We start from the raw sequence: 230,686 nt of genomic DNA on the forward strand, positions 1-230,686 counted from the left end.
ACAGTACCTTTTGCTGTGCCATCACTTTTCCATAATCCTTTTTGCTGAAAGCCATCATCAGCAATCATGTAGATCATATCTCCTGCCGCAACCGATTGGTAAATCCGGAACCCGTTCACAGATCCTGCCACATTGATGTCTTTCAGCAGCGTAACTTCCTGCGCCAGCAGCGGCTGCATACGCATCAGGAATAAGGCTAAATACAGTACAAATCTTTTCATTGTTTGTTGGTTTGATGTTGAGTTAATTGTTCCTGTTTCATGTTAAATAAAGGTGTTAATCGGTAAAAGATCCTGCTGGCAGCTTGTCTGGTTTTCTATATCGGATTCTATTATATAGTCAAAGAAAAGGCAAGAACAGATGTTTATGTAAAAGCTGTTCATTTACAACGATTTACTTGCATGGATAGCTCGTATTCTGCATGTATCTTGTAATTATTACAAAGTGTTTTGAACCTATCGGAATAGTTAGGCAAGCAGCTTACAACTTCTTGGGATTTTTATAATGAACTGCCTATAGGTTGTAAAAGTGAAGAGGAGAAGAGTCTAGATTTAAAAAAGTTTAACTAACTCAACGAGGATGAAGCTTTTACAGTTATTGTTTAAATACTATACAATAATAAAGGGGATTGTAGTGGAAGTTCAAAGATTAGGTTAAAAGCAGAAGCTATAAACAAAATCTAAAGTGTTTAATTGGCAAAAAACCGATGGTACCAACGTACTCTCAGCCGCTTTGATTTTTCTTCCCTTTTAGTTGTGAAATTCAGGATTAACGTGCATTCAATTTGCCTATTTATCCTGCCTTGATCGTGTAAAGGCAGGTATGCATATACGGTACATTGGTCCATATGCAGGCAACGAATCCAGTACCTCGTATCGGTTCTTCATAGAGTCTTGGCGGATACTGCCTTTATCTGGTGCTCGATGCACATCTTGATACTTTTTGACACCATTCTTTTTTAATCCAGTTAAATAATGTTTGCGGTTACGCCAGTAGACATTTCCGGAAACCTTTTCCCGAACATACCGCACTTTCCTGAATTTTTCTCATTGGCCAGATGCAGTATGTCAGCTTTGTTCTTTTCAAGGTCTTGATCCAGGGCGGGTGGCCGCTGCGTTTGAGACAGGTAAATAGGTACTGTTTCGGGGCATCTTGGAGCGATTAGATGAAAATCTGATTGAGGTTATTACTTTATAATAACAGCAATGAAATATCAAACCTTTTTGCTGAATATCCTTGGCATTTATATGACGTTTATTGTGTAACAAATAAGCACTTGGTCATTATCTAGGTCAAACAGATCAACGGCGATCCCCTTTCCATTTTACCTGATCAAACGGTTATAAACAATCAGTGTAACATTGTTTTGTCATGTACCAGAAAATATTCAGTTTTATAGAATTCTGATTGACAGCTATTTTGTTAAGAAAACGCAAGCTTTCAATACCAAACTTACAATCTGAGCATCAGCTGCATATTAAAGCCTATTTGGTAGGCGTGCGAATCAATGCCGGATGGAGGAATTGCATAGCCGAAAGTGGGCTGACCAATTAGAGAAAAATGCGGAGCAAAATGGTAAATTACACCAGCCCCTGCTGTCGGTAAAAGCCTTGAAATATTACCTTTGCCGAACTTAATGACGACCGTGCCAATGTCCTTAATAGTTGCACGACTTGTGCTAGCAAAATTCCATAACGCACCTGCTGAAAAATAAGGTGACCATTTTCTTTCCGATGTTTGAAAATTGACCATAACAGGAATGGCAAAATTATGTGACCGGCTGTTTGAATTAAAGGTTTTAAGTCTGAATTGCCTAAACCATAATCCTGTTGACGCGGACCATTTCTTTGAAAATGAATACCCTCCGCTCAAACCGACCCAATAACCCTTTGGTGAAGCCTTCGATGTCCATACTCCACCTAGATTTGGGTCGAAGCCACTATCAATGGGTAATTTTACCGTGGTTTTATTATGTGCATAAAACGGAGCTACCGTAGCAGAAAAGGAAAATTTACTCTGGCAGAATACAGTTGAGCAGGAAAGTAATATTCCCATCACAATGAAGGAGGTGATACATATTGATTTCATTCTCTTCTCTTTTAACGGGATTAGTATAACCGCCGAAACTTTATCATCTGCCTTTGAACGTCAAGTTGAATCTGTTAAAATAACCATCCATTTATCAGGCAATATATTAAAAAAAGATAATTAAATAGCAATATATTTAAAGAATGTAATCTGCTATACTTGTTTACGATGTGATTAACCAGGCCAAAACTCAGAACCTGGCAGAAAGTTTGGGTAACTCTTTTAAGTTAAGTTACAAAACACACAACAGGAGGGGGAAAGCCGATCTGTGAAAGTTCTTGGGACAGTACAAGGAGAAGGGACTTTTCTTTTTTGTTCCGGATCAGCATGTGCAGCAGGTATGATCAAGGAATAGTAATGCATAATTATAAGGTAAAAAGGCAGATCTGCACATAAATTATCTAACCGCCAAGGTTTGCTTGTCAGAAAAGGTTTTTGATCATTCAACCGTTTAGCGGCTCAGATGAAAAATTCAACGCTTTATCTATCACTACTCATCTTTTACTGACTTTGCCAGAAAATTTCGTCAAAAAATAACAGGGTATTTAACTGATAGTAGTAAATTAAGTATGGTTGAAAAACTGTATCGTAATTTACTTGTTTCTGTTTTTGAAAAGACCAGAATTGCTTAATTAACTGTTTTTCGCATTTGCAAGTCAACATGATTTCTGCTAATACCAATCTTATCTTGAATATACTTGATGATCATTTTACTCTGACGTTTGTCCACCAAGCGGTCTATACGAGCCAGCCTGTTTGATAAAATTAATATGTAGTGCACGCTGGGTACTCACGTCCAGGTTCGTTACTTTGCCATGCTTGTCCCGTTTAAAGAAGAAGTCTGCCTTCAGGTCACATGACGAAATAAAGCCATCTTTAAAGTGGTTAGTCAGGTCGCATTCATCGCCGGATACAAATTGTGCAATGAGTTTTTTGTTCACACTTTTGATGATGATCGAAGCCTTTACTTCATCAGAATAATAGTGCCCCAGATAAACTTGGTGAGGGATAGTGGATCCAGCTGAGTCAGTCAGGTGGTAATGCATGGGCTCTGAGGAAGGCGGAATAATAGTAAGCTGATTAGCTTGCTCAAACGAAAACAGTATGCCATAATAATCAAATTGTGACTTTTTAATTCTTCTAAGAGCGTTACCGGACATTTCCAGACCGTTTGTTCCCATCTCAATCTGAACGTCTCGTCCGCTATGACTGCTTTTGTACAGGCCAACATAAGCTGTAAGTTCTTCTGGTTTAAAATCTGGTTTTGCTTCTATCTGTGTATGAGGAGCAGAATCAAAATAGGACGGGCTTGCAAGAAGGGTAGCAACATCCATTGCCAGGTCTTTTCCTGTCGTGTCCAGCATGGATGTATTGCTTAGCCACGCAACTGAAATTCCTGCATCTGGCAAAGAGACAAGCTTTGCACGATACCCGGCTGTTGCTCCACCGTGCTGAAATATGCGTTTTGTACTGCCTCCACTAACAAACATTCCGGCCGCATACTGATTTAAGTCTCCATTGTTTAGCGTATCCAGACCTGTTTGCCGGGTAAACATACTTTCTCCACCAAGTTTTCCGCTCAGATAAAAGCCGCTCCATTTGGTCAGATCCTCAGCTGTTGTAAGTAGTCCTCCTGAGCCGTGGATGTTGTTTTCCGGCATGGCTAACTGGAAATTGCCATTTTTCACATCGTATGCCTGGCTCCTGGCAGAAACGACCTTTTGGTAGTTGGTTCTCCATTGCGTATGCTGCATCCCAGCGGGCTTGAAGATAAACTGATCAGTAAATGCAGCCAGAGACAAGCCACTTACCTTCTCAACGATCAAGGCTAACAGAATATAATTGGAATTGCTGTACTGAAAACGCTCACCTGGAATACTGTTCAGCTTTTTCTGCCTGCCAATAATCGTTGCAACCTCTTGATTACTCATGATCCTAAGTGTGTTGGGCCACCCACCCAGCTCGGCAACATCACTCCATTCGCGTATGCCGCTGGTGTGATGAATCAGGTGTCTGATAAGAATAGGATGTCTGTACATCCCGAAAGCAGGGAAATATTCCGATACGTGATCGTTTAAGGACAATTTACCCTGTTTTTCAAGGAGCAGAATGGCGGCGGCTGTAAATTGCTTGGAGACAGAGCCTGCCTCGATCAATGTTCCGGTTGTTAGCGTGACACGATGTTCAAGTTCGGCAAGTCCCCAGGCTTTGGAGTAGATCAGCTGCCCGTTCAAAAGGACTGACAGTTGAGCTCCTGGCTTATCCGGATCATACAAATTCGCGATGCTATCTATTTTTTGTGTGATGTACTTGGCATCTTGTGACCAAGCGGTGAATGACAGGAGCATATTGATCAAGGAAAAGGTACATGCTAGCATCCTGCCAAAAGCAAAAGTCGTTACAATGCAACTGCTCCAAACAATTTTTAAGTACCTTTTTATCATCATCAAATGGCAAAGATGGATACTATGTGCCTTCCTGAAAAACCCAACAGTATTTCACCGACTGGCAAAAAATGTAAGTTCGCCAGACTCACCACACATTTCTTGTATCGATTCGGTATCGAATTCATAGTTAGCGATAATTCCTTCAAAGCATTCATTACTGGATTTCGATCAGGCTCCAGTAGGGAAGGGAGGTTTCATTCTTGTCCGAAATGAAGCGGGCTTCATATTTTCCTGAAACCAGATCTGCGGGCAGTGTATAAGCGCCATAATAAAGGTACCGCGATGCGTCGGCATAGCACGGATCTGCTTGCACTTTGCCTTTCAGTAAAATAGTAGTATTCCCCGATTTCAGCTGCAGGCTCGGCAAAGGTTTGTTGGGATCAGGCGGACTGCCTAGTTTGGAACTGGTAATAGCCGGAAAAGGCATTGCATACAACAGCTGCCCTTTCCTGAGCGTGGTTCTCTCAACGTTTCCGAAAATAACGGAATTGAATGGGCAATCGCTGTACTCGTTCCAGATCTTGGCCACATTCAGTTTCATTGAATCCCTGGAAATAGCTTCGGTTGAGATCCCGGCCAGTTCACTTCCCTGATATACGTTAACAACATATTGATCCTCCGGAACATCAGCAGGAATATCGAAGACCAGTTGATTGAAGCTCCTGATTTTGGCATTAATCGTCCGAGGCGTAACCATACGGTCGTTGGAGAGGGTAACCTGATATGAATACTCGGGCAGGAATGTGCCACCCAGCACGGTAACGGACTTGCTGTAAGTCAGGTTTTTCAATTCTTTATTATACCAGTATACTCGTCCTGACGGGGCAGTTTTTTCAAGTTTGCTGATATCAGGAAATTGAAAGGACTTTTCGCCATAACGCATAGTCAGTTGCATCTTCGAAGAAGAAAGAAATTTGGAAACAGGCGCCACTTCAAACTGAAAGGGAAAAACCTCATAATTAATTCCTCCCGCCCGTTGGCCAGTTGCCACATCTTTTAATTCAAATGAAATGGCCTTCGTGCCGCCAGGTGTATCAGGAATGCTTCCCAAACCGGATACAGGATGAAAGTTGCCAAAGGCATACAGATCAGAAGTGTCGGCAAAACTCGAATTATCAGCAGAGATCCGGAGCGGAGAAGTAAGCTTTGCAATGAGTTTTCCCTCATGCCTGACAAAAACTGTATATTGCTTTTCATAGCTTTGGTTACCGATCTGGCTCACCCCGAATACGATGGGGGCTATCCCCATGAAGTTGTAACGCACGTGGTTTTCAACAAACAGTGCACTGTCGGGGGGAATGCCCAGCTTCATGCCATCTTCCAGTTCGATTGCCAGATCAAGAACATTCTCAGTGTAATCTGCGGGCAGCACCACCTGAATATAGCTATTGACTGTGTCAAGGGTCGCTTCTTTGGCCCCTATAACCTGAATGGATCTGATATACTGATTACCAACCGGAATCATCTCCGGCAGTACCTCCGGATCTTTTTTACAACCTTTGAAAAGGAGACAAACCACCAATAAAACGAGAAGGGAATACGATTTCATAAATTGCGATCAGTTTGGACTTGTAAAGTGAAAATAAGCATATTTTAATATTTGATAGTTTAAGTTCATTTCAATCCGGCTACTGTGTTACCAGCAGTTTAATGACTTCGCTTGCAGCTTCTGACTCTATTTTGAGCATGTAAATGCCTGAGCTTAAAGATAAACCTGAAATATCCACTTCTGCTTTCTGGCCAGCGATTGCTTTTTGGACTGCTGCAATCTGATAGCTTTGGCCTGAACTGTTCAACAGGTGTATATAGTTTCCATTAGCTTCCTGTTTAAGGATTTTCAGTTCACTATCTCCATTATAACTGCCATACTTCATGTACTTTTTTCCACCCAGTGTTTTGTCCCATTGTTTAGTGCCACTTGCAGTTATTTTTACGATCCATGTATCTGATATTCCCTTTGTGCCCTGCGATTTATCTCCGCTTTTTTCTGATTTGGATGTACCGCATAGCATATATCCGCCATCCAACGACTGAATAATAGAATTAAGGTTATCCTCACCATTTCCGCCAAAGATTTTATCCCATTCTTTGCTGCCGTTTGCGCCGATTTTACAACCCAGTAATCCAGTCCTTTGCCTGACAAAGTCTATGATATCGATTTCAGAGCCTCCATAGCTTTTGTCCCATTCCTTTCTTCCGTCCTTGGCAAGTTTTACGAGCCAATAGTCCGTGCGTCCTTGGCTGGGCTTTGATCTGTCACCAGTCAATCCGGAATAATGCTCGGATTGTCCTCCCAGAATGTAGCCGCCGTCAGAAGTCTGCTGTGCTGTCCATAAGTAATCATCGTCTGGTCCGCCCAATGTTTTGTCCCATTGCACCGAAAGCTGGCCCAAAAGGCTTTGTGCCGGTAAAAAGAAAACCACCAGCAGTAATAATGTGCAAATTGAAGTCTGCAATTTAAAAATACAACCATCAACTTTTAAAGGTTTTAACCATGAAACTATCCCTCGCGTAAAGCAAGAGGTGCGGTGAAAACAAGTTTTTAAAATCAATTGCATTCAGCTTATGTGCGATGTAAGTTGCAGAAACGGAATATCCGGTTTGTAACCCATAATTTATAAAGATTTTAGCCCATCATTATACAGGAATTTAGTTAAAGGATAAAATACCACATCGTGAACTTCAAACGCGAGGAATAGTTGTGAAGAAAACATTACTCTTTTGATTTCCCGAACGCCTTTATGGATATGCATGAAGAAATTGGCATTTCACAATATTCAAATCAATAGCTATAAACAATTTTTCTTCCCAGGAATAATCTCACGGTAGAAATCTTTTAATTTCCTTGCATGATGTTATGCCGGGAATACCGGTTCTTGACCATTTTGTTAATGGTGGTACTGAGTATAGCATCGTCCAATACCTGTAAATCCTGCGGCAACGCAAATAATGGTGCAATCTATCTCGAAAGCTTCTGGATTAAGTCAGATTAAACTACAACAAAGCCGGATTTGGCTACCCATGCATTTTGAGTTTCTGGTGAGCTTTGCATTGTACTTAAAACAAAACTTATGCGAATATTAGTAACAGGCGCAACCGGTGCCCTGGGAAGTGCTGTGATCGAAACGCTGTTGAATAAGATCCCTGCCAGCAGCATTGTTATTCTAACCCGGAACAAGGAAAATCAATTGTCGTTTCAAGAAAAAGGGTTCAAAGCTTACTCAGGCAGTTTCGAAGATAGTGCTTCACTTGATAAGTCCATGCAGGAGGTGGACAGGGTGTTATTGATTTCGGCTGGCGATGAAGGCGACAGAATAAAGCAACACCGTAATGTTGTGGATGCAGCCATAAGGGCAGGCGTCTCTGACATCGCCTATACTAGCCGCTCGCTTCGGGATAGTGCCAGTCTACATAATCCGCTGATGGCTGATCACTTTGCTACCGAAGAGTATATACGCCGGAGTGGCCTGCGTCATACCATCTTTCGAAATGCATTGTATCTGGACGTTATTCCGCTGTTCGTCGGCAAGCAGGTATTCGAGCATGGCATTGTTCAATCGGCGGGAGACGGAAGGATCGCATTTGCACTGCGAAAGGAAATGGGTGAAGCAATTGCTCATGTCATGTCAGATGAGGTTTTTGAAAACCATGTGTACAGGTTTACAGGTGAAGAAGCCTTTACGTTTTACGATGTTGCCCGCGCATTGACCGAATTATCAGGAAGAGAGGTGAAATACACCCCGGTTGAAAGTGTTTCTTTTGAGAAGTTATTGATTCAGAAAGGTGTTCCCTCTACAACGGCAAGAAAAATTATCGATTTTAATGCTGATATTCGAAACGGGCAGGAATCCGGAGTTTCGGCTGACCTTACCCGGAAACTTGGACGTCCTGCTGCGTCACTCAGGGAAGGCCTGAAATTAATATATGGATTCTAAATAATCTGCTTTGTTATGAAATTGATGGAAGCGCCCAGACACATTCGAACCATAACCGAATATCATGATCTGATGGAGTTGCCCAAACCTGAGCATCCGCTCATCAGCGTGGTGCGATTCGAGGATATCAAAGGCCGGCCAGGCAGGAGTCCCAAAAGTATCAGTCATCATTTCTATTCGGTCGCTCTGAAAAAAAATGTCAGTTCCAAACTTAAATACGGCCAGCAAGAGATCGATTTTGACGAGGGCATTATGGTGTTCATGTCACCCCGGCAAGTACTTACGGTTGAACCGGGCTGCGAAGAAGAATACAAACATACCGGATGGCTTTTACTCATACATCCTGATTTTCTTTGGGGTACCTCACTATCCAACAAAATAAGGGAGTATGAATATTTTGCCTACCATCTATGGGAAGCACTACACCTTTCCAGTAAGGAAGAATTGCTGGTTGTAAACTTGATACGGCAGATTGAACAAGAATACCAGGCAAACATGGATGCATCAAGCCACCTCATCATGGTTGCGCAACTGGAACTACTGTTCCAGTATGCCGGGCGTTTTTACCAACGTCAGTTTTTGACTCGCAGGAAAGCACATCATACTATTCTGGAGCGGATGGAGTCCTTCTTGGCACAGCGTTTCCAGGACGATGTTCTGGCCGCTCAGGGCGTGCCCACCGTCGAGTCGGTGGCCGAGGCCCTGCATCTTTCCTGCAACTACCTGAGCCGTCTGCTTACTACACTGACCGGAAAAAGTACCAGGCATTTTATACAAGACAAGCTCATTGATTTGGCGAAAGAAAAACTATCCACGACTGATCTGTCCGTTAAAGAAATTGCCTATCAGCTGGGGTTTGAGCATGCCCAGTCATTCAGTAAATTTTTCAAGAATAAGACTCATTGTTTACCGGTCGTATTCAGGCAATCATTCAACTAGAAACGACCTTTACTATCTCATTCTGAATCTACAAATGAAGCAAATAACTTCGGGTGATCACATAATCCATGTTTATAACCAATCCTGGCAGTCCCGTTTGCACTGAAGGTTCCGGTTATCATATCACCTTAGATGTAAGTAAAGGCAAGAAAATTAGTGAGGGCCGTTGGCACACTTATTCCATTTTGTTTTGGAACAGCAGCTGCAACAAGTAAGGCGGTCAATTCGTGCATGCATAAAAAAGGATTCTATGCGGCATTTGATTGTAAAATTTTATTGATATATTTATAAGGAATAGTGATATTATTTGATACCAATTTTTTTGGGCAAAGTATATCAAATAACATTAAATCAAAAGATCAAAAATCTGTATTCAATCATATTACTTTCTTATGAACAAATTCATTATAAAGACAAATCACTTTCATAAGCCTCATATATGGATTTTGCGATCAATACAGGCTATTCTTGCTTTGCTCATTTTATATGTTATTGACTTGCAGAAATTAGAAAACGATTTTCTTTGGATTGGTTATTCCCTTGCTATTCTGCTGGCACTTGCATTTTACACACTTCCTATCGATGAACTTACTCTGGATAAGGACCATCTTTACTTTGAAAAAAAATCGATAGTACCTTTTTTTAACAAAACAGTAAAATACCAAATTTCAAAAATACAACAGGTCGGAGCAGGTGGAAATTCTGAAAGAATTGGAACATATGCACTGCTTGATCCCAGAATTCGTAGAAGCAGAATGGAAATAACTTTCAAAGATAATTCCTCTAAAATTTACGATTTATCTATTTCAAAAAAAGAGGCAAAAGAAATTGCAAGTAAGATAAGACAATTACTAAGCTAATTACTTCATCTACAAAACCTCCGTTTTCTGTAGCTGACGCCAGCCACGATTTGACTGCATTAGAAGCAACCAGCATTTGATAGCCGGTATTTGGGCAGCACATCGAAAAGATTGCTGATGTTATTGGGCGTGTCATTTACGATCAGGACTGTGTTGACTACTTTGCCGGGGAAACGGTCTTTTATAATACAAAAAAAATAGCTGATCTTCTGATAAGGATACGCGCATAGTCTTAAATGATGTTAATGCATTAATCAAGGCCGAAGTTTTTTTCAAATAATGTGGGTCATTTTTCCTGCGTGACAAATAAAGCTGAACATACACGCTGCATTGAGGAATTTGATAGCGGTAACTTAGTATTGTCGGGTCTGCTATCCATAGGGAAAATCTGCTCAGAAGTTAATCCAGGCTTTAATTCGTGTTCAATGTCATAGCGCGTTTTGCGAGCGCAGCTGGCATATCCACAGTACAATAAAGGGTATAAGGATTGCAAAGCGTTTCAGAATCAGGTCATAGCAGGAAATAACCCGAAGCGTTTAGCTGATAAATTCAGCTTTTTGCTTGTATAGTTAGCCTTAACCGGCTGCGTTACTCAAAGTTTAAGTGCCCCCTTTTTAAGTATTTCCAACGTAATACCACTGCTACCGTCATTCATGTTACCGCGAAGCCGGTATCAGGTTGTAAAACTGCACCTTTTAAATCATTGAAAATATTCCATGAAATAATAGTGTTTTTTCTGTAAGGGTATCGGTTTATTAAATCGTCAATTAGCAATCAAGAACTTATAAATGGAAATCAATTAAACGCGTATGAAAAAAAACTTTACAACGGTTGGTCTGCGCTTCATGCGCGGGATCATGGTAGGTGTATTTTGCTCAACTCTCGCGGTGCCTGCTTTTGCAACAGGAAAGCCGGAGTTGCCGGTTTCGGTCATTATTGACAAAACAGTAACTGGTAAAATCACCGCCGCCGAAGACAATATGCCGGTACCCGGGGTGTCTGTTGTACTTAAAGGCAGCAGCAGCGGAACAAACACAGATGTTGACGGTACTTTCAAGATCGATGTTCCCGACAATGGTGCGGTTCTCGTGTTTTCCGCGGTAGGCTTTATGACACAGGAAGTAGCCGTGGGAGCAAGAAGCGTTATCGAAGTTGTGCTGGCCAGCGATCTGAAAACCCTGGGAGAAGTGGTGGTTGTGGGTTATGGTACCCAGAAAAAGAGCCAGACCACTGGCGCGATTTCTTCGGTAGGTGCCAAGGAAATCAATGAAATGCCGATTACCAACCTGGGTCAGGCTTTGCAAGGCCGCGCCGCCGGGGTGGACGTAACGCAGGCGGGATCAAAACCGGGTAGTGTGCCCAAGATCCTGGTCCGCGGAAGGAGATCTTTTAATGCAGGGAATGATCCGTTATATGTAGTAGACGGAATTCCATTATCGGCTGGATATGAAGACATGAACCCGAACGATATCCAGTCGATGGAAGTTTTGAAAGATGCAACGGCGACGGCGATCTATGGTGCAAGAGGTGCAAACGGGGTAATCATTGTGAGTACCAAAAGAGGCGCAGTCAAAGGGAAAACCACAGTGACCTATGATGGGTATGTAGGGGCCTCAAAGGCATTGGATAAAATCGAATTGTTTAATGGCACTGAGTTTGCGGAATTTGTTCGTGAAGCATACCGGGCAACAGGTGGCTACAAAAACGCTGCCGGCCAGGATGTTCCAACCGGTACTATTGACGCAGCCGCTGATGCAAAGGTAGCGGTACTGGGTGGTGACCCCAATGTAGCAAAGGGGATTGCAGAAGGCACAAATACCGACTGGCAAGACCTGATCCTGAAAAATGGAATTATGACAAACCACTCATTGGGTGTACAGGGTGGCAATGAAAAGACGCAATTCTACATTTCCGGAGGTTATTTCAAAGATAAAGGCATTGTGGAGGGGCTTGATTTCACAAGAATGTCCCTTCGTGCCAATATTGATCACCATGTCAATAGCTGGTTAAAAGTAGGTTTGTCATCCTATTCGATGTACAGCATCCGGAATGGTGAAAGCCTCAATACGTACGGAATGACCATCAATCAAAATCCATTGGGCAGACCTTACGACGATAATGGAAATCTGATCTTTTCACCAACAAACGATGCGTTGCTGACCAATCCGCTGGCGGAAATAGTACCGGGCGCCCAGGTCGATCAGATCAAACGCTACCGTGTTTTTAACAGTCTTTTTACAGAATTTAAAATTCTGGAAGGTTTGAAATATCGCATCAACTTCGGGCCTGACCTTACCATTACACGAGGCGGCCGGTTTATCGGTGCGAGAACCAACGCACGGAAATTCGGGGATGCACAAGCATCTACTGCAAGCGGTTTCGGCTTCAACTATACGCTGGAAAACATTCTGAACTACAACAAAACTTTTTCAGCTAAGCACAACCTGAACGTAACATTGCTTCACTCCATCCAGCGGGATAATTTTGAAGGGTATTTAACCAACGTACAAGGCGTTCCGGCTGAAACCCAGTCATTCTATGGTCTGGGAGCGGCAACGTCCATTCTGGGTGTAGGAAGTACCTTGACGGAATGGACGATCAACTCTTACATGGCGCGCGTCAATTACGATTTCAATGACAAATACCTGCTGACTATGACACTCCGTCGGGACGGATCAAGCCGGTTCGGAGAAAATAGCAAATATGGTAATTTTCCTGGGATAGCACTCGGCTGGAACCTGAGCAATGAGTCATTCATGAAATCGGTCACCTGGCTGGATCTGTTGAAAGTGCGTGTCGGATGGGGTAAAGTGGGTAACCAGGGGGTATCTCCTTACCAAACGCAGGGATTGTTGGGCAGAACAGCATATGCATGGGGAGCAACTCCTGCTTACGGATACCGGCCCAATACCATTGGAAATCCGGATTTGAAATGGGAATCTTCCTCGACGTCGAACATTGGTGTTGATTTTAGCTTCTTGAGCGGAAAGATTCAGGGTTCTCTGGAATTTTATGAGACACATACCAAAGACCTGCTGCTTTCCGATCAGCTACCGGGCTCTACCGGCTTCAATGCGGTAACCCGCAACGTGGGAGAAACGCGTAACCGCGGTGTCGAACTTGGATTTACGACCATTAACATCGATGCGGCATCCAGCTTCAGATGGACTACTGATTTTCAATTTACCAAAAACACAGAAGCGATCCTTTCATTATATAATGGCAAGGTTGATGACGTAGGAAACGGCTGGTTTATCGGACGTCCTTTGAGTACCGTATATAACTACCGGAAAGTGGGTATCTGGCAAACCAATGAAGCGGATGCTGCAAAATCATATGCGTCGGAGGTCGGACAGATCAAGATCAAGGATATTAATGGTGACGGCATCATCAATGCGGACGACCGGGAGATCATTGGCTCTGATGTTCCTGATTTCAGCGGAGGTATTACCAACCGTTTCGCATTTAAAGGATTTGACCTGTCGTTCTTCTTCTATGCACGTGTAGGCGCTTTGATCCGCAGTACTTTCCACAATGATAACAATGCTTTGGCAGGTCGTTACCAGCAGATTAAAGTGGATTACTGGACACCTAATAATCCCACCAATGAATTCCCAAGACCGAAGAGCAACCAGGAATTCCCTGTTTACGGAAGTACACTTACCTATTTTGACGGAACATTTGTCAAGCTTCGTAACATCAACTTAGGCTATACTTTCACGCCGGCAATGGCGAAAAAAATGGGAATGGAATCACTCAGGCTGTATTCCAGCATTCAGCAGCCATTTATCTGGTCGGAGTACCGTACCAAATACAATGGTGTGGATCCGGAGTCGACCGGGTTAGCGGCCGGTGGTACCGGTATCACGCCTGCGACAATGGTGATCACATTTGGTTTGAATGTAAAATTCTAAAAAGTGCCTGGTCAAAAGCTTTTAAACATTGATGAAAATGAAGATCGGAAAAATAAATAAAAAAATTGTGGCAATGGGTTTTATGGCCCTGATGCTGGCAGGACAATCCTGTAAGGACACCTTGGATGAGGAGATTATTTCAGGGATCGGTAATGCCTATATAGATACGCCAAAAGGTTTTGAGGATGCTGTAAAGTCCGCTTACTCATCGCTCAGGTTCTATTATGGTACCCAGCAGGGACTTACCATGAGCGAGTTCGGAACGGATATTTACGCAACTGGTGCCGATGGCGGTTACAAAGGTTTTCACTTTTATGACGGCCAGCTGAACCCGACTGTAGATTACCTGGCAACAACCTGGGACGAACTTTATAAAGGGATCAACACGGCCAATGCGGTAATTGAACATGCGCCGAACGTGGCAGGTGTGGCCGACGCCACCAAAAAGCTGCGTATCGCGGAAGCCAAATTCGTACGTGCGCATTTATACTACATCCTGCACCAGCAGTTCGGCGGTGTGGATCTTCGCCTGACCGAAACGTTGATCCCGACAAAAGAAACAAAAAGAGCAACCGATGCTGAAATGTACGCGGCGATCATCAAGGACCTTGATGAAGCGATTCTGGATCTCGAACCCATAGCGCAGGCTGCCGATTATGGCCGGGCTACAAAACCTGCTGCAGAAACATTGCTTGCAAAAGTTTATCTCGCAAAAGCCTATTCACCGGCAAAAGCTGCCGACGATTTTACAAAAGCAGCTGCATTGTGCACAAACGTGACCACCTTGTATGGGTACAAGCTGCTGGATGATTTCGCCAGTGTTTTTGATGAAAATAATCAGGTAAACAGCGAGGTCGTTTTTGCGATCCAGTACACAGCGGATCCATTGACCAACGGACTGGGGAACAGCCTTCACCTTTATTTCGGTATGCAATATGATGTGCAGCCAGGTATGAAGAGGGATGTATTTTACGGACGTCCGTTCAAAAGGCTGAGACCTACCGAATATTTGCTGAACACGATTTTTAAGGACCGCGTAAACGATTCCCGCTACAAGAAATCGTTCCGCGATACCTGGAAGTCCAACAATCCCGGAACTTACAATGCGGCATCTTTTGATGATTCAAAGGCCAAAGTAACGTTTGCTGCCGGTGACACCGCGATTTTCATTCCGGGATACGAAATGACTGCTGCCGAGCGTGCCAAAAAGCCCTATCAGGTATTGGTGCCGAGCCGCTATTCAGAAGCGCTTTTTCCGACATTGCAGAAATTCTTTGATACAAAACGCCCTGACCTTATTTACGAGCCTGGTAGCCGCGATTACTTTGCATTCCGTTTGGCAGATGTGTATCTGATGCTTGCAGAGGCGCTGGTGCAGACCGGTAAAACCGCAGATGCTGCAACTGCCTTGAATGTAGTGCGTTTTAGAGCTGGCTGGCCGGGCAAGAAGGAGGCAATGTTGCTTCCTGCTGCAAGCGTAACGATGGAAGCTGTGATCGAGGAACGCGCAAGAGAGCTTGCAGGTGAGCAAACCCGCTGGCTGGATTTGAAACGTTGGGGACTGCTGGTTGAACGTGTGAAAAAATACAATCCTCAGGCAGCCAACATTCAGGAGTTCCATACATTGCGCCCGATCCCTCAGACACAGATTGACAGAAGCGCAAAAACGACGGATGGTAAATCAGTGTTCCCGCAAAACCCTGGTTATTAACTGATAAAGGAGAATATCTCTTTCTATCCAGACTAGAATAGCAATTAGTTCGAAGAAAAGCAGGAAAATCTCTAAATCAGAGACTTTCCTGCTTTTGTAATAAGATTATTTAAAATCATATTCCTGGAACGTCCATCTTATGATAATAAAGGATTTTAAGTTATAAAAAAGTAAAGAACAAGGAGAGGCATTTTATAAAAGTTCTTTGAGTAGCACAGTGAGAGTATGCTTTTTTTGTTTTATTTTAAAGCAGCAGCTGAATCAGGTCAGTTATGTCAACGGACCTTCTGTCCGGTTGAGACTATGGAATTGCTTATAAAAGCAATGTATTATTACCACTTACAAATGACAGCATCAAGGCTTGATTAACCATGCTGCTATATTAGCGATATTAAGGTGAGTACCTAATATTTTTCCACCTGGGGCTACTAAGATATAATCAGGAATGCCCCCAATAACTTAACTTAGCTGAATAAGCGGTAATCATGTAATTTAGTAATACTGAACTTTTATAAGATTGGAATGTGCTTGACTCTTAACAAAAAAGCCGTCCATGATTCAATATGGACGGCTTCCCGCTTATGCCTAATAGTACAAATCAATGCAATTCACCTACTGTGTCACCAGCAATTTGATGACTTCTGTAGTAGCTTCAGACTTGATTTTCAATAGGTAAATACCCGAGCTTAAAGACAAACCTGAAATATCCACTTCCGCTTTCTGCCCGGCTATGGCTTTCCGGGCTGTTGCTACCGGATAGCTCTGGCCTGCATTGTTTAACAGATCAAGCGTAATATCTTCACTATGCTTGCCGGATAGCTGCACCGTAAACTGCTTTCCAACTGGGTTCGGGTAAACCGATGACATTTCAGGCTCTGTTTCCAAAGCGGTACTGATTTCTTTTAGACCTTCTCTTGTATTGCTAATCACAACAGGTAAAGTCTGATAAATGAGCTGCGGCGGATTGGAACCTGCCCTCCTGCTAGCAAAACTTACCCATGTACTTTGGCTATCCGGATTATTCAAAAGCAGGCTTACGATTCCATCACCGGATTGTCGCTGTGCATTGACATAGCTGGTCACATCAATTTCATAGTATTTGTATACATCATTCACTATCACGGACCCCAGTGACGGAGTGGATGCGGCCGGTGCATTGTCCCCTTTGATCGTGCCTTCTGCCCAGCTATCATCATTGATGCCATACGCATGAATGGCAATGCTTTTATTGTTTTCAGAGTTATGTCCGTAGATGCGCAGTTTGGCCGAAGTGATTGCGGCTTTTCCTGCAGGCAACTGAAACTTCAGATAAGAACGAAAGTTGAGATTAGGATTGCCTGTGCTGGGCACCTGACTAACAATTAGACTATCGGATTTGAGGTAGGTATTATAGCTCCATAATCCTAAGTTCACAATGGCATTATCAACCGGGATCAAAGTGGGGCTTGCAACAACTTCAATAGCCGAGACTCTTGGAATATCCGCTGCACCGCTCAGAAAGTCAATGTTAAGAACGCCGTCTGTGACCGTGACAGGTATGGTTGCCTGAACTGCACGAAGAGCGCCGCCCGCCTCGGCAAAAATGTCATAGTTGGTCAGTTTGCGGCTGCCTTCAATGTTGACATGGAACTGCCGGCTTTTTGCACCGCCTTTTTTCCCGGGAGCACCAAAGTAGATTTCTGCAAAATGCAAAATTACATTCACCTGATCATTTACCACCGGAATGTTGTAGCTGAAAGAAGGTGAGCTTCGGCCCGAGCGGTAAAGCACATCATTGGTGGTGTTCAGGATGTCGCCGGAGGCAATGGAGCTGGTACGGTCAATGCCGGCGTAATATTGGTCAGGCACAAACAGTTTTTGGGTAGCAGTTGTGAAGGCAGGCCCACCGGCGTTGATGCGCACCAGCGTTTGGGGCGTACATAGCTGCGATGTCCTGACTTCCTCCGTAGTGGCACATCCGGCAGCGTTTCCAGAGATAGTAGCCTGCACAAACGCAATACTTTCACAGACAACTTTGATTGCACAATCCGATAGGAGCGGATTATTGGTAATGGTTGCATCAATGGAAAAATTGGTAGTCGCAGGTCCTTTCACTTGAGCAAGTTCCGCAATGCTGGTCAATGCACTATTTCCGGTAATATAAAGCGGCCCGCTGAAGGACTCGAGCCTTTCGAGTCCATTAAGATTTTTCAAGATTTTGTTATTGGCAATAGATAGGCTCCAATCTACTTGTCTTAGCCTTTTCAGGCCTGTCAAATCTTTGAGCGTATTGTTTGACCCAATACCAAGGCTCTGGAATACCCGGGTCACATTGTGGAGCCCGTTCAAAGTGGTCAGGGCCGGATTTCCGCCTATGGACAAACTGCCCTGAATCCGGGTAATACCTGCCAGCGCAGCAATACTGGTAAGCTTTTCATTGTTACTCACTGTGACACCTCTTATCGGACTTATAAGATGCTCAAGTCCGTTCAGGGTAAGCAGCTTGTCATTGTCCTCAATGCTAAGCCTGGCATCTATTTGCTTCAATGAAGTCAAGCCAGCGATGCTGGTCAGGTTTGGGTTCTGATGGATCTTCAGCGTTCCGGTGATCCGGGTCACATTACGCAGGCCGTCCAGGTTGGTAACGGTAGGTGAAGTAATTTGAAGATCACCATTAACGACCGTGCACCCGGGGTAATTAGAACTGAAATTATCAACATCAGCTTGTGTTGTCAATACGGGAACGCTGCATGTCTGTGACCAGGCTGGGATTGTTGCAAAGGCCAGCAGAAAAACAAATTGTAATATCTTTTTCATAAGATGATTTAGGTGAAATGAAAAGATTGCTTTTATTTAATTAGCTTAACTTGATTATAATCTGCTTAATCGGTTACCAAAACTTTGATGACTTCTGTTGCAGCTTCTGACCTGATTTTTAATAAATAAATTCCTGAGTTCAACGAAAGACCTGAAATATCCACTTCTGCTTTCTGGCCGGCTCTTGCCTTTTCTGCAGTTGCAATTGAATAGCTTTTACCAGCATTGTTCAACAGATCAAAAGAGATATCTGCACCATGTTTGCTGGACACCAGCACACTAAACTGCTTTCCAACCGGGTTCGGGTAAACCGATGAGGACTCAGGCTCTGCTTGCAGGTTTGAGCTGGTTTCTTCATTGCTTAGCCTTGTATTGCTATTCACAACTGGCGAAGGCTGAATGATTAGCTCAGGAGGGTAGGAGCCTGCTTCCTTGCTGTTAAAGACCAGCCTGATATTTCGGTTATTCGGATCAGTCAGCATCAGGCTCACCAGGGTTTCACCGGATGCCTGCTGCGCTTTTACATAGCTGGTCACATCAATTTCGTAGTACTTATAAGCATTATTAACGGCGACATAGCCCAGGGAAGCTGAGGATGCAGCCGGCGCATTGTTTTTGACAATGCCGTTTTCAGTCCAGGTATCATTGTTAACACCATACGCATGTACAGAAACACTCTTGCTGTTTTCATGGTTGTGGCCGTAAATGCGCAGCTTGGCCGAGCCTGCCTTAACGGATTGCGGCAGCTGGAAACGGATATACGAAGAGCGTTTGACGGATGCATCACCGGTTGCATTCTTGACATCCAGTTCCGGCAAGTAGCCGTAGTTGGCTGCGCTGTAGCTTCCATCGCGTACATAGGCATCTGCAACCGGTTTGAGCGTTACACTTGTAACAGGAATGACTTCGATGGCCGAGATTCTGGGCAGGTCCGCTGCGCCGGTCAGAAAATCAATGTTGAGCATGCCGTCTGTGACGTTGACGGTGAAGGTTTCTGCCGTGGCACGCATGGCCCCGCCGGCTTTGACGAAAATATCATAGTTGGTCAGTTTGCGGCTGCCTTCCATGTTGACGTGAAACTGCCGGCTGCCTTTTCCGCCTTTTTTGCCCGGAGCACCGAAGTAGGTTTCAGCGAAGTGCAGGTATATATCAAAGGTGCCATTCGCAACCGGAATGTTGTAGCTGAACGAAGGCGAGCAGCGTGCGGATTGATAGAGTATATCATTGCTTGTATTTGAAATATCTCCCGTTACAATGGAGCTGACACGGTCTATGCCGGAGTAATAAAGATCTGCACTGAACTTCTTTTTGGTAGCAGTAGTAAATTCTGGTCCACCTGCGTTGATGCGGATCGGGGTTGTCGGAAGCAGTGTTTGCTCTGGTGCAAGTTTCACAATCCAGAAATCATAATCTCCACGTGAATTTTCTGTTTTATCTCCGCTTGCAGCAGAGTTTGATTCACCGGCAACTGCCAAGCCTCCGTCTCGGGTAGCAATCAGTCCATTACTAAGTGCCAGATCATTGGATGATCCACCAATTGTTTTGTCCCACACAATGCCTCCACCGGCGGAAAGTTTTACTAACCAAAGATCATGTCCATGGCTCGGCTCTGTTTTATCCAGCGAATTCCCGGAGGTAGTGCTTCCAGCCACAACGTATCCGCCATCACTAGTTTGAATTACTCCCCATTGATTATCATCACCAGCAGCATGAATGGTTTTGTCCCATTCTTTGGTACCATCCGAGGTGATTTTTATTACCCAGTAATCATATTTATAACTGCTTTCCGTCTTGTCGCCTCCTGCCGGTGCGGTTGAGTTTCCGGAAATTATATAACCACCTTCTGAGGTCTGCTTTATTTCCCGCAATGAGCTGTAATCTACTCCACCGTATTCTTTGGTCCATTGCACTGTTGCATTAGAGGATATTTTGATTGCGATGTACCTGTCCGACACTGAAGTATTAGCGCCCAGGATATAGCCTCCATCTGCTGTTGGCGCCAGACTCATCAGTAGGATGTCTCCTGAAAAATCCTTGCTCCATTCCAGTTCACCTGTACGCGAAAGTTTGACTATCCGTGCAGTATGCCAGTTATTTTCCTGCTCCTGACCGGGAGTATAATCACAAGCAATTATCATCCCGCCGTCCGGAGTTAGTTCCATGTCTTCAACCTGCTCCGACTCGGCCATTGCAATTGTTTTCTCCCATTCAAGATTTCCGTTTGGATCCAGCTTAATAATCCAGAGGTCAAACAAACCGACTACTCCCTGAGATTTATCCCCGCCGGCACTGGACTTGGATCCTCCTGCAAGATAATAACCGCCATCTGGTGACTGCCGGACAGTTTTTAATCGTTCGTAGTCCGTACCTCCAAAAGTTTTGTCCCATTGTTTTGTACCGTTTGCTGAGAGCTTAACAATCCAATAATCATAATCACCTCGATTATTTTCAGATTTGTCACCGCTCGCATCGGACTGGGAGTCTCCTGCAAGAATATACCCTCCGTCGCCGGTTTGTTGAATGGACGAAAAACGCTCTGAACCGTAGCCACCAAAGGTCTTGTCCCGCTGAATAGCGGGTTGGGCTAGGAGATTTTGTGCCGAGGTAACAAAGAATGCCATTAACAGTAAAAATGCATACAATGCAGTTTGCAGCTTGTAAATACGGCCATAGCATTTTTGAAATTTAAGCCATGCAAATGTCCTTTGAACATTGCCGGCCATAAAGTGATAGTTAGTTTGTAATGATTGTTGCATTGCGATTAGCTAAATTATGAGTAGTACAAAGTGTCTGATCCTGAAAATAAGTTGTCAGTTTTAGGATGAAAAATAATTGGTTAAACTTAATCCTGATATCATGTTGACAGTTGCATAAAATCTGAATCTTTGATGTAGTATTCTCGACAACCTATCCATTTGCATACTGATCTCCTGAATCTCTCAAAAAAGCAGGTACAACCAAAAACTAAGGAACGTTATACATAAAACCGGCCGATGTGCTGATTATATCAAGTGGAAAAAACAGTAAATTTTCTTCCTTTTTATTTCAAAAGTAACTCAATGACGGGCATTGGAACATAATGAGCAAAGCGTAATTCATGATAAATATACCATCCTGGATTTTAGTGATCATGACGCCAAATACTCGTATGTTTCTTGAATTACCGTTAACTCAGTATTTTAAAAATTACAGTTTGTAAATTGAGGTAACATAATTTAATATGTATATTCAAGGGCGTGAATAATTTGGGGAGTTAAGTAATTTGATGGAGCTAAATAGGAGTATTCACGTTGTTCAAATAAGGAGTTACTTCTATCAATGGTATCCATTAGCTTAACAGGCCTGCATTCAAAATGATTTTACCATTTCAAGTTTAGCAACCAATTCAAATAGAATGACCAAACGTTTTAAAGATTCAGTGGATGCACTTGTGTATGCATTTTTTCATGACTTGTTGGCTAAGGGTAATTGCAGCGCGTGTGCAGTGGGATCTATGGTCGCCTGGGGAGCGGGAGAGAGAAACCGTAAAGACCTTGACCCGGTCTGTATTTATGACCTGGTAACAAACGATATGTGGGCAGAAGCATTTTCCACTACAAATGGAATTCAGGCAAGAGATTTAAAAAAAGAAAAGGAATGGCATATAAAATACTGCATTCAGGCAACCGGATACAATGCAGACCAGCTGGCAAAGGTGGAATATGCCTTTGAAACCAATACCACCATACAGTATGTCGACTATGGTTTTCACAGCAAAGAAGAAATTATGCAAGATCAGTTTAATGGCTTGTGCGCAGTTCTAGATGTACTATGTGAAATAGAGAAGATACCAGATTCTGGTAGTTACAAAAAACAGCTTACGAAATGAAAAACGTATAGTTATGAACGTTATAATATGTATTCTGTTCTAATGATGAGGCATTTCAAGCTAGCATTCAGATGCCTCATGCCTTACAGGTATTGAAATCATTCATAGCAGTAGTCCGGCAGCATCAGCAAACCTTGGACCTGAAGCTCTCATTCAACTAGGTGAATTCAAAGAAAAACGGTTATGAAAATACTGTCCAGCCAGCCCAGCTTCCAGGCTACAATCGTATCACCAGCTCTGAACTGACTGACCATCTGATCCCTCCGTTTTCTTATATTAAAATTAATAGGTGCAATGAATTATGTAAGCCTTTACAATCCGTATAAACTATTTGGAAATGGATCCAACCAAAACGGATCAGTATGCACCTTCTAAAAACTTGTACCGTAAAGTAATTTTTGATATAAGAAATTCCAGAGTTTCTTAACTTCATAGTTTGTAACTACGAATTTACCTAAACAAATATTTAAGTGAAAAATACTTTACGATTTAAGCAATTTGTTAAGTCGTTGCTTGTATTCATGGTCATTGCTCAGGCAAATGTTCTTGCCCAGCCTGCTATTCAGTGGGACAAAACAATTGGTAGTACAGGTTCAGAACAACTCAGTTCAGTACTGCAATCAACTGACGGTGGATATATTTTGACGGGTACCAGCGGGGCAGCCGGCATTGGTGGAGACCGAACAGAACCTACTACCGGTGACGATGAGGCATGGATGGTTAAGCTGGGTCCGGCCGGTACAAAAATCTGGGATGATATTCTGGATCAATACGGCATCACGCGAGTGATTTCAACGATTCAAACGACTGACGGTGGTTTCGTGATTGCAGGTGGATCAGAGGTATTGGATTTTCTTTTAAAATTGGATGCTGCACGGAATGTACAATGGTTTTATCCTTTTTCTCCCGACAATGAATTTTTCACATACACGAATCTGGTAGAGATTGCTGCAACTACAGACGGCGGTTTTGTGGCTGCACTGACGAGTAACGGACGGATACAGGCTGGACAAAAGGATGAAAATCCCATTGGCGGCCTCGATTATCTGATTATAAAGTTTTCTGCATCTGGCGCAATCCAATGGAATAATACCATCGGCGGAACAGGGCAGGATTATTGCAGCACTATTCGCCAGACAGCAGATGGCGGATACATTGTTGCCGGCACGTCTTCATCCGGAATCGGTTTTGATAAAACAGAAGCGCCTAAGTTGGGAACCGATCTATGGATCGTTAAACTAAATGCAAATGGAGTAGTTGTTTGGGACAAAACCATAGGAGGACCAACTGTTCAAAGCATTATACAATCCGCTGATGGCGGCTACATTGCAGGAGGATATTCCAATACGAATGCAGGCGGGGATAAAAGTGAAAATTCAAAGGGAGGATATGATATGTGGATCGTCAAACTGGATCCGGCCGGATCAGTTGTTTGGGACCGCACCATAGGTGGAAGTGGCAATGATTATGTATACGGTTTATTTGAGAATCCGGATGGCAGTATCATCTTAGGCGGGCAAAGTGATTCAGGCATAGGGGAGACAAGACAGAAGCAAGCAGGGAATCGTCTGATTTATGGGTAGTTAAATTGAGTGGAAGCGGACAAAAGATCTGGGACAAGACGTTAGGAGGCCCAGATGCAGAACAGGGAACAACCAATTCTTTGATAATGACAGCGGATGGAGGATTCTTAATCGCTGGAACATCACGCTCAAATGCAGGTGGAAATAAAACTGAAAATTCAAAAGGAGGTCGCGATTACTGGATTGTAAAATTTGCTCCTGAAAACCCACAAACCCCAATCCCGATCCGCATCAATGCGGGCGGACCGGAATTCACGACTGCTACCAAAAAGCTGTTCATAGCTGATAAATATTACTCCGGCATTGATCGCGTCAGCTCCGTTGCAACCGGCGATATTTCGAATACAAGCAATGACATACTTTATCAATCCGCACGCTGTTCTCCTTCGTTCAGCTATAACATTCCGGTACCCAATGGTGAGGTAAGCGTATACCTGCACTTCGCTGAAACGTACTTTGGGGCTCCGGATAAAAAAGGCGGAAAAGGCAGCAGACAGTTTCACGTCAACATGGAAGGCAGCCGCAAGCTGACCAACTTCGATATCTTTGCCAAAGCCGGCGGAGCCATGCTCGCCACAGCAGAAACCTTCACTGTCAACGTCACAGACGGCATGCTCAACATTGACTTTCTGACCGGAGCTGCGGACCTGCCAAGAATATCGGCCATCGAAGTCCTGCCTTCCCCGCAGCGTACGCTAACCTTCATGCCTGAGGCGGATGCGACGGTTCGTGGCGGAATCTATAAAGACCAGAACTTTGGTTCCGATCAGCTGCTCGGTGTCAAAGGCGGTAATGGAAATCTCAACCGTAAAACCTATTTGCGGTTCCGTATGCCAGCTGTTGCCAATGTCAAAAGCGCAACGCTTCGCATCTTTGCCAATAATCACGAGTCTGTATCCGGGGCACCCATTGGGACTGGCGGTGTTTTGAATGACGAATGGACAGAAAATGGAATCACTTTTTCCAACGCCCCGTCACACTTAAATCCGGCTCTTGAATCACGTACATCGGTTCGGGGAGAGTTAAAATACTATGATATGGATGTGACAGACTTTGTCAGATCACAGGTTGCCGGAGATAAAGTGGTCAGTCTTGCTATCGTAACGGCATACAACAACAACCTGATCAATATTCACAGCAAGGAAAATACATCCGGTTTTGCTCCGCAGCTTATTATTACTACTGGTGTGCCAAGTGCCGCAGCGCGCATTGCGATGGAGAAAGTGTCGCCTGAGGCAGTTGTTGCCCCGGCCTCAGCCATTTACCCCAACCCTGCCAAAGACCACATCATGCTGGAAGTCTCTTCCGGCCACAAGAGCGAAGTGGATCTGGAGTTGACAAATATAACAGGCCTTCAATTCCAATTGCAGCGTCCTGAAATCGAAAACAAATCATCCAGACTGAAAATAGGTCTGCCCGGCCAGTTGCCAGCGGGTATGTATCTTTTGAAAGTACAGTCCACAGAGTTCTCAGAAGTGCTTAAAGTGCTTGTAACGGAGTAGTTAAAATCTAAAAGTATAATTTAGGAGAAAGCCGACGGTCCTGACGGATTGCCGGCTTTCTCCTAAATAAAACAATGTTAAGCTGTTTTAGAGTACTTAAATAGTATAATTCCTTTATAAACAAAAAGTTGTAAATGAGTATCAAGCTGGTTCAGGACCTTTTATTTGTTGTATAACAACTGTGGCTCTTGCAGAACTCTAAATCAGCATTCGTTTCAAGATGCGATAGAAAACCCATAATGTTATCTTGATTCTAATAATCAATAAGGTGTGTTCTGTTACAGATTCGCACAGCAGACCATTGCCGCTGATGATGTTATCATCAAAAAGACCATTGTCTAATGACACTGAAACAGATTGACAGGCTTCGATCAAAAATTACAAATATCAAGGAAACTCTGGCCGATGATGGCTCGCAGCTGCCCTGAAATCAAAACCAGCCTCATAGCTCGCCATTACTCAGCGAAATGCTTACATCTGAAACAATTCAGTAGGAGGTTCATTGTTCCGTTTCTCCTGAATTAACCCTTTCATTTGTAGATCCCGGAAGATAGATCAAGTTTAAATTTCTAAATTGCCATTCAGGTGTTTAAAAACAATTAACTCAACAGACTCAGCTAACCTTTTATGAAAATTCCTTTACTATCCCTTTTGTTTCTCACCTGTTTTTCAATGGCTTTTGCCCAGCAAAACAGAATCAGGGAAATCCAGACATTCAGTGCCCGAACGGGGGCCATTCCCGCTTTCAGCAAAGCAACCGGTTCGGTAAGCATGCTTCGTTTTCCCGCAGCAAACGCTTTGAAGCTGGAAGGCGCCGACCCGAAAGAAAAAGCATTCGCTTTTCTGAAACAAAACCCGCAGCTGTTTGCCATCCGGCCCGGTCAGGACGTTTATTTGTTCAAAAAAAGCAACGTGGATAATTATGGTCTGACGCACGTTGAGCTTCAGCAGTACTACAAAGGCATTCCTGTTTTCGACGGTACGCTCCGGTTCCACTTTAACAAAAGCCATGCACTTTCTTCCGTCAACGGAAACTTCATCCCGGTCGGAGATTTGAACGCGGTTCCTGCTGTTTCTCGCGAAGAAGCTGCCGATGAAGCGCTTAAACGGGTACAAGCAGGCAAAAAGAATCTTTCCAAAAAGCCGTTGAAAGTAAAAGCAAGTAATCTGTTTGTTTTCCAGAAAGGATTGGTTCAGGGGTATGCCGGCAACAAACACCTTGTTTATGAATTGGAAGTCAGCAATGATCAGGATGTGCGTGAGCTGGTTTATCTGGATGCACATACCAAAGCAGTCGTTGAACAGATTGAGGGTATCAGTTATATTAAAAGAAGGATTCTGGATCAGGATGGCGTGGTTACCAAATGGAAGGAAGCAGACCCGACTACGTCGCTGACTTCCAACGAAAAGATTGAACTGGAAGTAACCGGGCAGTTCTATAATCTGATGAAAAGTACATTTGATTATACCTCTTTTGATAACAAGGATTCAGAAATGAAATTCCGGCACATTACAGACTATCCGAATGACGATATATTTGCTTCCTGGTCCGGAACCATGGTCGGATTTTACGATAACTCCGTTGCTGATGATGTTATTGCCCATGAATGGGCGCATGCTTATACACAATATACAACCGGTCTGTACTCCGAATGGGAACCGGGTTCCATCAATGAGGCCTACTCGGATATATGGGGCGAAACCTTTGATCAGATCAACGGCTATATGGATGAAGGCGAAAACAATGCGTTAAGAACCGACGAATGCGGAAGTTCCACGCGTTGGCTGATCGGAGAAAAAATGTCTTATCCGGATATTGTCAGGGACATGTGGAACCCGAACTGTACGGGTACGCCGGGCAAAGTTTCAGACTGGCAATATATTTGTGCATCCCGGGACGAAAATTTTGGTAAAAATGTAAATTACAGCGTTCTGAGCCATGCTTATGCCTTGCTTGTAGATTGCGGAACCTACAACGGACAGACCATTAAAGGAATTGGCCTTACAAAGGCGGCACATATTTTCTGGCATGCACAAAAAAACTATGTGACAAAAACGACCGGTTTCATCGTAATGGCCGATATACTGGAATTATCCGCTTCTGAACTGATCGGAATAAGTCTCCGGAAACTTTCCACATCGGCCACTTCGCCGGGACTTAGCGGGCAGATGATTACCGAAGATGACGTTCAGCAGCTTACAAAAGCGATTGCGGCAGTGGAGCTCCGGATGCCCCCGGATTGTTATATGCCTAAAACTTTCAGTGCAGTAGATACTCTTTGTGCAGGTGCATCCAAAGAGCATGCGCTTTTCTATGATGATTTTGAGTCCGGCCTGCAGAACTGGACGGTATCCAACAAAGGAACCAATCCTACCTGGACACCGCGTAACTGGACTATTCCGGCAAAATCGCCCGGGTTAGGACATGGGAAGGTTGCTTTCGGACCTATTTTATCTGGTGGATGCAATACGGGTGACACCAACTATCAGAACGGCCTTATATCACTGATTTCCCCGGCCATAACCGTCCCGGCGGGTTCAACAGGAGATTACATGCTGGCATTCGACCATTATGTAGCCATGGACTCGGTACTGGATGGCGGCAACATCCGTTACCGGATCGATGGCGGTGCGTGGATCCTGGTTCCTGCTGCGGCTTTTACTGCCAATCCTTACAATGCAGTCCTCAGATCATTAACTGACTCGATTGCCAATCCGCTGCAAGGCCAGCCTGCCTTTACGGATGCCGACATCGGACCGGAATGGGGACATAGCCGTATTGACCTTTCATTGCTGGGCTTGCGGGATGCCGGTCAGAAGATCCAGTTCCGCTGGGATCTGGGTACCATCGGGTGCGGCAGTCTGGAAGGCTGGTATATTGACAATGTAACGGTTTACTCCTGCACAGTTCCATCCATTCAGTTTCTGGACGATTCCTCTTATGTCAGCGAAGCCGATGCGGAAGTAAAAGGATCAGAGGCCTGTCTGCCCTATGTTGAAAAGATCATCCGGGTCAAGCTCAATGCTGCACCCTCAGCGCCTGTGACGGTTACTATGAATACGCCGGCGGGAAATGCAATCCAGGGCGAAACAGCGGATTACACGTTTTCACCGGCTACGTTCGTGCTCAAGGAAGATCATCTGCTGCAGGATATTACCGTTCGCATTTATGACGACGCTTATGTGGAAGGAAATGAAAACATCGTTTTTTCCTATACCTTTTCAGGCGGCAATGCATTTGCCGAAACCACAAGCCAGCGGCATTTACTCAAAATCATTGACAATGATGCAGAACCGCTTACGGGCAGTAAAGAAATATTGTCAGAGGATTTCAGCGATGGATTTCCCGCAGGCTGGAAAATATTCGGCGGTTACTTTTATCCTTATACATGGGGCGTTGTAGATCAGCGGTTAATAGTAAGCAATTATTTTGAAAGTGATTATATGCGTGGCCCGTATGATGAAACGGTGGAAACCCGGACTTTCAATACTTCCGGGTTGTCAAACATTAAACTGTCATTTTATGATGATTTCTATTTTTTCTATTCCGATCCAACGATCCTGGAGGTAGAAGTCTGGGATGGCGGAACGTGGCAAAATCTGTTGAAACGTACGAATTTAACAGAAACCAATATTGACATAGATAATGCACGTATACAAGAACTGGACATTCCTGCTGAATATGCCAATTCTGAAATGAAAGTCAGGTTCCATTTCTTTGCACAAGGATCCGGATTCTGGTCTATCGATGATGTGAAAGTGACTGCCGGCAAAAAAGCATCCGTTGCCAATGCGGTGAGTAAAACTTCCGATTCGCAGTACCTCGGCCCGAATGCCACCGCTTACTTTTATGATTCCGAAACAGGAAATCTTCAGGCTAAAATCAAAAACCTGACCGCTCATGATTATGGCTGCACGACAGTAAAAATTGACCGGGCAGGAAAAGATACCACTTCATGGGTCGGCGGTTATCACATCACCAGAAAGACCTTTCTGGTAACTCCAACTAACAACAATCCGGCAGGCAATTACGAGATCACGCTTTACTACAAGGCTTCCGAACTGCCGAATTTCAGCGGTCCGGACATCGTGTCCATGGGTAAAAGTGAAGGCAGGATCGGCAGTGACAATACAACTTCCAATTCGACGGCAGAAATTGTTCAGAGAACTAATTTTGGTTCGGATTATGCCTACACGGCCACTTTTCACACGGGTTTTTCAGGCTTCGGGCTTTCGGATGCGCCAGCCGGCGGACCGCTTCCGGTCACCTTATCAAAGTTTGAAGGCAAGAAAACTGCGGAAGGAAACCTGTTAAGCTGGACGACAACTTCCGAAGTAGACAACGCGTATTTTCTGGTGGAAAGAAGCAGTGATGGCCGCGTTTTCACAACAGCAGGAAAGGTAGAGGCCCTGAAAGGAAGCCAAACGGAAAGAAGCTACCGTTTTCTGGATACCGGCTTTGCAAAAGGCATCAGTTATTACCGGTTGAAGCAAGTGGATCTGGACGGCAAATCGGTGTACAGCCGCATCCTGGCGCTGGATGCTGCAACAAAAGGTGAAATCAAACTTTACCCGAACCCGGTACAAAAAGCGCTGACGCTGGAGCTGCCCGATGCAAGCAGTGAAAAGGTGCAGATCAAACTTGTGAATGCGGCCGGCCAACAGGTGTTTGTTCAAGAGCAGGCTGAAAACCGCAACGGCAAAATAAACATTGATATTGAAAAGCTACCCGCAGGTATTTATCAGGTGATTGTTACGGGAGAAAGCAAAAGCTGGGTTTTGAAGATGCTTAAAATGTAAATCTTAATAAAAGGAGAAAAACATAACCCGGGGCCGGCTCAAACGTGGATGAGCAAGCCCCGGGTTTATTTATTGGAATTTAACAGTCGTCTTTGGTTCTGGATTGTGTTTGCATATGCTCAAAAATTCACATTTTTTGATATGGTGATGATTTTCAATAGTTTAGCAAAATCACCGTTCCTGTTGCACAACTCCTTGTGTTAATTAGATCTGGACTTCTGATTAATAATAATATATTTATGTCTTTATCGAGAGACAAGCTAAATGCCTATCTATACTCATGCTTAAATTTAAATAATGGCCGAATGTACTGGCAGGAAAAAATTGATCGAATGTCTTCACGGTTTGCTGTGACAGATTTTAATAGACGCTTCACAGATTGGTTTGAAATCCTGAAAACCCTGGAAGATCGATTCATAATTAAATCTGACTCGAATTTTCACTTCTCTAACTGGTCCGAAACCTTAAAGTATCCAACTTTAATTCGGACTGTTACTAGGGAAGCGGTCAACTTAGAAATTGATAGATTAGATTCCGATTGCAATTACTGGATGGTTGTGGTACATGACGATCATCCGACTGCAAAACATGTTGTCTACGATTGCAAGCCAATAGTGATAAATGCACTCATTGAGATAAATACGGGCATTTTTTTTATTGGGGATAAAAAGTATAACTGGTTTGTTCAATTTAAGCCGATAGAGAACAGCATGGTTTCTTTGATCAAATCAAGTCAGCCTCAGACTCCTTTTGAGAAAGAAATCTTGTATCAATAGTAGCTGGCTCCTTTGCAAGTGTTAACAATATAAAAAGCCGTCAGGACTTGGATCAGGTAAACAGTTCCTTTAACAAATGCTTTCTTTGTCTGCTCAGCAGAACCTGCTGGCCTCCTTCCATTAAAAGAAAGCCACCGTCTTCTTTCTTGTAAGATACAATCCGGTTTTTGTTAACCAGAAATGACTGATGTGTCCGAAGGAAACCATATGGTTCCAGAAGGGATTCATATTCATTTATAGGTTTGCTGACTATTATTTCTCCCAAATCTTTGACATAAAATGTGGTGTAGCTGTTACTTGAACGACAGAAAACAATGTCATCTATGAGCACATAGTGGATTTCAGCCGCCTCTGGCAAAGCAATTTTCTTTTGCCTGAGGCTATGCATATTTTCAAACGATTGGATAAGCATATTCATTTGCAATTCCCTGTCACGTCCTTTCTTTTTTATTCCGGCTTTTTCAACTGCTCGTGAAAGTTCCTGTACGTCCAATGGTTTGAGCAGGTAGTCCGTAGCTGAGAACTTGATTGCCTGAATGCCATAGTCGTCATGAGCCGTCACAAAAATGACGCTGACCCGGTGAAAATTCATTTGTCTTAACAGGTCAAAGCCGGTTTCGTTCTGCAGCCTGATATCCAGAAACAGTATTTCAATATTTTCTGATGCCAGTACTGCAAGTGCTTGCTGTACGGTCTGCGCATGTGCTGACACATTTACCTGGGGACAATGCGCAAGCAAAGCCAGTCGCAGGTTGTTTATGGCGCTCCGTTCGTCGTCTACGATCAAGGCAGAGATCCGGTTTAATTCAGCCATCCTGAAAACGTGATTTTGGTTTGAGATCCGCCTCTCTGTGGCCCGCTAACTTCCTGACCAATGGTTTGACCAGAAGTTATTTGCAGGGTTATAGGCATATCTGTAAGTTTTTCATTGAGCAATGCGATTCGTTTTCTGATAAGGAAAAGCCCGTGACCGCCTGCATTTACCTGCGGGTCAAAGCCGATTCCATTGTCAGAAACGGTAAGAATTAGGTCGTTCTTATGGCAGTTGACTTGTATCGTCAGTTGAGAATTTGATGAGCTGTCTGCAAATCCATGCCGGATGCTGTTTTCCAGTATGGGTTGCAAAAGCAGTGGAGGAAAATCAATTTCTGCAAGATCCTGGCCACAATCATTCTGAATGGAGTAAGAAAAAGGCTTTCTTTTAACTTCAAGCATCAGATAGCGTTCTTCAATCTGAATTTCTTCCTGAAGAGACACAAATTCTTTTTTACTGCTGTCCATAATGATCCGCAGGAATGTAGCGACATCGTGTATATACCCACTTGCTGTTTCAGGATCACCGTGCCGGATTAATCCCTGAACTGCGTTAAGCGAATTGAAAAGAAAATGCGGATTCAGCTGGCCACTCAGCAGCTGCAGGTGATTTTCCACTTCCAGCTTCTTGCGGTTTAAAGCCGTGATCTGTTTTTTATACCGGCGCTTTTGTAACAGATATCCGGTTCCAAATAGCACAGCCAGCCCTGCAATTGAAAGTGTCCAATCCATCCATTTGGCCATACCCGCTGCTTCCCTGACCCGAATGGTTACGGTGTGTATGCTTTCCCGTTGGTGCTTGTAGCGCAGAAACACCTTCAGCGTTTGTCCGGCTTTGGGATTATGAATATAGATGTAAGAATATTCATTGATAAATTTCAGGTTTTTCCCGCCCAGGTCTCTCCATAGATCAGGATGGTCGCTGAATGCATATTCGATTCCGCTGTTTCGGATTGTTTGCCCAAAGAACTGGTATTGAAAGTCATCGCTGAATCTGAGAAAGGCCGAATTGCCGGCCTCCATTTCGAGCGAGTCATTTTTAGCATGGTAAGTGGTCAGCTTTTTATTGACTTCGGTATTTAAAATTTCTTCAAAATGCTTCGCAGACGAAAACTGAACGAAGTCAAAGTGGTTCGGGGCACTTTTAACACGTTTAATTGAAAAATAACAGGACTCGCCTCCTGCAAGCTTGTTGCGTACAAAGACGCGCAGAGAATCACCTACTGCAAGACGGAACTTGCCTGCATGGAAATTTTTCAAAGGCATTGTTTCCGGCTGGTCTGCATGTTCAGACAGGTCGCCCAGCCTGGCATAGCCTACATAAAAGTCCGGATCAGCAGGCAAGCTCACTATTTCCTTCCAATCATTTTGGAGCCTGCCATTCAACTCCGTCCTGAACTGTAAATTAATAAGGTTGGATGCAAGTCCTTTTTCTGGCCGCAAACCTTGTTGTAACTGCGTGTAAAAGTCAAGCGAAAATTCAGCTACGGAAAGGAAGAAACGCGAAAGAGATACAGTGGTGAAGTTTTTGGTCAGTAAAGAATCCGTGTACAGAAATTGATTTTCGTGATTCAAAGTAAGGAATGAAACCTGACTTGTGTTGCCGTTTAAATTTGTATTTCCGGCCCTTGTTACCAGACAGGAATCACAAACTCTTCCGTTTACAATCTTCTTAATTACCATAACTGGCGAGCTATCTTGTCCTGCTGCCAAAAACGGCATAAGCAATAGAAGGAATGTTATTGACTTTTTCATTTTTCAGATCATTTAACTGCACTGCAATTAGCGCAAATGATCCATGACGAAAACATGTAAGTTTGAATTTGGCAGGTTTTTGTTTGAATTGGTCCTATAAGATTTTTAAAGGATAATTATTCAATATTCAAAAATTCAAAGAAAAATAATAAACTGATCCGTTAAAGTTAACAACCATGTAAAAGGATTTGCTCCCGATTTTACACGTTGAGGCATATAATACCTCTACCAATTCAAACCACTTGTTTTGTTAGAACTTAGTATCTTAAACAATTATAAAAGGATGAAAAAGTTGCGTAGAAAATTTGGTTCATCCTTATAAGGCGTGAGTAGCTATTAAAGCAATTAAAAAACCAGAAGCACTTTCTGAGCTTGCGGTTTGCTTTGAAGTGCATGCGAATGAGATATCATTATGGCAATCGGAATTTCCAACCAATTTGGCGACCGCGTTTGAACCAAGTGGGAAAAAAAGTTGCCAGTAATTGTGAAATCAACAAGCTTTATTATAAAATTGGCCAATTGGAGATGGAAAAAATGCCCGAATTTTAAGACAAAAACAGCTTTCAAACTTTCTGATTTTTTGGGACACTTACAATAGCAGTTCTAAATAACGGGTACCATGTTGGATCGTCTGTAGTAGCTTTTTTTATTGTAAGTTTAGCATGCTATTTCTTCTTAGCAAAATAAGTGAAGTGAATACAACATGTTCTCCACTGAAAACTTTTGCAAAATAGGCAGTAGCAAACTGCTTTGTGTTTCAATGGATAAAACAAAACAGAAGATTTTTTGTAAGGATTATCCCGTAGCTTAAAATCAGGGATTTGTAGTGTAAATACGTCTGCTTTATTTCTCGCATGTACGTTTTTGCTTTTTTATAAAACAATCATCATTTGCTATATATTTAACTCAAAATTCTGTCCCATTTTGATTGGTCCTATCATTGTACTTTTTTTCGATTGAACGAAGGAACCAAGTAACAATCGTAAATACAGAAAATGACACTGCAAAAAAGTATAACAGGGCAAACCAACCAACCGTAAAAGATTTCCCATTTTCATTTTTGATGAATGGAATTAATCCCCAAAGTTGGTAAGCGAAAAACAGCCCTGCAGCTATTATTGAAATATTTCTTATAACTGATATCTTGCTGTTAAATAGTGTTATCAGGTGCCTTACAATGATGTATGTAAGACCCAGCAAGTAAATAATTACTGAAATTACCAGTCCCATAAATTTTTAAATGTAATTAAATGACTATTAAAGATAAACGCAGATTTTCAATAAGTTTGAAAGGTCTTTAAACATGTTGCAAATAGCGATTGTTATTGCAGTACGTTACTAGATGAACCCAATCCAAATTTCGTGTTTAAGGGATTAGAAGAAAAAACTTTCCGCCTAACACAAGATCGGAGAAAGGGCATGAGGCAGGAACAAGTATTTGAACCAGAATCCTTTACATTGGATCAATACAAAATTGTAACTTCATATTTTAATAGATCAGTTTACTGTTGATATCCTCCTATTAATAAATAGGGGCAAAATGCCTTCTTATTGATGTAATCTAAGCGATTTACATGAATGCCATTGAGCTTCCTATTCTATATTTAACAGGCAATGTAAATCCAATCTCCTGAACATTGATTTTAAAATTTAAAAGATTGTTTTTCTCATCTATACAATCAGGTAGAACACGTCTGATTTTACCTTTTGATTCATGTTATAATTTATTAATATGAACCGCAAGATATTAATTGTTACCGGAGATGGTGGTGAAAGTTACGAAACGCTCTATGCCGTTCACCGCTTTCAGGAAGAAGGTGATGTTGCCGTTATCGCCGCTCCCAGTAAACGCAGACTTAATCTGGTAATGCACGATTTTGAAATCGGCTGGGACACGTATGTTGAGCGCCCTGGTTATTGCCTGGCTTCGGACCTGGTGATTGAGGAGGTTGTCGTTAGTGACTATGATGCTATTTTGCTGCTCGGCGGACGGGCTCCGGAATACTTACGCAACCATACGGCGTTACTGGAAGTAGTGCGCGAGTTTGATCGGCAGCAGAAATGGGTCTTTGCTATTTGCCATGGGATCCAGATCCTGGTTACAGCTGGATTAGCGAACAACCGGACGCTGACCGCTTACGAGCACGTGCGAACTGAAATTGAAATGGGGGGTGGCACGTATTCTACTCAACAAGCCATTCGTGACGGGAATATAGTAACCGGACAGACCTGGCAATCACACCCGGACTTCTATCGGGAAGTATTTACCTGTTTCAAAGAGACGGAAAAAGTGAATGCATAGGCGGATACTGCCTTGCCGGGCTCTGCTTGATTAGTCCTGTTCTTCATTGGTTGCATTTAAGTCGGCCTAACTGCAAGATCCGAATAGGGTAAGCAAACTTCAAACCAGATTCTCTATCCGTATTACATTGAAATAGCCTTACACTATTCAGAAGTTGCTGCCAAATGATATTTGGTTGTATAACAATATGTTATGTTTGATAAGCCTCTAAAATGACGAAGACAGACCAATGGCCAATAAAGCAAGTGTGCTGAAAAGGGAAGCCAGCCGGTCTTCCGTCCGGTAGAGTTGATTCAGGTTGTCTTCGGCAAAGGAGTAAGTGAAAACCTGCCCGGGGAAAAACTGTTTGGACGTGCGTTCAATATGGCGAATGCTTTGCGGGATATTTCGGCTGTTGATCCGGATATAAGTCGTTGGAAAGAATTGTTTTGGCGTAAAGGAATAAACAAGAAGCGGACTGCGCTTTTTGAGTGAAGTAATCTGAAAATCCTCCACCACACCAATCACTTCCCCCCGAATAACGCTTAATTCGAGAACGGTATGGACGGGTTTTTTCAGCCCAAGCGCTTTGGCAAAGCTGCGGGTAATGATGATGGGTTTTTGATTGGCGATTTTACCGGCTTTTTCCGGATTGACCACATTGGAAAGCGAATCATAGTTTAATACATCAGAAGGTCTGTTGATTGAATAGTTTCTTCCTTCCCGCAGGTGGCTGCCCATGGTTTCAATAAAATCTGCATCCGCATGGACAAATCCGAATTCAAGCCGCTTCTCTGAATCGGAAGGATCGGGTATACTGGCTGTACTGCCTATATTTTCCCCCAGGTTCATGTCCACGTAAGTAACGGCCTGAATGTTGGGATCATTCAGCAGGGCCCGCTTGAATGCATTTTCACTGGTTCCCAAACTGGCTTGCGGCAAGACAAGCAAGTGACTTTTGTTAAATCCCAATGGCCGGTTATGAAAAAGGTCGAGTTGCTTGTAAATCACGATGGTAGCCACAATCAGGATGACAGAAATGGCAAACTGAAATACGATCAAAGCACTTCTCAGGTTTAAGTTGATCCGGATGCCTCCTTTATTTCCCTTGAGAAGACCGGCCGGCTGCATTTGGCTGACCAGAAAAGCAGGGTAGGAGCCAGCCAATAATCCGGCCAGCAAACTGACCGCCCCAAAAAACAAGCTGTTCTCTATTCTCAGCAGATCGTTTACGGGCACATCAACCTGAAGATAATTACTGAACACAGGCCATACAAGTAAAGACAGCAAAGCAGCCAGCACCGTTGCCACACCAAAGAACAGCAGTGATTCTGCCAGAAACTGAAAGATCAGTTGCTTCTTTGAACTGCCGAGCGTTTTTCGGACCCTGATTTCCTTGATGCGCTGCATGGACTGGGCAGTCGTCAGATTGACGTAGTTGATCCCGCCGATCAGCAGGATCAGCACAGCGACACTTGTAATCATGTAAACGTGCCGGATGTTGCCGAGATTAAAATTACTGCTTACAATATCGGCTGAGTAAAGGTGTATGTCGGCGACCGGCAGCAGAAAGTACCGGTTTTTTCCATCCGGTTGTATTTTTTAAGCACACGCTGTATCCGGGCTTCCATTCTGGCTGGATCAACCGGCTTTTTAAACATGACATTTTAATATATTATGTACATTTATTATAAAACTACTTCAAAAGAAATCAGGTGTATACATGCGGGATTCCGTGAGTTATTAAATTATTTATTCCCCAGAAGATAGAACCTGTTTTCGGTTTTTTGTACAAGTATACTGTCTTCATACACGTTTGACACGAATGCCCAGCCCTGGCACTTTTCGTTATTCATATAAGTATCAAATCTTACTTTGGTTAATTCCTGGCCATTGAACGTTATGGTAAACTCCGGATTACTGAAATTCCAGGAGCGTTCAATCATTTCTGATGAAGCAAATAAACCTTCAGTTACCCTTAGATCTGTAATGCTTTTCTGCCGGCTGCCATCTGAATAGGATATTATTAGTGTTGCAGATGTATCTGCCGGGGATGGATAAATTGTATCGTTGCTGACGACCTGAAACAGGAATGATGGAGGAGGTGACTGGCAATCCACGTTAGTATTGCAACTGATTAACAGGCATAGCATTGATCCTAAAAGAAAATAAGGAGGCAGAATCCTTCGCAGAATGGTTATGTTCATATGATTGGTATAGTTTAACTTACTTTTGGACACATAACTGTCACTTTGTGTTGTAACATACTAGTCAGCATATGTCATAACCGTTTTTAGACAATCGGTCAATTTTCAATTCACTGTTGATAAGCTGACCTGCCAGCATGAAGGCTTCTGTGATTCCCCAACTGCACTAAACGAAGCAGAACAGCAGCAGGACATGCAATTCAATGTGTACAAGCCACTAAAACCGTTTTCCTATGGAAATGGAAAATTGAGGAATAATCACATCCCCGTTCGTATCCAACTGCATGCCTGCCAACGCTCCGACAACAATATCTTTTCCAAATGTATATCTGGCAAATAATTGTGTTATTGCAACAGCTGCAATCGTACGTTGGGGTTCCGTGTTCCTGAGAATTCTTAGCGGATAAGGATATCCGGTAAGAGCAGGAAAAAGTAGCACTCTGTCATCTGCCAGGGAAGTGGATTGGTACCGGGCAGCTACACCCAGCTTGATTCCGATATCCGCGTTTTTTGTCCGAACAGCATGGTAACCAATTTTTCCGGCTAACTGCATTCCGGCTGTTGTAAATCGATAAGACATATCTTCTTGTGGGGAATGATCCAGCTGAACTAACAATAGATCTTCCCCATCATGAATAGTCATTGCAAGCTCGGTTGACCAGGACAGTTTAGGACGGAATTGTTTTTCATATTCGAATCCGACCATTAACCCGTATAAATCTCCGGTGCCGTGTTTTCCTGCTCCAATGTTGGTACTGAGCAGCCGCTTTGGCAACTCCTGAATGCCTTGTCCGAATGCATTAGTATGTAAAAGAAAGCCAACAACCCATAAAAGTATATTTTTCATATTCAGGTTTAAATGAACTGGTGACTTCCAGTTCCACCAATATATAAAAACCATGGTATTTCTTTCCATTTATGCATATACATTGTTGGTATACTTTTAAAATAAATATCCCATAACAATGAGAATTTGTCTATCCCGACGTTAGTCTTAAAATTCTAAATACGTTGACCAAAGTATCTTGAACATCGGTTTACAAAAAGGCCAATGTTCCTTATAATGCTGTTTAACAGCCCATATCAATTCTTGTAATTAAAATCTGCAATCCTGCCTCAGCAAATACTTTGTTCCGTTATTCCCTGCGCGTTTTCAACATACTTTAGACGAAATCAACAAAGTAGTGTAACCTGGAAATCGGAGCTTCTTTTTTTATTACAATTTAATGAATGCCATCCTGTGCTGTCCGCATCAATAGCCGCGTGAGAAGCTGCAAAGCATTTTAGGCTTTCTTGATTCGCATTACTAAACAAGCTCTCACTTGCAGGATAAAAGGATGTATTAAATTTGAAATTCTTATGTAGGGTTTTGCCAACCCATACATGAAGGTGATTGTGGAAAGCAATAATACCTGTATCAACGCATCAGAAATTCGTTGCAATGTTCAGGTTTAAACCCGCTTCAACAAGAAAATTAAAAATCTAAAATGCAAAACCAACGCTTGCTTTGGCGTTGAACTCTCCGCTTTCAACCTTTATGAGCTTTTTGTCCGAGCTTAAACCGGAAAAACCGATTAATGCATCAAAGTACAATCTATTAAATAGACGCTGCTGATATCCTGTCATTATTCCTGCGCTTGAGTAGGCATTGGTAACCGGGTTCAGGAACGAAGCATCCCTGTAACGCCATATGTATGCTAAGCGGCTGCCCAGGTATAAGCCAGATAAATTATCCGAAGCCCGGCCTTTGCTAATCTGCTTTTTTTGTAAATAATAAAAACGAAGTTGTGCTTCGCCCATGGTCGTTGCTTGTATACCTGAATATCGCCCCAATGACGTTCTGGTTTCATTCCACAAGCTAAAATTAAGTGACAATGGGCTTGGCCCCAATTTTCGTTCATATCCGATTTCTCCCCGGATGAATTGACCGCGTATGCCAATATTAACCTCAGGCAACCGGACTTTAAAATGCTTTCTTACCAGATAATCGCAGTATAAAACGTCACATAATGGGCCTCGGTCATTTTTTTTCCAATCTCCAAAGGCCAGTCCGATTAAGGACCGGGATGCAAAAACCAGGTTATCGATACGAAAGGCAGTTGGGACTTGCATTCCTGAGGTAAACCATTCCGGAAATGGCCTCAGGTAGTACAGGCCCAGAGAGAAGTCCAGAAAGCCATTATTGAGAAAACGGCCCTGAAATCCGTAGGACATACTAAAATGATCCCTGACTTTTCCGTTTTGAATAGCAGCAAGTGAGCTTTCATAGGAAATTGACAGATAGCTTCCAGTGAAGTTGTTTGCACTTTGCTGACGCGCGATCCGTTTTCTCATATTGGGATACCAGCGTGCGCCACCACTTGCAAACAGATTTTGTCCGTTTAGTTGCCTGTCTATTAAGCTGAAAGAAATGCCATCACCTTCACGGGCGGTACGCGAATAAATGCCTGCCTCCAAGGATAAAAATGGCAGAACTTTATATTCAAATACGGTGCTGATACCCATTCCTTTGTAAGTAGTTGCTGTATAACCTAATTTCAGGATCTTCTTCGTCGGGATTTTAGTCATGAATACATTTTCATAACGGTCTATAAACCGCTGTACTATAACCGTATCAGATTCCTGTGAAAACACAACGGATGTCGTATCCTGGGCGAATAACGGCATTGACAGCGACAGATAAAGCACAGCACAGAATAAGATTTTCAACATCAGGTTTAAGTAAAATCGTTAATGAGTTTATTGCTTTGCTTCTTCTTTTGACAAAGAGGCAGGAATGTGTTGAAAACGTTGTATGCCCTTTATTAATCATTTATAATAAACCTGAAAAGACATGATAATCATAAAGTTTATCGCATTCAATTTCAAAGGCGAGTGCTTGTCGGTTACCTGGCTGGGGCGGAATTCAAAATGATCACAGCTGGTCAGTGCCAAGGAATATCAACAGGGGAGACCTTATTATCAAACCACCAGTAAGGCAGATCAGAAAGTGGAACAGCAATTTCATGTTTGTTGATGGCTAGTAGTTGATGAGTCGTAATTTGATCCTTCTGATTTCCTTTATGAACCGATATCGATTTGCATTGTTGACCGGCTGTTCAAGAACTGCATGCAGTTTATGCAGGCTGTCTGAGGGAAGATAATCTTTAACAGCAACGGACCTGGCTAGTACATCCTGATACTGCCAGACCTGTAACAGATCCAGAAACGTATTATGGGCTTCATCGTATTTTCTTTGGTTGTATTGTTTATATACAAGATCCAGATACTTATGAATCAGAATATGATTTTTTTCAAATCTGCTTTGCCAGCGGTCTGGTTCAGCCGTTTTATTTTGTTGGTTTTGTCTTTGGCAGATCATAAGAAAAAGGGTAATAATCATTAAGATAGATATAGCATTCCTTACCCTTCTCATTGTGACAAGATCCATAACTGCTTCAATAAAATTTTAAATTGTACCTTTCAACAGATCGTATCAGAGCGCGAGTCCTACTCCGATGTTTGTCCGTAAACCGAAAGAGGTATCCCTGCTTTTTAACTGATCTTTAAAATTGTAAGACGTGTTCAGATCCAGATACCCGCGACGGAATACCCGGAGCTGAAATCCCAGAAGTGGACCCGTTTGAATAATGTTGGTTTCACTTTTCAAGTCCTTACCTTCTATTTCACTATGCTTGCCTTTGTAATAGTTAAATTCGGTATGCAGCCCGGCATACCAGCCTGACAACCCGTTTCCACCTTTGCCATTGAGCCGCTGACGTTTCTGTAAAAAGTAATACCGTGGCTGAACCGAGAAGATCACGATCTTTTCCCTGGAATAAACAAGAGCATATTTGAATATTCGATCCGGGTATTGAGAATATAGGATCTTATGGTCATACCGGAGGTAATTAAAGCCATTGTTCATGGCCGCATCCAGTTGCACATTGATCGTCCAGGGCGAGGTTCTGATCTTTCGCTCGAAGGCTGCCCCGGTCCTGATTCTGTTGAGGTAATAACCCACTGTAAGCTCGGGCAACCTGATTTTCCATTGCTGTCCCTGAAATTCGTCACAGAGCAAAACGTCACAAAAAGGGGCAGTAGCAGATTTTTTCCAGTCTCCGATGGCAAAGCCAAAGCTGGCCTGTGTTGAAAACTGTAAACCATCCGGTACGAACCCGTAGGAGTAATCAGCTACGGATTTAAATACTGCAAATGAAAAATCCATAAAGCCATGGTTTAAAAACCGCCTTTGAAACCCAAATTTCAGTCCCGCCCTAGGGTCATCCTCAAACGTTCCGGGAAGGTTATAGAAGAGGGCAACATAGTTCCCACTGAAGTTATTGGCGCTTTTCCCGTTTTTGATCCTTTTGCGCATGTTGACAAACCACCTCAGCTGCGCATCCATCACTGTGTTTTGCAAAGACTCTTTAATCGGGGTTTGTACCCCGTACAAGGGGAAATGGCCAGATAATGCCAGTGAAAAGGCCGGAAGGAACTTAAACTCGTAACCCAGGTGAAGCGATAAGTTGTTCAGGGTCTTGTCATCGGTCAAAGGGTAGGGGACCGCCTGATAGTACTGCGACAATCCAAGCTTGACGATATGCCGCGTGGGTACCTTGGTCATAAACACATTTTCATACCGGTCGATAAAGCGTTGGCGTGTTAAGGTATCCGGCTCTTCACTGAATGTAACTTCTGTACTATCCTGACTATACGCAGCAGATAAACCAAGCAAAAGATAAAAGAACAAAATGTATTTTCCCATGTAGGCCGGTCTGTTATTTGATGGTCAGTTTACCAAACTCTGTATTGATCTGCACGCTGGCAAGCTGGTCATTCAGGAAGATGGCGGAACACTTTCATGAATGCATTCTGCAACATATCCCTGGCATTCTCAAGATCACCTGTGATCCGGAAAGCCAGGGTATACATTGCTTTTTTGTACCGGTCATATAGTGTCCGCTGCGCGATCCTGTCCTGTAACAGGCAACCTGAAATCAACTCCGCCTCCGTGGTCATAAGGTACTTATTAGGTCTGTCAGGATAAAGAGGCAATGAACTGCTGCAATGGTTGTATGACGATAAAATATATTTTTACTTTTACCTGTTTTTGCATTTGATAAATTGGAAGTAGAATCTATAATCCGGCATCGTCAAACTTTTTTCAATATCTTACCGCAAAAACAATAATGCTTCTTAAAGGCTTTTTGTGGTAAATAGAACACCTGATTCGTATGGCCAGTCGAAGGTGTAACTGATTCCTTTTCGTTCGAAAGAACCGTTGTATGTTTTTCCTTTGAAGGTAATCTGAATACTTCCCTTACTGCCTTTTGTTAGAAAAGTGGTGCTGTTTTGTGCTTTCTTCTCGCCGGGAGAACAGTACGTGCCGGTAAATACCTTTTCAAAACCAAATTCGTAGTTGCTGCCATTTTGCAGGGTATTCATGATCAGTCGGTTGTTTGTGCAGTCATAATCTCTTTTGGTAACAAACGTCAATTGCAGGATCTCGGCCGTATCCGCATCGGCAACAGGGGTTACAAATAGTTCATCGTCACTAAAAAAGGACTGCTCGTAGATTTTGGGTTCTTCAACACGAAAAGGCGCTACTTCTACATCAATGTAAGTGGTATCCAGGCTCATGCTGTCGATTGCAAACACGCGGTGCTTACCTTCTTTCTGAAAATACACATCAGCACTGCTGCCATGATTGTGAATGTTGGCGAAAGGCGTTACGCGCCACATAACATCCGGACTGATGCCATTGACAAGCGTGAACAAGGCAGGGCTACGTTGGCTGATACCTTTGATGGTGTCCGTTGTAATGTATCGCGTCTGATCATCAATGGCGCCGGTGTAATTGTTTATCCCGGATTTTTCAGGATTACGGGTGTCAATACTTGTTCTTTCACATGCTACCAACTGCATAAACAACAGGATGATGCATACGGATACGAACTTTTCTGTTTTCATGACAAAATGAATTTGAGGTTGATTAATAGACAGAAAGCCTGTCAATGAAATAAACTACATGATAGTGTTCCAGGGTTGGGCAGGAAAGAAAAAAAATGTTATGATGAGCAGATCAGCGTGTTCGCAACTATTTTCTGCATTGTCCTGAAGGTGCATTGAAATGACTTGCAGAGTTAATGAGTGAAATTTTTTTTCGTTACGACCCAACCTGCACCAAGTGAATTGTAGTTTACTTTATTGAAAGGGTAAAACTGCCGGGCATTCGTTTACATCGGTCAGAAATGTAAATCCGGATGTATTATGGAAGGCCAGTTCAGCGGTAACAATTCTTGATGCATGATCGTTGATTTATATACGTTTTTGAAGGGACTGGCTTGTACCGGATGATGGCGACCATTTTTAAGAATAAACGATACAAAGATTGATTCAAACGAAAAGACGCACTTTGCAAATTTGAATGGAATTATCGGAGCAAGGTGATTTTTACAACAAAAAAGGTACCGGCAGCTTAATAGAGTCATTACGGTTATGGCCGGACTAAAACCGGTTGATACCGCATCTCAACGATTTGGAAAACATAGAACAAATATTAACCGGTTGCAAACGCGGCGAGCGACTGAGCCAGGAGAAATTGTACAAGCAATTATATCCGGTCCTGTTCTCTTTATGCAAGAATTTTTTTGATGAAAAGCATGATGTGCTTACCGCCGTCAACAATGGAATGCTCCGGGTTTTTCAGAATATCGGCCACTTCGATCCGTCCAAAGGAGAATTCTTCAACTGGGCCTATACCATTGTGCGGAATGCTGCGCTAACCATGCTGCGCGATCGTAAAACGCAGGGATTTGATTATGTGGAAATCAACGAGGCAATGGGATTTGAGTCGCGTGAAAACCCTCTGGATGTCCTTCATGCCGGCGACATACAGGTTTACCTGATGCAATTGCCTGTTGCAACCAGACGCATATGCGGATTGTATTACCTGGACGGTTTTTCGGTAAGAGAAATTTCAGAAGCGCTCGACATCCGTGACGGTACCGTCAAATGGCATTTGAGCGAAAGCAGAAGCAGGTTGAAATCCATCATTGAAAAGGCACTTCGTTAGACATTGTGAAAAAAAGGAACAAAAATATTGACAAGTACAGGCATGAGCGGCTTTCTGATCCGGAAATTCCGGCTGATGAAGCATGGGCACAAATGGAAAAATTGCTGGGCCCTTCAGTTACCCCTGTTGAAGATCCGGGAATGATTAAGAACCTTTTTGCTTACAAATGGATACTTGTCTTCATCAGTGCCGTGACAATCACTTTCACGATCGTTTTTATTAGAACCATCTATCAGCCTTTAAAAGAAAAAAGCTTGGATTTGAAAAATAATCTGAATACGAAAAGTGTCCCGGTTATCAAGCCTAACAAGAATATTGAAAAGATCGATGATGCTGCAAAGCCGATAAAATCAGCCAGTCCGGAAGAGACGCCGCGAAAAACATCTGAATCCAGTTCTTTCAATGAAAACAGGATGAAAACGGTTGTACGTACATCTGACAAAGTTGAGCGCAGAACAACAGGAGTAAGGTCGAAAATAATAGATAAATCTAGCCGGCAGGAAGACTCATCCCTTTCAGAAGTAGATCCGGCTGCCAGAAGGTTAAGTTCTAAAACCCAGGATGCTTCCTACTCAACTGCCTCAACAACTCGTTCCGGATCCATGCAACGCGCCGGTGTGTTGAAAGGTACCAAGTTGCAAGATAATAACCGGCAATTGGTTAACAGGAATAAAAGCAGGGAATCTGTTATCCCTGAAAGCAAAAGCAGATATAGAAGGGCAGAAGAATTCTTTGTCGGTCCGTCAACGGCTGAATCAGGTAAAAACGCAGGTGCTGGAAGTAAGATTTCCACGGTTTCTCTTCTGGTACCGATCACGAAAATCCAGAAGTCGTATCGACCCCTGCATTCCAGGACCATACCAGAAATTAACCGGCATTCAGTAAGCGCTCCTGCTCATAAACCAGGCAGTAGCATACAGTTCGGGCCGGAGTGGGGTTTAAACAGTTCATTGAAGAATACAGACTATCTTTTTGCAGGAAAAGACAGCGTAAGCAAACCTGCATTATTGCTTATTCCCGGGATATTTATTGCCAAAAGCTGGCAGCAACATAAAGTATCATTCACCTTTTCTCCTTACCAGTCTTACTTCGGAAATGGCAGAATGGTAGTGCATGCTGCTGATTCGACGCTTGTTGATGATTCTCTGAAGATTTACAATAAGTTTTACAACAACAAGAGGCTTATTAAAGTATCCGGGCTGAATTTCAGTTTGTATTACCATTATCAGGCTACAAAGGTTTTGGCACTGAGTGCGGGTGCATCATACAGTTTTTTCACAAATGCATTGGTAAGAAAGGAATATGAAAGCGATGCAGGTATCCTGGTTCCCGGTGCAATAGCCGGTTTGAACAAACCGGCCGGACTATCGAAAAACATCAATCCACAACTTGTTGCTTTAAAGACCGGCGTTCTTCTTACACCCGGACATTTTCAGGTTGGTCTGAATATAATTGTTCCGGTCAGCAACATATCGCGCGATAATCGTAAGCCGTTAAAACCTTTAAACGGACAATTATTCATACGGTTCAACATGCATTGAAGAAGCTTTGTAAGGAAAAAGCGATATGCTGGGCAGTATACAATTGTAAGGAACAACAGTAATTCAGGAAGCAGGCAAAGTAAAATTGTCACACTTGTTTAACAACATGCTTATTACCAGAACAAAATAGCTGATTAAATGTTTGGAAGGCATTATTATGAAATGCATTCCAAATCATACTTACATATGTAACCCTTCCTGTATTATACTTCAAGGTGAAATGACGGAGCATTGTCAGAAGCTGTCAACCTGGTTTCAGTAGCATACGAAAATCTAAAAACGGTGAATCGGCAAAAAAACTTCAAAACTGGACCCGATGCCTTTCTGACTTCTTGCAGATATAAAGCCGGAGTGATTTTCAACAATCCGTTTGCATATGGCAAGCCCTATTCCAGTACCCGCAAACTCTTTTTGTGGATGCAGCCGCTGAAAAATAGTGAAAATACGATCAGTAAGCTGCTGGTCAAAGCCAATTCCATTATCAGTAATGGTGATCCTGGCGTATGGTAGCTGTGGTTTTAGAGGTAAATCGGTTTGTTCATCTGCTTCAACAAGTTTGTAAAGGATTTTGATTTCAGGCTTTTCAATCGAGAATTTGAGTGCATTACCCAGCAGATTGTTAAAAAGCTGGCTCATTTGAAGCGGAATGGCTTGAACCACCGGCAGAACATCGGACAGGATGGTCGCCTGTTTCTCTTCAATCAGGTAATCAAAATCTTCTTTAACCTGTTTCAGTATTTCATTCAGATCGACCGTTTCCGTAGTTGCGCCTGTACTGATTATCCCTGCAAAACTGAGCAAATCCTGAATCAATTGGGACATTCTTGCCGCCGATGCAGTAATCCGGTTCAAATAATTAAGGATTGATTCGTCCGCATCGGCCATTTTAATCTGCACCATTTTGGAAAAAATCTGAATCTTGCGAAGCGGTTCCTGCAAGTCGTGACTGGTTACGTAGGCAAACTGTTCAAGTTCCTGATTGCTGTTCACCAGCCGCTCATTGATCATTTTCAACTCAGCAGTACGTTCCATTACCCGGCTCTCAAGGATTTCTTCCAGCATTTTCTGATCATGAATGTCGGTGCTGGCACCCATCCAGCCTTCTATGTTGCCGGAGGCATCCCGCTGTACGGTACTCCGGCTTAAATGCCACCGGTACACTCCGTCGTATCTGCGGAAACGGTGTTCAAGGGTAAAATCTTCATTTGATTCGGTTGCATGCTGCCAGGCATTGCGGGTTTCCTCCTGGTCGCCCGGATGTACAAACAATGTAAATCCATTGTCAAGAATTTCTTCTTTTGTCAGTCCGACGTATTTATAAATATAATCATTATAAAAATTTTGCTTATCCGAATTGTTAATACGCCAGATCATCTGAGGCATGGTATTGGCCAGAATCCGGAATCTTTGCTCGCTTTCCCGCACCAGTTCCAAAGCTGTAATCAGTTCGGTTACATCATTAGCCACCAACATGACGCCTGTAATAACACCTGTAATATCGCGAAGTGGTTCTACAACCAGGTTGACAAACAGCTTGCTTATTTTTCCCTCCCGTAGGGTTTCCAAAGGCCAGTCATTCAGCATCTGCCGTTCCCCGATTTCAAATACCTGTGTGGCGATCCGTTCCAGTCCGTTGTCATCATTTTTTTCAAATGCCTGCGCAAGCGACAGCCCGATCACCTGACTGCCCGACTTCCCCCAGTATCGGAGCATCATCATGTTTGCCACTTCAATGATCAGCTGCGGTCCTCTGAATATGCCGATTGCTACCGGTGCCTGCTGAAATATAGTCCGCAGTTCTGTTTCAGTTTTCTTGGTAACCTGGTTAATCCTGACTACCGAATTGATCTTTGAAAGCAGTTCCTTGGCTGAAAACGGTTTGACCAGATAATCATCTGCACCCCAATTTAATCCTTCCATCCGGGATTCTTCACCAGCTCTGGCCGACAGAAGAATGACAGGTATGCGGCTGCCGGGCCGTTGCCGCAATTGATAAAGCAGCTGCTGGCCGTTCATACCCGGCATCATCACATCACTGACAATCAGATCAGGCTCTGCCTGCGCGATCTTGTCAAGGGCATCCAGTCCGTTTACGGCAAGTTCTACACTGAAATAAGGCGATAGCAGTTTTTCCAGGTACAACCGCATGTCTGTATTATCATCTGCAATAAGCACGCGGAAATGCTGTTGCATCTTCACATTTTGATCCTGCTGCGGATTTTCTTTTTGGCTTAACACAGTCTGTAAGTGCCCGGCCTGGTCCCGGTCCAGCAAACTCATTGCTTCACGGATGAAAGTCTGTTGCTGCGAGAAAGTGGCCGGCTGGGTGGCAGGCACAATAATCTGCTCCTGCGGCAGATGTTCCATGCCAAGCGGTATGCGTACTGTAAAGGTGCTTCCTTTTCCGTAAACACTGGCAACGCTGATAGCTCCATGATGCAGGTTTACCAGTTCGGCCACAAGCGAAAGCCCGATTCCTGTGCCTTCGTGCGTTCTGCCTGCCGAGTTTTCAATTCGGTGAAACCGCTCGAACATATGCGGAAGCTCGGCCTGCTGAATGCCTACGCCCGTATCGGTCACTTGCAGGACAGCAAATCCGGCTTCATTTGTAAGCCTTACTGTAATGGTTCCTTTCAGCGTATATTTGAATGCATTGGAGAGCAGGTTAAGTACAATTTTTTCCCACATGTCCCTGTCAACATACACCGGGATGTCTTCCTGCTCAATAGAAAGGATGAGCTCCATGCCCGCACTCTCAATAACGGAACGGAAGTTGGAAGCCAGGTCGGCAGTCAGCGGACCCAGCTGCACTTGCTGGAACGAAGCCTTTACCCGGCCTGCTTCCAGACGGCTGAAATCAAGCAGATTATTGACCAGTTTCAACAACCGCTGTATATTTCTGTACATCAGGTCCCTGTTTTCCAGGCTGAGTATTCCGCTGTGCCCGGGCTGCTCCATCATTTGCTGCAAAGGACCAAGAATAAGGGTCAGCGGTGTACGGAATTCATGACTTATGTTACTGAAAAAAGCTGTTTTGGCCTGATCAATCTCAGCAAGTTGCTGGGCACGTCTTTGCTGCTGCTGATAAGCATCCACGTTGGAGAAAGCAGTAGAAACCGTATTGGCAAACAGTTCAAAGAAATTTCTGTATTCTTTGTCCAGTGAGCGGGCGGAACTGACGCCAACAACGAGATAGCAGTTTGGACGGCTGCTTCCGGTTATGACAACAGGAAAGATCAGCGCCGTATGTGGCGACAACTCGAAGGGGCCGCTCTGAAATGCTCCGAAACGCTCAGCCAGGCCGCTTACCTCCGCAGGCTCATTGTTCTCTCCGCCTGATGCCGTGAACGGCCAGCCTGTGCCTTCATCATCCGGTTTAATGGCAGAAAAATCAAGTATGCTGTCGTTGATTCCGGAAGAAGTTTTCAGAGTGGCCAGGCGGGTATGATCATCTACTTCGTATACCTGCAAAAACGGCACATCCAAGTCAAACATGGGCTGTACTTCTCTAAGTTTCTCGTAAATCGCATCCGTCGTTTTGGCATGGCCGGTCTGGATGGCCAGATCACGGAGTACCTGGGTACGGCGGGAGCTCAGGATCTGATCAGTTGTTTCGGTAATCGGGTGAAAAATGCCCCCTACATTTCCGGATTCATCCCGAATGGGCGCAAACGAAAAGGTCATGAACGCTTCTTCCAGATAGCCATTTCTGTCAAGCAGCATTTGCTGGTCTTTGATGTATGTACCCGTTCCCGCAAGTCCGCGGTCAAATGCATCGCCTACAACAGGCAAAGCAGTTTCCCAGCAAATCTTGAAGTTCTGACCCATAGACTGCGGGTGTTTGGCGCCGCAGATAGGCCTGTAACTGTCATTATAGATCTGAATCAGCTCAGGTCCCCAGGCAATCAGAATAGGAAAAGTGGAAGAAAGGCACAGGCTTACACTGGTTTTTAGACTTTGAGGCCATTGGTTTGTTGGACCCAAGGCTGTATTTGACCAATCCATTGAACGGATAAGCGCTCCCATTTGCCCTCCGCCTGACAGGAATTGTTCCTCATTCATTACATCCTGCATGATAATACGGTGATTTGTAGGTTTTGCAATGAAGACATCCCGCGCAGTAAAAAGATGAATTCAGATTGCTGGTTACAGAATAAAGCGCAGGAACAGCAAAGAAGATACCTTAATGTGATCGTCTGAAGATGTTGAACATGCTATCGGATAGTAAACTTACACCTATTTTCTTTTGCACCCGCGATCTGATCAGTAAATGAGCCATGAAAAATGGTGCAGTTGTCTTCTGATGTATATTCTTTGTACCGGCTGTTTGTTTAATCCGGCAGCTCATCATTACTGGTTGGTGCTACTTTTGGTTGAGCATTCATCCGGTGCCTGTACCGGCTTGATGTTTCGAAAGGCAAGTCGCCGGGCACACATGATAGTTGCCCATGCATGCAGGGAAACGGGTTGAACGGAAGCACATCAATCGGTATTTGTTGCGCTCCGGGCTATAAGCCTGCCGAGCAGCCATGACCAGCCTGCCAACCGGCAAATAAGGACTTTGATCCAGTGACCATTCAGTCGAGCCATCTTCTGCCGGCATGGCGGCAAGGTTTGTGCAGTGCTGCACCCGTAGCTCGTACTATATAAATCCGTAGCATCAGTCCTGCTTGGCCAGTATCCTTGTGACTTTGGTAAACCCGATAACTTCGCCGGAATCATTATGGATGGCTGTGATCAGGATGCTTCCCCAAAACCTTGAACCATCTTTCCGCAATCGCCATCCTTCATTCTTTGCAGCACCGGTCAATACGGCCTGCCGGATCAGACTTTCCGGCACTTTATCAAGTAAGTCCTGCGGTGTGTAAAACACGCTGAAATTCTTGCCGATGATTTCATTGGCCTTATAGCCTTTCAGGATTTCGGCCCCTTTGTTCCAGTTTTCCACATTTCCTTCACTATCCAGCAGTAAAATGGCATAATCTTCGATTTCTTCCACCATCCTGCTGAAACGAAGGGCCTTGATATCCTTTTCAGCCAGAGACTCCTTGACGATCTCATGTATTCTCTGGTCGAGTGTACGGGTAGCTTCACTGATCATGTGCAGCCATTCATCATTGACTTGCTGATAGCCTTCCTTTATCAGATTGACCAGCGCCATGATCGATGTCAGCGGCTGCCGGATATTATGGGACTGAATGTAGGCTATCTTTATCAAAGAATCATTTTTTGCCTTGATATCCTGCATCTGTTTTTGGAGCAATGCCGTGCTTTGTTCCAGCTCCATCAGAAACACCACCTGTCTTGCAAGGACTGCCAGCGTACTTTTCTGAATTTCGTCCAGGTTACCCGGCCTGACATCAAACAGGCAGAGGGTACCCAGTTTTAATCCATTGCCAAGTACCAGCGGCGCTCCGGCATAAAAGCGTACATGCGGATCTTGTTGCACCAGGTCATTGTCATCGAACCGGGGGTCTTGTACCGTATCTGGAATAATGGTTATTTCGTCTTTTTCAATGGCATACTGGCAGAAGGAAGTCCTGCGGGGCATGACCTGGTAATTCACCCCTGATCTAACCTTGATCCAGTTTTCATTTTCGTCCAGCAGGGTGATCAGCGCCACAGGCTTGTTGCACAGGCTGGAAGCCAGATCCACAATATCCTGAAACTCGCTTCGCTTATCAAAATCAATTTCTAAAAACCCATGAACTGCTTCTAACCTTTTTACTTCATTATGATCCCCAGCAATCTCTGCTTCCCGGTACTGACTCATAAACTATCAAATTACTATTATTGGAAAGCGAATTAATTAACTTTCTTGGAAATAACAAATCGATAACCCTAGTTCATGCGTTCAGACGGTTTTCAAAAAGGATAGTGGATCAATATAATCAGTGATCTTACAGGAGTGCCGCCATTTGCAGCTGTGACGGAGGATGATGAATTTTGTAACCCGTGTTTGTAAGGTTTTCGTGAATACTTACACGAAATTCCACTTTTTGATTTTGGATGTCAGTTCGTCAAGCCTGATTGGCTTGCCCATGTAATCGTTCATTCCTGCATCCAGGCATTGCTGCTCGATATCTTCAAGTGTATTCGCAGTCAAAGCGATGATCGTAGGTTGTCTTTCCAGCATTTTACGGATCAATCGGGTAGCTTCCAGGCCGTCCATGACCGGCATCTGAATATCCATCAGGATCAAATCATAGGTTTTTAGATTTGCTGCTTTCACTGCTTGTTGTCCATTGTTGGATACATCCGGTTTGTATCCCATTTTCTGCAACAAACGGACAACCATATGCTGATTGACCATGTTGTCGTCCACTACCAGAATTTCAATGGGATGATGCAGCGAAAAATCAACCGGGTTTTTGTAAAAATGTTCAGGTTCAATGTTGGTTTTTATTTTTCCCTGCAAGGCATTGATGATGTGCCTGCTCAGGATGCGCTGACGAAAGGGCTTGGTCAGTATGGATGTAAAAAGCTGCTTTTGATATGTTTCAAGCTCTTCCCCAACGGAACTCAGCAGAATCAAAGGGGTATGCTGGTCGTAATGCCGGATTTTCGTGCCCAGCATAACCCCGTCCATCACCGGCATCTGCATATCGGTTATCACCAGATCAACATCCTGGTTTTCCTCTAAAATCTTCAATGCTTCTTTTCCGGAAGTAGTGATAAGTGGTCGTAATTGCCAGTTTTCAAGCTGATGCTTTAAAATGGACAGGTTTGTGGCATTGTCGTCCACTACGAGTATCTTTTTCCCTTTGTATTCGGCCATTTCATAATTGATACGCTCCTTGATTTGATCCGTGCCGCGATGTGTTTTAATGGTAAAAGAAAACGTGGACCCTTTCAGAGGCTCACTGCTCACACGGATCTGCCCGCCCATCAGATTAACCAGTTTTTTGACAATGGCAAGGCCCAGCCCGCTGCCGCCATACTTCCGCGTAGTAGAGGAATCAACCTGAGAAAAAGCTTTGAACAGCCTGTCGACCTTGTCCCGGGGAATACCGATTCCGGTATCCCTGACATCAAACCGTAATTGCAGCTCTTGATCAAAGGCCTTATTTTCAACATGCACCGATACACAAACTTCTCCATGCTGGGTAAACTTGATGGCATTGCCAACCAGGTTGATCAGAATTTGCCGCAAGCGAAAGTCATCATGAACAATCTGTACCGGAACGCTTTCATCAATTTGATATACCAGGTCAATGCCAATCAAAGCGGCTTTGCCACCAAACATATCCAGCACGTCCTCGATGCTTTGCCTCAGGTTGAAGTCTACTTGTTCCAGTTCAAGATGGCCGGATTCAATCTTTGAGAAATCAAGTACATTGTTTATTACGCCAATGAGTGTCTCGCCGCAGATTGCGATGGTTTCTGTAAACTCGTGCTGTTCTTCGGTCAGGGCTGTCTGCTGCAGCAAAGTCGTCATGCCGATGACCCCGTTCATCGGTGTACGGATCTCGTGGCTCATGGTAGCCAGGAAAGTACTTTTGGCGAGGTTGGCCTGGTCTGCCTGCTGGCGGGCCGCTTCCAGCTGGGCATTGGACATGCGAAGCTCTTCATTGATCTTGCGCTGTATCTGCTCACTGTTTTTACGTTCTGTAGAAAGCTGGGCCTCTTGCTGCAATTCGGCCATAACCCTGTTCTGGTTAATCTGCAGTTCATAGTATTTTTCAAAGCGGTAGGACCACAATCCGCAGACACAAAAGATCGCTGCGGCCAACAGAATATGAATCGTAAAGGTCAGCATGTCAAAATAGTCCAGTTTGGTAAAATAGATTTCCTCCAGACCAGCATTTTGTAAATACCCGAAAACGGCATGATGCACCAGTACAAAAAGCATCATGGGAATCTGCAGCTTCCACTTCTGGTAGGTGATCAGAACGGCACTTCCTATAAATGCAAAAAAATGCATCTCGAAAAGGCCATGCATCTGGTAAATGAACTGTGCCATGAACAGGCCCAGTACCGTGCTGAGCACATACTGGTATAAATCAGATTGAGGCAGCGCCCATTTTACGGAGTAATAGGCAAGAAGCGATATGCTTCCTATACCCAGTGCAATCAACCAGGTTTCATACAAACTTGCAAAAACCAGCCCCAGCAGAAAATAGCCGGTCAGAATGTAGTTTATAATACTATCCGATCTTTCCTTGACCCTCAGCTGATAGTCTGTAACAGGAAGGTTTGGTAATATGCCGTACGGATCCATGATGTTAAAGCGGTTTATTTATAACAAACAGGTATGGTGCAGCCATAAGCCTTTAAGGCAAGCTGATCCCATTTCAGGATAGCCCTGCTTTGCATCAAGCTGTCGATTGCCATTTTTGCATAAGCGGTTTTCTTATCGCTGCAATACCCGCTTGCGTTATAGTTACCCCGGTAATAAAGTTGCTGGTTTGTGTCAATCAGTGCTGCCTGCGGCGTGGAATACACCCCGCACCGGGCCGCAATGGACCGGTCAAAAAGGACAGGAATATTCAAGCCTATTTTTTCCTGTATGTACTGCCGGGTGTATTGCTCATCCGAAAGGACCACCACAACGAAATGAATTGATTTTCCGTAGGTATGTACCAGGGATTGAAAATGGTTTTTGTTAAAGCGGGAGCAGGGGCAGGCCGGATTGTAAAAGTGAATAAACAGCGGCTTTCCCTTTGGGGCATTGACCTGTGTGCTTAGATCAATCTTTGTTCCGGTACTCACGGACTTGTAGTAGGCGGGGACAGGAGTAGGCATACGGTACACCCAGTCATTATACCAGAACAAGGTGCTGGCCAGGACAAACAGGAACATCAGCCAGGCACTCAGCAGGATAATTCGGTACATAAAGCAATAAAGATGGAATTAAGTGGGCTATGATTTTACCAAATATATAACAATTAATTTGTAACTAAGTGTACAACTAATTTATTCACAGTTACTAATATTTTTTTGATAAATCAGGAACGGTAAAACAATAATAGCTCTATGTAACAGCAACAAAACGTGCACAAGGACTTATTTAAAAGCTTGTATACGGATTTTATCCCCAATCGATTGTCTTCAAAATTGGTAAGCTTTGTAAGGGAAAACGGACGTTGCGGTGAAGCAAAAACGGTGGTTTGAGAAAAATACAGTTCGTTACCATTTTAATTGATAGCAGCTGATGGAAGCCCGGCTCGGTACTTTTCATAGTAAAAGTTACTTAATGGCATATAGTCGGAACTCATCGCATGAATAGCCCTCAGGACTTAAAAGCTTGACCATCTTCTGGAAAGCTGAACAATCCATGACAAGTAAAATGGGTGGACTCAGTTCTGTAACTTCAATTAAGATTCCAATACTTTTATTGATAAAGGAGTGGATTTATGCACAAAGAATTTTCATCAGCAGTGTTTGTCAAGCTGATATTCCATAGATTTTAGTTCTTACAAAATATCGAACTTAAAACCGTTTTATGCAGTGGAAATTCAAAATGGGTTTGCCTCAAAAGACCACCTGCAATTGGTATCATTTATTTTTAAAAATTACGGTTAGCCTTCTTCAATTGATTCTTGCTAGTTAAATAATATGCTGTATATCAAATTAAAACAGCAAACCATAAAGGTTTGCTGTTTTAATTACGGAAATGTTGATAATGGAATGGTTATCCAGTCACACCCTTCCTTCATACCATATCAGCTTGCATTCAAGCTAAATCAAACCGGCCTAAATTAGTAATCTTGGTCCAGGCAGCTACAAAATCCTTGACAAATTTGTCCTGAGCATCGGCACTGGCGTACACCTCTGCAATGGCTCTCAGTTCTGCGTTGGAGCCGAACACCAGGTCTGCGCGGGTGGCAGTCCATTTTGGCTGTCCGGTTGAACGGTCAGTTCCCAGGTACAGGTCCTTGTGCTCGGAAATTGCTTTCCAGGCCGTACGCATGTCGAGCAGGTTTACGAAAAAATCATTGGTAAGCTGACCCGGACGCGAGGTGAAAACCCCGTTCTTGGAACCGTCGAAATTGGTATCCAGCACACGCATACCGCCCAGCAACACGGTTAGTTCCGGCCCTGTAAGGGTGAGCAACTGAGCCTTGTCAATCAGCAATTCTTCTGTGGAAACCGTAAATTTCTCTTTTTGATAATTACGGAAACCGTCCGCTGCAGGTTCCAGAAAGGCTACCGACACTACATCCGTTTGCTCCTGCGAAGCATCCGTACGACCCGGTGTGAAAGGAACGACAACGGTATGTCCCGCTGCTTTTTCAATGCCTGCATTTCCTGCGAGCACGATCAGGTCAGCCAGTGAAACTTTTTTACCGGAAGTCTGCGTATCGTTAAACTCTTTCTGAATGCTTTCCAGAGTATCCAACACTTTTTTAAGCTGTACCGGATTATTTACTTTCCAGTCTTTTTGAGGAGCCAGGCGAACACGGGCACCATTTGCGCCGCCACGTTTGTCGGAACCGCGGTAGGTACTTGCAGAAGCCCAGGCTGTGGAAACCAGCTCGGAAATGCTCAGACCGGAGGCCAATATGTTGGCCTTCAAGGCAGCCACATCATTTCCATCGATCAATGCATGGTCAACCACGGGAACCGGGTCCTGCCAGATCAATTCTTCCTGCGGCACATCCGGACCCAGATAGCGTTCACGGGGCCCCATATCGCGATGCGTCAGCTTGAACCATGCGCGGGCAAAGGCATCTGCAAATTCGTCGGGATTTTCCAGGAACCTTCTGGATATTTTTTCGTATGCAGGGTCAAACCTTAAAGCTACGTCGGTCGTCAGCATGGTCGGCGCATGTTTTTTGTTGTCGTCATATGCATCCGGAATGATCGCGTCTGCATTTTTGGCAACCCATTGGTGCGCGCCGCCCGGGCTTTTGGTCAGTTCCCATTCAAAGGCAAACAGGTTTTCAAAATAATTGTTACTCCAGCGGGTCGGGGTTTTTGTCCAGATTACTTCAAGCCCGCTTGTAATCGTGTCGGGACCTTTACCTGAGCCATAGCTGTTGCTCCAGCCAAATCCCTGCGATTCCAGGTCGGCAGCTTCCGGCTCTTTGCCCACATGCTCGGAAGGAGCAGCGCCATGGGTTTTGCCAAAGCTGTGTCCGCCGGCAATCAGTGCAACCGTTTCTTCATCGTTCATGGCCATGCGGCCGAATGTTTCACGAATATCTCTGGCAGATGCAATCGGGTCGGGATTACCGTCAGGGCCTTCCGGATTGACATAGATAAGACCCATATGTGCAGCACCGAGGGGTTTCTCCAGATTTCGTGAATGGATATTGCGCCCCGGATCTTCGTCCGATGAAACGACGCCATCTCCGGCAACTCCCGGCGAACCGTCTGCATAGCGATGGTTGTTGCCCAGCCAGGTTGTTTCCGATCCCCAGTACACGTCTTCGTCCGGCTCCCAAACGTCGGCACGTCCGCCGGCAAAACCGAATGTTTTAAAACCCATCGATTCCAGGGCAACATTGCCTGTAAGAATCAGTAAATCGGCCCATGATATTTTTTGACCATATTTTTGTTTGATAGGCCAGAGCAGTCTGCGGGCTTTATCAAGGCTCACGTTATCGGGCCAGCTGTTCAAGGGAGCAAAACGCTGTTGTCCCGCACCAGCACCGCCGCGGCCATCACCTACACGGTACGTACCGGCACTATGCCAGGCCATACGGATGAACAAAGGGCCGTAATGTCCGAAGTCGGCAGGCCACCAGTCCTGTGAGTCGGTCATCAGGGCATGAAGGTCCTGCTTCACTGCTTCCAGATCCAGGCTTTTAAAAGCTTCCGCATAGTTGAAATCTTCCCCCATCGGGTTTGACAAGGATGAATGCTGACGCAGGATGTTTAATTTCAGCTGATTGGGCCACCAGTCACGGTTTCGGGTTCCATTGCCACCAACGTTTTGCTTTACAGCGTTATCTTGGTCCATAGTGCCATTGAGAAAAGGGCACTTACTCATGTCGTTTGATTCGGTTTCCATTTTTAGAAGTTCATGTTGTAGACTGATACAGCCTGCACTCGGATTACATGCAGACAGTTAAAGTTATAGGATTAAATTATATAATCACAATCGATTAATTCTATAATTCGATAGGTATAATCTATTTCAGCGCAGATGAATATGACCTGGCATGGTTCGTCATTAATCCAAGGTTAATTGATTCAGTAGCTAGTGTACGACGGAGTGCTGCGTATATCTTTTAAGATCAAATTGTTATAAAAAATAAAAGGATAGGAGAGTTCAGGAGTCCAATCTGTTTAAGTAGCATGCAAATTAGCATATACGCTGCAAAGTAAATACCAGCTGCCAGTCCATTTTTTGTTCAGCTGTCTGCCAGAAAGCAGTCAAAATCATTTTAGGTTCTCAACTATTTAATCGGGATTCTAACACCTTTATCCAATTGACAAGTACTTTTCGATCATAGAAAGATTCACCCAATGTCTTTTCTTTTTGCAGCCGAAACAGAGGTCGCTTTTTACACTGGAGTCAACGATTTCTGGCAAAATCCGTTTGTTGTTAAAAGGAGGGCACACGTTTTATTGCTTACATCGGACATGGTAACCAGGTTAGCTGTCTCAGAACATGAACTTTTATCTTATTTTGACTTGACCTTTGGCAGAATTGCACTTTCTGCAAAGTATTGATCTTTGTAATATCGCGTATAGGCTGCAATGATGATGAATGTCAACAGTTCGGCTAATGAACGGGACAGCCAAATTCCCGACAAACCAAAGTAATCCGGAAGTACCACAAGCGCAAGCGAAACCAGCAGAAATCCTTTTAAAAAGTTGATTAACAACGAAAGGGTTGTTTTTCCTGTACTTTGAAAAAAAGCAGCGAGCAGATAGTTTGGACCGGCTGCTAAAAACAGCAGAAAGTATAATCCCATAGCCTGACCCACCATTTTACGGTAAGCCATGTTCTGGTCGCCTGAAAATAACATTACGAGCGGATCAGACAGGAATAAGCCGATGCCGGTCACCAGCATTCCCAGCAAAAATGTAAAGCCAAGCGAGAAGCGCAAAGATTCCAGCACACGTTGCGGTTGTCTTGCACCCATATTAAAAGACATAATGGGAAGTACGGCAATCATTGCAGCCGTAAAAGGCCGGATCAGCAGAAAACTAAGGTAGTTGACCAAACCGAATGTGGCGACTGCAAGGGTCCCGAAAGGAATCAACGACTGGTTGATCAACAGCAGGCCAGACGAAAACGCGATTTCGGCTGCAAAGGAGGGAAGTCCGATTTTCAAATACTCCTTCCATTGGGAAAATTTTAATGTAAAGCGAAAAGAAGCAAAGCCAAAAGGAGCATTACCTTTTAAAATGTATATAAATAAGTAGGTTGTACCTGCGGCCAGTGCTATGGATGTGGCCATTGATGCACCTTTTACACCCAGTCCGAATCCGACAATCAACAGGAGATCCAGGATAATATTGACAGCTGCTGCCAAAATCGATGCATTACGTGATACCTTCGGAGCATTGCCCGCCCGGACAAAATTTCCCCAGATCATCCCAAGAAAGAAAAAGGGAAGACTTGACAACTGCCAAAAAGCATAATCTGCGGTATTTTCAGCCAGGACCGGGCTGGATTCCCCAGCCAGAAACCGGGCAAGCGGTACTGCTAAAAACGGTGCAGTGATCGCTACGCCACCTCCAGCCAAAATAACCAGGGTAGTTGCAAACTGAAAGATTTGTTGAACCTGCTTGAAGTCTGCAGCTCCGATACTCTTGCCGATCAGTACGCCGCCACCGATCATAACAGGTAGGCTCAATGCGATCAGGACGATCACGACAGGACCATACAATCCGACCGCTGCCAGCCCGTCTTTTCCTATTTGCTGTCCTAGTATAATGCCATTGACAAGCTGGTGAACAAGGGACGACATCAGACTGATTACCGCAGGCCCGTAATATTGAAAAAACAGCGTCCGGATGGGAGCATCTCCTAATGGATTGGTAGCAGTCATGATGGGATGCCTTGGAAAGATGGGGCGCAAAGGTAACGTATTCATCCAATTTTGCAATTCCACATTTATAATAACTGGTTATATCCGTGCAGTTTAGGATGAATTTAAGGAGAAAACAGGTAGCCACGTTGATGCGGTAAGTAAACCCAAGCTATTCTCTTGAACGTGGGCAGGATTGGTAAACCGTGCAGATCAAAATCAATATAACAGCTTGCAGCATGCTAACAAAAAAAGCCATCCGGAATTCACCGGATGGCTTCTTGTCAAGATATTACCTACTCAGGAAGGTACCTTTCTTGGTTTTTCGCGTTCCCAGAAACGGTGCATGGCGATGGCCAATATGAATTTGTCAGCCAGTTCAGATGCGCTTTCACTAATGACAACGCCTTCTCTGAGCACGTTTTTATCAGAGAAATCTGCCGGCAGTTTACTGCTGAAATACGTGGCTTCAATCACTTGCATGGCCGAGCTGTCTGCTGCTATGGGCTTGCAATGCCTGAATGCTTCATTGAGAAAATGTACAGCATCTGCTTCGGCTTCAATGCTGGCGACGCTGTTTGTTCCTCCCGGTACATACACCGCATCGTATAAGACGGACGCAGCATTCAGAAAGCTGTAATCAACAGCAATTTGCGTATCGTTTTCAGAAATGATAAATCCCTGATGCGGAGCAATTATTTCAACTACGGCACCTGCATCCGTCAAGGCAGATTTCACTGCATTCAAGGACTTTTCATTTACACCGTCAGCAGCCAGAAATGCTATTTTCCTGGTTTTGATGCTGTCCTTTGGTGTGTTGGCCATGCTAAGTGCAGCAGATGTTGTAAGCTTTCCTTCTGTCATGACCGGCTGATAATCATTTGGGTCTGCATCGGCAGGAAAGCTGTGGTTTATAGGTTGCTCGGGCTGCTGAGGCACCGTCAGGCCCAAGGCATATCCGACTCCGGAAGCAAGTGATTTATCAATGAGAGATAAAATTCCAAGCATGCGTTCACGGATTGCGACCGTTTTCACTTTGCCAAGTTCAAAGCTCAGTGCGTCAATGATGTGGTTTTTTTCAGGATCGGACTGGCTGTTGAAGAATAACCTGGCCTGACTGAAATGATCCAGAAAGCTTTTACTTCTTGCGCGCACCTTGCGGGCTTCTATTTTCTCCGGGTAAGAGGTATACCCGCCTTCCTGCGCCTTTGCCTGATATGGTGCACCGTCTCCCAGCGAATTGGGACTGTAGCTGACCTTTCCACGATTGATGGTCTGGCGCATATAGCCGTCCCGCTGATTGTTGTGAACGCTGACAACCGGCCTGTTGATCGGGATCTCCTGAAAGTTGGGACCACCCAGACGGATCAGCTGCGTATCCGTGTAGGAAAACAGCCTTCCCTGCAACAACGGGTCATTTGTAAAATCGATACCCGGAACCACATGTCCGATATGAAATGCAACCTGTTCCGTTTCGGCAAAGAAATTATCCGGATTCCGGTTCAGCGTCATTTTGCCTATGCGTTGTACAGGCACGAGTTCTTCGGGGATGATCTTGGTGGAATCCAGCAGGTCAAAATCGAATTTATGTTCATCGGCTTCCGGCACAACCTGGATTCCCAATTCCCATTCCGGGAAATTTCCGCTCTCGATAGCATCCCAAAGATCCCTGCGGTGAAAGTCAGGGTCCTTGCCCGAAATTTTTTGCGCTTCGTCCCAGGCTACGGAATGAACGCCCAGAAGCGGTTTCCAGTGAAATTTGACAAAGTTGGACTCACCTTGTGCGTTGATCAGCCGGAATGTATGTACGCCAAACCCTTCCATCATACGGTAACTGCGCGGAATTGCCCGGTCACTCATAACCCACATAATCATGTGTGCCGATTCCGGCATAAGCGAGATAAAGTCCCAGAAAGTATCGTGGGCAGAAGCTGCCTGCGGAATTTCATTATCCGGTTCTGGCTTTACGGCATGGACAAGGTCCGGAAACTTGATAGCATCCTGGATAAAAAAGACTGGCATGTTGTTTCCCACCAGGTCAAAATTGCCTTCCTGTGTGTAAAATTTTACAGCAAATCCCCGAACGTCGCGGGCAAGATCTGTAGACCCCCGCGATCCGGCAACAGTAGAAAAACGGACAAATACCGGTGTTTCCAATGAAGGATCTAAAAGGAAATTTGCTTTTGTGATGGAAGACAATGATTCGTATACCTTGAAAACGCCATGTGCACCCGAACCGCGTGCATGTACAACACGTTCCGGAATTCGTTCATGGTCAAAGTGCGTAATTTTTTCCCTCAATATAAAATCTTCCAGCAAGGACGAACCGCGTTCACCGGATTTCAGTGAATTCTGATCATCATTGATGCGTACGCCGTGGTTGGTATTCATAAACTCGCCCGCTGCCTCTTCCTTATAAGGTTCGAGATGGGCCAATTTAGTATTATCAGATTGATTAACTGGTATTTCGGAGTCTTTATTAGTCGCCATGGATAGGTATTTTAATTATATTATTCAGGCTTCCTGAGAAGCTTTGTAGTTTACTTTATTTTCTGCGATTTCGGTCAGCATGCTGTCTGCTTCTTTTTCCTCGCTCAATGTTTGAGCCAGTATTTCTGCCACATTCCCAAGGTCGAGTGTGTGTGCCAGCTGGGTAAGTCCGCCGTATGTTGCAATTTCATAATGTTCAACTTTCTGGGATGCCAGAATGATTCCCACATCCCTGGTAGCAGTGCCGGCCTCTGTGCTCTCCACAATGCTTTCTCCTTCTTTGGCCAGACCTTCCATCGCATCACATTTCTTGGCAATCGCCTTCTCTCCAAGTATTTCGAAAATCTGCTCGAGTCTTTTTACATGTGTTTTGGTCTGTGTAAGATGTTCCTGAAGTGCACTGCTTAAAGTACTGGAAGTAGCGGAAGAAATCATTTTGGGAAGGGTTTTCACCAGATGGTTTTCTGCCCAGTATATGTCCCGTATGGAATCCAGGAACAATTCATTTAATGCCGGGTCTGCTTTGCCTGAGGTTTTGGTCTTGAACATTGGTTCTGATCCAGATTCGTTTTTCATATAGTTTGGTATTAGATGGTTGATTTACAGCTGGACTGATAAGATCGGTTCTTTTTGAATGATGTTTTTTAATCAGTATGCTGAGGATTAGGATATCCTGTTCAATTATTGTTCCAGATGCACTTTGATTTTTTGAAAAAAAACTTTTCAGTCACATGAATTTTAATGAAAGCCTTTTTTCAACTTTTAACGAATTTGATAAATCCTGTTCAGCAAACTTTTTTTCAAATCCTGTGAGGCATGCAATAAGCCGGTATACACAAATATTTGAAGGCTCATACTTTTCAGTGTTAGCCTGGTGCGTTTTTTGAATGATTGCAGCACCGGCGTTTGTAGCAAGAAACCACGTTAAGTCCTGTTGGAAGCCCGGTTTGATACTTATTTATTTATTCAATTACTGGCAGTTACACGGAGGTAATGAACAGAAGCAAATGAGTGCTGAAAAACAGGTTTGTTGGCAAGAGCCTTTTGATTTTATCAAAATGGAAGAATGCAATTTAATTCGAAATTTTCATCCGAAATAAGTTAGGCAACACAGGCAGAATTAAGTTTTAATCTATATTACTTGATAAGTACGAACTAGTAGCCGTATATTCGTCAATGCCATTTTATACAATAAAGTTTGAACTATGCTTTCCCCTGAACTGAGGTTATTGATTGAGTCATGTAAAGCCTTTATATCAGGACGTGAGTTTAGACAAATAAAGGATAGTATGGACATCGAGTCCATAGATTGGATCAAGTTGCAAAAAATGGCCGGTTACCATTCCATACGTCCTACTGTTTATCATGTATTAAAAGGACAAACTATCCAATACACCGCCGGGGCACCAGATGCTTTTGTCAAAGAACTCCATCGAATTGCCGTTAGTAAAACACTTTTACAACAGCAAATGGCGCTGGAAACGGAGCGCTTGTTAATTCTTCTGGAACAGCAATCCATTGCTGTATTTCCTTACAAAGGAGCCATACTGTCTAAAATCTTGTACGCTTCCAGCAACCTGAGAGAATGGTCTGACCTGGATTTGTTTGTACCCAGAAAATTTGCAAAAGCAGCGCTTAAAACTTTACTTGATGACGGGTATCAGTTTGCGCAGGAAGAAACAAATCATGCATACAATTCAGATACAAATTTCCTTGATAAACTTCTATTTGAAAATGGTTGGCATGAGATTGGATTAAGCAAAAGTCAAGAAAACAGTTTACCATTTCAACTGGATTTTCATTGGCAGTTATGTGAAGATTTCTATCCTTATACGATCAATGAAAATGATATAATTACAGGGGCGCAAAAATTTAAACTTGTTGATTCAGAGGTTATTGTTCCCTCCATCGAACACATTTTTTTAATGACCTTACTGCACCATGGCGGAAGGGAATCCTGGATGCGTCTTAAATATATCTGTGATTTATCGCTGTTTATAAAACTATTTCCGGACAACTTATTTTGGGAACGTATTCTATCATTATGTGATACAGCAAAATTAAAGCGATCTCTGCTTTTAGGCTGTTTCTGTGTTCAAAAATATCTTAACGTAGCGCTTCCCGCAATACTGGAAAGCAAAGTAAAATCATACGGAGAGAGAAACACTCGGAATATACTTAAATCCTGGGAAAATTCTGTCAGCTTCTGGGAAAGTATGAGTGCCCAGTTGATTCACAAACGGATATTATTAAGCCATCAGGATGAAAAGTTTAGCCCGTTCAACTATTGGATTAAATACATGGAGTTTTACAGCACACCTAATCCGATGGAACAACCCCGGCTGCGTACTTTCAATAAAAAATATAAAATAGCCAATTTTTTCAGTAAAGTTGTAACATATGTATGGCTGAAAGGTTTCAGATAGCAACAGATCAGTAAACTATTTATAATAAACAGTATCGAGACAAATAGGGTCTTCCAACCGGAAATCATCTTTTATGATGGTCCGTTGGAGCGCCGCAAATACTCAATAAATCAATGAATAAGTATAGTGCTTTCGGACTTGATATCTGGTCGGAATTTGAACTTGATGAGTTGACTCCACGCAAAAGTACGGCCCCTGATGTTACAATCTCCAATGGTCCGATCCACTTTGATTTATCCAAAGGAATTCGGTTGTTTCAGGATGTATATTTTATCAAACAAAACAATATCTTCCTTTTACATGTAAAAGATATTGCGCTTTATGAAGTTTGTAATGGAAACCGCATTACAATCCAGACGCTGAATAATTCTTTCCTCGATGAATTCAAGATTTTTCTATACGGTACTTGTTTCAATTCATTATTGTTACAAAGAGAAATAGTAAGTCTTCATGGTGCCGGAATTGTCAAGGATGGAAAGGTCAGTTTGTTCATTGGAGATTCAGGAAAGGGAAAATCAACGCTGACGACCTACTTTATTCAACACGGGTATTCTTTTCTGGCTGATGATGTTTTGCCTTTAAAGCTCTGTGATGATAATCAAATACAGGCTGGTTCTTCCGTTGGTATCGTTAAATTATGGGAAGACAGTTTGAATGAATTTGGCCTGGTGAAAAATGAAGGAGCACAAATAAGAACGGATGTTGAAAAATTCAGATATGTATTTCCTAACAGCCTGACCGAAGGATATTTCCCGATATCAAAAATATTTATTTTGAACTGGAGTGACGTTGACGATGGTTTTGATATTCAAAAGCTTTCTTCCATTGAAGCCATTTTTTATTTGCGTGAGCATGTCTACCGGCCGCAATTCATTACGGAATCAGAGGAATATTCGCATATGATGAAGCTGATTATATCAGCAGTTCAGCAAACCGAAATTTTTAGTATAAACGGGAAAAGAAGTTTTGATAATTTGAATACGATTAAAAACAGACTATGACGACGTACAGCTTAAAAAAGCAAGATTTGGTTCACTCCACTTTCGGAGAAACAAGTTTGTGGATGATTAAAGAAAACGGGCATATAGTGGAACTGAATGAGTCGGCCCAGTTTATTATTGATTTACTAAGCCAGCAGAATCAAACGGCCGATTCTATTTTAGCGGCAGTCTGTGCCGAGTATGATGTAGCTGCCTCGGAATGCCAAAGTGATGTCACACAAACCATTGATGACCTGGTCATGGCCGGATTACTGGACGTATGCTGAGAAAGATATTCATGCGGACCGCGCTGTTTTTAATCGGCAACGTAATTTCCATCATTCATATAGTTTATAAAAAGCCTGTAAAGACAATTCTGGAACCGGATTCAAATGGTTTTCAGTCAGGGAATCCTTATTTGATATTTTTGGTGTCTCAACTTATTGAAGGAATGCCGTACCATATTCCAATGCCTTTTAAATGTTACGAACGAGCGTTGACAGCCCGGTTTGTGTTCAATGTGCTAAAAGTGAAGTCAGTTTTTTATATAGGTTTCAATCCGAAAGCAGCGACACGAACCGAGAAATTGCATGCCTGGCTTGAAACCGATATCGGCGATGTGTGCGGGTTTACAATAAAAGACAGGTACGTAGTTTTGGAAAAATATGCATAGGGTATTTGTCAGAATAAAAGAAAAGTTATTCCGGCAGGGGCCTGTTTTTCACAACTACCTTCTTCCTTATAAATTGGGTATATATTTTTTAAACGTACTCATCAAACTCCAAACTTTTCGGAAGTTCCGGGCAGCGGAAATTGAAAATTTTCAGGCACTTTTAGAAATTCTGGATGTACCGCACAATTTGCACGATGAACTAATCAATCACTATTTATTTACCAATACATGGCAACATTGGAAGAGCCTTCACTATGAACGACCTCTGATTTTTCAAAAGTATTGGAAGTTGGAAAACAAGGAAAAAGTAAAAAGACATTATCAGAACCAACAGGTTATTATTTTTTTATACAAGCATACGCCGCTTTCCAATCAGCATTTAAGCTTGATTCGTTTTGGCCTCAGGATGAAATTTGTAGGACTTGGCAATACACATTCCAAAAATTTTCTTGCATTGAACGGACAAGAAGATCTGCCTCGTGAAGTGATGGACAGCCCTCATAAATACCCGAAATTGGTACGGAATCAGCAACTAAGGAAAATCATTTCTGTTTTGAATAATACTGAGGGATATGCAATCAATTATTTTTTTGACGGGCAGGAGGGAAGCAGCTTCCGGTATGGCCGGATCGGTAATTTACATTACAGGCTTTCAACGGGTTTATTACGGTTTTTAAGACCTCATACGCAGCTGATAATGGTAGAACCTTTATTTGCTTTGGACGGTAGCGTTGCAGTTCAATTCCATGAAATAAAGCGTCTTGGTAATTTTGATGAACAATTCGACGAAGTTCAGAATTACTATGAACGTACTTTATTAGCCACTTTGCCTGCACTCAACGAATACATGATCAGCTGTCTGCTAAAAAATCATCATGCTGTTAAAAATTCAAACTAATCCAATTCCCTACATGGATATGGGCCAACAGGACGACTCTTGTTCTGTTTATCAAACCGAAGAAATTGAGGTGGTTTTTATCGGGAAAATTTTCAATGAACTAGGCAAGTATCATAATGCGGCTCACTATTTTTTTGAAAACGTAATAAAGCAGCCTCAGCAAACAGTAGCTGAAATTGACGGTTACTTTGGTGTAATCATGCTGGATAAAACCACAGCATCGGTTGAAGTATACAGAGATCCGATCGGTATCCAGCCGCTTTATTATGCTATTGAAAACAATAAATATCTGTTCAGTTCTACGCTCAAAGCCATCAAACAAATTCTTCCGAATGCCTCGCACAGCGAAGAATTTTTCTTGAAATATCTGGAAGAAATGGTGCCTAATACGTATGAACTTACCATGTATGAGGGGATTTTCCGTATTAATCCCAATAGTAAATACGTATTCAGTAATAAAAAAACAACACAGAAACGTCAGCTATTTGATTTTAAAAAAATAGCCATTCAAAATCGTACAGACGAAGAGGCTATTGAATTGTTTCAGTGCGAACTGGAAAGAGCCGTTGGCAATTACAGCAAGAATCATCAAGATTTGTTTTTCCAATATACCGGCGGATTGGACAGCACGGGAATAGTGGCTGTAAGCCGGTTTTTGAGGGGAAGTACAGAAAGGTTCCATACGTACATTCACCAGTATTTTCCGGATCACCAGCGCTTTGATGAGATGCATATTGTCAAAAAGCTGCACCAAACCGAAGGCTTGCCACTACCGCATTATACACCCGAAACGCATTTTGAATCTGTTGACGCCGAAGTAGCTTATGGCAGGAAAAACCATACGCTGATGATTATCAATCAGGTGCTTGATTCTATTTATACCGATATGAATCAAAAAATTGGGAGGGTGTTGTTCTCTGGCTTTGGAGGCGATGAATGTATTACATTCAATCAGAATCCGCGTTTTTTTACAAATCAGCTGAAAGATTTCCGGCTTAGCAAAATAATAAATAGTATCCGGGTGTATGGCATCAAACGCTATGTATCTCAACTCGTTAAAACAGATATGCGGATCTGTTTATTAAGAATATTTTTTCCTCAAAGAATCATGCAGCCGCACTTTGAATTTCGGAAAACAAGCAGGAGTACAGATACTTTCAGGCGTGTATATGACACACATGGATACATACGCTATTTGTTAGCTTTGCCTCGTGTTGCATATCGTATTGAGGAAGAAAAAGAAATGGCCGCCAACAATCAGGTTACATTGGCGTATCCTTTGTTAGACTTTCAATTACTCTGTTATTTTTTAAGTTTAAAAGAAAATCAGATTATTTTAAAACAAAGAGGGCGTCTTTTTTATAAAAACGCCCTCAGGAAATACATAAAGTCGGAATGGTATTTTGATTACCGAAAAGCGGAATCAGTTACAGTTGGCGAATCCCTGTTCAAGAATGAAAATGAACTGGATGCGCAACTCATGAGCCAATACAATAAATTGCCGGCATTTGTGAAACAGTACGGTTTTAAAAATAAATTACTCAAACAGCAGAAACCGGTAAAGGAAATACTATTGAGTAGGCTATCAAAACTAACTGCATGGCTGAAAACTCAGTAATCCTATGAGCCTGTTTTCGAGTTCCCGTTTTCGGACTCGCCTAACTGAGCCTCTTGTTTGCCGAAAATATCATTTTTAGTATACACTTTCACGGTAGGTTTCACCCATTTTTTTTGTTTTTGCACGGTTTCTAGTGGTTAGTTTAATGGTTAATTCAAATTTAATAGTTTTTCAATAAAGAGCGTACTTTCAAACGGACTTTTCTGATGAATTTCAAGCCAAGGACTTTTATTAGCTTCCAAAAGACTGTAACCACTTTCGGTAAGGGCCACATCCCATCCGATAATATCCGTTTTGCCCAGCAGGTTGTGACCTTTTTTAATCATGGTAAGTATCACATCCCAATCCGGCATTTCAAAACCATCCAGTTTAGGCGGTATGTGCTGGAATATAATTTCACCAATAATCGTTCCATCGCTGGCGTTGATCGCGTAGTAATCTTTATTTCCTAATCCGGAATCAAGAAATTGTTTTCCTTTGTTTAGGATCAGCACGGGATTAAGGACTTTTATCTGGCCTTTTATTTTGGTGCTGATTATTCTTACGACCGGAACGTTTGTTTGTCCTTTTTCAGCGAAGTAATGAAACAGCCCAGCCTTTTCCTGAATGACATATTCTCCTGTTTTCAAATAAAAATTTATGAAATCCAGCAGATACTCAGCCTTGATCAGTCTGTTTTGATTTACTATTTCAAAAGTATTTTCACTTGTTGTCCTAATCTCCAGTATTCCTTTGGATTGTGAGCCTGATACGGGTTTAATAAAAAAATCCTTCGCATAGTTCCAGGGAAATCCTTGAACAAAACTCTGAACTGTACCATTTTTTATTTTCCCAAGTAAGCGAGGAGCAGGGAGTTGATTTTGAACGCAGAAATAATAAAACTGTTCTTTATTAGCGATGATTTCCTTTTCTGATTTTGATCCTTTATGGTAAACATGAAAGAGATAATCCTGCAAAATAAATTTGTTTGAAGAAATATGGAGAACATTTATTTCATGATTGAATATTGGGTTTCTGTTAGCGTGATTTCCTCGTTTAAATTGGCAAAAAAGGTCAGAAATGTAAAATAAGATTCTATATTTTGTTTCGCTGTTCTGAATCGAAATGCGGTAATAACTCATTAAATGAGGGTCAAGGCCAACAGGAAAATAGGGGAAAAGTCGAGCTAATGTTTGGATTTTCATGAAGAAATATTCAGGACCTTGCAATCAGTACTTAGTACGCTAATGTAATAAATAAGCATGCAATTAAAAAAAGCTTTGCAGGATGTGACATGAAATGCTCTCCTGAATAAAAACCATTGATTTAGTTCATATACTTGACAGAAAACCGATGAACAGATTGAAATAAAGCCGTCACAGTATTTACATTTGAAGCGACTCAAAATCTTTAATCATTAATTTCGGACTGATTTATTTCGTGATAAATTAATTACTTGATTTTACATTAGCTTGTATTGAGTTCAACTGTTCGCATTGTTATCAATTAGCAAAGCCGTCCATAATCTAATATGAACGGCTTCGCTATTGATTGTCTACAATGTTTCCAGTCTGATTATTGCGTTACCAGCAATTTAATGACCTCCGTTGCAGCTTCGGACTTGATTTTCAGCATATAAATTCCGGAGCTTAGCGCCAGTCCTGAAATATCCACGTCTGTTTTCTGGCCGGCAATTGCTTTTTGGGCTGTAACAACTTGATAGCTCTGACCAGCATTGTTCAACAGATCCAAGGAAATGTCTTCACTGTGCTTGCCGGATATTTGAACAGTAAATTGCTTTCTGACCGGGTTGGGGTAAACCGATGACGGCTCAGGTTCTGCTTCCAGGCTCAGGCTGATTTCTTCCTGATTGGTTCTTGCAGCAGCATTGGTTTCCGGTGCAGGAATGATAACCAGCTGAGGTGGATTGGAGGCGTTTTCCCTGCTGTTGAATGTTAATCTGGTATTGCGTTTATTAGGATCTCTCAGCATAAAACTGACCAATGGATCGCCTGCCTGTTGCTGCGCTTTGACGTAGCTGGTGACATCAATTTCATAGTATTTGTATGCATTGTTCACAGCAACCGAACCCAGTGATGGCGTGGAAGCCAATGGCGGATCCGCACTTTGGAGCGTTCCCAGTTCATATTCTTTCCAATTGTCATCGTCTACACCGTAAGCATGCAGATAGATGTCCTTGTTATTTTCATGATTATGACCATACAAGCGCAGTTTGGCTGAACCCACTTTAGTAACCGTACCAATTGGAAATTGAAGATAAGAGTAACGGAGCTTATAACCATTTTCCGAAATAGTCTTTACTTCCAGGTTGGGTGCTGAACCATAATTTACGCCGTATTCATAAATGTAAGAATCTGCCAATGGCTTCAGCATGACATTTTTCGTCAGTACTTCAATGGCCGATATTCTTGGCAGATCCGCCGAGCCGGTCAGAAAGTCGATGTTGAGCATGCCGTCTGTGACATCGACGGTGAAGGTTTCCGCGGTAGCCCGCATGGCTCCGCCGGCTTTGGCAAAGATATCATAGTTGGTCAGCTTGCGGCTGCCTTCCATGTTGACGTGAAACTGTCTGCTGCCTTTGCCGCCTTTTTTGCCCGGAGCCCCGAAGTAGGTTTCAGCGAAGTGCAGGTACACATCAAAGGTACCGTTGGCAACCGGAATATTATAGCTGAACGAAGGCGAGCAACGTGCCGACTGATAGAGTATGTCATTGCTTGTATTCAGGATATCGCCGCTTGCAATGGAGCTGACACGGTCAATGCCGGCATAATACTGATCGGCAACGAACCGCTTTTTGGTAGCGGTAGTGAATTCAGGACCGCCCGCATTGATCCGCACAATGGTATTGCTGGCCTCTTCGCTGATGACCAGCAGTTTTACCTGCACAACGGCTCTGGTATAACCCGGTGCAAACAAGGTTACAGCAGCCGTGTAAGTTCCGGCAGCAAGGCCGGTTGCATCCGTACTGAAAGTCAAAGGTCCGGTAGCTGCCTGCGGGATTTTCAGCCATGGCGCATTATCCGATTTGATGATGGTCAGATCCGGCGTGCCCGCACTGGCGGTCAAAGTAACCGTTTGCGGAGCTGTCACACTGCCGGGTTTGTAAGTAAATGAAAGGTTTGAACTGGATATCGTCAGCTTTTTGGCCGGAACTGTCGGTGCATATTTGATTACCCAGCCGTCTGATGAGCCTCTGGAATTCTCTGTTTTGATCGGGCCTGCATTGTCACTGCTTGCGCCAAGTAACATAAAGCCACCATCCGGTGTAGAAGCGAATTCGGAAATAGGAACGCCCAATGATCTGTCCGAAATCCTGGAACCGTTTGCTGCCAGCTTTATCGTCCATGCGCCCAGTACATTTCCTGTCTTGTACTTACTTGCATAGCCGTTTGCATTGCCACCTAGCGTAAAGCTTCCATCTGCATTTTCGCGCATGAAGGTTAACAAGGTATAGGAGGAAAAATAGTTGTTCTCATTCACGTACTTGCTGGCACCTATGGTTTTGTCCCACTACTTGGTGCCATCGGATTTTATTTTTATGACCCATGTATCCGTACCCCCGATTAGTGGCTCGGACATATCTCCGCTCACTTCCGAATAGCTTGTATGTCCTAATAAAAGATAACCTTTATCGGAAGTCGCACTAATAAAACGGAATGTGTCAGTACCATTGCTGCCAAATGTTTTATCCCATTGTTTGGCACCGTTTGCATCTATTTTCAAGATCCAGTAGTCTGAATTGCCACCTCTGGAAGGTTCACTTTTATCACCACCTATTCCGGACTGTGTAGATCCTCCGACAATATAGCCACCGTCCGGTGTCAAGAGCAAGTCAGACATATTCGCATGGATGCCAGACCCGTGATTTCTTTCCCAGACTTTGGAGCCGTCTGCTGCAAGTTTGAGCACATTTAATGCACCATTTGCACTACCCCCGATGATGTAGCCGCCATCCTGCGCCACTTTCATGGTCACAAAAAAATCTTCTTTAAGGCCACCGTAAGTTTTGTCCCATTCTTTGGTACCGTTTGCTGAAATCTTGATAATCCAGTAATCATAAGGTGTTCCTCCATCCTGATAGGGCTCACTGAGATTGTCTTCACTTTTATCACCGCTTTTATCGGAGACAGCATTACCGCCCAGAATGTAGCCGCCGTCCGGAGTTTGTTGTACGGCGTTAAGTTCGTCGTACTCACTGCCGCCGAAAACCTTGTCCCATTCGACGGCACCCGTTGCCGAAACTTTGACAACCCAGTAATCCCCCTTGCCTTTTCCCGGCGGAGTTTGATCGCCATTAATGCCGAGACCTGACATGCCGCCCAGAATGTAGCCGCCGTCCTTCGTAGGCTGCGCAAGATACAAACCATCGCCGCCCCGGCCGCCAATGGTTCTGTCCCATTGAATGTCGGATTGGGCTGAAAGGCTTTGCACTGAAAGAAAAAAGAAGGCAAGGATGGTTAATGGCACGGACACAGCCGCTTTAAGCCGGCCCGTAAACCGATGATCATGACCGGATCGGGACCATGAAAAGGTCGCACGGGCAAAGTCTGCCCAGGAACAAAAGTAAATGGATAAAAATGAATACATTGAGGTTCGTTGGATAACAAAGTTGAATAAATGAAATTACCTGTTTGTAACCTGTAATATATAAATATTTAAGCCGGTTCTTATTCAGGAATTTATTTACCGGAGAAAATACTATACGTTAAATTTCAGGCACAAGGAATAGTTGTGAGATAAGCATCCAACTTCTTTGTATTTTCCGGAATTTTGTCAGGATGAAGTATGAATCCTGCTTTTGGTAAGATTTTGCAACGATTTACATTATTCCATAAAATACTGCCGGGGAATCATTGAAAGATGCTTTTAGTCCTTTAAATTTAACTTTCCCAGAAATTAGAATACAGGTCAGCTCTACCGGAATTTTTCCATGTTTGTATTTGCTGCCAACTACTTTAAAAGCCATCCGACTGATTAGACGAGCCAACCTTTCAGAATGGCATGAAAGCTGGAAAGCTTTGAAATACAATATGGTTAACTGGAAAAAGTGCCACTAAATAAGATTAATATTCATTTCGATCAGGGAACCGTAACAGGAACTCTGCCAGATGCCGGAAATCATTAATTTAGAAGAAAGTCTTTGAATACGGCACTTGCCGTCAGAAGGAAATTGGATCGTCTATTAAACTAAACGGGCAAGCGTGGAAAATAAAAGACGCGTATGGCTGTGGGTAATGGTGCTATTGTTTGCAGCATTTGCAGGCGGCCTTGCTGCTCGTAAAATGCGGTCGTATGCTGAATACCCGAAAGCGAAGTCAGCTCCTGTTCCGGTTTATGTGGAACCGCCCTTCAGGCACTCCATGCTGTCCCGTCCGGATTCATTAAGAGATGCAGGAAATTTTGATCTTGCACATGATGCTTATCTTGCAACGGCAGCCTGTTTCCTGGAAAATAAAAACTGGAAAGGTTATGTGTGGTCGTTGAATGCTGCAGGCAGTACCGGGATAAGAGGCAAATACCATGATAACGGGCTTGCGGCACTTCAGAAAGCACTTCGGGCAGGGAAACAGCACCTCGGAGTTAACCACCGGTATGTAAGCAACACCTTTTATTTTTTAGGAGAATATTATTACCTGATCTCGAATGCATCCAAATCACTTGCTTGTCATAAGCAGGCGTTAAAATGCCGGATATACCTGTTCGGGAAAAACGGCAATATGGTTGCCGACAGTTACCAGCAAATTGCTCAGGTATATCAATATCTCGTATTCGATTATGCCAAAGCAGAAGCCTATATGGACTCTGTACTGCAAATCACCCGAAAGGCACCTGAGCGGAATTTACGGGATGAAGCAAGTATCTGTTACGACCTGATGGCAGTCAACCGCCTGAAAGGTGATCTGGAACGGGCGTTGCTTTATGCGAACAAATATATGGTTATGGCGGAGGAACTTGGCGACAGTAATCTGCTGGAACTGGCGCACAGCACAACCGGCAGCATTTACTATTCACAGGCTGATTACAGGAATTCGATCCTTCATTTAAGAAAGGCCATCGGATTGAATCGTACGAACAAACCGGCGATCAGCGGACAAAACAACATTTCCTATTACTATAATGACCTTGGAAATGCATTTTTGCAAACGGGTAATTTCCGGATGGCAGCCCGATCCTTTCATGATGCACTGAAAGCACCTGACAGTTCCTTATCTTCGGACACATTGTCTGTTACCAACAGTTATGCTTCTTTAGGAAATCTGTATCTGAAACAACAGCAATTTGATTCTGCAAGGTTTTATTTTGATAAATGCCTTTCCGGCCGGCTTGCTTACTATGGCGGCAAACATTATAAAACATCTCAGGCGTATAAAAATCTGGCTGATATTTCTTACCAGACCAGTCGGTTTGACCATGCGCTCGCAAATTATCAGCTGGCATTGATTGCTGCTGTTCCGGAATTTATCCAGACTGAAATTTCAGCTGTGCCCACGGTTGCAATGATCGGAGCCCGGTATGAACTGATCGATATCCTTGGCTCAAAAGGAAAAGCTTTGATACAGAATTATCTAAAAAACAGCCATAACCAGGCAGATCTGATTCTTTCATTATCCTGCTTTCGGACGGCCGACAGCCTGATCCAGAAGTATGCAGAATCGTATGGTTCGGAAAGTTCCAGGTTATCGCTTGCACAGGAGAGCCATGCCATTTATGAGCAGGCGCTGGCCTGCACCTTGTTACTAAGCGACGCTACGCACCAGGTGATTTACAATTCCTATGCATTCTATTTTATGGAAAGAAGTAAAAGCCAGCTTCTTCTTCAGGGGATCAGACGGGCTGAACAGTTGAATACCAAACTGATTCCGGATACGCTCCGGAACCTGGAAAAGGAATTGAGTTTCAGAATAAACACGCTGCAACAGCAACAGGAAGAGCATGTAAACAGCAACCACAATGAAAAAGAAATTCAGAAAATAAGGAGCCAGTTACTGGAAGTCAATATGCAGTACCGGAATTTGCAAAAAAGGATGGATACGAGATACCCGTTTCTAAAAACTTCGGAAACAGACAAACAATCCATATCACTTCACGATTTGCAGCAAAACCTGAAAGATACTTCCCGGCAGTTCATCATGTACTTTTGGGGGGACAGCAGCATCTATATGCTGGGAATTACCGCGCGGAAAAGCAAATTTGTCCGGATTTCAAAAACGAAAACCTTGATGGAGACATTTACAGGCTTCGTCCGGAATCTTTCCGGGAAAGATGAGCTGCCGGGTACCAAAATGGATCATGAGTGTGCTTTTGAGGTTTATACCCGTCAAGCCTATGGTTTGTACCAAAACCTCGTTAAACCTGCTTTACTGCTATCCGGTGACAACGCCGGAACATCCGAAAAACCACTTGCAAAACTGGTTATCATTCCGGACGGTCCACTGGCTTATTTGCCTTTCAGTACACTTCTGACCAGACTGCCGCGGCACGGACATGCCGATTACCAAAGTCTTTCCTATCTGCTGCTTCGGTATCAAAGCAGTTATGCTTATTCCGCCACATTACTTGCACATCAGGAACAGCAATCCGGCTCTGCCCGAAGCGGCGTACTGGCTATGGCCTATTCAGCGGATGCTTCCGGTTCTGCCGGACAACAACATAGGCAGGATCAAATTCCGGGAACAGTCAGGGAACTGGCGGCCATTTCGCGTATCATGAAAGGTCTGTACCTGAAAGGAAATGAAGCCACTGAACAGACTTTCCTAAACAATGCTTCGAAATATCAGATCATCCACCTTGCTGTGCATGGAAGAACGGATGAAAAAAGCAAATATGAAAGCAGAATTCTCTTTAATGCGGAAAGCAACCGGCCGGGCGATGGAATATTGTACGCACACGAACTCTACAATCTGCAACTGGGTGCCAGGCTTGTTGTATTAAGTGCATGTGAAACCGCCCTCGGCAGGCTCTTTTCAGGCGAAGGAGTGTTCAGCATGGCCCGGGGTTTCACCTTTGGAGGCTGCCCTTCCCTGATTATGAGTTTATGGAAGGTTGATGATTCTGCTACTGCCGATTTGATGGCACATTTATATGAAGGACTTCAGACCGGATTAAGTATCAATGAATCCCTTGAATCTTCACAGCGCAACTATTTGCGTACGCACGATGAGCTAACGGCCCACCCGCGTTACTGGGCAGGCTTTATTGCATCCGGTAATATGGCTCCCATCGAAACGGGTTGGCCATATCAATGGCTAGCAATGTTTACAACAGCTGTTTTTCTGATCACGCTGTTTCTGGTTCAAAATAAATACAGGTGATTCTCGCAGACTGATTTAGCGTGAAGGTTTGCGCTTGACAGGTTGCTTGGGCGTGTCAGTACCGTCTTTTGATGTACTTCTCGTCGAAGTTTCTTTTCTTATTGGAGCCGGCTGAATGATGGGGTTGTCCGTTTTAGGGTAATCTCTGTTCAGTTGAAGCGCCGGATGAAAAGGGGTATTTTGACGTTTTTGACCCTTGATGAAGTTTGGAAAATAAAAAGATGCATTCATGGTTATTTCAGAGTTAAATGGTTGAAAATCTGAGCAGATCTTTTTTATTCAAGTTAAAATGAATTTCACAGATTTCAAAGTTCAGACAAAAGCTGGTTCGCTTTCCGTGCGTAAATTCCGGATTGTTTTCCAAGCTCCTGCAGGACTGACTTGGCCGGAGCAGTCTTATTTTGTTTCAAATAGGTCAGTGCCAGATACCATTGTCCTTGCTTGTAAAACAGGCTATCCGGATCATGCACGACTTTCTTCAGGCTGGATTCGGCAAGTTGGTATTGATCTGTCTCCAGATAAGAAATTCCCAGAATCAAAAGCCAGCCTGTGCTGTCCGCTTGCCCGGATGCCAGTTTTTTCAGGAGCGGAATCGCTTTTTGATAATCGTTGTTTTCATAGGACCGGACTGCAAGCTGTTGCCATGAAGCCAGCGTATCTCCGCGGGTTACGCTGGCTAAAACCGTACTTGGGTAAGGTTCATAATACCGGGTAAACAGATTTTCGCCCGAAGAAGGCCGTTCCCACCAGAAAAAAATACCTGTCAGAAGCATGGCTGCCAAACCGGCTGCCCAGCCCCAAACCGGCATTCGCCTGCTTTTTTTTACCACAGGATCCTGCAAAGGAACAACCGGTGCTTCCTTCCGCAGGTCGGCGAGGTGCTTTCTGAAATGGGTTTTTTTACTTTCGAGCGTAATGCCGTTCATCAGCAGTTCATGGATTTCCAGTTCTTTTTGCAGCCCGGGATCCGATGCAAGCTTTTGCTGAAAATCGGAGCGTTGCTTCGCTGTAAGCCTTTTGTGCAGGTAATCGTCCAGTAACTGGATTCTTTCTTCTTCATTCATGACTGAAATAGTTGAAATAGGAATTATGCTTTTCCAATACTTACAAAAGTTTACGGATCCATACCCGTCATTACGCACTTTCGAAGCTCGGCAAGGCAGCGTGCTTTCTGGCTTTTAACGACATCTTCATTCTTGTACCCAAGTAAAAATGCAATTTCTTTCATTGATTTTTTTTCAGCATAATACAAATCGAGAATGGAATGGCATGCGCCGGAAAGTTTCCTTTTGCAGCGCGCCACGAGTTCCAGCTGTTGCTCCTGCTGATCGGTCTCTATTGATATAAATTGCATTTGCCCGCTGTTGAACATTTCCGATTCCAGTTCTTCAGTTTCCAGACTATACATGTTTTTACCTCTGATTTTGCGGTAAATCATGTATTTGCCGATGCTGAACAAGTAGCTTTTCAAGCTGGCTTTTATATTTTCCAGTTTCCCCAGTACTATTTTTTGAAACAGTGCTTCCATGGCGTCCTGATAGATATCCTCTGCCTCCAGGGCGCCCAATGTATACGTGTTATGTGCCCACCGGATGAAAGAAGTCCGGTTTGTCCGGTAAAAATCATCCAGCAATCCATACTTCCCCTCCACTACTTCTGCCATCAGTTTGATATCCTGCTGGCTTAGGCTAAATGGTGCATCCTGCATATACTCAGTGCGGTTTTATGAAGAAGGTAAACCAAAGAAGTGGATTGCAAGTAAAGAAAGGTTCAGCAATTAAGATGCCTGGAAAAAATATTTTAATGAATCTGTTTACCTTTTTTTGTTTGGAGCACCAACAGTCAGATAATCAATTTAACCTTTATCAAATCATGGGAAATGAATTGCTATACAGTCAGGGTTCGGCCTGACCTCATCAATCTGCCAATCCGTACATTTAACAATCATTTATTCACAGATCAAACTTACAATCATGAAAAAAATGTATTTTTTCATCAGGACCATTCTGGCCTTTGGTGCCACCGTTTACCTTTCAGGTTGCAAAGACACATTCGATGAAGTGCATGTAGCTGAATCAAAATCAGACAGTTCGGTTTCCGTTCCTATGGAAGAAGCTTTTCCGGGCCAAACCGGTATCGTGAAGCAGGGCAAGCTGTACGGCATTCCTGTTTATTACTCCGAAATACAAAATCAGGCTGTTTTCGAAGGAGATATTATATTGTCAAAAGAACAGCTGAGTACCACCGGTTTACCGGACAGTACCTTCCGAAATGGCCGGACAGAAGGAACGGGCAGGTCTTCCAATGCAGCACGCTGGCCCGGGAATACGGTATATTACAAGATCGATCCCGCTCTGCCCAATCAGGCCCGTGTTTATGCGGCTATCAAAGAGTGGGAAACGTATACGCCACTGCGTTTTGTATTGCGTACAAGCCAGGCCAATTATGTGACTTTCCGGCCCGGGAGCGGATGTTCTTCCCACGTCGGTATGATCGGAGGGCAGCAATATATCAATCTGGCGTCCAGTTGTTCAACCGGGAATACTGTTCATGAAATTGCCCATGCAATAGGAATGTGGCATGAACAGAGCCGGGTTGACAGGGACAAGTACGTTAAAATACTGTGGGAAAATATTCTACCGGGTTACGAGCACAATTTCAAGACCTATGCACAGCAGAACATGGATGGATTCGATTACAGCAGCATGGATCTGGGTTCCATCATGATGTATGATTCCTATGCTTTTACTAAAAACGGCAAGCCGACAATTACCCGGCTGAATGGCAGCACGTATACGGTACAGCGCAATGCGCTGGCGAGCCGGGATATAGGCTGCTCGGTTTCCATGTATTCCAATCTGTATACCGTAAAAGGCGACCGGTTATATGCAGTGAGTGCTTCTACAGGCCAGCGATCGGACCTGGGCGGGTCATGGACCGGAACTGAAGCGCTCGTATCCTATAACAACACGCTCTACGGAGTTCAGGCAGGGCATTTATGGAAAACAGACCGGCTCAACGGTAACTATGTATCCATGGGCCCTGACTATGGCGGTACGCTGGCAATGACCGTGTTGAATAACTACTTGTATGTAATACAACTGGGAAGCCTCTGGCAGGTAAATCCGTTGACCGGGGCTTATGCCAAGATCGGAACGGCAAACTGGAACGGCAGCACGGCCATGACCGCCTATAATGGTCAGCTGTTTGTAGTGAAAGGCGATTACCTTTACAGGGTTAATCCGACCAATGGAAACTATCAGTCCATGGGGCCAACTTACCAGGGAACGACGGACATGGCTGTTTTGAATGGCAGCATCTATCTGGTGGAATCCAACAGGTTGTGGCGCGTCAATCCTGTTACGGGCAGTTATGTACAGGTTGGCACCGAAGATTGGTCAGGAACCACCGCCATGACTTCACTGAACGGGTACTTGTATGTTGTGCAAGGAGATGTATTGTACCGGGTTGCATACAACGGCACGTGGAAAGCCTTGTCTTCCGGTTGGACCGGGGTCAACTATATTGCATCGATCAGCCAGCCATATTGATTTTTTCAGATCCAGCAAAGACTTATCCGGATTATAACAGCAATAATCCGGATAAGTCTTAATCCTTACTTTACACAATTATAGTGCTGTGCCGACACTTTTCATATCTTTTGCCAGCGATACTGGTTTGCTTCGTGTGCTAATTCTGTGTTTTACATTCACCTGATGAATTGGGATGAGGTGAACAATCGAAGGACTATCATTTCACGGAACGGGAAAAGCACATTCCCGGCTTTTTGGTATCGGATTGCAGCTATAAACGGATTGCGGCGGCATGCGGTATTTCTTGCAACACGGTAAATAATCCTATCCGAAATAGCTGTGACAAGTTGTACGTAACAGTACGACGGAGGCAGTCAGTCTGGCTAGCAGGGAAAGGCTGGTGGAAGTCAGCTGCAAAGACGTTGCAATCAGCGCGTGTAACAAAGTGAGTCTTCCGCGTTTGTACACTTTTTCTTCACCCCAAAAAGGATTGCAGCTACCCCTTAATAGCGGGATTTTACGTCAATACGCAGCATAAGACCTTTGTGCATTGCCCAATTACCGGTAAATTGATGCTGATATACTTCATGTCAGGCCAGGAACACGTCCGGGCAGGCCGCCCAGACCAAAGTGCTGTTCTAAAACCAGGCTTTAAAATTTGGTCCTGATCCGCATCAGGGTATATCATTATATCCGGTAATTATATTGATTGAAACGCTTATGAGGGATTTTGCAAACTTTGACAAGCAGGAAAGTTACTTTCAGCCCAACCAGACGCACCTGGATGTACATGTCAAGCTCAGGGAAACTGCACCGGAACTGGCAGCATCGCATAAATGGACTTACAAACTTAAAATTTTCTGCTCTGTTCCCGTTCTGTTATTCAGGCCGGAAAACAATAACTGCAACACCCTCATCCACCTGAATCATGTGCTTTTAACCAAGTTGAATGCTACGTGCTGGCTTAAAGCGGAAAAGCTGACCTTTATGCTTTTCATTTCAGATGCTTCTGTAAAAAGGGGAGTCGTTTGTGTAAAAGCAATACAGCTTTCAATCGAGGATTCGAAACTGGTCAGAAAAGCATGCAGAAGTCAACAGGGGCTTTCATACCATCAGGTAGAAAACCTGGTGGATATCATTTATCAGCTGAACATAACCGATATCTGGCCATCGGATGGTGATGCGGAATAAAAACACCCGCAGACATTGTGAAAATCCAGGTTGCCTAAAAGTATTGATCAGGTATTCTTTTAACTTGGGGTATTTCTGATTTATACCTTTCCTTGCCGCTTTATGTTCTGAGTCATGCCGGTTTTGCGGGCAATATCTTCCTTTTTAAGCATGTAGCTTTATAAAGCAGCATTCGCTTTTCTCAAACTGAGGAAATGAGGTATATGTGTGTAATTCAGTACAGCTTTATAAAAATTGTTCCACTATTTTTGTAACATCTTGATTAATAGTTAATAATTAATATTTTATTAAAATTTTTGTATAGTATTTGTTAATAGTTTGCTGCTCTTGAAAATAAAAGGAAGAGGAATTTGCCTTGCTGTCATGCGTATTCCGCAGATTTCTGTTCCTGTACCATGCGAGGCTGTATTCCTGACTATTTTTGCGGTTCGTTCTGTCCGGTATCTGGTCCGGACTTTACCGTTCCGGCTTGGAAATCGGGCCAAATTGGAATGATAGTTATGCAGGTATGCAATATATACCTACTCTCATGGAACCTACTGACAAACAAAGCGAAGAAGAAAAGCGGTTGATTGAGCAAAATCAGCTAAGAAGCACAGCCCTTACTGCAAAGCATCAGGCAGAAATTCTGGAATGTGAATTGAATAACGCAAGCGAGGAATACAAATCCAAAATGCTTTTGCGTCATGCATCCGAGTTGAGCAGGTTGTCGCAGGAGTATTTCAACCAGTGGATTGATTTTACGGAAAGGCAAAAGAAAACAGGGTAAGACTTGGCAAGACGGAAAAAGACCTATTCGGGTTCGTGAGGTGTCACAACTTATCAAGCTTAAAAAAAATCAATTCCGAATTTAGTTGTCTGTATGCAGATACAGACAACTAAATGGAGCATGTTATTTTATCTTGCGATTACGACTTTCTGAATCAGTAAGGTACCGTCAGTCCGGGTAATTTTCACAAAGTATAAGCCCGAGTGCATGTTGCGTACATCAAGCTTGAATGCAGGATTGCTGCCGGAATGATGGATCGGAACCGAGCTGCTGTTCAGCAGTTGAATGTTTTTAACATTTTCTGGATCAGAAAGCTGAATGGTTAAGGTTTCCGAAACCGGATTTGGGAAAATCGTGAATGCGGCATCCGCATCAAAAGTCAGCGTGTTGATCCTGCTGAACGTATAGCTTCCGTCGGTATCCACCATTTTAAGCCGGTACAGATTTTCTGCTCCCAAAACCGGATTTGCATGTATGTAATTGTAATCGACAGAGTTCTGACTTTCTCCTTTTGCATTGATTTGGGCCAGCGTGTTCCAGGATTTGCCATTGATGCTGTGTTGCAGTTCAAAATGATCACTTCGGGTTTCAGTACCTGTTGTCCAAGTAAGAAGCGCAGTATTCTTTTCTTTTTCAGCGGAAAAGCTTGTAAGTGTAACCGGTAGCGGCGGCGTTTCGAATCCAAGTTTAACAAGCCAGAAACCAGCGTAACCAACCAACGGACTTATTCTGTCATACCCGGGCGGAGAGTACGTAATGCCGCCAAATGCATATCCACCATCCGCTGTAGGTTCAATAAAGTTCACATTGTCTATGCTGCTTCCGCCAACGGTTTTATCCCATTCTTTTGTACCATCTTTTTTCAGTTTTACGAGCCACACATCAGCACCGCCTCTGATATCTTCTGTTTTGTCCCACTGTTGCTCCGAAATGGATTCACCTACAAGAATGTAACCGCCATCCGGCGTTTGTTTAGCAGTAGTTAACCTGTCACTGCGATTGCCTCCAATGGTTTTATCCCATTCTTTGCTGCCATCTGCTGCCAGCTTTACTATCCAGTAATCGAAGCCTCCTTTGGAATTTTCAGATTTTACGTCTGTTGTATCCGAAAGCGATTCCCAAGCCAGCATATAGCCCTGATCTGCTGTCTGCTGCATAGCAACTAATTTGGTATATAAAATAGGAAAGGATATGGTTTTTGTCCATTCCATGCTGCCATTCTGTGAATATTTCACAAATGTATTTTCTATACTTGCAATGTTGTAGTTACCATAGTATTGGATGTAACCTCCATCTGTTGTCCTGACGTACGGATAATCATTAAAGATTTTGTCCGATATTTTCTTGCCCTGGGCATTCAGCTTTACTTCCCAGTTATGGAAAGTAGTATAATCAAAACCAGGAACGGAACTCTTGTCACCTCCTGCCTTGGAATTGGAATAGCCTTCCAGTATGTAGCCCCCGTCCGGCGTCTGTTGTAACGATCTTAATGCGTCCACATTCTCACCGCCTATGGTTTTGTCCCACTGCTTTGTCCCGTCGGCAGTGATTTTTATAACCCAGTAGTCGGATGGTAGGGAACCGTCCGACTGTTTAACACTTCTGCTTTTTTCTGTCTTATCGCCTCCGGCTTGTGAATAGGAGTAGCCGCCCAGCAAGTAACCTCCGTCAGCAGTCTGTATCATTGTCCTTACTACATCATCATCAGTCCCGCCAAAAGTTTTATCCCACTGTTTTGTACCATCAGCGGATAGTTTGACAATCCAGTAATCCGTGCCTCCTCTGCTATCTTCCAAGGTATCACCCTGGCTACCCGCAAGAATATACCCGCCATCCGAGGTGTGCAGCATAGATTGAAAATTGTTATCCTGCATGACCTTATCCCATACAACCTTCGGAGCATTTTGGGCAATGGACAGGCTTCTGATTCTGCTGTATGTGACATTCTTATCCAGATCAGTGATTTTCAACCTGTACTGCACTTCTATTCCGATCACGGGATTGGCATGCACATAGGTATAGTCATCAGATGCCTGTTTTGCATTTACCGTAGCCACTTTCTTCCAGGTTTTGCGGTCTACACTTTGCTGCACTTCGAACTGATCAAAAACCGTTGATCCCACATCACTGGTCCATTCCAGTATAGCCTTGCCCGTTTCATTTTTAGCAATAAAACGGGTAATTGCTCCCGGTTGTACAGGTATTTCCGGAGCCAGTTTCACCACCCAGAAATCATATTCATTCTGTCCGTCTTTAGAGTCTTTTGTTTTTTCGCCGCTTACCGGTGACCTGGAATATCCGCCCAGCAAGTACCCGCCATCTTCTGTCTGAATGCTGCTTTTCAGGTAATCGTGATCCGATCCGCCAATGGTTTTGTCCCAGAGAATGTTTCCATCCGCCTGAAGCTTGATGATCCAGAAATCCTGGCCGCCTCTTGAATTTTCTGTTTTGTCCAGACCTTTATTGCCGGCTGAATGCCCGCTGATCAAATACCCGCCATCGGGTGACTGCGAAACAGAGGTAACATTATCAGCAAAGGATTGTATATTACCAATAGCTTTGGCCCATTGTCTGTATCCAGTTTTGTCAATTTTAACTATATACAACTTTGTTATACCTTCATCATCTGAATTTGACCAGCCGGCTATCATGTACCCGCCATCTTTGGTTTGCTGAACAACCTGTAACCGATTATATGCATCCCATTCACCATAGGCATTCCCCCACTTTACATCACCCGTTGCTGTTAATTCAAGAACAGTATAATACCAATGTATTTGATCCCCGGTACCATTAGCAAGGCCAACAACATACCCTCCGTCAGAAGTAAGGACAAGATTAATTAGCTCGGAATTCGTGCGTTTCTCATCGATTTTATCCCATTGCTTGGTGCCGCTTGCATCAAGTTTTACGAGCCAGGATGTCCAATCAGCGAAATATTGTTTTTCCTCTCCAAAATCTTCTTCCAATCTACTGTATGCCGTTCCTGCCAGTATATAGCCTCCGTCAGGGGTTTGCCTTACGGTTTTCAGGAATTCGCTGCCGGTGAGGCCAAATGTTTTGTCCCATTGTTTTGTCCCCTTTTTATCCAGCTTGATGATCCAGTAGTCAAAATATTTGGTATTGTTTTCCGATTTATCTCCGCCGGCATTTGAATTGGAGCTGCCGCCGAGGATGTAACCTCCGTCTGCAGTTTGCTGGACATCCGCCAGCCGGTCCCAGCCGGAACCCCCAAACGTTTTGTCCCATTCCTTGGTACCACTGGCTGAAACCTTCACGATCCAGAAATCGACTTTGCCCTTTCCGGGCTCGCTTTTGTTTCCGTCGGAAAGGGAATCCGAGGTTCCGGCCAGCAGATAACCGCCGTCCGAGGTTTGCAGCACCTTGGCTAACTGATCGTTTGCAGTGGTACCGAACGTTTTATCCCACTGAATGGCCGGCTGCGCCAATACACTTCCTTGTGTAAAGACAATGAATGAAAGCAGCAATTTGATAAAATGTTGACGAAGTAAAATGTTCTTCATTTGTTCCAATTTTAGGTAATATGTAGTTACATACGCAATGCTAAGTATAAATCCGTTTTATTTCCTATACAAACTTATTGAGCGGTAAAATCATCACATTTAGCCTTATTTGTCTGTATCAGGTGAAAACACATTCCTCTTTCCGGAAAAAAGAAATGCAGGAAGCGTTGATATTCCGGGAAATCCGGTTGAAATCATCGCCCGATTGCGCAGGGTAAAACAATCCTAAAAGTGACGGGGTTTAAATAAACGACGTTGGTTACTGGTCATTCACAGTAAAAAAGATGCTGCACAATGTCAGCTTTTTTCATCTATTGGTTTTTTATCTGTACGTAAGTCCGAGAGCATGCGGCCTACATGCTGTTTGTACAGGATGTGCTTGGGCTGGCCCACACGCTGGGCGCCATAAATTCCCCGGTGTCCTGAAAAGAAATAGGCCATGATGCAGGCTATTGCCACGTACACCCCGCATTCAGCTCCAAATAATTCCATGGCCATCAGGATGCATGCCAGCGGTGTGTTGGCAGCTCCGGCAAACACTGCAACGAAGCCCATTCCGGCCAGAAGGCCGGTTGGCAGGGGAATAAAGCAGGAAAGGGCATTGCCGAGGGTAGCTCCAATGAAAAACAGGGGTGTCACTTCGCCTCCTTTGAAAGCGGCACCAAGTGTAACGGCAGTAAATATGATTTTAAGTGCAAAATCGTAGGGCGGAAGTTGCACGGTGAAGGATTCCAGAATGACCGGAATACCAAGACCGATGTAACGGGTAGTTCCCAACCCAAATACTGCCAGCGCCACTATGGTGCCGCCAATTGCGGGCCGGAATGGCGGAAACAAAATTTTACGCTTAAACAGGCTGCTTGTGAAATGGGTGAGGCGGCTGAACACTACTGAACCGGCACCGAAAACCGCCCCGGCTGCCACGGCATAAAATACGTTGAGGGGCGAGAGCTCGGGAATGCGATCGATATGATAAGAAGTATGTCCTACGTGCCAGGCTTTGGTCGTCATATCCGCAAATACTGAAGCTGCAAAAGCAGGCAGAAGTGCATTGTACCGCAGGCTGCCTATCAAAAATACTTCAAGGCCGAAAATGCCTCCGGCAAGCGGCGTTCCAAACACCGAGCCGAAACCGGCTGCTATTCCCGCAATGAGAATGAGTTTTCTGTCGCGGGGACGCAGGCCAAGAAACCGCGTAAACTGGTCGGCGATAGAGCCTCCGATCTGCAGCGCGGTGCCTTCTCTGCCCGCAGAGCCTCCGAACAGGTGGGTAGCAATGGTCCCAACGAGTACAAATGGCGCCATTTTGATGGAGATGATTCCGGAAGGCCGGTTGATATTCTCCAGCAGCAGGTTATTTCCTGCTTCTACTTCCTTTCCAAAATAGTGGTACATGCATCCGATCACAAAGCCGGCCAATGGCAGCAGTGCAATGATCCACGGGTTGCTTTCCCTGAACCGCGTAGCCCAATCCAGCGAAACCAGAAAAAAGGCGGAAGCAGAGCCAACCAGAAGTCCGATTAAAACAGATAGGAACAGCCATTTGACCGTATAAAAAACGATTGGAAATTTCCGGAAGACCGATTCGGGCTTTTCAGAAAGACGATAGCGGAAAGCTGACATTTTAAACATACCTATTAGTTGAACAAATATAATTTGATTCCAATAGGCGCCATCAGCCTTTTTAAAGGGCGGTTCCTGCAGGAAGACACCATTTCCTGTTCTGTAAGGCAAATGTAAGCTAAAAGTATGTAAAAAGCCCTAACAGTAGCTGGCCACCGGAATCTGCAAAGAACAGACGAGAGCCGGTTGGCAGCATTTTTGTGAACCATTTTCCGGCAGATTAAGCCATTTCAAAGTTCAGCATGAAGATGAGAGAAACAGAAAGCGACAGGTCGCATAAAAAGAATGCCGGGGATCACCTGGCCAATGAAAGAACATTCCTTGCCTGGATCCGCACCAGTATAGGCATTATGGGGTTTGGCTTTGTGGTGGTCAAATTTTCATTGTTCATCAGACAAATTGCCGCTGCGCTCGGAAGTAAGGCCCCGGTACCTGCTACGGGATTTTCTCCGGTCATCGGTGTTTTGCTGGTCAGCCTGGGTGCTTTGGCGACGCTCTTTTCCTATGTGCGTTATTCGGCCACCAAAAAGCAACTGGAACGGGGTGACTATTATCAGTCTTCGCTACTGATCAAAGCCATGACGGCGGTTATTTTTCTGACAAGCATTCTGCTGATTGTTTATCTGGTTAAAACCACGTAAGGAATCACGTGATAGAATGTACGGCGATTTACAGTTGGTTTGTGATTTCAATTGGCCAATTGCCAAGTGTACCTTTTTACATCATCCAAAAACATTGAATGTCTGAAAATACCGAAGCAGGAGCAGGGATTGGCATTTTCAGGTATAAGGCTTTCACGTAAAACAGGTTATGCCTTACACCTGAAATGGGTTTATAGTTTTAAATCACAGAATAGAAATCGTTAAGTTGCTGTTTGAACAATGCGGATCCTGACTTGCATTCGGGCTAGCGATCTAAAATGCATAGCGGATCTTGCAATAGGGAAGCTGTGTCTTCACAGCTTCAACCAGTTCCGTAACCACTTCTTTTTTGACGTTATTTTTGTAACGGACATTCCGCTGGCCTGTCTGACTGTACTTCACCTGTTGAATTTCCGGTTTCCAGAGTACGTCTTCGGCTTTGGGGTGCCAGCCCAGGTTTACTTCATGCAGCCGGTCATTGTGCGTCAGACAAATGATCTCTGTGGCGAGCTGTGCCTTGGTTTGTTCATTCAGAACATCGTTCAACTCTTCAAAAAGCGCATGCCAGTCATCCAGCCAGCCATCATAGTAAATAACCGGGGCAAAACTGACATTGACTTCGTAACCGGCCTCATGAAAATCGTTCATAACCGCAATTCGTTCACTGATCGGTGTGGTGCGCACATCCACCAGACGCGACATCTTATGCGGCATCAGACTGAACCGGATGCGCGTTTTTCGCTGCGGGTCATAACTGAGCATTTCACGGTTGACAAATTTGGTTGCAAAGGTCAGCTTGGCATTTGGCAGCTCTGTATAAAGGCCGATCAGGTCTTTCACGTTGTCGCAGATCGCAGCGTCAGCAGAGCAGTCGCCATTTTCACCGATCTCATATACCCAGTACTCGGGGTCAGTCTGGTCCGGTTCGGGTTTTACCCCCTGCCGCGCTGCATGTCTGCTGAGATGGCCCATAATCTGTTCGATATTGACAAAAATGGAGATAGGATTGGCAAACCCTTTGCGTCTGGGCACATAGCAGTACGAGCAGGACATGGCGCAGCCATTGGATTGCGAAGGTGCGATCCAGTGTGAACTGCGGGTATTCGGCCGGCAAACCAGACCTTTCTTCGTACCCAGTATGAGCACGTTCTTTTTGTTCCAGAGCCAGTCGTCCACCGATCCTTCGAAACCGAAAAGCTCGGGTATCTTCCAGTGTGATTCTACCTCGATGTGTTCGGCGTGAGGATATTTGGTTAGGATCTCGCGCCCGCGCTGGTATTTGGGCACATCAGGTTCCAGGTAAATTTGATGAATGGTCAGAAGGTCGTCAATGGTTTTTTGATGAAGCATAGCTACGTTGTTTTTTACAACCTTTATACTAAAATGTTGCCAGCTATGCCACCGGAAGAAAACGGAATGTTCGTTTTCATGCAATTGTCTGCTTCAATTCCTGCTGAAAGAAACCGGGAAGTTGATTATGCCTTGCAATTCACTAATTTTAAACCTTCACATTCCCGGTCAGCATAATGCGGATCGGTTGTAGCCAATAGCCGTAACACGCCAATTGAACCGGATTTTACATGAAATTTATTAACAGACTGGATGCACATCACAAGCTATATATTTCTTTAACTTCCGGTTTATTCGCCTTTTTTGTCCTGTACGGAAAGTGCTCAGTTCCTGTGCACGTCATGCTTACATGGCTTTCGTACTGTCTGACAAGCCTTTTTCTTTCCTGGGTAACGATTCTCAGCTCGCATCCTTCAGAGGTGAAAAAGGAAGTTTTTGCTCAGGATTCCAGCAGAACCCTGATTTTTCTATTTACCGTTACAGCCGCATTTGCCAGCCTTTTTGCCATATTGATCCTCTTGCAAAGCAGCAGCCAGACTTCCTCGCAAGCTGATCTGGACGGACATATCCTGCTGTCACTGGCTTGTGTAATTTCTTCCTGGTGTCTGGTACACACGATTTTTACCATGCGGTATGCGCATCTTTACTATCAGAATGTAAAAAACACCGACAGAAATAAAAATCAAAAGCCCGCCGGGCTGGATTTTCCGGATGAGGATCAGCCCGATTATCTTGACTTTACATATTTTTCATTTGTACTGGGAATGACTTTTCAGGTTTCTGACGTTACCATCAATTCCAAAGAAATCCGAAGACTGGTGCTGGTCCACAGCTTGCTGTCTTTTGCATTCAATACCGTCATCGTTGCCTTTAGTATCAACATCGTTTCAGGATTGATGCAGAAATAGGTAGGATTGGAAAAGGTTGTATAGTCATTAAGGAACTGTCAGAAATTGTCAGGGATTGTCATGAAGTGGATTTAGGCAAAATGATATCGCGTTGTTTCTATGCGTTACATCTTCATATCATTTGTTTTTGAACAAGCGCGCCGGGCCAGTTGTTGATGCATTGTAATTCGGCCAGCCATGATTGTAATTCATAAAACGGTAATGGCTTGAATCGGGAGTGTATCGGTATTCGGCCTTCGGCGGAATCTGGTAAGGATTAAAAGTTTCCGGTTCAAAAAAGGCCAGCGATGAACTGAAAATTTCTTCAATCTTTACTCTGGCAATCCGGAAATTGAGAGCGGGAGTGGGACTCGGCAGGTGAAATCCCTGCCGCATATCACCCTTTGCAGTGGCCAGATCGAATCTGATTTCAATGGTCTGAGCCATTTCCAGCGGCTTGCCGTTCTGGATTCCCGGTTTCCATTTGGGCATGTTTTTCACCAGACGGATGGATTCCGCATCCAGCCCGAAACCCACTCCTTTTACAATGGTAATACTGTTCAACATACCTGCCTGGTCTACGACAAACCGGACGATTACAATACCTTCTACATTGGCTTTAAGGGCGGCTGCCGGATATTTAATGCTGTTTTGCAGGTATTCCAGCAGGGCCGCATAGCCACCGGGAAATTCGGGCTTTTGCTCCTCTGTCTTCAGGGCATTGCTGTTGGAATCGGCGGTTTTCACAGGTATTGGTTTTGAAGCTGTCCGTTCCACAGGAATGGTTATATTTTTTGAAACGGTTTCATCCCGTTCCATGATAAAATCATAGCGGGTTTTCGCTTTACTGAGCGCCATTTCACTGGTTTTATATTGAATTTGACTGGCTACCAATACCGCATTCTCTGCTATGTTCGTCAGTTCAAATTTTCCGTTTACGTCTGTTGCAACTCCCTGATTTGTATTTTTAACAATGACAATGGCACCCGAAATCCCCTTGCCGCCTGGATCAGAAACGGTTCCCTGAACCAGTATGTCTTTTGGCTGCGCATGCGCCGGATAAGTAACGGGGAGAGGTATATGTTTTCTGGCAGCGGTGTACAATACGGTAATCACGGCCAGCGGTAAAATCAGCAGGTACTTGCTGAGCAGCCACTTGGGTGTACGGTTTTTATAGATCATTTTGATTCTGTCTTTAAGTAATGAAGAATTTGAAAAATGATTGACAAGCATTTGTACAGGCATTTTCAATGCATAGGCAACCAGAAACGCCGCGTAACTTTCCCGGTTTGCAGCTTCCTGATCGGCCAGGTATTCATGCACCGACTGCATGGCACGTTTGTAAAACCACACTGCCGGGTTCATCCAGAAAACGACTTTCAGCAATTCAATCAGCAGAATATCCATGCTGTGCAGCTGCCGGATGTGTACGTGCTCGTGACGGATGATGGTATCCGGATTCGTTTCATAGTCCAGGCGACTGACGAACATCCATCTGAAAAACGAGAAAGAACCGCTGTATCCGTTTCCGGAATGTTCTGTAAAAACCAGCGTATAATCTTCAAGTTGAATGTGTTCGCCGGTTCTGACCAGCAAAAAAAGCCTCCGGAATGACCTTAGTAAATTGATCAGCATGAAAAGTGCACCGGCTGCGTAGCATCCAAGCAGTACAACGGGCATGTAGTCTGTTTCTTCGGCAACCCGCACAGGCGCTTGATGCATCTCTGCTGTTTCCATGACCCCGGAACCAGCTGCGGGCACAGCGGCATCGCTGTAAAACACAATGGCGGGAAGCAGAAAAGACGCCGCAACCGAACCAAGCAGATAAAACCTGTTCCACTGAAAAAAGGTATGTTTGCTGAGAAACAGCCAATAAGTAGAACAGAACAGGATCAGATAAAGGTTTGTCCTGGCCAGATAACTCAGCAATTCCATATCCTAGTTTTTCTTGGTAGTGATCAGAATTACGCCGTTCCGGCCTTCTTCTCCGTATGGCGCTGTGGCGCTCTGATCTTTCAGTACGTTAATGGACTGAATTTTTTCAGGATCCAGAGCTTTCGTGCCAAAGCCGCGTTTTTGTTTTACGCCGTCAATAATATACAAAGGTTCCGGGAGCAGGGGTTCGTTGCCTTTCACCTGCATTTTTACGTCTGGTGCAATGCCCGGATCTAGCTTGTCCGTTCTGGAAGGCGCCTTGCTTTCCGTTGATTTTTGATCCGAAATATACACGATGGTGGCCTGTTGTGATGCGTCCGGTTTGGACGGTCTGGTGCTGATCTCGATGACACCGTCCCTGCCTTTGCTGCCATAGGCAGTCAATGCTTTTTGATCCTTGATCACATTAACAGAAGCAATTTTGTGCGGTACTATTTTTTCCACATCTTCTTTTTTCATTTCCTGACCATCGACCAGGTACAACGGATTGTTTTGACTGTCTTCTGCAGAAAGCTTTTTCGATGCGTTTTCTTCCAGCATAAAGTTGATCGGCAAGGTGAGTTTTACATTTACCTTGTTTCCGTTTTGCTCGCCGGGTGTCCAGGCCGAAAAGCTTTTGATAACGCGGGCCGCTTCCTCGTCACATCCGAATCCGATGCCTTTTTCAACAGTTACATTCTGAACGGCACCCGCTTCGTTGACTATAAAGGAAACAAATACTTTACCCTGAACTCCTGCCTTCGCCGCGGCGGTCGGATATTTGATGTTTTTTCCCAAAAACTGGAACATGGCCGTTTCACCTCCCGGAAATTTTGGCACTTCGTCCACTTCGGTAAAAACCTTGTCAGGCATTTTTTCCTTTCTTGCCTGTGCCGTTTCCGGCTGTTGGTCTTCTTTTTGTTCACATCCGGCCACAAACACGGCGGTGGCGCCGATCAGTGTAGCTGCTGCCAGGTAAGTGCCCAGCAACCATTTCGAGCTTCTGTTTTTGTAGATCATTTGAATTCGGGATTTGATTTGAGATGGTTTGAAAAAATGGTTTGTTAATGAAGTCGCCGGTGCATTCAATGCGTAGCTTACCAGAAACCGCGCATAACTTTCACGATTGGAAGCTTTTGAATCTGCCAGAAATTCGTGGACCTGCTGCAAGTCCTGCTTGTAAAGAACCAGAACCGGGTTGAACCAGAACAGTACTTTCATGATCTCGACAAAGAGAATGTCTGCGCTGTGCCATTGCCGGGTATGGACCATTTCATGAGACAGAATATCATCAAAATGGCTTTCGTAATCGTTCCGGTTAATGACAATCCATTTCAGGAAAGAAAAAGAACCGATTTGATTGGAATGGATCATCACAACAGTGCAATCGTCCAGCTCAATCTGTTCGCCGGATCGGATGAACATGCGCAGCTGAAAAATGTTCCGGAGCAGGAAAAAACCCGCGACGGCCAGTCCGGATGCGTACAGGATCCATACGGCATCCATCCAGGTGAAGAGCTGCTGTTCCTGCTTTGCAAAGGAAATTTCAGCTATGGTGGTATTTACTTCATAAATAACCGGAATAGGCGGTGCATCGGCCGGATAAATCACAAAGGGCAGTGCAAAAGCGACAACAATGGAACCCAGCAGATAAATGCGGTTATACTGGAAAAAGGTATGATTCCGGAGCATCAACCGGTAACAGGCCAAAAGCAGAACCCAGTACAGATTCACTTTGCCGATGTACAATAGCATTTCCATGGCATGCAAGGTTTATTGTTCGTTTTTATGCCGGTCGATCAGCTTCATGATTTCTTCCAGATCCTTTGTTTTCAGATCATTGTCTTTCACGAAGAAGGAAACCAGATTCGGCAGTGAATTGTCAAAATAATTGACCATCAATTGTTTTATCTCGTGGCGCTTGTATTCCTCTTCACTGATGAGTGGGAAGTACTCATGTGTTTTTCCGTAAGCCGTATACCCGACGACTTCTTTTTTCTCAAGAATGCGGATTATGGTTGAAACCGTGTTGTAGGCCGGTTTGGGTTCAGGCATTTCGGCAAGGATGTCTTTAACAAATGCCTTTTTCAGTTGCCAGAGAATCTTCATTACTTCTTCTTCGGCGCGCGTCAATGTGCGAATTTCCATGATGTACAAATGGTATTAAACTTGGATTGGATTGTAGGATCAAAGGTAAGACTATTTATTTAGTTTCAAAACTATTTTTTTAGTTATTTAACATTAACACCCTTTTTTGAATGCGGATGGCTTTTGGCTGTTGGCAAGCAGTCATAAGTTGTTCGCTTATCAATTGTAAATTGTTTGCTAATCGGTCATGCGTAGTCATGTGTAGTCATGTGTGGTCATGCGTAGTCATGTATGGTTTGGCTGTTAATTCGGAGTTGGTGATTTGGTGCCGGTAGACACTGGCCCTTTGCTTTAAGTCAGTAGCATTCAGCCAACAGTCAACAGCTGACAGCCAGCAACAACAAACATTAATGCGACAGGTAAGTTGGCGTTAGAATCTGCTTTTGAATACAGTTCTGGTTTTGTCCTTAGGTTTATCATCCAAATTGGTTTTCCATGAAAAAAGTGACTGTTCTGGCCTGGATCTTTTTTCCGGCACTTTCATTTGCGCAGCCATCCGCATTGCAGGAAGGTTTTCAAAATCCGCCGAATGCCGCAAGGCCACGCGTTTGGTGGCATTGGATGAACGGAAACATTACGAAAGATGGAATAACCAAAGATCTGGAATGGATGGACCGTGTGGGCATCGGCGGTTTTCAGAATTTTGACGCCAGTCTTTTTACACCGCAGGTTACACCTGAGAAGCTAGTGTTCATGACGCCGGAATGGAAAGACGCTTTCAGGCACACGACGGATCTTGCCAAAAAACTCCGCCTTGAAATGACCATTGCAGCCTCTCCGGGATGGAGCGTAACGGGCGGTCCGTGGGTAACGGCCAGCAATGCCATGAAAAAATATGTGTGGACAGAAACCAGATTGACAGGAGGACAGGCATTTTCAGGAAAACTTTTATCGCCGTCCAATACAACGGGAAGCTTTCAGAATGTGCCGGTGGGAAACAATATGCTGGACGTGCCAGTAGGGGAGAAAAAAGCTTTTTACGCGGATGCGGCAGTAATTGCATATCGCTTGCCGGCAGCGGAAACACAGCTGGATGCATTGAATCCGACAATTTCATCAAGCGGCGGCACGTTCAGCCTGGCCGAACTGACGGATGGCGATCTGGCAAAATCGACGTTGTTGCCGCCGATGGAAGTAGGGCAGGACATGTGGATTCAGTATGCCTTTGACAATCCGCAGACAGTAAAGGCTTTCACGATTGCCGGCGCCAGCAGCGGAGGAGAGCTGGCGGAATTCAGAGGTGCACCCGATAACCGGACCTTGAAAGTGAGTGATGATGGCGTGAATTTCCGGGAGGTGGTGGCGATCAAAGGCAGCACCGTTCCGCAGAATACGATGAGCATTGTGCCGGTTACAGCCAGATATTTCCGGTTTACATTCCAAACTCTGCAACCGCAAGGCAACCCATTTGCCGAAATGTTCGGAGGAAAGCAGGAAACGCCCAAACCGGAAGGTGTGCAGGTCGCTGAAATTGTACTTCACAATACAGACCGTGTGGATTTGTTTGAAGAAAAGGCAGGTTTCAGTCCATGGAAAGAAAATACGCCTACGCTGGTCAGGAAAGATGCAGAGGCTGTTCCAATGACAGAAATCGTGGATCTGACTTCCCGGATGACTGCCGATGGAACACTCAACTGGACACCACCCGCCGGAAACTGGATCGTACTGCGTATGGGATACTCAATTACAGGCAGACAAAATCACCCGGCTTCCCCGGAAGCGACCGGTCTGGAAGTGGACAAGCTGGACAAAGTTGCCGTTGGCAAATACATTGAAACGTATCTGGACATGTACAAGGATGCAACCGGCGGACAACTTGGCGCTCAGGCATTGAGCCACATGGTTCTGGACAGCTACGAAGCCGGCCATATGACGTGGACGAAGGCGATGCCGGAAGAATTCAGAAAACGCCGCGGCTATCCCATTACGCCATGGATTCCTGTATTAACAGGACGTGTGATCCAAAGTGCCGAGGCAAGTGAAAAATTTCTCTGGGATTTCCGCAGAACCATCGGTGAGATGATTGTTGCCAATCACTATGAAGTCATCGGCGACGCTTTGCACGCCCGCGGAATGAAACGCTATACCGAATCGCACGAAAACGGGCGCATTTTTCTGGCCGACGGAATGGACGTAAAAAGAAAAGCCGATATTCCGATGTCCGCCATGTGGACGCCGGGCAGTCTGGCGGGCGGTGCCGACGAAGAGGTACGCAGTGAGGCCGATATACGCGAAGCTGCATCCGTCGCACATATTTACGGACAGAATCTTGTAGCCGCCGAATCGATGACTTCCGTCGGCAATGCTTTCAGCTGGCATCCGGAGAAACTGAAACGGACTGCAGATCTGGAAATGGCTTCGGGCCTGAACCGTTTTGTGGTTCATACTTCGGTACATCAGCCGCTGGACGATAAAAAACCCGGGATTTCGCTCGGACCTTTCGGACAGTATTTTACAAGGCAGGAAACCTGGGCAGAACAGGCAAAAGTCTGGACGGATTATCTTGCGCGAAGCTGTTTTCTGTTGCAGCAGGGAAAGCCGGTAGTGGATATTCTTTATTACTACGGTGAAAACAACAACATAACGCAGGCTTTTGCCCAAAAACTGCCTGCAATGCCTTCGGGCTATGCATATGATTTTGCCAATGCAACGGTTCTCAAAGAGGCAATCCGGATCGAAAATGGAATGATTGTGGCGCCAAGCGGCCAGCAATACCGCCTCCTTGTGCTGGATTCCACGGCAAAGGCAATGACTTTGCCCGTATTGAAAAAACTGGGTGAGCTGGTCAAAGCAGGCATGAAAGTAGCAGGCACAAAGCCGGAATACAGCCCGGGCCTCGGTGACAATGCTGCGGAATTTACAACGCTGGTCAATGAGATCTGGAGTAACCCGAATGTTTCAGGCAAACCGGTAGATGCGGTTCTCAAGGAACTGGAAATTGAAAAAGATGTGGATATTTCAGGAGCCGCACCCAAAATCCTTTACGTACACCGCCAGACTGCGGATGCAGACATTTACTGGCTGGATAACAGAAGCGATAATCCCGGTGAAGCAGAAATCAGCTTTCGGGTGACAGGAAAAGTACCGCAATTGTGGAATCCGGAAACAGGCAAAATGGAGAAAGTAACTTATCGAATTCAGGACGGCCGGACTGTTATACCTTTAAAGTTTGAATCATGGGAAGCCTGTTTTGTCCTTTTTGAAGGAAAGGGAACAGCAGCTTCTTTCACAAAACCGGCAGTTAAAGAATCGGAAGTTGCTGTTGTAAAAGGCAATTGGAAAGTCAGTTTTCAGCAGGGCAGGGGAGCTCCGCCGCAAGCTGTTTTCAAAACACTCGTATCACTTTCGGAGAATGCCGATACTGGAATAAAATACTTTTCCGGTACCGCCATTTACGAAAACAGGATCGCGCTGAAAACCGTCGGCAGGAACAGCTCCTATATCCTTGATCTGGGTGATGTAAAAAACATTGCCGAAGTTACCGTAAACGGAAAAAAGGTGGGTACCGTATGGAAAAAGCCTTTCCGGATAGCCATTACAGATGCGTTGAAACCAGGTGAAAACCTTTTGCAAATCAGTGTGACTAATCTGTGGGTAAACCGAGTGATCGGCGACGCACAGCCCGGAGTAACGAACAAGGTTACCTTTACAACCATACCTTTCTACAAGGCGGATGCGTCGTTGCTTCCTTCCGGCCTGATCGGGCCGGTGCGCCTGCTAGAATACAGAGAAGCAGGAGTCAAATAAAATGGCTGCAACAAACATAAGGCTTGCATGCTTGTTTAAAGCAGAAGCGTGCAGGCCCTATAACCTTACGCATAAAGTGATTCAAGCCATGCAGGCTGCGTGCTGGAAGAGGACGTTTCATTCAGGATAAGTGATTGCTTTGAAGAAGCCCATCGCTGACAGCTTTGAGCCGTTGGCGATGGGCTGGGATTTTCCGATATCGAAGCAGCTTTGCTATTCTGCTTTCAGGGATTTTACCGGATTGACAATGGCGGCTTTGATGCTCTGGAAACTTACCGTAAACAATGCGATGCAAATGGCCATGCCTCCTGCCGTTGCGAAAATCTCCCAGGACAAATCAATGCGGTATACAAAACCTTGCAGCCAGTGGCTGGTTGCATACCAGGCCAGCGGAGTGGAAAGTACAATGGCAAGAAGGACCAGTTTGACGAAATCCCTGGAAAGCAAAGCGACCACATTGCCTACATTGGCTCCCAGCACTTTCCGGATACCGATTTCCTTCGTGCGCTGTTCAGCGGTAAAGGCAGCAAGTCCGAGCAGGCCGAGACAGGAAATCACAATGGCCAGCAATCCGAAACATTTGATCAGCGTGTTGACAATCATTTCGGAACGGTACATTTTTTCATAATCCTGATCCAGGAAGTGATAGGAAAACGGATAATCAGGATTCAGGCTTTTAGTTACTTTTTCAACATGGTCGAGCGCTTCCTTTGTTTTCCCGGACTGTGCTCTGATCATCAGGTATTCGGTGTTAAGCCCTTTGTAATTGACCAGAATCAAAGGCTTTATCGCTTCATGAAATGTGGAAAGGTGAAAGTCTTTCATAACACCGACAATGGTTCCCTTGCCCATCCAGAAACCCACCTGCTTTCCCACGGGATCTTTCATTTTCATCATTCGGGCAGCAGCTTCATTGATGATGTAGTTGGCCGTATCTGCTGCAAAATCTTTTGAAAAATCACGGCCGTCAACCATTTTGATATTCATGGTTTTTGTAAAATCATATCCGACGAAAGTCGCGTTTACCGTATTGTCAAGATCCTTGTCACGCCCCGTCCAGTCCAGGTCACCGGAATTGCTGGTGATATTGGTGGGAATGGCACCTGTTGATGTGGCCGCCATCACAAACGGAGAATTAATGATTTCCTGACGCGCGACTTCCAGTTTGTCAATGAGAATACCCTCGATCGGAATGTACAGTACATTTTCCCTGTCCAGCCCTAATCTTTTTGTCTGAATGTAATTCATCTGGCGTCCGATGACCAGCATGCCTGTAATCAGAAAAATGGAAAGGACAAACTGAAACACAACCAGTCCTTTCCGGAGATAAGCGCCTTGCGTCGTAAAAGCAAGCCTGCCTTTCAGGATTCGGATGGGCTGCAGCGCGGACATGTACAATGCGGGGTAACTTCCGGCCAGCAAACCGGTAATCAGCAACAAGGCCGTAAGCGAAAGCCATAACGAGGGATCGGAAAAGGAAAGTGTAAACTGTTTTTGAACCACTTCATTAAAAAACGGCAAGACGGCCATAATAAAAAACAATGCCAGGATGGAGGCAAGAATGCTCACGATCAGCGATTCGCCCAGAAACTGCATGGTCAGGTATTTCCTTTCTGCACCGACTACTTTGCGAACGCCTACTTCTTTTGCCCTTTTTACAGAACGTGCCGTAGCCAGGTTCATAAAGTTGACGCACGCAATAAGCAGGATAAAGATAGCTACAACAGAAAACACCCGCACATACTCGATCCGCCCGCCCGCGGCCTGAAGTCCTTTATAGTCGGAATACAAATGAACATCTTCAAAACGCTGAAGCAAAGGAAAACTGAGCAGTTCGGGCGGCGCACTCTTTTTGATAACCTGACGCATCACCTTTTCGGCATGGGCCGCATTGGCATTCTGTGTGAGCAGCGCGTAGGTTTTAAAGCTGGAGTTGCCCCACCATTTCATCCAGTCCTGCTCCTGTACTTTAAAGTTAATAATCCAGTCGAATCGTTCGGTGGCGTTCAGTGGAATGTCTTCAAAAACAGCACTTACTGTAAAATTGGCTTTGTTGTCCACTTTCATCATTTTGCCGATTGCATTTCCCGAACCGAAATACTTTTCTGCCAGCTTGCGCGAGATCGCAATGGAAGTAGGTTGCGAAATGGCGCTGGCGGCGTTGCCGTGTATAAAAGGTGTCACGAAGACTTTGAAGAAATCGTCTGTGGCGTAAATACCGTTTTCTTTGGTGGATTTTTCACCCGCCTTGATGAGCAGATCGCGGTTCCAGGTAATTTTTGTAATCGCTGCAACTTCGGGAACCTGCTTCTGAATGGCTTCCTGCCACGGTCCGGGCGTAGCCATACCGGCGCCGGTCTGACCTTTCCAGTCGAAACCTGACCGGATGAAGTAAATCCGGCTCAAATTGGGATAGAAACGGTTGTAGGAAATTTCATCCTGCACCCACAGCCAGATCAAAAGGCTGCAAGACATGCCCAGTGCCAGTCCAAAGATATTAATGAATGAAAAAAGCTTGTTTTTCAACAAACTCCTTACAGCAACTTTAAAATAATTTTGAAGCATGATCCGGTGTTTATAGAAAGGTTGTAAAATGGAATAATCAGGTAACCATCTGCTATGCCTAAAAAATGTACCATATTTTAATTGCCTATTAATCAGTAACTTGCTTTTCCGGTATTGTCCGTTAATGAACATGGGATTTCCAAACTGAACATGAGTCATCCGCATGGACAGGCTGCAAAGGATACACGAATTCGATTTGTACAAAGCCGTTCATCAATGCATACGAACCTGAGAAGTACATGGCTTTGAAGCAGGAATTACCATAAACACTGATGACAAATGAGCGCCTGTTCTTGCAATTTCCAGCGCGTAATGATAATTTCCAGTCCGTTAAGGATGCCGATTTCCGGCCAAAATGGATCCGCTCTTATGATATTCAGTTTCTCTGCAACGCCTGATTTTGACTTTATGACTTACTTTGCACGTCATATTCATGCCACTATTCACAACGGCGTTCTGGAGATACCTGAAAGTCTCGGTCAGGGTTTTATCCGTAAACTGGAGTTCGGACAAGATTTCAAGATCACCATTCATCATTATCTGCTGATAGAAGATCTGGTCATCAAACGGAATGCTTCCGGCATGGGAAACGAACTGATTACCGTCTTTTTTTACAGCAATGAGCAGTCGCTCGGCATTGCTTTCAACGACGACCGGAATGTCACTTTTTCACAGCGCGATGATTCAGCCGTTCAGGTCACGTCCAATGACATCAGTTCAACAGTACGCTTTCCGGCAGATCAGCAAATCCATTATGTGGTCGTGGCCATCAAACCCGGGCGCCTGAAGGAACTGATACACATCAACGAACCCAATTCGGTTATCCAGACCATAACAGGAACGGGTAATTCGTTCCTGTTCTTCGAAAGCATGAATGCCGAGACAAAGACGTTGCTAAAGAACATGCTGGCAGTAGATATGAATGATACCCTGAGCAACTTTTACATGCAGATCAAGGTTCAGGAACTGCTTTACCTGAATTTTCACAAGCTGTCGCTGCGGGAAAGCGCTGCCCATCATACAATCAACAGCACCGATGCGGCGAAATTACTTCAGATCCGTAACGAAATATTGAAAGATCTCAGCATACCGCCTGTTCTGAAAGAACTGGCAGGCAACAGTGCAATGAGCGAATCGAAACTCAAGCAGCTTTTCAAGCAGACTTTCGGGTCTTCCATATACAGTTTTTACCAGCAAGCCAGAATGGAAGAAGCTGCATTTCTACTGAAACATGGCAAAGGTTCCGTTGCTGAAGTCGGCTATGAAATGGGATTTTCCAACTTGAGTCATTTCAGCAGGCTGTTTGAAAAACATTACGGCCAAAATCCGAAAAGGTATTCATACTCCTGAATTTTTCAAAAGTTTCGAACGGCGGAAAAACTCCATGATAGTTCAGGTATTTTCTTGTTTCAGGTGTGGTATCCGCATCGCTCAATCAAATAATATGACCGATTTCCCGATGATCTTGCCCTTGCTTGCCTCGTTGTAGGCTTTCCGGACTTCGTTGATGAAATACGTTTTGTCCAGCACGATCTGCAGATTTTGTTCGGCAAGCCCGGTTAGTTTTTTCAGGTTTTCCACCGTAGGTTTTACAATCAGTATCTTCAGTTTTTTCCCGGAAAAGAGATTGTTGAAAAAGGAATACAGAAGCACCTGCGGTTCAGGCAGCGTGGTAACAAAGGTGGCTTTGTCTTTCATGCGTTTTTTTGCAGCTTTAAAAGTAAGCCGTCCCGAAAGGTCAATAACGGCGTCGAACTTTTGCGTTAACTGCTGAATATCCTGTTTTTTATAATCAATAACCTTGTCGGCTCCCCATTGCTTTGCTTCGTCCAAGCTTTTGGTACTTACCACCGCCGTCACTTTCGCTCCGCGCTGCCTGGCAATCTGTACGGCAAAAATTCCGATCCCGCCGCTGGCACCGTTGATCAGGATTTCCTGATTCGGCTGTACCGCTGCCAGCTGATCCATGATCTGAAGAGCGGACAGTCCGGTTACGGGCAAAGCTGCGGCTTCTGCAAACGACGTATTGGCAGGTTTCAAAACAATATCGGTTTCCTTGACGACAACATAGTCTGCAAGCGCCCCGCCTTTGAATACATCCAGCATGCCTATAATTTCATCGCCGGTCTTAAAGCCTGTGATATGGCTGCCTGTTTTTTCCACAATGCCGGAAAAATCAATGCCCACGGATTTTGGAAATTTTGAGCCTGACATCAGTTTCATTTCACCTCCGTACACTTTCCAGTCCAGCGGATTGATCGAAACAGCTTTTACCCGGATCAGCAGCTGGTTCTGTTCAGGTACAGGCACTGCCTGTTCGGTTAATTCCAGTACATTGGCGTCGCCAAAGCGGTTGTAAATTACTTTTCTCATGTTTTTAATGGTTAAAATAAATAGGACTGACCTGAACTGATGCTGCTGGAAGCAGGCTCATAGTGGCTGTTGCCGTTTTGTTTTTAAAGGGTAACAAGTCTTTTGAAAAAAGCAGGATCAGCGTTTTCATTGAAAGTCTTTTAGGTTTGAACCCCACAAAGTTGCACGGTTTTCAAACCGGCAAATAGCGCAGACAGTCAGAAAAACAGTCCGGAACGACATCCCTGCACTAGAAACGGCTCGGATACAAGGGGAAAGCAAGTGATTGGCTGATTGCACCTTTTGATAGGTACAATGTCTTTGTCCGATGGAGCTGATTTAATGTCGTTTGCAGGTATTTTCAGGAAGTTGTTACACCGAATTTTGCAGCAATCAAAATGTATAAAGACGATGAAGAACGAAAAAAAAACCCCATTTTGCGTAGCCCTGAAGAAGGGAACAGCATTTCCGTTGTTGGCAACACCTACCGGATTCTGGCCGGTGGAAAGGACACGAACGGCGCTTTTGCAACCATTGATATGCTTGTTCCGCCCGGCGGCGGCCCGGGCCCGCATGCACATGCCGGTTTTGAAGAATCATTTTATGTGATTGATGGAGCAATTGAATTCAAGACAGAAACAGGCAGTTATGTTGCCGTAAAAGGTGCCTTTGTCAATATTCCCAAAGGCGGTATGGTGCACAGTTTCAAAAACAAAACGGAGAAGCCTGCCCGTTTGCTCTGCACGGTTGTACCGGCGGGTCTGGAACAGTTTTTCGAAGAAGTCGGACAGCCTGTTGAACACGGCCAGTTGTTGCCGCTTCCCGTCATGGATAAAGCGTATATCCAGCATTTGCAGCAGGTTGCAGAACGGTATGGCCAGCAAGTATTTCCACCTGATTTCCTGGATTAAGGAGCGTTTGTACAATGGCAAAGCGCCATTGCTCAGAATCGTTTTGGCTTGCACTACCGCAGGATCTAAGCAGCTCCACCAATAATCCTATACAAACAAATTTTAGTACTGGAATTAAAATCAAATTAAAACGAAATTAAATATTTTAAATCATTTTTAATCTGAAAGGCTGTCTCATACGTAGGTTGGTAAAACAATTGCTCATTTAACCAATCTGCTAATGAATTTTTTTAAGCAACATTTGAAACGAACGGCATTTGCCGTAGGCATTGCTGCTTCTTTTTCTTTGTTTTCGTGCGAAGATCACCGGGTACCTCCAACAGAGCAGGCCTTGCCCGACCGGATTTTTTACGCACTTTCCGATAATAACCAGCTGCATGAAATCAATGTGAAAAATACCGGTACGCCACTCCGGTCTTTTGCCGTAACAGGACTGGAAAGCGGCGACAGGCTTGCCGGAATTGATTTCAGACCTGCCAGCGGACAGCTTTATGCCATCAGTGTTCAGAGCAATTTGTATCAGATCAATGTAAAATCGGGTGACCAGCAGGGCAAAGCAACTCGGATCGGAACGGCTCCGGTGGCCGTAACGCTGTCGGGCAACATTGGTTTTGACTTCAATCCGACGGTCGACAGGATTCGTGTGGTGACCAGCACTGCACAAAATTTGCGCCTGCATCCTGAAACGGCAGCAGTCGTTCCGGGTGATGCGGCACTGAATGGGCCGGCCAGTCCGCAGGTCGGAGCCGTGGCGTATACCAACAGCCGTGCGGGCGTTGTTGCGGCGCCAGCGGGTGCAGGTACGACCTTGTATGATATGGATCCGGTTACAGACATGTTGTATATACAAAATCCACCGAATCCCGGTGCGTTGGTGGAAGTTGGTTCGTTTGGAACAAACATTCAGGAAGTTGGCGGATTTGATATTTCACCGGATGTGGAAGCTGCCAACGTGTATCCGATTGCTTCCGTCAAAGTAGGCGGTGCATGGGAACTGGATTACGTGGACCTTACTTCAGGTAAATTGCAGAAATTGGGCAATTTTCCGGCAGGTGTCAACATCGTGGGTATCGCCATTCCTTCGCTCCCGGTGGGTTACTCACTGGATGCCTCGAACAATATCCGGATATTCAATCCTGAGTCAGGAAGTGATTATGGTACTAAAGCTGTTACCGGATTGCCCGCGAACGTCATGCTGCATGGCATTGACTTCAGGCCTGCCAACGGTCGTCTGCACGCGCTGGGCAGTGACAGCAAAATATACGGCATCGATCTGGGCTCCGGTGCTGTAACAGAACTGGCCGCTTTAAAACTGGCCGATAATACGCCGGTAGCATTGAACGGAACCATGTTCGGTGTGGATTTTAATCCTGCTGCGGACCGGCTCAGAGTAGTCAGCAACACGGGCCAGAACCTGCGGATCAATGTCATGGACGGGGTGACGATTCTGGACGGCGCACTGAAAACCGGCAGCGCTGCGGGTGTGACGCCGGCCATAACGGCAGTAGCGTACACCAACAGCTATCCGGGTGTAGTTGCGGCCAATACGACTCTATTTGATATAGACAGCGGATCAGACATTCTTTATAAACAAAGTCCGCCAAACGACGGGATTCTGATCGAACCCAAACCGCTGAACAGGGATGTGGCAACGGAAATTGGTTTTGATATCGGCAATGTTTCAGGTGTAGGTTACGCGATTTTTACTGTGAACGGTACAACAAGCTTTTATTCCATTGACCTTGCCACCGGTACTTCTCAACTAAAATACGGTTTCAACACGCCATCCAAAGGTCTTGCGCTGGGATTTGGTTTGTAGCGCATTAAAGTATGTTTCTGACGCAGGAACACCGGAAGTGTTTTTACTAGTTTATCAGGGTCAGGCAGATTTCATTGCCTGACCCTGATTTTTTGTAATTAAAATTGTATAACGCAGAATCATGATCCGCTGCTAATAAAGATCCGCAACTAAAACCCTGATCATTTATTTAGGCGGGTTCTGAAATTTTGTCGTAAATAACTGGTTTTGAATCAAAGCCTATTTCTTCAAAATTCCGTTTGCAACACTTTCATGGATAAGTTGCTCCGCAAATTTCCAGATTGTTTCCGAACCGTTTTTGATAACCTTTTTTTTACTGTATACTTTATCATAATTCACACCAAATTCATTCCATGTTCCGCCCTGATTGGAAGTGTTCTGCAACAGCGGTTCCAGCCTGTCCATCGCGCGCGCAAACTTTGCTTCATTGGTTTGCTGCTCCTCAAATTCTTCCCAGACAGCAATCAGTTCCGTGGCCTGATGTTCAGGTAATATCCCGAAAATCCTTCTGGCCGCTTCGCGTTCCTCCACCGTATTGTCGTGGTTTTTCTCGGTATCATAAATGAAGGTATCGCCCGCATCAATCTCCACAATATCATGGATCAGGAGCATTTTTATGACTTTCAGCAAATCGATCTCAAAATTGGCATGATCCGCCAGCACGATAGCCATCAATGACAAATGCCAGCTATGCTCGGCATCATTTTCGTTCCGGTTGCTGTTGAAAAGTTTGGTTTTGCGGAGAATATATTTGAGCTTGTCCACTTCCCTGATAAACTCAATCTGCCGGTGTAGATCAGAAAATTCCATTTGTATTTTTTTATGCGAAGATAAAAGAACTTGTTCGGAAAACCGGATTTTGGCATAACGATACCGTTGGAAGATGAGGGCTTGTGTCCTCACAAGCTTCAGGTAATGCTTAAACAATACGGCCCGGTCGCAAACGGGTTGCAACTGGGCCGTATATATCAGTTTGATCTTGAAAAATCATTAAGGAACGCTTAACGCCTTTGTCTTGAAATTCAAGGTTTGCCAATCATAACTTTAATGCTTTCCGCTTTCTTTGCAGACTGGATTCTAAGCATGTACAAGCCGGCGTTCAGGTGCGATACATCGATATCAGCCGACTTGCCGGGTTGTGGCTCCAAGGAGGAAAACACCGGAATTTCTTGTCCGTTTGCGGATACAAGCGATAAATCGGTTTTACCTGAATGGGACAAAGCTACTCCGACAGTCATGTGGTCTGAAACCGGGTTGGGGTAAACAGATGAAGTTTCCGGGCTAACATTTTCCGCAAGACTTCCTTCCCGGCCCGTTCGGGCTGCCGGGCTGGACGTCGGTGCAGCCTGAATCACAAGCTGTGGCGGATGCAGTGCATTTTCCCGGCTGTTAAATACTAACCTGAGATTGCGGTTGGCGGGATCATTCAGTTTAAAGCTGACGATTGCGTCACCTGTCTGCTGCTGCGCCTTTACAAAACTGGTGACGTCGAATTCATAATATTTTTGCACTTGGTTTACACTGACGGAGCCGATTGACTGTTCGCGGGCAACCGGTGCATCCGATTGGGAAATGGTATTTTCCGCCCATTTGTCGTCATCCACGCCATACACATGCAGCAGCACACCCTTGGCATTTTCACGGTTGCGTCCGTAAATGCGCAGCTTTGCAGATCCTGCTGCGACACTTTCGGGTACCACAAATTTAAGGTAAGCAGATCGCCTCGGTTCGACATTTTCCGGCGTGTTCTTGACATTCAGTTCCGGTTCGGCGCCGAAGTTATCATAATAGTATCCTTCTCGGACATAAGCATCTGCAATGGCGGGAACCTCGAGTTGCGTGGTCACAATCTCGATGGCCGACAATCTGGGCATATCGGCAGCTCCGCTTATCAGATCAATGTTCAGAAAACCGTCTGTAACGGTAACCGGGAAAGTCCGGGTTATGGCTCGCATGGCGCCGCCGGCAGCAGCAAATATGTCAAAGTTGGTCAGTTTTCTGCTGCCTTCGATAGTTACATGGAACTGTCGTTTGCCTGCACCTCCGGGGCCTCTTCCCGGCGCACCATACCAGATTTCGGCAAAATGAAGCACTACATTCACAGTGCCGCTGGATACGGGAATGTGATAACCGAATGAAGGCGAACTGCGCCCCGTGCGGTAAAGTGCATCGTCCGTTGTGTTCAGGATCTCGCCCCCGGAAATGGAGCTTACGCGGTCAATGCCACTGTAAAACTGATCGGTCATAAAGGTTCTGCCATCCGTAGAGGTGAAATCCGGACCGCCTGCATTGATCCGTACAAATCTTTTGGCTGGATCGTCACCGTCGATATATAAGGTTATGTCGAGTCTTGCACTGAAATAGCCGGGAGCAAACGCCGTAACAGTGGCCGTGTACGTGCCGGGGCTCATGCCGGATGCATCCACCCAGAACGAAGTACTTCCCACTGTACCGGGCGGCAGATCCAGCCATGGCGTGTCATCGGTTTTTATCAATGTGGCATATACAAATTCGCCGTTACCGGTAATCAGGTATGCCGACTCACTTGCGGCCGGACTTGCCGGATCCACCTGAAAGCTGAGGCTGGATTGTGCCCAAGAGAGATACCCCGTTCTTTCCTGGCTGTCCAGACTTACCAGCCAGAAATCGTCTTTTCCGTCCGATCCTTTCTGGTTTTCGGTTTTATAATAGCCATTTGGAGAATTGGACGTTCCGGCCACCATCAGCGCGCCATAGTTTTCCATAATAACCCGCAGCTGATCCGTTCCTGTACCTCCAAAGGTCTTGTCCCAGGTCTTGCTTCCATTTGCCGAAAGTTTCAGAAGCCAGAAGTCATCGCCGCCCTGCGTACCGTAAGACATGGCTCGACCCTGACTGGCAGCAGAATGTCCGCCTATAGCATATCCGCCGTCGCTGGTCTGGATGAGGGAAGTCAGGACACTATGGCCATTCTGACCGCCGAAAGTCTTATCCCATTGTCTGGAACCATTGTCCTGGACTTTAATAATCCAGTAATCGTTAAACCCGTTAACAGCACTTTCCGACTTGTCGCCGCTTATGGCAGAATTGGAGTAGCCGCCCAGTATAAAGCCATTGTCCGAAGTCACCTGAAGCCGGTTCATTTTATCCGTCTGCATGCCGCCGTAGGTCTTGTCCCACTGTTTGGTGCCGTTGGACGAAGTTTTCACAAGCCAGTAATCACTGCCGCCCTTCGAACCGGTGGTGACACCGGAGCCGGCAGCCGAGAAAGTGGAACCACCCAGGATATAACCTCCGTCAGAAGTCTGTTTGATGTCAGCCAGATCCTCGCGTTTTGCACCTCCGTACGTTTTATCCCATTGTCTGGAACCGTTGGATGCCAGTTTGACAATCCAGAAGTCACGACCGGAACTGCTTGCTGTTTTTTCTCCTCCCACTGGCGAATCCGATGTGCCGCCAAGCAAATAGCCGCCATCAGCGGTTTGAATGACAGCGTTCAACTCTTCTGTTTTGGTGCTGCCAATGGTTTTGTCCCATTCCTTGTTGCCGTCTGCCGAAACCTTTACAATCCAGTAATCGCTTGTCAAAGGTTCGTCCGGGCTGTTTTCGCCCCGATTGTTCTGGGATTTGTCACCGCCCTTACCCGAGAAAGAGTGGCCGGCCAGAATATAACCGCCGTCCGAAGTCTGAACAACGGAGCGCAGGTAATCTGCTTGTGGCCCGCCGATTACCTTGTCCCATTCTTTGTATCCCAAGGATGTTATTTTGACAAGCCAGTAGTCTTCCTCGCCCCGGCTTGCCCCGGTCACGTTTCCGTCTGCCTGCGACCGGGTGTGACCGCCTAGAATATACCCGCCGTCTTGGGTAGGCGTTGCCGTATAAAGCCGGTCGGTATCCGAGCCGCCAATGGTTCTGTCCCAAAGGTTGTCGGGCTGGGCAAAGGCGTTCTTTCCTGTCAGAAGAATGCAGGCGAGGCTGAATAGAACCGCAATCAGCTTACATGCCGGATCCGGCTTTGTACATCGGTTTTCTGGTTGAATTTTGTTCATAAGCGCTGAAATTGTTTTATGTGAAATCGAATGAACTTGTTAAATAAAATTCACGGAACAGCCAGGCAAGTCCGGGCCGGGTAAAATGCAGGAAAACTGGAATCAATAAGGTTACACGGTCACTGACTGGAATGACGCATGGATGTATAACGATCTTTCGCGGGCTATTTGGGAAAGGACAATTAAGAAAGGAAATCTCCTGAAACAGTATGTTTTTCCTTCGTTTGCAACAAATTATTTCTAATGAACATTGCAATTAATTGGCTACCGGAAAGGTAAATAGATTTAGTGAAGAAATCACATCCGTTATCCGGTAATTCAGTCAATTTTAAAAATCGGTCTTTATTCATCCGCTGGCAAACTCCTGTTACTTACTCCTGAATCAGTTGCTGCGGTTCCAGAACGATCTTTTTTAAAGGCAGAATAACTGAACCGCCGGCTTCATACTGCAAAATCACCATTGTGAAGGAACTTGCAAGGGGATTAAATGCATTTTATTAGCATCATTCTTACAGATAATAGATATGGCCGATAAATTAATTCAGGATATACCGTTTTCCATTCTTGATCTTGCCCCGATTACGGAAGGAAACAATGCAGCCACCACATTCAGGAACAGCCTTCAGCTCGCGCAGTGTGTCGAGGAACTTGGCTATAAACGTTATTGGCTTGCCGAACACCACAATATGGAGAGCGTGGCCAGCTCGGCAACCTCCGTCCTGATCGGTTACATTGCAGGCGGTACGCATACAATCCGTGTGGGGAGCGGCGGCATTATGCTGCCCAATCATGCGCCACTGGTTGTGGCCGAACAATTTGGCACGCTTGCGTCCCTTTATCCCGACCGCATAGACCTTGGGCTCGGGCGTGCGCCGGGAACGGATCAGGTTACGGCCCGTGCGCTCAGGCGCAACTACATGGAATCCGCGCAGGATTTTCCGGACGATGTACTGGCATTGCAAACCTACTTTTCGGCAGAGAACCGCAACTCCCGCGTGCGTGCCATTCCCGGTGAAGGACTGGATATACCGATCTGGATTCTGGGTTCGAGCACCGACAGTGCCCAGCTGGCAGCACACCTGGGGTTGCCTTATGCTTTTGCAAGCCACTTTGCTCCCAACTATTTCCTGAATGCCATAGAACTGTACCGCCGCAATTTCCGGCCGTCGCGTTATCTTGCGCAACCTTATGTAATGGCTTGTGTGAACGTAATCGCTGCAGACACCAATCAGGAGGCGGAACGGCTTGCGACATCGTTCTTCCAGTTGGCTACGGGAATCATTACAGGAAAACGCCGGGCTTTGCAACCGCCTGTGGATAGTATGGACGGACTTTGGGGAGAATACGAAGAAGCTGCGGTACGGCAAATGATGAAATACACTTTTATCGGCGACCGGAAAAAAATCGGCAGTGAGCTGGCCTACTTTCAAAGACATACGCAGCTCGATGAGCTGATGGTCACCAGCCACATTTACGATCCCGCTGCAAGAATCCACAGCTACGAAGTCTTGAAAAGCGTGCAGAACGAAAGTGTTCTCAGCGCATAATGTTGTTTTTGGCTGCATCCTTTCCGGCCTCGGTCCTGAATGGATGCAGCCAAACTATAACTTAAATCGAATGGAGTAATATCAAAAAAAGATCTGCTAAACAGCATAAATGCTGACCAGTCAAGATAGTTAATACTTCAACCTTGCGGTTCCGGTGCATTGGTGTAGTTTCAGGTAAACCGGCCATTTGTCAGTCCAGATTTCGGATTAAGGGACGTATATAATTCAGCGGTTTTCAGATGGAATGTACCATACAACGCCCGGTATGCTCTCTGTCCTTTTTACCCATTTACCCGATAAGCAAACATCAGTATCTGAGCTAACGTTTTCTACTTCAACAATGGAAACCTGACGTTCCGGCCAGTATTTGCAATGATCCGGTTACATGCTTTTTCATGCAAGTAAACGCAGATGCGTGTACGTGCACGTTTTTGTATTTACTTTATTTTGCGTAGTAATAAATTTAGAAGTTAAACCGGGAAAAGTCGAAATACTATTTCTTCGTAATTGATTTTTATAAAATTTTATTACATTACTCAAAGTTAAATATTCCTAAACCTTAGTCCAAAATATGCCTATGCCAAAGCCCAAACTACAACTGCTTTGTTAAGTTCTGCACGTTCCCTCCAAGGGTTCTCATTCTGTTTTCTGAACGCTTACTAATCCTTAAACCTTACAGATCCATTTTCTCAGTTATGAAAGATCGATACAAACTTTTATTCAGGCGGTCGTTGCTTACGGCAACGGTGCTGTCCGCAGTGCTGCAAACATCCTGGGCACTAAGTCCGGAAATAAATGCCGGAAAGATGACCCGGAATGTGGTCAGACCACTGGAATATACCGTTACCGGAAAGGTGGTTTCCGCAGAAAAGGAAGCGCTGCCCGGTGTCAGCATTGTTGAAAAAGGAACGAACAAGGGAACAACCACGGATATTGACGGTGCCTTCAGTATCAATCTTGCCAATCCAGGTACTACGCTCATTTTCAGCTTTATCGGGTACGCAACCAAAGAAGTGGTTGTAGACGGTGCAACCAATCTCGAGATCGTTCTTGAATCGGATGCCAAAGGGCTGGACGAAGTGGTGGTCGTGGGATATTCGGCCAAAAAGGCGCGTTATCTGTCCAGCTCGGTTTCGACGATCAGCAGTCAGAAACTGCGCGATGTTACTTCCAACGAGTTGCCCAATCTTTTGCAGGGCAAAGCGCCGGGTGTTGTTGTTTCCACCAATTCGGGCGATCCTACGAGCCCGGCAAGGATCGTAATCCGCGGCTCGGGGACGATCTCGGCCAGCAGCTCGCCGCTGTATGTGGTCGACGGCAACATCGACGGCAGCTATAACCCGGTGGATGTGGAAAATGTAACGGTGCTGAAAGACGTTGCCGCCACGGGTCTGTACGGCTCCCGAGCCGCAAACGGCGTGATCATTGTCAATACCAAAATGGGTAAGGCCGGTAAAACCGAAATCAATTTCAATAATACTTTCGGATGGGCACAGGCAACAACCGGAAATTTCCGGCTGATGAATGCGCAGGAACTGTTTGATTTTCAAAGCACTTTCAACCCGCGTGATCCTTCTGTACTGAAAAACAATACCAACTGGTGGAATGAAGCATTTCGCACGGGATTTGTAAACAACCATAACGTTTCTGTTTCCGGAGGTTCCGATAAAACCACATTCTATGTTTCCGGAAATTATTACAAAGAGCAGGGAACGGTGATTGAAAATGATAAAACGGGCTATAACTTCCGTACAAACCTGAGATCGCAACTGACGAACAAACTGACGGCGGCTGTCCTTTTCAATGCGCAGTATACCCGGGACAATTACCAGAACAGCAACACTTTATACGATGCATATACCAACCTGCCTTTTGATCCGGCTTATGAGAACGGCGCACCCACAGACGGCCGCTCGTACCCGAACTGGCTTGGCCGTGACCGCGAAAATTTCCTCCATTCCATTCAGTACAATTTTGCTAATGCAAAAAGCCTGAGAACCAGCCTTGATGTAAACCTGGATTTTGACCTGACGGACAAAATCACACTTTCCAGCTACAACCGGGCCAATTTCGGAAACGGCTCCGGCGCTACCTACTACGACCGCCGTACCAAGCAGGGCGGAGCAAACGGAGGCGAGCTTTACAATAACAATAGCAACAACTATCGCCTGCTGACGTCTAACCGCATCCGTTATTCGGAGGATTTCGGAAAGCACAGCCTTACTTTGCTGGGCGTGGCGGAAGCGGAGACATCTTTTATCGAATTCAATACTGTTTCAGGCAAAGGCTTGCCGGCGGGGCAGGACGTTTTGTCGGTGGCAACGGATATTCTGGTTTCACCAACGAGTTACAATGAGCAGGTTGCTTTCCGCAAGTTTTTAGGACAGGCAGATTACAATTATGACAACCGCTACTTTCTGGTCGGTTCGCTGGTGAATGAATTTTCTTCATTGTTTGGGAAAAACAATTCTACTGCCAACTTCTTTCAGCTTGGAGCTTCATGGGTACTGTCGAATGAGAGTTTTCTTAAAAACAACAAAATACTTTCGTTTGCCAAACTGCGCCTTAGTCACGGAACCGTGGGGAATGCAGCTATTCCAAACTTTGCTTCACTGGGATTATACACCATTTCACAATCGGCCAGCTATGCAGGCGTGCCCGGCGCACAGCCTTTCCAAAAGGGAAATCCTGATCTGACATGGGAAAAAATTCGTGCATCAAACGTTGGTTTTGACATCAGCCTCTGGAACCGTATTGATCTGGCAGTGGATCTTTATAACAAGAAATCCGAAGATCTGCTTTACCAGAAACCGCTGACAGCAACTACGGGTTACAGCTATGTCTGGGTAAACGCAGGTTCTGTCCGCAACCGGGGCATTGAGTTCAGCCTGACATCCAACAACCTGACAGGCAAGCAGCTGACGTGGGAAACGAACTTCAATATGGCTTTCAACCGCAACAAAATCCTGGAACTGAGTGGCGGCGCGGCTACTTTCCGTCCGGGCAACCGTTTGCCGTTGGCAGCAGGACACGATATGGGCGAGTTCAATATGCCGGTCTGGGCAGGCGTAAATCCGGAAAACGGAGATCCGCAATGGGAAAAGATCGTGAAAGATTCCGATGGAAATGTAACAAAGGAATTGACCAATTCATATAGCTCTGTACAAACTGCGCAGTCACGCCAGTTTACCGGAAAATCGACCAACCCGAAATTTACTGGCGGTCTGACCAATACACTGGGCTACAAAGGATTCACGTTCTCGGCATTCTTCAATTTTGTGTATGGCAACTGGGTTTACAACGAAAGCCGCGCCTACTTTGATAACGATGGTGGGTGTTGCACAACTCGAATAAAAATAGCTTGAATTCTTCGCAGATCGCCTCATTTTTTGTAACTTCAGGAATGCAAGGAAAAAAGAATTATTCCGAAAAACTGTTTTTGAGCTTCCAATTATCGGACCGGATTCCAAAGGATAATTTCTATCGGCTCTTAAGAGAAGCGATTGATTTACGTTTCATTTATAGCGATACTAGGGATCTTTATGGGAGCACTGGAAATCCTTCAATAGACCCGGTCGTCTTCTTTAAGTTGATGCTCACAGGCTATCTGGAAAACATAACGTCGGATCGGAAATTAGTAGAGCACTGTGCAATGCGCATGGACATTCTTTACTTTTTAGGGTATGATATCGATGAACAACTGCCCTGGCATTCTACTATCAGCCGCACCAGACAATTATATCCAACTGCCGTCTTCTCGGCCCTTTTTGAAAAAGTATTTACAATGTGTGTTCAAAAAGGGATGGTTTCAGGGCATACCCAAGCACTGGATTCTGCACCGGTTAAAGCCAACGCGTCCATGGAAAGTTTGGAATTAAAAAAGCCCGCTCAATCTACTGAAAGCCATTTTAAGATAGTGGATGCTGAGAATAGGCCGGAGAAAAGCATTAATAAAAGGGCTTCCGGGCAATTTATAACAGCTTCTGAGCATGAGCTCACCCAATTAAAAAAACATCAGGACAAACTCCGCGAAAATCCTGTTGGCGCAAGTGGTGCATCCCATGAAAAAGCACAGTTGTTTAGTAATAAGACTCATTATAGCCCGCATGATCCGGATGCACGAATTTCAGTAAAGCCTGGCAAGGCAAGAAAACTTAATTATCACTGCAGTATGGCGGTAGATACAGCTCAGGGTGTAATCAGCCATATAGAAGCAAATTTTGCTGATGGACGTGACAGCCAATATCTTCCAGGATTAGTCAGCACAGTGCAAAAAAGGCTTATTCTAAATGAACTTAGAATGACCGATTTACTGGCTGATGCGGGGTATTCCAACGGATATAACTACCAGCTTCTAGAACGACAGGATGTCATTGGATGGATACCGGTATTCGGCATGTACAAGCCAGTGGTTGAAGGTTTTGCATATGACCACCAGGCTGATCAGTTTACCTGCCCAATGGGTAAACTACTACCATTCAAAACAATAGACTATACTGCCGACGGCAAACCGAAAAAAGCATATTGGGCGTCAAAGAAGGATTGCATGAATTGTCCTTCGAAAGCAACATGTACTCCTAAAGCAGCATGTAAAAGGATTTATAAGACGGCGTATGAACCAGCGTACCAAAGGGCTTACATTCGGCAGCAAAGCAGGCGAGCAAAGCAAATGAAGCAGTTGCGGCAGAGTACAGTGGAACCTGTTTTTGGCAGCTTAGTTCAATATTACGGATTAAACAAAATCAATGTTTTAGGAAAAGAAGGCGCACATAAAGTCATGATAATGGCAGCCACCTGCTTTAACCTTAAGAAATATCTAAAAACATCGAAAAGAAAACTTGTAAAAAATAAAGCATTAGAAGCCTTTTCCGACCAAACCAGCACTTGTGCGGGTTCCTATCATATTTCCGGTTCAACTTTCAAGGAAATTCCAAAACCAGATAGGTCACTCGAATTTAGAAATTACCAAGTACGTTGTGCAACGGCCACGATGGTTTGTATGAAAGCTACAATCAGATGATACTGGCCAGTGGCTGGTCACGCTGGCAAAAAGAGGGCGACGTGGCAACGCACCCGAAACCGATCGTGGGCGGTAACAAGGATTCCAACCAATCTTCGACGCGATATCTGGAAGACGGAAGCTACATCCGTTTGCGCAACGTGCGGCTGGGCTACACCATTCCGGTGGATGCCGTAAGGCGCATCGGGTTTGCGCGTGCCAACATTTTTGTGAGCGTGGATAATCTCTGGACCGGTACCAAGTTCACCGGACCGGACCCGGAAGCTTCATTCTCTTTCGAAGATACGCCGGGTAATTCCAGCATCAAATACCCGATCAGCCGGAAGCTGCTTTTCGGTGTCAACTTTACCTTGTAATATTTTATACAGATATGAAATTTATACAATCAAAACTTGCCTTGGCACTTGGACTGGTGTCGATGCTATCCTGCGAACAGTATTTTGATCCTACCACCAATATCAATGAAACATCTGCTCTGGCAAGCGAGTCGGATGTGCAGACCGTAACCATCGGGACATATGCATTCCTGAACAAATCGCCCTATGTATACAGTGGCCATATCATGATGGAGTACCCGAGTGACGAAATTGCCCAGGGACAAATATCCGGCAATGACTTTACGCGCGTTTACCGGTACACGCATATCAATACTTCTTCGCATGCCACGAGTTACTGGAGCCAGTGCTATAAAATAATTGCGGCAGCCAACAAGGTAATCGGCTTTGTGTCCAATGATGCCTCTGCCGAACTGAAACAGCTCAAAGGCGAGAACCTGTACCTGCGTGCGATGGCGCATTTCAACATGGTGCGGATGTTCGGAAGGCCATATCCGCAGGATAACGGAAACAATCCCGGCATTCCGATCCTGCGCGACGGGCTGAGTGATACTGAAGTAACTTCCCTGCCCAGGTCTTCCGTCAAAGAAGTATATGATTTTGTGATCAGCGACCTGCTGGCAGCAGCGGAACTGATGACGGTAAGCAAAAGCAATATTTATGCATCGAAAGAAGTCGCTTATGCCTTGCTGTCAAAGGTTTATCTGTTCAAAAACGATAATGCCAATGCATTGAAATACGCGGATCTGGTTATTGACAGCGGCAGATATACGCTTTTGCCGTCTTCCAATTATGCCAACTATTTCAAAATTGTACCGGAGAACAATTCGGAAACGATCTTTGCGGTGCGGCACACCAGCGTGCAGATTGCGGAGATAAGCAGTATGTACATCAGTTCGGATCGTTCCGGCACGCCGCTTGCGCAGGGTGTAAGCGGCTGGGCCGAGTTGTATGCTTCCCAGAAGTATATCGACTTTCTGAACCAGCATCCGGAAGATCTGAGAAAATCGTTTATAACACCGTATGTACTGAACGGAGAGCTGCAGACGAACAAAAAACTGACGCCTGCCACGCCCATGTATTACATTAACAAATATACGCTTCAGGATAACGTCATCAATGCTTCCTCGCCTGTATACCTGCGTCTGGCTGATATATACCTCATCCGTGCGGAAGCCAATGCAAAACTCGGCAACACGGCTGCCGCACTGGAAGATGTAAACCGCATCCGTACGCGGGCAGGATTAAGCGGAACGGCATTATATACCACCGGAAACATGGCGGCAGCAGGCAAAACGATCCTGGATGTGGTTCTGGAAGAACGTTTTCTTGAACTGGCTTTTGAAGGCCACCGGATTTATGATCTTTTCCGGAACGGCCGGCCGATGATCCGCAATTATCCGGGCACGCATTCACAGAACAACACTCCGACGACTGATGTCCGTCAGACCGTCATGCCGACTGATCCGCGGGTAGTTTTCTTTATTCCGCAGAATGAAATTGACCAGAATAAAAATCTGGTTCAGAATCCGTAACGGCATTTCTTCATGAATTGATTTGTTTACGTCCGTTTCAGCATCCGGTATGGTGCGGAAACGGACGGTTTTTTTACCAGTTCAGAAAGCAGGCAATGTAATCTGTAATGAATTTTCTAAGCAGCATATATGCTTCCATTGCAGCTGCATGAAAGAAATCAGCGCCAGCCCAAACCCAGACCGATACCCGCATGTGAAGCGAGAAGGTTGGGAAGCAAAGGCGGTGTATAACGCAGTTTCAGGATATAAATCCATTTTCCTGTAACCAAATGGAAGCGGAGGCCTGCCAGTGCGGAAGGCGTCAGGAGCCGTTGTTTGCTGTTGCCGGAGCGTATGTCATTGTCATAACGATCTACGGCAAACCCGCCCAGTCCTGCCTCAAGGTAGCTTTCAATCAAATAATTGCCCGGCTGGGGTACACAGGACTTTCTTTTATAGGGATTCAGTACAAAGCAGTGCGTCAATGCTCCGGAAAGGGAAGGACTGCGAAACGTTTTTTTATTAACCGCGCCTAGTCCGGCCTGGATATTCCAGAATGACTTTCTGAGATAACCAAACGCCGCTTCGGCTGTGACTGCGCCTTTCGGCGTAATGCCGAGCCATTCGGCACCCACTGCGCCTCGTATGCGCGTATAATAAGGCTGGGCAGCAGTCAGCTGTGAAAAGAAAAGCAGAATGAAAAAATATTTCAGGAACACAGGTGCAGGATTTGTTTTCCAACGAAGGAACCAGAACTGCAAGTATATCCGGCAGCTGCATTTGGTGTGAATCTCCGTATTTTGTTCTCCACGAACTGCCATTACCGGTCATACCTGATATTGCGCTGACTGATATCCACTTCCATTTGGATATTGCATCGTTTATAGGGTGTCGGATGTCCCGCAATTTTCTGGAAACCCAGTTTATGATAAAGGTTAATGGCCGGTTTCAAAATGGTATTGCTTTCCAGATACACCTTTTTTCCGCCCAGTTCTCTGGCCTTGTCAAGTGCCGACTGACCGAGCAACCAGCCGATATGCTTGCCTTGTGCTGCGGGTGCTACGGCCATTTTGGCAAGTTCAAAAGTATCTTCCCTGTCCTTCATCCGGATCAAAGCACAAACGCCTGCAGGCTGCCCTTCGTACAAAGCCACAAAAATGTGACCGCCTTTTTTGAGGATGTAGCCTTCGGGATCGTCCAGCGATTTGTAATCCGTTTCTTCCATTTTGAAATAATATGAAATCCATTGTTCATTCAAGGACCTGAAATCCGGAGCATATTTTGATTCGTAATCAACAATCTGGACTGCTGTGCTTTCACGTTGCTTTTTTTGCTCGCACACTCTCCGGTACAGCGACTTTTGTTGCAGCAGAAATTCCCATTCTTCAATGGCTCTCCAGAGATCGTGGCCTGCCTGTGAAGCAACGGATTGGATGGCGGCCTCTACATCCGTGTACTGATCCCCGATTTTTGCTTTGTAATGGCTGCCTTTTTCTGTTAGGCTGACCATCGTGCGCCTGCCGTCATGAGCTACTTTTCTCTCCTGAACGAGTCCGTGCCTGATCATTTCACGGATGATTTTGCTCACTGAAGGATGCGAATGGCCGATTTCCTCTGCAATCCCTGTAATGGTTTTCTCGTCACTTTGCGACAGCGTGTAAAATACAGGGAACCATTTGGGTTGCAGTTCCATACCGTACAGCTGATAAATGGCGGCTGCGTCACTGGTAATTTTATCAGTGAGCATTCTCAGCCTGCTTCCGATTGCTTTAACGCCTGCTTCTTCAAAAAACTTCATAGGTAAGTAATTACGTAACTGATTACGCAAATTTAATCAGGTTTAATTCCGGAATCAAAAAAGCAGAATGTTTTTTACAACCTCAAATCGTTCTTCTCTTCAGTTCGCCGGGAGGCACGCTCAGCATGCAAAGGGCGATTTCCGATTTTCGTCCGGTTTTTCAGTTTATCCGGTGCCGGATTATTAAGGACCAACTCCACGGTTCATCGTAGCGGTTTGTGCACTGCATTCTTTTTGACATGGAACCTTCCGGATGAAAGCAGGGAATATTTCCATGGCTGCTTTCACGTATTTTTCTTGCATTTGCCAGGTAGCTGTAAGCAAAACAAGTCCTTCCGAATCATCCGGATTTGCTCCTTTCAGGTTTCTGTACCTTTTCAAATGATACCGTTTCAAGGATACATAAGAAGATTTGATCCAATTCTTGGTTGTGTGTAAAACAGGGGTATAAATGTGTTATTTAATTACTATTGTGCATCCGTTTGCAACCATAATTTAGAACTTGTAAAAATTATTAGAATTCACGGTGTAGGAATAATTGTTTTACTGTCCGTGCAAACTAGACTCTATATGACCATACGTAATACTCCTAATAAATTCAGTGACGAGGAAATGCAACTGATCGAGCAGCATCAGAAAAGGAGTGATGCCTTGACAGAGAAGCACGAAGCAGAAGTTTTAGAAAGTGAGAAAAACAATGTAAGTGAAGAGTATAAATCTAAAATGCTGCTGCGCCACGCGTCCGAATTGATTAATTTATCCCATGAATTCCTGAATTTATGGATTGATCTTGTTGAGAAACAGAAAAAACCGGATTAAGATTTTTATCCGTTCCATGGGAACAACGCGAATTGAAACATGCCTGTTTTTGCCCGGTTCAGAAGCTGTAAGGCGCTGGCAACAAACTTCTTTTACCAAGCACCCTACTTTTCACTTCTTCTTGCCAGCACAAAATTTCATCATGTGGAACAATATTTTAAATTCCGTCCACAGGCAACAGTTACCGTCCTTAATCCAATAAGAAAGTAATAGTAGTAAGTAAATATGGACAGTAATCATACGTCAGTTGAATTCGCGCAGCAATTAGGTTCTTTTCCGGATATAAACTTAGCCCTGCAAGCGGCCGGACTGGGTGCGTGGGAAATAGACCCTGAGCGCAACTGTATCCTGCTGAACCCTCATTGCCAGGTTCTTTTCGGCATACCGGGTCATACGAGTGTTGCGCTGGATCAAACCGCTGAATGCATGCATTCCGATGATCTTGCCCACGTGCTGGATGTATTTTCGTACGCCGTAAGCAGCCGGTCGGGTGGCGACTTTGATCATACGTTCCCAATAGGAAAAACCAGTAACGGGCAATCCGGATGTGTACGATGCTGGGGAAAAAGCTACTTTGCTGAGACCGGCGAATTGATCCGTTTCAGCGGTATTGCCCAGGATGTAACCGAGCAGGAACGGGACCGGCAAAAGCTGGAAGCAAGCGAAGCCCGGATATATAACATTGTGCAGCAAAGCCCGATTGCCACACTGGTCGTTCATGGTGAGGACTTCCGGATCAGTCAGATCAACCAGCCAATGTCGGAACTTATCGGCAGCGACCAGGATGTAACCGGAAAGCCTTTGCTGGCAATCTTGCCTGAACTGGAAGGACAATATGCATGGAACGAGGCTCAGAAAGTATACTATGAAGGCACCAGCGTCGATCACAAGGCAGTTTTGATCAGACATAAGCGGGCAGGGGAATTAAACGACTACTATTATGATATTTCTTACAGGCCACTGGTGGAAAACGGTGTGATTATCGGAATGATACACGCTGCCATTGATGTCACCGGTCAGGAAACTGCCCGTAAAATGCTGGATGAAAACCGGGCACTCCTGCAAACGGTTATTGATCTTGCGGAGCTAGGATCATACAGCATTGATCTTTCCAGTAATCAGATATCAAGTTCTGCACGGGTTGCCGGCTGGTGCGGAATTCCCGCTGTCAGCGATCTGGACCGTTCTTTTCAGGTAATTCAGGAAACAGACAGAGACCGCGTTAATCAGCAGATAATGGGAGCCCTGGAAAAAGGCGCCGATGGCTTTTTTCAGGAAGAATATACGGTTATAAATCCGCTAACCGGACAAAAGCGCATCCTTCGGACCAATGGCCAGGTACGGTGGGATTCAGCAGGAAATCCGGAGAGCATTTACGGTTCCGTTATGGACATTACCACGCAGAAAACGCTGCAGTTAAATCTGGAACAACAGGTGCAGCAGCGTACGGAGGAGCTGGCAACAATGAATGAAGAGCTGGCCACCATCAACGAAGAATTGACGGCCAACAATATGGAGTATGCCGCAATCAACGAAGAGCTGGAAGAAGCCAACGTCCTGCTAACCCTGTCCAACGAAAATCTTCAGCAGTTTGCCTATGTGGCGAGCCATGACCTGCAGGAACCGCTTCGTAAGATCCAGCAGTTTGCCAGTCTGCTGAAAACCAGACTGGAAGAATCGCAGAGCGATGAACTTAATTATCTGAACCGTATGGAGTCAGCGGCGAGCAGGATGTCTTTTTTAATCAAGGATTTGCTTGATTTCTCCAATATTTCAAGCCGGGGTAAAATTTTCAGACCCGTTGATCTGGACAGTATCGTGGACCAGGCACTGGCAAATCTTGAAATCAGCATTGAAGAAACAAAAGCGGAAATCAGTGTAAGCCATTTACCTTCGGTGTCCGGAGATGCTTCGCAATTGTTGCAGCTTTTTCAGAATTTGCTTTCCAATGCCATCAAGTTCCATAAGCCGGCGGAACATCCGGTGGTTTCAATTACCGCCTCCCGAGTGAATGATACCGAACTGCCCGCGCATGTCAAACCGGCACGTACTTCCAGAAGTTATTTCCGGATTGATGTGACCGACAACGGCATTGGCTTTAACGAAATGTATGCCGAACGCATATTCCAGGTTTTTCAGCGGCTGCACAACAAGAATACTTATGTTGGTACCGGAATCGGTTTGGCCATTTGCGAGAAAGTTGTCGTAAGCCACGGCGGAGCCATCACAGCTTCCAGCTCGCCCGGAAAAGGAGCAACGTTCAGTATTTTTTTTCCTTCAAACGGACCTGGCGAACTGTAGTTCATGGCGGACACCATACGATGACCACAGACCGGATGAAAATAGGTTGGCTTGAAACACGTTCGGACTTTCCTGCAACAGGCAACAAGGAAGCTGTTTTACATCCGAACTACGTTCTTTTTACTCATGTTTTTTGGAGTTGCAATCCTGATTTTAAACAGTGAAGGCCAGTTCTTGCCTGTTATGTAGAACGCGTTTTCGGATGGCTGATAGGCAATCCCGTTCAGTACACTGGAACCGGGCCGGTCCACCTCTGCAGGTACTATTTTCTTCATGTCCATTTTGCCTGTCACTTTACCTGTTTGCAGGTCAATCTGAACAATCTGGTTGGTTTCCCAAATGTTGGCATACACATAGCCGTCCACATATTCCAGTTCATTGATTTTTAACACTGGTCCTTGATTGTCATAAACTTCCACTTCACCGGTTTTCTCAAACTCAGCATCAAAGAAGAAAAGCCGGTTGGAACCGTCTCCCATGATGATACATGTATCGTTATGCGTCATTCCCCAGCCTTGCGTGTAGTAAGAAAACGTTTTATCCAGTGTAAAATCCGGATGGTAACGGAAGCCGATGCCGGATTGCCATGTAAGCTGATAGATTTTATTTCTGAAAACCGTCATTCCTTCACCAAAATACTGTTCTGCAATCGGAACGGATTTCAGGATGGCACCCGTTTGGAGGTCTACTTTCAGGAGCTGCGATTTTCCGTTTTCACCTGTGCTTTCATAAAGTTCATGGTTATGAAATTCAAGACCCTCCGTGAAACTGGACTTTTGATGCGGGTAGGAAGCCAGCAAAGTGTAGCTAATTTCCGTGGGAACAATATCCGAAATCAACGTTACGGAAAGGGTATCAGCAAAAGGTTCATTGGCGTTCGTGGTGCCGTTTACCACAAGCTGCTTCCATCCGGTTGTAGGCGAAACAGCTTTGAAACCCACCTTTTCAGCCGAAATTCTATAATCTGAAATCTTCAAGCCATTCCACAAAATCTCAAAATGCCGTACCGGTTGTGTAAAGGCAACGGTGATGGAATCGCCTGTGGCATAGCTGCTTTTTGGGAGGGTTGCAACAGGATTTTTACCGGAGTCCGTCGTATGGGAATCCGATTTCCTTTCCTGATTGCAGGAAAAGAAAGTCATGATTCCTGTTATAAGAAAAAACCGGATGCAACGCGTGTACATAGAATGGTTTTAAAAATGGAACAGTCACAATGGATCAAATCGTATGCCAAAGCTTTAAAGGATTGTAATCAAGACCGTTGCGCAAGGAAGCGTCACTGATTTTTAAACGTCTGCCTGATTCCTTCGGCATAAGACATGGGCTTGTACGAAAACCTCTTTTCGAATTTACTGCTGTCAAAGAAATAATCGCGGTCATATTGATACGCCATTTCTTTCAGTTCTTTCAGGATCGGGACAAAAAGACCAAGCAGCTGCATCATCCAGCGCGTAAAAATATAGAAGCGCGGCTTTAGGTTCATTTCTGAGGCAATCATTTCAATAAAATCTTTCCCGGTCCATTTTTCGGACGACGTAGGCAAATGCCAGATTTCACCAAATGCGTCGGGAGTATTGCCCAGTAAAGCAAGCGATTTTCCGATATCGGGTACATATGTAAAGGAATGTACTTTGGAAGCATCTACCTGCCAGAAAGCCTTTTTGCCTTTCCGGAATTCGTCCGTTACAGAAATATTGAGTGGGCTGTTTTGAACATCGGGTCCGTAGAAATCGGCACTGCGGGCAATCAATGCCTGTAAACCGTTCTCCTGAATGGCCCCAAGCAACTTATCCTGTACCTGAGCGCGAACCTTTCCTTTTTCACTCGGCGGGTTTACGGCGGATTGCTCTGTCATGGACGGAATTTCACTTGCTGCATACATGTATACATTATCCAGAAAAACCAGTCGTGCTTTTGCTTTCAGGCAGGCATCGATGACATTTTGTATCAGAATCGGCCAGTCACGTTTCCATACCTTGCTATTGTACTCCAGACCTGCGGTCAGATAAACCACGGAGGAACCCGCCACTGCATTTTCTACCTCGCGGGCATTCAGGAGATCAGTCGGAAACAGTTCATCATCGGCATTTACCCGCACCGGTTTGCGGGAAACAAGCCGGATTTGTTGTGTATAAGCCCTAAGTTCTTTGGCCAGCACTATGCCGGTTGCGCCGCCGGCGCCAAGTATCGTTTGCATGTTGTTTTTTTTGATACAAATGTATTGCGGGCGACACTCAGATATCGTTGATCTGTGTTAAGATTTTGCCTCTGTGAACAATCTTTTCCGGATGCGGCTCAGGCTTTCCGGGGCAATGCCGAGGTATTGTGCAATATACCGCTGTGGCACGCGCTGTAAAATGTCGGGCCGTGTGTACGCAAGGTCCAGAAAACGCTTCTGAGGCGTGTAGGCCAACAGGGATTTGGTACGTTCCATGCTTTCGGCTGCAAGGCGTTCCACCAGCATGCGGAAGAACAATGAAACCGCCGGCAGTTCCCGCAGTAGTACAGCCATATCTTTACAACGCAGGCAAAGTACGGACGTTTCCGTTAAAGCCTTGATCTGGGACGAAGCAGCTGTTTGTTTCAAGAAGCTTTCCAGGTCCGTTATGAATTCATTTTCAAAAGCAAAGTTGCAGGATTTCTCTGTACCGGAATCATCGACGTAAAACTGGTGCAAGGCACCTTCTACTACAAAAAATACTTCGGAAGCCGGCATGCCGCCTTTCAGAAGGGAAGCACCGCGTTTGTAGTTGCGTTTTTCAAAGAACGACAGAATGTACTCCGCTTCCGCATCGTCAAGCTGTACATCTTTCCGCAGGGTGCTGATAAGTTCGGACGTCATTTTTCCGGTATTGGTTTAGTAGGGAATCACCGCACAATATACGCCTAAACCTTTGCATGTAAACAATGCAATCTATGCCAAGCCGCATATTTGGCAGGCATTTTTTTAGCGTTGCCTGACATTTTCCTTCCGAATGTAAATCTATTTTCCACAGTCCGGTTTTTTGTGTTGTCTGAAAAAACAAAACCCTGCAAAAGTTGATTTGCAGGGTTTCTGATTACAAATGGTGCACCCGACGAGATTCGAACTCATATCGTCGGTACCGGAAACCGAAATTCTATCCATTGAACTACGGGTGCTGGTTGGCTTAATGCCGGTAACGGGGTGCAAATATAGCGTCAATTTTGATTTTCAAGCATACAGAAAGAAATTTGTTTGCAGATTTTCCGTGTATGTTTTTTTCAGAGCTGCTTCAGCAAATCCCAGTCGCCCACATCTTTCAGGTATAAATAGTCCAGCAGCAAGCCGTTGACGTTCGTGATCAGGCGGTGGCCTTCTGCAAACGGCACCACAAAGGTGTTTATAAATTCATGATCTGAAATCAGGCCCTGTGTCGTATTATGATAGGATTTTATCTGCTCCGTACTCCGTTCCAGTTCGCAGTAAAACATATACATGGCCTCGTCGCTGGTTCCTGTTGACGGATAATACGGGTTTTCATTGACTTTCATCAATGCCTCTTTTGAAATCGCAATTCCGGTTTCTTCAAAAACTTCCCTTGCGGCCACCGAGACTGCATCACTTTCACTGTCCAGCATGCCGGCGGGATGTTCATACGTCATGGAACCGTCACAAATGCGTCGCTGCTGCACAAGTAACAGGTATTTCTCCCGTGTTTCTTCATCTATAAAACAAATCAGAACGCTTACGACTTCGCCTTTCAGGAAACAGATCGGAGGAATCTTGTTGCCTTCTGGCGTAGTGGCATCGGTATACAGCAAGGAGAACAGGACCTCGCCGCCGCCGTTTCTTCTCGTATACAGTTCGTCAATGCGGTGTACTTCCATGCCGTTGGTTTCCAGCTTGTTTTTCCAGAGGTTGTATTTATGGGAATCAACCAGCTTTTCTTCGATCATTGATTATTTGGATTGTTTAATAACTGATGGGAAAGGACAATGCTGCAAACGGCACGCCATAGGTTGCTGAAAAACGTTTTTGTCCGTTGTCTAACCTTACCTTGGAAGTATAGGTAATTCTGCCGTGTACATAGCCTGCTTTCAGTCCGATCCGTTCGGTAAACCAGAAACGTACAAAGAGTTCGGACTGTCCGTTTTGTTTGTCCAGTACCAAAGGAAGCGCATTTTCCAGGCTAGGCGTACTGGAAACATATTGATTGTAATACGCAGCGCCTTCTCCTTCAAAAAGACTGGATTTGGTATACAGGCCCGACCGCCTGGCGCCGAATGCCAAACCGAAGAGGTCGGTATTTGCGCCGATATCCAGTTTCCAGAGCCTGATACTGGCGCCTGCCAGGAAGCTGATCCCATTGGAAGTTATTCTGCCGAATTTCAGTGTGTCGTCCGAGAACTGGCTGCTCTGCGGCAACAGATTGGTTTTGTTGGCGTAATAGCCCCACGTCCGCACGCCCCAGCCGATCCGGAACCATGGAAAATTATTAAGGCTCAATTCCTGATGAAACATGACGGACGGAACCAGGGCATTATCCTTGTAACCCGTTCCCAGATCGATGCCGGAAGTTACCCGTGAGATACTTTGTGCAAAGCAGGAGATAGTTGTTGTAAGTATTAAAAGTATTATTAGGCGTGTACATTTCATATGTGTTGAGATAATGTGTTTTTCAAAGGTAAATAAAAGTGCAAAAAAAAAGGCAGAGAACCGGTCTCTGCCCTGAGAATTATACAATTTTACAAGTTAGCTGTCAGTTTCAATGCTGGTGGCGGCTGCCGGATGAAGTTTTAACAGCTGTTGCTTTTTTACAATTACAGCGCCTAGCGGCGGAAGGTCCAGCAGAATGGAATTGCTTCTGCCATGCCAGCGGTGGCTTTCGGAAGTAACTGCATGATAATTAATGATTCCGCTTCCGCCGTATGCAACGGTGTCCGAGTTATAGATTTCTTTCCAGTCCCCGTCTGAAGTTACGCCTACACGATACCCTTTTCGCGGAATTTCCGTCATATTCAGAACGATCACAAGAGTTTGTTCCGGATCAATTGCTTTTCTTGCAAAAATCAGCACGGAATTCTCTCTGTCCTGCGTATCGATCCACTCGAAACCGTTGGCAGAAAAAGAATATTCATGCAGGGCCGGTTCCGTTTTGTAAAGATGATTCAACGTCTTTACGCATTCCTTCATGCCGGTATGCATTTTCTTTTCCAGTAAATGCCAGTCCAGACTTTGCTGGAAATTCCATTCGGAAGTCTGGGCAAATTCACCGCCCATAAATATGAGTTTTGTTCCCGGATGGGTGAACATGTAGGAAAACATCAGCCTCAGGTTCGCAAATTTCTGCCATTCGTCCCCCGGCATTTTGTTGATCAGCGAATTTTTGCCGTAAACCACTTCATCATGGGAAAACGGCAGCATGAAATTCTCGGAAAAAGCATATACGAGACTAAATGTCAACTGATCCTGATGCCATTTGCGAAATGCGGGGCTTTTCTCGAAATACTTGATCGTATCGTTCATCCAGCCCATCATCCATTTCATGCCAAAGCCAAGTCCGCCCACATAAACCGGTCTGGAGACGCCCGGAAAAGAAGTGGATTCCTCGGCTACAATCTGGATGTCAGGAAATTCGGTATAAGCGGCTACATTCATTTCCCGGAACAGCGCAATGGCTTCCAGATTCTCACGACCGCCAAATTCGTTCGGAATCCATTCACCGTGATTTCTTGAATAGTCCAGATATAACATGGAAGCCACGGCATCCACGCGCAACCCGTCGGTATGGTATCGGTCTAGCCAGAAAATGGCATTGCTGATCAGAAACGATTTTACTTCGTTGCGGCCGTAATTGAATATATAGCTTTTCCAGTCCGGATGATACCCTTTTCTCGGGTCTTCGTGCTCGTAAAGCGCAGTACCGTCAAAGCGGAAAAGTCCGTGGGCGTCGCCCGGAAAATGGGAGGGAACCCAGTCAATATACACGCCGATCCCTGCCTGGTGCAGCTGATCGATCAGATACATCAGTTCCTGCGGCGTTCCCATCCGCGAGGCACAGGAAAAGTATCCGGTGATCTGATAACCCCACGACGGCGGGTAAGGATGTTCCATCACAGGCATGAACTCCACATGCGTAAAGCCCATTTCCTGAACGTAGGCCACCAGCTGCGGCGCTATTTCCTTGTAGGTGAGGTACCGTTCCGGATCGGATGGATCGCGCTGCCAGGAGCCCAGATGAACTTCGTATACAGAAATCGGTGCATTCAGCTTGTTTTTTTCCTGCCGGGTTTTCATCCAGTCGGTATCCTGCCATTCGTACCATGTATCCCAAACGATGGACGCTGTACGCGGCGCCACTTCGCACCACAATGCGAAGGGATCGGACTTTTCCTGCTGTTGACCGTTCTGTGAAACGACATGGTACTTGTAAACTTCACCGACGCCGATGTTGGGAATCCAGCCTTCCCAGATGCCGGAACTGTCCCATCGGGACGACAGCATATGACTGTCCTTGTTCCAGCCGTTGAAATTCCCCGTTACGGATATGCTTGCGGCATTGGGCGCCCACACGGCAAAGTACGTTCCGGTCACACCTTTGAATTCCATTACATGGGAGCCAAGTTTTTCATAAAGCTTGAAATGTTTTCCCTGACGAAAGAGATGTATGTCAAAATCGGTAAAACGGCTGATGGTTTCCACTGCATTCAATCCGAGGTACGGATTGTTGTTCTTGTCGTTTGCAGCAGAGTTGTTTGTTGGTTCTGTTTTTTGCTCCCCGGTTTTCCTGGCCATTTTATTACGGTACAATTGTTGGTAATGAGTATGTAAGATTACAATTTTATTAAACTATTTCTTAAAATGTATCTATTTTTTTAGTTCTCCCTTTTATAATCCGCTGAATACCCGCACTTACAGGGTGCCCGCCGCTTTCTCCACAACATCCAGAACGCGCATGATATTGCCGCCCCAGATTTTCTCGATGTCTTTGGCCGAATATCCGCGTTTCACCAGTTCTTCCGTTATGCCGCCAATCTGGCTCACATCCTTAAGGCCGATTACTTCACCGCCGCCGTCCAGGTCCATGCCGATTCCGACATGATCCACGCTTGTCAGTCTGATCACATGTTCGATATGGTCTACGGCCTCACTCAGCGTCGGCATATCCGATTTGTATTTTTCATTTATGGCTTTCATTTCATCCCGCAACGCTTTTTTGTCTTCATCCGAAAGGTCGGTCTGACGGATTTTCAGGCGAAGCGCTTTCAACGACATTTCATGCGGCTGCGAAGGTTTTTTTACGAAGCCCGGAACAAAATTGATCTGGATGACGCCTCCGTTTTTCGCAAGGACCTTGATCATGTCGTCCGTCATGTTTCGTGGCACGTCGCACAGAGCGCGGCAGGAAGAATGCGAGGCGATGACAGGCGCTTTGGTCAGTTTGATCACGTCGTAAAATGTCGAATCGGAAACGTGTGAGATATCGACCATCATGCCCAGTCTGTTCATTTCCTTTACGACTTCTTCACCCAGTTTGCTCAATCCGTTATGTTCCGGCCCGTCGCCATCCGTGGAGGAATCGCAGATGTCATTGTTGGAAGAATGCGAAAGCGTGACATATCGGAGGCCAAGATCGTAGTACTGTTTCAGGTTGGACAGGTCTTTTCCGATGGGCCAGCCATTTTCCATACCGATGAATACAGCTCTTTTACCTTCTTTCTGCAAACGGTAGGCATCCTTTGAGGTCGTTGCCAGTCCGGCAACATTCGGGTTCCGTTTAACGGCTTCGTGTATTTTATCAAAAATGGCCAGCGCCTTCTGCTTGGCTTCCAGTGTTGCCTCGTCCGAACGTTTGCCCTGTCCGAGATAAACGGCGAAAAACATGCCGTCCATGCCGCCTTTGATCATGCGCGGGAAGTCGATCTGCGAACGGTCTTTTTCGTAATCATGTTCCAAAGCAATGTCAAATCCGGGCTTCATCATGTTGATCGGCACATCGGCATGCGTGTCGATTGTCAGCGCTTTGGCGTGTATTCTGGCCGCTTTGGGCGACAACGCATCCGGCGCGGTCTGAGCGAGGGATAATACGGGCAGCGATAAAAAGAGCAGAAGCTTTTTCATGTAAAGTAACAGGAGATGGTGAATGAATGAAGAAATACAAGTTGTTTTAAATTGAATGTTTTTTTCGGAAATATCAACTTTGCCGAAGGAATCCTTTTTTTACTCCAACTTGTCCGTTATATCTTGCTATTTGTAGATCGGTAAGTCATAAACGCCGCTTGCATGAAAATTTGCTTCCACACTGGAAAACGGCATTTTCAGTTCTATCTTTATAGTCGTTTTCAGTTTTGCATTACATGAAAAAAGGGATTCTATTACTGTTCTTGGCGTGGCTTGTTGCACCGTATGCAAACGCGCAGGTTACTTATTTCGGCGATATTCTCGGCAACGGTTTCAAGCAGGCAACCATCGTTTTTCCGCCTGATTACGAAGGCAGCGTGACCTGTACGGTCGTCAGGAAACTGGCTCCGGGGCAAAAGTCGAAATCCGTTCTGTACGTGCACGGATTCAATGATTATTTTTTTCAGGAAGAAATGGCCGACCGTTTTATTAAAGAAGGTTATAACTTTTACGCCGTTGACCTTCGGAAGTATGGCCGCTCGTGGCTTGCCAACCAGAAACTGAACGATGTGCGCGACCTGTCGGAATATTTTGCAGATATTGATACAGTGCTGAACATCATGCGCAGCGAAGGTTCCGGACCGATTTTGTTATGCGGTCATTCGCTGGGCGGCCTTGTCGCTTCGCTGTATGCAGATGCCCGGACAGGAAAGGAATTGTTCGACGCCGTTTTGCTGAACAGCCCGTATTTTGATCCGGAAATGCATTCCGTTTTAAAGAAAAAACCTGCTTCGCTGATACTGAACCGCGCAGAAAAGCATCCTGAAACAACGCTGAATTCCGGCATGAACCCGCTTTACGGAGAAAGTCTGCATAAGGATGCGTTCGGTGAATGGAACTATAATCTCAGCTGGAAGCCTCATGAAGCGCCGCCGATAAGTTACGGCTGGATAAAAGCCATGTATGATGCGCAGCAAAAAGTTGCCGCAGGACTGCAGATCGGCAAACCTGTGCTGGTGCTGCATGCCGCCCGATCGCTGGACGAAAAGAAATGGAGCGAGGCATTCTTTACTGCTGATGCTGTTCTGAACGTTTCCGATATTGCCCGCATGGCCAGAAACATTCAGGGCCAGTACAGCATTCAGGCGGTACAAGGCGGCATGCACGATCTCGTTTTATCCCGAAAAGCGGTACGCGACGATGTTTACGAAACGATTTTCAGCTGGGCCCGACGGAATATCAAATAAGTTACGAAAGGTGTTTTACTTTATTTTACAACCGGAAAAGCAACAATCCGCACTTTGGTAAAGCCGTAAGGAACAAGCGTGATTTTCTCGATTTCCGGGTTTACGTCACCTTTGTAAATGCCTTCCCTGTCCGTAACGGGCTGCCTCGCCAGGCCATCGACCACTTTCCAGTTCGGTATTTTTTTCGCGGAGGCGGTGATTTCAACAGGCACATGCGCCAGATTCCAGACAAAGTTGCCGGCTACGGGCTTTCCATTGCTGACCGTCAGGTTGGCCGCCGGATTATTCACAATATCCTGTAACAAACCGTAATTCCAGTCGGTTTCAGGAAAAACGCTGTAATAATCGCCTTCCACCTTGTCGTTTTCCTTTTTCCACTTTTCACCGATTTTCAATGCGTACACGAGCGGACCTCTTTCTATGGCTCTCGAATTTTTGCCCCAGTTGGAAGTTGTAACTTCCATGGGAAGCTGCAATGTAAGTTGGTCGCCGCTTTTCCAGGTACGGTCAATCGTCACGATCCGAGCGCCTTTTTCTCTTCTTAGTTCTTTTCCATTTACTGATATTACGGCTTCCCTGCACCAGTTCGGAATACGGAGCTGCATGGGAAAAGCAACCTCTTTTGACATGGTAAAATCAAAACGGATTTGGTCTTCAAACGGATAATTGGTAACTTCATGGATCGTCACTTCAGTTGCACTTGCCCCGACTTTTGCATTGATTTTATTCGGACTGTATTCCAGTGCTGCCAGGCCGTTGTCGGGCGTTGCATACCATAAATGGCTGGCAAACTTGGTCCAGCTCTGGTGCATGTTGGCAAGGCAGCACGTGTAGCCGCTGCGCATGCCAAGCACGTTGTTCATCTGCCGGTCAAATGGCAGGGAAAAATCAAAAACGCCGCGGCTGATCTGCACCTGATTGGCAATCTGGAAGTATTGTTTTTGGTTGTAATCATCGGTCGTCTGCGCGGGAAGTGCGTTGAAAGTCATTCTTTCCAGCGCATCCATATACCGGATATCGCCGGTAACGGCAATGATTTCTTCCAGCGAATACATGGCTTCGGCAATCGTGCAAAGTTCCACGCCCTGCGTCGGTGCATTGCCGTGCAGATCTTCATCGCCGGAAAAAATGCCCATCGGCAAGCCGTGCAGATGCATCAGGTCGTCGAAGCCGGTTTTCAGGTTTTTCAGGTGTTTTTCATCCTTTGTCCGCTGGTAATTTACCGAAGGTGCTTTTAGTGCCATACCGACGTTTACAGCATGCCGTTGCATCCATTTGTCCTTGTTTTGCTGTGCGGCGGCGTTGATAACCCAATCCCTGTTTCCCAGCCATTCGCTCCATTGAAAGGATTGTTGCTCAATCAAGGAAGCCAGTTCCAGCAGTGCCGGTTCTTTGGTAATGCCATAAAGCCATTGTGCCATCATGGCATTGTCGGTTCCGCGTGACTGCGCCCATTCGGTCCATTTTCCGAGCGGACAGGTTTTCAGTGCGGCAAGCTGATACTGGAAATATTTTGACATAAACGGCACAACACGCGGATCGTTCGTAGCCTGATAATACTGTTTGATCACTTTCAGCATCACCATTTTCGGCCACCAGTCTTCTCCGGCAGCACAGTTTTCGGGTGTAATCTGAATATTCTTTTCGCGTTCATCCTTAGTGAGCGGGCCGAAATAGCCCGATGGCCGCTGGTGATCAATCGTCCAGTTAATGTATTTCAATACTTTATCTTTCATTTCCTTGTCGTCCAGCAAGTAGGCGAGAGGAACGGCTCCGTCCAGCCAGTAAGGCGTTTCTTCCCAGCCATCGCCTTTTCCGCCAAGCCAGCCATTGTCATTTTTGATTTTTGCGTAGACTTCATCCAGATGCCCGGTTGTGCCTTTGCGCATGGTTACCAGTTGATCTTTAAGCCAGCCTTCGGGCTTGATGGCCGATAACGGAACTTCCGAATAGGGCTGCGCAGCCAGCGTCTGCGCATGCAGGATTTTTGATCCGGGTAAAACCAGAGCAAAAGACAAGATTATGGCTTTTGTCAAAAGGGCAAATTTCTGATCGGACATAACGGATTTTCAGAATACGGGAAACAGTACTTCTTTTAACTGGCAGGCAGCCATGCAAAGAAGTTGGGATCGAGACATTTTTACTTCCTGTTCCGTTCTGAAAATAACGGATCAGTTGCTTCCGCTTTTACCAAAAAACCTGGATTTCGGGCTTTTTCTGTTGATCAGGTCTTTTAAAGCTTCTGCCGTTTCAATGGGATAATCGGATTCGATGATGGAAGCACCGTCTTTGGCCATGTTCACGTATGCGGCTTTTCTCTCGTCTGCACTTTTCAGTTTGTCGTAGGAAGATGCCGCTGAAATCATGCACATGGCGCCTTTTTGATGAAGCAGATCGTATAATTCCTTGTTTTCCGGCTTCACCTGCGGCCCGATGTACGCGATAAGCTGTGAAAATGGCACGCCGGCTTTTACATAATCATCATATTCTTTCCGGTTTCGAATAAATGCCGAAAACATGCTTCTTTTGTCATTTTTCAGATAAAAAAGGGCCTGCTCCGGATGATGTACGGTCAGCATGACAAAAGCATCCGCATGGTGCTTGCGAATGATGGCTGCTGTCATTTCCAGCGGTACATCTTTATGGTCGAGGTTCAGGATCGTTTTGCCGCGTGCCCATTCAATCACTTCGGACAACGTGGGAATGGAATAATCGGTAACGTTTCCTTCTGCATCTTTAAGGCGGAATTTCAGCAGTTCAGCGTATGTGTAATCCGAAACTTTTCCGGTTCCGGTTGTCGTACGTTCCAACGTGGCATCGTGCATCAGCACGATCACGCTGTCTTTGGTCAGACGCGGATCTATCTCAAAAAAAGCCGGCGTATGTTTCAGCGTATTTTCAAAAGTGGCCACCGAATTCTCCGGAAATCCTTTGACCATTCCGCCGCGATGACCTGCAATAATGAGGATGTCGTTACCCGTAAATGTAAAAAAGTTGTGAAGTTCTTTGGCACTGTTTATTTTCAGAACGTTCAGCACATCCTGCGCACGGGCGGAAAGCAGACCAGTGAAATACAGATTGAATACAAAAGCAAGTTTAAAGATCAGGTTCTTTTTCATAGAGCATCAGGTTTAAAGGCCGGTTAGTCAAAGTAGGAAACCGGAAATTGCAAGGTTACCAAAATGCAATGATGCGGAATATTTGCAGTTTGTTAAACGTTCCTGCAGGAATTTAATAAAATGACAATATAGCGAGGGGTGGGAGCTGTTAGCTGTTAGCCGTTAGGTTTTAGTCCTAAGCCTCCGGAATTTTTTTTCATGTTGCCAGTAGTTTGTTGTTAAAGACCAGAAGCTAAAGGCCAAAAGCCAATAGCCAGAAGCTAATAGCCAACAGCTAATAGCCAACAGCCAACAGCTACTCGCTTTTCTGCTTTCGGTTGTAATAATAATATACAGGTATTCCCGAGCAAATGAGTAGAAGTCCGGTTAACGTTTGCATCGGCTGATTGATGGTGCTGACGATCACGAGTACAAAACAGAACGTGGAAAAAACAGCCGGAATCCAGAGCGGAACCTTGTATGGACGATGCATTTTGTTTTTACGGAACAGAATGACGCCAAAAGAAGCGGCACCGTAAAACAGAAAGGAAGCAAACACCAGCAGATCTGTCAGCACATCAAAGCTTCCGGACCATACAAGCACAATGGACCAGATGGCCTGAATAAGGATTGAAAAGGAAGGCGTGTTGTAAACCGGGTGAATGTCAGCAGCTTTCCGGATAAACAAACCGTCTCTTGCCATGGCAAAAAATATCCTTGCAGAAAGCAGTATGGTTCCGTTTGTGCAGTTGAACGTGGTGACTACAATCAGTACCGACAACAAAATGGCGCCGTAACTGCCGCCCAGAACACGTGCAACCTCAACGGCTGCAATCTGGCCCGGACGCAGGCTTTCAATCCGGCCAGCCGGCAGCACATAAAGGTAAACGGCATTGATCATCAGATAAAGCAGAATGACAATGAGCGTTCCGGCACCTAATGCAAGCGGCAGGTTGCGCTGCGGATTTTTGACCTCTTCGCCTGCAAAACCGATGTTGTTCCAGCCTTCATAACCCCAGAAAGCACTTAAGGAAGCCGCAAACAGGGCGATAAACAATTTCCAGCCGGTCGGGACCTGCGTGTTGGTACCGGTGAAATGTGCAAATTTTCCTTTTCCGGATGTTAACGCAAGCACCACAAAAGCCAGAATGGACAACACAATTGCTGCAATAAAATAGGTGCTCAGTTTTTCGCCGAAATGTACGCCGCGGTGGTTTACATAGCTCAGGGAAAGAATCAGCAGCGAAGCAATGATCTGGATACTGCCATTGCCAAGCATATGCAGGCCCGGAATGATTTCATGAATGGATTCTGAAAAGACGTAGGCAAGGGCCGCAATCGTGGCCGTTTTCATGACTGCAAAACTTCCCCAGCCGTACAGAAAAGAGAAAAATTTGCCGTATATTTTTCGAAAGTAAATGTATTCGCCTCCGGAACCCGGCATCATGGACGCCAGTTCGGCATTGCTCATGGCGCCCATCAGGCTCAGTGCGCCTGCGAGTGCCCAGCAAAGCAGCACCAGAGCCGGAGAATGCAGTTCAGCAGTCATCGGCGCTACTTTTTTGTAAATCCCGGAACCGACAATGGCGCTGACAACCAGAAATATGGCCGAAACCGGATTAATGGATGGCTTTAAAGAATTGCTGCTCATGAAATGCCCGGTCTGGAAAGAATGGAGAGGAAGCCGTCTTCAAGGATGAAACCACTATGATCGCTGTCTTCCAGCAGGTCAAAACTGCCGTCCAGATCCAGGTAACGGGTGTGGGAACAAGCAAAGGCGGCATGCAGCGCTGCTGAGATACTAATGCTGCTTTCGTCATTGCAGCCCCAGAAAAGCGCGATGTCTGCTTGCCGGGCGATGTTTGCTATTTCAAAAGCGGCCGTTATGCCGCCGCATTTCATGAGTTTGATATTGAAAATTCCGAAAAGCCCGTCTTGCGCCAGTTCCAACGCCGTTTTCGCATCTTTTAATGATTCATCGGCAGCCAGTTTATTTCTGATTGCTCCGGGAAATTCCAGCAGTTCCATGTTCATGCGCGGGGAAAATGGCTGTTCGGTGAGTTCAAGCGGCAGGAATGCCGTTTTATTCAGAAAATAGCGAAGGTTTTCTGTTGTATAGCCTTCATTGGCATCCACCCGGATGGTAAAGTAATCACCGAATGTCTCGTACAAACGAATGATCCGCTCCGCATCTTCTTCAGTATCAATGCCTGTTTTTACTTTCAATACCTTAAAACCCTGCGATTTGTATTCCCGTGCTTCCTGCAATGTGGCCGTGACGTCTTTGATGCCGATCGTAACGGAAGTAAGCATCTTGCTGTGATGGCGGCCGTAGAAATCGACAATGGGCAAGCCGATCCATTTTCCAAAAGCATCGTGCAGCGCCATATCAATGGCCGCCATGGTTGCCGGAAACTGTTGATATATTTTTCTGAAATTTCCAATGAGCGCATGAAATTCCCGGATATCTTTTTCGGCAAGTCCGCTTTGCACCTCGTCCGAATGCAGGTTACGGAGCGTCTGCAAAGGGGTTTCGCCGATTACTTCCGGATCAGGATTGGCAGCGCCCCTGCCGCAGATTCCGTTGGAAAGATGTATTTCCAGAAAAATGATTTCGGCCGTGTAAATTGTTTCGCGTGCAATGGTATAAGGTTTCTTTAATGGGATCAACTTGGCGTAGGCGCGTACCGTTTTGATGTTCATTTCAGAAGGGATTTCAGAGCCGGAATAATGCGGTCGCAGCCTTCCTGAATGGGAAGCAGAACGGGAATGCCAAATCTTTCTTCATAATCAGCGCGGTAACTTTCCATTTCATCTGCTGTACAGTCTTCTGTGTTCAGCGCAAGCGCAATGACTTTCGAGCCGTATAATCCGATCAGTTCCATTTCGGTTTCCAGCGACGGAATTTTGCCAAAATGCGGTTCCTTGTCAAAAAATTCCCTTTTGGGAGAATGCACCAGAATGACATGCCTTGCACAGCCGGACAGCATAAATTCCGCCCCGCATGGTCCGCTCGGATTGCGGAGTGCAGACTGTCCTTCCAGAAAAATGAACTGAGGAGCAGTTTCTGCATGGCACGTCAGAATGGCGTTTTCCAGCTCACCGGAAACAAAATCGTTCAGCGTGGAATCAAAGATAAATCCATATCTGCCGCCCTGTAGCCAGCCCGTCTGGCCGGTATAGATCATCTGTGTATCTATTCCGGCATCCGAACAGGATTTCATGAGCAATCTGGTCGTCGTACGTTTTCCAAGTGCGCAGTCGGTTCCCATAATGGCCACTACGGGTGTTTTCAGATGCAGGATTTCTCCCGTCCAGAAATGCAGATCGGAAAATTTTTTCGGTTTACGGATATCGGTCAGCTGTACATGGTGAAGTCTGGCAAGTTCTGAAATGTCCGGCCGTTCGGAAAGGTAGTCATGCAGTCCGTTGACAATGGACAATCCGTTTTCAATGGCTGTTTTGACAATGTGCAGCATGAAATCCGGAAAACGGCCGCCTGTTGTAGCTACGCCGATGATACAATGTTGCGCACCGGTCGGCAAGGCATCCTCAACGCTGGCAAACACAGGAATGTTTCGGTGCTTTCCGTCCAACACTGTTCCCGCATCGCTGCCGGCATGCTGGGTGTCAACGACGCCGGTTATTTCAAAACGCTCGCTTTCGCGGATCAGTCCGTGCGCGGTTTTGGCATCTGCCGTATTCAGCAGGCCGGTGGTCAGTATAATGGCTTTGTCCATTTACAAATTGATTATATAAGCCAAAATTAGATTAATATGCTTCAAATCACAGCATATATGTAATAATATTCCTTAAATGTTGTAAATAGCGGAATGCATGGCTATTAAACATTACTCAACAGGAATATGACAGACGAACCCGACAAGAAAATTCTGAACCTGCTCCAGAAAAATGCCAAGCTCACGATTAAGGAACTGGCCGAAACACTGGAAATGAGTACAACGCCCGTTTTTGAACGGATCAAGCGAATGGAAAGGGAAGGCGTGATAAAAGGATATGTAGCGTTGGTGGATCAGGAAAAAGTAGGGCGCGGACAAACTGTTTTCGTCAACATCCGCATGCCCGTTTACACAGCCGAAAACATCGCCGGGTTTGAAGATCACATCCGGGAAATGCCTCAGGTGCTCGAATGTTACCATCTTGCCGGCCCGATCGATTATCAGCTGAAAGTCGTTGTGGAGAACATCAAGGAATACGACCGGCTGCTGCTGGAAATTTCCAAGATCCGAAACGTAAATATCGAAAGCAGCGTCATCGTGCTTCATGACGTCAAACAGCAAACCGCCATCACCCTGTAAACATGAACTTGTTACCTATTCTGAAAATGCCTGAATCCCGTTTTTGCATTTCCATTATCAAATGTCTGTCCATGATAATTTTTACATCCGCTGTTCTGGGTTCCTGTAAAAGCAGCAGGCCGAATGCCCGCCTTGATCCGGAAGCAGGGCTGGATAAAATACTGGCGGACGTTCCTGATTTCAGCGGTGTGCTGCTGGTGGCCGAAAAAGGTAAAATCATTTACCACAAGGCAAAAGGCTTTAAGAATTTTGAATCCCGGGAGCCGCTTGAAACTTCCGATATCTTTGAACTGGCCTCGCTTTCGAAACAATTTACGGCCATGACGATCATGCAGCTGAAAGATGCCGGCAAGCTGTCTTTTGACGATCCCATCGATCGGTACGTTCCCGGTTTGCCTTATTCCGGCATTACAATCCGGCATTTGCTGACGCATACGTCCGGTTTGCCCGATTATCAGGAGATTATGGATCAGCATTGGGATAAATCAAAGATAGCCGGCAATGCGGATAACATTGCTTACCTGATCCGGTATCATCCGCCGGTGCTTTTTGAGCCGGGTACCCGATACCTTTACAGCAATACAGGTTACATGCTGCTTGCGAGTATAACGGAAAAAGTTTCCGGTCAGGATTTTATTGCGTACTGTCAAACCAGGCTGTTTATGCCGGCGGATATGCAACAGACGGCGATCCGAGCCAACGCGGAAAAGAAACAATTGCCGAATCTGGCAAAAGGGCACCTTTATGTCAGCGAAAAACAGCGTTACGTTGCGGTCGATTCTTTTCCGCAGTTCAATTACGCCATCTGGCTTGGAGACCGTAAAGGTCCGGGACGCGTAAGTTCAACTTCCGCTGACCTGCTGAAATGGGACCGCATGCTTTACACCGGAAAAATGGCGAAGCCCAAAACACTGGAAGAAGCTTTTAAGCCAGCCCGATTGAAAAATGATTCTGCTTCCAGTTACGGATTTGGCTGGAAAATCAGGGAAGACAAAAATAAAGGTAAGGTCGTATGGCATGATGGCGACAATCCGGGCTACGCTACCTATTTTGTCCGTTATATTGATGCAGACAAAACCATCATCCTGCTCTGCAACAATGCGCACGTGAAATTGCCGGAAATGCTTGCGGCCGTGGAAAGCTTGTTGCAGGAATGAAATGTTTTTGGGCCGCCACTGGTTAACGGGCTTTTGCAGTGGCAGCCTTGTTTTGCCAGCCGGGATATGATCGTTGTTACAGGAATACGTACCATACAAAGGCCATCAGCACGATCCAGAGCAGCGCAACAGTTCCCCAGAACTTGGTCGTGTATTTTTGTGACGGATGGTTTTTGGGATGGTAATCCGGTCTGCTGGCGGATGCTTCCTCGTAGATTTTATCCAGCCTCATTCTTTCAAACATGCTGACATTTCCGTACTGCGGTTTGATATAACCTCTTTCGCCAGCACGCCTCACTTCGTTTTCTTTAAACATAGCTTTAAAAATTTTAGGTTGATAAATTATGTTAAATGCTAATTGAAAAGCCATATGCTGATTCTGAAACCGGGAATACGAATGCATTTACAAGCGTATGCTGCTCACCGGATCAGGTAAGAAATGATACGGGATGCAGGGAATGTACGTAATGCAAGTATCCGGATTCTGCAGTTGGGCTGCGGCATAATTGATTTAAAACAAATGCATGAATTGTTGTAAATGAATTACTGAGTTGGTTCCGAAAAGAGAAAAGTGAGTTGTCTTCTGATGCGTACAGGTATTTCAGGTCACGGCTGGCGGGCCATTTGCTATGTATGTTCATAACGTTGAGTTTACTTGTGAAATATAACGATTCGATGCGAATTATCCATCGGTCTGTTGTCATTTTTTTGATATAAATTCAGGAAATAGTCAAATGGAATGATCCGTTTTTTTCGTGCCGCATGATTCAAAATGTGCGCCACATCCTTCCTGAACGGCTTTTATACCAACGATCCGGATTTAAGCGCATATCAGCCTTGTTCAGGCCGGTTTTCTTCTTGCTTCCATGCGGTTTGCAGCCCGTCGGAAGGATGAATCGGGAACCGATTGTTGCCGGATCGGGTAAAAAATGCCTTGAAATGCCTTGCTTTAATGCGTACTGGCATGTATTTTATTGAAAGTATTCCGTCAGTTTACATTATACGTACCGGATTCAGTTAACTAACCAAACCTTCATTTATACGAATGACGAAAGAACAAATACAGGAAGATGTCCGTAAACTCGGAAAATGGTTTCATAATATCGATCTGAATGGTGTAAAAACAGCACCGGATCATTTTCTCGGTGATTATCCCAATTTCAAATACAGAAACTTCGCTCACGCCATTCCTGAAAACCTGGAAGGAAAAACCGTTCTGGATGTCGGGTGCAATGCCGGATTCTATTCCATTGAAATGAAAAAGCGCGGGGCTGAACGGGTTCTGGGCATTGATTCGGACGAAAAATACCTCGCACAGGCGCGCTATGCAGCTTCTACGCTGGGCTTTGACATTGAGTTCAGAAATATGTCCGTCTATGAAGTCGGCAGCCTGGGTGAAAAGTTTGACGTGGTGATTTTCATGGGTGTGCTTTATCATCTTCGCCACCCGCTTCTTGCGCTTGATCTCTTGTATGAAAATGTAGTGAAAGACATGCTGATATTTCAGTCCATGCAGCGCGGAAGCAATGAAGTAGAACCCGTCAAGCCGGACTATAACTTTCAGGAAACCGGAATTTTCAGTAATCCGAATTTTCCGCAGATGTACTTCATCGAGCACCGCTATTCGCAGGACCCGACCAACTGGTGGATACCCAACCGGGCCGGAGCCGAAGCCATGCTGCGAAGTGCAGGCTTTGAAATCACGATGCATCCGGAACCTGAGGTTTACATTTGCCGTCGCGGCGAACTTTCAGACAATCAGGCTCGTGCCGTTTATCCAGTTAAAAAAAATTAGTAAAATAATATATGATAGAAGCAGTAAAATTCTGGAACGAGCCGAACAACAAGTCCCATTGGGATTTTGAAATTGATAAAGACTGGGTAATTTTTTCTGAAATGGTCAAAATGGCGGCTCAGGCTGTAAAAGCTGAAAATTCGGGAATTACCAGGGTACTTGGCGGCATTTCCCCGATTGATCCGCTGTTCATTACCAAGCTGGAGAGCCGGGGTGCATTGGCTGATATAGATGCCATTGCCGTTCACGGTTTCCCGCTCGACTGGAACCATTGGCAGATTAATCACTGGCCTGATAAAATTGCAGAAATAGAAGCAGTTACCAACCTGCCGATCTGGGTTACGGAAGTCGGAATTTCTACTTTCGGTGCAGAAGAAGTCCAGGAATTCGGTCTGCGCCGTACTGCTGAGCTGCTGATGGGCAGGGTTCAGCGCGTACATTGGTACAGCCTTTACGACCTGCCGAAAGCTTGGGAAGCTACAACGCGTCACCGGGAGGCTGAAGGCTCATCGTATTACCGGCATTTTTACATGGGATTACTGCGCGAAGACGGATCTCCCAAACTGGCTCTGAAACATTTTTCTGACTTTACACCGGAATTCGGGATTTGCCAGTGGTTCCATTTTGAGGATGAAAGACTGGAACCTGCCATTCAATGGCTGAGAAAACTGGGCGTTAAAAAACTGCGTACGGGTTTGAGCTGGGCCGATTACCTTCGCCCGAATGCGCACCAGTGGTTTGACCATATGATGAAATCGCTTGAAGAATTTGACCTTACGGTGACATTCTGTTTTACACCCGAAGCAAAAGGAGTTCAGCCGCATCATACCAGCCCGCCGCAAAATATTGCAGAGTTCGCCGATTTTTGCGTTGAAATGATGCGCAGGTATGCATAAACATTGCATTTACATGGCTTGGATTGTACTATCCGAGCCATTCTTTTTTAGCTTAAAATCTTACGTTTACTCCTTGTCGGCAGCAGGTTTTGCTGCTGAATAATCACTTTTTAAATGGGTACTGCAACGGAAAAGGAACCGGCGGATTTGTGGATGCAGCATATGCGCAACGGCGAATTTGAAAAAGTATGGAAGCTGAGCGACCGTGCTGTGGAAGAACGTGCCGGAAAGCCATGCTGGCACTGGCCGAGGCATTTGCAATATATTTGGGACGGAACACCGCTGGCAGGCAAGCGTGTTCTGGTTCGTTGCTATCATGGCTTGGGCGACACCATTCAGTTCATACGCTATATACCTCTGTTAAAAGAAATTGCCGGTGAAGTAATCGTCTGGGTGCAGGCGCCGTTGCTTCCGCTGCTCAAAACCGTTGAAGGCATTGATCAGCTGCTGCCCTTGCACGACAGCAGTCCGGAGGCGGAATATGATGTGGATGTGGAAATTATGGAATTGCCGCATGTATTCCGGACTACGCTTGAAACGCTGCCTGCTCAGGTACCGTATCTGCATGCCCGTCCCGTTGCACTTTCCGGTCATGAAGGTTATTTTAAAGTTGGGCTGGTCTGGCGGGCAGGCGACTGGGATTCGCGGCGAAGTGTTCCATTTGATGATCTGATTTCCTTGTTTAGTACGGAAAAGACGGATATTTATATTCTTCAGGCAGGTGCGGAATCAGCTGGCTGGAAACCCGGATATGGTATTCATCCCGGTGAATTTGATGTGAGTACATATGCCGGTGTTATCAAAAACCTCGATCTGATGATTTCGGTTGATTCCATGCCGGTACATCTGGCCGGTGCGTTGGGCGTTCCCGTCTGGAACCTGCTTCATGCCGACGCGGACTGGCGCTGGATGAACCATCCGCATGAAAGTGTGTGGTACCCAACCATGCGTCTGTTCCGTCAGGAAAAATCAGGCGAGTGGAAATCCGTTATAGATCGTGTTGCAGCAGAACTTGGAAAACAGAGCAGCAGTCTTTTGTAATGAGGACACTGCTCCGCTTTTGCTAACCTTTCAGCTGGATATAACGTTTTTTTATTTCGCTGAACTTGCCCTGATGATATGCAAGACCGTGATATACAGCTGCAACCGTTCGTGCCCAGTTCAGGTAAACGGATGGTTTTTTAACCTTGCGTGCATAGCTGAAAATCCGGTTGCTCCATAAGGAAATATAATAGCGCGTCCGGTAAATCAGCTTGCGCTGCGGGGTAGGGGATTGCGAATCCGGAGCTACACGCTTCTTCGTTTTGGAACGTCCCGAAGCCCATGTAAGCCGGTATGCCAGCCCTTCACGGCGCTGGCGAAAGCCTGCCGCCTGCGTCTGTGCTACAAATTCTCCGCTGACCGATTCCAGATGAAGTCGTTTTTCAGCAATGGCCTTTTGTATGAGTTCTTCAATCAGCAAAGAGCGTACAACGGCAACATTCGTTCCTCTTCCGTCGGATGAATAAGGTTCCACCCAAGCGTCGCCAAAGGAAATATCAGCGGTTTCGGCCACTACGTCATCACAGAAATTACATGCATGATTCATGAAAAATCCCGCGCCCCAGTCTCCGTCCGCAAGATGCCACCAATCCTTGTTTACCACGCGCCCGTCACGCAAGGTAAGCATGGCGTTGTACAGGTTTGCCGGACGGTCCGGATGCTTGTACCGGTAATCCACACGCTCGATCTCAGCGGACGGCACATCCATTTGCCAAGCAAAACTTTCTACAAACCTTGCGCTTTTCATATGTCCGCAAAAAAGTCCCAGCGTAAAAGGGATGCGTTCCCGGAAAAGCGGGTCTTCGCGCCGCAGCAAATGGACTGCTTTTATGAAACAGGGAATTCCGACTACCGCATACCGGCCCGGCGTATTGCGGATCAGGTCCAGCACACCGGAAAGTTCTATCGGATAATACCTTGACTTTGCACCGGCAAGGATTTCAGTCTCGCTTCTGGAAATGGTATAATGAAAGTAACGGTTATTGGTTTGCGGGTCATTTTCGGCCACTACGTGTGCCACGCCGTCGATCAATCCTTTACGCATCAGCTCCGCCGCAACCCAGCTCACCATGCCGCCGGAACTGCCGAGCGTCCGGAAATTATTTTCAGCCACATGCCCGACATACGCATTCTGGAAACGGCCCAGTTCGGCATTTTTTTGTGCAGTGTCCGCATAACGTTCGGCAGCAATTTCATTTTCATTTGCAGCGCCATAGGAAAACGGGCACGTCCGCGTAAAGTTTTCGGAACGTCGCTGGTACCAGGCTTCCGGACCATTCGGTTTTAACTGGCCAAGGCCGTCAAACTGCATTTTTACTTTCTCCGAAGTTTCCTGCGCTGCACAGCTGCCACACCCTATACACAAACCTGAACTGACGATATCCTTCGGACTAAGCAACTGATTCATTCTTTAATTGTTTGATTTTAAGTGCTTCATCAAGGTATTTGTTTGATGAAATGCGAAGCCGGTCAATGGTCTGGGAAATGACCGGGCTTAAAGGCTGGCTCAAAAGGTTGTTAACGACTGCTGACGGAATTTCATCACTGATCAGGTGCTGTTCGCCGCCCAGCTTGGACATAAGGCCCTGTACTTTGAAGCTTCTGTAGGAAGAGGATTCGCAGACAAACGGCTTTTCATTCCGGATTGCGAACACGCAGCCGTGGAAAAAATTGGTGGCAACTGCTTCCGAACGCGCGATGAACTGTGCAAAATCATGCGGGTCTGCCTGGATCCATTGTTCATCGGCCCAGTCGTTACGGTACCCGATGCTTACAAGCGGAAGTTTTCTGCTATCTGCATACTGCCTGATTTTACTTCTAAACGATTCCGTAAAATTGTGGCCGTACAAGGCAATATATGGCTTTTCCCAATATTTGTTTTCACGTTCGTCGGGATTAATTGCAAACTGAAGGCATGGGTCCAGTACGATCTCGGGTTCCATGCCGATGGCATTTTTCACGATGGTCCACGAGTTTTCATCCCGTACCGAAATGCTGTCGAAATTCCTTAGCCGTTCAGCCCAGCTTTCTTCCAGACCGTATGAAGCCGGATAATTTCCGTAACTTGCTGCATAGGACACAAGTTGCTGAGTACGAAGACCGTCGCCGTAAAATATCGGATTTCTGCCGAACCACGGATGATACAGATTCCAGACTTCATCGCTGCCGACCACTACAACGTCGTATTTTTCCATGTCCTCCGGCTTGTCAATGTCAAACCTTTTGGAAAGCGGCAACGACTCGAAAAGGGCGAAAAACTTCTCGATTTTTTCACGGTAAAGCGGATGGTCTGTTTCCGGAACATGCGTCGGCAGAACGGGTTGCATAGCGCATTTCCATTCTGCCAGGTTTATTCTTTTTGAATCATGATCAATAATGGAGGCATGGTGCCCGAGCGCCTGAATCCCTTCGGCAAGGCAGCGTGCCTGCCAGTAACTTCCATAATTGATGCAGCGGTGAAAAGTAAGCACCCCGACTTTTAAGACATCCATTCCTTTATTCTCAGATTTAAATTGCACAGGTCATTTTCTGCCGGAACTTGGCCGGCTGTTTTTTATAGAATCAGTTCACGAAAGCCGGTATAAGTTCATCAGGCCATTTGAGCACAAAACAGACCATTGAAAGAGGCATGATTATGTTCTGACAATATATTCTTAATTCCTTGTTTCCTGAAATTTTCCTTAAAATAGAATGCCTGATAAATGCCGCATTTACTTAATGAAATGTTGAAAAACAGGTATTCCAAACGATATAATTACTATTATGACTAAAATTCTGCTGATCCGTCATGCAACGAATGACACAGTCGGCGTTCGCCTGAGCGGTCGGAGGGCCGGCGTACACCTGAATGAAGAAGGCCGGAGCCAAGCGCAGAAGCTGGCCGCCCAACTGAGAGGAATGAAGATCCATGCCATTTACAGCAGTCCGCTGGAACGTGCCGTAGAAACGGCCGAGCCCATTTCGAAAATCTTGGGTATGGAAACGGTTATCTGTCAGGATTTCCTGGAAATCAATTTTGGTGAATGGACGTTTAAAACCTTTAAAGAACTGGATGAACTTGCTCAATTCAAGCAGTTTAATTCTTTCAGGAGCTTTACGCGCGTTCCCGGCGGCGAGTCCATGCCCGAAGCACAGATGCGTATGATCGCAGGCATTGAAAAACTCTGCAGCCGGCATCCCGATGAAACCGTTGCCATTGTCAGTCACGCCGATATGATCAAATCTGCCGTTGCTTATTACACCGGAACGCACCTCGATCTTTTTCATCGTGTGGAAATCAGCCCGGCTTCGGTCAGTATCATCGAAATCGGATACGGAACGGCGGCCATCCGGCTGGTCAATTATACGGGTGAGCTGGTGATCTGACAGGCCATGTACCGGAATGTCCGGTACCGTTTATTTTTCAGACTCCTTCATATCCAGCGTTTTGCGGTTATAGCTTTCCATTGTATCCAACACTTTTTCCGGCTGTACGTCCTTGGCAAGAAAATCGATTTCGGCATCATTGGCTTCTGCAATGTCCATTTTTTTGGCCATGGCCGTAACCAGCTGGATAAGCCGGGTGATTTCATGTTCCGCCAGCAGATTGACCTGAAGGTTCAGGTCCGCCCGTTTGTCCGCCTGTGCGTTCATCCGGTTTTGGCTAATGAGTACGAATGTTGACAGAAAAATGGCTTCTACCGAAGCGAACATGGCAAGCACCACGAAAGAAGGGTCAAAAGGCTTTAATCCAAGCCATTCCAGGTTCCAGATAATCCAGATGGAAAATATAACCAGGTGAATGTAAACAAATTGCATACTTCCCGTAAAGCTGGTTATGGTATCTGCAATTCTGTCTTTCCACGTTTTCTGTCTTTCTTCTTCCAGACTGCGCTCCATCAGCGCATGGATGTTCCTTACTACAACGCCCATTTCCGGCCCAGTACCCGGAGCTGCCTCTTTATTGTTGATGTCCTTCATATATTCAGATGTAAGTTGCCTGTTTCGTCTACTTTCATGCCAGCACATACCGGGAGCAACAGCAGAATCTTGGTATGTTCTTTTTATTTATAATGGCAGCTTAATAAAAATATTTTCTGCTGTTTGTGGCACCTGCTTTAAAATTGGAAATGCAAAAAATATAGGACGGTCATATTCCCCCAAAAGAATACATTCCGGTTTCCGGAGTGAACGGTTCTTTTGTTGCCTTGTGGTAAATTCTCTACATCATAAAACAGAATGGAGGTATGTTCTCTACATTCTGAAACAGCATGATTGATCTGCATCGGATATACCGGCCATTCTGCTGATTTGCAAATACGGATTTCGTCGTCAACTCACATTCCGGGAAATTATTGTATTCCGGCAAGCATCTATTTACCTATCTTCTTGATCTACATAGCTCGCGACAACGGTTTTGATTTGTGCGGATTTCAGAAATGGCAACCGGCCGGAATTGGAAAATCACATACACAAGGTACAAAGCAGGTATATACCTGAAAATTGCCGTATAGTGATCTGTGACGGTATAATGCTTTATTTTGATGCTTATACGAATGGAACGGTTTTTTTTATAACTTCCGCTTTACTAAACTCAAAATATGGGCAAAACAGTTCTAATAACAGGAGGCGCTGGCTTCATAGGTTCCCATTTGGCAAATGAACTTCTGGATAAGGGATACAATGTAAAGGCGCTAGATAATTTAAATGCACAGGTTCATGGCAAAGACTGCGTTCGTCCGGAATACCTGAATCCGGAAGTGGAACTGATCGTCGGAGATGTCCGTGATCCTGACAAGGTAAAACAAGCGTTGAAAGGAGTGGATGCCGTTTATCATTATGCTGCCATGGTCGGCGTCGGCCAGAGCATGTATCAGGTACGGGAGTACACCGATGTAAACAATACCGGAACCGCTGTTTTGCTGGAAGCACTGATCGAAAATCCTGTTGAAAAACTCGTTGTTGCAAGCAGCATGAGTATTTATGGCGAAGGTCTTTATAAAGACAGTAAAGGTACGATCAGCGCAGGCATGGAACGCAAGCTCGATCAGCTGAAAGCCGGGAGCTGGGAAGTGTACGGTGAAGACGGAAATGTCCTGACTCCCTATCCGACTCCCGAAACGAAGAATCCTTCGCTGGCATCCGTTTATGCATTGTCCAAGTATGATCAGGAAAGAATGTGCCTGCTGATCGGCAAAGCATACAATATTCCTACCGTTGCCCTTCGCTTCTTCAATGTATATGGCACAAGCCAGGCATTATCCAATCCGTATACGGGCGTACTGGCCATTTTCGCATCCCGGATGCTGAACGGAAACGCACCGATGATTTTTGAGGACGGAAATCAGCAGCGTGACTTTGTGAGTGTGCTGGATATAGCGCAGGCTTCCAGACTGGCACTTGAAACGCCCGCAGCTGATTATGAATCGTTCAACGTTGGCAGCGGAAATGCTTACACCATCGTTGAAATTGCAGAAAAAATGGCACGAGTGCTTGGTAAAGAGCATTTAGATTTTGAAATTTCCGGTAAATACCGCGTTGGAGATATACGTCACTGCTTTGCAGATATTTCAAAGGCGAAAAGAATCCTGGGCTATCAGCCTAAAATTTCCCTGGAAGAAGGACTTGTGGAACTGGCTACATGGCTGGAAGGCCAGACGGCAGAGGACCGGGTGGCGGAAGCAAAAAATGAATTAGTAACAAGAGGACTTACAGTATAGTATTATCTTCTCATATAAACATGTAACGTAAATATGGTGCAGGATATCTCCTTGAATAGAAAAGATATGGAACATGCAAATAGTGTCGGAATCGTACAATGGTTTCATATCAATCAGCACCGGGAAGTAGAGAGGGTAGTGGAAGATTTTCAGAAGTTGGGTGTTACGCATATTCGTACAAACGTTTCCTGGGCTGACTGGCATTTACCTGAAGGAAAAGCATGGTACGACTGGCTTTTTGCTACGCTTGGCGACCAGTTGCAAGTCCTTCCGTGTATCCTTTATACACCGCCATCCATTGCAGTAAAGCCGAAATCGTCTGCGCCTCCGCAAAATCCTAAAGACTTTGCTGATTTTGTAGATACAATCATTACCGAATACGGTCAGTATTTTGACTATATAGAACTCTGGAACGAGCCGAACAACATGGCCGAGTACGATTTCACGCTGGACCCGCAATGGGATACATTTTGTGAAATGGTAGGTTCTGCGGCTAACTGGTGCAGGCAGAAAGGAAAGAAAACCGTTCTGGGCGGCATGAGCCCGATTGATGCCAACTGGCTTCGGGAAATGTTCAGGAAAGGTCTGATGGAACATATTGACGTGGTGGGCGTTCACGGTTTTCCGGATGTTTTTGACAGTAATTGGGAAGGATGGAGTGCGGAAATCAGCAAGGTTCAGAAGGTTCTCGATGAACATCAGTCCCTGGCAAAAATCTGGATCACGGAAGCTGGTTTTTCCACATGGCAGAAAAACGAAAGAAAGCAGGTCAAGGAATTTATCCAAGCGCTGGAAGCCGATGCGGAAAGAATGTACTGGTACAGTCTGGAAGATCTCTCGGCTGAACTGCCTGCCGTAGACCGTTTTCATCTGGACGAAAGGGAATATGCATTTGGAATGAAAAACCAGAACGGCTCGCCAAAGCTATTGTATACATTACTCTCAACAAAAGGATTATCCGGCATAAGCAATTATGAATGGATGACGGTTCCGCTGGATGAAAACAGTTTTACTGAGCAGTATACGCTGATTACAGGCGGTGCCGGTTTTGTAGGGATCAATCTGGCAGATAAAATTTTAAGTCAGGGAAAACCGGTTCTGATATTGGATAACTTGTCAAGGGCTGGCGTTGAAAACAACCTTTTCTGGCTGCGTGAAAAATACGCCGATAACCTGTACATCATGATTGCGGATATCCGGGATAAACGTGCGGTCAGACAAGCGGTTCAGCATGCTTCGCATATATATCACTTTGCTGCACAGGTTGCCGTAACTTCCAGTCTTACTGATCCTTATCACGATTTTGAGGTCAATGCACTGGGTACGCTCAACCTGCTGGAAGCCATCCGGAATACAAGTCATCAGCCTTCAATCATTTTTACCTCCACAAACAAGGTATACGGCGATCTGCACGATCTTGGCATGTTGTCGAATGAAACGCGTTACTACCCGTCCAACCTGATGGTAATGGCGAACGGCATCAGCGAGGAAAGAAACCTGGATTTTCACAGCCCGTACGGTTGTACAAAAGGCGTTGCGGATCAGTATATTCTGGATTATGCACGTACGTTCGGGATCAAAAGTGTGGTGTTCCGCATGAGCTGCATTTACGGCCCGCACCAGTTTGGTACCGAAGATCAGGGCTGGGTGGCGCATTTTCTTATTCAGGCATTGAAAGACAAGCCGATAACATTGTATGGCGACGGCAAACAGGTAAGGGATATTTTGTTTGTAGATGATCTGGTCAATGCATTTCTGCTTGCCGAAGAAAATATAGAAACGATTTCCGGAAATGCCTACAACATTGGTGGCGGTCCTGAAAATACCGTAAGCTTGCTGGAACTGATTGAAATGATCAGCATGGTTTCGGGCGAAAGACCGGAAGTAAGGCTGGAAGAATGGCGTTCCAGCGATCAGAAATACTATGTTTCCGACTTTAACAAATTTCAGGCAGTTACCGGCTGGAACCCGAATGTGAGTCCGCTGGAAGGTGTGGAAAAATTAATTGAATGGCTGCAGGAAAATGCGATTTCTCCCGAACTGAAAAGTACGGAACATTCCGAAATTGCAAGTAAGCAGCCTGTTTTTTAAACCCGTTTTTTAATGATTGCAGCAGTACTGACAAAGCCAGGATTCTTTGAATTGCAAAAAGTGGAAATTCCTGAGATACGTGAAGATGAAGTAAGGATCAAGGTGGAAGGCTGCGGAATATGTGCATCAAGTCTGCCGTTGTGGGAAGGCAGAGAATGGTTTTCCTATCCGGTCAATGCCGGTTCGCCCGGACACGAAGGCTGGGGAATTGTGGACGCAGTCGGTGATAAAGTCACAAATCTGGTCAGCGGCGACCGTGTTGCATTTCTTTCCGGCAAGGCTTATGCAGAATACGATACGGCATCGGTAGGTTCCGTTGTAAAACTTCCTTCCGCGCTCGGCAACCTGCCTTTTCCCGGTGAACCGCTCGGCTGCGCCATGAATATCTTTGAAAGGAGCGATATTTCGGCAGGTGACACTGTTGCCATTATCGGAATGGGGTTTCTGGGTATTTTGCTTTGCCAGCTTGCCAAGAAAAAAGGCGCAAAGGTAATAGCAGTTTCCAAACGGTCCTTTTCACTGGACTATGCAAAACAATTCGGAGCTGATGAAATGATTCCTTTGACGAGTACATGGGAAGTTTCCAATAAAATCAGCGAAATTACCGGCGGTGAATTCTGCACCCAGGTTGTTGAAGCAACCGGAAAGCAGGAAGCCATTGACATTGCTACGGAAATTGTAGCGGAAGGCGGAAGGCTGATCATTGCAGGATATCATCAGGACGGCCTTCGTCAGGTCAATATGCAGAAATGGAACTGGAAAGGGATTGATGTCATCAATGCACACGAACGAAAGCCGGAACGGTATCTGCTTGGCATGCAAAAGGCAGTTGAAGCTGTACTGAACGGCGATATGGACCCAACACGGCTCTATACCGACGTACTTCCGCTGGACCAGTTAGCCCGGGGATTCGAAATGACTTCGGCCCGTCCGGACGGATTCATGAAAGCACTTGTACAAATATAATTTCAGCGTATTGAATATTCTTTCTAAAACAAAACCGGCGCTGGCCTTTGCCGGCGTAGGCTGGATTGGCCGTAACAGAATGCAGGCAGCCATTGAAAGCGGAACTGCGGATGTGGCCATGCTGTCCGATCCTTCGGCCGAGTGCATTTCGGAAGCACTTCAAATGGCACCGGGCGCCAAAACTGCTTTGTCGTTTGAAGAAGTGGTTGCCGATCCGGACATAGACGCGGTTGTAATTGCTACGCCAAGTGCGCTGCACATGCAGCAGGCGGTTCTGGCATTTGAAAACAACAAAGCCGTGTTTTGCCAGAAACCGCTGGGCAGAAATGCGGCGGAAGTCGCGGCGGTGATTGAGGCTGCAAGAAAAGCGAATAAACTGCTCGGAGCTGATTTCTCGTACCGCTATACAACGGCATTTCAGAAAATACTTCCTTTGGTACAATCCGGTGAGCTTGGAAAAATATTTGCGGTTGACCTCAAATTTCATAACGCATACGGTCCGGATAAACCCTGGTTTTATGATATGAAGCAATCCGGCGGCGGATGCGTGCTGGATCTCGGCATTCATCTGATCGATCTGATGCTTTATGCGCTGGATTTTCCGGATGTAACGCAGGTGAACAGCAGCTTGTACAGCAAAGGAATTTCGGTAAAAGGAAAGAATGAAGTGGAAGATTATGCAAATGTTTCACTCGAACTTGCGAATGATATAAATGCGCAGCTTGCATGCAGCTGGAATCTTCAGGCCGGTCAGGAAGCCGTTATCGAGGCATCGTTCTACGGTACTAACGGCGGCGTCAGCCTCAAAAACCTGAATGGCTCTTTTTATGATTTCGCTGCATACCGGTTCTGGGGCACAAAGTCGGAAACGCTTGCAGGTCCGCCGGACGCATGGGGCGGAAGGGCATTGGTGAACTGGATCGATCAGTTATCGGTCAGTTCCGAATTCGTAGCTTCTGCTGAACAATACTTGCCTTCTGCCGCTGTACTGGACAAAATATATGGGCGCAGCTGACCATCCTTCTCCGCTGAAAATCCTGATGACTGCCGATACGGTCGGTGGAGTATGGACGTATACCATGGACCTTTGCAAGGCATTATCCGGGTACAACATCCATTTTCATCTGGTGACACTTGGCGCAAGGATGCAGGAATGGCAGCAAAAGGAAGTCAGTGAACTCAGTAATGTAATCGTTTACGAAACGGATTTTCAGCTGGAATGGATGGAAGATCCGTGGGAAGATATCTCCAGTTCGGAAGCGTATCTGCTGGCGTTGCAGAAAGCAGTTCAGGCGGATATCATTCATTTGAACGGCTATGTGTACGGTTCGCTGAACTGGGAGGCGCCTGTTCTGATCGTTGCGCACAGTGACGTATATTCATGGTGGAGAGCTGTAAAAAAGCAGAACCCGCCGGCAGCATGCAATACGTATTTCGCCAAAGTCAGGAACGGACTGCTGCATGCAAACCATATTGTAGCGCCGTCGCAGGCCATGATATCCGAGATCAACGACATCTACAACTTACGGCAAAGTCATTCGGTCATTTACAATGCAAGAAATGCATCGCATTTGCATGCGGCTGAAAAAGACGGTACGGTGATGTGCATGGGCAGAATCTGGGATGAAGCGAAGAATGTACAGTTGCTCATGCAGGCGTCTTCAAACCTGCATCATCCGGTTAAAATTGCCGGAGATAACCATTTTCAGCACAATATGCTGGATTTTTCCGAAAGTAAAGTGCGTAATCTCGGCAAGCTGAGTTCGGTGCATATAGCCAGAGAACTTTCCACAGCAAGTATTTACGCGCTTCCTGCCAAATACGAGCCGTTTGGACTCTCTGTTCTGGAAGCCGCTTTGTCAGGCTGTGCGCTGGTGCTGGGAAATATTCCTTCTTTGAGAGAAATCTGGCAGGATAATGCCGTTTTTGTCGACACGGATGATGCGGATGAACTGGCCCGGGCAATTAATCACCTGATGAATGATCAGCATGAACTTGAAAGCATGGCATCGAAAGCGCAAAACCATGCAAAGCAGTTCAGCACACACCGTATGGCCACGCAGTATATGGATTTATACCGCCAGTTATTACAGGAATACAATCAACCGGTTCTGGAAAAAAATACATTAAAATGAATATAGTCCTTTTTTATCATTCCCTGCTGTCAGACTGGAATCACGGAAATGCGCATTTTCTGCGAGGGGTTGCTACCGAACTTATCAAAAGAGGCAACAACGTAAAAATATACGAACCCAAAGATGCATGGAGTGTGCAGAACCTCATGGCGGATTATGGTGTGGAAGCAGTAAACGAACTCTATACCTATTATCCATTGCTGAGCAGCATCCGTTACGATCCTTCGACGCTGGATCTGGATGAGGTTCTGAAAGATGCGGACCTTGTGCTGGTGCATGAATGGAACGATCATGCCTTGGTAAAATCCATCGGGGAGAAGAAGAAGAAATACGCGTTCAAACTGCTTTTTCACGATACACATCACCGCGCGGTTACGGAAAAACAAAGCATGAGCGCTTACGATATCAGTCAGTATGACGGTGTACTGGCGTTCGGCGGCGTGATCCGGGATATATATTTAAAGGAAAAATGGACGAGCAAAGCATGGACGTGGCACGAAGCGGCGGATACCGCTATTTTCCATCCGGTTGCACATTCAGGTTATGACGGCGATTTTGTCTGGGTGGGAAACTGGGGCGATGAAGAAAGGACCAAAGAACTTTTTGAATTCATCATTGAGCCGGTCAAAGAACTCGGACTGAAAGCGAAAATCTACGGCGTACGTTATCCCGATCATGCCAGGGAAGCACTGGCCGAAGCAGGCATCGAATATGCCGGATGGCTGCCGAATTTCAAGGCACCCGAAGTATTTGCAAAGTACCGCTTTACGGCACACGTGCCGCGCGGGCCTTATGTAAAATCACTGCCCGGAATCCCGACCATACGGCCGTTCGAAGCCATGGCATGCGGTATTCCGCTGATTTCTGCACCCTGGAACGATACCGAAAACCTGTTTTCGCCGGGCAAGGATTTCGTATTTGCCAAAAACAAGGAGGAAATGAAATACTGGATTGAAAAGGTGCTGACAGACGACCATTTTGTAAAAGAAATAACGGATCATGCACTGGAAACGATCTTGGCCAAACATACATGCGCGCACCGTACCGACGAACTGTACGGGATCTGTGAGGAATTAGGCGTAAACAACATTAACCAAAACACTTTATCATGAAGTTTGCATTCTTTGGATCCAGCCTGGTTTCCGCTTACTGGAACGGCGCGGCCACTTATTACCGAGGCATTATCCGGGCGATGAATGAAAGAGGACATACCATAACGTTTTACGAACCGGATGCTTATGACCGTCAGAAAAACCGCGATATGGCCGATCCGGAATGGGCGCGCATTGTCGTTTATCACCCTTCCGAAGCGGATGTTTTCAGGGTACTTCATGATGCCATGGACGCCGATGTGATTATTAAAACAAGCGGTGTCGGGGTATTTGATGAACTGCTGGAAACGGAAGTGGCCAAATTGAAAGATGCAGGCAAATTTGTCATTTTCTGGGATGTGGACGCGCCTGCAACGCTGGACAGGGTGCATACAAATGACGGGGATTATTTCAAAGAACTGATTCCGAAATATGATCTGGTGCTTACGTATGGCGGCGGTGATCCGGTCATCAATGCCTATACCGATCTTGGCGCAAAAAAATGTTACCCGATCTATAATGCGCTTGATCCTTCCACGCACCATCCGGTAGAAAAAGACAGCCGGTTTGATGTCGATCTTGTCTTTCTCGGTAACCGCTTGCCGGACCGTGAAAAAAGAGTGGAGGACTTTTTTCTGAAAGTAGCTGCAGACATGCCGGATCAGAAATTTATACTGGGTGGAAACGGCTGGCACGACAAGCCGATGACCGAAAATATCAATTACATCGGACACGTATTTACGAAAGACCACAATGCGCTGAACTGCTCACCGAAAGCCGTCCTGAACATCAGCCGTGACAGCATGGCCAAATATGGTTTTTCGCCTGCCACCCGCGTTTTTGAAGCGGCCGGCGCCGGCGCGTGCATCATTACCGATTACTGGGAAGGCATCGAGTTCTTTTTTGAGCCGGGCAGGGAAATTCTGGTGGCACGAAGCGGTGAGGAAGTAAAAGCGCTCCTATCGGCCCTTGATCCGGAAAAAGCACTTCATATTGGTCAGGCGGCACTGGAAAAAGTACTGGAAAAGCATACCTACACGCACCGTGCAGCCGAACTTGATATCATTCTTCAGTCCGAATTGGTGGATAACAGAGCCGTTTTATGAAAAATAACCTGAATATCGTTGTGCTTGGATTGTCCATTACTTCATCGTGGGGAAACGGACACGCCACCACTTTCCGGGGACTTATCCGGGAGCTGCATAAGAACGGGCATGACGTTACTTTTCTGGAAAGAGACGTTCCGTGGTATGCATCGAACCGCGACCTGAAAGATTTCTCTTACTGCAACACCATTCTTTACAGCGGCCTGGATGAACTTCGCCAAAAGCATACGGAAATCATCCGGTTCGCGGATCTGGTTATAGTCGGATCGTATGTTCCGGAAGGCGTTGCAGTCGGCCATTTTGTGGTGGAAACAGCTGATGGAATAACGGCGTTTTATGATATTGATACGCCGGTTACGCTGGCGAAAATGGAAAAAAACGACTTTGAGTACCTGCATCCGGATTTGATCCCGATGTACCATATGTATCTGAGCTTTACCGGCGGGCCAACTCTGAAACGTCTGGAAGAACAGTACGGATCGCCTATGGCAAGGCCGTTTTACTGCTCCTTTGACCCTGAACTTTACTTTCCGGAAGAACAGGTAAAACAATGGGATCTGGGTTACTTGGGAACGTACAGCACCGACCGGCAGCCGCCGCTGACCAAACTCATGCTCCAGGCAGCAGAAGAATTTCAAGGCGGCCGTTTTGTAGTAGCCGGTCCGCAGTACCCGGCAGGTATTGAATGGCCTTCCAATGTGGAAAGAATTGAGCATTTACCGCCCTTGGAACACCGGAAGTTCTATAACAGCCAGCGTTTTACGATGAACATAACGCGTGATGATATGATCAGGGCCGGCTATTCGCCCAGTGTCCGCCTTTTTGAAGCAGCGGCGTGCAATACACCGATCATCAGCGATTACTGGGAAGGAATTGAAAGTATATTTGAACCCGGCAAGGAAATCCTGATTTCGAAATCAGCAGAAGAAACTGTAAACTATCTGACCGGAATCGGCGAAGAGGAAAGACAGCAGATTGCAGCCAGTGCCCGTGAAAAAGTACTCGCGTATCATACGGCGGCTCACCGTGCCAAAGAACTGGAAACCTATTATTCCGAAGCAACAGCATTCAGCAGAACGGTACAGGAATGAACCGCTGCTGTTCCTGAAAGAAAGCAAAGTATGATTACGGATGTGACGGCAAGCTGTCGGATTGGTATAATTGTTATAAGATAAGAACTTGAATGATAACCGATCAGAATCATACTTTCCTTATTTTATGGACAAGAACAAGCTGCATTACGATCCGGAGAAGACGGTAAGCCGCGTAGAAGGAAAGGCAAAAGTAACCGGCGCTGCCCGCTATGCTGCGGAATACAAACCGGAAGGTACGCTTTACGGCGTGCTGGTCACCAGCACCATCAGCAAAGGCAGCATTGAAAATATTGCCTCTGAAAAAGCAGAATCCTCGCCGGGTGTAGTTGCTGTTCTTACGCATTTGAACCGTCCGGACGTACCCGGCTGGAATAAAGAACCAAAAGCGCAATCCCGTGTTGAGGGAAAGGAGTTCCGTGTATTTTTTGATAACCGGATTTATTACAATCATCAGCCCGTTGCGCTTGTTCTTGCCGATACGCTGGAAAGGGCTGATTTTGCTGCCGGCCTGGTTAAGGTCACTTATCACAAAGAACCGCATCAAACCGATTTTACAGTAAACCGGGAAAAAGCCTACAAACCAAAACGAACAGAGGATTACAGCCGGGGAACAGATCAGGCTTTTCAAGCTGCTGCCGTACAGATAGAGGCGGAGTATACTACGCCGCTGCAAGTACATAATCCGATGGAAATGCATGCGGCAACGGTGGAATGGAAAGCTTCCGGCCAGTTGACGGATTACAATAAAACGCAGGCTGTGAAAATGGCCAGAAAGGAAATAGCAACCGCTTTCGATATTCAGGAAGATGCTATTGAAGTACATGCTCCGTTTGTAGGCGGTGCGTTCGGTTCATCTTCCAGGGTATGGCCGCAGGAAATGGCTGCACTGCTCGGTGCCAGAAAGGTCGGCCGGCCCGTCAGGGTAATGGCAAAGCGCGATCAGGTTTTCAATATGGTAGGTTACCGTCCTGCTTCCGTACAGAAATTCAGCATTGGTGCCGAAAAGAACGGAACGCTGACTGCCATCAGGCATGAGGTTATCGGAAGTACGTCTGCTTATGAGGAATTTACCGAACGGATTACTGATCCGACTCGATCCTTGTACGCATGTCCCAATCTGCATACGACTTATAAACTGCTGGCGCTCGACATGTCAACGCCATGCTGGACGCGCGGTCCCGGCGAAACAAGCGGTTCTTTTGCACTGGAATGTGCGATGGATGAATTATCCTATGTACTGAAAATGGACCCGGTTCAACTGCGGCTCAAAAACTTTGCCGGGAAAGATCCGGAATCCGGCCTGGACTGGTCAAGCAATCATTTAAAAGCGTGTTTTCAGAAAGCAGGTGAAAATTTTGGCTGGGACAAACGGAATCCCGTTCCCGGTTCGATGACGTCTGATGGCTGGCAACTCGGCATGGGAATGAGCAGCGGCATCTACAAATCGGACCGTTCACCGGCAACTGCCAGCGCGACATTGCGTCCGGACGGCAGTCTGGTTGTACAAAGTTCCGTTGCGGATGTTGGCCCCGGTTCGGCTACTGTGATGACACAGATCGCAGCCGATGCGTTCGGCATCCATATTTCGAAAGTCGAATTTCAATGGGGAAATTCCATGTTCCCCACAGCTCCCGGCCAGTTTGGATCGCATACGACCGCATCCGTCGGCTCGGCAGTTCACGATGCAGTGAAAGCCTTGCAAAAACGCTTGAAAGAACTGGCGGCAAACACTGATAATGCTCCTTTATCCGGAAAAAACACGGACGATCTGGTAGTGGAAAATGGCATGGTCACAGATCAGGAAAAGCAAGGAAAATGGTCATTTTCTGAACTTTTAAGCCGGAACAAACTTTCTGAACTGAAAGTAACTGCCGAATCCAGAAGCGGAAATGAAAAGGAACAGTTTTCCGGAAAATCCTTTTGTGCCCATTTTGTTGAAGTCCTTGTTCATCCGCTCACCGGAACAGTGAAAGTCCGCAGAGTCGTCTCAGCGATAGATGCCGGCCGGATTATCAATCCTAAAACCGCAACCAGCCAGGTTTATGGTTCCGTTGTCTGGGGTATTGGCGTGTCTTTACTGGAAGAAGGAATTGTAGATCATCGTTTTGGGCGTTATGTCAACAATGATCTGGCTAATTATCATTTGCCTGTAAATGCCGATATTCCTTCCATAGAAGTTATTTTCATAGATAAACCCGATCCGGTCATCAATCCGATGGGCACAAAAGGACTCGGCGAAATCGGAATTGTCGGATTTTCTGCTGCTGTGGCCAATGCCGTTTATCATGCAACCGGAAAGCGTGTACGTTCCTTGCCGATCACTGCGGATAAATTGATTTAATGAAACAATCCGGTTCAGCAATCCAGAGGATGAACAATAATGATTCAGTTGCCATATGCACCCAATAAGCGGCGTGCTCATCAGTAAAAACCAATCAAGACCGGCAACCTTCCATTACAGGCACAGTTATTGATAGGGCTCGCCCCGGATTGTAGCAATTGCTGCAGTTCAATGTATTACTGTTATTATGAGGTTAATCAAAAAATGGAAGCACTTTTAGAGCTTCCATTTTTATTTTGTTCCGGTGTATATACATCCCGTATCGTGGCAACCTTCCATCCGGGCAGCTTTATAAAGGCTTTTTGAAAAGATTAGCATATAATTCGCATCTGGACAAAAATAGTTAGATCGTATAACTTAATTTTTATTGTTCCTACGCCGTATTTTGGTTTCAATCCGTGTGATGCTACTTACAAATACTTCTTCATAAACATTTAATCTTTTTCGAATTTAATTGAACAATTACTAGTAGGGGTGAGAAAGATGATGTTCCGTCCTGGGATATTAATAACAATTTCTATTCCATCATTACAATCTCACCTTAATCTATGAACTCAGGTTTAACAATTACCCTCATCCGGGTGACTGCGGGATGCATGCTGACGGCCATGGCATTTCCGCTCGCCTATGCCGGTCCGAATGTGGTCTTGCATAAGCCAAGATCCGAACAGACCGCTGTTGCCGACAAGCCGGTTTCAGGCAAAGTTTTATCCAAAGAAGACAATACGCCGGTTCCGGGCGTCACAGTGGTTGTGAAAGGAACGACCAACGGAACGACAACCGATGTAGACGGCAAATACCAGATCAATGTCCCTGAAAGCAATGCCGTTCTTGTATTTTCTGCGGTAGGATTTGCGACCCAGGAAAAGCCGGTCGGAAATGAAAGCATTATGGACATTATTTTATCCACCGATCAGAAAACGCTGGAAGAAGTAGTGGTGGTGGGTTATGGTACGCTGAAAAAAAGGGACCTTACCGGAGCCGTTTCGCAGATCAGCGCCACTAAACTGGAAAATGAAAATCCGCAATCCGTTCAGGATGTACTGAGAGGCAATATTCCAGGCATGAACGTCGGGTTTTCTGCCTCGGCAAAGGGGGGCGGCAATGTTTCGGTGAGAGGTACCAACTCGCTGAAAGCCGGAACAAGTCCGCTGGTAGTACTGGACGGAGCCATTTACTACGGCGGTCTGGAAGACATTAACCCGAATGACATTGAAACGGTGGACGTGCTGAAAGATGCGAGTTCGGCGGCGGTTTTCGGGGCCAAAGCGGCAAGCGGTGTTATTCTGGTTACGACCAAAAAAGGAAAAGAAGGCAAGACGATCATCAACGTCAATACCAATTTCGGCGTGGCCGAGGTAGCCAAAAACCAGCCTGTTCTGAGTCCGGACGGATTTGTTACGTGGCGGCAGGAAGTCATGCGCAACATCAATACCGCAGCGCAGCCCAGCCGGTTTACAAACCCCGCTCAGCTTCCTTCCGACGTTACACTGGAACAATGGCTGGCATTCGACGGATCGGCCGGCGACCCGACAACCGTATGGCTGCAGAGACTGGGCATGCAGCCGGTTGAAATCCAGAACTACAAAAACGGAAAAAGTGTGGACTGGTACAGCAAAATGTTTCAGAAAGCTCTTCGCCAGGATCATACCGTAAGCCTTTCCGGAAAGACGGACAAGGTTTCGTACTATATGTCGCTGGGTTACCTGAACAATGAAGGGATTGTTGTCGGCGACAAATACAGTACTGTGCGCGCGAGGCTTAATCTGGAAGGAAAAGTAAACAAGTTTCTTTCGGTCGGGATCAATACGCAGTTTGCAGACCGGGACGAGAGCCAGGTTCCTGTCAATTACGAACTGGCTGCCAACCTTTCGCCCTGGGGATCGGAGTTCAATCCGGACGGAACTTACAAATGGCGGCCCAATGAAGAGGCAAGCGGCGGAAACCACCCATACTTTGCACCCAGTTTTACCGACCGTGACAAAGGTTCGGTAACGATCAATGCTGTTGTTTTTGCCAAAATAGCATTACCGTTCGGCATCAGTTATCAGGCAAACTTTACGCCGAGATATGAGTATTATCACCGCTATAATGCAGAATCGGCCAGGCATGCGGAGTGGGCAGCAGAAGGAGGAAGGGCTTCACGCCGCGATACCAGAACCATGAGCTGGCAGATTGATAACATTTTCAAATGGAATAAAACCTTAGCAGAAAAGCATAACATTGATGCCACCTTTCTTGTAAATGCCGAGAAATTCAGAATGTGGGACGACAGCGTTTCCAATAAAGGCTTTGCACCAACAGACGTTTTAGGATATCATAACATGGCCGCAGGCAATGCGCCTATTATGTGGACGAACGATGAGGAAAGTACGGCAGATGCCTTGATGGGCCGTTTGTTTTACTCTTTCAAAGACCGGTATATGGTTACGTTGTCCACGCGCCGGGACGGTTACTCTGCATTCGGACAAAAGAATCCGAGGGCGCTTTTTTCATCCGCTGCGTTGGGCTGGGTATTTACGGACGAGCCTTTTTTTAAATCCAGCTGGCTGAGTTACGGCAAATTCAGGGTTTCATACGGAAGTAACGGAAACCGAGACATTGCCCGATACGACGCGCTTTCCAATCTCATCACCGGAAAGTACCTGCACATCAATCCGGGCGGAACGGTGTATCAGACAAGCCAGTTGTATGTAGGAAGAATGCAGAATGCCAATCTGAAGTGGGAGCGGACCAATTCCCTGAACTTCGGACTTGATTTTTCACTATTCAACAATGTCGTGGACGGAAGTGTGGAACTGTACAAATCTTCAACACGCGATCTGCTCGTGGAAAGAGCTTTGCCCAATGTGCTCGGATTTGATTTCGTACTGGACAATCTTGGTCAGGTTGATAACAAAGGTTTGGAAATCAGTCTGAACTCCAACAACATGAAGCGTGAAAACTTTACCTGGCGATCCACACTGAACTTTCAGATGAACAGAAACAAAATCGTTCATTTGTATGGCGACAAGACCGTAACCAAAGATGCGTCAGGAAATGTAGTCAGTGAAAGAGAAGCCGACGACATTACAAACCGGTGGTTTATCGGTCATGCCATTGACGAAATCTGGAATTATAAAGTACTGGGCGTATGGCAGACGGAAGAAGCGGATGCAGCGGCCAAATACGGCGTAAAGCCTGGCGATCACAAAATACTGGACGTGAATAATGATGGAAAGTATACGAATGATGACAAGGTTTTTCAGGGTTTTACCTCGCCGCGTGCCAGGATTACTTTCCGCAACGAATTCAGGGTAATAAAGAATTTTGATGTTTCGTTTATGGTTTATTCTTACCTCGGCCAGAAGGGTGAATTTAATCAGATGAAAAACCGGCAGGGATTTCCGGACCGTTCCAGTTCCTACATTTTTCCATACTGGACAGCCGAAAACCGCAACAACGAATGGGCGCGGTTGTATTCCAGCGAAGGTTCGGCAACAGGCTATTCCGTATATCAGAGCAAATCATTTGTTCGCTTTGAAAGCCTCGCCGTTGCCTACACGATCCCGAAAAACCTGACGCAAAAGATCAATATTCAGAATCTGCGTGTTTACGGCAACATCCGGAACATAGGCTACCTTTCCAGCTGGAGTTTCTGGGATCCTGAAAACGGTACCAATAACAGCAACAACACAAACATTGCAACCTCGGTACCCAGTCCTCGCATTTTTACCATGGGTCTTGACATTACACTTTAATTTACATCTTGGCAGCATATGAAATCCAAATATCTAAAACCCAAAAGTATTCTTCAGCTTGGTATGCTGGTGTCCGGTATGACGCTGACGGGCTGCGACAAAAGCTGGCTGAAACCCGAACCGCTTTCCTTCTACAATCCTGATAATACTTTCAATGATCCAACGGGCCTTCGCGCCACCATTGTAGCCTGTGAGCGGAACATGCGGCTGGAATGGTACGGCGATGCGGCACCCATGGTGACCGAAGCCATTTTTTCCGATATTGCGGTGGAAGGAACAACGGATAAATCAGGTCCGGCGCAGAACCTGAACCTGCTCATTACGCCGGATGCCCAGCTTAACCACATAGATTACAACAAGATCGGCTGGTACTGGTCTGAGGGATTCAAAGGTATCAAGTACGCCAATGTCGCCATTTCCAGAATAGACCAGCCAACCTCCTACAAAAGCGAACAGGAAAAGAACGAAATACTCGGAGCTGCGTATTTTCACAGGGCTTACCGTTATTACAGACTTACGCAGCAATTCGGCGACGTGCCGCTGATTCTGGATGAAGTCATCAATCCGAAGCTTGATTTTCAGTCCACAAAAAGAGAAGTCATTCTGAAAAAAATGAAGGAAGATCTGGAATTTGCCGAACAGTGGGTTCCGGTGGTTACAGACAAAGGAAGCGTAAACCGCGGTTCCGTAAGTCATTTGCTGACCAAAATCAATCTTTCACTCGGCCTTTTTGACGATGCCATCAAATCCGCAAGCAATGTAATTGACGGCGGAACGCATAAGCTGATGACCAACCGTTTCGGGGTAGATGCGAATGATCAGAACCGTAATGTCATCTGGGATTTGCACCGTCCGGCCAACAAAGCTTTAAATTCCAATACGGAAGCCCTGATGCTGGTAATCGACCGGGTGAGCATTGAAGGAAACGTGGATGGCGGTACTTTGCTGATGCGGAATACCGTTCCGTTCTGGCATAATAATATCAATACACCTGCCGGAAATCGCGGAACCATCGATACTTACGGCATTGCCATTGATCTGGTGAATAAAGTAGGCCGGGGACTGGGCCGTGTGCGTCCAACCTATTATTCACAGGAAGGCGTCTGGGATGATAAGAAAGATCTGCGCCATGCGCCGGGAAACTGGACACGGATGGAAGATCTGGTTTACAACAATCCGGCACTGAATACGACGCTCAAAGATCCTTATTACGGCAAAAACCTTCAGTTGCGCAACGCTGCCGGAGCCGTACTGACGATTGATACGATCCGCTGCTGGTTCGACTGGCCCAATTACAAACTGTTTATCGAAGATCCCTTAAAGGTGCAGCCTTCAGGCGGAAACACGGACTGGTATGTATTCAGACTGGCAGAAACTTATCTGCTGAGAGCCGAAGCTTACGCATGGAAAGGCGATCTGGTGAAAGCTGCTGCGGATATCAATGCAGTAAGAACGCGTGCAAAATGCGATCCGGTTGCGCCTGCCAAAGTCAATATAGGTACCATACTCGATGAACGTGCGCGTGAACTTTATTTTGAAGAACCGCGTAAAACAGAACTTACGCGCGTGGCCTACATCTTTGCCATGACCGGAAAGCCTGCGCCGAACGGCAAAACGTATAACATGAACGATTTTTCTGAAAACAACTATTTTTACGACCGCATTATGGAAAAAAGCGACTTCTATAACAAAGGTGTAAAAACCCGGCATGGTGATGAATATACCATGAGTCCATATCATGTTTTATGGCCCATTCCGCAAGCCGCCATTGCAGGAAATACGCAGGGGATCATTAATCAGAACAAAGGGTACAATGGTTTCCAGAACAACGTACCGCCGCTGACGGAAATACCTTAGTGAAGTTGAGAATAGGAAATCGTTGTCATGCAGTCCTAAACAAAAAGCCCCGGCGGGGCTTTTTTGTTTATAGCAATAAGGTCAAGAACAAGTATGGAACTCCCGGGTAGTTTCCTGAACCAGGCTTAAAGGCGGCTTTCCCGGAGCCAGTTTAATGCTTGTTTAAGATTTTCTTGCTATAACCAGAGGGCTACACACGAGCCGGTTATTGAATGAATGAACCCCGGCGGAGCATTTTGATTACAACAGGAAGACATTTGTTTGAATAAGCAAGACGAAATACAGAATATAACAATGCAAAAAGAATCTCATGACAAGATAAACGTATATACTTTCCGGTGCTGTTACGAAGACCGTTGAATCATTAAAAATTTCGTAATCAGATTTATAAAGCTAAAATGTTAATAAAATCTTAAATGGATTTGAATGAGAAAGGATCAAGAACTTAGAAGTATTTGTAATCAATTTTACTATTTTATAAAAAAAACTGGTTTGATATTGTAGCACTATTTCGTTATCTGACAGAAAGTCTGATGAAAATGATCTGCCTAGAAATTGGATGTTTATGTCCGGCTTATTTGTTATTTTGGCCGCCTTGTTATACATTGCTGTTATGAATAGCCATTTTGAAGCATTTTTGTTTAACAGTTGACGAGGCCGTTTTTTCAGGTGAAATCATGGTTTCAAACGTTGAATGGAGATGCTGGAAAAGCGGTTCGGATTTATGTACAATCATTTATTTACTCACGTATCCAACTTGTACACAGCAAGTTGAGACTAATTCTATCCAATGATAAAAATCTATAATTTCCCTTTCACTATTCCGAAAATGCGTTCAGTCAGATTAGGTCTGATGCTGACCATTTCGTCTGTATTTTGTGGGCAAATTGCAACTGCTGCGTCAGGGGCCGGTGCTGTAACTGGTACAGGATCAAGCAACTTCGCTGCGCCGGTTGCGGACGGTGCGTACATGGTTCTAAGAAACATGGATAATTTTCCGGCTCATGACAAACTTGTATTCTCCCGTATCGAAATTCCCTGGAGAAAATCGGATACGACAGAGTTCAACGCCAACCATGATAAAGTAAGGTTGCGTATTCAAAGCAAAGGATCTGAAAGCCTTGTCGTTAACAGTCTGGTTTTATCCAATACTGCCGGCTGGAAAATTGCATCAGTAGGGGGCGATGCAACGCCTTCGTTCCCCAAAACCATCACAACGGGAAATTACCTTGAAGTGGTTGTTCAGTTTGTGGCAGAGGGCGCTTCATCAAGGGTGACCATATTGCAGGACAAGCTGACGATCAACAGCAATGACAATCTGACGCCGGTTAAAGAGGTATCGTTGTTTGGCTTGTATCAGAAGCAGGGCGAAGGCCAGAATGAGCCGTATGCATCTGAAATCATCAAAGCTTTTGACTTCAAATCCAATCCGGGATACGGACGTGTTGACAACGGTGTGGAAGGAAAAACCATTATGCCGAATTCGGATGAAGTAGCGGCTTCCTACTTTGTAAGGGCCGATCCGAACAAGCCGGTAACAGTATATCAGCTGGCCGCCTATCACGGGTGCTGCGGATCGGTTGAAACCATCCGGTACTATACCAAAGGTTCAACCACGATGAACACGTTGTTTACGCATCACGTCCTGGACGCACAGTCCCTGTTGCCACGTCTCAGAAACTCTGCTTCTACGCTTGCTGTCAAAACTATTGACAATCCAACGGAACCTTTTGGTTTCAGAGTTTCCAATTCAAGATCAGACAGAATGCTGAATTTCCAGGACCTGATCGGTCTGAGGATTCTGAAAGCAGTCGATGCTGCCGGTTATGTTATTCCGAATGCATACATCATGAACATGGATTACATTGATAATTCGGCTACCAATTTTGACTATCAGGACAATATCTACTACATTGATAACATCAAGCCGGAAACGGGAACAGTACATTATTCTGATCTTGCTTCGGTCTCAGGTTCTGCAATCCAGTATGACGCGACGGTAACCGGAACAACCCAGACCAAGGAAGTGACGCTTAAGAATATGGGCAAAACGTATGCAGATAATTCCAAAGATCCTTCTGTAACGATCAAGAGCGCACGGATTATCGGACCAAATGCAAGTGAATTTTCAGTTGCATCGCTGAGCACAACCCTGGAACCGCAGGCTACTGCTAAGTTCACTGTAAAATTCAATCCTAAAACGCAGGGTATCAAAAATGCGGTAATGGTCGTTTATTATACCAATGCCAATTCTCCGTTGCGTGTTCCGCTTTATGGCAATGCGCATTCGGCCAGTTCGGTTGTTGAAGTCGTAAAAAGAATCAAAGGCGGCTCGGATTCGAATGTAACCATCGCCGGCCAGGTTTTTGAATCGGATAAAAATTACCGTACGGGTTCTGTAAGAAATGATGCACAGGTCGTGAAAACAGAAGTAGCCGGTACAGATATGGACGAATTGTACCAGACGTATTTGTCTGCCTCAGCAGATCTTCAGCAAACCGGATATAACATTCCGGTCGCCAACGGTGATTACATGGTTCGTATGCACTTTGTTGAAAATTACTTTGCAGAGCAGGGAGCCAGAGTTTTTGGCGGAACAATGGAAGGCAAGCAGATCCTGACAAACCTGGATATATTCAACGAAGTTGGTTACAGAACGGCTATTGTGAAGGACTTTAATACGACGGTAAGTGACGGTGTGCTGACGATGCGTTTTGCACCGACTGTAAACAGACTTGCACTTGCAGGTGTGGAAATATTCAGAATCAATGATAATCCGCTTCCTGTAACGCTGGTCAGTTTCGACGCAAACAAGGTTGAAAATACAACGCTGCTTTCCTGGAAAACATCGTATGAAACCAACAGCAGCAATTTTGAAATCCAGCGCAGCAAATCCGGTCAGGATTGGGAAATCGTGGGATCAGTTGATGCAGCGGGTGAATCTCGTGAAAATTACAGCTATTCTTTTGTGGACAGCAAGCCGCTTTCCGGCAATAACCTTTACCGTCTGAAAATGATTGATCTGGACGGAACTTCTACTTTCTCGAAATGGATCAATGTCAGTTTCGAAACAGTAGCCAGTGCACAGGTTTTCCCGAACCCAGTAACGGACAAGCTCAACCTTGACATTACAGACTGGAGCCAGATCAGTGCGGTACAATTGTATAACATTACCGGAAAAGCGGTTTATGAAGCCCGCAACACGCCTGTGTCTTCCATTGATGTAAAGAACCTTCCGTCGGGCATGTACATCATGCACATTACCCGCAACAACGGAAATGTCGTTACGTACAAGATTGTTAAAAATTAATTACAGAAAACCACCTGCATGCCGGTTGCGGTATGCAGGCCGGTTCTAATCAAAGTCCTTTGCTGAATGCGGCAGAGGACTTTTTTGTTTGGAAACAACTACCGTGGATGTAAATGCTTGCAAACAGCTTGTTTATAAAGAGATAACCTGCGCCGAATCAAACAAATCGCACCGGGATTGTCTTGAGGAATGACGTTTTTTGCTGATCGGTAACGTATAGGCCTATGCGTAAAGTATTCCGCTTGGGATCACAAAGTCCGGAGGTAAAATAAATTCTAATCTGCCTGCGAGCATTTCGTATTCTGACTTTCCGGAAAAATCCGTTTTTGGTTTGTACATTTGGTTATCTTATTTTTACCAATATATCAATATACCGTTAGCAGTTGGAAGTCAGGATCAAATTGTTGTGAGGAATTGGAAAAGTGACCAGCATGGATTCTGAACTAAAACGAACAGCAAAGTAGCTTGTATATTGTTGTAAAACGTTCGTTGCCTGATTAACCGGAACACAGTAATCGGAAGACCGGCATGGATCAAAGCCGTTGAATAAGATAAAAATAGTTCGCTGATTTAATTATATTATGTTTGAAAACAGAGGCATAGTTTTATTGGCAGCTGATTTGTTAATGTAAATTTAAGGAAGATGAAAACTCAACATACCATACAATACCAAAGTATGCATTCAAGTCTGCTTGCCACTGCCTGTTTAATTAATCCACTACATTCGTAATTACCGTTTACACTTCACTCAAAATCGTCCGGATTTTTGTTCCAGAATCCAAATTCCATTCGGTTACTTAACAATTCAACCCAGTTATGAAATTTAATGTTTTACTTTTTTCCCTGCTTTTCTGTGCAGTGCAATCGTTTGCGCAAAGTGCCGTCCAAAATCAAGTTCAGGCATTTGCAGCAAGGACCGGGGCAACGGCTACCATTGACAAGGCAACCGGATCGCTGAACTATCTGCGTTTTCCGGTCGGGAAGGCATACAAACTGGCCGGGGGCAAACCTGAGCAAAAAGCCATGGCCTTTATCCAGCAGAACTCCGGTATGATGGCTGTCAAGCAAAATATGGATACATATGTGGTAAAAGAAACCAGGAAAGACAACTATGGCATGGAGCATGTTGTACTTCAGCAATTTTACAAAGGTGTTCCGGTTTATGACGGCAAGCTGAAATTTCACTTCAATGTAAATAACGACCTCGCCTCTCTGAACGGTAACTTTGTGCCCGTTGTCAAGCTGAACCCCAAGCCGGACATTACCATGAAAATGGCCGAAACAACGGCAATCAAGCTGGTAACTGCCCAGAAGCAGGGCAATTTCAAAGCGCCGCTGCGGGCTGTGAATTCTACCTTGTATGTGTTTCAAAAAGGTCTTGCGCAGGGCTATGTAGGGCCGAAGCATCTTGTGTATCAGGTAGAAGTCCGGAACGATAATGATGTCAGGGAATTTATGTTTATCGACGCGCATACCGGAGCACTTGTGGAGCAGTTTGCAGGTATGCATAACATTCACCGTACGCTGTACGAAACGTCGCCGTCGCCTGCCAATCTGGTATGGGATGAAGGCGACGGACCGCTGGATAAACTGGATAAATGGCAGCATTCGGAAATTATAGCTTCCGGCCATATCTATAACCTGATGAAGAACGCGTTCAACTACGTTTCCTACGACAACAAAGACGGAGCAATGGTGATCATCAATAATAATCCGGATATATTCTGTCCGAATTCGAGCTGGAACGGGATTACAACCAATTACTGTTCGGGAACGGCTTCGGATGACGTGGTGGCGCATGAATGGGCACATGCCTACACGGAATATACAAGCGGGCTGATTTACAGCTGGCAGCCGGGCGCCATCAATGAGTCTTACTCTGATATTTGGGGTGAAACCGTCGACCTGCTGAATAATTACATGGATGAAGGTGAAAGCGATTCGCTGCGCATCAACTGCGGAAGTTCGCAGCGCTGGCAGATCGGTGAAAAAGCAACCAGCCTGACCGGGCAGATCCGTGATATGTGGGACCCTACATGCCGGTCTGACCCCGGCAAGGTAACTGATCCGCAATACTGGTGTGAGTCTACGGATTATGGCGGCGTGCATATCAATTCGGGGGTTCTTAACCATGCCTATGCTTTGCTTGCCGACGGCGGTTCTTACAACGGTCAGGTCATTACAGGACTTGGTCTGACGAAAGCTGCGCATATTTTCTGGCATGCACAGGAAAATTACATGACGAGTACAACGGATTTTGCTGCGCAGGCGGATATTCTCGAAGCATCGCTGGTGGATCTGATCGGCATCAACCTGCCGCGCCTATCCACATCCAGTAACGGAAAAGGATTGTCCGGGAAAATCATCACGGCAGCAGATGCTGCGCAGCTGGCGAAAGTGATTGCGGCGGTCGAACTCCGATTTGAAAACAATTGTAATTTTCAGACGATCCTTAAACCTGTGGATAACATTTGCAAAGGTGGTCTTGAGGAAAATGCTTTTTATTACGAAGACTTTGAATCCGGAACCGATGGCTGGGTAGCTTCAGACAGCGGCAGCAACGGAACCTGGACGCCGCGCGAATGGGAAGTTGTGGCGGCACCCGGCGGAAGAACAGGAAAAGTGATTTTCGGAATTGATTACAACGAAGGGGACTGCAATTTCAATCTGCAGAACGGCGTCATCTCTTTTGCAAGTCCGGAAATTACCATTCCCAAAGGATCAACCGGACCGTTCAGCATGGCATTCGATCAGTTGATTGCCATTGAACATAACTACGACGGCGGCAACGTAAAGTACAAAATAAACGGCGGTGGCTGGATGCTGGTACCCGCTTCCGCATTCATTGCCAACGGCTATAATGCGACGTTGAGCGTCAGTGAAAATCCTTTGCAGGGACAGCCGGGTTTTACCGGAACGGATGAAGGTTCGGTGACAGGAAGCTGGGGCCAGAGCCGGATTGATCTTACGGCGCTGGGCATTGTGGAAGGCGATGTCATTCAGTTCCGTTGGGATATGGGCACCGACGGATGCGGCGGTCTGGACGGCTGGTATATTGATAATGTAAGAGTATATTCCTGCGCAGAGCCTTCGCTTCAGTTTGTGACCACTTCTTCGGTAATCAATGAGAGCGACGCTAGTGAAGTGGGTGTTTCTCCGAATGAATGCCTGAAATATATTGAAAAGAAAATTACAATAAAACTGAACAAAGCTTCTGCTGCACCGGTAACTGTGAAACTGAATACACCCGGCGGAACGGCAACAAGGGGCAAAACGGCGGATTACAGCATTACGCCGGATTCACTGGTTCTGGATGCAAACAATCTGTCCAGAGATATCGTTATTCGCGTTTACAATGATGCCTATATTGAAAGAGATGAAACAGTTATTTTGTCCTACACTTTCGAAACTACGGACAAAGCTGTCTACGCAGCTCCGGTCAATCAGGAGCATACCATTACCATTATAGATGATGATATCGTGCCGGGCGATGTAAGTGTGGAACTTCTTAACGAGAATTTTAACCAGGCCACTTTGCCGAAAGGCTGGACTGTAGTTGGCGGCGGAACATACCCGGCAACCTGGGCTGTCGTAGACGATCCGTCCGTTGAACTGGATCCTGCAGGATCTCCATTCTTGTATATCAACAGCGATGTCGCAGGCGATGTTGCACTGGACAAGATTGTAGAGACGCCGGCAATCAATACAGCCAATATGTCCAGTATCCAGCTTTCGTTCATTGAATACTTTGAAGTTTATGACGACGGTTTTGAAGAACAGGCGCTTGTGGATGTCTGGGACGGAAAGGCTTGGCGCAACATTCTGACGCAAACGGAAGCAACCGGCACGTCCGGTTCCTTTAACGAACCCGCCGTACGAATTTTGTCCATACCCGTAGCTTATGCCAATCCGAACATGAAAGTACGCTTTCGCTACATTGCCAATTACGATTACTGGTGGGCCATTGACAACGTAAAGATAAGCGGAGTGATTCCAACGCAGGTACAAACGGCTGTAACAACATCGCCGGACGAGCAGTATCTGGGTCCCAACGCAACCGTGTATTTTTATGATCCTGTTTCCAAAAACCTGATGGCCCGGATTAAAAACCTGAGCAGTCACGATTACGGTTGTACATCCGTTTCGATTGATCGTGCAGGCCGGGATGAAACGGATTGGGTAAATGGGTATCACATTACAAACAAGACTTTCAAGGTTACACCGACCTATAATAATCCGGCTGGTGAATTCGAGATTACATTGTATTACAAAGCATCCGAACTGCCGAACTTCAACGGACCGGATATAAAATCGATGGGAAAAAGCCCGGGAAACACGGCTGCAAATCAGGCGTTGTCTTCTACGGCGGTGGCTGTGGAAAATACGGGCTTTGGTCTGGATTATGCATTTACATCCACGTTCAATTCCGGATTCTCCAACTTTGGTTTGTCGGACGCGCCTCCTTCCGGGCCGTTACCTGTAACATTGTCACGGTTTGAAGGCCGGCGTACTGTTGAAGGGAATCTGCTGACCTGGACAACTACTTCAGAAGTAAATAACGATTACTTTGTAGTGGAAAGAAGCCTGGACGGAAGAAGTTTTGTAAATGCCGGAACCGTGATAGGCAATGGCAGCACAGCCGTTGAAAAACAGTACAAATTCCTCGACACCGGTTTTTCAAAAGGAATCAGCTATTATCGTCTGAAACAGGTTGATGTGGACGGCACTCATCATTTCAGCCGGATCATTGCCCTTGATGCTGCGAATCTGCTGAGTCTGAAATTCTATCCGAACCCGGTTCAGAGTATGCTGAACATCGAAATTCCTGCATCTGGAAACAAATTGCTAAACGTAAAAGTGATCAATACCGCAGGTCACGAAGTGTACCGAAAAGACAATGCAAGCAGCAAAAACGGTAATCTGTCCTTGCAGCTGGAGGGTTTGCCAACGGGAATTTATCAGGTCATTGTGAGCGGTGAAAGCATCCGGTACCATCTGTCTATCTTGAAAATATAACAGCCTTCGGCAATTGACTGTCTGCTTTCAGAAAGGAGATGTCAGAACGGTCCGTATCGTTCAGTTCACTTCGTTTCCATTGGCTTGGAGCGGTTACATCAAAAATCGCTAATTAATTTTAACACAAAAAAGAGCTTTGTCAAAGCTCTTTTTTGTGTTAAAAGGTTTTGTAAATGGCTGGTTGTTTCTGGCAAGGATTCACTCCGTTCATCAAATCCCTGTAAAATAGGTTAGAACTGAACTATAATTAATACGCCAGTAAACGGCCGCAAGCAATGACTGCAATCCAGACCATAATGGAAATGGAAGCAGAAACTTTTGCCGATAACGGAAGCTGTTTTTCAGGTTGTAAACGGAATTTCGGCGGATAAACAATCTGGTGAAATACCAATGCATTCAGGCCGGCCACTGCAAGCAGGAGCATTTTTAACCAGAAAGTCGGATCTTTGCCAAGCGTTTCGGCATTGGTTATAAACAGCAGAATTCCCGACGGAACAATTAGCCACAAACCTTTCCGAGACCATGGAAGCAAATGATTGGCCAGGTCACGGACTGGAAGATTCTTTGAAAAACCAAGCAGCCGAAGATCAAATAGGAATGCGGCACCGACCAGTAGGGCTATACCCGTAATGTGCACGATTTCCAATGCCGGATACAGCCATAACGATTGCCGAATGTGCACCGCCCATGAAGACCTTTCAAGCCACCGAAGAGTATTTTCGGTTGCGGACAACACGATCAGCGCAGTTCGTATTTGGTACCGTCCACAAAAATTCGTTCAGCCCGCATTTCAGTCTTTTTGGATTTGTGCGGATAAGCGACCAGCCGGACGGATTCTCCTTTCTGGATCATGTCGGCCGTCAGTCCACGGTCGGTCATGCGGCTTGTAGGTGCCAGATATACAGTCCAGAGCTCTTTTTTGTATTTGACTTTGGCCAGTACATGCGGATTTTCATAAACGGATTCCTGAATAACCGTTTTGAAGTCAAGTACTTTTTCCTGATCATAATCGGCCCAGCCATGATGCAATGCTGTAAAAGATGCAAAAGAAATGACTGAGAGCGCAAGTGCAATGCCTTTTAATCTGTTCATGGTCCGCAGCGTTTAGTGATGTTTAAAGCTAGTGAAAAATAAGCAGATTGTACAATCCTGCAATTCTTTATCTACTTCTATATGAATAGACTGCAAGGTTTTTCTGCTTTGTATATACGGTACAATCAAACGCTGTTCCGTATGAAAATTCAGTATTGCTTTTTTGTTGTATTGTTTTGGTTTCTGATGAATGACCACCCGCTTCGTGCACAGCCCAAGGAAATACATAACCTGCATTTTGATGATCTTGCCTCGGTATGGGATGAAGCCATTCCCCTCGGCAATGCAACAATCGGTGCATTGATCTGGCAAAAAGACGGTAAGCTGCGGTTTTCGCTGGATCGTGCCGATATCTGGGACATGCGTCCGATGGCAGGTTTGCACCGGCCGGAGTTCCGTTATAAATGGGTTCAGGAACAAGTCCGAAAGAAAGATTACAAACCTGTTCAGCAATATTTTGATGTACCTTATGACAAAGAGCCGGCACCTTCGAAAATTCCGGCCGGCGCTCTGGAATTCAGTATAAAGGGATCGAACAAGGTAAAATCCGTAACACTTTCGCTGGCAGATGCTGCAAGTACCGTTGAATGGACAAATGGTCAAAAACTGACAACTTTCGTGCATGCAACAAAGGCGATCGGCTGGTTTCGGTTTGAAAATTTGCGTGAAGAAATTGTCCCCGAACTGGTTGCACCAAACTATCAGGGCGCGGTTCAGGACAGCGGCGAAGTAAATTCTCTTGTCGGGGACGATTTGGCAAGGCTTGGTTACAAACAGGGTTCCATCCGGCGAAGCACTAATGTGATTACGTATTCGCAGGAAGGGTGGGGCGGGTTCCGTTACGAAATTGCTGTTCAATGGAAAAGAATCGGAAAAAACAGCATGGAAGGGGTATGGAGCATATCGTCGCATTTTCCGGATGCAGGCATGCAGCCTGCGGCCATCCTTGTTTGCGGGGCTGCTCTGGATGAAGGTTTTGCAGGCGCCTTGCCGGGTCATCGATTATGGTGGGACGGGTTCTGGAAAAAGTCGGCAATGCATGTTCCCGATCCTATGCTTGAAAAACAATGGTATCTGGAACAGTACAAGTTCGGCGCGGCGGCTCGCAGAGGCGCACCTCCGATTTCGTTACAGGCCGTATGGACGGCAGACAACGGAAAGATTCCGCCCTGGAAAGGAGATTTTCACCATGACCTGAATACACAGCTCAGTTACTGGCCTGCTTACAGCGGCAACCATCTGGAAGAAGCGCTCAGCTATACGGATCATCTTGACCGGAACAAAGAAAATTACAAGCGTTATACCAAGCAGTACTTCGGCGTGGACGGACTGGCTGTTCCGGGTGTAACAACGCTGGATGGAACCGAAATGGGCGGCTGGATTCAATACTCCCTTTCTCCGACGGTTTCTGCGTGGCTTGCGCATCATTATTATCTGCAGTGGCGGTACAGCATGGACCGTAATTTTCTGGAAAACAAGGCATATCCGTGGATCAAGGAAGTTTGCCGGTTTCTGGAAAACGTAACCGTTCTAAATGCCGCCGGAAAAAGACAGCTTCCAATCAGTTCCAGTCCGGAGATCCGGAACAACAGTCTGGAAGCATGGTTTACGGAAACGACCAATTATGATCTTGCCTTGATGAAATTTGCCTTTAAAGCCGGCTCGGAACTGGCTCTGGAAACTGGCGAAAAGCAACAGGCGAAACATTATCAGCGGATTTCAAAGGAATTTCCGGAATATGCCGTTACCGGAAACGACGAACTAATGTTTGCACCAACTTTGCCGTACAATGAATCGCACCGTCATTTTTCGCACCTGATGGCCATTCATCCGCTGGGGTTGATCAAGTGGGAAGACGGTGCAAAGGCGCAGGCTATTATTACCAACACCATCCGGCTCCTGGATAAAATCGGTCCGGACTGGTGGTGCGGTTATTCGTACGCATGGCTGGCCAGTATCAAGGCGCGGGCCAAGGACGGAAACGGTGCAAGAAGCGCACTGACTACTTTTGCAAGAGCTTTTTGCCTGCCGAACAGCTTTCATGTGAACGGGGATCAGACCAGAACCGGTTTGTCCAAATTTACTTACAGGCCTTTTACACTCGAAGGAAATTTTGCATTTGCTGCCGGCCTGCAGGAAATGATGCTGCAGAGTTACGCCGGATTTATCGAAATCATGCCAGCCATTCCGTCGGACTGGAAAGACGCAGCATTTGAAAACCTACGTGCCGAAGGCGCCTTTCTGATCAGTGCCAGAAAGGTAAACGGCCAGCTTACGGAAATCAAAATCATTGCTGAAAACGGTGGCAACACAAAGCTCAAACTGCCGTTTAAAGCATATAAGATCAGTTCAGCCAAGAACATAACAAGTGCTTTAAAAGATGGATTTGTGGAACTGAAGTGCCGAAAAGGAGGCAGCATTACGCTTGTGAGCAGCTTTTAGCCGTTAGCCATTAGCTATTAGCTATTAGCTTTTGGCTGTTGGAGAGGGTTGTGCTTGAAAATTGAGAAATTAACAAAAACATTCCAGATAGCTGCCAGCAAACAATTAGAAACCGCTTTCAGTTTAAAATGTCAGACCTTGTGCATAAGATTTTCCATTTTACTGAAAGCGGCTTTTACTCAACAAATCAAACTATCGTCAGTACCCCGGATTTTGCGGCCCCAGATTTGGATTAACCTGCAATTCAACGCGTGGCAGCGGCATCAGGTAATCACGGAGCGGGTCAAAAGTCGGATGCGGTTCCAGCGAGTTTGCGCTTCTGAACACGGCTTCACCAAGGTTTCTGCGTTTGATATCATACCAGCGTTTGTACTCGAATGCAAGTTCAAGCCGCCTTTCTTCCAGAATCAGATTGATCATGTCCGTCTTGTTCAAACCGGCTTTTACATCTTCGGGGAAAGTAGTTTGTTTTCCGGCCCAGTTTCTTGCCCGCGCACGAATCTGATTGATATAGGAAATCGCTTCCGGGTTCGACCCGCTGATCTCGACAGAAGCTTCCGCTGCAATAAGCAGGATTTCCGCATAGCGCATTGCGGCGTAATTATGATCAGAATAGCGGCCTTCGGAACTTGAATTTCCTGCATACCGTGCGTATTTGGCAATGTGCGGACGTTTGGTATTCTGAAATTCGGTATACGGAACAAGTTTTCCGCCTACAAGCAGTGAGTCGTCAAAGCTTACTTCTTTGCGGTAATCCCTTGCATCCCACGTTTCAAACACTTTCATGGAAGGAACGATCACACTCCATCCGCTTCTCGGCGCATCGCCGCCGCGCACGCCTGTCATGGGCGCCATGATATCATCGTTTGCACCGCCTGCACCGCTCTGAAGTCCCAGAAAGTCAACGTCAAAAATGTGTTCTTTCATGTTATTGGGCTGCGGCGCGCGGAACAGAGTCTGGAAATCGGCTTCAAGTGCATAACCGAATTTATCCTTGTTGTCGATGACATATTTGGCTTCGGTGTAGGCCTTCTGATAATCTGCAAGGGTAAGATAAACGGATGCAAGATAAGAAGCGGCACTTCCTTTGCTGGCACGGCTTCGTACTTCCGAAGGCTGTTTTTCCGGAAGCCATTGTTTTGCAAATTCCAGATCTTCAATGATTTTGGTGTAAACCGTTGCAGCCGGCGTTTTTGAAATCGTCTTCACCGATTCCGGATCATCTATAAAGAAGTCGATGTACGGAACATCCCCGAAAACCTGCACCAGATGAAAATAGCTGAAAGCACGGATAAACCTTGCTTCTGCCATCAGCGGATTGATTTCCGCTTCCCCAAGTCCAAGCTGTTCCGCACCTGCTATGGCCGCATTGCTTGCGCTGATCACCTGATACCATTGCGGCCAGAACTGATTGACCATGTTATTGTTGTCGTCCATGTTGAAATCATTTACCTGCTGCCGTTCTGCAGGAGTTCCCCGGTCGCCGATGTCGGCCATATCGCTTCTCAGCATGAGCGCGGAAACAAACTGGCGTCCGTACAGACGCTCGCTGGCAATCCAGCCGTATGCGCCGAAAATGGCCGTTTCCACATCTTTCGTAGTCCGGAACAATGCTTCCGGTGCAAGCAGCCCGACCGGTTTTTCTTCCAGATCGGCGCAGCCCGGCAGCATGCCGGCGAGTGCGAGTACAAGAAACAATTTATTGGTTAAGATCTTCATTGTGCTAACTTTTTGAGGAATAAGATTAAAATCCGACATTCAGGCCGATCGTATAGGATTTGGCATTTGGATAACTTCCGTAATCCAGTCCAAGGTTTCTGTTGCTGTCCGTATTGCCGTCGGATGAATAATTCACCTCCGGATCATACCCCTCGTAATTCGTAAATGTCAGAATATTCTGCGCACTTGCGTAAATGCGAAGCTTGCTGATTTTCAGTTTGTCCAGAAACGCTTTTGGCAGATTATATCCGATCGCAAGATTTTTAAGCCGTACATAGCTGCCATCCTGAATCCAGCGTGTGGAAACCCTTCTGGTGCGTCCGGCCATTGCTTTCGGAATATCCGTATTCGTGTTGGCCGGCGTCCAGCGGTTCAGCGCATCGGTAGTCGCATTGTTGATACCGGAAAGCAGATTGAGTTCCATCAAGGTATAACTCAGCATATCATTTCCCTGCGACGCCTGGAAAAAGATGCTCAGATCAAGCCCTTTCCAGCTGAAATCGTTGTTCATTCCCCACGTGAATTTCGGATGCGGATTGCCGATAATGGTTCTGTCATCGCTGTTCAGCAGGCCGTCCGGCTCGCCTGTAAGTACGCCTTGCGCATCTTTTTTGCCGTTGATGTCCCTGAATTTTTCTCCGCCGGCTGCCACTTCAAAGCCTCCGCCGGGAATAAAGCTGTCGCCTTCCTGATAAACGCCGTCATAAATCCAGCCGTAAAAGCTGCCGACCGGATAGCCTTCACGCAGCACCTGCGTTTGTCCAAGACCAACCATATGGCCCGGAGCAGAGCCGTAAAGAATGTCCGTACCGCCCGGCAGCTTCAGTACCTTGTTGCGGTTCAGTGCAAAGTTGATGTCCGTGTTCCATTTGAAATCACCTACCAGATTCCGGGTATTCAATGTAATTTCCAGACCTTTGTTTTCGACTGATCCAATGTTCTGCAATTGATTGGTATAACCGGAATATTGCGGAAGCTGTACGCTGAAAAGCAGGTCTTTGGTAACTCTCCGGTAATAATCGACCATCAGGTTCAGTCGGTTGTTCAGCAGACTTATGTCCGTTCCCACGTCGAACTGCCGGGTTGTTTCCCATGTCAGATCATTATTGGCAACCGTCGTCGGACGCACGGCGTTAACCGGAACGCCGTTGATAATGGTGTAAACATTCGAAAACCGGGACATGGTTTGGTAGGGCTCAATGGCCTGATTTCCGGTGAGGCCGTAACTGACACGCCATTTCCACTGACTGATGGCTGACATGTTCTGCATAAAAGGTTCACTGGACATTTTCCATGCAAAAGCACCGGAAGGAAATGTCGCCCATTTTTTGTTCTTGCTGAAATTGGAAGAACCGTCCTGCCGGATGTTGGCTGTAAAAAGATACCGGTCAAGCAATGAATAGGTTAGTCTGGCATAATAGGACGCAAGCTGCCATTCGGTTAAGCCGGATGCAGGACTTTGCCATACGGAAGAGCCTCCCAGGTTCCAGTAGGAAACCGCATCGGTAATGAAAGATTGCCCGGAACCGCCCCAGTTTTCGCTGGATGAAGTCTGGTAGGAATAGCCCGCCATGACCGAAAGATCATGAATGGCTCCAATCTTCTTGCTATACGTAAGGTAATTTTCATTCAGGAGCAAAGTGCTTTTGGTACCGTTCACGGATGCAGCTCCTCCCACGTTCCGGCCGTCGTTGAGTGTCGTGGGAGTAAAGCTTCCTGCTCGTCCGCTGTTGGTGGTGGCGCCCAGTGTAATCCTGAATTTCAGGTCTTTGAAAATGTCATACTCGGCATACAGATTGCCCTGGATCCGGTCATTGACTGATTCGTTCTGAAGCTGCGTCGCGATGGCATACGGATTATCAATCGGATCGTTGAGCCTTGCTACTGTAAATCGGCCGAGCGCATTGCGTATCGGCTGGTCGGGCTCGAATTTAAATGCCGAGGAAATAACGCCCGGCGTAAGTCCGCCGGATTGTTCCTGTGTTCGGGACTGTTCTCTTGAAACACGCTGTGCAAACAGGTTCATGCCCATTTTGAGTCTTTTGGCCAGCTGGATATCAATGTTGCTGGTAACAGAAAAGCGATTGTAGCCGGAATTCAGAATGATGCCTTTCTGGTCATAATACGCGCCTGAAACATAATATTTGACCGCATCGCTGCCGCCGGCAACGGAAAGCTGATGATTCTGGATGCCGCCTCTTCGGAAAACTTCATCCTGCCAGTCGGTATCACTGCCTGCCGAAACGATCTCAGGACGCACTTCCTTGACGTAATCCAGAAACTGCGATGCATTCAGGAGTTTAAGCCGGTTGATTTCATTTTGCGTGGAATAAGACGTGTTGAACTCGATTCTCGGTTTCCCGGACTGGCCCTTTTTGGTCGTAACCATAATCACACCGTTTGCTCCTCTGGAACCGTAAATGGCAGTGGCGGAAGCATCTTTTAGGATTTCGATGGATGCAATATCTTCCGGAGGCGGTAAAGCGCCGCCCACAAAACCATCGACAACATAAATCGGGTCACTGCTTGCGTTGATGGAAGTACCGCCGCGGATCCTGACTTTGAAGGCCGAGCCGGGTTCTCCGTTATTGGCCTGAATCTGTACGCCCGCTGCACGGCCTTGCAGCGCCTGAACCGTTCCAAGTGCAGGATAGGCTGTCAGTTCTTCGGCTTTTACAGAAGAGACCGAACCGGTAACATCGCTTTTCTTGACCGTACCGTAGCCGACAACCAAAACTTCTTCCAGCGATTTCTGGTCTGTTTTCAGCGCAACGTCAATTTCGGTACGGTTGCCGACCTTGATTTCCTGGGGTTCATAACCTACAAAGCTGAAAACTAATGTGGAATTGGCATCCGGAATGGCAATGGAGTAATTTCCGCCGGCATCCGTTGATGTTCCGGTCTGAATGCCTTTAACCAGAATATTAACGCCGGGCAGCGGTTCCTTGCTTTCCGCATCATAGATTTTTCCTTTGATCGTGATTTCCGTCAACGTCGAAAGCACAGGTTTCAGTGAAACTTCCGCACGCGCTTCCGGAACGGCGGGCGGCGACGGCTTGATCACAATGTTCTTTCCCGAAACTTCATAAACAAGACCGAGCGGCACAAGAAAATCATTCAGTACTTTGGACAATTCCTCATTTGTACGCTGAATGGAAACTTTCCGGTCCGACCCGATCAGTTTTGAACTGAATACGAACCGTACGCCCGACTGCTTTTCGATTTGTCCGAGTACTTTTTTAATTTCCTGATCCTGTGCATTCAGGCTGATTTTCTTATTCAGTACTTCCTGAGCAAAAACGTGCATAGCATTTGCCGGAACTGCGAACCATACTGCCATGACGAGCATGATCATCATGACACGCCTGAGCATTGACAAATGAGGTTTAAACGGTACTTGTACATTCATGGTCTGGAATCGTTTTGGTTTAGTTAAATAGATTTAGGCAAGATTTTCAAATATTCTATTTCAAGGCTTTGCTGTTGGTCCGCAACCATTTCCCTTGATGATGATGCTGTCATCCGTGCGTTCATAAGTGGCATTGATCGCCTTGCAGACAAGATCCAGTTTTTCATACAAAGGCAAATCCGTTAACTGTGCCGTAACCGGACAATCGTTCATCCTGTCAGAATCATATCGGATCTCGATACCATAGGCCTTGCGAAGTGTTGCGAAAACTTCTGATGCCGGCACGTCATCAAATTCAAATTGGTAGCCGGCAGTGCCGTTTGCAATAATCTGCGGACTGGGTACAAGGCTTTTGGTCATTTTTTCGGATTCCCTCAGGATCACAATCTGCTGATTGGGTTCAATGATGACGCCGGTTAATTCTTTTGAACGCTGTTTTTGTACGGCAGCGGGATCTTTACGCGTGAAGACGGCTACTTTCCCCGTTTTTACCAAAACGGAAATTTCTTTTTCAGCCGGGTAGGAGCGGACAATAAAGCTTGTTCCCAGTACTTTGGTCACCACTTCATTGGCATATACGAAAAAGGGCCTTTCAGGATCGGCTGTAATATCGAAAAAGGCTTCTCCGGAAAGGTAAACTTCCCGTTTTAATTTGTTTTCTGATGAAAAACTGATTTTTCCGCCGGGACTAAGTTTCACTGCACTGCCATCCGAAAGTCGTATAGTCTGAGCAATTCCGGTCGTGTTGACTTTCTCAATCAGCGGTACATCCGCATGGGCGACAAGGCGTTGGTAATCCAGTTGCTTCTGTTGGTTCCATGTCCAGAAGATCCAGCCCAGGCCCGCCATTAGTACAATGACGGCCGCTGTCTGCAGCCAGAACTTCGGAAACCAAGCTGTGGAACGTGAGGGATTTTTTTCGGCGCTGCTGTTGAGCTTGCTGACAATGCTTTTGACTGCCAGTTGCTTTTCCGATTCACTGAACGGGACATTTGCAGGCCCGACGGCTTTTACAATTCCTGCTGCGCGGAGAACCAGATCCATTTTGTCCGGATTTTTTTCCAGCCACAAATTCCAGACTGTTTCTGTTTCCCGGGTTGGATGAAGAACCCATTTTCGAAAATAGGCATCCCATATAAAATCTTCCAGCATGAAGTTGTTGTACCGATCCATTTGAAAATAGTATCTTTCAAATACCATTAGACAACAGGCGGGACTGGATACTGTATTTTTATAGCTTTTTTTAAAATTATTTTTGGATCAGAATTCAATTAATTCGCAAGTATGTGAATCAGGCTTACGATTATTTTCCATTGCATTTTGATAGTCCGGAATGCGGATTGAAGTAAATTGGAAACAGACTGTGGATGAATATCCATGATGTCCGCAATCTCATCCCGCTCCAGATCGTTGAAAAACCGTAGAAATATGGCTTCCTGCTGTCTTCTGGGCAGTTCATTCAGCACACATGTAATGCGTTTTGCAAGCTGCTGGTCCTGTTCGGACTGAATAAACAGATATTCCGCACTAAATTCCACATTGAAATCGGATAGGGACTTTTCAATGTTATCGGTAGTTTGAACGCGGTTCCGCTGCATGACACGATGGATGCGGCGGCGAACCGAAGCAAGCAGATAGGCACGTGGCGGAATTTGCGGATTCAGTACGTTACGTTTCTCCCAGATTTCCAGAAATACGTCCTGAATGCAATCTTTCAGCATTTCACGATCCGAACTGAATCGGCATCCGTATTGAAACAGCAGGCCGTAGGTTCTGCCAACAAGCTGTTCATAACAGGAAGTGTTGCCTTCCAGCATTTTACGCCAGAGGTTTATTTCATCTTCTTCCTGAGGACCATTTGTTTTTAGGAGCTTCATGGAACCCTTTCTACAATCGGGAAAGCTGAGAATTGGCAGTTGAAATAACTTCAGAGCTGCTTTTGCAAATGTATAAAACTATTAACGTTATGGTTTTCTGATAAATAATTATAAAAATAATTCTGTAAATCTGAAATGAAATTTAAAAGGCGGGATTTTTCAGGTACATAAAGCAAAAGCCTCCATGCTGATGCCAGCACAGAGGCTTTTGTAGAAGTTTAATTAGCTGGTTTTTCGCTTATAGCTTGAATCCCAGCGTAGCACGCAGCACATTGTTTTTGACATCATTCTGCTTGAACAACGGACTCATTCCCCATTCGTGCGAGAAATCGAGTGTTATAAATCCGAATTCAAGGCCAAGTCCGGCATTAAGGCCATAGGAGTAATCCTCAATGTTGTTTTTGGAGAACTGCGCCTGGTTATTATCGTCTACATCCAGTACGTACGTTCCTACAATACCGCCTTTGATGTTGGCTTTGAAAAATCCTTTGTTTGCTTTGGTAAGATAAAGACCGATCATTACCGGAACTTTCAACGAATGAATTCGCGGGCCGTCCAGCAAAGGCGCACTTGAAATACTATCTTCGCTGGTTACTCGCAAGGATGAACTGAAATAATGCGCACCCGGCTGAATAAAGAAACGCTTCATATGTATTCTGAAATCAAGTCCTGCGTTCCAGCCTGTACGTCCGTCAGCTGTGCCTTCCTTAAAATCCGCATTGAAATTGGAGGCGTGTACACCCACCATTGGAATCACCCATAATCCTGAATTGCGCGCATTCACTTCGCCGAATCGTTCCTTGAAGGTTAATCTTTCGCCGGGTCTGGATTGAATGTACTGGGTTTGTTCCGTATTTTGCGGCATATTGTTTTGTCCTGCGTAAGCATTGCCGCGTCTCTGGTTCTGCCATGCTTTAAAGGCTTCATAATCATCCATGTTGCTGTTGCCATATGGCTGCATTTGCTGACTGGAACCGCCTGCCATTCTGGATTTGTCATAATCCGAAGGAACAATAATGTTGTTGATGATGATTGAAGGCTGACCGGCTTGCTGCGGATAATTCTTGTAAGTCGATTCCAGCACTTTCTGAGCAATTTCGTTGGCATTTGCATTATTGTTTCCGCCATCCACCGGAACGTTGCGCTGAATGACCTGCGGATTGTTCTGGTATTGTTGCGCAGGTGCGGGGTTGTTGTAGGAAGGTGCCTGATTGGAACCGCCAGATTGATTGTACCCCGCCGACTGGTTGGAAGCGTTTCCTTGTATATATCCGCCGGATGTGTTGCCTCCGTTATATTGGCTGGAAGCATTTCCCTGACCAGAATTATTTGCCGGATAAGAAGCGGAAGCTTGTGTTGTGGAGGTTACACCTGCCGGAGTTATACCTGATTTCGATTCTTCTTCTGCAATTTCCTTCCGCAGCGATTCTATTTTTTTGTTGGTATCTTCAACATCTTCGGCTGCTTTTCTGGCATTTTTGGAACTTTTCTCTGCCTGTTTTGCCGATTTGTTTGCCTGGTTTGCCAGATCCTTGTTCTTGGCATCATTTCGCAATCTGTTAGCCAGATCTTCGTTTTCAGCTGCAGCGTTTTGCGCTTCCTGTGCAGCCTGATTGGCTTTGCTGGTTTTTTCTGTCAGCTCGTTTTCGAGTTTGGCAAGTTCGATTCTTTTTTCATTTAATTTCTTGCTGATTTCAATCGCTTCTTTTTGCTGATTAAGCATATTGATTGAATCTTTGGAAACACCTTGTGCAGATGCGGAAATTGCCATGAACATTATTCCATAAGTATATAGAACAGTATGCATTTTCATAATAATGAATTTTGGTAAAGTAATACTTACAATTCATAAAGAATTATGCCTGTACCAAAATGCATGATCAAACGCGGAGGGATTTACCGGATAATGGTTTGTTTTTGGCCTGCCAAATACATCTTTGAAAATCTTTAATTCAACATTAAAAAGAATTACCGGTTGCAGATTGAAATTTTTCGAAGACTTGTAAAGAATGGATTGCAAATGAAAATCCGGTAACATATAAATGAAATATGTTACCGGATTTAAATGTTTTTTTCGGGCATAATTTATCGTAATTAACACAAAATAATTAATTACATAAATGAACTAAGCTCCGCCTACTTTAACCTGTTCGGGGGCTTCATTATATCCGCCGGATCGGTCATTCATCTGTTCGTCGCTGCGCAGATTATCATGGCCACTTTCGTTGGATTCAAGAAATTGTTTTAAACTTTCCAAACCATTATTCCAACCTTCCTGATGCGGTTTGATGGCTTCCGGGCCTGAAAAACCTTCTTGTAAAATATGAAGAATACTGCCATTATCTTTGCCTTCAAACGAAATGGTCAGCGTGTAGGAAGCTTCTTCATTATTTTCGGTAAGATTCCAGTTCCAGGAATAAACCAGCTTTTCATTCGGGTTTACCTGCTTGTAATTTCCTGAAATAATTAGTCCTGCTTCCTGAAATTCATAAGTTACTTCACCGCCTTCGCGAAGATCATTTTTAACATCTTTCAGCGAGTTTCCACTAGGATGCCACCATTGTTTCAGTTGATCCGGTTCTGTCCAGGCCTGGAAAAGTCTGTTTACATCCACTGCAAATTCCTTGCTTATCTGAATCGTATTTGCGTTTTGATCCGTATCCATTATGATTGTTATATTTTATTTTTCCATCTGCACCCAGTCTGATTTTCAGCTGAGCAGAAGACCAAATTTGTAACTATAATAATTGTACCGAAGAAACTGCAGGGAATGAAATGAACAGGTCCTGATTTGCATAGTCCGATGAATACTTCATGGGCTGTGAAACAAATAAGCCAATCCATACAATAAACTGTACCGGATTGGCCTTCCTGAATTTTGAAATGACACTGATTTGCTGACGTGCATTTTATCCCTTATGCATCCGTCTAAATGACTTTTTATTTACCTCCACAACAGAGCAAAATGTCCATGAACAGGAATCGCAGAAACCTTCAGATTGTCTAGGCCATTTTGGCTTAGGTGCCACTCGGAACCGGATTGACCGGTTTGTCGGGCTACAATAATCCATTATATATAGCGGCAAATCTGCCACACCTTGCAACACCGGTTAAATGGTTTGTCCGTCGGACTTGGCCTTGCCATTTACAGGATCATTCCGGAAATCGAAAAAAGACGCTCGCATTTCGAATTGTCCGTTTATGGATTTTGGCCGGTTTTCCTCTTTACCCTCCGTTCTTTTTTATACCGGTTGAAATAGCCGCGCCATTGCTGTTGATTTGCTGGCAGCGGCTGATTGCAACCAAAGATGATGCTATTGGAATATGCTGCAATTATCCGTGGTAATCTGCCTGCGGCATGGCATATTCCACTTCTGCTTTCACCTTTTCAAATAGCAGCAGTATTCTGTTGGCAACAGCAACACATTCCTGCGGTGACATCTGGTCAATGGTATTGGCGACTGCATTCTGGATTATTCTTCCGCTTTCATCTTTTTTCGGACCTTTATGCTTGACGATGTTGCAGATGCTTTCCCATTCAGGATATAAATTATCTGAAAAATATCGTGATGGAATAAGCTGAAAATAACCGGCTTGCGCTTTAAGATGCTGTTTGGAAAGCAGTACGTTCGTGGTGAGACTTTCTACAAGTTTTGAAAGTTCAATGTAAACGAAAATGTTTGACTTTTTCATGATGTGCGGTAGTATTATAATGATCTCAGTTGTTTCATTCGGAAAATCCAGAACGAAAATCCAGCAGCAAAATCAAGCTGGATTGTTCTGAATTACATCATTTGCATCATTAGAAAATGGCTAATAAATACAGATGAATGCATCAGGGAAAATGATTAAATAGTGTTTTGAATCAGCCTGAATAAATTCCACATTGTATCCGGTACTATATACAACATTTATAAAATATTAATTCAATTAAAGGAAGACAGCAGCGGGTTTCACATTATCCTTTTAAGGATTATTTACTTAAAATAATTCAATATACACGATAAATGAATGAATGCCAAAATATGCGCAAACAAAATACACCGTGCAACGAATTTCTGGATAATGGTCAATTAATTAAAAAATGATTAACATAAATGCAGCTTAACTCCGTTACATATACGTTGTAGAAATAACACGAATGTAGTTTAACCTAGTTTTATATTCATATCGTAGTTATTTAAGAATAAGCTGGCTGAAATGGTATGGTTCGGGTAATTACAGCAGGATATATGCCGCTTGGTTTCTCTTAAAACCTGCAAGAAATGTAAATACATAATCCGGTTTAATCCTGATCCGGCGGACAATAAATCCGGATGATCAAAATTCTTTATCTGCAGAATTTTTTAATGCAGGTACTCGTAATTATACCTGCAAAGTTATATCATACAGTAAGGATACAAGCTGGTAAGAGGCCGCAAAGATTAGTTAAGAATTAGGCTTTTTAGGCAAGGAAATTACATTCCACCATGCATGAATCAGATGTTGAAAATAGCTGAGCCAATTGTCATAATCAACGGATTTTGTAAGGTATGCACTTGCCTGATTCCGGTAACTTTCATCAATATCTTCGCGATCCTCCGAAAAGCTGAATACAACTATGGGAATGTTGTTTATATTATTGGAAACAAAAAATTCACGCATTGCTTTCAGCAGTTGCAAACCATCTTTTCGTTCAGGCATGTACAAGTCCAGAATAATCAGCTGCGGAGGATATTGCAGCGTTTTCCAATGATCATTGAAGAATTCCATGGTGTTTTCCGGACTGTTCATTTCATAAATACTGACATTATGCAATGTATTTTTGATGGCGTGTGACATCAGCACACTCTGATCCGGACTGTCCTCAATAATCAGGATTGTTTTCTGTTCATTATCCTTAGGTATTACAGCGTCTTTCGGAAAGGGATTGTTATTCAGAAAGCAGATAGTGACAGCTTCGGCAAGTTCAATATATTCCCTTGCAGAAACCGGTTTGGTGATGTAGGCATTGATTCCAAGTTCGTACGCATTGTTGATCAGATCCGCGCTGGACGATGTGGAAATCATCACCACGGGTATGTGGCTGCAATAATCATTGGCCTTGATATGGGTCAGTATTTCAAGCCCGCTGATCCGCGGCATATTCATATCCATCAGGATAAGTGACGATTGTTCACAAATGGTTTTTGTATTGATCAATTCCATCATATGTACGGCGTCACTTACCTCGTAAATATCTATTTCTCCGATTACATGCTCGATGGCTTCTTTCATGAGCATACGATCGTCATCGTCATCATCAACAATATAAATGGATTTGATGTTATTCTTTATTTCACTCATTTATCAAAAGTAATGGGGCTATTACGGGTGTTCTTTTAAATCAGCCAACGCACCGGAATGCTGCTGGACAATTGGACAATTATTTAAAATTGTATGTAAAAAAAAGGTACTGAATGCATTTATCAAAACCATGCTTTTTGACTATTTGACCTTTTAAAATACATACTCAGATTTTATTTATAAGCAATATTTCTGCAATTTAAACTGTATTTAAATAGCAAACCAACAGACGGGTTGGTAAAATAAAAGGCAGAAAACGAATGGTATATTTTATTTCGCTTTCTGCCTGACAGCAACTTGCCAAAAATACCTGAACTAAGGTATTTGTTTTCTGAGATTATGTGAAGATTCAGGCTTTGAAGTTTTCATCCTCCGACTTTTCATCTTCCTTGTCTTCGAAGTCATCGTTCCGGTTTCTTTCAACTCCTCTGATGCCTCTTCCGCCTTTTATCGATTGCCTGGCTTCCAGTTCTTCCTCTGCGCCCGGTTTGGAATAATCGATTCCATAATCATCCACCGTATCATCATTGAAATTGTCTACTGCATTTCTGCCGTGCGCCGTCGGAGTGGTTTCTTCCTCGTTTTGTTGTGTATTATGATCGTCGTTTTGCATGATGTTTCTGTTTAAATCTTACAATGCCTTACAAATATTGTTCCTGCTTTGGTAAGTATTTTCATAAAAGGACAAGACTGTTCACAACACCTTTCTAGACTGGAATTCGGGTAAGACTTTTTCGCCGAACACTTCAATAAATTGTTGCTGGCCGGTGTTTACATTATGCAGATACAGTTCGGTTACGCCCGCTTCAATGTCTTGTAAAAGCCATTCGGTATGCTGGTCGGTACTGTCAGAAATGCGTACTGAACTTTTGAGATCTTCGGGCCTTACAACCGAACCCGCTGCATCAAATCCCTTAGCTCCGCGAATATCGGAAAGCAGTGCTGATGAAAAAATATTGTTTTTCCATTGATGATGTGCACCCGCCAGCGCCTTGGCATAAGTTGTATCATAGGAAAGCTGCACTTTCAGGTAAACAGGCTTTCCGGCTCCGCCATTTTCCCGGAATGCATGCACCATTTTTTTCAGTTCTTCTGGCTCGCGGGAAGTGGTAATCATGCCATCCGCCCATGTTCCGACCCATGCCGCCGTTTCAACCGTCAGTGCCGGGCCTATGATTTGCGGAATGTAATCGGGCCGCGTATAAAGCTTGGCTTCGACCACTTTCACCAGACCGTCATGGGTTACGGTTTCTCCACGCCATAACGCCCGCATGATGTCCACGCATTCTTTAAGGCGCCGGTTTCTTTTTTCCTTGTAGGGCCATTGTTCGCCTGTGATGTGTTCGTTAAGAAACTGTCCGCTGCCGGCTGCAATCCAGAAACGGTTGGGAAACATTTCGCAGAGTGTCGCAACGGCCTGCGCAATAATGGCGGGATGATACCGCTGGCCGGGCGCATTCACAATGCCGTAATTCAATGACGTTGCGTGCATGGCAGCGCCGAGCCAGCTCCATGCAAAGCCGCTTTCGCCCTGCGTTTCGCTCCATGGAAAAAAATGATCTGAACTCAGTGCGTTTGTAAATCCCGCTTGCTGTGCCTGAACAACAAGTTTTAAAAGTTCACTGGGTTTAAACTGTTCATGCGATGCATGATAACCTATGGCGATTTTGCTCATACAGAATTGGATGTGATTACGCAACTTTTAACTCATTGCATTTTTACTTTTCAACTATGAAACCGCTTGGTTAAAACTGTGCCATGCTTCAGCAGCAACAGTTTGTGGAGTATACGAAGGGATTATTTTTTGTCCTTTTTGTCTTTTTTATTTTTCTTGTCTTTCCTGTCTGTCTTTTCTTTCTTGTCTTTCTTCTTATCATTTTTATCGGAGGAAAATATTTTCTGAAAAAACGTCTTCTTCTCTTCATTTTGCGCTTTTACGGAGCCGATGCTGATTTCATTGTCGATCGAAGGTTGCAGGGCATGGATGAATGCATTCTGCAGAATGTTGCTTAGCGCAAACCAGATATTCGTGTTCACGTCGTCCAGCTGTCCTTTGAACGGGATTTTGGTCGCCACCTGATCTTTCTTCTGATTTTCAAATATTTCGCCGACTCCGCCCGCCACTGCTTCCCATAATTTTCTGAAAACATTGTCTTTCCTGTCTTCTTTTCCGAGAATGTCGAGATGGGTAATAAATGGCTTGACGTAGCCTGCAAACTGGTTGTCTTTGGCAGCAGCTTCAGTGTACAACCCGAAACGACCGTCATTGACGTCAATTTTGGCATAAGCCTGAAAAAAGTCGTTGAGCTTGACGAGATTGGTATTTTTCAGCTCGGCGCTCATGTCGAATGTCGGGCTTACTGCGAGGGGATTCAGCTTGGCCCGCATGTTCAGGTTCCCTTCATAAATGGATGCCGAGGCGTCAACGGATGCAGGCAATATTGCCGTTGAATCATAACTGTTTCGCAGGTTCTGCGCCAGAAGATCCAGATTGGTCATGGCAATGTCCACGTGCGGTTTGGTAGTATTGTCATTAAACTGCACAATGCCGTCTTTAATCTGGAACCGGTTGATACTGAGCGGCATAAAGTGGTCCAAAATCTTCATGAAATCGGCTGAGTCCTTGACAACCTGTTTCGGTTCCACGCGGTCTTTGGTAAAAATCAGTTTTGGTTTGGTAAGTACTACATTACCGACAATATTCCCTTTCAGCAATGCTTTCCATTCCACAGACAAGTCGATAGCCGATGAGGCGAAGAAAGGCGTCTGTTTGCTGGTTACCGTATCGGTTTTGTTCAGATAAATACTGTCAATTTTATAGGCGCCCCGAATAATAGCAAGATCAACATCCTGTATATGACCATAGTATCCTTTCATGCTGGCCAGGCTTTTATTGGCAAAATGAAGTACAATGTACGGAAGTAAAATCCGGATAACGATGAGAAACGTAACCAGACCAAGTATAAACCATAACGTTTTTTGTTTTCTGGATTTTGGTTTTTCAGTTATCATGCGGAAATGATATTAAGTTCGCCAGATGTTTTAAATTCGAAATTCCGGCAACAGGTACGTTGTCCGGAATTTTCTTGGAAAGAGGCCAAAGGCACTGTTCCGTTTTTTAAACAGACCTTCGACCATGCATGAAATCATGATGCAGTGCCTACAAATCAAGCGATTCTCGCCAGTAAACCGCGCGATCTGTTGAAATGTAGTTTTTTTAGATGTCAGGCAAGTGCTTCGGTAACCAGGCTGTTACGTCCGATGGCTTTGTTCAGCGGGCAAAATCCGGTTGTACCCCGGGTAATCAGTAAGCCGCCGATAAAGGACATTCCTTTTCCCAGCATGGTTTCTTTTTTCGAAAGTCCTGCAACCGTAAGGATTATACCTGCCGCCAGAGAGATAATGCGTTCGGAATTGCCTACATTTTGTACTTCATGAAGCGTATCCGCGGCTTCATGCGCTTTGTCTTTTACCTTATCCATTGTTGATTCCATAATACGTGTTTTTACAGATACGGGTGAATATATTTTTAAATCTGCCGTTCAAGAATCATACCAGATTATTTCTGTCCTTCATGATGTTCGTTACAAGACTGAATCAGCAATGCATTAACAAATTTTTACCGTGCTGAGATACTGTCTGCAATAAAGTATGTTCCTGCCCGTTTACTTACCGTGTCTCTTGCTTTATGCTTCTGAACAGTAGTAACCTGTTCTTCGATTAACAAAGATTTTTGACCTAGGCTGAATCAATGCTCCGGCGGTTATGAAACCGGCAATCCTGAAAATGAACGTGGGAAGAGATGAGGATGAATTAAGGTATCATTCGGGAGGAAACGGTTTTCTTGGTAACCTGCTGACAAATGGCGCGTCGTTCGCGCCATTTTTTTTGGCTTTATTGCGAAGTTCGAGTTGACGTATTCAATGTGAATTACCTGTTGTGCAGGCATGCGTATACAGGATTGCGTATATGTAAAAAGCTCCGGCGTCAGGACCGGAGCTTTTTACATGATGTAATTTATTTTTAAGGTGCAAAAACAACACGCATGCAATTGTCTGTTTTCTGCGTAAACATGTCGTATCCTTCCTGACCTTGTTCCAGCCCCATTTTGTGCGTAACCATAAAGGACGGATCTACCTGGCCGCTTTGCACGTATTCAAGCAATTGCGGAATATACTTTTGTCCATGCATCTGACCCATTTTGAAAGTAAGTCCTTTATTCATGGCGGCTCCCATCGGTATTTTATCCACAAAACCGCTGTATACACCCACGATGGAAACATTTCCGCCTTTGCGGCAGGCCATGATGGCGTCTCTCAAAACAAGCGGACGATCATTTTCCAGCTTTGCCCATTGCTTGACCTTGTCATACGCATACCCGAATCCGGAACCGGAAGCTTCCATTCCCACGGCATCGATGCAGCAATCCGGGCCGCGGCCTGCAGTCATATCCCGGAGGGCTTCCAGAACATCGGCTTCTTCAAAATTGATTGTTTCAGCTCTGCCTTTTTCCCGTGCCATACGCAGCCGGTAAGGTTCTTTGTCAATAGCGATGACTCTTTCTGCACCCATGAGCCAGGCGCTTTGAATAGCCATTTGCCCGACACCGCCGCATCCCCAGATCGCAACCACGCTTCCCGGTTTGATATCCGCCATGTCTGCTGCCATGTAACCCGTCGGAAAGGCATCTGAACAGAAAATAACGGAATCATCATGCAGCCCTTCGGGTACTTTGAACGCGCCGATATCAGCAAACGGAATCCGGATATACTGCGCATGGCTGCCGGCATACCCGCCGAAAGCATGTGTGTAACCGAATATTCCGGCCATGGTGTCGCCATACAGTTTTTCCGGCATGAAGGCATTCGGGTTGGTATTGTCGCATAACGAAAAGGAATCGTGCTGGCAATAATGACATTCTCCGCAGGCAATTACAGACGAAACCACAACACGGTCGCCTTTTACAAATTTCCTGACTTCGCTTCCGGTTTCCACCACTTCGCCCATGAATTCATGGCCAAGGACATCACCGGACTTTACAGTCGGTATAAAACCGTTGATGATATGGAGATCCGAACCGCAAACGGATGAAAGCGTAACACGGATAATCATATCCTTTGGGCTGATAATCGCCGGATCGGGAATGTTTTCTACTCGCAGGTCTCTTACGTTGTTATAACAAAGGGCTTTCATATGTTTTTTCTATTTGGTCCATGGAATTGTCTTCAATTGTCTGCGTTTTGCCGGATGGTCTGGATTCACTCACCGGGATTTCACCTGTTTCAATGAGTCGTTTGAATCGTCTGAGATCTTCTTTCACCATCTGCTTGAAGGCCGGATTGAAAACTTTGGCCAGCGTTCCGCCGATGGCTCCGGCAGGCGGCAAATATTTGATCACCACGTATATTTCAGTTCCTTGGCCTGCGGGTGCATCTTTGAACAGGATTTCACCCGAATTGTCCACACTGGCATTCGGAACGGAGCGCCAGATGATTTTCTCATTTTCCACTTCTTCAATAATCTCCGCTTCCCATTCTATTTTGCCGATTCCGCCCGGTACCGGCGCAATCCAGTGCGATCGCTTGGAATCGATCTGCGTTACTTCCGAAAGGTGCTGCATGAATTTCGGAAGGTTTTCCAGGTTTCTCCAGAATTGATAAACTTCGGTTCTGGGCTTGTTGATCGTCAGACTCTTGGTTATTTCGGTGGATTCCGGCTTTGCAGCTTGTGACGTATCCCTCTTGACCATATTATTGACAGGACAATATCCCGATGCGCCTCTTTCAACTAATGCGGCGCCAGCCGCCGCTACCAGTAACCGCGGAATGGAAAACCTGCGAAGGCCGAAGCTCATGAGTGCAAGGCCGGCAACCGCCGAAATAATACGTTCTGAAGTTCCGACGTTCATATAAGCTGATCCGCTGCCAATCGGATCGGGAAGTGCTTCGGCAATGTACTCTGCCGATGTAACTTTGATCTGTGTCATTTCTTTGTCTGTTTAATTGTTAAAGCGTCGTTATTTTATCCAAATACTGTTTTTCTGGCTGCTGAAATAATGCGTACAGTGCGTAGACCTAATTCCCCAATCCAGAGATTTTCAGAAATTCCTGCAATCCCGTCTTTTAAGCAAACGGCTGTTACATATCCCACAACACGATGCTGCGTTCTGATACAGTTGTTTGAACTGATGTCTTACAGGATAAAAATTATTCCTTAAGGATTGAAGAAAATTAAAATGGGACGGGTACGATGCGAATTGGAACTAAAAATCCCGTTTTTTATAACCATCATGATTATAAAAACGGGATTGTAATCAGGAGTGAAGCAGATTTAATATTGATACAGCTCCTCTTTGTTCCGGAAAGTTGACAGCAGTTTAATTGCGCATTTTGACCAGCTTATCATAATTCAGGATGGTGATGAGGCTTCCTTTGATGTCGATCAAGCGTTCGTCCTTGAAATCGGAAAGCGTGCGGATCACTGTTTCCGTCGCTGTGCCCACGAGTGAAGCAATATCTTCCCGGGTGATGGACATGGAAAAGGGCTTGGACTCGTCGTCCTGATAATGTTTTACAAGCATAATCAATGCCTGCGAAACCCTTTTCCGGACTGAATTGTAGGCGAGCTGCAGTAACCTTTCTTCGCGTTCCTTGATCTCGTTGGACAGCATTTTAATGAATTTGGAAGACACCTCGCGGTTTCCCTGTAGCAGGTTAAAAAAGTCTTCCTTCGGAATGATGGCGACTTCGGATGGTTCCAGCGAAATCGCCGTATCGCGGTACGATTCTCCCTGTAAAAGATCAAGGTAACCGAAGAAATCGCCTTCGCCGTACAGATCAGTTATGTATTCCTTTCCATTGTCATTGGATTTATAGGATTTTACTTTTCCTTTTCGTAAAAAAAACACGCTGGAAGGAGAGCTGCCTTCTGTATAAATGGTATCTTTTTTTCGCAGCAGTTTCACTTTTTTATCCTCGGTCAGTTTGGTAATCAGGTCAAAAGAGCGTGCTTCTTCTATAAACTGGTCAAAGCCCTCGGGGGAGCGGTCAAATTGCTTTTTCAGCCTTTCGCTTTTTTTCAGCCGCATTTCCACCACATTCAGCAGCTCGATATCATCATAAGGCTTGGTCAGATAATCGTCGGCACCCATGGTCATACCTTTGCGATAGTCCTGTTTTTCAGCCTTCGCGGTCAGGAATACGAACGGAATCGTGGAAGTGCGTTCATCTTTTCCGAGCATATGCAACACGCCATAACCGTCGAGCTCGGGCATCATGATGTCGCAGATGATCAGATCGGGTTTGTTTTGCGTGGCCAGCTGCAGACCTTCTTTCCCGTTTTTTGCCGTCACTACGTGATAGTTGGCAAGTTCCAGGATTTCGGCCGTGTTTTCCCTCATTTCGGGATTATCTTCAATCAGTAAAATTTTTCTATTTTCCACAAAAGGTTAGTTATCCTGGTCTAAACAGTTTCTATCAAAACATTTCTAATCTGGCAGCACTGTTCCGGGTTCATGGCAAATGATTGGGAAGCTGAAGCTGGAATGTGGTGCCTGTTCCTACGTTGCTGGTAAATTTAACGGTGCCGCCCATCAGCGTTACGTAGCTTTGTACAATGTTGAGGCCGAGGCCTGTACCTTGTGCATTGCCGGCATTGACAGCTCTGAAAAAGCGTTCGAAAATATGCACCTGATCATTTTTCGGAATTCCGATCCCCTGATCTTCAATTTCAGCCTGAATCGTTTTTTCACTGGAAACAACTTTCAGAAAAATCCGCTTGCCGGCGTCACTGTATTTGATGGCATTAGACAGCAGATTGAAAAGGATATTGCGCATCATCTGTTTGTCCAGCCATACTTCTTCATTCCCTTTGTAATCAAAAATGATCTGCTGATCTTCCTTGCACAGGCCTTTCATTTCTTCCATCAGGCTCTGACAAAATTCTTTGAGATCCATCCGGGCGGGAATATTCTGTACTCGGCCTTCTTCCAGTTTGCCGATGGAAAGAAAGTCATTCAGAATCTGCGTCAGATTGGTTACCGTAGACTTGATACGCTGCACGTGCTTCTGCCTTTTTTCCTCGTCTTCGGTCCGGGTGTATTTGCCGATGATGGAAGCGGAAGACAAAATGGTCGCCAGCGGCGTGCGGAACTCATGCGAAGCAATGGTTACAAACTGGCTTTTCATATTATTGAGTTCGCGTTCTTTCTGCAGCGCACGGATTACTTCTTCCTGCGATTTCTCCACGTTGATGATCGCAGCCGCCAGCTCTTTCGTACGTTGCTCAACCCGCGCTTCCAGTTCGGCATTCAGCTTCTGGATTTCCGAATGTGCTTCAATAATCCGGTTCTGTTGGATTTTGCGGTCTGTAATATCTACTACAAAGCTTACAACAAATTCGCCATCTGTGGTTTTAAATGGGCTGAGGCTTACTTCAACCGGAAATTCCGTGCCGTTTTTTCTTCTTGCAAAAAGATCCCGCAAGTGGCCCATTCCGCGTGCCCGTGGTAAAAGCAGATATTTGTCTCTGTAACCAATATGATTTTCGTTGAATCGTTCCGGAATAAGCCATTCTATTTTCTTGTTGAGCAGCTCTTCGGTGGAATAACCGAACATTTCACTTGCTTTTGGATTCAGTTTAACAATATTTCCCGTTTTGTCAATCACAACAATACCTTCTGTCGCATGCTTGAACAATGCGTCTAGCATTTCTATGTGACGTGTTATCATCAGGGCATATTTTAGTTTTTTCTTATCAAACATACCAAGTTACTGTACAAAGGTTAACTGCGCAAGCGATTACATATTAAATAGTTTGATTTAGTTTAATACATTGTTGTAAGTTTCAACTTTATTAAAGTAGAATATTGTATTATTATAAGTAGAATACATTCTAATGTTCGGCACTGTATTCGTGTAATTTGTTTATAATCTTTGAACATTCCTTCTTTTGCAACATTTCTATGAAGCACATGACATTGTTACAAAATGTATTTATTCAAATTCGCCCGGTCTTTACGACTTTATGCATTATGTCGTAAAAAACAAAATTACACAATCGGATTTTTCGGGAACATGACGAAGATCATGTTTACGGAACATACTATTTTGAAGAAGGCGCAGTTTTGCTGTCTTTTGCCACCGATGCCGTGCGAACAGAACATTTTTCAAGGACTGCAGGCAAAATGGAACCTTTGCTGCCGATCCGCACAATGCCGTGCGGAGCACCTATTGGAAAGCCGGGCAGGGCAGGAGCAAATCTCTTTTCAGCGCATCAGGATCCTGGCAATTTCAGTTTCTCCGTTGGTAAGATGCATAACGATAAAGTGAATTCCCGGTGACAAATCAAGCCCGGATAGTTGTATTTTACAACCTTGTTCTGAAAACCGGATGTTTGATTTTGAAATGCTTTGGATGCTTCCATTCGGTTCCATAAGCTGAATTTCGGAAATTTGTTTGCGCTTGTCCGTAAATTCAATCCGGATATGATCTGTAGCAGGGTTCGGGAAAAGCAACGGTTTCATTCCGGCCTGTTTTTCTGCCGGGATCTTTTCAGATCCGCTTTCAGGCCAAAACGAATGTAAACCGGTTGTCCTCAGACTGGAAGCAGCGTCTTTGGGTTTTACGATGATGATGTAATTCGATGCACTTCCGGTTGCCGGGCTCTGCAGGTTTCCGCCGATGGTTACGCTTCCTGCCGGATAATCCTTGCTGTAAAGCGATAAGGTGCTGATACCGGGTTCATTGGTACCAAGCTTTTGAGTCTCCGGTTTCCAGTCTTGCAGCCATTCAGGCAGCGAGGTTGCACGCGGATCATAGGCTGCATAAACGGTCGCACTCTGCGTCAGACTGAAGGTGAGTACAGTTGAGCCGGTGTTTTTCTTGTCATTGTTAGGCGTTTTGATAAAAGGTGCATTCAGCAGAAACTCGGGCGCGGAAGTGATCACATAGGTACGGTCGCTGTAATACAAACCATTGACTTTCAGAATGGATTGTTCGTAATTGCCGGAAGAACTGGTATGAATATCCGTTATCAGTGACCCGGATGATCCGGAAGTTACTTGCAAATTAACGCAGAATGTTGCCGTTGAACCGGTGGAAAGTACCGTGGCTTTGATGGTACCGGTGTAGTTGCCGGCTGCGAGTCCGAGCGTGCTGATGCTGACCTCCACATTGGTACCATTCAGGTTTACATTGCCGGATGCGTTTTTTGTTATTTTCAACCAGCCAACATTGGAAGTAACCAGATACGGAGAAGTGTCTTCGAGACAGTATAGCAGATTACGGAATACCGATGATGTTCCCGAAGCCCGTGTTAGTGACGTACATGGAACGGAGAAACCAAGTGTTCTGGCATCGCTCCGTTTTACCTGAATCGAGTAGGTTTCCTTGCGTTCATTGGCATAATTGTCCCGTGCTCCATTGGTGATAATGAATGAACTTCCTGCAACTTTGGATGACAGCCCCAGAAAACTGCCGGGCAATTGGTAAGCGGACAAACTGGTCCAGCTGCCTGCACCATTGTTCGACTGCGGAGAAAACTGGTAAGTAGTATTTTGCGTATGATTGCTTGCGCCTTGCCCCGCAACCAGAAATATTTTACCGTCGATGGCAAAAGTGGATGCTTCGGCATGGGATCGCTGAACCGGAATGTCCGATAGTCTTTTCCATGTATTGGTTACCGGATCGTAAACATGGCAGTATTTCTGATCCACTGCCAGGCAATCATGCTTGAACTGGCCGCCGAGTGCATATATCTTACCGCCCAGAACGACATAGCTGAGGTGATTTCTGGGAATTGGCATGGGTGCCGATTTGTTTTCCCAGGTTGTGTTAACAGGATCAGCTAAATATTTGTCTACATCCAGCGTCAGGTGCAGCCTGGACTGATCTTCGCAGATCGTTGGCCCGAAACCGCCAAATACGTGAATGGTCCGCCCGATCAGTCCGTATCCGCCGCCGCCGATCGGAAACTTTTCTCCGGTTGCCGGATCAATCAGTTCCGGGCCGTTCGACCAGGTGTCTGTTGTGATATTGTATATAACAACCTGACTGCTGACCGGCCCGTGCGCGTCAACGGACCTGCCGCCGATGTGCCAGACATTGTCATCCACCAGGACCACACCCTGATGCGTAATTTCCTTTCCTGCCGGAAACGGCGCGAGTGCTTTCCATTTGTTGGTGGCAAGGTCATACACTTCATTTTTATTTTCTATAACCGGGTTATCGCTGAATCCGCCAAATACATAAAATTTGTTCAGGTAAATGACATTATTGCCTTCTGCACGTTTGTTTAGCTCGTCGGCCTTCCGGATCCATTGCGCATGAACAGTAGTGATGATGAAAAAAAGAAGTAAAAAAGCTTTACAGGAAAGCTTTTGGAAACAGGATGTCGAGTGAGAGAAAAATCGGGAAAGGTAAAGGTGTTCCATAGTTTCGATTCAGATATAAGAGGTTGATTATAAGTTAATATTGCAGCGAAATCTATATAGAAAGTTGTCTAAATACAAGCTGGCAAGTAGATGTTTTTCTGCATTGCGTATATTCCTCCAAAAGGGCTGGCTGGATCATCTGAAATCTGGTTTCTAATGGAAAATAGAAGAATGCCGCTGCGTTTAGCGGGTTTGCCGGCCAACCGTTAAATAATTGTTTTTCAGATACGCCTGTGATCCGGCATGGTTATTAACGCACTGAAAAAAGTGCAGCGAGCGAATGGGAAAGTACACAAGCCGACATCAGCCATGCCCGTCTGCATAAAACTCAGCCTTGTATTTCATTAAAAAATTTCTTGCTTTTAACCGGTATAAAAGTCTGGTATTGTTGTCTTAGTACTATCCGGTTGTGAACGAAAGCATGTATAATTCGATTTTAAAACTGTAATATTCCCGAAACTTTGATTCTGCACACTGTATATCTTTATCAGGATGAATGACAATTCAGCTTCATGTGCTTAGAAGGTTGTGGTTATGGCCGACACAAATTACATTAATCAGATATTTAAAGCTTTGCCGACGCCCAGTCTGGTATTACGCACCGATTCGCCGAAATTCACCATTGTCGAGGTGAATGATGCGTACCTTCATATTGTAAAATGTACAAGGGAATCGATCATCGGGAAAGGTTTTTTCGAGGCTTTTTCCAACTATCTGTATTACGAAACACCCGGCGAAAACCTGCTGAAAAAACTGGTGGAAGATCATAAACCGAATCAGACACCGGTTTGCAAGTACGAGTTTCAAAATAATGGAACGGGCAATTATGAAGCCAGGCTGCTGATTTCGTCCAATATGCCCGTTTTTAATGAATACGATGAAGTGGAATACATCATCCGCTCCCTGACGGACGTTACAAGAATCCAGGTTCCGACGCCGGAACATACGCCTGACCTCAACTTTTTGCGGGGTATTTATCTGGATTCAGTCGAAACCAAAAGGTTTGAAAATCTGGAACGTCTTGAAAGAAACATCCTGCAGCAGAGTTCACGCAAATACAATCCGCTTTCGGAGATCCTACGGGAATACATTCTCGGGATTGAGCAGATTTTCCCCCAAATGAAATGTTCAGTCATGCGGTTGAAAGATAATATGCTTCAGAACCTTTCATCGCCTTCCCTGCATCCGGATTATATTGGTGCGATCAATAACCTGCCGATCAGAAAGAACGTGGCCAGCTGCGGAAGTGCCGCCTACCTTAAAAAACGGATTATTGTCAGCGATATTTCGACGGACCCGCTCTGGGCCGAGTACAGGGAAATGGCATTAAGGTACAAACTCCTCGCTTGCTGGTCCACTCCGATTATTGATTCCGAAGATCATGTAATCGGTACATTCGCTGTTTATTACGATCGCATTAAAGTACCGGACGAAGACGAGATCCGGGGAATTGAACGTGCTATAACCATTCTGAACGTCATTCTGGAAAACAGGCAGAGTTCTGAAATTATTCTTGCCAGTAAAACCAAGCTGAAAAGCCTTGTAAAAGCACTCACCAAGAGCAATGAAAAGTATGAGCTCATCAGTCGTGCCACAAACGATGCCATTTATGACTGGGATATTATTTCCAACCATATCGAATGGGGACACGGCTATTATAAAATGTTTGGTTTTGAAATGAACGATGAAAAGTTTTCGCTTGAAGATTGGGCAATGCATATTCATCCCGCAGACCGGAGAAAAATTAAGGAAGGACTTGAAACTACACTGGGCGACAAATGCCAGAGCAACTGGATCAGCGATTACCGGTTCAGAAAAGCCAATGGCAGCTATGCCTGCATACAAGAAAACGGATATATTTTAAGAAAGCCAAATGGCACTGCCTATCGCATGATCGGGATCTTGCGCGATGTCACGGAAAGGCTATCGTATATTGAAGCCATTGAAGAGAAAAACAAGAAATTTCAGGAAATTGCCTGGATGCAGTCGCATGTGATCCGGGCGCCACTGGCCCGGCTGATCGCACTTGTGGACCTGATCAGGAATTACGAAAATTCTGAATCGGAAAGGAATGAGTTGATGGATTATTTACTAGAATCCGCTTACTCGCTGGATGATATCATCCGCAACATTTCAGACAAAACCATGTCAGGCTAGAGTTCAATTTTCAGTCCGAATGCCAGATTAACAATATCCCGGGGTTTCAGGTATTTCGGGTTTTGTACATAACTGATCAGCAGCAAATCGTACGTTCCGAGTTCATAGTACAGTTCAGCTTTTTTCTTTTTGTTGTAGAAGTAAATGTCCCGGCCTACCTTTCCGCCGATATAGGCACCGGGACGGAATGAGGTTGCCCACCAGTAATATCCTTTCGGATAATACGACGGCCATTTGGTATCAAATTGCGGCCCGAATGTATAATTGAGGTAAAATCCTAGGGAAAAGGGAACGAGATTCAGCGTATTTTTCAACGGAATGCGCCACGGTGAATACGTGGTTTTTGCAGTAATGGTCACCAGCGCGTCGCCGCCGTATTTCTGTGGCAGAAAGCCGAAAAGCAGATCGGTTTCCAGGGTCTTGTTTCGGGAGATATAGCCGGGCCCGGCGGATAGAAAACCGATGTTTCCGGCAAACTGTAATTTTACGTGGTCCGGTACGTACCATTTATTCAATCCGGCTTGTTCATCTTGTGCGAAGGCCGTTGTAAAAAACAGTAAAAAGGTTGCCGTAAGCAGGTTTTTCATCTTCATCAATATTCTATTTGTTCCGCTTTGTAGCCGCCGTTCCATGTTGTAATCACGAAATAACCCCGTTTGACCATGGCCGTTGACAATATATACTGCACGCCGTCCTTATAATATTCTTCATTCCGGAATGAATGCTGATGACCGTACAAGGAAAATTTTACATTGGGATCTTCAGCCAGCATGCGGGAATATGAAAGTTCCAGATTTCGGTCAAAATCACCGTCAAATGGCGGTACGTGTGCAACAACGATCGCGTTTTTATTTTCCGGATTGTTCCGCAGCTCCGCGCGAAGCCAGTTGAGGTCGGGAATGCTGCCGTCAAAGGCATATTCCCGGGAATTGGTGTTGATAAAAATGAACTTGTTGTTGCCGTATTCGAACGAGTAGTTCAGCGCTCCGAACATTTTACGGTAGGAAGCCGATCCGTTTGCCACAATATCATGATTGCCGATGACCGTTAAATAAGGATATTTAAGCCCGGACATGATCTCGTTTACCCATTTGAATTCCTGCGATAAACCAAAATCGGAAATATCGCCGGCATGAAGTACAAAGGAAATATTCTTCTGGCTGTTGGCGCTTTTTACGAAATATTCCGCTTCATCGTACCAGCGCTGTGTATCGCCCATCAGAATAAAACGGACGGTATCTTCCGGAGGAATTGAACGAATGCTTTCGATATTTTTGGCAGTCAGGTTTTTTTCGTTGTCGCGGAAAATAACCTGATTGGGATTATACTGAAATATTCCGTTGCAGGAAAAGGAAGCTATCGCTGTAACGAGAATGGCGTATACGGAAATTTTTTTCAGATGGTTGGGATAGGAAACATCCAACATGATTTATCGGTTTACTCTGCAATAAGTAGCAAACGCCTAAATCAGGGCTATAATTCCGGTACGGGCCTTTTTACCCTATTTCCCCATCCATAGTTTGAACTCATTCGACTTTTCCCTGCTGATCACCGTTTCCTTGTCGTAGACCGGATTGAGCACAAGGGCAAGCCGGTTATTGTAGTATGGTTGAATCTGAACCACAGACTGATGCGTAATGATGATACTGCGGTTTATACGGAAAAAATGTTCCGGGTCAAGGAACGATTCGAGATCATCCATGCGGTAATCCACGACGAATTTCTGGCCTTGAAAATTTTTAAAAAAACTGATGCCGTCTTCGATATAAAAGTAGGCAATGTCACCGACCTCAATCGAAACCATGCGCTGGCCTTGCTTGACAAGAAAACGTTTTCTGTACTCTGTGGCGGGCTGATGCTGCAGCTGGATATTTTTCAGAATGCTTTCCAGATTGGAAGTTAATGATTCCGTGTTCTTGCTGCGCTGCTGGCCGGTAAGGTCATAGTATTTCCGGAGACTTCGCTGAAGGTCTTCTTTCTGGACTGGTTTCAGAAGGTAATCGATGCTGTTGACCTTGAAAGCCTGAAGCGCATATTCATCATAGGAAGTCGTGAAGATGATTGTACTTCGTAGATCGACTCTGTTGAAGATTTCAAAACTTTGCCCGTCGGCCAGTTCAATGTCGAGGAAAATAAGGTCGGGTTCGCTTTCTCCTTTTGCGCGGTTGTCCAGGATCCACTCCACAGTCGCTTCAATGCTTGGCGTATTTCCTTTGATCTCAAATTCAGGCGCAGTTTCCTCAAGCAGTTTGGTCAGCTTTCGTACGGCCAGTTTCTCGTCTTCAACAATCAGGATATTCATTGGATTTCAGGTTTGTCGTTCAGTAAGGGTAACAGAATGGTAAAATAATCAGCGCTGACTTCAATGACAGGCTGCCTGTCGGAAAGAAGCTGATATTTGGCCTGAATATTGGCCAGTCCGAGTTTGGTGGATTTTACCGGCGTTGATTTTTCCAGCAGGTTGTTCCGCACCTCCAGCAAATTATTTCCAACGGACCGGATTTCAATCAGCAAAGGGTTTTTTTCAAGAATGGTGTTGTGCTTTACGGCATTTTCCACCAGCAGTTGCAGCGTCAGCGGAGGAATGAGCATGGAAAGCTGGGAATCGCCGACATCAATAACCATTTCCAGTCCTTCATCATATCGGGTTCTGAGCAGGTGATAATACGATTGTATGAATCTGATTTCCGCTGACAGGGTTGTGAGTTCATGCTGGTTGGTTTGTAAAAGATACCGGTAAACTTTCGCCATTTCATCCACAAATTGTTCCGCACGTTGCGGTTCATCCATAATCAAGGCGGAAAGCGTGTTCAGGCTGTTGAAAAGAAAGTGCGGATTAACTTGGCTTTTCAGGCTTTGCAATTGTCCCTGCAGACCTGCTTTTTTAATCGCTTCTTTGTTCATTTTGATTTCTTTCCATTTGCCCAGCGAGTAATTTACCTCGTACAATCCGGTCAGCAGCAGCACGGCCACAAATTCGAATGAATAAACATAGACCATTTTGTCCATCGTAAGCTGCGCATTCAAAGGCTTGTACCGGATAATCGCAAAGGCGTAAACCGTAATATAAGTACCCGTTAGCAGGAAAAATGCGAGCGCCGTAAAAGTTGCTCGCTTGAATGTGGATTGAAGTGCAGGATATCTTCCTGCAATATATTGCGCGGCCCAGTCATGCGGGATAAATGCAAGAATGGTAAGCAGCAGAATCAGCAGGGTACCATTGATAAAGTTGCCGACACTGGCCAGATACGGATCTCCGATCAGCAGATAAGTAATGGTGGGCACAAACCACGGAACAAGCAGCGCAAACATCCAGCGGCCAAACAGGCTCAGCCAGATCAGGCGTCCGATGGAATGGAATTCGATTGACGGCATTTAGGTATAGATCAAAGGCAGAACGACCGCAAACCCAGTTTCATCTTCTTTTATCTGAATGGTGCCTGCCTGATTAAACAATATTTTATAGCGTGTTACTAGCGCTGCCAGTCCGGACGTGCTGAATGGCATTCTTACTTTCCGTTTCTGAAGATTGTTTTTTACTTCCAGCTGCCCGGTTGCAGTCGTCCGGATGACGATGTGCAGCGGCTGGCCGGGAGAAACAATGTTGTGCCGGACGGCATTGTCCAGCAGTGTCTGCAAAGTCAGCGGCCCCATTTGCCCGCTGAGGTAAATGTCCGCCACGTCAATTTTGACATCGATTCCGTCTTCATACCTCGTTTTAAGCAGGTAAATATAGGATTGAATAAAGCGGATTTCGCTTTCAAGCGTCACGAGATTGGTTTCAAGTTCAGCGGCATTTACATTCAGCAGGTACCGGTATACTTTCGACATTTCATCCACGAATTTCTCGGCGGTGGATGGCGCTTCGGAAATCAGAATAGACAATGAATTCAGGCAATTGAACAGGAAATGCGGATTAACCTGCTGTTTTACAACTTCCAGTTCGGTCTGGATCTGCTTTTGTTCCATTTGCTGCAGTTCGAGCTGGTTGGTTTTCCATTGCTTGAAGGTATAGGTAAGTTCGGATAAACCCGCACCCGCAAGCGAAGCACCGAGAATAACAAAAACGGTCCATAATACATGATCTCTTTTGAGGGAAAAACCAAACAGGCCGAACTGGTCATAAAGGGTGATCACCAGGTAAAGCATGGTAATCGTTACGCCGGAATAAAGTACAAACCATAGCAAGACGCGGTAAACGGATTGTCCGATATCGGGGTAAAGCCTGGCAATGAAGCCGGCTATCAGGTGGTTGATACGGTAAGTTGTCAGGTAAATAATCAGGTTTAAAATGCTTCCGGTCAATGAAATCCGCCAGTCCGAAAAATAGATTTGCCCCCAGGTCAGATAACCTGTTAACGGAACGAGCCAGAGAAATACAAAAAAAAGTATGGAAAACCGGGTGTTCATCATATAGTTCGGCCAGCATTTGTAAAATTAGGAAAGCATTTGCATAGCGTTAAATTACAGATTGTTCAAATGTTAATATTTACTTCCCAATTGTAAATTTTGTACGTCAAACGGTTTTATACCACAATCTGACCAGGTTTGTACTACCTGTTTTTGCGGGCATGGTTATTGCAATCCCGGAATTATGCATTTAACTAACTAATAAAATGATGAAAATGAACAGGATTTTAGGCACGCTGGGAATGATGCTGATAACCATGTCACTGTCGGCACAGGTCGTATCTAAGGATTCCATTAATACGCTTAAAGCTGAAAAGGAACAGATTGAAGCCAACAAAAAACTGAATGACCGCAAACTGGAACTCGCCAAGCTTGAAAACGAGCTGGAAAAGAAGACCAGAGATGCGGAAAAAGCAGCCGATAACGCTCAGAAATCTGCGGACGAAAATAAAAGAATGGCCGAAAAACTGGGTGATGATCCGCAGGATAAAAAACTGGCGCGCAGAGCCAGTAAAAGTGCCAGTTCGGCGCAACGTGATGCAAAAAGAGCCCGGAAAGCGTCGGATGACCTGGATGAACTCAGAAAAGACATTAATTCTTTGCGTGATAAAATCGCAAGCGATGAGTCTAAATTGACTGTAAGACCATAATAAATCCGATGTTTGCTAAAAATCATATCCGCCGAGAGTAGCTGCAAGTGCTTCGCGGAGGATCTTTTACAAGGCATACTTTTTTAAACAGCTAAGTTAAAAAACCAAAAACATCAATCATGGCAACTAAAAGCAACAGTACAACGAATCATGATGAAATCCGTGCCTGGGTGGAGAAAAGAGGAGGAAAGCCGGTCACAGTTAAGGGAACAGGCGACAGCGACGAGCATGCCGGAATATTAAGAATTGATTTCCCGGGTTACAGTGGCGGCGATTCGCTGGAACCAATCAGCTGGGAAGAGTTTTTTGAGAAGTTCGACGAAAGCGGACTGGAATTTTTGTACCAGGAAGAAACCAGCGATGGCAAGGAAAGCCGTTTCAACAAATTTGTAAACAAGTCCAAGTAAATGTCTGAAGATGTTTAAAAATTGTACTAAACCGCTTTATGGCGGTTTTTTTGTTTCTCAAGGTTTTCCGGAAATCAGGATTTCGAATATATTCGTGTTGGCAAATACTTTTTATAAGTTATAAATGAAAGATACATATTTTACAGTTTATAATATTGAATGGTTTTAAAGATCAATATTATATCAAGTACAATACTTTAAATATATATGTGTTAATTTCCGGAGTTGTAGTAAATGAAAAATCCGGATTTGATTATCCGGATTTTAACGTAATCAGTAATAGCAGTGTGTATAGTGTAAATAAATGTGTGTATAGCTTTTATTAGATCGGAAGCTTGGATTGGATGCAAACAAACTATTTAAACAGTACATCACCAAAGCAGATGATCGAGAGGCAGAATTCAGTTAACGATCGGTAAAGCGAACCCGAAACTTGTACCTCGATATTAAATGTCTCTGTTTTTTACCCGATAATTGACGTACTGGTTTGTAAAAGAACCATCGTCAAAAAGATCAATAACGGCATAACCCGCTCTTGTTTCCTGTACTTTCCCAAACCAGTAGTTGCCGCATACTGCTCCGTTGCAGCAGTAACTTACTTGGTTATAATCCACACGGTCCAACACATGCGTATGTCCGCTGATGGCCAGTTTAACATTATCATGTTTGTTGAAAATTCCGATAATATCCGAAACATCGGTATGCATCCAGCTTCCGGAAATGAGCCAGCTGTCATTTTGCATGTTTTTGTCCCGCACAAATACACTTGCGCAAAGAATCGGAATATGTGAAATAACCATTACCGGTGTTTGCGGTGAAGTTTGGTTCAGATCTTTTTTCAGCCATTCCATTTGTTCCTCATCCAGCTTTGCATAATAAGTGAATCCTTCGTCCCGGACATGAATGCTGTCCAGAAAAATCAGGTGCCAGCCGTTTTTGTCCAAGCTGTAATAGGGCTTTTGTAATTCAAATTCATCCATAGCCCATTTTTTTCCGTCTTCGAAAACGGCGCCTTGTTCCCTGTTGCTCCATATATCGTGATTTCCGATGACAGAGTAAAACGGCAGTGAATTATCGTCTTTCATCACCTGATGAAAAAGCTTCCATTGCGTGGCCAGTTTGGATTGCGTGCTGCCGCCTGCTCCCATGATAGAGTCGCCGCCGTTGATAATCAGGTCGGGCTTTATGGACAAATTCTGAATATGATGAAGACACTTTGCCATGCCGTTGGCTGCCCAAAGCTGAGGCTGAACGTGTATGTCCGTGATGTGAGCAATCCGCAAAACTCTGGCCGGTGCTTTTTTAATCACATCATTTGCTATATCCGGAAGTGAAATTCCGCCCGCCAGCAAACCCATATTTTTCAACAGACTTCTTCTTTGCATAACATTGAATGGAGTTAACTGATTGGAATCTACAAAGAACAGTGCCTGAAATCAGCAACTTAGCGTTGAGTAAACGAAATAAAATCTAACCGTTATCCGGACACTTTCAAAAACAGCATAGTCAGGATTCGCAATCAGTTTTCCGGCTGCTCAATTTTGCTGATGATTTGCTCGAGGTTAATGCCTTTGTCAAGAACGGGTTTAAACAGGTCACCTTCGTTTTTAATCCGTTCCATAGCGTTGAAGATCGTAAAGTTCTGAAGCTTCAGACCTTTTTTTACTTCATCCCAGTGCAACGGCATGGAAACGGTTGCGCCCGGTTTGGGACGGACAGAATAGGGTGCCGCAAGCGTGGCTTGCGGGCGATTCTGCATATAGTCAATGTATATTTTTCCTTTCCGGTCTTTGGTCATACGTTCGATGCTGGTAAAATCCGGAAGTTCCTGCTGCATCCGACTGGCAATCCATTGTGCAAACAACTGGCACTGATCATAATTATATTTTGCATCTAGCGGAATGTAAACATGGATTCCTGTAGAACCGGAAGTTTTGCAGAAGCTCGGAACATGAAGCGAATCCAGCAGTTGTTTGATGGTTTGTGCCGTTGTAATGACCTGATTAAAAGTATTGGATGGGTCAGGATCGAGATCCAGCAGGCACCAGTCGGGATAATCCGGCTGTTCAGTCCGACTGTTCCAGGGGTGCATGTCAATGCAGCCCAGATTGGCCGCATAAAGCAGGCTGGCTTCATCATTGCAGAGCATGAAATTCTTCTGCTCGTCATCACCTTCTGCTTTGTAGGGGAAAGTCCTGATCCAGTCCGGCACTTTACCGGTAACATCTTTCTGGTAAAACCCTTTTTCCGTAATGCCATTCGGAAAGCGATACAGGGAAAGCGGCCTGTTTTTCAGATAAGGCAGAATATAAGGCGCAACTTCATGGTAATACTGGATCAGATCCCGTTTCGTTATCTTTTCTTTTTCCCAGTAAAACTTGCTGAGATTGGTGAATTTCACCTCGCTGCCATTTAATTTTTTGATCTGTGTTTCATCTTCGGCATTCAGGAATGATTTGCTTTTTTTCCCATCCGCCTTTTCTGCTGGCTGATTTTCCATATGCTCTTCTGCTGCTTCGTTCAGGATTTTTTCCGTTGGAAGTTCCACTTCTTTCACTACTTCAGTTGCTTTTTTATCTTCCCGCATCCCTTCAAACGACGGATGCCGGAAAATGCCGTCGGCCGTGACTTCTGTAAAACTGACTTCGCAAATCAGTTCAGGTTTCAGCCACGTTGCATTCAGTTTGGCCGGATTGGTTTTCAACCGGGAAGGTTTGTTGTATTCAGGTGAATCTTTGAACGGATTTTTCTGCGTTATATAAGGTTTGAAAGTTTCCAGCATTTGCCTTTGCTGTTCCATATTAAAGCCCGTTCCGACTTTTCCGACATATTTGAGAAAGCCGTTTTCGTAAACGCCGAGCAGCAATGCGCTGAACAGTCTTGGCGTTCCGGCATTCCTGGTATAACCCACGATTATGACCTCCTGCCTTTTATGGATTTTTATCTTGAGCCATTCATTGGTACGGGTCCCCGGAAAATATTTGCTGTCCGATTTCTTGGCCATAATCCCTTCAAGCCCCATTTCTGCTGCGGCTTTGAAAAACTCCTTTCCGTCAGCAACAATGCTGTAACCCGTTCTGACCACGCCTTCCTGCGGTATGATGGTTTGTAAAATAGCTTTTCTTTCAGACAGCGGCAGATTTAAAAGCCCTTTTCCATCCAGCCAAAGAATATCAAAAACATAGTAAACCAATGTTCCGTTTTCCTCGGTGTGCCAGTTTTGCAATGCGTTGAAATCGGAATGGCCCTTGTCGTTGATCACCACGATTTCACCGTCCAGAACTGCATTCAGCTTCATATCGGCCAGCTTTTGGTAAACTGGGTAAAATTTTTGGTTGTAAGAAATACGGTTTCTGGACTGAAGTTCTACTTTGCCTTCGTTCAGGAACGCCACGGCGCGGTAACCGTCCCATTTCACTTCATATTCCCAGCCCGGATCGTCAAAAGGCTCGTCCACAAGCGTGGCAAGCATCGGGTCCAGCGTTTCAGGAAAAGGTTCTGATTTGCCGCTTTTATCCGAAATATCAGAATGGATTCTGGCTTTGCCATTCCGGTTTTCAGCCTGATTCTCTGATTCGTCACTGCTGTTCTTCGACCATTTTCTCACTGCCCTTTCCGGTCCGTCCGGTGCGTTTTCCGGCAAGTCCGATCCATATATATTCTTACTTGCTTTCTTTATGGTTTCAATCGTTTCATCCGAAATGACCGATTTGTCATTTTCCGTAATGTCCGATTCGGAAGCAAATGCATCGCGGTGTTTGATCAGCAGCCAGGCATTTCCACCCATTCCGCGGGTTTTGACCAGTGCAAATTCTCCTTTCAGCTTTTGGCCGTTCAGCCGGAATTTCAGCGAACCCGATTCCAGTTCCCGAAGCAGAATCCGGATCTGTTCTTCTTTGGTATCTGCCGTTTCCAACGGTTCATACGTACCATTGTCCCAAACCATTACTGTTCCCGAACCGTAATTTCCTTCGGGTATTATCCCTTCGAAATCCTTGTAGTCGTACGGGTGATCCTCGACCATCATGGCCAGCCTTTTTACGGAAGGGTCTGTGGAAGGTCCTTTGGGAACGGCCCAGCTTTTGAGCACGCCGTCCATTTCCAGCCTGAAATCATAATGCAGTCTGGAAGCATCGTGCTTCTGAATAACAAATTGCAGTTGATCCGAAGCTGCATTTCCGCCTTTGGGTTCGGGTGTATGTGCAAAGGAGCGTTTTTCATTGTATTTGTCCAGACTCATAATCTTTTCATTTCATTATGTAAAGCAAACATTTAGGTAAAAATCATCTTCAGCATGGACATGTAAGCTGTTATTTGATCTTTAAAATGCCTTTATTGTAACCGTTTTTCAGGAAAACAGCCTGATTGAAATCCGGTTCCGATCAACCTGAACAAGGATAGAAATGCATTTTGGTAACCGGTTGACTAAAATAATTGTACCGGTGCTGATCTGTGTTTTTCCGGTTTTATGGCTTGGAAGGAACGGGTTTTTGGCAATAGACATATGGATCAGCAATTCACTTTACAGCATTTACACATGAGCGTTATAGACATTTTAGGCGAACAGGAAGAAACGTTGGGAACCGCAGAAGACCTGAGGGAAGAAATTGTTGTGGAAGTTGCACAGCAGGAGGTTTCCGGCAGTCTTGTAAAAATAGAATTTGAAACTTCGTTAGGCTTGTGTACGGGGTATTACCATTCCAGCGAACTGGGCCATGAAGAAATCAACATGGATACGGATTCCATGAACATGCTTCAACGGCTTTTTCCCGCATGCAACGGCGTATTTGTGCATCAGAGTAACCGCGCTTGGGTGGAAATCAGCCTTGCGGAACACATTCATGGCCTTCCGGAGTATAAAATTTACAACAGGATCGTTACTGCACAAATCTGAACGGACCCGTGCATAATCACATTCGTCATGAAAGAAATTCATGCAGCCGATCTGAAGCAGATCGAAGCTTTTCACCATGTTCCGGAGGATCAGCTGGAATGGATGATCCGTCAGAGCAGTCATTATGAACTTGCGGAAAATGCATTTCTGGCGCAGCCCGGTGATCTGCTGAATGCCACGCATATCCTGATCAGCGGAAGAATCGAAATCTACAGGCTTCAGAATCACTCTCGGATATTTGTCGCGGAACTGATGCCGGGAAGCATTACGGGTATGCTGCCTTTTTCAAGAGCCAAAAATGCTTTTGCCTATCTCCAGTGCGTGGACGCTTCGCAGCTGATGTCGTTCCCGCTGGAAAAAATGAGAGAGCTGATCGTTTCACATTATGAACTGACACAGGCACTCGTCATTGTAATGACTACGCGCGTAAGGGAGTTTACCGAACTGGAACAGCAAAATGAAAAAATCATGGCGCTGGGCAAGTTGTCTGCCGGGCTTGCGCATGAACTCAACAATCCGGCAGCCGCCATTATACGCGGTTCGCTTTCCCTTAAAAAACATCTTCAGCTTCAGCCGGATGCATTTAAAAAGCTGATTTCCGTTCAGATGGCTCCGGAAGAAATTGACGCGATTAATGAAAAACTGTTTGCAGTGCTTGCAAACAAGTCGAGGCCTGTGCTTACAATGATGCAGCGTTCGGAACAGGAAGATGAACTACTGGAATGGCTGGATGACAATCAGATTGACGATGTCATGGATATGGCCGAAAATTTTGTCGAGTTCGGGATCACGATGGACGTTCTGGAAGAAATGCAGAGCCGCATCAAAAAGGAAGATCTTTCACCGGTACTGACCTGGATCAATACCAATCTTACAACCGAAAGAATGGTGGCTGATATTCAGGAAGCTTCCGGAAGAATTGCTGATCTGATCGGTTCGGTCAAATCTTTTACGCATATGGACCGCGGCGGTGAAAAGGACTTTACAGATATTCACATCGGACTCCGCAATACGCTGATCATGCTGAACTACAAGCTCAAACATGCCAAGGTAAAGGTGATCGAAGATTTTGACCACAATCTTCCGCAACTAAAAGCAATGGTCGGCGAGCTGAACCAAGTCTGGACAAATCTGATTGACAACGCCATTGATGCGCTGGACGGTCAGCCTGATCCGGAATTAAGAATTTCAACCTGCCTGGATAAGGAATACATCCGTGTTACCATTTGTGACAATGGCCCGGGCATTCCGCCGGAAATCCGCAGCAGGATTTTTGATCCTTTTTTTACAACCAAACCGATCGGGAAAGGAACGGGACTCGGACTGGATGTCGTCATGCGTATTGTCAGGCAGCATAGTGGCTCCGTGACGCTTCATTCCAGTCCGGGAAAAACGGAATTTCTGGTTTGTTTTCCGATTAATGGTTAATTTATGAGCGGTTGTTAGCTTTTAGCGGTTAGCTGTTGGCGCTTAGGTTTGGGCTGTCCGGAGAAGGAGCTGGTTATTCAATGCGGATTGTAAAAACTGATTTTCTCAGCTAATTTTAAGTAATTACTTATTCAAACATAAAGGTTTCAAGCTATGGGTTTGCCCATTATTTTTTCTATTGATGATGACGCGCAGGTTTTAAGAGCAATCAGCCGCGATCTGAAATCGCATTACAGACAGGATTACAGGGTTTTGAGCACAACTTCAGTCCGTGAAGCCATGGAGAGTTTGCTTGATCTTCAGAATAAAGGAGAGGAAGTGGCCATTTTTATTTCGGATCAGCGCATGCCGGAAATGCAGGGCGTTGATTTTCTCGAAAAAGCCATGGTAATGTTTCCGTTTGCAAAAAGGGTTCTGCTGACTGCATATTCGGATACCGATGCGGCCATTAAAGCCATTAACGACGTTCAGCTGGATTATTATCTGATGAAGCCGTGGGATCCGCCGGAAGAAAAGCTGTATCCCGCTATTGATGAGTTGCTGCACGACTGGCAGGGAAGTTACCGTCCTGAATTCAAGGGAATAAAAGTGATCGGTTATCAGTTTTCGCCCAAATCGCATGATATCAAGGACTTTCTTGCCGGTAACCTGATTCCTTATTCCTGGCACGACGCCGCTTCCAGCGAACAGGGAAAACAGATTACCAGAACAAATAATCTTTGCCCGATTGATTTTCCAGTTGTGATCCTCGAAGACGGTACTTTACTGAAAACGCCTACCTTGATTGATCTGGCCTCGCACATCGGACTGAACGCCAAGACCAAGCAGCAGATATATGATGTCATTATCATCGGAGCAGGGCCGGCCGGACTGGCCGCTTCCGTATATGGTGCTTCGGAAGGTTTGAGTACGTTGCTGATTGAACGCAAGGCACCGGGCGGACAAGCCGGCACAAGTTCAAGAATCGAAAATTACCTCGGCTTTCCATCCGGACTAAGCGGTGCGGACCTGACGCGCCGTGCCATTACGCAGGCAACAAGGTTCGGGACAGAATTTCTTTCCCCGCAGTCCGTCAAGGAAATCCAACTGAAAGGAAAATACAAAACGCTGCTATTAGGCGACGGAAGTGAAATCAATGCGAAAGCCGTAGTAATTACCACTGGAGTGGATTACCGGAAGCTGGAAACCAAAGGGATTGAAGAATTTACCGGAAAAGGTATTTATTACGGAGCTGCAAGCACAGAGGCAAGTTCTTGCGGCAACAAAGATGCGTATGTGCTGGGCGGCGGTAATTCTGCGGGCCAGGCGGCCATGTACCTGGCCAAATTTGCCCGCAACGTATTTGTGCTGGTCAGAAAGCAGGACCTTACTTCTTCCATGTCATCCTATCTGATTGATCAGATCCGGGGTACGGAAAATATTACGGTACTGGGCTGTACCGAAATTCTGGAAGCATTGGGCGACGAACATCTGGAATCGCTCCGGCTTATAGACCTGAATACGTCGGAGGAAAAATTAGTGCCGGCAGATGCCTTATTCATATTCATCGGAGCCAAACCGTTTACAGACTGGGTTGGGCTGGAAATCATCAAGAACAGCAAAGGATTTATTGAGACCGGCAGAGAAATGAAAAGTTACAAAGATTTCAAGCAGATCTGGAAAGCGGAGCGCGATCCCTATTTACTGGAAACAAGTTCACCGGGAATTTTTGCAGCAGGCGACGTAAGGGCCGGAGCTATGAACCGCGTAACTTCCGCAGTTGGCGAAGGTTCCATGGCAATCAGTTTTGTACATCAATATTTAAGCGAAGTATAATGAAAGAAATCTGTCAGCATATCAATGAAATTGGAGTAATCAAATTGCCCGCGGAACTTGTCTGTGAAGAATGCATGAAAACGAATGGAACCTGGGTACATCTGCGAACCTGTCAGACTTGCGGCACCACGTTATGCTGCGACAGTTCGCCATCCAAACATATGACCAGGCATTTTCATCATTCCGGACATCCGGTTGTCATCTCCGCCGAGCCGGGAGAAAAGTGGCTCTGGTGTTACCAAGATGAATCCTTTGCGGCATACGAATAAGTGCTTATTGGAATTTTGATTAAGCGTTCATTTCAGGATTAAGTACAATCAGGTATTTATCCCGAATTGGACGCTTTGTGGTTATACACCTGTATCTACAAAATGAGCATGAATGAAATATAATGATTATTGCTGTTATAAGTAGAGCATACATATATATGCCAAATATCTGAACATCAAAAAGTAAGGATACCAAGAAGGCAAATCACTAATATAAATGCTTTTCAAATTTATATTTTATCTTTAAAAATTTTAATAATAATTAATTTCTAACAGTGTTAAAATTTATTTTCCTGATTAAAATTACTTTTTGTTAATTAGTTATCTGATTTTTACACAATGCAGATTCTCCCTTTACAAATGCAAAACCAAGTTGTTGTTACAAAGTTGGTTGTGGAAAGTTGCAAAATTCAGCATTTTCATGAGCTCCATCAGTAATGCAATTTCCTGCTTCCCTAAACCAAAGCATAGCGGAATGTTTATATCCTGAATCGTATGTTACCTTCCTTCTGTCATCCGGAAAGCAGCAGAAACCACGAATACCAAACACAGGATCGTGCTGCAAAGTAGCCATGAGAACAAAAGTTGCAAATCATGTACGCGACATTATACCGCCTCATTGTTAAAGTTTTGAATAAATATGATATTTGTACCCGATTTAATTAATCATTCCCGAAGTAATGTCAAGAAAAGGACCAATCATTTCTATTGAAGACGACACAGACGATCAGCTGTTAATCAAAACAATCTTAAAAGAACTTGGAATTACAAATACGCTTATCTTTTTTCCGAACGGTCTGGATGCATTGCTTTATTTGGAAACCACTCAGGAGCAGCCATTTATAATTCTTTGCGATATCAATATGCCCATCATGAACGGCATTGAACTCCGCCGTCGTATTGAACAGAATGAATACCTCAGAAAGAAATCCATTCCTTTTCTGTTTTTAAGCACAGCAGACAATCCGTTGGAAATCCAGATTGCTTACGATATGACTATTCAGGGATACTTTAAAAAGGATAACAATTTTCATGATCTTAAAAGCAAATTCCGGACTATATACGATTACTGGCAATGCTGTCTGCATCCCAACAGTAACAATGGCTGACATATTTGTAAATTAATTTTGTACAGTGACAGCCGGAAAGATGATTTATGGCTTAATCCACAAACTGTCCGTAAAGTAGTGCTTGCAATCCAGAAAATGCTCCATGACTTCAAATCCGTTTTCAACGGCGGTTCTTTCAATATCTTTAAGCGTATACTTCTTTGACAATTCGGTCCAAATCAGCTCGTTTTGTGAAAATTGGTAACTTTTGCCACTTTGAGAAATAGATACCCGCTGAGCCTTCAGACTTACAAGATAGCTTCTGACTTCGCCGTTGAGCGGATTGTAAAAAGAGTAAAATTCAAACTGGTTCAGGTTGAAATTTCCGCCAAGTTCGCGGTTAATCCTGTTCAGTAAATTGAGGTTGAAATCTCTGGTGATACCTTGCGGATCGTCGTAAGCCAGGCGTATGGTTGCCGGATTTTTCTGAAGATCAAATCCGGTCAGCAGCTTGTCACCGGCTTTCATATTCCGGTGAAATCCGGTCAGAAGAGCCCGAACTTCTTCCGCTTCGTAGTTTCCGATATTGCCGCCAAGAAACAGAAAAAGGTTGGGTGTGGAAGAAGAAGACAGTTCGCCGATCATGGAAAAATAATTACCGATCAGCGGTTTAATTTTCAGCGAGGGTAAATGCGACAGCATATTCGTTTTCAGCTCATCAATGGCTTTACCTGAAATATCAACCGGCACATAGGAAAAATCAATGCCTTTTTCCATCAACTGTTTCAGAAGCTGACGAGTTTTTATCCCGTCGCCGGCACCGAGTTCCACAATGTTGAAAGGTTCGGCGAAGCTCAGCTTGTCAATGATTTTCTCTCCTTGTAAAGAAAGGATCTCAAATTCGCACGCAGTGGGGTAGTACTCAGGCATTTTCATGATGTCCTGAAAAATGACGCTGCCAATATCGTCATAGAAATATTTGGATGAAATCTGTTTTAAAGGTGCGGATAATCCTTGGTGTATATCTTCTGCAAAAGTATTGTCTGACATGTTCATTTGATTATCTGGCCAGTCTGATGCCGGTATATTGCCAGCGTTCGTGGGCGTGAAAAAAATTGCGGTACGTTTTCCGGCTGTGTTCCGGCGAAGTGGCCACCGATGCGCCGCGAAGCACCATCTGGTTAATCATAAATTTGCCATTGTACTCACCAACAGCACCTTTGGCTTTTGTAAAACCCGGATAAGGAAGGTAAGAGCTGTTTGTCCATTCCCAGCGTTGCCCCCAGTCCAGCCGGTCGGAGGCAATTTCCCATTCTGCCTCAGATGGAAGCCGCATTTCTTTCCATTGCGCAAAAGCAGCAGCTTCATAAAAGCTGATGTGGCTCAACATGGCATCCGGATTAACTTTCTGCAGTCCGGCAAGCGTATAATAATGCCATTCCCCATTTATTTTATGCCAGTACATCGGCGCTTCCACGGCATGCTCATTAACCCAGGACCAGCCTTCATCCAGCCATAAATTGAAGTTCTGATAACCGCCATCTTCCATAAAGGCAATGTATTCGCCGTTGGTAACCAACGACTTGCTGATTTCGAATTCATGAAGGTATACTTTATGACGGCCCAGTTCATTGTCGAAGCAAAACCCTTCTCCTTCAAACCCGATGTTGTAAACGCCTTCATGAACGGCTAAAAAACCGCTTTCTGTATTTTCAGAATTTACGAGATTATGACCTGCTTTGTAGACAGGGAACAGCGGATTATGTCCCAGAATATACTTGATATCCGTTACAAGCAGTTCCTGATGCTGCTGTTCATGATGCAAACCAAGCTGAATCATGGATAGGGCGTGGGTATCCGCCAGATTTTCCAAAAGCTCGTTCATGCACCGATCCACATGTTGACGGTAGGCATACACGTTTGCCGTTGTTGGCCGTGTAACATTTCCCCTGTCCGTACGAAGCGTGCGTTCGCCAACATTGTTATAATAACTATTGAACAAAAAGCTGAAATCCTTGTCAAAAACCTCGTAACCCGGTTTGAAATTCTTTAATATAAATGTTTCAAAAAACCATGTGGAATGCGCCAGATGCCACTTTGGCGGACTTACAAAGGGTACGGGCTGTGGTACATAATCTTCTGTTTCCAGTGGCTCGCATATACTTTCAGAATGTTTTCTGACCGTATTATACGCCGCGCTGATGTTGTTAATGTTCATTCGAGGAAAATTGTTTTAAATCTGTAATAGTCGTTATATTCAATGATTGTGCCTGTTCTTTGCGCATCATCAAGGCATAGGCATTATTGAACCCGATCGGTTTAAGCCATTGCAATTTATATTGCCTGGAAAATTCGCTCCTGACAAAATCATATACTTTTTCACGGCTTCCTGAAACCCGGCTCATTGTTTTTGTATCCGGTTTAAGAATGACAAGAAGCCCGGTTCCGGTATATTCCGGATAAAGGTCGATTTCGCCATTGGTAAGGGCGTCAAAGCAGATTTTTGTACCGCCAAGGCCGGTTCGTGTCTGTACTGTTAGCTGCGTGTTTCCTTCAATAAGTTCTTTATACATTTCTACAAGAATGTACTGTTCCGCAAATATTTTGGAACCCAGCCTGATTGTTCCCTTGCTTCCCTTCAACGGCTTTTTGTAAAGTCCTTTGGATAACAGAAAATCATGCGCCACTTTTTCAGGAGCAAGCTTCAGGTAATCCACTTTAAAGTTGAGTTCCGTCATAACGGAATCATGAATGATGCCGGAAAGCAGGTTCAGAGCCGTCTCAAGTTCCGGATATTTTTCAAGAATTTCCGTTCTGACCAACGGACAGGCATAATAAGGCGGAAAAATGTTTTTGTCATCCTTTAGTGTAACCAGATTGTAAGCTTTTAAGCGTCCGTCCGTACTGTATCCGCTGATTATGTCCAGCTTCTTTTCAAATGCTGCTTTGTACATAACGGCATCGCTGATGACAACCGTAGGAATATCCAGTTTATACTTGGATTTTAAGCCGAGGTAACCATCTTCGCGGCCCATAAACTCGGGAGTAAAACCGGCAAGCAACTGGTTGCCGGTGTAAGGAACAAGGTAAAACGACGATAAAACAAGCAGCAGAACGGGTAATACAAGCATTACTTTGTTCATGCGCCGTAGACCGGATTTTTGCAGCAGTGAAAGCAGGAAATCCAGACCAATGGAAAGCAATGCAGCCGGGATGGCACCCGCCAGGATCATATTCGTATTGTTCAGCGCGATACCGCCGAAAATGAATTCGCCCAGACCGCCTGCGGCTATATAGGCTGCCAAAGTAGCTACACCCACATTAATTACAGTAGCTGTACGTATTCCGGCCAGAATAACCGGCATGGCAAGCGGCAATTCTACCTGCATCAATATTTGCCACTTGTTCATCCCCATTCCTTTTGCCGATTCCGTAACGGCCGGCTCCACGCCAGAAATTCCGGTATACGTATTGCGGATAACCGGCAGCAATGCATATAAGAACAATGCTGTAATGGCAGGAAGTGGCCCGATTCCGAGCAACGGGATCATGAATCCAAGCAAAGCCATACTTGGAATGGTTTGCATGATTCCCGCCAAACCTAGTACTGCCCATGCTGCCTTTTTTCTGCCTGCTATCCAGATTCCAAGCGGAAGACCGATGAAGACAGCCATAAAAAGCGAAATGCAGGTCAGGCCGATGTGCGTGATCGTCTGGCTCCACAGCTTGCCGGATTGCTGAAACATGAATTCCCATAAGCTTTGCTGCACTTCCATTATTTACCCTGTTTGTAACTTGCAGCAGCGTTTTGAATAGCTGTTAAAGTAAAGTACTTTAATGATTTTGTCGCTGATTGATAAACAATTAGCCTGTTTTTGTTCAAGTTGGAAAGCTTTTCCATTCCTTCCCATAAACTCTTTGAACTCAGAAACAGAGGCGTTTGGGTTGTTTCATCAGCCGTCTCGAATTCATTCCAGACATCGTCGAAGGTTAAAGATTTCAGTTCCAGAAATAACCGTTGCTGATCAAAAAACGATTTTACAAATTCATTTTCAGGTTTGAACATCAGCTCCTTTGCCGTTCCGGATTGAACAATTTTACCTTTATCCATCAAACAGACTGCATCGCCAAGTTCAAAAGCTTCCTGAATATCGTGCGTCACCAGCACAATGGTTTTTCTTTTCAGTAAAGGCATTGCCGTGAATTCTGCTCTTACCTGCGCACGCGTAACCGGATCAAGCGCACCGAAAGGCTCGTCCATCAGCATAACCGGCGGATCAGATATCAATGCCCTTGCCAGCGCAACCCGCTGCTGTTGTCCGCCGCTGAGTTCGTTCGGGTATTTATTAGCAAAATGCGCAAACGGCAACTTTAACTGATCCAGTAATTCAACTGTTTTTTCAATAATTTCTGTCTTGCTCCATTTCAGCAATTTTGGAACAATGGCAACATTCTCCGCAACGGTATAATGCGGGAACAAACCGTTATTTTGCGAAACGTAACCGATTGTACGCCGCAGAAATTCCGGTTTCTGATCAAAGATATTTTTTTCATTGATATATATAGTACCCGAAGTCGCTTCAATCAGGCGGTTCAGCATTTTCAATGTCGTCGTTTTGCCGCAGCCGCTTGTTCCCAGCAAAACCAGTGTATTCCCTTCCTTAACCTCGAAGGAAACGTTATTTACCGCATGAACAGCACGGAACTTCTTACTGATGTTTTCTGCAATGATCATGCATGACAATTTAAACCGGAGAAACCAGGCAGTTTGTAGTTACGGGTTTAAGTTAGACATTATCACATCAATTGCAATGATACCGGCTACTTATCCAAGGTCATAAACAGGTTATTAAGCGATTCTGCATAGGTCGGATGCGCAAATACGCCGTTCAGAATCCGATCGTATGTTACGCCGCCCATCATGGCCATCTGCAGAATGGTCACAATTTCACCGCCTTGTTCGGCCAGAATGGAAGCGCCCAGGATTTGGCCGGTCGCCGCGTCTACAACCGCTTTCATCATGCCCCTTTCGTCGCCGGTTTCAATGGAGCGTGCGACGCTGCTGTTTTTCAGTGTGGCCACTTTTACGTTCAGTCCTTTATCCCTGGCTTCCTGTTCTGTGATACCAATTCTGCCCAGTTGCGGATCAATGAACATGCAGTAGGGCACCATTCTTCCTTCCGTAGTCTTGTTTTCTTGTCTGATTACGTTGGCTGCAATGATCCGGTAATCGTCAAATGCAATATGCGTAAATGCCGGCCCGCCTTTTACATCGCCCAACGCGTAAATGCCTTTTACGTTGGTTTCCAGCTTCTCGTTTACCTTGATATACCCTTTCTTATCGATTGTAATACCGGCAGCTTCTACTTTTAATGCGGCGCTTTGCGGCTTTCTACCGGCTGCAACAAGAATGTGTGTACATTCCAAAGCGTTTTTCTCTCCGTTACTTTCCAGATTGACCGTAATCCGCTTTTCATTTCTAGAAACAGAAACGGCCTTGCTATTCGTAAGCAATCGGATGTTTTCCTCTGACAGGATTTTAGTGACTTCTTCTGCAATATCCCCGTCTTCTCTGGACAATATACGTTCCGATGGTTCCAGAATGGTTACTTTGCTTCCAAAGCGGCTGTACATCTGTCCGAATTCCAGACCTATGTATCCGCTACCGATTACAAGCAGTTGTTCGGGAATTTCGTTGAGCTCCATAATGGTCGTGGAAGTCAGATATCCGGTTTCTTCAAGACCTTCAATGACAGGAATTTCCGGTTTTTCGCCGACATTGATAAAGATTTGGTCCGCAGTAAATATCTCGGTATGGCCATCGTTCATGGTTATGCTCAGCTCCTTCTCCGCATTGAATTCGGCTGACCCGTAGTACAGATCCAAGTTTTCTGTTTCCAGAATCCCTTGTTCAGAATTGTCGCGCATCATTTGCACAATGCCGTTTTTACGTTTCAATATGGCCGCAAAATCAAGTTTTACAATTTCTGAAAAAACGCCGATATTCTTATTGTGATAGGCAGACCAAGCTGCTTTTGCCGATGCAATCATGGCTTTGGTAGGAGAGCAGCCGTCATTGACACAGGTGCCGCCAACCCATCGTTTTTCAATCAGGGCCGTTTTTAATCCTGCATTTGCAAGTTTTTTGGATAAAGGCGTTCCTGCCTGGCCGGAGCCAATGACTATTGCGTCATAATGTTTCATATAAAGAGGAGATTAATTACTGCACAATTTTGACGCCTTTCCAGAATGCAACGTAGTTCCTGATATTTGCGGCTGCGTCTTTTGGCTCAGGATAATACCATGCAGCATCCTTGTTGACGTCGCCATTTACGCTTACATTGTAATAAGATGCAATTCCTTTCCACGGGCAGGTTGTATGCGTTTCCGACTTGGTTAGCAACTCTTTATTAACCGATGATTCCGGGAAATAATGATTGTTTTCAACAACAATCGTTTCAGTACTGTCGGCTATGACTTGATCGTTCCAGATGGCTTTCATTCAGGCAATGTTATGAGGTATATGTCCGACAACAATAAAAGCGTGCCTGTAAAGACACGCCTGAAAGATATATGGAAAGAAATGAAGTCTCAGGAAAAGAATTCCAGCGAATGCTGCTTGTCCAAGTTAATTTGCTGAACAAGCTTGTCGAGGCTGTCAAATTTTTGCTCCGGACGCAGATAATGCAATAATTCCAGTTTCAGGTCTTCCCCGTAAATTTCCTGGTCGAAATCAAACAAATGAGCTTCAATCGTTCTGATGCTGCCGTCAACAGTAGGTCTTACGCCGATATTCAGCATGGCATTGTACCTTTTTCCCTGATGTGTTGCCCGAATAATGTAGACACCATTTTGCGGAACGAGTTTGTAGGATTCATGCAGAAACAGATTTGCCGTGGGAAATCCGATTGTCCGTCCAAGCTGTTTACCTTTTACAACCGTTCCGGAAAGTGTATAGGCTCTTCCCAGCAAGTCATTTGCTTCGCTGATATTGCCCGAGTGCAGCGAATTGCGGATGCGGGAAGAACTGATCGCCAGGTTCTCAATGTCTTCTCTTGAAATTTCTTCCACTTCAAAGCCGTATTGAAGACTGTTGTTTTTCAGAAATTCAAAACTGCCTTCCCGGTTCCTTCCAAAACGGTGATCGTAGCCAATAACCAGTTTTTTAGTCCCAATTTTTTCAACAAGTATCTGCTGGATAAATTCATCTGACGACAATTCAGAAAATGCACGGGTGAACGGCACGATGGCAAGATGCTGAATGCCCAGCTGGGAAAACAATTCTATTTTTTCGTCTATCGTGGAAAGCAGGTGCAGTCCCTGGCTGTCTTCGGAAACAACCGTACGCGGGTGCGGCCAGAAAGTAAGTACAACCGATTCACCGCCAGACTGTTCACTGATTTCTTTCAGGCGGTTAAGTATTTTTTGATGTCCAAGATGAACACCGTCAAATGTGCCGCTTGTTACGACGCCATATTCCAGTTTATGAAAGGAATCGAGGCTGTGATAAATATTCATTCGTTGACTTCTAACTTCAGTTCCAATCTTTTCTGCTGAATGAAATCGGTCAGATTCCAGGCATTCTTCAATTCAAAAGCACCGATGCGCGTTCTGCAAAGCGCGCTCATATACGCACCGCTGCCCGCTGCCAGACCGAAATCGCGAACAATACTGCGAATATAAGTACCTTTGGAACAAATAATCCTGAAATCGATCTCCGGGAAGCGGGTGGCATCTGTCTCAAAAAGGGATATTTCCACATTTCTCTTCTTGATTTCCACTTCTTCGCCACGTCTTGCTTTTTTATAAAGACGTTCGCCATCAACCCTCAGCGCAGAATAAATGGGCGGAATCTGTTCAATGCGGCCGATGAATTGCAAGCGGGCGTTTTCCAGGATTTCCGGTGTGATATGTGCCGTTGGAAATTCCGCATCAAATCCGGTTTCCAGATCAATGGAAGGTGTTGTTTTCCCTAAAACCAACGTGCCGGTATACTCCTTTTCCTGGGCCTGAAATGTATCGATCTGTTTTGTTTTTTTGCCGGTGCATAAAATCAGCAAGCCGGTGGCCAGCGGATCAAGCGTTCCGGCATGGCCTATTTTCTTGAATTTACAGGCCCTTTTAAGCTTGTTGGCAACATCAAATGAAGTCCAGGTCAAAGGTTTGTCAATCAAAATGACTTCCCCTTCGTCCGGTTGGTTGGTATCGTTGTTCAAATCTTAATAAACAAGTTAAAGGTTCCGCTGAAAACTTATACAATATCCAGCTTGTAACCCGATGCAAGCAATCCAAGCAGGATCAATCCAAGAATAATGCGGTAATATCCGAAAACCTTGAAACCGTATTTGGTCAGAAAGCTGATGAAAAACTTGATGGCAAGCATAGCCACCACAAACGCGACCAGATTTCCGATCAACAGCACCTTAATGTCCGAAGCTTGTATGGTATCGTACGTTTTAAGCAGTTTGTAACCGCCCGCCGCAGCCATGGTCGGAACGGCAAGAAAAAAGGAAAATTCAGCCGCCTGCTTGCGCGACAAGCCCTGAAGCATGCCGCCGATGATTGTGGAAGCAGAACGGGAAACGCCCGGAATCATGGCGATACATTGAAAAAAACCGATTTTCAATGCATCGAAGTAGGAGATTTCCCTATCGCGTGTATTCGGATTGGCTATCCGGTCGATAAAAACGAGAATAATCCCGCCGACAAGCAATGAAATGGCTACAACGACTACATTTTCGAGCATGGCATCAATGAAATCATTCAGTAAAAAACCGATGACCGCTGCAGGAAGAAAAGCAACGAAAAGCTTGAAATAAAAATCGGTGGATTGAAAAAACCGTTTCCAGTATAGAACCAGAACGGATAAAATGGCACCGAACTGAATGTTGACGGTGAACATTTTGGTAAATTCCAGATGACTGATCCCCATAAAGGAGGAAGCGATAATCATGTGGCCGGTAGAAGAAACGGGCAAAAATTCGGTAATTCCTTCAACAATAGCTAAAATAATGGCCTGCCAGATACTCATGAATGGGTGGGTTTACGTAAAATCGCCCAGAACTCAATGACGAAGCCGACAACGGTAATCAACGGGCCCAGCGTAAGTCCCAGAAAACCAAAGCCGAATTCTTCACCGTCAAACGTCATGATCAGAAAACCGCTTAATATGACAGCAATCCCGATCAGCATCATGGTGTAATTGGACGATGAAAATGGAAGTTCGTTTTTGTTGTTATTCATTTTTAAGGCTGTTTATGCAGTAATGAACTATTTATATTCTAACGACTGAAAATTAATACAGATCGTCCAGCGCCATTCTCAAATAACGCGAAAGCGACTGATACGTACTGGAAACGCCGATCAATACGCCGAGAATCAGCACAATGGCGACAAGAATGACAAGCCTGTTATATTCCTGAAGCATGGCCAAACCTTCCACATTCCGGACAGCAACCTGTTGCAGTACAATCAGTAAAACACCCGCAAGTATTCCACCGATCAATCCCTGAATGGCGCCACGCATGACAAACGGCTTCTGGATAAATCCATTGGTAGCGCCAACAAGCTGCATGCTCCGGATCAGAAAACGCTGTGAATAAATGGCCAGTTTGATCGTATTATTGATTAACAACACAATGATAATCAGCATGATCAGGGCAAAACTTGCCAGGACAATATAGATCTTTGTCA

General features: G+C 45.2%; 161 protein-coding genes, 1 tRNA gene, 1 pseudogene and 1 riboswitch (2 of these 164 only partly in view). Of the genes and pseudogenes, 66 read left to right on the top strand and 97 right to left on the bottom strand.

Annotation, left to right across the window (positions count from 1 at the left end; all coding sequences use genetic code 11):
- The 5 genes from FEM55_RS02430 to FEM55_RS02450 all read right to left on the bottom strand — a co-directional run.
- A protein-coding gene (locus tag FEM55_RS02430; RefSeq protein ID WP_138279719.1) for an ELWxxDGT repeat protein crosses the window boundary here: on the bottom strand, nt 1–221 show its beginning. The gene continues 3,634 nt to the left of window position 1, outside the view; only the first 221 of its 3,855 coding nucleotides appear in the window; it begins with the start codon at nt 219–221; its stop codon lies off the left edge, out of view.
- 1,231 nt (nt 222–1,452) lie between these two features.
- Complete coding sequence (locus FEM55_RS02435; RefSeq protein ID WP_138279720.1) at nt 1,453–2,088, bottom strand: outer membrane beta-barrel protein; 636 nt, start codon at nt 2,086–2,088, stop codon at nt 1,453–1,455.
- A gap of 710 nt (nt 2,089–2,798) precedes the next feature.
- Entirely contained in the window at nt 2,799–4,535 is a 1,737-nt protein-coding gene (locus tag FEM55_RS02440) for a serine hydrolase domain-containing protein (protein WP_229209128.1), read from the bottom strand.
- Between the two features lie 154 nt (nt 4,536–4,689).
- Entirely contained in the window at nt 4,690–6,084 is a 1,395-nt protein-coding gene (locus FEM55_RS02445; protein WP_138279722.1) for a hypothetical protein, read from the bottom strand.
- 79 nt (nt 6,085–6,163) lie between these two features.
- Nucleotides 6,164–6,958 carry a T9SS type A sorting domain-containing protein gene (locus tag FEM55_RS02450; RefSeq protein ID WP_171036440.1) on the bottom strand — a complete coding sequence of 265 codons (795 nt, stop codon included), beginning with the start codon at nt 6,956–6,958 and terminating at the stop codon, nt 6,164–6,166.
- 648 nt (nt 6,959–7,606) lie between these two features.
- Here FEM55_RS02450 and FEM55_RS02455 point away from each other — a divergent pair.
- The 5 genes from FEM55_RS02455 to FEM55_RS02475 all read left to right on the top strand — a co-directional run bounded on the left by FEM55_RS02455 (nt 7,607) and on the right by FEM55_RS02475 (nt 15,894).
- The gene (locus FEM55_RS02455; RefSeq protein WP_138279724.1) at nt 7,607–8,470 is read left to right on the top strand and encodes an SDR family oxidoreductase; all 864 of its coding nucleotides are present in this window, start codon (nt 7,607–7,609) and stop codon (nt 8,468–8,470) included.
- A gap of 15 nt (nt 8,471–8,485) precedes the next feature.
- Nucleotides 8,486–9,409 (top strand): helix-turn-helix domain-containing protein, encoded by a 924-nt coding sequence (locus FEM55_RS02460; RefSeq protein WP_138279725.1) that lies wholly within the window; start codon nt 8,486–8,488, stop codon nt 9,407–9,409.
- Nucleotides 9,410–9,801: 392 nt separating this feature from the next.
- On the top strand, nt 9,802–10,269 hold the full coding sequence (locus FEM55_RS02465; RefSeq protein ID WP_138279726.1) for a hypothetical protein: 468 nt from the start codon (nt 9,802–9,804) through the stop codon (nt 10,267–10,269).
- 809 nt (nt 10,270–11,078) lie between these two features.
- Nucleotides 11,079–14,183, top strand: coding sequence for a SusC/RagA family TonB-linked outer membrane protein (locus tag FEM55_RS02470; RefSeq protein WP_229209057.1), 3,105 nt, complete (start codon nt 11,079–11,081; stop codon nt 14,181–14,183).
- Nucleotides 14,184–14,220: 37 nt separating this feature from the next.
- Nucleotides 14,221–15,894: a RagB/SusD family nutrient uptake outer membrane protein gene (locus tag FEM55_RS02475; protein WP_171036441.1), complete on the top strand. Its 1,674-nt coding sequence runs from the start codon at nt 14,221–14,223 to the stop codon at nt 15,892–15,894.
- A 612-nt stretch (nt 15,895–16,506) separates the two neighbouring features.
- Here FEM55_RS02475 and FEM55_RS02480 read toward each other — a convergent pair.
- On the bottom strand, nt 16,507–18,690 hold the full coding sequence (locus FEM55_RS02480; RefSeq protein ID WP_138279727.1) for a CBM96 family carbohydrate-binding protein: 2,184 nt from the start codon (nt 18,688–18,690) through the stop codon (nt 16,507–16,509).
- Between the two features lie 65 nt (nt 18,691–18,755).
- Nucleotides 18,756–21,413, bottom strand: coding sequence for a CBM96 family carbohydrate-binding protein (locus tag FEM55_RS02485; RefSeq protein ID WP_171036442.1), 2,658 nt, complete (start codon nt 21,411–21,413; stop codon nt 18,756–18,758).
- Between the two features lie 671 nt (nt 21,414–22,084).
- On the opposite strand from FEM55_RS02485, the gene FEM55_RS02490 reads away from it, so the two are divergent.
- The 5 genes from FEM55_RS02490 (at nt 22,085) to FEM55_RS02510 (ending at nt 31,219) form a co-directional block, all read left to right on the top strand.
- Entirely contained in the window at nt 22,085–22,558 is a 474-nt protein-coding gene (locus tag FEM55_RS02490; protein WP_138279729.1) for a hypothetical protein, read from the top strand.
- Between the two features lie 470 nt (nt 22,559–23,028).
- Complete coding sequence (locus tag FEM55_RS02495; protein WP_138279730.1) at nt 23,029–24,141, top strand: hypothetical protein; 1,113 nt, start codon at nt 23,029–23,031, stop codon at nt 24,139–24,141.
- A 5-nt stretch (nt 24,142–24,146) separates the two neighbouring features.
- A complete protein-coding gene (locus FEM55_RS02500; protein ID WP_171036443.1) occupies nt 24,147–25,643 on the top strand; it encodes a CBM96 family carbohydrate-binding protein in 1,497 nt (498 codons plus the stop codon).
- Nucleotides 25,644–26,270: 627 nt separating this feature from the next.
- Complete coding sequence (locus FEM55_RS02505; protein ID WP_138279732.1) at nt 26,271–30,443, top strand: M4 family metallopeptidase; 4,173 nt, start codon at nt 26,271–26,273, stop codon at nt 30,441–30,443.
- A gap of 305 nt (nt 30,444–30,748) precedes the next feature.
- On the top strand, nt 30,749–31,219 hold the full coding sequence (locus tag FEM55_RS02510) for a hypothetical protein (RefSeq protein WP_138279733.1): 471 nt from the start codon (nt 30,749–30,751) through the stop codon (nt 31,217–31,219).
- Between the two features lie 52 nt (nt 31,220–31,271).
- Here the strand turns inward: FEM55_RS02510 and FEM55_RS02515 are convergent, their stop codons facing one another.
- The 3 genes from FEM55_RS02515 to FEM55_RS02525 all read right to left on the bottom strand — a co-directional run bounded on the left by FEM55_RS02515 (nt 31,272) and on the right by FEM55_RS02525 (nt 35,017).
- Nucleotides 31,272–32,033, bottom strand: coding sequence for a LytR/AlgR family response regulator transcription factor (locus tag FEM55_RS02515; RefSeq protein WP_138279734.1), 762 nt, complete (start codon nt 32,031–32,033; stop codon nt 31,272–31,274).
- Nucleotides 32,021–33,715: a sensor histidine kinase gene (locus FEM55_RS02520; RefSeq protein ID WP_171036444.1), complete on the bottom strand. Its 1,695-nt coding sequence runs from the start codon at nt 33,713–33,715 to the stop codon at nt 32,021–32,023. Before FEM55_RS02520 ends, FEM55_RS02515 begins: the two co-directional genes overlap by 13 nt.
- Before the next feature lie 978 nt (nt 33,716–34,693).
- Nucleotides 34,694–35,017 (bottom strand): hypothetical protein, encoded by a 324-nt coding sequence (locus FEM55_RS02525; RefSeq protein ID WP_138279736.1) that lies wholly within the window; start codon nt 35,015–35,017, stop codon nt 34,694–34,696.
- A gap of 502 nt (nt 35,018–35,519) precedes the next feature.
- Here FEM55_RS02525 and FEM55_RS02530 point away from each other — a divergent pair.
- On the top strand, nt 35,520–36,089 hold the full coding sequence (locus tag FEM55_RS02530; RefSeq protein ID WP_138279737.1) for a DJ-1/PfpI family protein: 570 nt from the start codon (nt 35,520–35,522) through the stop codon (nt 36,087–36,089).
- Between the two features lie 207 nt (nt 36,090–36,296).
- On the opposite strand, the gene FEM55_RS02535 is transcribed toward FEM55_RS02530, so the two are convergent.
- The 6 genes from FEM55_RS02535 to FEM55_RS02565 form a co-directional block, all read right to left on the bottom strand.
- Nucleotides 36,297–37,553 carry an FtsX-like permease family protein gene (locus tag FEM55_RS02535; RefSeq protein ID WP_138279738.1) on the bottom strand — a complete coding sequence of 419 codons (1,257 nt, stop codon included), beginning with the start codon at nt 37,551–37,553 and terminating at the stop codon, nt 36,297–36,299.
- 939 nt (nt 37,554–38,492) lie between these two features.
- Nucleotides 38,493–39,122 (bottom strand): hypothetical protein, encoded by a 630-nt coding sequence (locus tag FEM55_RS02540; protein WP_138279739.1) that lies wholly within the window; start codon nt 39,120–39,122, stop codon nt 38,493–38,495.
- Between the two features lie 635 nt (nt 39,123–39,757).
- Nucleotides 39,758–40,843, bottom strand: coding sequence for a hypothetical protein (locus FEM55_RS02545; protein WP_138279740.1), 1,086 nt, complete (start codon nt 40,841–40,843; stop codon nt 39,758–39,760).
- A 907-nt stretch (nt 40,844–41,750) separates the two neighbouring features.
- Nucleotides 41,751–43,022: a hypothetical protein gene (locus FEM55_RS02555; protein ID WP_138279742.1), complete on the bottom strand. Its 1,272-nt coding sequence runs from the start codon at nt 43,020–43,022 to the stop codon at nt 41,751–41,753.
- Between the two features lie 68 nt (nt 43,023–43,090).
- Nucleotides 43,091–43,276, bottom strand: a complete 186-nt coding sequence (locus FEM55_RS02560) for an RNA polymerase sigma factor (RefSeq protein WP_138279743.1) — start codon at nt 43,274–43,276, stop codon at nt 43,091–43,093.
- 177 nt (nt 43,277–43,453) lie between these two features.
- Nucleotides 43,454–44,227 (bottom strand): hypothetical protein, encoded by a 774-nt coding sequence (locus tag FEM55_RS02565; protein WP_138279744.1) that lies wholly within the window; start codon nt 44,225–44,227, stop codon nt 43,454–43,456.
- A gap of 568 nt (nt 44,228–44,795) precedes the next feature.
- Here FEM55_RS02565 and FEM55_RS02570 point away from each other — a divergent pair.
- Both FEM55_RS02570 and FEM55_RS02575 read left to right on the top strand, forming a co-directional pair.
- On the top strand, nt 44,796–45,332 hold the full coding sequence (locus tag FEM55_RS02570) for an RNA polymerase sigma factor (protein ID WP_138279745.1): 537 nt from the start codon (nt 44,796–44,798) through the stop codon (nt 45,330–45,332).
- A gap of 5 nt (nt 45,333–45,337) precedes the next feature.
- On the top strand, nt 45,338–46,873 hold the full coding sequence (locus FEM55_RS02575; RefSeq protein WP_138279746.1) for a hypothetical protein: 1,536 nt from the start codon (nt 45,338–45,340) through the stop codon (nt 46,871–46,873).
- 273 nt (nt 46,874–47,146) lie between these two features.
- Here FEM55_RS02575 and FEM55_RS02580 read toward each other — a convergent pair whose 3' ends face one another.
- From FEM55_RS02580 to FEM55_RS02615, 8 genes are all read right to left on the bottom strand, one after another.
- Complete coding sequence (locus tag FEM55_RS02580) at nt 47,147–50,935, bottom strand: ATP-binding protein (RefSeq protein WP_171036445.1); 3,789 nt, start codon at nt 50,933–50,935, stop codon at nt 47,147–47,149.
- Nucleotides 50,936–51,533: 598 nt separating this feature from the next.
- Entirely contained in the window at nt 51,534–52,646 is a 1,113-nt protein-coding gene (locus FEM55_RS02585; RefSeq protein WP_138279748.1) for a GAF and PAS domain-containing protein, read from the bottom strand.
- Between the two features lie 207 nt (nt 52,647–52,853).
- Nucleotides 52,854–55,094 (bottom strand): response regulator, encoded by a 2,241-nt coding sequence (locus FEM55_RS02590; protein WP_138279749.1) that lies wholly within the window; start codon nt 55,092–55,094, stop codon nt 52,854–52,856.
- A 14-nt stretch (nt 55,095–55,108) separates the two neighbouring features.
- The gene (locus tag FEM55_RS02595) at nt 55,109–55,708 is read right to left on the bottom strand and encodes a DUF6436 domain-containing protein (RefSeq protein ID WP_138279750.1); all 600 of its coding nucleotides are present in this window, start codon (nt 55,706–55,708) and stop codon (nt 55,109–55,111) included.
- 841 nt (nt 55,709–56,549) lie between these two features.
- The gene (gene katG, locus FEM55_RS02600; RefSeq protein WP_138279751.1) at nt 56,550–58,832 is read right to left on the bottom strand and encodes a catalase/peroxidase HPI; all 2,283 of its coding nucleotides are present in this window, start codon (nt 58,830–58,832) and stop codon (nt 56,550–56,552) included.
- A gap of 616 nt (nt 58,833–59,448) precedes the next feature.
- Nucleotides 59,449–60,825, bottom strand: coding sequence for an MATE family efflux transporter (locus FEM55_RS02605; protein ID WP_171036446.1), 1,377 nt, complete (start codon nt 60,823–60,825; stop codon nt 59,449–59,451).
- Nucleotides 60,826–61,104: 279 nt separating this feature from the next.
- Nucleotides 61,105–63,294: a catalase gene (locus tag FEM55_RS02610; protein ID WP_138279753.1), complete on the bottom strand. Its 2,190-nt coding sequence runs from the start codon at nt 63,292–63,294 to the stop codon at nt 61,105–61,107.
- A gap of 24 nt (nt 63,295–63,318) precedes the next feature.
- A complete protein-coding gene (locus FEM55_RS02615) occupies nt 63,319–63,870 on the bottom strand; it encodes a YciE/YciF ferroxidase family protein (RefSeq protein WP_138279754.1) in 552 nt (183 codons plus the stop codon).
- 713 nt (nt 63,871–64,583) lie between these two features.
- On the opposite strand from FEM55_RS02615, the gene FEM55_RS02620 reads away from it, so the two are divergent.
- The 6 genes from FEM55_RS02620 to FEM55_RS02645 all read left to right on the top strand — a co-directional run bounded on the left by FEM55_RS02620 (nt 64,584) and on the right by FEM55_RS02645 (nt 69,889).
- Complete coding sequence (locus FEM55_RS02620; protein ID WP_171036447.1) at nt 64,584–65,720, top strand: nucleotidyltransferase family protein; 1,137 nt, start codon at nt 64,584–64,586, stop codon at nt 65,718–65,720.
- 113 nt (nt 65,721–65,833) lie between these two features.
- A complete protein-coding gene (locus FEM55_RS02625; RefSeq protein WP_138279756.1) occupies nt 65,834–66,721 on the top strand; it encodes a phosphoenolpyruvate carboxykinase (ATP) in 888 nt (295 codons plus the stop codon).
- Nucleotides 66,722–66,783: 62 nt separating this feature from the next.
- Entirely contained in the window at nt 66,784–66,987 is a 204-nt protein-coding gene (locus tag FEM55_RS02630) for a PqqD family protein (protein WP_171036448.1), read from the top strand.
- 164 nt (nt 66,988–67,151) lie between these two features.
- Nucleotides 67,152–67,373 (top strand): lasso peptide biosynthesis protein, encoded by a 222-nt coding sequence (locus FEM55_RS25500; protein ID WP_510185822.1) that lies wholly within the window; start codon nt 67,152–67,154, stop codon nt 67,371–67,373.
- Entirely contained in the window at nt 67,366–68,271 is a 906-nt protein-coding gene (locus tag FEM55_RS02640; protein ID WP_138279759.1) for a hypothetical protein, read from the top strand. Before FEM55_RS25500 ends, FEM55_RS02640 begins: the two co-directional genes overlap by 8 nt.
- A 13-nt stretch (nt 68,272–68,284) precedes the next feature.
- Nucleotides 68,285–69,889 carry an asparagine synthase-related protein gene (locus FEM55_RS02645; protein ID WP_171036450.1) on the top strand — a complete coding sequence of 535 codons (1,605 nt, stop codon included), beginning with the start codon at nt 68,285–68,287 and terminating at the stop codon, nt 69,887–69,889.
- Nucleotides 69,890–70,038: 149 nt separating this feature from the next.
- Here the strand turns inward: FEM55_RS02645 and FEM55_RS02650 are convergent, their stop codons facing one another.
- From FEM55_RS02650 to FEM55_RS02660, 3 genes are all read right to left on the bottom strand, one after another.
- Entirely contained in the window at nt 70,039–71,073 is a 1,035-nt protein-coding gene (locus FEM55_RS02650; RefSeq protein ID WP_138279761.1) for a sugar-transfer associated ATP-grasp domain-containing protein, read from the bottom strand.
- Between the two features lie 370 nt (nt 71,074–71,443).
- Entirely contained in the window at nt 71,444–73,324 is a 1,881-nt protein-coding gene (locus tag FEM55_RS02655; protein WP_138279762.1) for a CBM96 family carbohydrate-binding protein, read from the bottom strand.
- A 75-nt stretch (nt 73,325–73,399) separates the two neighbouring features.
- Entirely contained in the window at nt 73,400–74,476 is a 1,077-nt protein-coding gene (locus FEM55_RS02660; protein WP_138279763.1) for a hypothetical protein, read from the bottom strand.
- Between the two features lie 614 nt (nt 74,477–75,090).
- Between FEM55_RS02660 and FEM55_RS02665 the strand changes: the two genes are divergently transcribed.
- Nucleotides 75,091–78,201 (top strand): CHAT domain-containing protein, encoded by a 3,111-nt coding sequence (locus FEM55_RS02665; protein ID WP_138279764.1) that lies wholly within the window; start codon nt 75,091–75,093, stop codon nt 78,199–78,201.
- Nucleotides 78,202–78,216: 15 nt separating this feature from the next.
- On the opposite strand, the gene FEM55_RS02670 is transcribed toward FEM55_RS02665, so the two are convergent.
- The 3 genes from FEM55_RS02670 to FEM55_RS02680 form a co-directional block, all read right to left on the bottom strand.
- Entirely contained in the window at nt 78,217–78,432 is a 216-nt protein-coding gene (locus FEM55_RS02670; protein ID WP_138279765.1) for a hypothetical protein, read from the bottom strand.
- A 74-nt stretch (nt 78,433–78,506) separates the two neighbouring features.
- Nucleotides 78,507–79,265, bottom strand: a complete 759-nt coding sequence (locus FEM55_RS02675) for a tetratricopeptide repeat protein (protein ID WP_138279766.1) — start codon at nt 79,263–79,265, stop codon at nt 78,507–78,509.
- Nucleotides 79,266–79,315: 50 nt separating this feature from the next.
- Nucleotides 79,316–79,909: an RNA polymerase sigma factor gene (locus FEM55_RS02680; RefSeq protein ID WP_138279767.1), complete on the bottom strand. Its 594-nt coding sequence runs from the start codon at nt 79,907–79,909 to the stop codon at nt 79,316–79,318.
- A gap of 265 nt (nt 79,910–80,174) precedes the next feature.
- Between FEM55_RS02680 and FEM55_RS02685 the strand changes: the two genes are divergently transcribed.
- The 4 genes and pseudogenes from FEM55_RS02685 (at nt 80,175) to FEM55_RS02700 (ending at nt 83,694) form a co-directional block, all read left to right on the top strand.
- A complete protein-coding gene (locus tag FEM55_RS02685; RefSeq protein WP_229209058.1) occupies nt 80,175–81,752 on the top strand; it encodes a M12 family metallopeptidase in 1,578 nt (525 codons plus the stop codon).
- A gap of 215 nt (nt 81,753–81,967) precedes the next feature.
- Nucleotides 81,968–82,183 (top strand): annotated as a pseudogene (locus tag FEM55_RS25365) (hypothetical protein); the annotation flags it as partial.
- Between the two features lie 271 nt (nt 82,184–82,454).
- Nucleotides 82,455–82,925 (top strand): hypothetical protein, encoded by a 471-nt coding sequence (locus FEM55_RS02695; protein ID WP_138279768.1) that lies wholly within the window; start codon nt 82,455–82,457, stop codon nt 82,923–82,925.
- 469 nt (nt 82,926–83,394) lie between these two features.
- Nucleotides 83,395–83,694: a hypothetical protein gene (locus FEM55_RS02700; RefSeq protein ID WP_171036452.1), complete on the top strand. Its 300-nt coding sequence runs from the start codon at nt 83,395–83,397 to the stop codon at nt 83,692–83,694.
- Nucleotides 83,695–83,822: 128 nt separating this feature from the next.
- Here FEM55_RS02700 and FEM55_RS02705 read toward each other — a convergent pair whose 3' ends face one another.
- Together FEM55_RS02705 and FEM55_RS02710 are read right to left on the bottom strand one after the other, a co-directional pair.
- Nucleotides 83,823–87,218, bottom strand: coding sequence for a T9SS type A sorting domain-containing protein (locus tag FEM55_RS02705; RefSeq protein ID WP_138279770.1), 3,396 nt, complete (start codon nt 87,216–87,218; stop codon nt 83,823–83,825).
- 297 nt (nt 87,219–87,515) lie between these two features.
- Nucleotides 87,516–88,841, bottom strand: coding sequence for a voltage-gated chloride channel family protein (locus FEM55_RS02710; RefSeq protein ID WP_138279771.1), 1,326 nt, complete (start codon nt 88,839–88,841; stop codon nt 87,516–87,518).
- Nucleotides 88,842–88,877: 36 nt separating this feature from the next.
- Nucleotides 88,878–88,946: riboswitch (Fluoride riboswitch) on the bottom strand.
- Between the two features lie 137 nt (nt 88,947–89,083).
- Here FEM55_RS02710 and FEM55_RS02715 point away from each other — a divergent pair.
- Nucleotides 89,084–89,482, top strand: a complete 399-nt coding sequence (locus tag FEM55_RS02715; protein ID WP_138279772.1) for a YidH family protein — start codon at nt 89,084–89,086, stop codon at nt 89,480–89,482.
- A 273-nt stretch (nt 89,483–89,755) separates the two neighbouring features.
- Here FEM55_RS02715 and FEM55_RS02720 read toward each other — a convergent pair whose 3' ends face one another.
- Complete coding sequence (locus FEM55_RS02720) at nt 89,756–90,832, bottom strand: spore photoproduct lyase family protein (RefSeq protein WP_138279773.1); 1,077 nt, start codon at nt 90,830–90,832, stop codon at nt 89,756–89,758.
- Between the two features lie 230 nt (nt 90,833–91,062).
- Between FEM55_RS02720 and FEM55_RS02725 the strand changes: the two genes are divergently transcribed.
- Nucleotides 91,063–91,740, top strand: coding sequence for a DUF1345 domain-containing protein (locus FEM55_RS02725; RefSeq protein ID WP_138279774.1), 678 nt, complete (start codon nt 91,063–91,065; stop codon nt 91,738–91,740).
- Nucleotides 91,741–91,857: 117 nt separating this feature from the next.
- On the opposite strand, the gene FEM55_RS02730 is transcribed toward FEM55_RS02725, so the two are convergent.
- From FEM55_RS02730 to FEM55_RS02740, 3 genes are read right to left on the bottom strand one after another with little or no spacing between them, the layout of a single operon-like run.
- Nucleotides 91,858–93,654 carry a TonB family protein gene (locus FEM55_RS02730; protein WP_138279775.1) on the bottom strand — a complete coding sequence of 599 codons (1,797 nt, stop codon included), beginning with the start codon at nt 93,652–93,654 and terminating at the stop codon, nt 91,858–91,860.
- A 3-nt stretch (nt 93,655–93,657) separates the two neighbouring features.
- A complete protein-coding gene (locus FEM55_RS02735; protein ID WP_138279776.1) occupies nt 93,658–95,394 on the bottom strand; it encodes a M56 family metallopeptidase in 1,737 nt (578 codons plus the stop codon).
- Nucleotides 95,395–95,406: 12 nt separating this feature from the next.
- Nucleotides 95,407–95,781: a BlaI/MecI/CopY family transcriptional regulator gene (locus tag FEM55_RS02740; protein ID WP_138279777.1), complete on the bottom strand. Its 375-nt coding sequence runs from the start codon at nt 95,779–95,781 to the stop codon at nt 95,407–95,409.
- A 435-nt stretch (nt 95,782–96,216) separates the two neighbouring features.
- Here FEM55_RS02740 and FEM55_RS02745 point away from each other — a divergent pair, with 435 nt between their 5' ends.
- On the top strand, nt 96,217–99,528 hold the full coding sequence (locus FEM55_RS02745; protein ID WP_138279778.1) for a glycosyl hydrolase: 3,312 nt from the start codon (nt 96,217–96,219) through the stop codon (nt 99,526–99,528).
- A 213-nt stretch (nt 99,529–99,741) separates the two neighbouring features.
- Here the strand turns inward: FEM55_RS02745 and FEM55_RS02750 are convergent, their stop codons facing one another.
- Nucleotides 99,742–102,093 (bottom strand): ABC transporter permease, encoded by a 2,352-nt coding sequence (locus FEM55_RS02750; RefSeq protein WP_138279779.1) that lies wholly within the window; start codon nt 102,091–102,093, stop codon nt 99,742–99,744.
- 369 nt (nt 102,094–102,462) lie between these two features.
- Here FEM55_RS02750 and FEM55_RS02755 point away from each other — a divergent pair, with 369 nt between their 5' ends.
- A complete protein-coding gene (locus FEM55_RS02755) occupies nt 102,463–103,443 on the top strand; it encodes a helix-turn-helix transcriptional regulator (RefSeq protein WP_138279780.1) in 981 nt (326 codons plus the stop codon).
- Between the two features lie 81 nt (nt 103,444–103,524).
- Here the strand turns inward: FEM55_RS02755 and FEM55_RS02760 are convergent, their stop codons facing one another.
- Complete coding sequence (locus FEM55_RS02760; protein ID WP_138279781.1) at nt 103,525–104,466, bottom strand: NAD(P)-dependent alcohol dehydrogenase; 942 nt, start codon at nt 104,464–104,466, stop codon at nt 103,525–103,527.
- Nucleotides 104,467–104,843: 377 nt separating this feature from the next.
- On the opposite strand from FEM55_RS02760, the gene FEM55_RS02765 reads away from it, so the two are divergent.
- Nucleotides 104,844–105,356, top strand: a complete 513-nt coding sequence (locus FEM55_RS02765; protein WP_138279782.1) for a cupin domain-containing protein — start codon at nt 104,844–104,846, stop codon at nt 105,354–105,356.
- A gap of 220 nt (nt 105,357–105,576) precedes the next feature.
- Nucleotides 105,577–107,175: a DUF4394 domain-containing protein gene (locus FEM55_RS02770; protein ID WP_138279783.1), complete on the top strand. Its 1,599-nt coding sequence runs from the start codon at nt 105,577–105,579 to the stop codon at nt 107,173–107,175.
- 219 nt (nt 107,176–107,394) lie between these two features.
- Here the strand turns inward: FEM55_RS02770 and FEM55_RS02775 are convergent, their stop codons facing one another.
- Nucleotides 107,395–107,985 (bottom strand): HD domain-containing protein, encoded by a 591-nt coding sequence (locus FEM55_RS02775; RefSeq protein ID WP_138279784.1) that lies wholly within the window; start codon nt 107,983–107,985, stop codon nt 107,395–107,397.
- A 212-nt stretch (nt 107,986–108,197) separates the two neighbouring features.
- The gene (locus tag FEM55_RS02780; protein WP_138279785.1) at nt 108,198–111,203 is read right to left on the bottom strand and encodes a CBM96 family carbohydrate-binding protein; all 3,006 of its coding nucleotides are present in this window, start codon (nt 111,201–111,203) and stop codon (nt 108,198–108,200) included.
- A 524-nt stretch (nt 111,204–111,727) separates the two neighbouring features.
- Here FEM55_RS02780 and FEM55_RS02785 point away from each other — a divergent pair.
- The 5 genes from FEM55_RS02785 (at nt 111,728) to FEM55_RS02805 (ending at nt 119,640) form a co-directional block, all read left to right on the top strand.
- The gene (locus FEM55_RS02785) at nt 111,728–112,750 is read left to right on the top strand and encodes an LLM class flavin-dependent oxidoreductase (protein ID WP_138279786.1); all 1,023 of its coding nucleotides are present in this window, start codon (nt 111,728–111,730) and stop codon (nt 112,748–112,750) included.
- A gap of 695 nt (nt 112,751–113,445) precedes the next feature.
- Nucleotides 113,446–116,115, top strand: coding sequence for a SusC/RagA family TonB-linked outer membrane protein (locus tag FEM55_RS02790; protein WP_138279787.1), 2,670 nt, complete (start codon nt 113,446–113,448; stop codon nt 116,113–116,115).
- Nucleotides 116,112–117,770, top strand: coding sequence for an IS1182 family transposase (locus FEM55_RS02795; RefSeq protein WP_138279788.1), 1,659 nt, complete (start codon nt 116,112–116,114; stop codon nt 117,768–117,770). Before FEM55_RS02790 ends, FEM55_RS02795 begins: the two co-directional genes overlap by 4 nt.
- Nucleotides 117,767–118,126, top strand: a complete 360-nt coding sequence (locus FEM55_RS02800; protein WP_138279789.1) for a hypothetical protein — start codon at nt 117,767–117,769, stop codon at nt 118,124–118,126. Before FEM55_RS02795 ends, FEM55_RS02800 begins: the two co-directional genes overlap by 4 nt.
- 14 nt (nt 118,127–118,140) lie before the next feature.
- Nucleotides 118,141–119,640 (top strand): RagB/SusD family nutrient uptake outer membrane protein, encoded by a 1,500-nt coding sequence (locus FEM55_RS02805; RefSeq protein ID WP_138279790.1) that lies wholly within the window; start codon nt 118,141–118,143, stop codon nt 119,638–119,640.
- Nucleotides 119,641–119,798: 158 nt separating this feature from the next.
- Here the strand turns inward: FEM55_RS02805 and FEM55_RS02810 are convergent, their stop codons facing one another.
- The 3 genes from FEM55_RS02810 to FEM55_RS02820 all read right to left on the bottom strand — a co-directional run bounded on the left by FEM55_RS02810 (nt 119,799) and on the right by FEM55_RS02820 (nt 121,798).
- Nucleotides 119,799–120,338: a hypothetical protein gene (locus tag FEM55_RS02810; RefSeq protein ID WP_138279791.1), complete on the bottom strand. Its 540-nt coding sequence runs from the start codon at nt 120,336–120,338 to the stop codon at nt 119,799–119,801.
- A gap of 101 nt (nt 120,339–120,439) precedes the next feature.
- Nucleotides 120,440–121,417: a bifunctional helix-turn-helix transcriptional regulator/GNAT family N-acetyltransferase gene (locus FEM55_RS02815; protein ID WP_138279792.1), complete on the bottom strand. Its 978-nt coding sequence runs from the start codon at nt 121,415–121,417 to the stop codon at nt 120,440–120,442.
- Between the two features lie 183 nt (nt 121,418–121,600).
- On the bottom strand, nt 121,601–121,798 hold the full coding sequence (locus tag FEM55_RS02820; protein WP_138279793.1) for a hypothetical protein: 198 nt from the start codon (nt 121,796–121,798) through the stop codon (nt 121,601–121,603).
- 189 nt (nt 121,799–121,987) lie between these two features.
- Between FEM55_RS02820 and FEM55_RS02825 the strand changes: the two genes are divergently transcribed.
- Both FEM55_RS02825 and FEM55_RS02830 read left to right on the top strand, forming a co-directional pair.
- Nucleotides 121,988–122,236 carry a hypothetical protein gene (locus tag FEM55_RS02825; protein ID WP_138279794.1) on the top strand — a complete coding sequence of 83 codons (249 nt, stop codon included), beginning with the start codon at nt 121,988–121,990 and terminating at the stop codon, nt 122,234–122,236.
- A 225-nt stretch (nt 122,237–122,461) separates the two neighbouring features.
- A complete protein-coding gene (locus FEM55_RS02830; RefSeq protein ID WP_138279795.1) occupies nt 122,462–124,537 on the top strand; it encodes an ATP-binding protein in 2,076 nt (691 codons plus the stop codon).
- Between the two features lie 98 nt (nt 124,538–124,635).
- Here FEM55_RS02830 and FEM55_RS02835 read toward each other — a convergent pair whose 3' ends face one another.
- The 8 genes from FEM55_RS02835 to FEM55_RS02870 form a co-directional block, all read right to left on the bottom strand.
- Nucleotides 124,636–125,721: a glutaminyl-peptide cyclotransferase gene (locus FEM55_RS02835; RefSeq protein WP_138279796.1), complete on the bottom strand. Its 1,086-nt coding sequence runs from the start codon at nt 125,719–125,721 to the stop codon at nt 124,636–124,638.
- A 92-nt stretch (nt 125,722–125,813) separates the two neighbouring features.
- Nucleotides 125,814–126,734 (bottom strand): NAD-dependent epimerase/dehydratase family protein, encoded by a 921-nt coding sequence (locus FEM55_RS02840; RefSeq protein ID WP_138279797.1) that lies wholly within the window; start codon nt 126,732–126,734, stop codon nt 125,814–125,816.
- Between the two features lie 57 nt (nt 126,735–126,791).
- A complete protein-coding gene (locus tag FEM55_RS02845; protein WP_138279798.1) occupies nt 126,792–127,379 on the bottom strand; it encodes a Crp/Fnr family transcriptional regulator in 588 nt (195 codons plus the stop codon).
- A 224-nt stretch (nt 127,380–127,603) separates the two neighbouring features.
- Nucleotides 127,604–127,678, bottom strand: a tRNA-Arg gene (locus FEM55_RS02850).
- Between the two features lie 102 nt (nt 127,679–127,780).
- Nucleotides 127,781–128,452 carry an NUDIX hydrolase gene (locus FEM55_RS02855; RefSeq protein ID WP_138280619.1) on the bottom strand — a complete coding sequence of 224 codons (672 nt, stop codon included), beginning with the start codon at nt 128,450–128,452 and terminating at the stop codon, nt 127,781–127,783.
- Between the two features lie 19 nt (nt 128,453–128,471).
- A complete protein-coding gene (locus tag FEM55_RS02860; protein WP_229209059.1) occupies nt 128,472–129,155 on the bottom strand; it encodes a hypothetical protein in 684 nt (227 codons plus the stop codon).
- A 96-nt stretch (nt 129,156–129,251) separates the two neighbouring features.
- The gene (gene glgB, locus FEM55_RS02865; RefSeq protein ID WP_138279799.1) at nt 129,252–131,294 is read right to left on the bottom strand and encodes a 1,4-alpha-glucan branching protein GlgB; all 2,043 of its coding nucleotides are present in this window, start codon (nt 131,292–131,294) and stop codon (nt 129,252–129,254) included.
- A gap of 117 nt (nt 131,295–131,411) precedes the next feature.
- Nucleotides 131,412–132,620 (bottom strand): dipeptidase, encoded by a 1,209-nt coding sequence (locus tag FEM55_RS02870; protein WP_138279800.1) that lies wholly within the window; start codon nt 132,618–132,620, stop codon nt 131,412–131,414.
- A 236-nt stretch (nt 132,621–132,856) separates the two neighbouring features.
- Here FEM55_RS02870 and FEM55_RS02875 point away from each other — a divergent pair, with 236 nt between their 5' ends.
- Nucleotides 132,857–133,867, top strand: coding sequence for an alpha/beta hydrolase (locus tag FEM55_RS02875; RefSeq protein WP_138279801.1), 1,011 nt, complete (start codon nt 132,857–132,859; stop codon nt 133,865–133,867).
- Between the two features lie 20 nt (nt 133,868–133,887).
- Here the strand turns inward: FEM55_RS02875 and FEM55_RS02880 are convergent, their stop codons facing one another.
- The 5 genes from FEM55_RS02880 to FEM55_RS02900 all read right to left on the bottom strand — a co-directional run bounded on the left by FEM55_RS02880 (nt 133,888) and on the right by FEM55_RS02900 (nt 140,705).
- Nucleotides 133,888–135,927: a beta-L-arabinofuranosidase domain-containing protein gene (locus FEM55_RS02880; protein ID WP_138279802.1), complete on the bottom strand. Its 2,040-nt coding sequence runs from the start codon at nt 135,925–135,927 to the stop codon at nt 133,888–133,890.
- 111 nt (nt 135,928–136,038) lie between these two features.
- Nucleotides 136,039–136,986 (bottom strand): glycerophosphodiester phosphodiesterase family protein, encoded by a 948-nt coding sequence (locus FEM55_RS02885; protein ID WP_138279803.1) that lies wholly within the window; start codon nt 136,984–136,986, stop codon nt 136,039–136,041.
- 295 nt (nt 136,987–137,281) lie between these two features.
- Nucleotides 137,282–138,616: an APC family permease gene (locus FEM55_RS02890; RefSeq protein WP_138279804.1), complete on the bottom strand. Its 1,335-nt coding sequence runs from the start codon at nt 138,614–138,616 to the stop codon at nt 137,282–137,284.
- Entirely contained in the window at nt 138,613–139,668 is a 1,056-nt protein-coding gene (locus FEM55_RS02895) for a dipeptide epimerase (RefSeq protein WP_138279805.1), read from the bottom strand. The genes FEM55_RS02890 and FEM55_RS02895 overlap by 4 nt, the downstream gene beginning before the upstream one ends.
- Complete coding sequence (locus FEM55_RS02900; RefSeq protein ID WP_138279806.1) at nt 139,665–140,705, bottom strand: N-acetyltransferase DgcN family protein; 1,041 nt, start codon at nt 140,703–140,705, stop codon at nt 139,665–139,667. The genes FEM55_RS02895 and FEM55_RS02900 overlap by 4 nt, the downstream gene beginning before the upstream one ends.
- A 126-nt stretch (nt 140,706–140,831) precedes the next feature.
- Between FEM55_RS02900 and FEM55_RS02905 the strand changes: the two genes are divergently transcribed.
- A complete protein-coding gene (locus FEM55_RS02905; protein ID WP_138279807.1) occupies nt 140,832–141,284 on the top strand; it encodes an Lrp/AsnC family transcriptional regulator in 453 nt (150 codons plus the stop codon).
- A 71-nt stretch (nt 141,285–141,355) separates the two neighbouring features.
- Complete coding sequence (locus FEM55_RS02910; RefSeq protein WP_138279808.1) at nt 141,356–142,441, top strand: serine hydrolase domain-containing protein; 1,086 nt, start codon at nt 141,356–141,358, stop codon at nt 142,439–142,441.
- Between the two features lie 76 nt (nt 142,442–142,517).
- On the opposite strand, the gene FEM55_RS02915 is transcribed toward FEM55_RS02910, so the two are convergent.
- The gene (locus tag FEM55_RS02915; protein ID WP_138279809.1) at nt 142,518–142,757 is read right to left on the bottom strand and encodes a hypothetical protein; all 240 of its coding nucleotides are present in this window, start codon (nt 142,755–142,757) and stop codon (nt 142,518–142,520) included.
- Between the two features lie 729 nt (nt 142,758–143,486).
- Here FEM55_RS02915 and FEM55_RS02920 point away from each other — a divergent pair.
- From FEM55_RS02920 to FEM55_RS02930, 3 genes are all read left to right on the top strand, one after another.
- Complete coding sequence (locus FEM55_RS02920) at nt 143,487–144,236, top strand: TIGR04290 family methyltransferase (RefSeq protein ID WP_138279810.1); 750 nt, start codon at nt 143,487–143,489, stop codon at nt 144,234–144,236.
- Between the two features lie 11 nt (nt 144,237–144,247).
- Nucleotides 144,248–145,132, top strand: a complete 885-nt coding sequence (locus tag FEM55_RS02925; RefSeq protein ID WP_138279811.1) for a glycosyl hydrolase — start codon at nt 144,248–144,250, stop codon at nt 145,130–145,132.
- 114 nt (nt 145,133–145,246) lie between these two features.
- A complete protein-coding gene (locus FEM55_RS02930) occupies nt 145,247–146,173 on the top strand; it encodes a glycosyltransferase family protein (RefSeq protein ID WP_138279812.1) in 927 nt (308 codons plus the stop codon).
- A 22-nt stretch (nt 146,174–146,195) separates the two neighbouring features.
- On the opposite strand, the gene FEM55_RS02935 is transcribed toward FEM55_RS02930, so the two are convergent.
- Together FEM55_RS02935 and FEM55_RS02940 are read right to left on the bottom strand one after the other, a co-directional pair.
- On the bottom strand, nt 146,196–147,581 hold the full coding sequence (locus tag FEM55_RS02935) for a Coenzyme F420 hydrogenase/dehydrogenase, beta subunit C-terminal domain (protein WP_212748285.1): 1,386 nt from the start codon (nt 147,579–147,581) through the stop codon (nt 146,196–146,198).
- Nucleotides 147,565–148,665 (bottom strand): polysaccharide pyruvyl transferase family protein, encoded by a 1,101-nt coding sequence (locus FEM55_RS02940; RefSeq protein ID WP_138279813.1) that lies wholly within the window; start codon nt 148,663–148,665, stop codon nt 147,565–147,567. The genes FEM55_RS02935 and FEM55_RS02940 overlap by 17 nt, the downstream gene beginning before the upstream one ends.
- A 271-nt stretch (nt 148,666–148,936) precedes the next feature.
- Between FEM55_RS02940 and FEM55_RS02945 the strand changes: the two genes are divergently transcribed.
- Nucleotides 148,937–149,539 carry a histidine phosphatase family protein gene (locus FEM55_RS02945; protein ID WP_138279814.1) on the top strand — a complete coding sequence of 201 codons (603 nt, stop codon included), beginning with the start codon at nt 148,937–148,939 and terminating at the stop codon, nt 149,537–149,539.
- A 30-nt stretch (nt 149,540–149,569) separates the two neighbouring features.
- Here FEM55_RS02945 and FEM55_RS02950 read toward each other — a convergent pair whose 3' ends face one another.
- Entirely contained in the window at nt 149,570–150,133 is a 564-nt protein-coding gene (locus FEM55_RS02950; protein ID WP_138279815.1) for a DUF1003 domain-containing protein, read from the bottom strand.
- Between the two features lie 620 nt (nt 150,134–150,753).
- Here FEM55_RS02950 and FEM55_RS02955 point away from each other — a divergent pair.
- The 13 genes from FEM55_RS02955 to FEM55_RS03015 all read left to right on the top strand — a co-directional run bounded on the left by FEM55_RS02955 (nt 150,754) and on the right by FEM55_RS03015 (nt 176,619).
- Nucleotides 150,754–151,872: an NAD-dependent epimerase/dehydratase family protein gene (locus tag FEM55_RS02955; RefSeq protein WP_138279816.1), complete on the top strand. Its 1,119-nt coding sequence runs from the start codon at nt 150,754–150,756 to the stop codon at nt 151,870–151,872.
- Nucleotides 151,873–151,938: 66 nt separating this feature from the next.
- Entirely contained in the window at nt 151,939–153,963 is a 2,025-nt protein-coding gene (locus FEM55_RS02960; RefSeq protein ID WP_229209061.1) for a GDP-mannose 4,6-dehydratase, read from the top strand.
- 12 nt (nt 153,964–153,975) lie between these two features.
- Nucleotides 153,976–154,929, top strand: coding sequence for an MDR/zinc-dependent alcohol dehydrogenase-like family protein (locus FEM55_RS02965; RefSeq protein ID WP_138279818.1), 954 nt, complete (start codon nt 153,976–153,978; stop codon nt 154,927–154,929).
- Nucleotides 154,930–154,939: 10 nt separating this feature from the next.
- Entirely contained in the window at nt 154,940–155,944 is a 1,005-nt protein-coding gene (locus FEM55_RS02970) for a Gfo/Idh/MocA family protein (RefSeq protein WP_229209062.1), read from the top strand.
- Nucleotides 155,931–157,064, top strand: coding sequence for a glycosyltransferase family 4 protein (locus FEM55_RS02975; protein ID WP_138279819.1), 1,134 nt, complete (start codon nt 155,931–155,933; stop codon nt 157,062–157,064). Before FEM55_RS02970 ends, FEM55_RS02975 begins: the two co-directional genes overlap by 14 nt.
- The gene (locus FEM55_RS02980; protein WP_138279820.1) at nt 157,061–158,176 is read left to right on the top strand and encodes a CgeB family protein; all 1,116 of its coding nucleotides are present in this window, start codon (nt 157,061–157,063) and stop codon (nt 158,174–158,176) included. The genes FEM55_RS02975 and FEM55_RS02980 overlap by 4 nt, the downstream gene beginning before the upstream one ends.
- Nucleotides 158,173–159,261, top strand: a complete 1,089-nt coding sequence (locus FEM55_RS02985; protein ID WP_138279821.1) for a CgeB family protein — start codon at nt 158,173–158,175, stop codon at nt 159,259–159,261. Before FEM55_RS02980 ends, FEM55_RS02985 begins: the two co-directional genes overlap by 4 nt.
- A complete protein-coding gene (locus FEM55_RS02990) occupies nt 159,258–160,352 on the top strand; it encodes a CgeB family protein (protein WP_138279822.1) in 1,095 nt (364 codons plus the stop codon). Before FEM55_RS02985 ends, FEM55_RS02990 begins: the two co-directional genes overlap by 4 nt.
- Nucleotides 160,353–160,479: 127 nt before the next feature.
- Nucleotides 160,480–162,696 carry a xanthine dehydrogenase family protein molybdopterin-binding subunit gene (locus FEM55_RS02995; RefSeq protein ID WP_138279823.1) on the top strand — a complete coding sequence of 739 codons (2,217 nt, stop codon included), beginning with the start codon at nt 160,480–160,482 and terminating at the stop codon, nt 162,694–162,696.
- Nucleotides 162,697–163,244: 548 nt separating this feature from the next.
- Nucleotides 163,245–166,436 (top strand): SusC/RagA family TonB-linked outer membrane protein, encoded by a 3,192-nt coding sequence (locus tag FEM55_RS03000; protein ID WP_229209063.1) that lies wholly within the window; start codon nt 163,245–163,247, stop codon nt 166,434–166,436.
- Nucleotides 166,437–166,454: 18 nt separating this feature from the next.
- Nucleotides 166,455–168,293: a RagB/SusD family nutrient uptake outer membrane protein gene (locus tag FEM55_RS03005; protein ID WP_138279824.1), complete on the top strand. Its 1,839-nt coding sequence runs from the start codon at nt 166,455–166,457 to the stop codon at nt 168,291–168,293.
- Between the two features lie 829 nt (nt 168,294–169,122).
- On the top strand, nt 169,123–171,603 hold the full coding sequence (locus FEM55_RS03010) for a malectin domain-containing carbohydrate-binding protein (protein ID WP_171036453.1): 2,481 nt from the start codon (nt 169,123–169,125) through the stop codon (nt 171,601–171,603).
- Between the two features lie 816 nt (nt 171,604–172,419).
- Complete coding sequence (locus FEM55_RS03015) at nt 172,420–176,619, top strand: M4 family metallopeptidase (RefSeq protein ID WP_138279826.1); 4,200 nt, start codon at nt 172,420–172,422, stop codon at nt 176,617–176,619.
- Nucleotides 176,620–176,866: 247 nt separating this feature from the next.
- On the opposite strand, the gene FEM55_RS03020 is transcribed toward FEM55_RS03015, so the two are convergent.
- Nucleotides 176,867–177,355 (bottom strand): DUF6644 family protein, encoded by a 489-nt coding sequence (locus FEM55_RS03020; RefSeq protein WP_229209064.1) that lies wholly within the window; start codon nt 177,353–177,355, stop codon nt 176,867–176,869.
- Nucleotides 177,356–177,357: 2 nt separating this feature from the next.
- Nucleotides 177,358–177,711, bottom strand: a complete 354-nt coding sequence (locus FEM55_RS03025; RefSeq protein WP_138279827.1) for a DUF6152 family protein — start codon at nt 177,709–177,711, stop codon at nt 177,358–177,360.
- A gap of 141 nt (nt 177,712–177,852) precedes the next feature.
- Here FEM55_RS03025 and FEM55_RS03030 point away from each other — a divergent pair, with 141 nt between their 5' ends.
- A complete protein-coding gene (locus tag FEM55_RS03030; RefSeq protein WP_212748286.1) occupies nt 177,853–180,153 on the top strand; it encodes a glycosyl hydrolase family 95 catalytic domain-containing protein in 2,301 nt (766 codons plus the stop codon).
- A 198-nt stretch (nt 180,154–180,351) separates the two neighbouring features.
- On the opposite strand, the gene FEM55_RS03035 is transcribed toward FEM55_RS03030, so the two are convergent.
- The 17 genes from FEM55_RS03035 to FEM55_RS03115 form a co-directional block, all read right to left on the bottom strand.
- Nucleotides 180,352–181,872 carry a RagB/SusD family nutrient uptake outer membrane protein gene (locus FEM55_RS03035; protein WP_138279828.1) on the bottom strand — a complete coding sequence of 507 codons (1,521 nt, stop codon included), beginning with the start codon at nt 181,870–181,872 and terminating at the stop codon, nt 180,352–180,354.
- 25 nt (nt 181,873–181,897) lie between these two features.
- Nucleotides 181,898–185,281, bottom strand: a complete 3,384-nt coding sequence (locus FEM55_RS03040; RefSeq protein ID WP_229209065.1) for a TonB-dependent receptor — start codon at nt 185,279–185,281, stop codon at nt 181,898–181,900.
- 60 nt (nt 185,282–185,341) lie between these two features.
- Nucleotides 185,342–186,454 carry a FecR family protein gene (locus FEM55_RS03045; RefSeq protein WP_138279829.1) on the bottom strand — a complete coding sequence of 371 codons (1,113 nt, stop codon included), beginning with the start codon at nt 186,452–186,454 and terminating at the stop codon, nt 185,342–185,344.
- 98 nt (nt 186,455–186,552) lie between these two features.
- Complete coding sequence (locus FEM55_RS03050; protein ID WP_138279830.1) at nt 186,553–187,158, bottom strand: RNA polymerase sigma factor; 606 nt, start codon at nt 187,156–187,158, stop codon at nt 186,553–186,555.
- A gap of 238 nt (nt 187,159–187,396) precedes the next feature.
- Entirely contained in the window at nt 187,397–188,929 is a 1,533-nt protein-coding gene (locus tag FEM55_RS03055) for a porin family protein (RefSeq protein ID WP_171036454.1), read from the bottom strand.
- Between the two features lie 354 nt (nt 188,930–189,283).
- Complete coding sequence (locus FEM55_RS03060) at nt 189,284–189,823, bottom strand: SRPBCC family protein (protein WP_138279832.1); 540 nt, start codon at nt 189,821–189,823, stop codon at nt 189,284–189,286.
- A gap of 668 nt (nt 189,824–190,491) precedes the next feature.
- Nucleotides 190,492–190,851, bottom strand: coding sequence for a hypothetical protein (locus FEM55_RS03065; protein ID WP_138279833.1), 360 nt, complete (start codon nt 190,849–190,851; stop codon nt 190,492–190,494).
- A gap of 735 nt (nt 190,852–191,586) precedes the next feature.
- The gene (locus FEM55_RS03070; protein WP_138279834.1) at nt 191,587–192,483 is read right to left on the bottom strand and encodes a response regulator; all 897 of its coding nucleotides are present in this window, start codon (nt 192,481–192,483) and stop codon (nt 191,587–191,589) included.
- Nucleotides 192,484–192,832: 349 nt separating this feature from the next.
- The gene (locus FEM55_RS03075; RefSeq protein WP_138279835.1) at nt 192,833–193,096 is read right to left on the bottom strand and encodes a hypothetical protein; all 264 of its coding nucleotides are present in this window, start codon (nt 193,094–193,096) and stop codon (nt 192,833–192,835) included.
- A gap of 81 nt (nt 193,097–193,177) precedes the next feature.
- A complete protein-coding gene (locus FEM55_RS03080; protein WP_138279836.1) occupies nt 193,178–194,158 on the bottom strand; it encodes a TIGR03885 family FMN-dependent LLM class oxidoreductase in 981 nt (326 codons plus the stop codon).
- A 122-nt stretch (nt 194,159–194,280) separates the two neighbouring features.
- Nucleotides 194,281–195,495: a DUF748 domain-containing protein gene (locus FEM55_RS03085; RefSeq protein WP_138279837.1), complete on the bottom strand. Its 1,215-nt coding sequence runs from the start codon at nt 195,493–195,495 to the stop codon at nt 194,281–194,283.
- A 212-nt stretch (nt 195,496–195,707) separates the two neighbouring features.
- Complete coding sequence (locus FEM55_RS03090; RefSeq protein WP_138279838.1) at nt 195,708–195,977, bottom strand: YgaP family membrane protein; 270 nt, start codon at nt 195,975–195,977, stop codon at nt 195,708–195,710.
- Between the two features lie 529 nt (nt 195,978–196,506).
- The gene (locus FEM55_RS03095; RefSeq protein ID WP_138279839.1) at nt 196,507–197,676 is read right to left on the bottom strand and encodes a zinc-dependent alcohol dehydrogenase; all 1,170 of its coding nucleotides are present in this window, start codon (nt 197,674–197,676) and stop codon (nt 196,507–196,509) included.
- Entirely contained in the window at nt 197,657–198,469 is an 813-nt protein-coding gene (locus FEM55_RS03100) for an SRPBCC family protein (protein WP_138279840.1), read from the bottom strand. The genes FEM55_RS03095 and FEM55_RS03100 overlap by 20 nt, the downstream gene beginning before the upstream one ends.
- A 390-nt stretch (nt 198,470–198,859) precedes the next feature.
- On the bottom strand, nt 198,860–199,924 hold the full coding sequence (locus FEM55_RS03105; RefSeq protein WP_138279841.1) for a response regulator: 1,065 nt from the start codon (nt 199,922–199,924) through the stop codon (nt 198,860–198,862).
- A 70-nt stretch (nt 199,925–199,994) separates the two neighbouring features.
- Nucleotides 199,995–201,212 carry a PAS domain-containing sensor histidine kinase gene (locus FEM55_RS03110; RefSeq protein ID WP_229209066.1) on the bottom strand — a complete coding sequence of 406 codons (1,218 nt, stop codon included), beginning with the start codon at nt 201,210–201,212 and terminating at the stop codon, nt 199,995–199,997.
- A 536-nt stretch (nt 201,213–201,748) separates the two neighbouring features.
- Nucleotides 201,749–203,914: a Kelch repeat-containing protein gene (locus FEM55_RS03115; protein ID WP_138279843.1), complete on the bottom strand. Its 2,166-nt coding sequence runs from the start codon at nt 203,912–203,914 to the stop codon at nt 201,749–201,751.
- A gap of 534 nt (nt 203,915–204,448) precedes the next feature.
- Here FEM55_RS03115 and FEM55_RS03120 point away from each other — a divergent pair.
- Complete coding sequence (locus tag FEM55_RS03120; protein WP_138279844.1) at nt 204,449–206,071, top strand: PAS domain-containing protein; 1,623 nt, start codon at nt 204,449–204,451, stop codon at nt 206,069–206,071.
- On the opposite strand, the gene FEM55_RS03125 is transcribed toward FEM55_RS03120, so the two are convergent.
- The 5 genes from FEM55_RS03125 to FEM55_RS03145 form a co-directional block, all read right to left on the bottom strand.
- The gene (locus FEM55_RS03125; protein ID WP_229209067.1) at nt 206,068–206,664 is read right to left on the bottom strand and encodes a hypothetical protein; all 597 of its coding nucleotides are present in this window, start codon (nt 206,662–206,664) and stop codon (nt 206,068–206,070) included. The two genes, FEM55_RS03120 and FEM55_RS03125, sit on opposite strands and share 4 nt — an antisense overlap.
- The gene (locus FEM55_RS03130) at nt 206,664–207,497 is read right to left on the bottom strand and encodes a metallophosphoesterase family protein (protein WP_138279845.1); all 834 of its coding nucleotides are present in this window, start codon (nt 207,495–207,497) and stop codon (nt 206,664–206,666) included. Before FEM55_RS03130 ends, FEM55_RS03125 begins: the two co-directional genes overlap by 1 nt.
- Before the next feature lie 75 nt (nt 207,498–207,572).
- Nucleotides 207,573–208,373, bottom strand: a complete 801-nt coding sequence (locus FEM55_RS03135; RefSeq protein ID WP_138279846.1) for a LytR/AlgR family response regulator transcription factor — start codon at nt 208,371–208,373, stop codon at nt 207,573–207,575.
- Entirely contained in the window at nt 208,370–209,446 is a 1,077-nt protein-coding gene (locus tag FEM55_RS03140; RefSeq protein WP_138279847.1) for a sensor histidine kinase, read from the bottom strand. The genes FEM55_RS03135 and FEM55_RS03140 overlap by 4 nt, the downstream gene beginning before the upstream one ends.
- Nucleotides 209,447–210,484 carry a sensor histidine kinase gene (locus tag FEM55_RS03145; RefSeq protein WP_138279848.1) on the bottom strand — a complete coding sequence of 346 codons (1,038 nt, stop codon included), beginning with the start codon at nt 210,482–210,484 and terminating at the stop codon, nt 209,447–209,449.
- Between the two features lie 212 nt (nt 210,485–210,696).
- Between FEM55_RS03145 and FEM55_RS03150 the strand changes: the two genes are divergently transcribed.
- Together FEM55_RS03150 and FEM55_RS03155 are read left to right on the top strand one after the other, a co-directional pair.
- Nucleotides 210,697–211,131, top strand: coding sequence for a hypothetical protein (locus tag FEM55_RS03150; protein ID WP_229209068.1), 435 nt, complete (start codon nt 210,697–210,699; stop codon nt 211,129–211,131).
- A 119-nt stretch (nt 211,132–211,250) separates the two neighbouring features.
- Nucleotides 211,251–211,538, top strand: a complete 288-nt coding sequence (locus tag FEM55_RS03155) for a hypothetical protein (protein WP_138279849.1) — start codon at nt 211,251–211,253, stop codon at nt 211,536–211,538.
- 446 nt (nt 211,539–211,984) lie between these two features.
- Here the strand turns inward: FEM55_RS03155 and FEM55_RS03160 are convergent, their stop codons facing one another.
- On the bottom strand, nt 211,985–212,923 hold the full coding sequence (locus FEM55_RS03160; protein ID WP_138279850.1) for a metallophosphoesterase family protein: 939 nt from the start codon (nt 212,921–212,923) through the stop codon (nt 211,985–211,987).
- A gap of 134 nt (nt 212,924–213,057) precedes the next feature.
- Nucleotides 213,058–215,778: a DNA ligase D gene (gene ligD, locus FEM55_RS03165; RefSeq protein WP_138279851.1), complete on the bottom strand. Its 2,721-nt coding sequence runs from the start codon at nt 215,776–215,778 to the stop codon at nt 213,058–213,060.
- Between the two features lie 297 nt (nt 215,779–216,075).
- Between ligD and FEM55_RS03170 the strand changes: the two genes are divergently transcribed.
- The 5 genes from FEM55_RS03170 to FEM55_RS03190 all read left to right on the top strand — a co-directional run bounded on the left by FEM55_RS03170 (nt 216,076) and on the right by FEM55_RS03190 (nt 221,053).
- Nucleotides 216,076–216,432: a hypothetical protein gene (locus FEM55_RS03170; RefSeq protein ID WP_138279852.1), complete on the top strand. Its 357-nt coding sequence runs from the start codon at nt 216,076–216,078 to the stop codon at nt 216,430–216,432.
- A gap of 27 nt (nt 216,433–216,459) precedes the next feature.
- Entirely contained in the window at nt 216,460–217,860 is a 1,401-nt protein-coding gene (locus FEM55_RS03175; RefSeq protein WP_138279853.1) for an ATP-binding protein, read from the top strand.
- Between the two features lie 153 nt (nt 217,861–218,013).
- A complete protein-coding gene (locus FEM55_RS03180) occupies nt 218,014–219,675 on the top strand; it encodes an NAD(P)/FAD-dependent oxidoreductase (RefSeq protein ID WP_138279854.1) in 1,662 nt (553 codons plus the stop codon).
- Nucleotides 219,675–219,944 carry a UBP-type zinc finger domain-containing protein gene (locus tag FEM55_RS03185; protein WP_138279855.1) on the top strand — a complete coding sequence of 90 codons (270 nt, stop codon included), beginning with the start codon at nt 219,675–219,677 and terminating at the stop codon, nt 219,942–219,944. The genes FEM55_RS03180 and FEM55_RS03185 overlap by 1 nt, the downstream gene beginning before the upstream one ends.
- Before the next feature lie 680 nt (nt 219,945–220,624).
- Nucleotides 220,625–221,053 (top strand): response regulator, encoded by a 429-nt coding sequence (locus FEM55_RS03190; RefSeq protein ID WP_138279856.1) that lies wholly within the window; start codon nt 220,625–220,627, stop codon nt 221,051–221,053.
- 45 nt (nt 221,054–221,098) lie between these two features.
- On the opposite strand, the gene FEM55_RS03195 is transcribed toward FEM55_RS03190, so the two are convergent.
- The 11 genes from FEM55_RS03195 to FEM55_RS03245 form a co-directional block, all read right to left on the bottom strand.
- Nucleotides 221,099–222,043: an L-histidine N(alpha)-methyltransferase gene (locus FEM55_RS03195; RefSeq protein WP_138279857.1), complete on the bottom strand. Its 945-nt coding sequence runs from the start codon at nt 222,041–222,043 to the stop codon at nt 221,099–221,101.
- A 10-nt stretch (nt 222,044–222,053) separates the two neighbouring features.
- Nucleotides 222,054–223,211 carry an ergothioneine biosynthesis protein EgtB gene (egtB, locus tag FEM55_RS03200; protein ID WP_138279858.1) on the bottom strand — a complete coding sequence of 386 codons (1,158 nt, stop codon included), beginning with the start codon at nt 223,209–223,211 and terminating at the stop codon, nt 222,054–222,056.
- Nucleotides 223,201–224,769, bottom strand: coding sequence for an ABC transporter permease/substrate-binding protein (locus FEM55_RS03205; protein ID WP_138279859.1), 1,569 nt, complete (start codon nt 224,767–224,769; stop codon nt 223,201–223,203). The genes egtB and FEM55_RS03205 overlap by 11 nt, the downstream gene beginning before the upstream one ends.
- Nucleotides 224,769–225,728 (bottom strand): ABC transporter ATP-binding protein, encoded by a 960-nt coding sequence (locus FEM55_RS03210; protein WP_138279860.1) that lies wholly within the window; start codon nt 225,726–225,728, stop codon nt 224,769–224,771. The genes FEM55_RS03205 and FEM55_RS03210 overlap by 1 nt, the downstream gene beginning before the upstream one ends.
- An 86-nt stretch (nt 225,729–225,814) precedes the next feature.
- Complete coding sequence (locus FEM55_RS03215; RefSeq protein ID WP_138279861.1) at nt 225,815–227,197, bottom strand: mercuric reductase; 1,383 nt, start codon at nt 227,195–227,197, stop codon at nt 225,815–225,817.
- A 16-nt stretch (nt 227,198–227,213) separates the two neighbouring features.
- Nucleotides 227,214–227,495 carry a DUF427 domain-containing protein gene (locus FEM55_RS03220; protein WP_138279862.1) on the bottom strand — a complete coding sequence of 94 codons (282 nt, stop codon included), beginning with the start codon at nt 227,493–227,495 and terminating at the stop codon, nt 227,214–227,216.
- Between the two features lie 89 nt (nt 227,496–227,584).
- Nucleotides 227,585–228,511 (bottom strand): bifunctional riboflavin kinase/FAD synthetase, encoded by a 927-nt coding sequence (locus tag FEM55_RS03225; protein WP_138279863.1) that lies wholly within the window; start codon nt 228,509–228,511, stop codon nt 227,585–227,587.
- Nucleotides 228,508–229,209: a tRNA pseudouridine(55) synthase TruB gene (gene truB, locus FEM55_RS03230; RefSeq protein WP_138279864.1), complete on the bottom strand. Its 702-nt coding sequence runs from the start codon at nt 229,207–229,209 to the stop codon at nt 228,508–228,510. Before truB ends, FEM55_RS03225 begins: the two co-directional genes overlap by 4 nt.
- Nucleotides 229,210–229,244: 35 nt before the next feature.
- Nucleotides 229,245–230,024: an undecaprenyl-diphosphate phosphatase gene (locus FEM55_RS03235; protein WP_138279865.1), complete on the bottom strand. Its 780-nt coding sequence runs from the start codon at nt 230,022–230,024 to the stop codon at nt 229,245–229,247.
- On the bottom strand, nt 230,021–230,236 hold the full coding sequence (locus tag FEM55_RS03240; protein WP_138279866.1) for a DUF3098 domain-containing protein: 216 nt from the start codon (nt 230,234–230,236) through the stop codon (nt 230,021–230,023). The genes FEM55_RS03235 and FEM55_RS03240 overlap by 4 nt, the downstream gene beginning before the upstream one ends.
- A gap of 52 nt (nt 230,237–230,288) precedes the next feature.
- A protein-coding gene (locus FEM55_RS03245) for a cell division protein FtsX (RefSeq protein ID WP_138279867.1) crosses the window boundary here: on the bottom strand, nt 230,289–230,686 show its final stretch. It continues 481 nt past the right edge of the window; 398 of the gene's 879 nt are visible here — the last part of the coding sequence; the start codon falls outside the window, past its right edge; it ends in the stop codon at nt 230,289–230,291.

This window comes from Dyadobacter sediminis (genome assembly GCF_005860765.1).
In the GTDB taxonomy this organism is placed as follows: Bacteria; Bacteroidota; Bacteroidia; order Cytophagales; family Spirosomataceae; genus Dyadobacter; species Dyadobacter sediminis.

Coding starts and splice junctions, on each gene's coding strand:
- FEM55_RS02435 (WP_138279720.1), bottom strand. CDS start 2,088: ATGAAATCAATATGTATCACCTCCTTCATTGTGATGGGAATATTACTT.
- FEM55_RS02440 (WP_229209128.1), bottom strand. CDS start 4,535: ATGATGATAAAAAGGTACTTAAAAATTGTTTGGAGCAGTTGCATTGTA.
- FEM55_RS02445 (WP_138279722.1), bottom strand. CDS start 6,084: ATGAAATCGTATTCCCTTCTCGTTTTATTGGTGGTTTGTCTCCTTTTC.
- FEM55_RS02455 (WP_138279724.1), top strand. CDS start 7,607: ATGCGAATATTAGTAACAGGCGCAACCGGTGCCCTGGGAAGTGCTGTG.
- FEM55_RS02460 (WP_138279725.1), top strand. CDS start 8,486: ATGAAATTGATGGAAGCGCCCAGACACATTCGAACCATAACCGAATAT.
- FEM55_RS02465 (WP_138279726.1), top strand. CDS start 9,802: ATGAACAAATTCATTATAAAGACAAATCACTTTCATAAGCCTCATATA.
- FEM55_RS02470 (WP_229209057.1), top strand. CDS start 11,079: ATGAAAAAAAACTTTACAACGGTTGGTCTGCGCTTCATGCGCGGGATC.
- FEM55_RS02475 (WP_171036441.1), top strand. CDS start 14,221: ATGAAGATCGGAAAAATAAATAAAAAAATTGTGGCAATGGGTTTTATG.
- FEM55_RS02480 (WP_138279727.1), bottom strand. CDS start 18,690: ATGAAAAAGATATTACAATTTGTTTTTCTGCTGGCCTTTGCAACAATC.
- FEM55_RS02485 (WP_171036442.1), bottom strand. CDS start 21,413: ATGGCCGGCAATGTTCAAAGGACATTTGCATGGCTTAAATTTCAAAAA.
- FEM55_RS02490 (WP_138279729.1), top strand. CDS start 22,085: ATGACCAAACGTTTTAAAGATTCAGTGGATGCACTTGTGTATGCATTT.
- FEM55_RS02505 (WP_138279732.1), top strand. CDS start 26,271: ATGAAAATTCCTTTACTATCCCTTTTGTTTCTCACCTGTTTTTCAATG.
- FEM55_RS02510 (WP_138279733.1), top strand. CDS start 30,749: ATGTACTGGCAGGAAAAAATTGATCGAATGTCTTCACGGTTTGCTGTG.
- FEM55_RS02515 (WP_138279734.1), bottom strand. CDS start 32,033: ATGGCTGAATTAAACCGGATCTCTGCCTTGATCGTAGACGACGAACGG.
- FEM55_RS02520 (WP_171036444.1), bottom strand. CDS start 33,715: ATGGTAATTAAGAAGATTGTAAACGGAAGAGTTTGTGATTCCTGTCTG.
- FEM55_RS02525 (WP_138279736.1), bottom strand. CDS start 35,017: ATGGGACTGGTAATTTCAGTAATTATTTACTTGCTGGGTCTTACATAC.
- FEM55_RS02530 (WP_138279737.1), top strand. CDS start 35,520: ATGAACCGCAAGATATTAATTGTTACCGGAGATGGTGGTGAAAGTTAC.
- FEM55_RS02535 (WP_138279738.1), bottom strand. CDS start 37,553: ATGATTACAAGTGTCGCTGTGCTGATCCTGCTGATCGGCGGGATCAAC.
- FEM55_RS02540 (WP_138279739.1), bottom strand. CDS start 39,122: ATGAAAAATATACTTTTATGGGTTGTTGGCTTTCTTTTACATACTAAT.
- FEM55_RS02545 (WP_138279740.1), bottom strand. CDS start 40,843: ATGACTAAAATCCCGACGAAGAAGATCCTGAAATTAGGTTATACAGCA.
- FEM55_RS02555 (WP_138279742.1), bottom strand. CDS start 43,022: ATGGGAAAATACATTTTGTTCTTTTATCTTTTGCTTGGTTTATCTGCT.
- FEM55_RS02560 (WP_138279743.1), bottom strand. CDS start 43,276: ATGACCACGGAGGCGGAGTTGATTTCAGGTTGCCTGTTACAGGACAGG.
- FEM55_RS02565 (WP_138279744.1), bottom strand. CDS start 44,227: ATGAAAACAGAAAAGTTCGTATCCGTATGCATCATCCTGTTGTTTATG.
- FEM55_RS02580 (WP_171036445.1), bottom strand. CDS start 50,935: ATGAATGAGGAACAATTCCTGTCAGGCGGAGGGCAAATGGGAGCGCTT.
- FEM55_RS02585 (WP_138279748.1), bottom strand. CDS start 52,646: ATGAGTCAGTACCGGGAAGCAGAGATTGCTGGGGATCATAATGAAGTA.
- FEM55_RS02590 (WP_138279749.1), bottom strand. CDS start 55,094: ATGGATCCGTACGGCATATTACCAAACCTTCCTGTTACAGACTATCAG.
- FEM55_RS02595 (WP_138279750.1), bottom strand. CDS start 55,708: ATGTACCGAATTATCCTGCTGAGTGCCTGGCTGATGTTCCTGTTTGTC.
- katG (WP_138279751.1), bottom strand. CDS start 58,832: ATGGAAACCGAATCAAACGACATGAGTAAGTGCCCTTTTCTCAATGGC.
- FEM55_RS02605 (WP_171036446.1), bottom strand. CDS start 60,825: ATGACTGCTACCAATCCATTAGGAGATGCTCCCATCCGGACGCTGTTT.
- FEM55_RS02610 (WP_138279753.1), bottom strand. CDS start 63,294: ATGGCGACTAATAAAGACTCCGAAATACCAGTTAATCAATCTGATAAT.
- FEM55_RS02615 (WP_138279754.1), bottom strand. CDS start 63,870: ATGAAAAACGAATCTGGATCAGAACCAATGTTCAAGACCAAAACCTCA.
- FEM55_RS02620 (WP_171036447.1), top strand. CDS start 64,584: ATGGACATCGAGTCCATAGATTGGATCAAGTTGCAAAAAATGGCCGGT.
- FEM55_RS02625 (WP_138279756.1), top strand. CDS start 65,834: ATGAATAAGTATAGTGCTTTCGGACTTGATATCTGGTCGGAATTTGAA.
- FEM55_RS02630 (WP_171036448.1), top strand. CDS start 66,784: ATGATTAAAGAAAACGGGCATATAGTGGAACTGAATGAGTCGGCCCAG.
- FEM55_RS25500 (WP_510185822.1), top strand. CDS start 67,152: ATGCCGTACCATATTCCAATGCCTTTTAAATGTTACGAACGAGCGTTG.
- FEM55_RS02640 (WP_138279759.1), top strand. CDS start 67,366: ATGCATAGGGTATTTGTCAGAATAAAAGAAAAGTTATTCCGGCAGGGG.
- FEM55_RS02645 (WP_171036450.1), top strand. CDS start 68,285: ATGGATATGGGCCAACAGGACGACTCTTGTTCTGTTTATCAAACCGAA.
- FEM55_RS02650 (WP_138279761.1), bottom strand. CDS start 71,073: ATGAAAATCCAAACATTAGCTCGACTTTTCCCCTATTTTCCTGTTGGC.
- FEM55_RS02655 (WP_138279762.1), bottom strand. CDS start 73,324: ATGCGCGAAAATGCAGATGGAAGCTTTACGCTAGGTGGCAATGCAAAC.
- FEM55_RS02660 (WP_138279763.1), bottom strand. CDS start 74,476: ATGTATTCATTTTTATCCATTTACTTTTGTTCCTGGGCAGACTTTGCC.
- FEM55_RS02670 (WP_138279765.1), bottom strand. CDS start 78,432: ATGAATGCATCTTTTTATTTTCCAAACTTCATCAAGGGTCAAAAACGT.
- FEM55_RS02675 (WP_138279766.1), bottom strand. CDS start 79,265: ATGAATGAAGAAGAAAGAATCCAGTTACTGGACGATTACCTGCACAAA.
- FEM55_RS02680 (WP_138279767.1), bottom strand. CDS start 79,909: ATGCAGGATGCACCATTTAGCCTAAGCCAGCAGGATATCAAACTGATG.
- FEM55_RS02685 (WP_229209058.1), top strand. CDS start 80,175: ATGAAAAAAATGTATTTTTTCATCAGGACCATTCTGGCCTTTGGTGCC.
- FEM55_RS02695 (WP_138279768.1), top strand. CDS start 82,455: ATGAGGGATTTTGCAAACTTTGACAAGCAGGAAAGTTACTTTCAGCCC.
- FEM55_RS02705 (WP_138279770.1), bottom strand. CDS start 87,218: ATGAAGAACATTTTACTTCGTCAACATTTTATCAAATTGCTGCTTTCA.
- FEM55_RS02710 (WP_138279771.1), bottom strand. CDS start 88,841: ATGTCAGCTTTCCGCTATCGTCTTTCTGAAAAGCCCGAATCGGTCTTC.
- FEM55_RS02715 (WP_138279772.1), top strand. CDS start 89,084: ATGAAGATGAGAGAAACAGAAAGCGACAGGTCGCATAAAAAGAATGCC.
- FEM55_RS02720 (WP_138279773.1), bottom strand. CDS start 90,832: ATGCTTCATCAAAAAACCATTGACGACCTTCTGACCATTCATCAAATT.
- FEM55_RS02725 (WP_138279774.1), top strand. CDS start 91,063: ATGAAATTTATTAACAGACTGGATGCACATCACAAGCTATATATTTCT.
- FEM55_RS02730 (WP_138279775.1), bottom strand. CDS start 93,654: ATGGAATTGCTGAGTTATCTGGCCAGGACAAACCTTTATCTGATCCTG.
- FEM55_RS02735 (WP_138279776.1), bottom strand. CDS start 95,394: ATGGAAATGCTATTGTACATCGGCAAAGTGAATCTGTACTGGGTTCTG.
- FEM55_RS02740 (WP_138279777.1), bottom strand. CDS start 95,781: ATGGAAATTCGCACATTGACGCGCGCCGAAGAAGAAGTAATGAAGATT.
- FEM55_RS02745 (WP_138279778.1), top strand. CDS start 96,217: ATGAAAAAAGTGACTGTTCTGGCCTGGATCTTTTTTCCGGCACTTTCA.
- FEM55_RS02750 (WP_138279779.1), bottom strand. CDS start 102,093: ATGCTTCAAAATTATTTTAAAGTTGCTGTAAGGAGTTTGTTGAAAAAC.
- FEM55_RS02755 (WP_138279780.1), top strand. CDS start 102,463: ATGATATTCAGTTTCTCTGCAACGCCTGATTTTGACTTTATGACTTAC.
- FEM55_RS02760 (WP_138279781.1), bottom strand. CDS start 104,466: ATGAGAAAAGTAATTTACAACCGCTTTGGCGACGCCAATGTACTGGAA.
- FEM55_RS02765 (WP_138279782.1), top strand. CDS start 104,844: ATGTATAAAGACGATGAAGAACGAAAAAAAAACCCCATTTTGCGTAGC.
- FEM55_RS02770 (WP_138279783.1), top strand. CDS start 105,577: ATGAATTTTTTTAAGCAACATTTGAAACGAACGGCATTTGCCGTAGGC.
- FEM55_RS02775 (WP_138279784.1), bottom strand. CDS start 107,985: ATGGAATTTTCTGATCTACACCGGCAGATTGAGTTTATCAGGGAAGTG.
- FEM55_RS02780 (WP_138279785.1), bottom strand. CDS start 111,203: ATGAACAAAATTCAACCAGAAAACCGATGTACAAAGCCGGATCCGGCA.
- FEM55_RS02785 (WP_138279786.1), top strand. CDS start 111,728: ATGGCCGATAAATTAATTCAGGATATACCGTTTTCCATTCTTGATCTT.
- FEM55_RS02790 (WP_138279787.1), top strand. CDS start 113,446: ATGAAAGATCGATACAAACTTTTATTCAGGCGGTCGTTGCTTACGGCA.
- FEM55_RS02800 (WP_138279789.1), top strand. CDS start 117,767: ATGATACTGGCCAGTGGCTGGTCACGCTGGCAAAAAGAGGGCGACGTG.
- FEM55_RS02805 (WP_138279790.1), top strand. CDS start 118,141: ATGAAATTTATACAATCAAAACTTGCCTTGGCACTTGGACTGGTGTCG.
- FEM55_RS02815 (WP_138279792.1), bottom strand. CDS start 121,417: ATGAAGTTTTTTGAAGAAGCAGGCGTTAAAGCAATCGGAAGCAGGCTG.
- FEM55_RS02825 (WP_138279794.1), top strand. CDS start 121,988: ATGACCATACGTAATACTCCTAATAAATTCAGTGACGAGGAAATGCAA.
- FEM55_RS02830 (WP_138279795.1), top strand. CDS start 122,462: ATGGACAGTAATCATACGTCAGTTGAATTCGCGCAGCAATTAGGTTCT.
- FEM55_RS02835 (WP_138279796.1), bottom strand. CDS start 125,721: ATGTACACGCGTTGCATCCGGTTTTTTCTTATAACAGGAATCATGACT.
- FEM55_RS02840 (WP_138279797.1), bottom strand. CDS start 126,734: ATGCAAACGATACTTGGCGCCGGCGGCGCAACCGGCATAGTGCTGGCC.
- FEM55_RS02845 (WP_138279798.1), bottom strand. CDS start 127,379: ATGACGTCCGAACTTATCAGCACCCTGCGGAAAGATGTACAGCTTGAC.
- FEM55_RS02860 (WP_229209059.1), bottom strand. CDS start 129,155: ATGAAATGTACACGCCTAATAATACTTTTAATACTTACAACAACTATC.
- glgB (WP_138279799.1), bottom strand. CDS start 131,294: ATGGCCAGGAAAACCGGGGAGCAAAAAACAGAACCAACAAACAACTCT.
- FEM55_RS02870 (WP_138279800.1), bottom strand. CDS start 132,620: ATGAAAAAGCTTCTGCTCTTTTTATCGCTGCCCGTATTATCCCTCGCT.
- FEM55_RS02875 (WP_138279801.1), top strand. CDS start 132,857: ATGAAAAAAGGGATTCTATTACTGTTCTTGGCGTGGCTTGTTGCACCG.
- FEM55_RS02880 (WP_138279802.1), bottom strand. CDS start 135,927: ATGTCCGATCAGAAATTTGCCCTTTTGACAAAAGCCATAATCTTGTCT.
- FEM55_RS02885 (WP_138279803.1), bottom strand. CDS start 136,986: ATGAAAAAGAACCTGATCTTTAAACTTGCTTTTGTATTCAATCTGTAT.
- FEM55_RS02890 (WP_138279804.1), bottom strand. CDS start 138,616: ATGAGCAGCAATTCTTTAAAGCCATCCATTAATCCGGTTTCGGCCATA.
- FEM55_RS02895 (WP_138279805.1), bottom strand. CDS start 139,668: ATGAACATCAAAACGGTACGCGCCTACGCCAAGTTGATCCCATTAAAG.
- FEM55_RS02900 (WP_138279806.1), bottom strand. CDS start 140,705: ATGGACAAAGCCATTATACTGACCACCGGCCTGCTGAATACGGCAGAT.
- FEM55_RS02905 (WP_138279807.1), top strand. CDS start 140,832: ATGACAGACGAACCCGACAAGAAAATTCTGAACCTGCTCCAGAAAAAT.
- FEM55_RS02910 (WP_138279808.1), top strand. CDS start 141,356: ATGATAATTTTTACATCCGCTGTTCTGGGTTCCTGTAAAAGCAGCAGG.
- FEM55_RS02915 (WP_138279809.1), bottom strand. CDS start 142,757: ATGTTTAAAGAAAACGAAGTGAGGCGTGCTGGCGAAAGAGGTTATATC.
- FEM55_RS02920 (WP_138279810.1), top strand. CDS start 143,487: ATGACGAAAGAACAAATACAGGAAGATGTCCGTAAACTCGGAAAATGG.
- FEM55_RS02925 (WP_138279811.1), top strand. CDS start 144,248: ATGATAGAAGCAGTAAAATTCTGGAACGAGCCGAACAACAAGTCCCAT.
- FEM55_RS02930 (WP_138279812.1), top strand. CDS start 145,247: ATGGGTACTGCAACGGAAAAGGAACCGGCGGATTTGTGGATGCAGCAT.
- FEM55_RS02935 (WP_212748285.1), bottom strand. CDS start 147,581: ATGAATCAGTTGCTTAGTCCGAAGGATATCGTCAGTTCAGGTTTGTGT.
- FEM55_RS02940 (WP_138279813.1), bottom strand. CDS start 148,665: ATGGATGTCTTAAAAGTCGGGGTGCTTACTTTTCACCGCTGCATCAAT.
- FEM55_RS02945 (WP_138279814.1), top strand. CDS start 148,937: ATGACTAAAATTCTGCTGATCCGTCATGCAACGAATGACACAGTCGGC.
- FEM55_RS02950 (WP_138279815.1), bottom strand. CDS start 150,133: ATGAAGGACATCAACAATAAAGAGGCAGCTCCGGGTACTGGGCCGGAA.
- FEM55_RS02955 (WP_138279816.1), top strand. CDS start 150,754: ATGGGCAAAACAGTTCTAATAACAGGAGGCGCTGGCTTCATAGGTTCC.
- FEM55_RS02960 (WP_229209061.1), top strand. CDS start 151,939: ATGGAACATGCAAATAGTGTCGGAATCGTACAATGGTTTCATATCAAT.
- FEM55_RS02965 (WP_138279818.1), top strand. CDS start 153,976: ATGATTGCAGCAGTACTGACAAAGCCAGGATTCTTTGAATTGCAAAAA.
- FEM55_RS02975 (WP_138279819.1), top strand. CDS start 155,931: ATGGGCGCAGCTGACCATCCTTCTCCGCTGAAAATCCTGATGACTGCC.
- FEM55_RS02980 (WP_138279820.1), top strand. CDS start 157,061: ATGAATATAGTCCTTTTTTATCATTCCCTGCTGTCAGACTGGAATCAC.
- FEM55_RS02985 (WP_138279821.1), top strand. CDS start 158,173: ATGAAGTTTGCATTCTTTGGATCCAGCCTGGTTTCCGCTTACTGGAAC.
- FEM55_RS02990 (WP_138279822.1), top strand. CDS start 159,258: ATGAAAAATAACCTGAATATCGTTGTGCTTGGATTGTCCATTACTTCA.
- FEM55_RS02995 (WP_138279823.1), top strand. CDS start 160,480: ATGGACAAGAACAAGCTGCATTACGATCCGGAGAAGACGGTAAGCCGC.
- FEM55_RS03000 (WP_229209063.1), top strand. CDS start 163,245: ATGAACTCAGGTTTAACAATTACCCTCATCCGGGTGACTGCGGGATGC.
- FEM55_RS03005 (WP_138279824.1), top strand. CDS start 166,455: ATGAAATCCAAATATCTAAAACCCAAAAGTATTCTTCAGCTTGGTATG.
- FEM55_RS03010 (WP_171036453.1), top strand. CDS start 169,123: ATGCGTTCAGTCAGATTAGGTCTGATGCTGACCATTTCGTCTGTATTT.
- FEM55_RS03015 (WP_138279826.1), top strand. CDS start 172,420: ATGAAATTTAATGTTTTACTTTTTTCCCTGCTTTTCTGTGCAGTGCAA.
- FEM55_RS03025 (WP_138279827.1), bottom strand. CDS start 177,711: ATGAACAGATTAAAAGGCATTGCACTTGCGCTCTCAGTCATTTCTTTT.
- FEM55_RS03030 (WP_212748286.1), top strand. CDS start 177,853: ATGAAAATTCAGTATTGCTTTTTTGTTGTATTGTTTTGGTTTCTGATG.
- FEM55_RS03035 (WP_138279828.1), bottom strand. CDS start 181,872: ATGAAGATCTTAACCAATAAATTGTTTCTTGTACTCGCACTCGCCGGC.
- FEM55_RS03040 (WP_229209065.1), bottom strand. CDS start 185,281: ATGAATGTACAAGTACCGTTTAAACCTCATTTGTCAATGCTCAGGCGT.
- FEM55_RS03045 (WP_138279829.1), bottom strand. CDS start 186,454: ATGGATCGGTACAACAACTTCATGCTGGAAGATTTTATATGGGATGCC.
- FEM55_RS03050 (WP_138279830.1), bottom strand. CDS start 187,158: ATGAAGCTCCTAAAAACAAATGGTCCTCAGGAAGAAGATGAAATAAAC.
- FEM55_RS03055 (WP_171036454.1), bottom strand. CDS start 188,929: ATGGCAATTTCCGCATCTGCACAAGGTGTTTCCAAAGATTCAATCAAT.
- FEM55_RS03060 (WP_138279832.1), bottom strand. CDS start 189,823: ATGGATACGGATCAAAACGCAAATACGATTCAGATAAGCAAGGAATTT.
- FEM55_RS03065 (WP_138279833.1), bottom strand. CDS start 190,851: ATGAAAAAGTCAAACATTTTCGTTTACATTGAACTTTCAAAACTTGTA.
- FEM55_RS03070 (WP_138279834.1), bottom strand. CDS start 192,483: ATGAGTGAAATAAAGAATAACATCAAATCCATTTATATTGTTGATGAT.
- FEM55_RS03075 (WP_138279835.1), bottom strand. CDS start 193,096: ATGCAAAACGACGATCATAATACACAACAAAACGAGGAAGAAACCACT.
- FEM55_RS03080 (WP_138279836.1), bottom strand. CDS start 194,158: ATGAGCAAAATCGCCATAGGTTATCATGCATCGCATGAACAGTTTAAA.
- FEM55_RS03085 (WP_138279837.1), bottom strand. CDS start 195,495: ATGATAACTGAAAAACCAAAATCCAGAAAACAAAAAACGTTATGGTTT.
- FEM55_RS03090 (WP_138279838.1), bottom strand. CDS start 195,977: ATGGAATCAACAATGGATAAGGTAAAAGACAAAGCGCATGAAGCCGCG.
- FEM55_RS03095 (WP_138279839.1), bottom strand. CDS start 197,676: ATGAAAGCCCTTTGTTATAACAACGTAAGAGACCTGCGAGTAGAAAAC.
- FEM55_RS03100 (WP_138279840.1), bottom strand. CDS start 198,469: ATGACACAGATCAAAGTTACATCGGCAGAGTACATTGCCGAAGCACTT.
- FEM55_RS03110 (WP_229209066.1), bottom strand. CDS start 201,212: ATGATAACACGTCACATAGAAATGCTAGACGCATTGTTCAAGCATGCG.
- FEM55_RS03115 (WP_138279843.1), bottom strand. CDS start 203,914: ATGGAACACCTTTACCTTTCCCGATTTTTCTCTCACTCGACATCCTGT.
- FEM55_RS03120 (WP_138279844.1), top strand. CDS start 204,449: ATGGCCGACACAAATTACATTAATCAGATATTTAAAGCTTTGCCGACG.
- FEM55_RS03125 (WP_229209067.1), bottom strand. CDS start 206,664: ATGAAGATGAAAAACCTGCTTACGGCAACCTTTTTACTGTTTTTTACA.
- FEM55_RS03130 (WP_138279845.1), bottom strand. CDS start 207,497: ATGTTGGATGTTTCCTATCCCAACCATCTGAAAAAAATTTCCGTATAC.
- FEM55_RS03135 (WP_138279846.1), bottom strand. CDS start 208,373: ATGAATATCCTGATTGTTGAAGACGAGAAACTGGCCGTACGAAAGCTG.
- FEM55_RS03140 (WP_138279847.1), bottom strand. CDS start 209,446: ATGCCGTCAATCGAATTCCATTCCATCGGACGCCTGATCTGGCTGAGC.
- FEM55_RS03145 (WP_138279848.1), bottom strand. CDS start 210,484: ATGATGAACACCCGGTTTTCCATACTTTTTTTTGTATTTCTCTGGCTC.
- FEM55_RS03150 (WP_229209068.1), top strand. CDS start 210,697: ATGAACAGGATTTTAGGCACGCTGGGAATGATGCTGATAACCATGTCA.
- FEM55_RS03155 (WP_138279849.1), top strand. CDS start 211,251: ATGGCAACTAAAAGCAACAGTACAACGAATCATGATGAAATCCGTGCC.
- FEM55_RS03160 (WP_138279850.1), bottom strand. CDS start 212,923: ATGCAAAGAAGAAGTCTGTTGAAAAATATGGGTTTGCTGGCGGGCGGA.
- ligD (WP_138279851.1), bottom strand. CDS start 215,778: ATGAGTCTGGACAAATACAATGAAAAACGCTCCTTTGCACATACACCC.
- FEM55_RS03170 (WP_138279852.1), top strand. CDS start 216,076: ATGAGCGTTATAGACATTTTAGGCGAACAGGAAGAAACGTTGGGAACC.
- FEM55_RS03175 (WP_138279853.1), top strand. CDS start 216,460: ATGAAAGAAATTCATGCAGCCGATCTGAAGCAGATCGAAGCTTTTCAC.
- FEM55_RS03180 (WP_138279854.1), top strand. CDS start 218,014: ATGGGTTTGCCCATTATTTTTTCTATTGATGATGACGCGCAGGTTTTA.
- FEM55_RS03185 (WP_138279855.1), top strand. CDS start 219,675: ATGAAAGAAATCTGTCAGCATATCAATGAAATTGGAGTAATCAAATTG.
- FEM55_RS03190 (WP_138279856.1), top strand. CDS start 220,625: ATGTCAAGAAAAGGACCAATCATTTCTATTGAAGACGACACAGACGAT.
- FEM55_RS03195 (WP_138279857.1), bottom strand. CDS start 222,043: ATGTCAGACAATACTTTTGCAGAAGATATACACCAAGGATTATCCGCA.
- egtB (WP_138279858.1), bottom strand. CDS start 223,211: ATGAACATTAACAACATCAGCGCGGCGTATAATACGGTCAGAAAACAT.
- FEM55_RS03205 (WP_138279859.1), bottom strand. CDS start 224,769: ATGGAAGTGCAGCAAAGCTTATGGGAATTCATGTTTCAGCAATCCGGC.
- FEM55_RS03210 (WP_138279860.1), bottom strand. CDS start 225,728: ATGATCATTGCAGAAAACATCAGTAAGAAGTTCCGTGCTGTTCATGCG.
- FEM55_RS03215 (WP_138279861.1), bottom strand. CDS start 227,197: ATGAAACATTATGACGCAATAGTCATTGGCTCCGGCCAGGCAGGAACG.
- FEM55_RS03220 (WP_138279862.1), bottom strand. CDS start 227,495: ATGAAAGCCATCTGGAACGATCAAGTCATAGCCGACAGTACTGAAACG.
- FEM55_RS03225 (WP_138279863.1), bottom strand. CDS start 228,511: ATGAATATTTATCACAGCCTCGATTCCTTTCATAAACTGGAATATGGC.
- FEM55_RS03235 (WP_138279865.1), bottom strand. CDS start 230,024: ATGAGTATCTGGCAGGCCATTATTTTAGCTATTGTTGAAGGAATTACC.
- FEM55_RS03240 (WP_138279866.1), bottom strand. CDS start 230,236: ATGAATAACAACAAAAACGAACTTCCATTTTCATCGTCCAATTACACC.